This window comes from Streptomyces sp. NPDC005799 (assembly GCF_040630525.1).
Taxonomy (GTDB): Bacteria; Actinomycetota; Actinomycetes; order Streptomycetales; family Streptomycetaceae; genus Streptomyces; species Streptomyces griseorubiginosus_B.
On record NZ_JBEXXQ010000004.1, the window covers coordinates 1 to 226,537 of the forward strand.

At 70.7% G+C, this 226,537-nt stretch carries 208 protein-coding genes and 3 pseudogenes (1 of these 211 cut by a window edge); 75 read left to right on the plus strand and 136 right to left on the minus strand.

The features are described from left to right. Together ABZ453_RS05375 and ABZ453_RS05380 are read right to left on the minus strand one after the other, a co-directional pair. Nucleotides 1-618: TerD family protein (locus tag ABZ453_RS05375; RefSeq protein WP_359011786.1), on the minus strand; the 618-nt coding region annotated here is incomplete at its 3' end. A 111-nt stretch (nt 619-729) separates the two neighbouring features. Beyond that, nucleotides 730-1,326, minus strand: a complete 597-nt coding sequence (locus tag ABZ453_RS05380; RefSeq protein ID WP_359011788.1) for a M48 family metallopeptidase — start codon at nt 1,324-1,326, stop codon at nt 730-732. A gap of 278 nt (nt 1,327-1,604) precedes the next feature. On the opposite strand from ABZ453_RS05380, the gene ABZ453_RS05385 reads away from it, so the two are divergent. Then, entirely contained in the window at nt 1,605-2,852 is a 1,248-nt protein-coding gene (locus tag ABZ453_RS05385; RefSeq protein WP_359011791.1) for a TOMM precursor leader peptide-binding protein, read from the plus strand. Beyond that, complete coding sequence (locus ABZ453_RS05390) at nt 2,845-4,212, plus strand: AarF/ABC1/UbiB kinase family protein (protein WP_359011793.1); 1,368 nt, start codon at nt 2,845-2,847, stop codon at nt 4,210-4,212. Before ABZ453_RS05385 ends, ABZ453_RS05390 begins: the two co-directional genes overlap by 8 nt. On the opposite strand, the gene ABZ453_RS05395 is transcribed toward ABZ453_RS05390, so the two are convergent. The 5 genes from ABZ453_RS05395 to ABZ453_RS05415 form a co-directional block, all read right to left on the minus strand. After that, nucleotides 4,213-4,422, minus strand: a complete 210-nt coding sequence (locus tag ABZ453_RS05395) for a hypothetical protein (RefSeq protein ID WP_359011795.1) — start codon at nt 4,420-4,422, stop codon at nt 4,213-4,215. A gap of 132 nt (nt 4,423-4,554) precedes the next feature. After that, nucleotides 4,555-4,878, minus strand: coding sequence for a hypothetical protein (locus ABZ453_RS05400; RefSeq protein WP_208784016.1), 324 nt, complete (start codon nt 4,876-4,878; stop codon nt 4,555-4,557). After that, complete coding sequence (locus ABZ453_RS05405; RefSeq protein WP_133044518.1) at nt 4,875-5,243, minus strand: WhiB family transcriptional regulator; 369 nt, start codon at nt 5,241-5,243, stop codon at nt 4,875-4,877. The genes ABZ453_RS05400 and ABZ453_RS05405 overlap by 4 nt, the downstream gene beginning before the upstream one ends. Nucleotides 5,244-5,419: 176 nt before the next feature. Further along, complete coding sequence (locus ABZ453_RS05410) at nt 5,420-5,743, minus strand: hypothetical protein (RefSeq protein ID WP_356762080.1); 324 nt, start codon at nt 5,741-5,743, stop codon at nt 5,420-5,422. 165 nt (nt 5,744-5,908) lie between these two features. Further along, nucleotides 5,909-8,104: an ATP-dependent DNA helicase UvrD2 gene (locus ABZ453_RS05415; RefSeq protein ID WP_359011799.1), complete on the minus strand. Its 2,196-nt coding sequence runs from the start codon at nt 8,102-8,104 to the stop codon at nt 5,909-5,911. A gap of 185 nt (nt 8,105-8,289) precedes the next feature. On the opposite strand from ABZ453_RS05415, the gene ABZ453_RS05420 reads away from it, so the two are divergent. Further along, nucleotides 8,290-8,532 carry a mycoredoxin gene (locus ABZ453_RS05420; RefSeq protein ID WP_133044516.1) on the plus strand — a complete coding sequence of 81 codons (243 nt, stop codon included), beginning with the start codon at nt 8,290-8,292 and terminating at the stop codon, nt 8,530-8,532. A 71-nt stretch (nt 8,533-8,603) separates the two neighbouring features. Here ABZ453_RS05420 and nudC read toward each other — a convergent pair whose 3' ends face one another. The 5 genes from nudC to ABZ453_RS05445 all read right to left on the minus strand — a co-directional run bounded on the left by nudC (nt 8,604) and on the right by ABZ453_RS05445 (nt 18,671). Further along, nucleotides 8,604-9,545 carry an NAD(+) diphosphatase gene (gene nudC, locus ABZ453_RS05425; RefSeq protein ID WP_359011800.1) on the minus strand — a complete coding sequence of 314 codons (942 nt, stop codon included), beginning with the start codon at nt 9,543-9,545 and terminating at the stop codon, nt 8,604-8,606. Nucleotides 9,546-9,692: 147 nt separating this feature from the next. Continuing rightward, a complete protein-coding gene (locus tag ABZ453_RS05430; RefSeq protein ID WP_359011801.1) occupies nt 9,693-11,105 on the minus strand; it encodes a dipeptidase in 1,413 nt (470 codons plus the stop codon). A 10-nt stretch (nt 11,106-11,115) separates the two neighbouring features. Continuing rightward, complete coding sequence (locus ABZ453_RS05435) at nt 11,116-14,607, minus strand: ATP-dependent DNA helicase (RefSeq protein WP_359011803.1); 3,492 nt, start codon at nt 14,605-14,607, stop codon at nt 11,116-11,118. Between the two features lie 101 nt (nt 14,608-14,708). Further along, entirely contained in the window at nt 14,709-18,035 is a 3,327-nt protein-coding gene (locus ABZ453_RS05440) for an ATP-dependent DNA helicase (RefSeq protein ID WP_359011805.1), read from the minus strand. Nucleotides 18,036-18,293: 258 nt separating this feature from the next. Next, nucleotides 18,294-18,671 (minus strand): MGMT family protein, encoded by a 378-nt coding sequence (locus ABZ453_RS05445; RefSeq protein WP_356762086.1) that lies wholly within the window; start codon nt 18,669-18,671, stop codon nt 18,294-18,296. A 186-nt stretch (nt 18,672-18,857) separates the two neighbouring features. On the opposite strand from ABZ453_RS05445, the gene ABZ453_RS05450 reads away from it, so the two are divergent. The 3 genes from ABZ453_RS05450 (at nt 18,858) to ABZ453_RS05460 (ending at nt 24,930) form a co-directional block, all read left to right on the plus strand. Continuing rightward, on the plus strand, nt 18,858-21,590 hold the full coding sequence (locus tag ABZ453_RS05450; RefSeq protein ID WP_359011808.1) for a lysylphosphatidylglycerol synthase domain-containing protein: 2,733 nt from the start codon (nt 18,858-18,860) through the stop codon (nt 21,588-21,590). 93 nt (nt 21,591-21,683) lie between these two features. Further along, nucleotides 21,684-23,231 (plus strand): alpha/beta hydrolase, encoded by a 1,548-nt coding sequence (locus tag ABZ453_RS05455; protein WP_359011809.1) that lies wholly within the window; start codon nt 21,684-21,686, stop codon nt 23,229-23,231. Nucleotides 23,232-23,367: 136 nt separating this feature from the next. Then, nucleotides 23,368-24,930 carry an alpha/beta fold hydrolase gene (locus ABZ453_RS05460; protein WP_359011811.1) on the plus strand — a complete coding sequence of 521 codons (1,563 nt, stop codon included), beginning with the start codon at nt 23,368-23,370 and terminating at the stop codon, nt 24,928-24,930. A 95-nt stretch (nt 24,931-25,025) separates the two neighbouring features. Here the strand turns inward: ABZ453_RS05460 and moeZ are convergent, their stop codons facing one another. From moeZ to ABZ453_RS05520, 12 genes are all read right to left on the minus strand, one after another. Next, nucleotides 25,026-26,204, minus strand: coding sequence for an adenylyltransferase/sulfurtransferase MoeZ (gene moeZ / locus ABZ453_RS05465; protein ID WP_133044509.1), 1,179 nt, complete (start codon nt 26,202-26,204; stop codon nt 25,026-25,028). A 63-nt stretch (nt 26,205-26,267) separates the two neighbouring features. Further along, nucleotides 26,268-27,017 carry a spherulation-specific family 4 protein gene (locus ABZ453_RS05470; protein WP_359011813.1) on the minus strand — a complete coding sequence of 250 codons (750 nt, stop codon included), beginning with the start codon at nt 27,015-27,017 and terminating at the stop codon, nt 26,268-26,270. Next, nucleotides 27,005-27,964 (minus strand): NAD-dependent epimerase/dehydratase family protein, encoded by a 960-nt coding sequence (locus ABZ453_RS05475; protein ID WP_356762092.1) that lies wholly within the window; start codon nt 27,962-27,964, stop codon nt 27,005-27,007. Before ABZ453_RS05475 ends, ABZ453_RS05470 begins: the two co-directional genes overlap by 13 nt. Before the next feature lie 408 nt (nt 27,965-28,372). Continuing rightward, on the minus strand, nt 28,373-29,560 hold the full coding sequence (locus ABZ453_RS05480) for a hypothetical protein (protein WP_359011815.1): 1,188 nt from the start codon (nt 29,558-29,560) through the stop codon (nt 28,373-28,375). Next, nucleotides 29,557-31,251 carry a DUF3492 domain-containing protein gene (locus tag ABZ453_RS05485; protein ID WP_359011817.1) on the minus strand — a complete coding sequence of 565 codons (1,695 nt, stop codon included), beginning with the start codon at nt 31,249-31,251 and terminating at the stop codon, nt 29,557-29,559. Before ABZ453_RS05485 ends, ABZ453_RS05480 begins: the two co-directional genes overlap by 4 nt. 190 nt (nt 31,252-31,441) lie before the next feature. After that, nucleotides 31,442-33,100 carry an ABC transporter ATP-binding protein gene (locus ABZ453_RS05490; RefSeq protein ID WP_359011819.1) on the minus strand — a complete coding sequence of 553 codons (1,659 nt, stop codon included), beginning with the start codon at nt 33,098-33,100 and terminating at the stop codon, nt 31,442-31,444. After that, a complete protein-coding gene (locus ABZ453_RS05495; protein ID WP_356762096.1) occupies nt 33,097-34,095 on the minus strand; it encodes an ABC transporter permease in 999 nt (332 codons plus the stop codon). The genes ABZ453_RS05490 and ABZ453_RS05495 overlap by 4 nt, the downstream gene beginning before the upstream one ends. Further along, complete coding sequence (locus tag ABZ453_RS05500; protein WP_359011821.1) at nt 34,092-35,078, minus strand: ABC transporter permease; 987 nt, start codon at nt 35,076-35,078, stop codon at nt 34,092-34,094. The genes ABZ453_RS05495 and ABZ453_RS05500 overlap by 4 nt, the downstream gene beginning before the upstream one ends. 4 nt (nt 35,079-35,082) lie before the next feature. After that, nucleotides 35,083-36,801: an ABC transporter substrate-binding protein gene (locus ABZ453_RS05505; RefSeq protein WP_359011823.1), complete on the minus strand. Its 1,719-nt coding sequence runs from the start codon at nt 36,799-36,801 to the stop codon at nt 35,083-35,085. Nucleotides 36,802-36,986: 185 nt separating this feature from the next. Beyond that, the gene (locus tag ABZ453_RS05510) at nt 36,987-37,079 is read right to left on the minus strand and encodes an Ms4533A family Cys-rich leader peptide (protein WP_358594159.1); all 93 of its coding nucleotides are present in this window, start codon (nt 37,077-37,079) and stop codon (nt 36,987-36,989) included. Nucleotides 37,080-37,135: 56 nt separating this feature from the next. Further along, the gene (locus ABZ453_RS05515) at nt 37,136-38,569 is read right to left on the minus strand and encodes a DUF3152 domain-containing protein (RefSeq protein ID WP_359011825.1); all 1,434 of its coding nucleotides are present in this window, start codon (nt 38,567-38,569) and stop codon (nt 37,136-37,138) included. Between the two features lie 8 nt (nt 38,570-38,577). Beyond that, nucleotides 38,578-39,765 (minus strand): alpha/beta hydrolase, encoded by a 1,188-nt coding sequence (locus ABZ453_RS05520; protein WP_359011827.1) that lies wholly within the window; start codon nt 39,763-39,765, stop codon nt 38,578-38,580. Between the two features lie 244 nt (nt 39,766-40,009). Here ABZ453_RS05520 and ABZ453_RS05525 point away from each other — a divergent pair, with 244 nt between their 5' ends. The 4 genes from ABZ453_RS05525 to ABZ453_RS05540 all read left to right on the plus strand — a co-directional run bounded on the left by ABZ453_RS05525 (nt 40,010) and on the right by ABZ453_RS05540 (nt 41,946). Further along, on the plus strand, nt 40,010-40,234 hold the full coding sequence (locus ABZ453_RS05525) for a hypothetical protein (RefSeq protein ID WP_359011829.1): 225 nt from the start codon (nt 40,010-40,012) through the stop codon (nt 40,232-40,234). Between the two features lie 205 nt (nt 40,235-40,439). After that, nucleotides 40,440-41,084, plus strand: coding sequence for a TetR/AcrR family transcriptional regulator (locus tag ABZ453_RS05530; RefSeq protein ID WP_359011831.1), 645 nt, complete (start codon nt 40,440-40,442; stop codon nt 41,082-41,084). Between the two features lie 177 nt (nt 41,085-41,261). Next, a complete protein-coding gene (locus ABZ453_RS05535) occupies nt 41,262-41,489 on the plus strand; it encodes a DUF3107 domain-containing protein (protein ID WP_133044496.1) in 228 nt (75 codons plus the stop codon). Nucleotides 41,490-41,673: 184 nt separating this feature from the next. Continuing rightward, nucleotides 41,674-41,946 carry a hypothetical protein gene (locus ABZ453_RS05540; protein ID WP_208779906.1) on the plus strand — a complete coding sequence of 91 codons (273 nt, stop codon included), beginning with the start codon at nt 41,674-41,676 and terminating at the stop codon, nt 41,944-41,946. Nucleotides 41,947-42,149: 203 nt separating this feature from the next. On the opposite strand, the gene ABZ453_RS05545 is transcribed toward ABZ453_RS05540, so the two are convergent. Continuing rightward, nucleotides 42,150-42,887, minus strand: coding sequence for a ferritin-like domain-containing protein (locus tag ABZ453_RS05545; RefSeq protein WP_207929807.1), 738 nt, complete (start codon nt 42,885-42,887; stop codon nt 42,150-42,152). 471 nt (nt 42,888-43,358) lie between these two features. Here ABZ453_RS05545 and ABZ453_RS05550 point away from each other — a divergent pair, with 471 nt between their 5' ends. Both ABZ453_RS05550 and ABZ453_RS05555 read left to right on the plus strand, forming a co-directional pair. Next, a complete protein-coding gene (locus tag ABZ453_RS05550) occupies nt 43,359-46,100 on the plus strand; it encodes a DEAD/DEAH box helicase (protein WP_359011834.1) in 2,742 nt (913 codons plus the stop codon). A gap of 304 nt (nt 46,101-46,404) precedes the next feature. Continuing rightward, nucleotides 46,405-47,286 (plus strand): alpha/beta hydrolase, encoded by an 882-nt coding sequence (locus tag ABZ453_RS05555; protein ID WP_359011836.1) that lies wholly within the window; start codon nt 46,405-46,407, stop codon nt 47,284-47,286. Between the two features lie 93 nt (nt 47,287-47,379). Here the strand turns inward: ABZ453_RS05555 and ABZ453_RS05560 are convergent, their stop codons facing one another. Beyond that, nucleotides 47,380-48,273 carry an NYN domain-containing protein gene (locus tag ABZ453_RS05560; protein ID WP_359011838.1) on the minus strand — a complete coding sequence of 298 codons (894 nt, stop codon included), beginning with the start codon at nt 48,271-48,273 and terminating at the stop codon, nt 47,380-47,382. A 182-nt stretch (nt 48,274-48,455) separates the two neighbouring features. Here ABZ453_RS05560 and ABZ453_RS05565 point away from each other — a divergent pair, with 182 nt between their 5' ends. Further along, entirely contained in the window at nt 48,456-48,608 is a 153-nt protein-coding gene (locus tag ABZ453_RS05565) for a hypothetical protein (RefSeq protein ID WP_133044490.1), read from the plus strand. An 82-nt stretch (nt 48,609-48,690) separates the two neighbouring features. On the opposite strand, the gene ABZ453_RS05570 is transcribed toward ABZ453_RS05565, so the two are convergent. The 3 genes from ABZ453_RS05570 to ABZ453_RS05580 form a co-directional block, all read right to left on the minus strand. Then, the gene (locus tag ABZ453_RS05570) at nt 48,691-49,296 is read right to left on the minus strand and encodes a MarC family protein (protein WP_359011841.1); all 606 of its coding nucleotides are present in this window, start codon (nt 49,294-49,296) and stop codon (nt 48,691-48,693) included. 46 nt (nt 49,297-49,342) lie between these two features. Next, nucleotides 49,343-50,200 carry a PHP domain-containing protein gene (locus tag ABZ453_RS05575; RefSeq protein WP_359011843.1) on the minus strand — a complete coding sequence of 286 codons (858 nt, stop codon included), beginning with the start codon at nt 50,198-50,200 and terminating at the stop codon, nt 49,343-49,345. 169 nt (nt 50,201-50,369) lie between these two features. Next, on the minus strand, nt 50,370-51,011 hold the full coding sequence (locus tag ABZ453_RS05580; RefSeq protein WP_133044487.1) for a DUF6758 family protein: 642 nt from the start codon (nt 51,009-51,011) through the stop codon (nt 50,370-50,372). A 168-nt stretch (nt 51,012-51,179) separates the two neighbouring features. Between ABZ453_RS05580 and ABZ453_RS05585 the strand changes: the two are divergent. Then, nucleotides 51,180-52,406: pseudogene (locus ABZ453_RS05585) on the plus strand (MFS transporter). Between the two features lie 30 nt (nt 52,407-52,436). Here ABZ453_RS05585 and ABZ453_RS05590 read toward each other — a convergent pair. Further along, entirely contained in the window at nt 52,437-53,021 is a 585-nt protein-coding gene (locus tag ABZ453_RS05590; protein ID WP_359011846.1) for a suppressor of fused domain protein, read from the minus strand. A 485-nt stretch (nt 53,022-53,506) separates the two neighbouring features. On the opposite strand from ABZ453_RS05590, the gene ABZ453_RS05595 reads away from it, so the two are divergent. Both ABZ453_RS05595 and ABZ453_RS05600 read left to right on the plus strand, forming a co-directional pair. Then, nucleotides 53,507-54,622 (plus strand): magnesium and cobalt transport protein CorA, encoded by a 1,116-nt coding sequence (locus ABZ453_RS05595; protein ID WP_359011848.1) that lies wholly within the window; start codon nt 53,507-53,509, stop codon nt 54,620-54,622. A gap of 23 nt (nt 54,623-54,645) precedes the next feature. Continuing rightward, on the plus strand, nt 54,646-55,161 hold the full coding sequence (locus ABZ453_RS05600) for a hypothetical protein (RefSeq protein WP_359011850.1): 516 nt from the start codon (nt 54,646-54,648) through the stop codon (nt 55,159-55,161). Nucleotides 55,162-55,165: 4 nt separating this feature from the next. On the opposite strand, the gene ABZ453_RS05605 is transcribed toward ABZ453_RS05600, so the two are convergent. Next, nucleotides 55,166-55,909, minus strand: a complete 744-nt coding sequence (locus ABZ453_RS05605) for a hypothetical protein (protein ID WP_359012191.1) — start codon at nt 55,907-55,909, stop codon at nt 55,166-55,168. 199 nt (nt 55,910-56,108) lie between these two features. Here ABZ453_RS05605 and ABZ453_RS05610 point away from each other — a divergent pair, with 199 nt between their 5' ends. From ABZ453_RS05610 to ABZ453_RS05620, 3 genes are read left to right on the plus strand one after another with little or no spacing between them, the layout of a single operon-like run. Beyond that, entirely contained in the window at nt 56,109-57,401 is a 1,293-nt protein-coding gene (locus tag ABZ453_RS05610; RefSeq protein WP_359011852.1) for a CBS domain-containing protein, read from the plus strand. Beyond that, nucleotides 57,391-57,984 carry a DUF1003 domain-containing protein gene (locus ABZ453_RS05615; RefSeq protein ID WP_359011854.1) on the plus strand — a complete coding sequence of 198 codons (594 nt, stop codon included), beginning with the start codon at nt 57,391-57,393 and terminating at the stop codon, nt 57,982-57,984. Before ABZ453_RS05610 ends, ABZ453_RS05615 begins: the two co-directional genes overlap by 11 nt. 43 nt (nt 57,985-58,027) lie before the next feature. Next, nucleotides 58,028-59,161, plus strand: a complete 1,134-nt coding sequence (locus ABZ453_RS05620; protein ID WP_133044479.1) for an Mrp/NBP35 family ATP-binding protein — start codon at nt 58,028-58,030, stop codon at nt 59,159-59,161. Nucleotides 59,162-59,224: 63 nt separating this feature from the next. On the opposite strand, the gene ABZ453_RS05625 is transcribed toward ABZ453_RS05620, so the two are convergent. The 5 genes from ABZ453_RS05625 to sigE all read right to left on the minus strand — a co-directional run bounded on the left by ABZ453_RS05625 (nt 59,225) and on the right by sigE (nt 64,772). Then, nucleotides 59,225-59,890: a hypothetical protein gene (locus ABZ453_RS05625; RefSeq protein ID WP_356762115.1), complete on the minus strand. Its 666-nt coding sequence runs from the start codon at nt 59,888-59,890 to the stop codon at nt 59,225-59,227. 236 nt (nt 59,891-60,126) lie between these two features. Next, nucleotides 60,127-60,570 carry a sec-independent translocase gene (locus ABZ453_RS05630; RefSeq protein ID WP_359011856.1) on the minus strand — a complete coding sequence of 148 codons (444 nt, stop codon included), beginning with the start codon at nt 60,568-60,570 and terminating at the stop codon, nt 60,127-60,129. A gap of 199 nt (nt 60,571-60,769) precedes the next feature. Beyond that, a complete protein-coding gene (locus tag ABZ453_RS05635) occupies nt 60,770-62,956 on the minus strand; it encodes a trypsin-like peptidase domain-containing protein (RefSeq protein ID WP_359011858.1) in 2,187 nt (728 codons plus the stop codon). A 131-nt stretch (nt 62,957-63,087) separates the two neighbouring features. Continuing rightward, complete coding sequence (locus tag ABZ453_RS05640) at nt 63,088-64,071, minus strand: zf-HC2 domain-containing protein (RefSeq protein WP_359011860.1); 984 nt, start codon at nt 64,069-64,071, stop codon at nt 63,088-63,090. Then, nucleotides 64,068-64,772: an RNA polymerase sigma factor SigE gene (gene sigE / locus ABZ453_RS05645; RefSeq protein ID WP_359011861.1), complete on the minus strand. Its 705-nt coding sequence runs from the start codon at nt 64,770-64,772 to the stop codon at nt 64,068-64,070. Before sigE ends, ABZ453_RS05640 begins: the two co-directional genes overlap by 4 nt. A gap of 238 nt (nt 64,773-65,010) precedes the next feature. Between sigE and ABZ453_RS05650 the strand changes: the two genes are divergently transcribed. Further along, nucleotides 65,011-65,709: an O-methyltransferase gene (locus ABZ453_RS05650; protein WP_133044473.1), complete on the plus strand. Its 699-nt coding sequence runs from the start codon at nt 65,011-65,013 to the stop codon at nt 65,707-65,709. A 106-nt stretch (nt 65,710-65,815) separates the two neighbouring features. Here the strand turns inward: ABZ453_RS05650 and ABZ453_RS05655 are convergent, their stop codons facing one another. Beyond that, nucleotides 65,816-65,983 (minus strand): DUF3117 domain-containing protein, encoded by a 168-nt coding sequence (locus ABZ453_RS05655; protein WP_003966491.1) that lies wholly within the window; start codon nt 65,981-65,983, stop codon nt 65,816-65,818. A gap of 152 nt (nt 65,984-66,135) precedes the next feature. Further along, nucleotides 66,136-66,300, minus strand: a complete 165-nt coding sequence (locus ABZ453_RS05660; RefSeq protein WP_359011863.1) for a hypothetical protein — start codon at nt 66,298-66,300, stop codon at nt 66,136-66,138. Nucleotides 66,301-66,355: 55 nt separating this feature from the next. Between ABZ453_RS05660 and ABZ453_RS05665 the strand changes: the two genes are divergently transcribed. Further along, entirely contained in the window at nt 66,356-67,159 is an 804-nt protein-coding gene (locus ABZ453_RS05665; protein ID WP_359011865.1) for an enoyl-CoA hydratase-related protein, read from the plus strand. A 3-nt stretch (nt 67,160-67,162) separates the two neighbouring features. Here the strand turns inward: ABZ453_RS05665 and ABZ453_RS05670 are convergent, their stop codons facing one another. Beyond that, nucleotides 67,163-67,741, minus strand: a complete 579-nt coding sequence (locus tag ABZ453_RS05670; RefSeq protein WP_133044471.1) for a DNA-3-methyladenine glycosylase I — start codon at nt 67,739-67,741, stop codon at nt 67,163-67,165. Continuing rightward, nucleotides 67,738-68,094 carry a DivIVA domain-containing protein gene (locus ABZ453_RS05675; RefSeq protein WP_133044748.1) on the minus strand — a complete coding sequence of 119 codons (357 nt, stop codon included), beginning with the start codon at nt 68,092-68,094 and terminating at the stop codon, nt 67,738-67,740. The genes ABZ453_RS05670 and ABZ453_RS05675 overlap by 4 nt, the downstream gene beginning before the upstream one ends. Nucleotides 68,095-68,235: 141 nt before the next feature. On the opposite strand from ABZ453_RS05675, the gene folP reads away from it, so the two are divergent. Continuing rightward, nucleotides 68,236-69,096, plus strand: a complete 861-nt coding sequence (folP, locus tag ABZ453_RS05680) for a dihydropteroate synthase (RefSeq protein ID WP_359011867.1) — start codon at nt 68,236-68,238, stop codon at nt 69,094-69,096. Nucleotides 69,097-69,125: 29 nt separating this feature from the next. On the opposite strand, the gene ABZ453_RS05685 is transcribed toward folP, so the two are convergent. Together ABZ453_RS05685 and dapE are read right to left on the minus strand one after the other, a co-directional pair. Continuing rightward, entirely contained in the window at nt 69,126-69,884 is a 759-nt protein-coding gene (locus ABZ453_RS05685; RefSeq protein WP_359011869.1) for a TIGR00730 family Rossman fold protein, read from the minus strand. A gap of 32 nt (nt 69,885-69,916) precedes the next feature. Then, nucleotides 69,917-71,032 (minus strand): succinyl-diaminopimelate desuccinylase, encoded by a 1,116-nt coding sequence (dapE, locus tag ABZ453_RS05690; protein WP_359011871.1) that lies wholly within the window; start codon nt 71,030-71,032, stop codon nt 69,917-69,919. A gap of 85 nt (nt 71,033-71,117) precedes the next feature. On the opposite strand from dapE, the gene ABZ453_RS05695 reads away from it, so the two are divergent. Further along, nucleotides 71,118-72,092, plus strand: a complete 975-nt coding sequence (locus ABZ453_RS05695) for a heavy metal transporter (protein ID WP_359011873.1) — start codon at nt 71,118-71,120, stop codon at nt 72,090-72,092. Between the two features lie 285 nt (nt 72,093-72,377). Beyond that, nucleotides 72,378-72,827 carry an ATP-binding protein gene (locus ABZ453_RS05700; protein WP_359011875.1) on the plus strand — a complete coding sequence of 150 codons (450 nt, stop codon included), beginning with the start codon at nt 72,378-72,380 and terminating at the stop codon, nt 72,825-72,827. Between the two features lie 119 nt (nt 72,828-72,946). Here the strand turns inward: ABZ453_RS05700 and ABZ453_RS05705 are convergent, their stop codons facing one another. After that, complete coding sequence (locus ABZ453_RS05705) at nt 72,947-74,089, minus strand: bifunctional succinyldiaminopimelate transaminase/glutamate-prephenate aminotransferase (RefSeq protein WP_359011877.1); 1,143 nt, start codon at nt 74,087-74,089, stop codon at nt 72,947-72,949. A 115-nt stretch (nt 74,090-74,204) separates the two neighbouring features. Further along, nucleotides 74,205-74,522 (minus strand): ferredoxin, encoded by a 318-nt coding sequence (gene fdxA / locus ABZ453_RS05710; RefSeq protein ID WP_004926152.1) that lies wholly within the window; start codon nt 74,520-74,522, stop codon nt 74,205-74,207. A gap of 140 nt (nt 74,523-74,662) precedes the next feature. Between fdxA and ABZ453_RS05715 the strand changes: the two genes are divergently transcribed. Both ABZ453_RS05715 and ABZ453_RS05720 read left to right on the plus strand, forming a co-directional pair. Then, nucleotides 74,663-75,670 carry a GNAT family N-acetyltransferase gene (locus tag ABZ453_RS05715; RefSeq protein ID WP_359011879.1) on the plus strand — a complete coding sequence of 336 codons (1,008 nt, stop codon included), beginning with the start codon at nt 74,663-74,665 and terminating at the stop codon, nt 75,668-75,670. A gap of 30 nt (nt 75,671-75,700) precedes the next feature. After that, the gene (locus tag ABZ453_RS05720; protein ID WP_359011881.1) at nt 75,701-76,552 is read left to right on the plus strand and encodes a transglutaminase-like domain-containing protein; all 852 of its coding nucleotides are present in this window, start codon (nt 75,701-75,703) and stop codon (nt 76,550-76,552) included. Between the two features lie 3 nt (nt 76,553-76,555). On the opposite strand, the gene ABZ453_RS05725 is transcribed toward ABZ453_RS05720, so the two are convergent. The 8 genes from ABZ453_RS05725 to ABZ453_RS05760 form a co-directional block, all read right to left on the minus strand. After that, complete coding sequence (locus ABZ453_RS05725) at nt 76,556-77,170, minus strand: response regulator transcription factor (protein ID WP_133044462.1); 615 nt, start codon at nt 77,168-77,170, stop codon at nt 76,556-76,558. After that, nucleotides 77,167-78,357 (minus strand): histidine kinase, encoded by a 1,191-nt coding sequence (locus ABZ453_RS05730; protein ID WP_359012193.1) that lies wholly within the window; start codon nt 78,355-78,357, stop codon nt 77,167-77,169. Before ABZ453_RS05730 ends, ABZ453_RS05725 begins: the two co-directional genes overlap by 4 nt. Before the next feature lie 5 nt (nt 78,358-78,362). Beyond that, on the minus strand, nt 78,363-79,094 hold the full coding sequence (locus tag ABZ453_RS05735) for an ABC transporter permease (RefSeq protein WP_359011884.1): 732 nt from the start codon (nt 79,092-79,094) through the stop codon (nt 78,363-78,365). Then, nucleotides 79,091-80,017 (minus strand): ABC transporter ATP-binding protein, encoded by a 927-nt coding sequence (locus ABZ453_RS05740; protein ID WP_359011886.1) that lies wholly within the window; start codon nt 80,015-80,017, stop codon nt 79,091-79,093. Before ABZ453_RS05740 ends, ABZ453_RS05735 begins: the two co-directional genes overlap by 4 nt. Before the next feature lie 141 nt (nt 80,018-80,158). Further along, entirely contained in the window at nt 80,159-82,717 is a 2,559-nt protein-coding gene (locus ABZ453_RS05745) for a hypothetical protein (protein WP_359011888.1), read from the minus strand. Between the two features lie 154 nt (nt 82,718-82,871). Continuing rightward, on the minus strand, nt 82,872-83,282 hold the full coding sequence (locus ABZ453_RS05750) for a DUF6113 family protein (protein ID WP_356762133.1): 411 nt from the start codon (nt 83,280-83,282) through the stop codon (nt 82,872-82,874). Continuing rightward, nucleotides 83,279-84,184 carry an N-acetyl-1-D-myo-inositol-2-amino-2-deoxy-alpha-D-glucopyranoside deacetylase gene (mshB, locus tag ABZ453_RS05755; RefSeq protein ID WP_359011890.1) on the minus strand — a complete coding sequence of 302 codons (906 nt, stop codon included), beginning with the start codon at nt 84,182-84,184 and terminating at the stop codon, nt 83,279-83,281. Before mshB ends, ABZ453_RS05750 begins: the two co-directional genes overlap by 4 nt. Before the next feature lie 45 nt (nt 84,185-84,229). Beyond that, nucleotides 84,230-84,424, minus strand: coding sequence for a hypothetical protein (locus ABZ453_RS05760; protein WP_058923418.1), 195 nt, complete (start codon nt 84,422-84,424; stop codon nt 84,230-84,232). A gap of 185 nt (nt 84,425-84,609) precedes the next feature. Between ABZ453_RS05760 and ABZ453_RS05765 the strand changes: the two genes are divergently transcribed. After that, the gene (locus ABZ453_RS05765) at nt 84,610-86,742 is read left to right on the plus strand and encodes a prolyl oligopeptidase family serine peptidase (RefSeq protein ID WP_359011893.1); all 2,133 of its coding nucleotides are present in this window, start codon (nt 84,610-84,612) and stop codon (nt 86,740-86,742) included. A gap of 110 nt (nt 86,743-86,852) precedes the next feature. Here the strand turns inward: ABZ453_RS05765 and ABZ453_RS05770 are convergent, their stop codons facing one another. The 5 genes from ABZ453_RS05770 to ABZ453_RS05790 form a co-directional block, all read right to left on the minus strand. Then, nucleotides 86,853-87,911 carry a dipeptide ABC transporter ATP-binding protein gene (locus ABZ453_RS05770; protein ID WP_359011895.1) on the minus strand — a complete coding sequence of 353 codons (1,059 nt, stop codon included), beginning with the start codon at nt 87,909-87,911 and terminating at the stop codon, nt 86,853-86,855. Beyond that, nucleotides 87,904-88,878 (minus strand): ABC transporter ATP-binding protein, encoded by a 975-nt coding sequence (locus tag ABZ453_RS05775; RefSeq protein WP_356762137.1) that lies wholly within the window; start codon nt 88,876-88,878, stop codon nt 87,904-87,906. Before ABZ453_RS05775 ends, ABZ453_RS05770 begins: the two co-directional genes overlap by 8 nt. A gap of 768 nt (nt 88,879-89,646) precedes the next feature. Then, on the minus strand, nt 89,647-90,627 hold the full coding sequence (locus tag ABZ453_RS05780; protein WP_359011897.1) for an ABC transporter permease: 981 nt from the start codon (nt 90,625-90,627) through the stop codon (nt 89,647-89,649). Beyond that, on the minus strand, nt 90,620-91,543 hold the full coding sequence (locus tag ABZ453_RS05785; RefSeq protein ID WP_208780203.1) for an ABC transporter permease: 924 nt from the start codon (nt 91,541-91,543) through the stop codon (nt 90,620-90,622). The genes ABZ453_RS05780 and ABZ453_RS05785 overlap by 8 nt, the downstream gene beginning before the upstream one ends. A gap of 6 nt (nt 91,544-91,549) precedes the next feature. Then, on the minus strand, nt 91,550-93,187 hold the full coding sequence (locus tag ABZ453_RS05790; protein WP_359011899.1) for an ABC transporter substrate-binding protein: 1,638 nt from the start codon (nt 93,185-93,187) through the stop codon (nt 91,550-91,552). A 380-nt stretch (nt 93,188-93,567) separates the two neighbouring features. On the opposite strand from ABZ453_RS05790, the gene ABZ453_RS05795 reads away from it, so the two are divergent. Genes ABZ453_RS05795 through ABZ453_RS05815 form a run of 5 tightly spaced genes read left to right on the plus strand, consistent with a single transcriptional unit; the run spans nt 93,568 to nt 99,444 of the window. After that, entirely contained in the window at nt 93,568-95,439 is a 1,872-nt protein-coding gene (locus tag ABZ453_RS05795; protein ID WP_359011902.1) for an ABC transporter substrate-binding protein, read from the plus strand. A gap of 3 nt (nt 95,440-95,442) precedes the next feature. Beyond that, a complete protein-coding gene (locus ABZ453_RS05800; RefSeq protein WP_359011904.1) occupies nt 95,443-96,525 on the plus strand; it encodes an ABC transporter permease in 1,083 nt (360 codons plus the stop codon). Further along, nucleotides 96,522-97,430, plus strand: coding sequence for an ABC transporter permease (locus tag ABZ453_RS05805; RefSeq protein ID WP_359011906.1), 909 nt, complete (start codon nt 96,522-96,524; stop codon nt 97,428-97,430). The genes ABZ453_RS05800 and ABZ453_RS05805 overlap by 4 nt, the downstream gene beginning before the upstream one ends. Beyond that, on the plus strand, nt 97,427-98,425 hold the full coding sequence (locus ABZ453_RS05810; RefSeq protein ID WP_359011908.1) for an ABC transporter ATP-binding protein: 999 nt from the start codon (nt 97,427-97,429) through the stop codon (nt 98,423-98,425). Before ABZ453_RS05805 ends, ABZ453_RS05810 begins: the two co-directional genes overlap by 4 nt. After that, complete coding sequence (locus tag ABZ453_RS05815; RefSeq protein WP_359011910.1) at nt 98,422-99,444, plus strand: ABC transporter ATP-binding protein; 1,023 nt, start codon at nt 98,422-98,424, stop codon at nt 99,442-99,444. Before ABZ453_RS05810 ends, ABZ453_RS05815 begins: the two co-directional genes overlap by 4 nt. A 20-nt stretch (nt 99,445-99,464) precedes the next feature. Here the strand turns inward: ABZ453_RS05815 and ABZ453_RS05820 are convergent. The 8 genes and pseudogenes from ABZ453_RS05820 to ABZ453_RS05855 form a co-directional block, all read right to left on the minus strand. Next, nucleotides 99,465-99,644, minus strand: a pseudogene (locus tag ABZ453_RS05820) (glyoxalase); the annotation flags it as partial. 167 nt (nt 99,645-99,811) lie between these two features. Then, nucleotides 99,812-100,957, minus strand: a complete 1,146-nt coding sequence (locus tag ABZ453_RS05825) for a dipeptide ABC transporter ATP-binding protein (RefSeq protein WP_359011912.1) — start codon at nt 100,955-100,957, stop codon at nt 99,812-99,814. After that, complete coding sequence (locus ABZ453_RS05830; RefSeq protein WP_359012195.1) at nt 100,950-102,005, minus strand: ABC transporter ATP-binding protein; 1,056 nt, start codon at nt 102,003-102,005, stop codon at nt 100,950-100,952. Before ABZ453_RS05830 ends, ABZ453_RS05825 begins: the two co-directional genes overlap by 8 nt. Before the next feature lie 17 nt (nt 102,006-102,022). Then, the gene (locus ABZ453_RS05835; RefSeq protein ID WP_359011914.1) at nt 102,023-102,961 is read right to left on the minus strand and encodes an ABC transporter permease; all 939 of its coding nucleotides are present in this window, start codon (nt 102,959-102,961) and stop codon (nt 102,023-102,025) included. After that, complete coding sequence (locus ABZ453_RS05840; protein ID WP_359011916.1) at nt 102,954-103,880, minus strand: ABC transporter permease; 927 nt, start codon at nt 103,878-103,880, stop codon at nt 102,954-102,956. Before ABZ453_RS05840 ends, ABZ453_RS05835 begins: the two co-directional genes overlap by 8 nt. A 140-nt stretch (nt 103,881-104,020) precedes the next feature. Further along, nucleotides 104,021-105,649: an ABC transporter substrate-binding protein gene (locus tag ABZ453_RS05845; protein ID WP_359011918.1), complete on the minus strand. Its 1,629-nt coding sequence runs from the start codon at nt 105,647-105,649 to the stop codon at nt 104,021-104,023. Nucleotides 105,650-106,218: 569 nt separating this feature from the next. Further along, nucleotides 106,219-108,126: a translational GTPase TypA gene (gene typA, locus ABZ453_RS05850; protein WP_359011920.1), complete on the minus strand. Its 1,908-nt coding sequence runs from the start codon at nt 108,124-108,126 to the stop codon at nt 106,219-106,221. A 131-nt stretch (nt 108,127-108,257) separates the two neighbouring features. Next, nucleotides 108,258-110,588, minus strand: coding sequence for an ABC transporter family substrate-binding protein (locus ABZ453_RS05855; protein ID WP_359011922.1), 2,331 nt, complete (start codon nt 110,586-110,588; stop codon nt 108,258-108,260). A gap of 404 nt (nt 110,589-110,992) precedes the next feature. Here ABZ453_RS05855 and ABZ453_RS05860 point away from each other — a divergent pair, with 404 nt between their 5' ends. The 4 genes from ABZ453_RS05860 to ABZ453_RS05875 are packed head-to-tail and all read left to right on the plus strand — an operon-like array spanning nt 110,993 to nt 114,875. After that, nucleotides 110,993-111,283, plus strand: a complete 291-nt coding sequence (locus ABZ453_RS05860; protein WP_133044439.1) for a hypothetical protein — start codon at nt 110,993-110,995, stop codon at nt 111,281-111,283. A gap of 30 nt (nt 111,284-111,313) precedes the next feature. After that, nucleotides 111,314-112,135: a hypothetical protein gene (locus ABZ453_RS05865; protein ID WP_359011924.1), complete on the plus strand. Its 822-nt coding sequence runs from the start codon at nt 111,314-111,316 to the stop codon at nt 112,133-112,135. Nucleotides 112,136-112,158: 23 nt separating this feature from the next. Then, a complete protein-coding gene (locus ABZ453_RS05870; protein WP_359011926.1) occupies nt 112,159-114,102 on the plus strand; it encodes a fumarate reductase/succinate dehydrogenase flavoprotein subunit in 1,944 nt (647 codons plus the stop codon). After that, nucleotides 114,099-114,875, plus strand: coding sequence for a succinate dehydrogenase/fumarate reductase iron-sulfur subunit (locus ABZ453_RS05875; protein WP_133044436.1), 777 nt, complete (start codon nt 114,099-114,101; stop codon nt 114,873-114,875). Before ABZ453_RS05870 ends, ABZ453_RS05875 begins: the two co-directional genes overlap by 4 nt. Here ABZ453_RS05875 and ABZ453_RS05880 read toward each other — a convergent pair. Continuing rightward, on the minus strand, nt 114,850-115,848 hold the full coding sequence (locus tag ABZ453_RS05880) for a phosphotransferase (protein ID WP_359011928.1): 999 nt from the start codon (nt 115,846-115,848) through the stop codon (nt 114,850-114,852). The genes ABZ453_RS05875 and ABZ453_RS05880 overlap by 26 nt on opposite strands. Nucleotides 115,849-115,966: 118 nt before the next feature. Here ABZ453_RS05880 and ABZ453_RS05885 point away from each other — a divergent pair, with 118 nt between their 5' ends. Continuing rightward, nucleotides 115,967-117,277: a hypothetical protein gene (locus tag ABZ453_RS05885; protein WP_359011930.1), complete on the plus strand. Its 1,311-nt coding sequence runs from the start codon at nt 115,967-115,969 to the stop codon at nt 117,275-117,277. On the opposite strand, the gene ABZ453_RS05890 is transcribed toward ABZ453_RS05885, so the two are convergent. The 8 genes from ABZ453_RS05890 to ABZ453_RS05925 form a co-directional block, all read right to left on the minus strand. Beyond that, nucleotides 117,274-119,931, minus strand: a complete 2,658-nt coding sequence (locus ABZ453_RS05890) for a SpoIIE family protein phosphatase (protein WP_359011932.1) — start codon at nt 119,929-119,931, stop codon at nt 117,274-117,276. The genes ABZ453_RS05885 and ABZ453_RS05890 overlap by 4 nt on opposite strands. A gap of 256 nt (nt 119,932-120,187) precedes the next feature. Next, a complete protein-coding gene (locus ABZ453_RS05895) occupies nt 120,188-120,595 on the minus strand; it encodes an ATP-binding protein (protein WP_359011934.1) in 408 nt (135 codons plus the stop codon). Between the two features lie 135 nt (nt 120,596-120,730). Continuing rightward, complete coding sequence (locus ABZ453_RS05900) at nt 120,731-121,129, minus strand: (deoxy)nucleoside triphosphate pyrophosphohydrolase (RefSeq protein WP_359011936.1); 399 nt, start codon at nt 121,127-121,129, stop codon at nt 120,731-120,733. A gap of 19 nt (nt 121,130-121,148) precedes the next feature. Next, nucleotides 121,149-121,343: an SPOR domain-containing protein gene (locus ABZ453_RS05905; RefSeq protein ID WP_359011938.1), complete on the minus strand. Its 195-nt coding sequence runs from the start codon at nt 121,341-121,343 to the stop codon at nt 121,149-121,151. A gap of 303 nt (nt 121,344-121,646) precedes the next feature. Next, nucleotides 121,647-122,399 carry a GntR family transcriptional regulator gene (locus ABZ453_RS05910; RefSeq protein ID WP_359011940.1) on the minus strand — a complete coding sequence of 251 codons (753 nt, stop codon included), beginning with the start codon at nt 122,397-122,399 and terminating at the stop codon, nt 121,647-121,649. 147 nt (nt 122,400-122,546) lie between these two features. Next, nucleotides 122,547-123,785, minus strand: coding sequence for a DUF4190 domain-containing protein (locus tag ABZ453_RS05915; RefSeq protein ID WP_359011942.1), 1,239 nt, complete (start codon nt 123,783-123,785; stop codon nt 122,547-122,549). 145 nt (nt 123,786-123,930) lie between these two features. Then, nucleotides 123,931-126,156: a DEAD/DEAH box helicase gene (locus tag ABZ453_RS05920; protein ID WP_359011943.1), complete on the minus strand. Its 2,226-nt coding sequence runs from the start codon at nt 126,154-126,156 to the stop codon at nt 123,931-123,933. Between the two features lie 85 nt (nt 126,157-126,241). Continuing rightward, complete coding sequence (locus tag ABZ453_RS05925) at nt 126,242-127,066, minus strand: oxidoreductase (RefSeq protein ID WP_359011945.1); 825 nt, start codon at nt 127,064-127,066, stop codon at nt 126,242-126,244. Between the two features lie 77 nt (nt 127,067-127,143). Between ABZ453_RS05925 and ABZ453_RS05930 the strand changes: the two genes are divergently transcribed. Continuing rightward, entirely contained in the window at nt 127,144-128,052 is a 909-nt protein-coding gene (locus ABZ453_RS05930; RefSeq protein WP_359011946.1) for a LysR family transcriptional regulator, read from the plus strand. 407 nt (nt 128,053-128,459) lie between these two features. Here the strand turns inward: ABZ453_RS05930 and ABZ453_RS05935 are convergent, their stop codons facing one another. After that, nucleotides 128,460-129,362 (minus strand): RNA polymerase sigma factor, encoded by a 903-nt coding sequence (locus ABZ453_RS05935; protein WP_359011948.1) that lies wholly within the window; start codon nt 129,360-129,362, stop codon nt 128,460-128,462. A gap of 520 nt (nt 129,363-129,882) precedes the next feature. On the opposite strand from ABZ453_RS05935, the gene ABZ453_RS05940 reads away from it, so the two are divergent. The 3 genes from ABZ453_RS05940 (at nt 129,883) to ABZ453_RS05950 (ending at nt 132,399) form a co-directional block, all read left to right on the plus strand. Beyond that, entirely contained in the window at nt 129,883-130,797 is a 915-nt protein-coding gene (locus tag ABZ453_RS05940) for an alpha/beta hydrolase (RefSeq protein ID WP_359011950.1), read from the plus strand. Beyond that, nucleotides 130,794-131,630 carry a GNAT family N-acetyltransferase gene (locus ABZ453_RS05945; RefSeq protein ID WP_359011952.1) on the plus strand — a complete coding sequence of 279 codons (837 nt, stop codon included), beginning with the start codon at nt 130,794-130,796 and terminating at the stop codon, nt 131,628-131,630. Before ABZ453_RS05940 ends, ABZ453_RS05945 begins: the two co-directional genes overlap by 4 nt. Nucleotides 131,631-131,901: 271 nt before the next feature. Then, complete coding sequence (locus tag ABZ453_RS05950) at nt 131,902-132,399, plus strand: peptidase inhibitor family I36 protein (protein WP_359011954.1); 498 nt, start codon at nt 131,902-131,904, stop codon at nt 132,397-132,399. Nucleotides 132,400-132,486: 87 nt separating this feature from the next. Here ABZ453_RS05950 and ychF read toward each other — a convergent pair whose 3' ends face one another. Next, nucleotides 132,487-133,575 carry a redox-regulated ATPase YchF gene (ychF, locus tag ABZ453_RS05955; protein WP_359011956.1) on the minus strand — a complete coding sequence of 363 codons (1,089 nt, stop codon included), beginning with the start codon at nt 133,573-133,575 and terminating at the stop codon, nt 132,487-132,489. 216 nt (nt 133,576-133,791) lie between these two features. On the opposite strand from ychF, the gene ABZ453_RS05960 reads away from it, so the two are divergent. Beyond that, nucleotides 133,792-134,325 carry a DUF6542 domain-containing protein gene (locus tag ABZ453_RS05960; RefSeq protein ID WP_359011958.1) on the plus strand — a complete coding sequence of 178 codons (534 nt, stop codon included), beginning with the start codon at nt 133,792-133,794 and terminating at the stop codon, nt 134,323-134,325. Here the strand turns inward: ABZ453_RS05960 and ppgK are convergent. Together ppgK and ABZ453_RS05970 are read right to left on the minus strand one after the other, a co-directional pair. Next, nucleotides 134,322-135,068, minus strand: a complete 747-nt coding sequence (gene ppgK, locus ABZ453_RS05965) for a polyphosphate--glucose phosphotransferase (protein ID WP_356762168.1) — start codon at nt 135,066-135,068, stop codon at nt 134,322-134,324. The genes ABZ453_RS05960 and ppgK overlap by 4 nt on opposite strands. Before the next feature lie 29 nt (nt 135,069-135,097). After that, nucleotides 135,098-136,108 carry a 4-hydroxy-3-methylbut-2-enyl diphosphate reductase gene (locus ABZ453_RS05970; protein ID WP_359011960.1) on the minus strand — a complete coding sequence of 337 codons (1,011 nt, stop codon included), beginning with the start codon at nt 136,106-136,108 and terminating at the stop codon, nt 135,098-135,100. Nucleotides 136,109-136,194: 86 nt separating this feature from the next. Here ABZ453_RS05970 and xseA point away from each other — a divergent pair, with 86 nt between their 5' ends. The 3 genes from xseA (at nt 136,195) to ABZ453_RS05985 (ending at nt 138,384) form a co-directional block, all read left to right on the plus strand. Next, entirely contained in the window at nt 136,195-137,403 is a 1,209-nt protein-coding gene (xseA, locus tag ABZ453_RS05975) for an exodeoxyribonuclease VII large subunit (RefSeq protein WP_359011962.1), read from the plus strand. Between the two features lie 9 nt (nt 137,404-137,412). Then, nucleotides 137,413-137,646, plus strand: coding sequence for an exodeoxyribonuclease VII small subunit (locus ABZ453_RS05980; protein WP_133044420.1), 234 nt, complete (start codon nt 137,413-137,415; stop codon nt 137,644-137,646). 147 nt (nt 137,647-137,793) lie between these two features. Then, nucleotides 137,794-138,384 carry a malonic semialdehyde reductase gene (locus tag ABZ453_RS05985; RefSeq protein WP_359011964.1) on the plus strand — a complete coding sequence of 197 codons (591 nt, stop codon included), beginning with the start codon at nt 137,794-137,796 and terminating at the stop codon, nt 138,382-138,384. A gap of 66 nt (nt 138,385-138,450) precedes the next feature. Here the strand turns inward: ABZ453_RS05985 and ABZ453_RS05990 are convergent, their stop codons facing one another. Further along, a complete protein-coding gene (locus ABZ453_RS05990; protein WP_359011966.1) occupies nt 138,451-138,972 on the minus strand; it encodes a DUF4245 domain-containing protein in 522 nt (173 codons plus the stop codon). 127 nt (nt 138,973-139,099) lie between these two features. On the opposite strand from ABZ453_RS05990, the gene glpX reads away from it, so the two are divergent. Further along, entirely contained in the window at nt 139,100-140,134 is a 1,035-nt protein-coding gene (gene glpX / locus ABZ453_RS05995; RefSeq protein ID WP_356762174.1) for a class II fructose-bisphosphatase, read from the plus strand. A gap of 72 nt (nt 140,135-140,206) precedes the next feature. On the opposite strand, the gene ABZ453_RS06000 is transcribed toward glpX, so the two are convergent. Both ABZ453_RS06000 and ABZ453_RS06005 read right to left on the minus strand, forming a co-directional pair. Then, nucleotides 140,207-140,584 carry a WhiB family transcriptional regulator gene (locus ABZ453_RS06000; protein WP_133044416.1) on the minus strand — a complete coding sequence of 126 codons (378 nt, stop codon included), beginning with the start codon at nt 140,582-140,584 and terminating at the stop codon, nt 140,207-140,209. Between the two features lie 113 nt (nt 140,585-140,697). Further along, a complete protein-coding gene (locus tag ABZ453_RS06005; RefSeq protein WP_359011969.1) occupies nt 140,698-141,390 on the minus strand; it encodes a DUF1707 domain-containing protein in 693 nt (230 codons plus the stop codon). A gap of 144 nt (nt 141,391-141,534) precedes the next feature. Here ABZ453_RS06005 and ABZ453_RS06010 point away from each other — a divergent pair, with 144 nt between their 5' ends. Then, nucleotides 141,535-143,226 carry a fumarate hydratase gene (locus ABZ453_RS06010; protein ID WP_359011971.1) on the plus strand — a complete coding sequence of 564 codons (1,692 nt, stop codon included), beginning with the start codon at nt 141,535-141,537 and terminating at the stop codon, nt 143,224-143,226. Between the two features lie 51 nt (nt 143,227-143,277). On the opposite strand, the gene ABZ453_RS06015 is transcribed toward ABZ453_RS06010, so the two are convergent. Next, nucleotides 143,278-143,781 (minus strand): hypothetical protein, encoded by a 504-nt coding sequence (locus tag ABZ453_RS06015; protein WP_359011973.1) that lies wholly within the window; start codon nt 143,779-143,781, stop codon nt 143,278-143,280. Next, complete coding sequence (locus ABZ453_RS06020; RefSeq protein WP_359011975.1) at nt 143,778-144,287, minus strand: SigE family RNA polymerase sigma factor; 510 nt, start codon at nt 144,285-144,287, stop codon at nt 143,778-143,780. The genes ABZ453_RS06015 and ABZ453_RS06020 overlap by 4 nt, the downstream gene beginning before the upstream one ends. 138 nt (nt 144,288-144,425) lie before the next feature. Here ABZ453_RS06020 and ABZ453_RS06025 point away from each other — a divergent pair, with 138 nt between their 5' ends. The 3 genes from ABZ453_RS06025 (at nt 144,426) to ABZ453_RS06035 (ending at nt 149,014) form a co-directional block, all read left to right on the plus strand. Next, nucleotides 144,426-145,811 carry a class II fumarate hydratase gene (locus ABZ453_RS06025; protein WP_359011977.1) on the plus strand — a complete coding sequence of 462 codons (1,386 nt, stop codon included), beginning with the start codon at nt 144,426-144,428 and terminating at the stop codon, nt 145,809-145,811. Nucleotides 145,812-145,883: 72 nt separating this feature from the next. Next, nucleotides 145,884-146,576: a DUF402 domain-containing protein gene (locus ABZ453_RS06030; RefSeq protein WP_359011979.1), complete on the plus strand. Its 693-nt coding sequence runs from the start codon at nt 145,884-145,886 to the stop codon at nt 146,574-146,576. A gap of 353 nt (nt 146,577-146,929) precedes the next feature. Continuing rightward, nucleotides 146,930-149,014: a SpoIIE family protein phosphatase gene (locus tag ABZ453_RS06035; RefSeq protein WP_359011981.1), complete on the plus strand. Its 2,085-nt coding sequence runs from the start codon at nt 146,930-146,932 to the stop codon at nt 149,012-149,014. Nucleotides 149,015-149,254: 240 nt separating this feature from the next. On the opposite strand, the gene ABZ453_RS06040 is transcribed toward ABZ453_RS06035, so the two are convergent. Together ABZ453_RS06040 and ABZ453_RS06045 are read right to left on the minus strand one after the other, a co-directional pair. Beyond that, a complete protein-coding gene (locus ABZ453_RS06040; protein ID WP_359011983.1) occupies nt 149,255-149,755 on the minus strand; it encodes a DUF2690 domain-containing protein in 501 nt (166 codons plus the stop codon). Nucleotides 149,756-149,931: 176 nt separating this feature from the next. Then, entirely contained in the window at nt 149,932-152,331 is a 2,400-nt protein-coding gene (locus tag ABZ453_RS06045) for a transglycosylase domain-containing protein (RefSeq protein ID WP_359012197.1), read from the minus strand. Nucleotides 152,332-152,616: 285 nt separating this feature from the next. Here ABZ453_RS06045 and ABZ453_RS06050 point away from each other — a divergent pair. The 5 genes and pseudogenes from ABZ453_RS06050 to ABZ453_RS06070 form a co-directional block, all read left to right on the plus strand. After that, nucleotides 152,617-153,388 (plus strand): annotated as a pseudogene (locus ABZ453_RS06050) (SPFH domain-containing protein); the annotation flags it as partial. Beyond that, on the plus strand, nt 153,385-153,624 hold the full coding sequence (locus tag ABZ453_RS06055) for a hypothetical protein (protein WP_359011985.1): 240 nt from the start codon (nt 153,385-153,387) through the stop codon (nt 153,622-153,624). The pseudogene ABZ453_RS06050 and the gene ABZ453_RS06055, both read left to right, overlap by 4 nt. Before the next feature lie 105 nt (nt 153,625-153,729). Continuing rightward, nucleotides 153,730-154,254 (plus strand): PadR family transcriptional regulator, encoded by a 525-nt coding sequence (locus ABZ453_RS06060; protein ID WP_359011987.1) that lies wholly within the window; start codon nt 153,730-153,732, stop codon nt 154,252-154,254. After that, entirely contained in the window at nt 154,251-154,937 is a 687-nt protein-coding gene (locus ABZ453_RS06065) for an ABC transporter ATP-binding protein (RefSeq protein ID WP_356762186.1), read from the plus strand. Before ABZ453_RS06060 ends, ABZ453_RS06065 begins: the two co-directional genes overlap by 4 nt. Further along, entirely contained in the window at nt 154,934-157,255 is a 2,322-nt protein-coding gene (locus tag ABZ453_RS06070) for an ABC transporter permease (protein WP_359011990.1), read from the plus strand. Before ABZ453_RS06065 ends, ABZ453_RS06070 begins: the two co-directional genes overlap by 4 nt. A gap of 54 nt (nt 157,256-157,309) precedes the next feature. On the opposite strand, the gene ABZ453_RS06075 is transcribed toward ABZ453_RS06070, so the two are convergent. The 7 genes from ABZ453_RS06075 to ABZ453_RS06105 form a co-directional block, all read right to left on the minus strand. Then, nucleotides 157,310-157,738 carry a hypothetical protein gene (locus ABZ453_RS06075; protein ID WP_356762188.1) on the minus strand — a complete coding sequence of 143 codons (429 nt, stop codon included), beginning with the start codon at nt 157,736-157,738 and terminating at the stop codon, nt 157,310-157,312. Nucleotides 157,739-157,742: 4 nt separating this feature from the next. Continuing rightward, nucleotides 157,743-158,129, minus strand: a complete 387-nt coding sequence (locus ABZ453_RS06080; protein ID WP_207929805.1) for a roadblock/LC7 domain-containing protein — start codon at nt 158,127-158,129, stop codon at nt 157,743-157,745. 33 nt (nt 158,130-158,162) lie between these two features. Further along, the gene (locus tag ABZ453_RS06085; RefSeq protein WP_359011992.1) at nt 158,163-158,987 is read right to left on the minus strand and encodes a MarR family transcriptional regulator; all 825 of its coding nucleotides are present in this window, start codon (nt 158,985-158,987) and stop codon (nt 158,163-158,165) included. A gap of 394 nt (nt 158,988-159,381) precedes the next feature. Continuing rightward, nucleotides 159,382-160,812, minus strand: coding sequence for an AI-2E family transporter (locus ABZ453_RS06090; RefSeq protein WP_359011994.1), 1,431 nt, complete (start codon nt 160,810-160,812; stop codon nt 159,382-159,384). Between the two features lie 148 nt (nt 160,813-160,960). Further along, on the minus strand, nt 160,961-161,644 hold the full coding sequence (locus tag ABZ453_RS06095) for a transglycosylase SLT domain-containing protein (RefSeq protein ID WP_359011996.1): 684 nt from the start codon (nt 161,642-161,644) through the stop codon (nt 160,961-160,963). A 402-nt stretch (nt 161,645-162,046) separates the two neighbouring features. Continuing rightward, nucleotides 162,047-163,372, minus strand: a complete 1,326-nt coding sequence (locus ABZ453_RS06100; RefSeq protein ID WP_359011998.1) for a PhoH family protein — start codon at nt 163,370-163,372, stop codon at nt 162,047-162,049. 316 nt (nt 163,373-163,688) lie between these two features. Then, entirely contained in the window at nt 163,689-164,462 is a 774-nt protein-coding gene (locus ABZ453_RS06105; protein ID WP_359012000.1) for an isoprenyl transferase, read from the minus strand. A 692-nt stretch (nt 164,463-165,154) separates the two neighbouring features. On the opposite strand from ABZ453_RS06105, the gene ABZ453_RS06110 reads away from it, so the two are divergent. After that, a complete protein-coding gene (locus tag ABZ453_RS06110) occupies nt 165,155-166,321 on the plus strand; it encodes a winged helix DNA-binding domain-containing protein (RefSeq protein ID WP_359012002.1) in 1,167 nt (388 codons plus the stop codon). Nucleotides 166,322-166,395: 74 nt separating this feature from the next. On the opposite strand, the gene ABZ453_RS06115 is transcribed toward ABZ453_RS06110, so the two are convergent. The 9 genes from ABZ453_RS06115 to ABZ453_RS06155 all read right to left on the minus strand — a co-directional run bounded on the left by ABZ453_RS06115 (nt 166,396) and on the right by ABZ453_RS06155 (nt 173,572). After that, nucleotides 166,396-167,196, minus strand: a complete 801-nt coding sequence (locus ABZ453_RS06115; protein WP_359012004.1) for a class I SAM-dependent methyltransferase — start codon at nt 167,194-167,196, stop codon at nt 166,396-166,398. Between the two features lie 257 nt (nt 167,197-167,453). Beyond that, entirely contained in the window at nt 167,454-168,335 is an 882-nt protein-coding gene (locus ABZ453_RS06120) for an LLM class flavin-dependent oxidoreductase (protein WP_359012005.1), read from the minus strand. A gap of 49 nt (nt 168,336-168,384) precedes the next feature. Next, nucleotides 168,385-169,026, minus strand: coding sequence for a hypothetical protein (locus ABZ453_RS06125; protein ID WP_359012007.1), 642 nt, complete (start codon nt 169,024-169,026; stop codon nt 168,385-168,387). Further along, nucleotides 169,023-169,700, minus strand: coding sequence for a hypothetical protein (locus ABZ453_RS06130; protein ID WP_359012009.1), 678 nt, complete (start codon nt 169,698-169,700; stop codon nt 169,023-169,025). The genes ABZ453_RS06125 and ABZ453_RS06130 overlap by 4 nt, the downstream gene beginning before the upstream one ends. Then, nucleotides 169,693-170,040, minus strand: a complete 348-nt coding sequence (locus tag ABZ453_RS06135; protein WP_359012011.1) for a hypothetical protein — start codon at nt 170,038-170,040, stop codon at nt 169,693-169,695. The genes ABZ453_RS06130 and ABZ453_RS06135 overlap by 8 nt, the downstream gene beginning before the upstream one ends. Before the next feature lie 206 nt (nt 170,041-170,246). Further along, nucleotides 170,247-171,527, minus strand: coding sequence for a putative T7SS-secreted protein (locus tag ABZ453_RS06140; protein WP_359012013.1), 1,281 nt, complete (start codon nt 171,525-171,527; stop codon nt 170,247-170,249). Between the two features lie 47 nt (nt 171,528-171,574). Further along, entirely contained in the window at nt 171,575-171,874 is a 300-nt protein-coding gene (locus ABZ453_RS06145) for a hypothetical protein (protein WP_359012014.1), read from the minus strand. A gap of 22 nt (nt 171,875-171,896) precedes the next feature. Beyond that, nucleotides 171,897-172,907, minus strand: coding sequence for a hypothetical protein (locus ABZ453_RS06150; protein ID WP_359012199.1), 1,011 nt, complete (start codon nt 172,905-172,907; stop codon nt 171,897-171,899). Nucleotides 172,908-172,912: 5 nt separating this feature from the next. Further along, entirely contained in the window at nt 172,913-173,572 is a 660-nt protein-coding gene (locus tag ABZ453_RS06155) for a hypothetical protein (RefSeq protein ID WP_359012016.1), read from the minus strand. A 312-nt stretch (nt 173,573-173,884) separates the two neighbouring features. Between ABZ453_RS06155 and ABZ453_RS06160 the strand changes: the two genes are divergently transcribed. Then, entirely contained in the window at nt 173,885-174,256 is a 372-nt protein-coding gene (locus ABZ453_RS06160; protein WP_359012018.1) for a DUF192 domain-containing protein, read from the plus strand. Between the two features lie 11 nt (nt 174,257-174,267). Here the strand turns inward: ABZ453_RS06160 and ABZ453_RS06165 are convergent, their stop codons facing one another. Then, entirely contained in the window at nt 174,268-174,513 is a 246-nt protein-coding gene (locus ABZ453_RS06165; RefSeq protein WP_359012019.1) for a hypothetical protein, read from the minus strand. A gap of 268 nt (nt 174,514-174,781) precedes the next feature. Here ABZ453_RS06165 and ABZ453_RS06170 point away from each other — a divergent pair, with 268 nt between their 5' ends. Continuing rightward, nucleotides 174,782-174,955 (plus strand): hypothetical protein, encoded by a 174-nt coding sequence (locus tag ABZ453_RS06170; RefSeq protein WP_359012021.1) that lies wholly within the window; start codon nt 174,782-174,784, stop codon nt 174,953-174,955. A 141-nt stretch (nt 174,956-175,096) separates the two neighbouring features. Here the strand turns inward: ABZ453_RS06170 and ABZ453_RS06175 are convergent, their stop codons facing one another. From ABZ453_RS06175 to ABZ453_RS06260, 18 genes are all read right to left on the minus strand, one after another. Then, nucleotides 175,097-175,621: a hypothetical protein gene (locus ABZ453_RS06175; protein WP_359012023.1), complete on the minus strand. Its 525-nt coding sequence runs from the start codon at nt 175,619-175,621 to the stop codon at nt 175,097-175,099. A 19-nt stretch (nt 175,622-175,640) separates the two neighbouring features. After that, nucleotides 175,641-177,614, minus strand: a complete 1,974-nt coding sequence (locus ABZ453_RS06180; RefSeq protein WP_359012025.1) for a hypothetical protein — start codon at nt 177,612-177,614, stop codon at nt 175,641-175,643. Between the two features lie 123 nt (nt 177,615-177,737). Then, entirely contained in the window at nt 177,738-178,142 is a 405-nt protein-coding gene (locus ABZ453_RS06185; RefSeq protein WP_359012027.1) for a hypothetical protein, read from the minus strand. After that, nucleotides 178,139-178,420, minus strand: coding sequence for an Arc family DNA-binding protein (locus tag ABZ453_RS06190; RefSeq protein ID WP_359012029.1), 282 nt, complete (start codon nt 178,418-178,420; stop codon nt 178,139-178,141). The genes ABZ453_RS06185 and ABZ453_RS06190 overlap by 4 nt, the downstream gene beginning before the upstream one ends. 183 nt (nt 178,421-178,603) lie before the next feature. After that, nucleotides 178,604-179,185 (minus strand): OmpA family protein, encoded by a 582-nt coding sequence (locus ABZ453_RS06195; protein ID WP_359012202.1) that lies wholly within the window; start codon nt 179,183-179,185, stop codon nt 178,604-178,606. Between the two features lie 56 nt (nt 179,186-179,241). Next, complete coding sequence (locus ABZ453_RS06200; protein ID WP_359012031.1) at nt 179,242-179,829, minus strand: hypothetical protein; 588 nt, start codon at nt 179,827-179,829, stop codon at nt 179,242-179,244. Between the two features lie 33 nt (nt 179,830-179,862). After that, the gene (locus ABZ453_RS06205; protein ID WP_359012204.1) at nt 179,863-180,459 is read right to left on the minus strand and encodes a pilus assembly protein TadG-related protein; all 597 of its coding nucleotides are present in this window, start codon (nt 180,457-180,459) and stop codon (nt 179,863-179,865) included. Continuing rightward, on the minus strand, nt 180,459-180,692 hold the full coding sequence (locus ABZ453_RS06210) for a hypothetical protein (protein WP_356762207.1): 234 nt from the start codon (nt 180,690-180,692) through the stop codon (nt 180,459-180,461). The genes ABZ453_RS06205 and ABZ453_RS06210 overlap by 1 nt, the downstream gene beginning before the upstream one ends. Before the next feature lie 130 nt (nt 180,693-180,822). Then, nucleotides 180,823-181,662, minus strand: a complete 840-nt coding sequence (locus tag ABZ453_RS06215) for a response regulator transcription factor (RefSeq protein WP_359012033.1) — start codon at nt 181,660-181,662, stop codon at nt 180,823-180,825. A gap of 94 nt (nt 181,663-181,756) precedes the next feature. Next, nucleotides 181,757-183,286 (minus strand): histidine kinase, encoded by a 1,530-nt coding sequence (locus ABZ453_RS06220; RefSeq protein ID WP_359012035.1) that lies wholly within the window; start codon nt 183,284-183,286, stop codon nt 181,757-181,759. A 17-nt stretch (nt 183,287-183,303) separates the two neighbouring features. Further along, complete coding sequence (locus ABZ453_RS06225; protein ID WP_359012036.1) at nt 183,304-184,191, minus strand: DUF5936 domain-containing protein; 888 nt, start codon at nt 184,189-184,191, stop codon at nt 183,304-183,306. Between the two features lie 36 nt (nt 184,192-184,227). Beyond that, nucleotides 184,228-185,172 (minus strand): type II secretion system F family protein, encoded by a 945-nt coding sequence (locus tag ABZ453_RS06230; protein ID WP_359012038.1) that lies wholly within the window; start codon nt 185,170-185,172, stop codon nt 184,228-184,230. A 10-nt stretch (nt 185,173-185,182) separates the two neighbouring features. Further along, complete coding sequence (locus ABZ453_RS06235) at nt 185,183-186,520, minus strand: CpaF family protein (protein WP_208785110.1); 1,338 nt, start codon at nt 186,518-186,520, stop codon at nt 185,183-185,185. A 21-nt stretch (nt 186,521-186,541) separates the two neighbouring features. Continuing rightward, the gene (locus ABZ453_RS06240; RefSeq protein ID WP_359012041.1) at nt 186,542-186,892 is read right to left on the minus strand and encodes a TadE/TadG family type IV pilus assembly protein; all 351 of its coding nucleotides are present in this window, start codon (nt 186,890-186,892) and stop codon (nt 186,542-186,544) included. Between the two features lies 1 nt (nt 186,893). Beyond that, entirely contained in the window at nt 186,894-187,286 is a 393-nt protein-coding gene (locus tag ABZ453_RS06245; RefSeq protein WP_359012043.1) for a TadE/TadG family type IV pilus assembly protein, read from the minus strand. Next, entirely contained in the window at nt 187,283-188,539 is a 1,257-nt protein-coding gene (locus tag ABZ453_RS06250) for an AAA family ATPase (protein ID WP_359012045.1), read from the minus strand. Before ABZ453_RS06250 ends, ABZ453_RS06245 begins: the two co-directional genes overlap by 4 nt. A 9-nt stretch (nt 188,540-188,548) precedes the next feature. Beyond that, nucleotides 188,549-189,259 carry a Flp pilus assembly protein CpaB gene (gene cpaB / locus ABZ453_RS06255; RefSeq protein WP_359012047.1) on the minus strand — a complete coding sequence of 237 codons (711 nt, stop codon included), beginning with the start codon at nt 189,257-189,259 and terminating at the stop codon, nt 188,549-188,551. A gap of 75 nt (nt 189,260-189,334) precedes the next feature. Further along, nucleotides 189,335-190,144: a hypothetical protein gene (locus tag ABZ453_RS06260; RefSeq protein ID WP_359012206.1), complete on the minus strand. Its 810-nt coding sequence runs from the start codon at nt 190,142-190,144 to the stop codon at nt 189,335-189,337. Nucleotides 190,145-190,449: 305 nt separating this feature from the next. Here ABZ453_RS06260 and ABZ453_RS06265 point away from each other — a divergent pair, with 305 nt between their 5' ends. Then, entirely contained in the window at nt 190,450-192,138 is a 1,689-nt protein-coding gene (locus ABZ453_RS06265) for a glycoside hydrolase family 18 protein (RefSeq protein ID WP_359012049.1), read from the plus strand. Between the two features lie 9 nt (nt 192,139-192,147). Here the strand turns inward: ABZ453_RS06265 and ABZ453_RS06270 are convergent, their stop codons facing one another. Continuing rightward, on the minus strand, nt 192,148-192,513 hold the full coding sequence (locus ABZ453_RS06270) for a hypothetical protein (protein ID WP_359012050.1): 366 nt from the start codon (nt 192,511-192,513) through the stop codon (nt 192,148-192,150). A gap of 157 nt (nt 192,514-192,670) precedes the next feature. Between ABZ453_RS06270 and ABZ453_RS06275 the strand changes: the two genes are divergently transcribed. Together ABZ453_RS06275 and ABZ453_RS06280 are read left to right on the plus strand one after the other, a co-directional pair. Beyond that, a complete protein-coding gene (locus ABZ453_RS06275; RefSeq protein ID WP_359012052.1) occupies nt 192,671-193,183 on the plus strand; it encodes a SigE family RNA polymerase sigma factor in 513 nt (170 codons plus the stop codon). Between the two features lie 58 nt (nt 193,184-193,241). Next, entirely contained in the window at nt 193,242-194,486 is a 1,245-nt protein-coding gene (locus ABZ453_RS06280) for a hypothetical protein (RefSeq protein WP_359012054.1), read from the plus strand. Between the two features lie 32 nt (nt 194,487-194,518). Here the strand turns inward: ABZ453_RS06280 and ABZ453_RS06285 are convergent, their stop codons facing one another. The 4 genes from ABZ453_RS06285 to ABZ453_RS06300 all read right to left on the minus strand — a co-directional run bounded on the left by ABZ453_RS06285 (nt 194,519) and on the right by ABZ453_RS06300 (nt 199,428). Then, entirely contained in the window at nt 194,519-194,998 is a 480-nt protein-coding gene (locus tag ABZ453_RS06285) for an ATP-binding protein (RefSeq protein WP_359012056.1), read from the minus strand. A gap of 79 nt (nt 194,999-195,077) precedes the next feature. Then, nucleotides 195,078-195,986: an MEDS domain-containing protein gene (locus tag ABZ453_RS06290; protein ID WP_359012058.1), complete on the minus strand. Its 909-nt coding sequence runs from the start codon at nt 195,984-195,986 to the stop codon at nt 195,078-195,080. 145 nt (nt 195,987-196,131) lie between these two features. Further along, nucleotides 196,132-198,468, minus strand: coding sequence for a LuxR C-terminal-related transcriptional regulator (locus ABZ453_RS06295; protein ID WP_359012060.1), 2,337 nt, complete (start codon nt 198,466-198,468; stop codon nt 196,132-196,134). 330 nt (nt 198,469-198,798) lie between these two features. Continuing rightward, nucleotides 198,799-199,428, minus strand: coding sequence for a hypothetical protein (locus tag ABZ453_RS06300; RefSeq protein ID WP_359012062.1), 630 nt, complete (start codon nt 199,426-199,428; stop codon nt 198,799-198,801). Between the two features lie 169 nt (nt 199,429-199,597). Here ABZ453_RS06300 and ABZ453_RS06305 point away from each other — a divergent pair, with 169 nt between their 5' ends. Beyond that, nucleotides 199,598-200,182 (plus strand): TetR/AcrR family transcriptional regulator, encoded by a 585-nt coding sequence (locus ABZ453_RS06305; RefSeq protein WP_359012064.1) that lies wholly within the window; start codon nt 199,598-199,600, stop codon nt 200,180-200,182. 102 nt (nt 200,183-200,284) lie between these two features. Here the strand turns inward: ABZ453_RS06305 and ABZ453_RS06310 are convergent, their stop codons facing one another. Then, nucleotides 200,285-200,767 carry a hypothetical protein gene (locus ABZ453_RS06310; protein ID WP_359012066.1) on the minus strand — a complete coding sequence of 161 codons (483 nt, stop codon included), beginning with the start codon at nt 200,765-200,767 and terminating at the stop codon, nt 200,285-200,287. A 159-nt stretch (nt 200,768-200,926) separates the two neighbouring features. Here ABZ453_RS06310 and ABZ453_RS06315 point away from each other — a divergent pair, with 159 nt between their 5' ends. Continuing rightward, complete coding sequence (locus ABZ453_RS06315) at nt 200,927-201,673, plus strand: TetR/AcrR family transcriptional regulator (RefSeq protein WP_359012068.1); 747 nt, start codon at nt 200,927-200,929, stop codon at nt 201,671-201,673. Between the two features lie 315 nt (nt 201,674-201,988). Here ABZ453_RS06315 and ABZ453_RS06320 read toward each other — a convergent pair whose 3' ends face one another. The 5 genes from ABZ453_RS06320 to ABZ453_RS06340 form a co-directional block, all read right to left on the minus strand. Beyond that, the gene (locus ABZ453_RS06320; RefSeq protein WP_359012070.1) at nt 201,989-202,507 is read right to left on the minus strand and encodes a hypothetical protein; all 519 of its coding nucleotides are present in this window, start codon (nt 202,505-202,507) and stop codon (nt 201,989-201,991) included. 64 nt (nt 202,508-202,571) lie between these two features. Next, nucleotides 202,572-204,050 (minus strand): gluconate:H+ symporter, encoded by a 1,479-nt coding sequence (locus ABZ453_RS06325; RefSeq protein ID WP_356762225.1) that lies wholly within the window; start codon nt 204,048-204,050, stop codon nt 202,572-202,574. Between the two features lie 111 nt (nt 204,051-204,161). Then, a complete protein-coding gene (locus ABZ453_RS06330; protein WP_359012073.1) occupies nt 204,162-204,572 on the minus strand; it encodes a RidA family protein in 411 nt (136 codons plus the stop codon). Beyond that, a complete protein-coding gene (locus ABZ453_RS06335) occupies nt 204,569-205,345 on the minus strand; it encodes an IclR family transcriptional regulator (RefSeq protein WP_359012075.1) in 777 nt (258 codons plus the stop codon). The genes ABZ453_RS06330 and ABZ453_RS06335 overlap by 4 nt, the downstream gene beginning before the upstream one ends. Further along, entirely contained in the window at nt 205,342-206,385 is a 1,044-nt protein-coding gene (locus tag ABZ453_RS06340) for a sugar kinase (protein WP_359012077.1), read from the minus strand. The genes ABZ453_RS06335 and ABZ453_RS06340 overlap by 4 nt, the downstream gene beginning before the upstream one ends. Before the next feature lie 134 nt (nt 206,386-206,519). Here ABZ453_RS06340 and ABZ453_RS06345 point away from each other — a divergent pair, with 134 nt between their 5' ends. Together ABZ453_RS06345 and ABZ453_RS06350 are read left to right on the plus strand one after the other, a co-directional pair. Beyond that, nucleotides 206,520-207,797, plus strand: coding sequence for an amino acid deaminase (locus ABZ453_RS06345; RefSeq protein WP_359012079.1), 1,278 nt, complete (start codon nt 206,520-206,522; stop codon nt 207,795-207,797). A 12-nt stretch (nt 207,798-207,809) separates the two neighbouring features. After that, nucleotides 207,810-209,441: a D-aminoacylase gene (locus ABZ453_RS06350; protein ID WP_359012081.1), complete on the plus strand. Its 1,632-nt coding sequence runs from the start codon at nt 207,810-207,812 to the stop codon at nt 209,439-209,441. A gap of 1 nt (nt 209,442) precedes the next feature. On the opposite strand, the gene ABZ453_RS06355 is transcribed toward ABZ453_RS06350, so the two are convergent. The 3 genes from ABZ453_RS06355 to ABZ453_RS06365 form a co-directional block, all read right to left on the minus strand. Beyond that, a complete protein-coding gene (locus ABZ453_RS06355; RefSeq protein WP_359012083.1) occupies nt 209,443-210,273 on the minus strand; it encodes a serine protease in 831 nt (276 codons plus the stop codon). Between the two features lie 76 nt (nt 210,274-210,349). Further along, entirely contained in the window at nt 210,350-212,080 is a 1,731-nt protein-coding gene (locus ABZ453_RS06360) for a P-loop NTPase fold protein (RefSeq protein WP_359012085.1), read from the minus strand. 69 nt (nt 212,081-212,149) lie between these two features. Next, entirely contained in the window at nt 212,150-212,788 is a 639-nt protein-coding gene (locus ABZ453_RS06365) for a hypothetical protein (protein ID WP_359012087.1), read from the minus strand. 126 nt (nt 212,789-212,914) lie between these two features. On the opposite strand from ABZ453_RS06365, the gene ABZ453_RS06370 reads away from it, so the two are divergent. From ABZ453_RS06370 to ABZ453_RS06395, 6 genes are all read left to right on the plus strand, one after another. Then, complete coding sequence (locus tag ABZ453_RS06370; protein WP_356762233.1) at nt 212,915-214,126, plus strand: pyridoxal phosphate-dependent aminotransferase; 1,212 nt, start codon at nt 212,915-212,917, stop codon at nt 214,124-214,126. A gap of 101 nt (nt 214,127-214,227) precedes the next feature. Next, a complete protein-coding gene (locus ABZ453_RS06375; RefSeq protein ID WP_359012089.1) occupies nt 214,228-214,644 on the plus strand; it encodes a hypothetical protein in 417 nt (138 codons plus the stop codon). A gap of 296 nt (nt 214,645-214,940) precedes the next feature. Next, entirely contained in the window at nt 214,941-216,035 is a 1,095-nt protein-coding gene (locus tag ABZ453_RS06380; RefSeq protein WP_359012091.1) for a hypothetical protein, read from the plus strand. Between the two features lie 13 nt (nt 216,036-216,048). Beyond that, nucleotides 216,049-217,260 carry a toxic anion resistance protein gene (locus ABZ453_RS06385; RefSeq protein ID WP_359012093.1) on the plus strand — a complete coding sequence of 404 codons (1,212 nt, stop codon included), beginning with the start codon at nt 216,049-216,051 and terminating at the stop codon, nt 217,258-217,260. Beyond that, nucleotides 217,257-218,786 carry a VWA domain-containing protein gene (locus tag ABZ453_RS06390; RefSeq protein ID WP_359012095.1) on the plus strand — a complete coding sequence of 510 codons (1,530 nt, stop codon included), beginning with the start codon at nt 217,257-217,259 and terminating at the stop codon, nt 218,784-218,786. The genes ABZ453_RS06385 and ABZ453_RS06390 overlap by 4 nt, the downstream gene beginning before the upstream one ends. Before the next feature lie 4 nt (nt 218,787-218,790). Further along, on the plus strand, nt 218,791-219,375 hold the full coding sequence (locus tag ABZ453_RS06395; RefSeq protein WP_359012208.1) for a hypothetical protein: 585 nt from the start codon (nt 218,791-218,793) through the stop codon (nt 219,373-219,375). Nucleotides 219,376-219,548: 173 nt separating this feature from the next. Here ABZ453_RS06395 and ABZ453_RS06400 read toward each other — a convergent pair whose 3' ends face one another. Beyond that, nucleotides 219,549-221,372: a phosphoenolpyruvate carboxykinase (GTP) gene (locus tag ABZ453_RS06400; RefSeq protein WP_359012097.1), complete on the minus strand. Its 1,824-nt coding sequence runs from the start codon at nt 221,370-221,372 to the stop codon at nt 219,549-219,551. A 343-nt stretch (nt 221,373-221,715) separates the two neighbouring features. On the opposite strand from ABZ453_RS06400, the gene ABZ453_RS06405 reads away from it, so the two are divergent. The 4 genes from ABZ453_RS06405 to ABZ453_RS06420 all read left to right on the plus strand — a co-directional run bounded on the left by ABZ453_RS06405 (nt 221,716) and on the right by ABZ453_RS06420 (nt 225,516). Then, nucleotides 221,716-222,462 (plus strand): hemolysin III family protein, encoded by a 747-nt coding sequence (locus ABZ453_RS06405; protein WP_359012099.1) that lies wholly within the window; start codon nt 221,716-221,718, stop codon nt 222,460-222,462. Nucleotides 222,463-222,574: 112 nt separating this feature from the next. Continuing rightward, a complete protein-coding gene (locus ABZ453_RS06410) occupies nt 222,575-224,128 on the plus strand; it encodes a DHA2 family efflux MFS transporter permease subunit (protein ID WP_359012101.1) in 1,554 nt (517 codons plus the stop codon). Between the two features lie 5 nt (nt 224,129-224,133). Then, entirely contained in the window at nt 224,134-224,766 is a 633-nt protein-coding gene (locus ABZ453_RS06415) for a TetR family transcriptional regulator (RefSeq protein WP_359012103.1), read from the plus strand. Between the two features lie 33 nt (nt 224,767-224,799). Next, on the plus strand, nt 224,800-225,516 hold the full coding sequence (locus ABZ453_RS06420) for a Mut7-C RNAse domain-containing protein (RefSeq protein WP_359012105.1): 717 nt from the start codon (nt 224,800-224,802) through the stop codon (nt 225,514-225,516). Here ABZ453_RS06420 and ABZ453_RS06425 read toward each other — a convergent pair. After that, nucleotides 225,513-226,537, minus strand: the 3' portion of a protein-coding gene (locus ABZ453_RS06425; RefSeq protein WP_359012107.1) for a thioredoxin domain-containing protein. The gene runs 1,012 nt beyond the window's last position; the window shows 1,025 of its 2,037 coding nt (coding positions 1,013-2,037); its start codon lies off the right edge, out of view — the gene reads right to left on this strand; the stop codon is at nt 225,513-225,515. The genes ABZ453_RS06420 and ABZ453_RS06425 overlap by 4 nt on opposite strands.

Genomic DNA, 226,537 nt, shown 5'->3' on the forward strand with positions numbered 1-226,537 from the left:
CGCGGCCGGGGCGGCGAAGGCGGGCGGGGCGAAGCCGGGGGCTGCGCCGGTCTGCGGCTGCTGCGGTGCGGGCGCCGCGGGCGCCTCCTCCTCCATGACCTCGCCGCCGAAGTTCTTCAGCAGCGCCTCCAGGCCGCCGTCGAAGCCCTGTCCGACGGCCGCGAACCGCCACACGTCCTTCAGGTAGAAGTCACCGAGCATCACGGCCCGCTCGGTGGAGAACTCCGAGCCGTTGAAGGAGTAGCGGGCCACCTCCTCGCCGCCCGCCACGATGCGGATGTACCCGGGGGCGATCTGCGACATCTGCCCGGCGCCGTCGAGGGTCGCCGTGAAGGACAGCTTCTGGATCTGCGGCGGGACCCTGTCGAGCGTGATCCGGAAGGACTCCGTGTCACCGGCCTGGGCGCCCAGGAGCTGGATGGACTCCTCGGGGGACTTCGGCTGGTTGAAGAACACGAAGTAGCGGTCGTCCGAGAGCCGTTCGTCGGCGTCGAGGCCGAAGCAGCTGATGTCGAACGTCAGTCCGGGGCCGCTGATCTGCACGCCTACGTACAGATCGGTGCCCGCGGTGAGGTCACTGATCCTGGCCTTGTGGCCGCGTTGGAATTCCCTGGCCATGCGTAACGACCGTCCCCCATCCCGAATGTGAGTGCGTCGCGCCAGGCTAACGGCTAACTCCGACACCGGAAGAAGTCGGTACACACCCGGTACACAAGACCGGGAGGGCGATCACTCGCCGCGGGTGGGCGGAGAATGCGGCAGCCGGTCGGCGGCGACCACTCCTTCGAGGTAGCCCCGGGCCCTTTCGGTGCGCGGATAGGCGTCCAGCAGCCTCCAGAACCGGGGCCCGTGTCCGGGCACGAGCAGATGCGCCAGCTCATGCAACAGGACGTAGTCGATGACGTACTCGGGCATCCCCTGCAGCCGGTGGGAGAGACGAATGCTGCCCTCGGCGGGGGTGCAGGATCCCCAGCGGGTGTTCTGGTTGGTGACCCAGCGCACCGAGGTGGGCCGGGCCCGGCCGTCGAAGTACTGCGCGGACAGCCGCGTGGCCCGCTCGGTCAGCTCGTCGTCGCCGAGGACCCGTTTGCTCTCCTGGGCGGCCAGCTTGTCGAGCATGACGGTGACCCAGCGCTGCTCCTCCGCCTCGGACATCCGGGCGGGGATGAGCACGACGGTGCGATCGCCCTCGCGGTACGCGGAGACCGTCCGGCGGCGCCGGGTGCTTCTGCGGACCTCGATCGCGCTCGCCCCCGAGCCGCTCGGCGGCTGGCTCGTCGTGCTGCGCTGTGGTGCTCCGGCGCGGTGCAGTGGGTCGGCGGACACGCCCCGACGTTACCCGCTGCACACGGGGGAAGTCCCGCCTCCGGGACGGTTCCGTGCCGATCCCCCTCCGAGCGTTTGATTTGTACGACGAATACCCACCGCCTGTGGACAACTTTCGGTGCCCTCCGTGACGGCCGGGCATGCTGGTCCTCGCCGGGTGATCCGCGATCGACCGACCGTCGACCGCTCCACGACCGACCTCGCCCGGCGTACGGGGATGTTCTACGACGGGCATGTCCCACCAGGGGCGTGCTCCACGAGGGCTACGGGGGCCTGACATGGATGCTGTGGACGTGACGGTTCCGGCCGTTCCGATGATGAAGCCCGCGCTCAGGCGCGGCTGGCGTGATCTCAACACCGTGCAGTTCGGGATGGCACCGGCGCACGCGCTGACGCTGGGCCCGATGGACCCGGCGACGGCCAGTTTCCTCGACCTGCTCAACGGCACCCGCGGGCTGCCGCTGCTGCGCGAGGAGGCCCGCCGCATGGGCCTGCCCGAGGGGCATGTGGACACGCTGGTCGGCAGACTGTCCCGGGCGGGACTGCTGGACGACGCGAAGGGCGGCGGACCGGCCGCCGACGCCCTGCGCCGCAGCAAGGACACCCTCGAGAGACTGCGCCCGGACCTCGCCTCCCTGTCCCTGCTCACCGGGGAACCCGGCGACGCCGTCGACCGTCTCGCCGCCCGGCGCTCACTGCGTGTGCAGGTGGTGGGCGCGGGTCGGGTGGGTGCGACGGTGGCCTCACTGCTCGCGGGCGCCGGCGTCGGCGGAATCGACGTGCGCGACATCGGCCCGGTGGAACCGTGGGATGTGGCGCCGGGCGGACTGCCCGCCGAGTCCGTCGGCGCCCGCAGGGACGAGGCCGCCCGGCAGGCGGTACGCCGCTCCACTCCCGGCCGCCCGCCCCGCCGCGGTCCCGCGGCACCCGTGCCGGCCGGCGACCCCGGATTCTCGCTGGTGATCCTCGCCCCACGGGACGACGTCGCCGTGCACGCGCCCGCACCCTCCGCCGCCGAACCCCTCATCACTTCGGGTACGCCTCATCTGTACGCCGGCGTCGTGGAGGCCACCGGTGTCGTCGGCCCCCTCGTCCTGCCGGGCGAGACGGGCTGCGCGGGCTGTCTGCACGAGGCGCGCACCGACCGGGACCCGGCGTGGCCGCGGCTGGTCGCCCAATGGCGCTCGGGTTCGGGCAGGTCGCGGCAGGTGCGCGCATGCGATCTGAGCCTGGCGACGACGGTGGCCGGACTGGCGGCCGCGCACGCGCTGGCGTTTCTGGACGGCATGGTGCCGACCAGCGCCGGTGCCCGCTGGGAGGTGTCCCTGCCCGGTCTGAACTGGCATGCACGAGCGGTCTGGGCGCACCCCGCATGCCCCTGCGGCGCAGCGGAGAAAGGTAAGAAGGGGGGACAGGCCGCCGAGCACGGGAACCGGCACGAGACAATGGGCGAGCAGACGCCGAATGAGTTGGGCCGTAGGGCAGACGCGGCGCGGCCGGCAGGGACTTGGAGGGCGCATGTCTGATCTTCCCCGCAAGGCGGTCACCCGGACCGCCAAGCTCGCCGCGCTCCCGCTCGGCTTCGCCGGGCGGGCGACCTGGGGACTGGGCAAGCGGATCGTCGGCGAGTCGGCGGAGATCGTCGGCCGCGAGTTGCAGCAGCGCACGGCGGAGCAACTGTTCAAGGTGCTCGGCGAGCTCAAGGGCGGCGCGATGAAGTTCGGCCAGGCCCTGTCCGTCTTCGAGTCGGCGCTGCCCGAGGAGGTCGCCGGCCCCTACCGTGCCGCCCTGACGAAGCTGCAGGAGGCGGCGCCCCCGATGCCGACGCGCACCGTTCACACCGTGCTCGGCCAGCGGCTGGGCGAGAACTGGCAGGAGCTGTTCCTGGAGTTCGAGGACAAACCGGCCGCCGCGGCCTCGATCGGCCAGGTGCACCGGGGGATCTGGCACGACGGCCGCGAGGTGGCGGTCAAGGTGCAGTACCCGGGAGCCGGCGAGGCCCTGCTGTCCGATCTGAATCAACTGAGCCGTTTCGCCCGTCTCCTGGGCCCGCTCATCCCCGGCATGGACGTCAAGCCCCTGATCGCGGAGCTCAGGGACCGTGTCTCCGAGGAACTCGACTACGGGCTGGAGGCCCAGGCCCAGTCGGCGCACGCAGAGGAGTTCACGGACGACCCGGACGTGGTGGTGCCCCGGGTGGTCCACCAGTGCGACCAGGTGCTGATCACCGAGTGGATGGACGGCGTCCCGCTGTCGGAGATCATCGCGGACGGCACCCCGGAGCAGCGCGACCGCGCCGGACAGCTCCTGGCCCGCTTCCTCTTCTCCGGCCCGGCCCGTACCGGCCTGCTGCACGCCGACCCCCACCCCGGAAACTTCCGTCTGCTGCCCGGCGGTCCGGCCGGCGAGGACGACTGGCGCCTGGGCGTCCTGGACTTCGGCACGGTCGACCGGCTCCCGGGCGGTCTGCCCACCCCCATCGGTGACTCGCTGCGCATGACCCTCGACGGCGACGCGGAGGCCGTCTACGAACTCCTCCGCGAGGAGGGCTTCGTCAAGGAGTCCATAGAGCTGGACCCGGCCGCCGTCCTCGACTACCTCCTGCCGATCATCGAACCGGCCCGGGTCGACGCGTTCACCTTCACCCGGGGCTGGATGCGCAGTCAGGCGGCCCGTATCGCCGATCCCCGCTCCCCCGCCTACCAACTGGGCAAGCAGCTCAATCTGCCTCCGGCGTACCTGCTGATACACCGGGTGACGCTGAGCACGATCGGGGTGCTGTGCCAGCTCGGGGCGACGGTCCGGCTGCGTGAGGAACTCGAGGAGTGGCTGCCGGGCTTCGTCCTGGAGGAGGGCGACGAGGAGGAGTCGGTGGTGGAGGCCTGATCACCACCAAGCCGAGTCCAGCCGCCCCTCGATCGCCCTGAGGTTCTCCCGGGAACAGGCGTCGCAGAAGTACTGGTGCTTGCCGTTGTCCACGGAGAACGTCCAGGTGGGCTGCGGGCCTTCGGCCCGGCGGCCGCAGCGGGCGCACACCAGGGGCTGGGGCTCCGCGGGGGCGCCCGAGTCGTCGCTGTCCGCGGGAGGACTCGTCATTCGGTGACGATAACGCCACCGCCGCGGGAACGCCGGGAACTACCCCCGGGGGGGGCCGTGCGGTTCGTACGGCCCCCCGCGGGGAGCCACCGCCTCCCGGGGTCGGGAGGCCATCGCTTCAGATGTGGTCGGCTACTGCATGACCGCCATGGCGAGCGCACGGCGGGCGCGCCGCGAGGCGCGCTCCGCCCGGCGCTGCATACGGCGGGCGGCCACCAGGCGCGCGGCCGGGCGTTCCCGCTCGGCCTCACGCAGGCGCTCGTGCATATGCGCACGTGCCAGGGCTTCTGGGATGAGTTGCATCTCTCGGGTCCTGTTCTGACGCGAACCGGTCGCGCCGGTCATCGTGGTGTCTTCGATCGCGGAGCCGGCGGGCTCGTTGGTGGACGGCTTCATCGGGGCCTGCTTCTTGGGGTCGTGCGTGAGGGGGCGGTCGATCGTTCCTGTGATGTTCATGCCGTGACCGGGTTCTTGCGCGGGCGGCCACGCGGCCGCTTCCGGGCGACGACGACACCCTGGACGAACAGTTCGCCACCCCAGACGCCCCAGGGCTCACGCCGCTCCTTGGCGCCGGCGAGGCAGGCCTCGATCAGCGGGCAGGTGCGGCAGAGGGACTTGGCGTACTCGACGTCGGCCGGCGACTCGGCGAAGAAGACCTCCGGGTCGTAGGAGCGGCAGGGGACGGGTACGCCGAGGTTCTCGATGGCGTCGTCGAGCGCGGTGAGCGCGGTGAGCGGGATCAAGGCGGAGTCCTCCGTGGGGCCGGGCGGGGGGATCGTTTCGGAAGGCGGTACGGACGGGGCGTGCGCTTCGAGTTGCACGATTCGTCTTCCTCGTCTGTTCGTTCCGGTCCTGTTGGACCGGGAGGCGGTGGGTACCCGGTTCTTTTCTTGTTCCGAGGCCCCTTCGCTCCGTCGTCCCCGGTCGGGGACAAACAGAAGGGCCGCGGATCCCGGATGGGGTTCCGCGGCCCTGAAGGCGCCGGCCTGATCGCCGATCAGGCTGGATCACTCCAGGGTTCTGGCCCACGGAAGGCCCACATCAGGTGGTGCTGCTTCGTCTGCTTCCGGCTACCGGCACCAGCCGCCGTAAAGGCATAGGCCTGCGCCTGTGCCGCTACTGCTTCCAGTGCCTTGGTCGGTCGCTCATTGCGCTCACGGATGGGAAGACCCGCGAGAGACACCGAGGACGCCGGACGGACGGCACGGATGCCGGACAGACCGGTGCCCCGGGTGGAGGCGTCGAGCATGCACAGGGAGGCGACGACCGAGCGATCGGTCATTTTGACGGTGGTGGTGGAGCTCTTCTTGATGCTGATCACTGGACTCGCCTCCTCTCGGCGTCTCGGGGGACTGGGGTGAACCAGTCCGACGGATATGCAAGTAGAACACGGAATCGGGGCCTCCGAGAAGGCCTCCGTCCCCGTGGCTAAGAACCTATGGGGATTGCTGGGGCATGCGCAAACTATTTTTCCGACGAGTTTCCGTCAGTCCTCGTCGTCGCCCTCCGCGAGGTCCTGGCCTGCGCAGATGGCCAGCACATCGGCGCCGTAGCGGTTGAACTTGCGTACTCCGACCCCGGGGATGCGGGCGAGTTCGCCCTCGTCGTCGGGGACTGCCTCGGCGATCGCCATCAGCGTCTTGTCGGTGAAGACGCAGAAGGCGGGCTGCCCGCTGCGTCGCGCCTGCCGCGCACGCCATGCGCGCAACCGTTCGTACAGGCCCTCGTCCATGTCGGAGGGGCACTCCTCACAGCGCATCAGTTTCATCTCGCCCGCGTCGGTGAGCGTGCGCCCGCACACCCGGCAGCGGGCCGGGGTGCGCTGGGCGCGCCGCGGGACGGCCTCCGGTCCTCGGGTGCGTCCGCGCTCGACGCCGCCGGGGCCACCCGCCGCCGTCCGTGCGGCCGATGAGGCGGAGCCGGGGCGCAGGCCGTCCAGGAAGCGGCTCGGGCGACGGCTCGGGCGACCGCCGGGTGACCGGGACAGGGCCCACGAGACGTGCAGGCGCTCACGGGCGCGGGTGACCCCGACATAGAGGAGACGCCGTTCCTCCTCGATCTGCTCGTCGGTCTTCGCATAGGTGATCGGGACCATGCCCTCGGCCACGCCGACGAGGAAGACGACGTCCCACTCGAGGCCCTTGGCGGAGTGCAGGGAGGCCAGGGTGACGCCCTGCACGGTCGGGGCGTGCTGTGCGCCCGCCCGCTCGTCCAGTTCGGCGACGAGGTGGCCGAGGGTGGCGCCGGGCTGGGCGGCGGTGAAGTCCTGGGCGAGGTTGACCAGCGCGGCCAGTGACTCCCAGCGCTCTCTGACGGCACCGGAACCGGCGGGCGGCTGGGGTGTCCAGCCCTCCCCGGACAGCACCGCCCGCACTTGGGAGGGCAGGTCGACGGCGTCGTCGAGGAGGGAGTCATTGCCGCCGAAGCGGGCGGCTCCCCGCAGGTTGACGATGGCTCTGCGCACCTCCGGCCGGTCGAAGAACCGCTCGGCGCCCCGCAGCTGGTAGGGGACTCCGGCGTCGGCGAGGGCCTGTTCGTAGGTCTCGGACTGGGCGTTGGTGCGGAACAGGACGGCGATCTCGCTCGCCGCGACCCCCGCCGCGATGAGTTCGGCGATACGGCGGGCGGCGCCCTCGGCCTCGGCGGGCTCGTCGGCGTACTCGGTGAAGCGGGGCTCGGGGCCGGCGGAGCGCTGGGAGACCAGCTCGAGGCGGTGGTCGGCGGCGCGGCCGCGGGCCTGGGCGAGCAGGCCGTTGGCGAGGTGGACGACCTGGGGGGTGGAGCGGTAGTCGCGGACCAGCTTGACGACGGTGGCTCCGGGGTGGCGGGTGCGGAAGTCGAGGAGGTGGTCGGGAGTTGCTCCGGTGAACGAGTAGATCGTCTGGCTGGCGTCGCCGACCACGCAGAGGCTGTCCCGCTCGCCGAGCCACAGCTCCAGCAGGCGCTGCTGGAGGGGGCTGACGTCCTGGTACTCGTCGACCACGAAGTGCTGGTACTGGGCCCGGACCTGCTCGGCGATGTCGTGGCGGTCCTGGAGGACGGCGACGGTCAGCAGCAGGACGTCCTCGAAGTCGATGACGGAGCGGTCCCGCTTGAGGTCCTCATAGACGGAGTAGAGCTGGGCGATCTCGGCCGGGTCGCGGGGGGCCTCCCGGCCTGCCTTGGCGGCGGCCGCCGCGTAGTCGGCGGGGACGGTCTGGGTGACCTTGGACCACTCGATCTCGGCAGTGACGTCGCGCAGTTCGCCCCGGTCGAGGCGGATGCGGCAGGCGGCGGCCGCGTCGGCGACGAGCTGGATCTTGCGGTCGACCAGCCGGGGCATGGACCCGCCGACCGCTTTCGGCCAGAAGTACTGCAGTTGGCGCAGCGCGGCGGAGTGGAAGGTGCGGGCCTGGACGCCGGCGGCGCCGAGCTGACGGAGCCGGCCGCGCATCTCGCCCGCGGCTCGGTTGGTGAACGTGACGGCCAGCACGCTGGACGGCTGGAGGATCCCGGCGCGCACCCCGTAGGCGATCCGGTGCGTGATCGCCCGGGTCTTGCCCGTGCCGGCGCCCGCGAGCACGCACACCGGGCCGCGCAGGGCGGTGGCCACCTCGCGCTGCTCGGGGTCGAGCCCTTCGAGCACCGCGTCGGCCGAGTCGGGGACCTGCGGGAAGAGCGTGGAGTGCGTTGCTGCTGTCACACCGCCATGCTGCCAGGTCGGCGGAGACGGGTGCGGCGGTTGTCCACAGGCAGGGGCTCGCAGTCGTACTAATGCGGCAGGCGTCACGTCGGGCGGGGCCCCGTGTGCGGGAATGGTTGCTGTTTCACGTACGTTCCCCCCACTGCGAGCACCGATCCCCCAAGCAGTTGAGGAGCGCGAGAGACATGCCGGGCACTGTGACGATGTACAGCACCACGTGGTGCGGCTACTGCCGGCGGCTGAAGAGCCAGCTGGACCGCGAGGGCATCACGTACGACGAGATCAACATCGAGCAGGACCCGGAGTCCGCGGCGTTCGTCGAGAAGGCGAACGGCGGCAACCAGACCGTCCCGACCGTGCTGTTCCCCGACGGTTCGACGCTGACGAACCCGTCGCTGGCGCAGGTGAAGCAGAAGATCGGCGCGTAAGCGCTCCCCAGTTCGCCGGAAAGGCGGTTCCTGAGGTGACTCAGGAACCGCCTTTTGTGCTTCCGGCCTTGTCACACGCTCCGCGTGGGCAGCGGCTTGCCGTACCAGAGCTCGATCAGGCGGGCCGCGATCGAGATGCCGTACGGCGGGAGGACCTCGCCGGAGTCGAAGGCGGCGCCCAGTTCGTCGCGGGAGAACCAGCGGGCCTCGTGGATCTCGTCGCCGTCGACCTCGATCTCGGTCGAGGTGGCATGGGCCATGAAGCCGAGCATCAGGCTGGACGGGAAGGGCCAGGGCTGGCTGGCGACGTACTCGACCTGGCCGATGTCGATGCCGGCCTCCTCGAAGACCTCGCGCCGCACGGCCTGCTCGATGGACTCCCCGGGTTCGACGAAGCCGGCGAGCGTCGAGAAGCGACCCTCGGGCCAGTGGACCTGCCGGCCGAGCAGGATGCGGTCGTCGGCATCGGTGACCGCCATGATCACGGCCGGGTCGGTGCGCGGGTAGTGCTCGGCACCACAGGCCGGGCAGCGGCGGATGTGGCCGGCGGCGGCGATCACGGTCCGCTCGCCGCAGCGGGAGCAGAACCGGTGGGTGCGCTGCCAGTTCTCCAGGCCGACCGCGTGCACCATGAGACCCGCGTCACGCGGGGACAGCAGCAGACCGGCCTCGCGCAGGCCCGCAGGCCGCGCGGACTGGTCGATGCGTCCTGGCAACGCGTCCTTCTGGAGGGCGAAGTAGCTGACGCCGTCCGCATCGGTGCCGAGGAAGTAGCGGTGCGCCTCGGTCAGGGGGGCTTCGAAGGAGGGGGTCATGACGAGTTCGGTACGGCCGTCGGGCGTCTCGTCGATGAGGACCTGGCCGCCGGAGACCACGAAGCAGCGGGTCGTGGGATGGCTCCAGGCCGCCGCGAGCCAGGCCTCGTCGAGCCGGTGATGGGCGGCGCGGTCGATGCCGCTCGGGGCGGTGAGCGAGATGGGGCGGTCGGCGGTGTGGTCGGTCCAGGTGGTCACGGGTGCTTCCAACTCCCCCAGTGCAACGGATTGTTTCGGCGGACGGTTCGGCGGGGCGTACGGCGGGCGGCGGCCGGGACCGGGCGGTGCGGGGCGTCGCCCCCAGTGTGCCCCGCGCGCGGTGTCGTCCCGGACGGCGCGGGCGGCTCAGGGCGCATGACGCCAGGTGTCCGCGAGGTCGCCCCACAGGTATGCGGTGGTCTCTACGCCCTTGAGGAGCAGGTCGATCTCGACCTTCTCGTTCGGGGCGTGCCAGCCGTCGGAGGGGACGGAGATGCCGAGGAAGAGCACCGGCGTCCCGAGGACCTCCTGGAGGTCGGCGGCCGGCCCCGAGCCGCCCTCACGCGTGAAGCGGATCGGCCGGCCGAAGGCGCGGCCCATGGCGCGCGCCACGGACTGCAGGGCCGGGTGGTCCAGTGGTGTCAGACACGGGCGCGTGGCCGCGCCGAAGGTGATCTCGTGGCGGATCCCGGCGGGCACCTGCTCGGCCGCCCACGCGCGGACGGCCTTCTCGATGTGGTCGGGGTCCTGTCCCGCGACCATCCGGAAGGACAGCTTCACCATGGCCGAGGAGGGGATGATCGTCTTGCTGCCGGGCCCCTGGTAGCCGCCGCCGATGCCGTTGACCTCGGCGGTGGGGCGGGCCCAGATGCGCTCCAGGGTGGTGTGTCCGGCCTCGCCGTGGGTGGCGTGGGACTTGGCGGTGCGCAGCCACTCCTGCTCGTCGAAGGGCAGCTCGGCGAAGAGTTCGCGTTCGCGGTCGGTGAGCTCGACGACGCCGTCGTAGAAGCCGGGGACGGCCACGCGCCCGTGCTCGTCGTGCAGGGCGGCGACCAGGCGGGCGGCCGCGGTGGCCGGGTTGGGCACGGCACCGCCGAAGGAGCCTGAGTGGATGTCCTGGTCGGGGCCGAAGAAGTGGATCTCGCACTCGGCGAGGCCGCGCATGCCGGTGCACACCGTGGGGGTGTCCGCGGACCACATCCCGGTGTCGGAGACGATCACCGCGTCGGCGGCCAGTCGGCCGGCGTGCTGCTCGACGAGTGCACGGAAGTGCGGCGACCCGGACTCCTCCTCCCCCTCGACCAGGAGCTTCAGGGTGACCGCGGGTGCGGTGCGGCCGGTGGCGGCGAGGTGGGCGCGGACGCCGAGGGTGTGGAAGAACACCTGTCCCTTGTCGTCGGCCGCCCCGCGCGCGTGGAGGCGGTTGTCGCGGACGACGGGTTCGAAGGGCTCGCTGTCCCAGCCGTCCTCAAGGGCGGCGGGCTGGACGTCGTGATGGCCGTACACCAGGACCGTCGGTGCCCCGGGATCGGCGGCGGGCCACTCGGCGAAGACGGCGGGGGCACCCGGGGTCTCCCAGACCTCCGTGGTCGGGAAGCCGCTCTCCCGGAGCCTGGCGGCGAGCCAGTCGGCGCTGCGGCGTACATCGGGCGCGTGGTCGGGCTGGGCCGACACGGACGGGATGCGCAGCCATTCCGCGAGGTCCTCGAGGAAGGCGGCACGGTGCTGCTCGATGTACGCGCGGACGGCGCTGACGGCACTGTCAACGGGCTGGCTCATGGTCACGAGCCTATCGGCCCGCACCGACATCCTGGTTGGGCGGTTCCTCACAGTTTGCTTGCGCGGCCGGCCCCTCCAGCAGCAGCCGCTCCAGCGCGGCCCGGTCCTGCAGACCCCGTGGTCGTACTACCTCACCGGTTCGGACGTACAGGAACGCCGCGTTGACGGCCTCCAGCGGAACACCCTGCTGCTCGGCCCAGGCGAGCCGGTACAGGGCGAGCTGGAGAGGGTCGGCGGTGCGGGTGCGGCTGGTCTTCCAGTCGACGATCTCGTACGTCGTCCCCTCGCCGTCGCCCTCCTTGTAGACGGCGTCGATCCGGCCCCGGACCACCCGGCCGGCGATGACGAGCTGGAAGGGTGCCTCGACGCGGTGGGGTGTGCGGTGGGCGTACTCGGTGCGCTCGAAGGAGTCCTTGAGGGCTTCCAGGTCGCGTTCGTCGGCGATCTCGGCCTCGCTGCCGGGCAGTTCCTCCGGCTCCAGCACGGGCAGGGTCAGTTCCTCGAAGCGGGCCTCGACCCAGGCGTGGAAGCGGATGCCCCGGCGCGCGGCGGGTTGCGGGGGGCGTGGCATGGGGCGGGCGAGTTCCTGTGCGAAACCGTCCGGGTCGGCGGCCAGCCGCAGCACCTGGGAGGCGGTGAGCGAGGCGGGCAGGGGGACGTCGGTGACGGCCTCCCGCGCACGGAGGAGTTCACCGGTGAGGGCGTCGAGGTCGCGGTCCCAGGAGGCGATGGCGCGGGCTTCCTCCGGGGTGAGCCGGGTGCGGGCCGTCGCGGGCGCCGTCCGCCGCGCGCGTGCGCTCTCGTCGATGCCGCGCCCCGGGGCTCCGGCCTGGTGCGGGACGGTCGGGCGGTCCGTGGACAAGGAGTCCCAGTCGGCGGGCTCCTCGTCCGGGTAGGCGTCCTCCGCGTACGGCTCGTCGTCGTCCGGGGGCGGCGGCCAGTCCGGGTCCTGGTGGTCGTCGGGGTCGTGCACGGCCGCGGGGTCGCCGTCCTCGTGGGACGCGAGGTCCTCCAGGTGGGCCAGGACGGTCTCGGCCGCGGCCCGTCGACGGGTGAGGGACGCCTCGTCGAGGGGCAGGGGCCAGACCTGGTCGGCGTCGGCGGAGTGCAGGGCGGGGTTCTCCGCGTCCTCGGCCGGCTCGTCGGCCCAGGCCTCGATCTCGCCGTACCCGGCCTCGCAGTGGTCGTGGAGGGCCTGCAGGAAGTCGGAGGGGCCGCGCGGCTTCTTCTGGGTGGGGCCCCACCAGTGGCCGGATCCGAGCAGGAGGGTACGCGGGCGGGTGAAGGTGACGTAGCCCAGGCGGAGTTCCTCGGTGTGCTGGTGGTCCTTCATCGCCTCCTGGAAGGCCTTCAGACCGCGCGCGTCCCAGGACGTGACGTCGGGCAGGGTGTCGGCGTCGCCGCGCAGTTCGTGCGGCAGCACCTTGCCCTGCGCGGTCCACTTCTCCCGGCCCTTGGTGCTGGGGAAGGTGTCCTTGACCAGGCCGGGGACGGCGACGACGTCCCACTCCAGACCCTTGGACTTGTGGGCGGTGAGCACCTTGACGGTGTTCTCGCCGCCCGGGAGGGCGTTGTCCAGGCCCTTCTCGTACTGGGCGGCCGTCCGCAGGAAGCCCAGGAAGGCGAGCAGGGTCGCCTCGCCGTCGCCGGCGGCGAAGGAGGCGGCGATGTCCAGGAAGTTCGACAGGGTCTCGCGGCGCCGGGCGGCCAGGGCGTGCGGGGACGCCGACAGCTCGACCTCCAGGCCGGTGACGGCGAGGACCCGGTGCAGCACGTCCATCAGCGGGTCCGCCAACGACCGGCGCAGATCACGCAGTTCGGCGGCGAGGCGGGCGAACCGCACGCGCGCGTCCGGCGAGAACGGCAGCCCGTCGTCCGCCTGCTCGGCGTCCAGCGGCAGCTCCAGGAAGGTCTCCAGGGCGTCCGCGAGCGATATCACCTCGGACGGGTCGATCCCCTCCACGGCCTCGGCGAGCCTGCGGTCCCGGTCGTCGCCGGTGTCCACGCGCGCGTGGGCGACGAGAAGTCGGGCGCGGCGCCCCAGGAGGGCAAGGTCGCGCGGGCCGACGCGCCAGCGCGGGCCGGTCAGCAGGCGTACCAGGGAGGCGTTGGCTCCGGGGTCCTGGAGGACCTCGCAGACGGCGACCAGGTCGGCGATCTCGGGCAGGTGCAGCAGCCCGGACAGGCCGACGACCTCGACGGGGACGTCACGGGTGACCAGGGCGCCCTGGATCTCGGCGAAGTCGGTCGCCGTACGGCACAGGACGGCGATCTCGCCGGGCGCCTTGCCGGTGCGCACCAGGTGGGCGATGGAGTCGGCGACCCACTCGATCTCCTCGGCGTGGGTGGCCAGCAGCGCGCAGCGGACCATGCCGTCGCGCTCGGCGCCCGGGGCGGGACGCAGGGCCTCCACGCCCGCGTGCATGGCCCGCAGGGGCTCGGCGAGGCCGTTGGCGAGGTCGAGGAGGCGACCGCCGCTGCGACGGTTCTCGCTGAGCGCCTGACGGGTCGCGGGGCGGCTGTCGGGGTGCGCGAAGTGCTCCGGGAAGTCGTCCAGGTTGGCGACGGAGGCGCCGCGCCAGCCGTAGATCGCCTGGCAGGGGTCGCCGACGGCGGTCACCGGGTGGCCGGTGCCGTCGCCGAACAGGCCTGCCAGGAGGACGCGTTGGGCCACCGAAGTGTCCTGGTACTCGTCGAGGAGGACCACCCGGAACTCGTCGCGCAGGATCCGGCCCACCTCGGGGATCCGCGCCAGCCGCGCGGACAGGGCGATCTGGTCGCCGAAGTCGAGCAGGTCGCGTTCGCGTTTGGCGGCGCGGTAGCGGACCACCAGGTCGGCGAGTTCCCGGCGGGCGGCGGCGGCCTTGGGGACCTGCCGCAGGGCGTCGTTGCTGAGCCGGACACCCTCCAGGGTGGCGAGCAGTGCGGCGTCGTACGTCCGCACGTCCTCGGGCCGTACGAGGTGCTCGGCGAGTTCGGAGTCCAGGGTGAGCAGGTCGCTGACGAGGTCGGCGAAGGAGCGGGTGAGCGCGGGGTAGGGGCCGGGGGCCTCCCTCAGCACACGCGCGGCGAGCTGGAAACGGGTGGCGTCGGCGAGCAGTCGGGAGGTCGGCTCCAGGCCGATGCGCAGGCCGTGGTCGGTCAGCAGGCGGCCCGCGAAGGCGTGGTAGGTGGAGATCACCGGCTCGCCCGGCGGGTTGTCGGGGTCGATGACGTCCGGGTCGGTGACGCCCGCCTTGATCAGCGCCTTGCGCACGCGTTCGGCGAGCTCGCCGGCCGCCTTGTTGGTGAAGGTGAGGCCGAGCACCTGCTCGGGGGCGACCTGGCCGGTGCCGACCAGCCAGACCACGCGGGCCGCCATCACCGTCGTCTTGCCCGAGCCGGCTCCGGCCACGATCACCTGCGGGGCGGGCGGCGCGATGATGCAGTCCGTCTGCTCCGGGGTGAACGGGATCCCGAGGAGTTCCTTGAGCTGATCGGGATCGGTGATACGGGGCGGCACGTCAGAGAGGCTAGCGGCGGCCACTGACAGCGGAGGCCCAATCGCCCCCGGAGCCGGGGGAAAACGCAGGTCGGCGCACGTGGTGTCGTCGATCACCCCGGTTACTCGACGACGTGCCGTCCCTCCGGCCGGGCACTGCAGGACGCCTGGAACGCGCAGTGGGCACAGTGTTGTCCGGTGGTCGGCGTGAACCGTTCGTCGAGCACCTTCCCGGCGGCCGTGGCCAGCAGTTCGCCGACCCACTCCCCTTCCAGCGGTTCCTGGGCCTGCACCTTGGGCAGGGTCTCGCCGCCGTCGCGCTGGGCGGCGCCCTGGCGCAGCTGGACCAGTTCGGCGCCGCCGGGCTCGGGACGGGCCCCGTCGAACGCCTCGTCCACGGCGCCCTCGCGGACGGCGAGCTGGTAGACGGCGAGCTGGGGGTGGCGGGCCACCTCGGCCTTGCTGAGGGGCTGTTTGCCGGTCTTGAAGTCGACGACGTAGGCCCGCCCTTCGCCGTCCGTCTCCACGCGGTCCATCTGGCCGCGGATGCGGACCTCGTAGTCGCCGGCTTCGAGGGTGACGTCGAAGTCGTGCTCGCTGGCCACGGGGGTGCGGCCGGTGCGGTCCATGACGTGCCACTTCAGGAAGCGTTCGAGCGCCACGCGCGCGTTCTCCTTCTCCTGCGCCGACTTCCACGGCGCGTCGAAGGCGAGCGCGTTCCACACGGAGTCGAGGCGCTCCATGAGGACGGCGAGATCGGCGGGGGTGTGCCCGGAGGCGACCTCGTCGGCGAGGACGTGCACGACGTTGCCGAAGCCCTGGGCGGCCGTCGCCGGTGCGTCGGCCTTCACCTCTCGGCCCAGGAACCACTGCAGGGCGCAGGTGTTGGCGAGCTGGTCGAGGGCGCTGCCGGAGAGTACGACGGGCTGCTCGCGGTTGCGCAGGGGCACCTTGCTCTCGGTCGGCTCGTACATGCCCCACCAGCGGTAGGGATGGGCCGAGGGGACGAGGGGGCGGCCGTCCTCGTCGGCGAGCGCGGCGAGACGGGCCAGCCGGTGGGCGGCGGCCTCCCTGAGGGTGTCCGAGACGCGCGGGTCGACCGTCGTGGCGCGCAGTTCGGCGACGAGCGCGGCGACGGAGAGCGGGCGGCGGGGGCGGCCGGTCACGTCCCTTGGTTCGACGCCGAGTTCGGTGAGGAAGCGGGAGGGCTGGTCGCCGTCGTCGGCGGCGGCCTTGACGGCGGTGACGACGAGTCGTTCACGCGCGCGGGTGGCGGCGACGTAGAACAGGCGGCGCTCCTCCGCGAGCAGCGCGCCCGGGGTGAGCGGTTCGGCGAGTCCGTCGCGCCCGATGCGGTCGGCCTCCAGCAGCGAGCCGCGGCGGCGCAGGTCGGGCCACAGGCCCTCCTGGACGCCCGCGACGACGACCAGCCTCCACTCCAGCCCCTTGGAGCGGTGCGCGGTCATCAGGCGTACCGCGTCGGGACGGACCGCGCGTCGTGCGAGGGTGTCGGCGGCGATGTCCTCGGCGTCGATCTCCTCCAGGAAGTTGAGGGCGCCCCGGCCGCCGGTGCGCTCCTCCGCGCGCGCGGCGGTCGCGAACAGCGCGCAGACGGCGTCCAGATCACGGTCGGCGTTGCGTCCGGCCGCGCCGCCGCGCCGGGCGGACCGCTCCAGGCGCGCGGGCCAGGGTGTTCCCTCCCAGAGGTCCCACAGCGCCTCTTCGGCCGTACCGCCGCCCGCGAGGCGCTCCCGGGCCTTGCGCAGCAGCGCGCCGAGCCGCTGGGCGCCACGCGCGTACGCGGGGTCGTGCACGGCCAGGCGCTCCGGCTCGGCGAGCGCCCGCGTGAGCAGTTCGTCGGACGGCGGCGGCAGGGGGTTGCCCCCGGCCCGCTCCTCGTCGCGCAGGGCACGGCCGAGACGACGCAGGTCGGCGGCGTCCATCCCGGCGAGGGGTGAGGCGAGGAGGCTGAGGGCGGTTTCGGTGTCGAGCCAGCAGGGCCCGTTCCCGTCCTCGTCGTCTCCCCGCACGCCCCCGTCGGCCACTCCTGAGGCCGTCTCCGCCGTGGCCACCGCCCGTAGCGCCGTCAGCAGGGGAGCCACCGCCGGTTCGTGGCGCAGGGGGAGGTCGTCGCCGTCGATGTCCAGGGGAACGCCGGCCGCGGTGAGGGCTCGGCGGACCGTCGGGATGGTGCGGGAGCCGGCGCGGACCAGGACGGCCATCTCGCCCCAGGGGACGCCGTCCTCCAGGTGGGCCCGGCGGAGGATGTCGGCGATGTTGTCGAGTTCCGTACCGGGCGTGGGATACGTGAAGACCTCGACGCGGCCGCCGTCCCGAACCGGCGTGAGTTCGCGGTGCGCGCGTACCTTCTCCGCCGGAAGGCGGGTCAGGGGCATGCGCTGGGTGAGCAGTCGGGTCGCGGCGAGCAGGGCGGCGCCGGAGCGACGGGAGGTGCGCAGGACCTCCACGGGCGCCGGACGGCCGTCCGCGCGCGGGAAGGTCTCCGGGAACTCCAGGATGCCGTTGACGTCGGCGCCGCGGAACGCGTAGATCGACTGGTCGGGGTCGCCGAAGGCGACCAGGGTGCGGCCGCCGCCCGCGAGGGCGTGCAGCAGCCGTACCTGGGCCGCGTCGGTGTCCTGGTACTCGTCCACCAGTACGGCGTCGTACTGCGCCGCCAGCCGTTCGGCGATCTCGGGGCGGGCGGCGAGGAGGACCGCGCGATGGACCAGTTCCGCGTAGTCGAGCACGCCCTGCAGGTCGAGCACGTCCAGGTACTCGGCGAGGAAAGCGGCCGCGGCACGCCAGTCGGGGCGACCGATGCGTCGGGCGAAGGCGTCCAGGGCGCCGGGGCCGAGGCCCAGTTCACGGCTGCGGGCGAGGACGGCCCGGACCTCGTCGGCGAAGCCCCGGGTGGTCAGACAGGCGCGCAGTTCGTCGGGCCAGCGCACGTGCGCGAGACCGAGCCGCTGCAGGTCTGGCTGACCGGCGAGCAGTTCACGGACGGCGACGTCCTGCTCGGGACCGGACAGCAGCCGCAGCGGCTCCACGAAGAGGTCGCTGTCCTGGTGGGCGCGGACCAGGGCGTAGCAGAACGAGTGGAAGGTGGTTGCCCGGGGTGCGCGGGCGGCCCCCACGCGCAGCGCCATGCGGTCGCGCAGTTCTACGGCCGCCTTGCGGCTGAACGTCAGCACCAGGATGCGCTCGGGGTCACCGCCGCGGGCGATCCGCGCCGCCACCGACTCGACGAGCGTGGTGGTCTTTCCGGTGCCCGGCCCTGCCAGGACGAGCAGCGGACCACCGGTGTGGTCAACCACGGAGCGCTGTGCGGCGTCCAGACGAGGGGGGACCGGTCGGGCGGGCGGGGTATGCACCAGTCGGTAAGCGCCACGGTTCCCCTGTCGCACCGGGGGGTGCGACAGGCGCCTGGTGGAGGAAGAGGAGCTCACGTGGTTCGCCGGTCCTGGTGGGTGTGCTGGTTGTCGGACCACCGTGCGTGCGGGGGCGGTGATCGGGGGGTGAGGGGGGAACGCGCAGCCGACGCTACGCCGAGGGACGACTCGGAAGCAGAGCTTCCGCTTCTTCCCTCCGGCCACTCGCGACACGTACGCCCCTCGACCCACGAACGTACGTCATGGCACGGACGTGCCTCGTTTCCCCCGTACGGATCACGGGTCACACACGCGTTCGCCCGATGGCGGAAGCTGTCAGGTGTGGCCCTCCGCGCGTCCGCCGCCGTCCCACCGCGCCCGCTTCATGTCGAGGCGCGGCAGATGGCCCTCGGCTGCCCTGCTCGCCTCCTTCAGCGGTGTGCCCTCGACGCGGTAGTGGTCGAGCGCGCGCAGTTCGTGTCCCGGGAGCAGGACGCCGTCCGCGCGGACCACCCGCCACCACGGCACCGCTCCCCCGTAGAGGGCCATCACCCGGCCCACCTGGCGCGGGCCGCCCTCCTCCAGCCACTCGGCGACGTCGCCGTACGTCATGACACGCCCGGGCGGGATCAGTTCGGCGACCTCGAGGACGCGCTCGGCGTACTCCGGCAGCGCGTCCGGACCGTCCTCGGGCGGCAGGCTCTCCTCACTCATCCGGCCCATCCTGCCGCACCCCACCGACAGTGTGACGGGCCGGCCACTGTGCGTATCCCTCGCCCCCGCGCGTGGCTTCGGGCAGACTGTGCGCCCCCGCGTCCGCACCCTGATGCCCCCGTGTGTCGGTGGGACATGCCACCATCATGCGAGCGGTGACCGGTGATACGAGATCAAGAAGAGACGATGAAGCAGCAGGGTGTGCACCCGGAGGACGCGCAGAACGCGTCCGACGCTTCGTCGCGCCCGGACACCGATCCCGACACCGAGAGCGCCCCCGGCAAGGAACCCGGCGGGGACGAGGCGCAGTTCGTCGAAGAGGCCCACATCGACGAGGTGGAGGGCGACGAACCGCTCCTGCCCGCGCGCGTGCACCGGCCCTCCGACCTGATGCGCCTTCTGGTGGGGCTGCTCGGGATCATCCTGCTCCTCGCGATCGCCGCCTTCGCGCACGGCACCACCTCGGGGCTGGAGCAGGACATCAACAAGGGCACCGGTCAGGCGCCCGACCTGCTCATCAAGATCGCCGGGCTGGCCTCCAGCATCGCGATCCTGCTGGTGCCGGTCGCGTTCGCGATCGAGCGGCTGATCAAGCGGGACGGGCTGCGCATCGCCGACGGCGTGCTCGCGGCGGTCCTGGCACACGGCGTGACGCTCGCGACCGACCTGTGGGTGGCCAAGGGCGCCCCGGGCTCCATCCAGGAGGCGCTCACCCAGCCGTCTCCCGGCGACATGCACGCGCTGACCGACCCGGTGCACGGCTATCTCGCCCCGGTCATCGCGTACATGACCGCCGTCGGCATGTCCCGGCGGCCGCGCTGGCGTGCGGTGCTGTGGATCGTGCTGCTCCTCGACGCGTTCTCGATGCTCGTCACCGGTTACACGACACCGTTCTCGATCATCCTCACGGTGCTGATCGGCTGGACCATCGCCTACGGCACGCTCTACGCGGTCGGCTCGCCCAACGTCCGCCCCACCGGGCGGACGCTGATGGCGGGCCTGCGCCACGTGGGGTTCCGTCCGGTGACCGCGGCCCGCGAGGAGATGCCGGAGAACCCGGAGACCGGCGACCGGGGCCGGCGCTACTTCGTCACCCTCGAGGACGGCCCGCCGCTGGACGTCACGGTGGTCGACCGGGAGCAGCAGGCGCAGGGCTTCTTCTACCGCGCCTGGCGCAACCTGACCCTGCGCGGCTTCGCCACCCGCAGCAGCCTCCAGTCGCTGCGCCAGGCGCTGGAGCAGGAGGCACTGCTGGCGTACGCGGCCATCGCGGCCGGCGCCAACGCCCCCAAGCTGATCGCGACCTCCGAACTCGGCCCCGACGCGGTGATGCTGGTCTACGAGCACACCGGCGGACGCACGCTCGACTCCCTGGCGGACGACGAGATCACCGACGCTCTGCTGCACGACACCTGGCACCAGGTACGGGCGCTGCAGTCCCGGCGCATCGCGCACCGCAGGCTGGTGGGCGACGCGATTCTGGTGGATCGTTCCGGCACGGTCATCCTGACCGACCTGCGGGTCGGCGAGATCGCGGCAGGCGATCTGCTGCTGCGCATGGACGTCTCGCAACTCCTGGTGACGCTCGGCCTGCGGGTGGGCGCGGAGCGGGCGGTGGCCTCGGCGGTGGGCGTGCTCGGCCCGGACGCGGTGGCCGACTGTCTGCCGATGTTGCAGCCCATCGCGCTCAGCCGCACCTCCCGCGCGACCCTGCGCAGGCTGGCCAGGGAGCGGGCCCAGCGCGAGCGGGAAGCGGTCCTGGAGGCCTCCAGGCAAGCCAAGCAGGCCCGTCTGGAAGCTGCCGAGGAGCACACCCACCCCGCGCTCGAGAAACCCGACAAGAAGGCCGTACGGGCGGAGCAGCGGGCCGAGAAGCGGGCCATCGACGAGGCCATCGAGGAAGCGCGTGAGGAGGATCTGCTGACGCAGATCCGGCACCAGGTGCTCCGCATCAGGCCGCAGGCGCCGGTCGAGCCGGCCCGGCTCGAGCGGGTGCGGCCGCGCACCCTGATCAGTCTCATCGCGGGCGCCATCGGCGCGTACTTCCTGCTGACGCAGCTCACCCACATCGAGTTCGGGCCGCTGATCGAGAACGCGCAGTGGGGCTGGGTGCTGGCGGCCGTGGTGTTCTCGGCGGGCAGCTACTTCGCGGCGGCGATGGCGCTGCTGGGATTCGTGCCGGAGCGGGTGCCGTTCCTGCGGGCCGTGGGGGCGCAGGTCGCCGGGTCATTCGTCAAGATCGTCGCGCCGGCCGCGGTCGGCGGTGTCGCGCTCAACACCCGCTTCCTGCAACGCGCGGGCGTGCGGCCCGGGCTCGCGGTCGCCAGTGTGGGCGCCTCGCAGCTGTTCGGGCTCGGATGCCACATCCTGATGCTGCTGTCGTTCGGCTATCTGACCGGCACCGAGAAGACGCCGTCGCTGTCGCCGTCCCGTACGGTCATCGCGGGTCTGCTGACCGTGGCGGTCCTCGTCCTGGTGGCCACCTCGGTGCCGTTCCTGCGGAAGTTCGTCGTCACGCGCGTGCGCTCGCTCTTCGCGGGTGTCGTGCCGCGCATGCTGGACGTGCTGCAGCGGCCGCAGAAGCTCGTCACCGGCATCGGCGGCATGCTGCTGCTGACCGCCTGCTTCGTGATGTGCCTGGACGCCTCGATCCGCGCCTTCGGCCAGCAGGGAACCTCGCTCAGCATCGCCAGCGTCGCCGTCGTCTTCCTCGCCGGCAACGCGCTCGGCTCGGCGGCCCCGACCCCCGGTGGCGTCGGCGCGGTGGAGGCCACCCTGACGGTCGGTCTGATCGCCGTGGGCCTGCCCAAGGAGGTCGCCGCCCCGGCCGTGCTGCTGTTCCGGCTGCTGACGCTGTGGCTGCCGGTCCTGCCGGGCTGGCTGGCCTTCAACCAGCTCTCCCGCAAGGGCGCCCTCTAGTACGACAGCCGGGGGTACGAAGGCTGTACGTGCGCGTACCTCATACGGCCCGTGCCCCGAGCGCCGGACCGGAGGCACCCGCAGGATGGAAGCATGCCGAAGCCTCCCCGCACGCGTGCCGCTGCGCTGACCGCCACCGCCGTGCTGCTGTCCTCCGTGCTGGCCGGCTGTACGGGTGGCGACAGCGAGGACGGGGATCTGTCGGCGCAGAAACTGGACTGGATGGACTGTCCGGCCCCGAACGCGGCGGAGGGCGGCGGGGACAGCCCCTCGCCGCTGCCCAACGGCGGCACCTGGCAGTGCGCCACCATGAAGGCGCCTCTCGACTGGAACAAGCCCAAGGGCGACACCATCGGCATCGCGCTGATCCGGGCGAGGACGAGCGGCGGCGCGAACAGGCGCATCGGTTCGCTCGTGTTCAACTTCGGCGGCCCCGGCGGTTCCGGCGTCACCACGCTGCCCGCCTTCGGCGCGGACTACGCGAAGCTGCGCACCCGCTACGACCTGGTCAGCTTCGACCCGCGCGGAGTCGGCCGCAGCGCACCCGTGGAGTGTGAGAACGACCAGCAGCTCGACGCCTACTTCCAGCAGGACGCGACCCCCGACGACGCCGGCGAGCGCACCGAGTACCTGGACAACACCAAGAAGTTCAACGCGGCCTGCGAGAAGCACTCCAAGAAGGTGCTGCCCCATGTGCGGACCACGGACGCGGCCCGTGACATGGACCTGATGCGCCAGATCCTGGGTGACAAGAAGCTCTACTACTTCGGCATTTCCTACGGCACCGAACTCGGCGGTGTCTACGCCCACCTGTTCCCCAAGCACGTGGGCCGGGCCGTCTTCGACGCGGTCGTCGACCCGACGCAGAACCCGGAGCAGGCCTCCCTCGGACAGGCCAAGGGCTTCCAGCTGGCGCTGGACAACTTCGCCGAGGACTGCACGTCGAAGGCCGAACCGTGCCCGGTCGGCGACAGCGCGCAGGACGTGAAGGACCGTATCGCCACTCTGCTGAAGAACCTCGACAGCAAGCCGATCCCCGGCATCCTCCCCCGTCAGCTGACCCAGACCGCCGCCACCAACGGCATCGCGCAGGCCCTGTACTCGAAGGACTTCTGGCAGTACCTCACCGAGGGCCTGCAGCAGGCGTACCAGGGCGACGGCCAGGTCCTGATGCTGCTGTCGGACTCGATGAACGGCCGCAGCCAGAACGGCGAGTACAGCAACATCACCGCGGCCAACATCTCCATCAACTGCGCCGACGAGAAGCCCCGCTACAGCCCCGGGTACGTGGAGGGGAAGCTGCCCGAGTTCCAGGCCGCCTCTCCGCTGTTCGGGGACTTCCTCGCCTGGGGCATGGTCAGCTGCACCGACTGGGCGGTCGCGGGCGCGGCCGATCACCCCGACGTGAGCGCGCCCGGCGCCGCGCCGATCCTGGTCGTGGGCAACACCGGCGACCCGGCCACGCCGTACGAGGGCGCGCGCAGGATGGTGGACGCGCTGGGCAAGGGTGTCGGCGTCGAGCTGACGTACAAGGGCCAGGGGCATGGTGCGTACGACAGCAAGAACAAGTGTGTGCAGAGCGCGGTGAACGGCTATCTGCTGGACGGGAAGGTGCCGCCGGCCGGAACCGTCTGCTCCTGACGGCAGACCGGATTCCGGTTGAATGCGCAGGTCAGAAGGTTATCCACAGGGCTGCGCGAGTCCGACGCGGTCCGCCTACTATGGCCGGACAGCCGTTCGCCGCACGGCACGGACGGCCTTTCAGGGGGGAACGCACATGGCTCGATTCGTACGGTGGACGGCGTTCGGGGCCGCCGCCGCACTGCTGGTGGCCGGATGCGGCGGGGGCTCGTCGTCCGACGACAAGAGTGACAAGGGAGGCGGCACGACGAGCGCGGCCGCCTCGCCGCCGACCGGCTCCTCGAATACGACCGCCGCGCTGCCGTCCTCACTGACCGCGCAGAAGCTCGCCTGGGGGCGCTGCAAGGCCACAGCGGACTCCCCCGCCCCGGGCAGCGACTGGCAATGCGCGACCCTCAAGGCTCCGCTGGACTGGTCGAAGCCGGACGGCCGCACGATCGACCTCGCCCTCATCCGCGCCCGGGCGAACGGGGGCAAGCGCATCGGCTCGCTGCTGTTCAACTTCGGCGGCCCGGGCGGCTCGGGCGTGTCCATGATGCCGCAGTACGCGGCAACGGTGTCCAAGCTGCGCGAGCGGTACGACCTGGTGAGCTGGGACCCGCGCGGGGTGGCCGCCAGCGAGGGCGTGCGCTGCCGCAGTGACAAGGCCATCCAAGCCGCGGAGGACATCGACGCCACACCCGACACCGCGGCCGAGGAGAACACGTACTTCCAGGACGCGGTCTCCTTCGGCAAGGGCTGCCAGAAGGCCGCCGGGAGTCTGCTGGCGCACGTGTCGACGACCGACACCGCCCGCGACATGGACCTGATGCGCCAGGTCCTCGGCGACACGAAGATGCACTACTTCGGCATCTCGTACGGCACCGAGCTGGGCGGTGTCTACGCCCATCTGTTCCCCAAGCACGTGGGACGGCTGATCCTGGACGCGGTCGTCGACCCGACCGCCGACTCGGTGGGACACGCGGAGAATCAGGCCAGGGGGTTCCAGCGGGCCCTGGACGACTACCTGAAGTCGACCGGCCAGGACCCTGAGCAGGGCACCCGGAAGATCGCGGACCTGGTGAAGCGGCTCGACGCGGCCCCGCTGCCGACGTCGTCCGGTCGCAAGCTGACCCAGTCGCTCGCCCTCACCGGCATCGTCCTGCCGCTGTACAGCAAGTCCGGCTGGCCGACCCTGACCAGCGCCCTGGACGCGGCGCAACAGGGCGACGGCTCGGAGCTGCTGCAACTCGCCGACGGCTACAACGAACGCGACGCCTCCGGGCACTACGGCACGACGACCCACTCACAACGGGTCATATCGTGCCTGGACGACAGGCAGCGGCCGACCGCCGAGCAGACCAAGAAGCTGCTGCCGACCTTCGAGAAGATCTCGCCGGTGTTCGGGGACTTCCTCGGCTGGGACACGGCCGGCTGGTGCCACGACTGGCCGGTCTCCGGGCAGTACGACACCCCGGAGGTGAGCGCGGCCGGTGCGGCGCCGATCCTGGTGGTCGGCAACACCGGCGACCCGGCGACGCCGTACGAGGGCGCCCGGAAGATGGCCGACGAACTGGGCAAGGGCGTCGGTGTGGAGCTCACCTGGAAGGGCGAGGGACACGGGGCGTACGGAAGCGGGAGCGACTGCGTCGACTCGACGGTGAACGCGTACCTGCTGGGCGGCGCGGTGCCGCGGGACGGGAAGGTCTGCTCCTCGTAGCCCGGGCCCCGGCACCTGGGGCGCTTCTGGCCCGGGCGACGGAAAGGGGCCCGGCACGCACCACGGTGCCGAGCCCCTTCCGGGAGAGTCTGGGTCTAGTAGACCGGCTTGTGCGGTTCGATCTGGTTGACCCAGCCGATCACGCCGCCGCCCACGTGCACGGCATCGGAGAAGCCGGCGGACTTCAGGACCGCGAGGACTTCCGCACTGCGGACACCCGTCTTGCAGTGCAGGACGATCTTCTTGTCCTGCGGGAGGGTCTCCAGGGCGGTACCCATGAGGAACTCGTTCTTCGGGATCAGCTTGGCGCCGGGGATCGAGACGATCTCGTACTCGTTGATCTCGCGGACGTCGATGATCTCGATGTTCTCGCCGTCGTCGATCCACTCCTTGAGCTGCTTGGGAGTGATCGTCGAGCCGGCCGCCGCCTCCTGGGCCTCTTCGGAGACGACGCCGCAGAAGGCCTCGTAGTCGATGAGCTCGGTGACGGTCGGGTTCTCGCCGCAGACGGCGCAGTTCGGGTCCTTGCGGACCTTGACCTGGCGGTACTGCATCTCCAGGGCGTCGTAGATCATCAGTCGGCCGACCAGCGGCTCGCCGGTGCCGGTGAGGACCTTGATGGCCTCGGTGACCTGGATGGAGCCGATGGACGCGCACAGCACGCCGAGGACGCCGCCCTCGGCGCAGGAGGGGACCATGCCCGGCGGCGGGGGCTCCGGGTAGAGGCAGCGGTAGCAGGGGCCGTGCTCGGACCAGAAGACGGAGGCCTGACCGTCGAAGCGGTAGATCGAGCCCCACACGTACGGCTTGTTCAGCAGCACGCACGCGTCGTTGACCAGGTAGCGGGTGGCGAAGTTGTCCGTGCCGTCGACGATCAGGTCGTACTGGCTGAAGATGTCCATCACGTTGTCGGCCTCGAGCCGCTCCTCGTGAAGGATCACGTTCACGTACGGGTTGATGCCGAGGACGGAGTCACGGGCGGACTCGGCCTTGGAGCGGCCGATGTCGGCCTGGCTGTGGATGATCTGGCGCTGCAGGTTCGACTCGTCGACCTCGTCGAACTCCACGATGCCGAGGGTGCCGACGCCCGCGGCGGCCAGGTACATCAGCGCCGGCGAGCCCAGGCCGCCGGCGCCGACACAGAGCACCTTGGCGTTCTTCAGCCGCTTCTGCCCGTCCATCCCGACGTCCGGGATGATCAGGTGGCGGGAGTACCTGCGGACCTCGTCTACGGTGAGCTCAGAAGCTGGCTCGACCAGGGGTGGCAGCGACACGGGGACTCCGTTGATCGGTCAATCACTACAGTTGTTCTCCCTGTAACACTGCCACGGCCTTCTTCATTCCGAGACACCCGTCCCGATCCGCGAGACGATGTCGTCCCAGTAGCCGGGCATGGTCTCCCAGGGGTCGGTGCGGCCGCCGTGGTCCGTGCGGTCGGTGAACCAGACGGTCGCCGCGCCCTGCCAGCGGGCGATGCGCAACGCCTCCTCCAGGTGCGGGCGGGGCACTCCGTGGACGAGGTGGCAGAAGCGCTCGGGCGGATGGTCGGCGGTCCACTCCGCCACCTGCGACCAGCGGTACTCGTTCCAGGACCCGGAGAACGTGACCAGTTGGTCGGCGCACTCGGCATAGCCGGGATACGGGTGGGTGCCGTGACCGAGGACGAGGTGGGCGTCCTCCCGGACCGCGCGCAGGGTGGTGACGGTGCGACGGATCGCCGGGAGACAGGCGCGCTCGGTCGGGCAGCGGTCCAGGAGGAAGCCGTCGACCCGGTACCAGTCGAGGTAGCGGTTCGCGTCATGGACCAGTTCGACGAAGCCACGGGCTCCGCGAGCGGCGTCGAGATGGCCGAGGACGCGGACGCCCGCGTTGCGCAGGCGTCCGGCCGCCTCCAGGCAGTGCGGGTCGGGGCGGCTGCCGGGGCCGTCGGCGACGTTGAGGACGACCCAGTGCAGCGGGGTTCCGGGGCGGGCGAGTTCGCCCCACTCGGCGGGGGCGAGAAGGGGGTGGGCGTAGCCGGGGACGCCGAAGCCGGTGCGGACGTCGGTGCTCGTGGTGCCTGCTGTGGTGCTGGTCAGATGCGGCATGCCGCCTCCATCCAGATGTCGGCGAGGGACTCTTCGAGGTTGATCCGTGGCCGCCAGCCGAGCCGGTCGCGCGCGGTGCGCACATCGGCCTGCTGCCAGCTGCCGCAGCCGTCGGGGTACGGGTACGCCACCGGGGCCGCGTGGTCGGAGTCCGCGCGCGGGTGGCCGATGGCGGCGCGCAGCGGTCCGGGCGGGCCGTCGAGCTCGTGGAGTGCGCCGCCGTATCCGGCCACGCGGGCGAGCGTGGCGGCGGCGTCGCGCAGACGCACCGCGCGGCCCGAGCCGATGTTGATGACGCCCTGTGCGGCGGAGAGGCTCGCGGCGTGGACCGCGCGGGCCACGTCGCGTACGTCGACGAAGTCGCGCTGCGCGCCGAGGCCGCCGAGCTTGAGTTCGCCGTCGCCGGACTGCATGGCGCGGCGCATGGCCTCCGCGAGGCGGCCGAGCGGTGATCCGGCGGGGGTGCCGGGGCCTGCCGGCGAGAAGACGCGGAGCACGACCGCGTCCAGGCCGGAGCCGAGGACCAGTTCGGTGGCGGCGAGCTTGCTGACGCCGTACGGGCCGCCGGGGCGGGGCACGGCGTCCTCCGCGGTGGAGGAGCCGGGCTGGCTCGGGCCGTACTCCGCGCCGCAGCCGATCTGGACGAGCCGGGCGCCGCAGCCGCTGCGGCGGAGGGCCTCGCAGACGGTGGCGACGGCGACGGTGTTGTGGCGGGTGAGTTCCCGAGCGCCCCCGCGTGTGGCGCCGGCACAGTTGATGACGACACCGGGGTGGACCGCGTCGAGGAAGCGGGTGAGGGCGCCGGGGCTGCCCGCGGCGAGGTCGAAGCGGACGTCGGCGTCGTCGCCGCGGCCGAGGGCGGTGAGCTGGACGGCCGGGTCGGCGAGCAGGCGGTCGGCGACGAAGCGGCCGAGGTAGCCGTTGGCTCCGATCAGCAGGACTCTCATCGGGCGGCTCCCGGGGCCGAGGCGTCGGGTCGGGAGGTGATCATCTGGGGTTCTCCTTCGGAGGGGGCGGTGCGGGTGCCTGCGGCGCTTTGGCCGGGCGCCGGGTTGGGGGCGCCGGGGGCGGGGGCGGGCTCGGCGGGCGGGCGGCCCTGTGGTCGGGGGCGCCGGTGGTTGGACGGGTGGGTGGGACTGCGGCTACGTCTGCGGGGGCGGACGTGCCTGCGGCGCACGTGCCGGGGCCGTGGGGGTGCGCGTCGCGCCTGGACGGTGGGTCGGGCCGGGCCGTGGCGGGGGGTGTCCGTCCTCGGTCGGGCGGTGCCGTGTGTTTGGCGGTGCTCGGTGTTGACGCCCGCCGCTGCGGGCGGACACCCCCCGCCACGCCCCCTCCGCGCCGTACGCGGGTTCGGCTCAGCACTGGGGCTCCGTGGGGGCGTGGGCCGAGGCCCTGGTGAGGGTGCGGGTCGCGTGGATCAGGAGGGGCAGTGCGGCCGCCATGCAGGTTAGGGCGGGGACGGCGGCGGGGCCCCAGACGCTCACCAGGGTCTCTACGGGGGTGGCCAGGAAGGCGCAGCCGGGGAGGCGGGCCGCGAAGGGGGTTGCCAGAGCCGTTGCCTCGGCTGTGGCCACGGCGGCCAGGGCGAGCCTGGGGGCTCGGGGGAAGCCGTGGATGGCGAGGAGGCGGGCCAGGAGCAGCAAGGCGCCGAGGGGGAGGGTCTGGGCGTAGGCGGGGGGTTCGGGGAGGGTGGCGGTGCAGAGGGCTGTCAAGGTGGCGAGGTAGAGAGCGAAGGTGCCCAGGAATGCGGGGCGTACGGCGGTGGCGAAGTCCTGTAGGCCGCGGCTTGTGGGCAGTCTGTGGCGGACTCGGGTCGTGAAGAGGTGGGTGGTCCAGGCCGCGGGTGCCAATGACCAGGCGAGGGCGAGGACGGGGGCCGTGGTGATGGGCCAGGCGGTGGTGGTCGGTGGGGCGTCGGGGCCACCGGTGATGGCCGCGTGGAGGAGGCCGTCGCCGAGGACGGTGTAGGCGATGAGCCAGTACGTCCAGGCGCCCGTGGCAGTGCGGGTTGTGGCCAGGGGGCCGCTTGAGAGGGCGGCTCGGGCGCTGAGGGCCAGGGCCAGGATGCCCACTGCGGCCAGGGCCAGGCGGGTTTGGCCGTGGGTGAGGCGCAGGGCTGCCGTGGTCGCCGTGGCGACGGTGCCCGGGAGGAGGGTGAGCAGGATCCAGTCGGCTCGTACCCGGGGGGTGGCGAGGGGGGTGGTCCGGTGCTGTGGGTGCTCGTCGTGGGCGGCGCGGGCGAACATCTCCTCCGCCAGGGAGAACACGTCCCGGTGACGGAAGCGGGCAGCGGTGCGGTCGGTGACGCCGTGCGCCTCCAGACCGGCGGCGATCTCCAGGGGGTCCACGGCTCCTTCGCACAGGTCCCGGTGACGGTGGATCAGCGCTCGCACGGGGTCGGCGGTGGTACGGCGGGGCGTGGTGGGTTCGTGACGGGTGGAGGCCGTTTCGGCAGGGGTCGTGATCCACTGCTGTGACCGCTCGTCCCAGGCGCCGGGGCTCTCCGGCGTGCCTGGGTGGTCCAGTTCTCCCAGACCGCTCATCGGGCCCCCTCAGCGGCCGGCAGCGGCGTGGTGGCACGTACCGGGGTGCCACCTGCCCAGGAAGGGCCGCCACGTGCCACCACGCGCGTGGCGGTGTCCGTCCAGAGGCCGGGGACGTGGGCCTCGGCCGGGGCGGCGAAGGGCCGCGGCTCACCCGCGCCGTCGAGGACGACCCTGCGCACCGGCGTGCGCGAGACGATCTCCAGGTAAATGCTGTGAAATGCCGTGACGTTCTGCTCGACCGTGAACAGTTCCAGCGCACGCGCGCGAGCGGCCGCGCCCAGGCGCGCACGGCGCTCGGGGTCACGCAACAGCGCCACGCACGCCTCCGCGAACGCCCGGGGGTTGCGCGGCGGTACGACGAGCCCCGTGCCGCCGATGACCTCGACGACCGCGCCGACGTCGGTGGACACGGTGACGCGCCCGCAGAACATGGCCTCGACCAGACCGAACGGGAAGCCCTCTACGACGCTGGACAGCAGGGTCACGGCACCGGCGGCGTACGCGTCGGCCAGGGTCGGCAGTTCAGGGCCGCCGATCTCCTCGAAGGAGACCGGGTTGTCGCCGACGGAGTGGGGGCCCTCGGCCTCGTCGGGGAAGAGCTGGGCGGCGAGCGCCCGGCAGTGCCCCAGGTAGGCCTCGCCCTCGGGGCCGGCCGGGGCGCCGACGATCCGCAGCCGGGCCTTCGGCTCGTCCTTGCGGATCTCGGCGAAGGCGTGCAGCAGGGACATCAGGTCCTTGGCGGGCTCGACCCGGCCGACCCACACCAGGGTGCCGGGGGCAGCGCTCTCCGTGGACTCGCCCACCTCCGCGAAGGGGGACGCGTCCATGCCCGGGTAGACCGTACGGATCTTGGCGCGGTCGGCGCCGCAGCGCTCCTGCCAGCGGCGGGCGTGCGCGTTGCCGGGCGTGACGACTGCGGCGCGCTCGTAGATCTCGGTGGCGAGGCGGCCGTGGAAGGTGGCGAGAAGCGACCGGACGACGGGCGGGGCGTCCGTGGCGGCGAGGTGGTGCGTGCGCAGCCGTACGCCGTACTCGGTCAGCAGCAGGGGTACGCCGGAGAAGTGGTGGGCGAGCAGGGCGGGAAGGGCCGCGGGGCCGCCGGAGGTCGCGTGGCAGAGGTCGACGGCGCCCAGGCCGTCGTCCTCGTGCCAGTCGAGCGAGAGGGGGCGCAGGGCGCGTTCGAGGTGCGTGGCCACGGTGAGCAGATCAGGTACGCGCGCCTCGCGCGCCGTCCGCAGCGCGCCCGGCGCACGACAGGCGCGCTCCAGGGCGCGTACGGCGCCCTCGGAGCGGAGCGCCCCCACCAGCCCGCCCTCGTCACGGGCGAGTTCGGCGAGCCCGTACAGCGCGTTGCGGAAACGGTCCGCCTCGGCGGTCGGCGTGTCCGTGGAGGCCCCGGAGCCGCAGATCACGGCGGCCAGCTCGCCGTAGCACTCGGCGAACCGGCGCCGCGCCCGCCGCCCGTGCCGGACACCGTCGTCCCGCGCCGTCCACAGCGGGGCCGTCCGCACCCGGCTGACCTGCGGCGGCAGCAGGAGCCAGCCCTCGTCCTCCTGGCGCTCGCTGCGGCTGAGCGCGTAGAGGTCGAACTCGTGCTGCCCTAGCCCGCGCACGAGCCGGTCGCACCAGAGCCTGGCGTCACCGCTCACATACGGATAGCCACCCTCCGTAAGCAGTCCGATGCGCACGAGTGCACCCCCGATCTCCCGTATGGGGAGCCGCCGTTGACCCGACGGCTCGCAGCGGGAAGAACGTATGCGGACAAGGCGGTGGCGCGACGGACGGTTGTCCATCGCGCCACCAAAAGGGGTGAACGGTCGTAACTTTCCCGTGCGAGTCGCGTTCGATCGCGCTACGAGATCACCTGGCTACGTACGGTCAGGCTGCGGCCAGCTCTCGTCGGGCCGCTCTGCGCCGGGCCGCGACCTCGGGGTCGAGGGCGGGTACGGCGGCCAGGAGCTGCTTGGTGTACGGGTCGTGGGGGTTGTCGTACACCTCGTCGGCGGTCCCGGACTCCACGACCCGGCCCTGGCGCATCACCGCGACGCGGTCGCTGACCTGGCGGACCACGGCGAGGTCGTGCGCGACGAAGACCAGGGCGAGGCCGAGTTCGCGCTGGAGTTCGGCAAGCAGGGCGACGACCTGGGCCTGGGTGGTGACGTCGAGCGCGGAGACGGGCTCGTCGCAGACGATGACGCGCGGGTCGGCCGCGAGCGCCCGCGCGATGCCCACGCGCTGGCGCTGGCCGCCGCTGAACTCGTGCGGGTAGCGGTCGTAGTGCGCCCCTTCGAGCCCCACGCGCTCCAGCAGTTCCGTCACGCGCCCCCGAATGCGTACCTCGTCGCGCTCGCCGCGCGCGCGGAGCGGGTCGGCTATCGACTCGCCCACGCTGCGGCGGGGGTTGAGGGACGAGACCGGGTCCTGGAAGACCATCTGCACCGCCGGATTCACCCCCACGCGCGCGTGGCCCTCGTCCCGGACCTCGCCCGCGGTCGGCTCCAGCAGCCCGACCAGCATCCGGCCCAGGGTCGTCTTGCCGCTGCCGCTCTCGCCGACGACCCCGAGGGTCTCGCCCCGGCGAACGGTCAGCGACACGTCGTCCACAGCTGTGAACGCCCGCTTGCCGCGCCCGAATTCACGCCGTAGCCCGACGGCCTCAAGGACGACGTCCTCGGCGGAGGACGGCACGTCCGGGCCGGCCTGCGTCCGGCCCTCGGGGGAGGCGCCGCCCCGGACCTCCCGCGCCGGGAACTCCGCGCGCGGCGCGTCCACGCGCGGGACCGCGGCCAGCAGTTCGCGCGTGTACCTCTTCGCGGGCGCCCCCAGCACGTCCGCCACGGGGCCGTGCTCGACCACGCGTCCGTGCCGCATGACCAGCACCTCGTCGACGCTCTCGGCGGCCACGCCCACGTCGTGGGTGACGAGCAGCAGGCCCATCCCGGTCTCCTCGCGCAGGGTATGCAGCAGGTCGAGGATCTGAGCCTGGACGGTCACGTCCAGCGCGGTGGTCGGCTCGTCGGCGATCAGCAGGTCGGGCTCGCAGGACAGCGCCATGGCGATGAGCGCGCGCTGCCGCATGCCGCCGCTGAACTCGTGCGGACGGGAGCGGGACCGGCGTTGTGCGTCCGGAATCCCGACCCGGTCCAGCACCTCCACCGCACGCGCGCGTGCCGCTCGTCGCGACACGCGCGTGTGCACGCGGTACACCTCGGCGATCTGGTCGCCGATCGCGTAGTAGGGGTCGAGGGAGGACAGCGGGTCCTGGAAGACCATCGCGGCCTTCGCACCGCGCAGCCGCCGCAACTCCTCGTCGGGCGCCTTGAGTACGTCGACGCCGGCGACCTCGACCGAGCCGCCGACCCGCGCTCCCGTGCCGCGGTGCAGGCCCAGCAGCGCCGAGGCGACGGTGGACTTGCCGGAGCCGGACTCGCCGACCAGGGCCAGGGCGGCGCCCTGTGCCAGCGTGAAGGAGAGGCCGTCGACGGCTCTGAGGTCGCCGAACTCGACGGTCAGATCCGTGACTTGGACGAGACTCACGTCAGTACCACCCGTCGGTCGGCCACCGCGTACAGCACGTCCGCGACGGCGTTGGCGAGGACCACGAAGAACCCGATGACCAGGACCATGCCGACGACGACCGGCAGGTCGACCACATTGACCGCGTGGACGAGTTCCTGGCCGATGCCGGGCAGGCCGAAGAGGGTCTCGGTCAGCACCGCGCCGCCCACCATCGCGCCGACGTCGTTGGCGTTCAGCGCGATGATCGGCGCGAGGGCGCCGCGCAGGGCGTGGCGGCCGACGATCGACCGCTCGCCGACTCCGTAGGCCCGGAAGGTGCGGATGTGGTCCTCCGCGAGCGTCTCCAGCATCGACGCCCGGGTCAGCCGGGCGAAGTAGGCCGCCTCGCCGAGGGCGAGGGTCAGCCAGGGCAGCAGCAGGTTCCACATCCACTGCTCGGGATCGTCGGAGAGGGGGACGTACTCCGGGAACGGAAGCAGTTCCAGTTGCCCGCAGACCACGATCATCAGGACGAGGCCGATGACGAAGGACGGTGTGGCGACGCCCGCGAGGGTCACACCGGTCAGGGCCCGCTCGCTCAGCCGGCCGCGCCGCCAGGCGGAGAGCACGCCGGTGCCGACGCCCAGCAGCAGCCAGAGCACCATCGCGCCGAGCACCAGCGACAGGCTGACGGGGAGCTTGCCCACGATGATCTGCATGACCTGCTGGTCGCTCTGGTACGACAGCCCGAGGCAGGGCGCCGAGCAGTGCTCCACGGACGTGCCGGTCGAGTAGTCCTGGCCGACGACGACGCCCTGCAGGAAGTGCCAGTAGCGCAGGTACAGCGGGTCGTCGAGCTTGAGCTGCTGGGCGACCTGGTGGACCTGTTCGGGCGAGCAGCGCGGACCGCAGGTGATCTGGGCGACGTTGCCGGGAGTGGCGTAGAAGACCACGTAGACGATCACCGAGATGGCGAGCAGGGTGACGATCGCGCCCACGGCCCGGCGCAGGGCGAATCCGGTGAAGCCGGTCATGCCTTCGCCTCCCCCTTGCGACCGGTGCCGACGCGCAGGCGCGAGGCCGCGCGGGGGTCCAGGGCGGTGCGTACGCCGTCGCCGAGGACGGTGAGGGCGAGGACGGTCACGAAGAGCGCGCCCGCGGGCAGCAGCAGGTACTGCGGAGCGGCCTGGTACCAGACGTTGGCCGACGTGAGCATCTGTCCCCAGGACGGGGTGGGCGGTTTCACGCCGACGCCGAGGAAGGACAGGGAGGCCTCGATGCCGATGTTGACGGGCACCATGAGCGCGGCGTACGTGATCACGGGTGCGGCCAGGCCGGGGAGCAGCTCGCGGCGGGCGATTCTCAGGGTGGACCAGCCGCTGAGCCGGGCGGCGGCGACGTAGTCGAGTTCCTTGAGGGTGAGCGTCGCCGCGCGGGTGATCTTGGCGATGGTGCCCCAGGCGACGAAGCCGATGATGAGCGCGACCAGGACCGGCCTCGGGAAACTGCCGGGGACGATGGCCAGCAGGGCCAGTGCCATGATCATCAGCGGCATGGCCACGATGATGTCGCTGATGCGGCTCAACAGTTGATCAACCCATCGGTTGCCGAGCCCCGCGGCGATGCCGACGACGACACCGAGGAAGACCTGCACGGCGGTGGCTCCCAGCGCCACGCCCAGCGACACCCGGGCGCCGTACACCAGCCGGGCGAACAGGTCCCGCCCGGTCTGCGGTTCCACGCCCAGCCAGTGGTCGGCGCCGATCCCGCCGAAGGAGCCGGTCGGCACGCCTCCGCGCGCGGAGTCGATGAGGGACGGGTGGTAGGTGGTCGGGTCCTGGCCCTCGATCGCCGTGAGCAGCGGCGCGGCGAGCGCGACGAGGACCAGCAGCGCGACGACGGCCGCCGCGACGAGGGCGGCGCGCTGCGCTCGCAGCCGCCGCCAGAACTGACGGGCCCCCGAGACTCCCGAGGCGGACGCCTCGGGAGTCTCGGCGGCGACAAGTGTCTCGCTCACGGCGCTACTTCACCGCGACCTGCGAGATGTCCAGGACGCCGGTCCAGTCGCTGATCACGACGTTCCTGATGTCCTTTCCGACCAGTCGCTTGTAGACGGGGTGGAACAGCGGCACGGTCAGCGCCTGCTCGCCGATCTTCTTGTCCAGGGCGCCCCACCTCTTGGCGGCGGCTTCAAGATCGGTCAACTTGTTGATCGCGTCAATCTCGGCATTGACCGACTTGTCATTGAGCAGGCCCGTGTTGAAGTTGGCGCCGTCCCTGACGATCTGCCGGCCGTCGAAGATCGGTGCGAGGAAGGGGCCGCCGGAGGGCCAGTCGGCGCCCCAGTGGGCGAGGAAGAACCCGGGCTCGGTCTTCACGCTGTGGACCGTGTCGGAGTAGTCGTTGTCCTCCAGACCCTGCAGCTTGACCGTGATGCCGGCCTTCTTGAGCGCGTCCTGGATCGCGGTCGCGATCTCCGGGCTGGTCTCGAAGTCCTTGGCGTTGGAGTGGGTCAGGGTGACGGTGAGCCCGCCCGGGTAACCGGCCTGCTTCAACAGCTCCTTGGCCTTGGCGGGGTCGCCGGTCGCGCCCGCCGGGAAGAGGTCGTACGGCTCGTAGCCGAAGGACTTCTGGTTCGGCAGGTAGGTGGTCGCGGCCTCGGCGAGGGCGCTGCCGCCGGCCGCGTTGATCACGGACGAACGGTCGATGGCGTACGAGATCGCCTGGCGGACCTTGACGTTGTTGAACGGCTTGACCGTCGGGTTGAACGCTATGTAGTTCGTGTAGCCGAAGTGGCCGGTGCCGACGCGCGACGCGAGTTCCTTGTCGCCCGTGACCTTGGCGAGCTCGGCGGGGCCGAGGTTGGTGTCCGTGGTGACGGCGGCCGCGTCCGTCCCCTGGGACGCCGACAGCCGCTGGTTGATCACGGACGAGTCGAGCCCCGACTTCACATCGACCTTGTCCGGATACGCCTTGCGCTCGGCGTCCGTCGCCGCCGACCAGTAGGTGTTGCGCTCCAGGACGATGTGCTCACCGTTGTTGTCGTTCTCGACGACCTTGTAGGGGCCGGACGAGACGGGGTGCTCGGCGTACTTCGTACCCGTGTCCTTGCTCTGGGGTACGGGCGTGAACTGCGTCTGCGTGGCCAGGTACGGGAACTCGCCCTCGGGCTTGTTCAGATGGAAGACGATGGTCCGCGCGTCCGGCGTCTCGATCGCCGACAGGCCCTTCTTGTCCTTGTACGGGCCCTGGTAGTTGGCGGCGCCGATCAGCCAGTCCCGCAAGTAGGGCGCGCCGCCGGAGAGTTCGGGCGCGAAGGAGCGCTCGATGCCGTACTTGATGTCGGCGGAGGTGATCGGCGTGCCGTCCTCGTACTTGAGGCCCTTCTTCAGGGTGTACGTCCACACGGTCGCGTCCTTGTTGGGGCGCCCGGTGTCGGTGGCGAGGTCGGGGACGACCTTGGCGCCGGCCGCGCCGTTCTCGCGGTTGCGGGTGGTGAGCGTACGGAAGACCAGGGACGGGACGTTTCCGCCGCCGGAGGTGTAGAGGCGGGCGGGGTCGAAGTTCTCCTGGGGGCTGGAGTTCAGCACCGTCAGGGTGCCGCCCTTGTGGGGGGTGGAGTCGCCACCGGAGCCCTTGGCATCGTTGTCCTTCGGCCCGCAGGCGGCGGCGCCCGCCGCCAGGACCAGGCCTACGGATGCCGCGGCCACACGGCGGGCTGTGGGGGACGGATGACGCATTGGATGGACGACCTCTCGAATGGTGAGACGGGTGGACGAGGAGTGAGACGAAAGTGAACAGACGTCTGCCCGGGCGTCAGGTCGTCGGAAAGTGCGTGCCGAAGTCACGGTCGTGAGGAGGTCACGGTCGTGACGCGGTCACGGTGAGGAAGCAGGATCGCGACGCGAACGCCTGGAGGCGGACGTCAGCGACAGTGAATGTCGGCCACGCAGATGGGGGTCACGCCGATGAGCGCCAGTTCGATGGCAGCGCGACGGAGGGCGTGGGGGGTCGACATGCCCAAAAATATGTATGAACTTTCTGCGCATGTCAATGTGACATATGCGGTTGCTGTCAACTCCGGGGATACGGCCAGGGGTTGGGCAGGCAGTGGATCCCGTTGTGGTCCAGGAACTTGGTCTGCTGCTGCATCACGGGCGCGAGCTGGCCGTTCTTGGTGCACTCGACGTGGCTGTAGCCGAGTCGATGACCGACCTCATGGTTGATCAACATCTGACGGTACGCATGGATGTCCGCACCATAGGTCTTCGATCCCTGTGCCCACCTGTACGCGTTGATCATGACGCGTTCGGTGGCGGCGGAGTCGCAGGAGACGTTCTCCTCGCTGGTGTCCAGGTCGGACTTGGCGCACCATTTCGCGGTCGTGCCGGGGCTGGCGAGTGTGATCACGAAGTCGGGTTTGCCGGCGTCGATCCGCTCGAAGGTGCTGGCGCCGTCATGGGCCCAGCTGCGGTCGTCGTTGAGCGTCGCCTGTACCGCCTCGGCGAAGAGCCTGCCGTCCAGTCCGAGGCCCTGTTCGACATCGACCCGGTAGGTGTACTTCTGCCCCTTCCCCGGCGCCTTGTCCACTCCGGGGACCGCGGCGAACTTGCCCGGCCCCCGGAGTGTGGCGCTGAGCGGGTACTTGGTGTCCATGGCCTGCGCGTACGTCAGTGTCGCCGTGCTGGGCGCGGAGGAGGGCGCCGCCGAGCCGGTACCGCCCGAGGTCCGGGCGTCCCGCGCCTGGCCGGTGGCCGACCGCGTGCCTGCGGTGGTGTCGTCGCGGCCGTGCGTGACCTGGCCGGCGACGACGACGGCCAGCACGGTGGTGACGGCGGCAGCCGCGATGCCGGTGAACGTCCGCCCCTTGGATCCCTTCGCCTGCGCGGGCACACCAGTGGGCGGCGCGTCGTCGTCACTGCCGTCGGTGTCGGAAGGGACGCCGACACCGGTGCGGTCCCAGTCGGTGACGGAGCCGTACGGATCGGCGGGGTGCGCGGGGGCGCCGGTACGGGGCGAGAAGACGTCGTCCTCCTCGTCGAAGGCGTCCAGGTAATCCTGCCGGGGCCCGGGCCCACCGGGGGGCGCCTGCCGCTGCCGCGGAATACTCACGCCGGGCCCGGCGGAGAGCCCACGTCCGCCCCCGCCCCGCTCACGCGTCAACTCCCCCCAGCCACCCCCGGGTTCCCGCTGCTGCGGATGCCCACCACGCACTCGTGGAACGCCCTGCACGGGAGTACCGCCGGACACGCGAGGAACACCGCGCGCGGGAGTGCCGTCAGCCGCCCCGGCTCGCCCAACTCCCCCGGGTTCGGCCGCCCGTCCAGCTCGACCGTCGACTCCCCCAGGCCTCGCCGCCCCTCCGCGCCCGGATCCCCCAACGCCGTCCGCCGGCCCGGATGCACCGGAGCCTCCGGCTCGCCGAGGACTCGGCCCGGAGCCGGCCTGTATGTCCCCTGCGTCACCCTTCGCCGCGTCCGTGCGTCCGCGGCGGCTGTGGCGTCCCACGTCGGCCCTCAGCTCCCCGTGCTCTCGGCACCGGATCCGTCACCCGCGACGACCGCGCCTCCGTCGGCGGAACCGTCGGCCTCGGCCGGAGTCGTACCGCCCGTGGCGGAACCGCGGCTGTCGGCGTCGGCGGAAGCCGTGCGCTTCGCGCCGCTCCCCGCCCCGTCACCGGCGGCTGCCACGGTATCCGGGGTTCCGGGGGCATCCGGACGTACCGGCCCAACCGTCACCCCGTCCGGCAACTCGCCCTTGTCCGCGAGGAGTTCGAGGAACGCTCGGGCCACCGTTTCGGGGTACTCCATCATCGCCACGTGGCCCGCCTCCGGCAGGGTCAGCAGGCGGGAGTCGCGGAACGCGCGGGCCGCTCTGCGGGCCATGCGGAAGCCGACCAACTGGTCGCGGCCGCCGTACACGAGCAGCGTCGGCGCGAGGACGCGCTCGGCCTGACGCCACAGCCCGTGCTGGCCGCCCAGCGTGTACGCGTTGACGATCCCGCGCGCGGACCGCGTCATCGCGTCCCAGAAGTACGTCAGCCGCAGCCGCCGCTCCATCTCCTCGACCGCGTTGCGGAAACCTTCCGGCGTCACCCGCCCGGGATCGCCATAGCAGAGCATCAGGACGCCGCGGACCCGCTGCTCCGCCGTCCACTCCTTGGTGTAGCGGGTGAAGAGCCCGGCAACCCCCGGCAGCGCCAGCAGGGCCGTGGGCACGGCGCTGCGCTGGACGAGGAGTTCGGGCAGGGCCGGTGAGACGAGTGTGAGGGTGCGCACGAGGTCGGGCCGCAGCGCCGCGACCCGCGTGGAGACCGCGCCGCCCAGCGAGTTGCCGAACAGATGCACCGGACCGCGCCCGGCCGAGTCGAGGTAACGGATCACCGCGCGCGCGTGCCCGGTGACGGAGTAGTCCCCGTCGTCCGGCGGCGGGGAGTCGCCGAAGCCCGGCAGGTCGACGGCCTCGCCGTCGACGACGCCCTCCAGCTCCTGCATCAGCGCCGACCAGTTCTGCGAGGAACCGCCGAGCCCGTGGACGTACAGCGCGGGCGGCAGCCCCTCGCGCGCGGGGGGCCTCGAACGGATGGTCAGGGTGATCCCCGGCAAGCCAACCGACCTGAGCCGCTCACCCTCGGAGACCCTGACGGGCGCCACCTTCGGGAGCACATTGGACGCCGGTACGGACGGCAGCTCGGTCGAAGACATGCGGCAATGTTACGAGACGATCACGCGGGGACTGCTGTGTTCGCCGTCACAGACGGCCCGGGGCACAACACGGGCACTCCGCATACACACGCCCCGTACACACACCCGCACACCCGATAGCGTCCGCTCCGCGTGTCTCCTAGGCTCATAAAAAGGGCACCCGCGTGTGACCCCTGCTTCTTCCAGCGAGATTCGCGTGGATTCACAGGCGTGGGAAGTAGGAGACGTAGGAAGGGAGCCCACCATGGCCATCGATCCCACCGACCCCGAGACGTTCGAGGACGACGCCGCCGAGACGGCGCCGGAGATCGACGTCGAGGCTCCGGAGAACGACGCGGCGGAGCAGTCCGCCCCGCTCACCCCGGACCGCGACGACCCCCTGGAGGACGTCGACCCCGGCCGGGCGGACGAGGCCGACCTCATCGAACAGCGTCGCGTCGTCTCCATCGACGAGGACGACTACCGCTGACGGGGGACATCGGCGCGCCGGAGGGTGCCGCTGAGCTGGAAAGGGGTCACGCCTTGCCCGCTCTGGACCGGTTTGAAACCTTCTGCGCGGCTTTCGTCGTCGTCCGGTCCGTGAAATTCTGCGCTCTCATCGCGCACACCACGGTTACCGAAAAGTACGATGGCCGCGCGGCGCATACCGCATGTGGACGACATTGGGAGGCGGCGTGACAGCCATCGAGCAGACAGAGGCGGCACGCCCGCGAGGGACGCGCCTGCCGCGCCGTGCCCGACGGAACCAGTTGCTGGGCGCCGCCCAGGAAGTCTTCGTGGCGCAGGGCTACCACGCGGCCGCGATGGACGACATCGCCGAGCGCGCCGGCGTCAGCAAGCCGGTGCTCTACCAGCACTTCCCGGGCAAGCTCGACCTCTACCTGGCTCTTCTGGACCAGCACTGCGAGTCGCTGATCCAGGCGGTACGCGGCGCGCTGGCGTCGACGACCGACAACAAGCAGCGCGTACGGGCGACCATGGACGCCTACTTCGCGTACGTCGAGGACGACGGCGGCGCCTTCCGGCTGGTCTTCGAGTCGGACCTGACCAACGAGCCCGCGGTGCGCGAGCGCGTCGACAAGGTCACGAACGAGTGCGCGGAGGCGATCTGCGAGGTGATCGCCGAGGACACCGGCCTCTCGCGCGCGGAGTCGATGCTGCTGGCCTCCGGTCTCGGCGGCCTCGCCCAGGTCGTGGCCCGCTCCTGGCTGCACAGCGACCGCAGCGTCCCGCGCGACCAGGCGGTGCAGCTGCTGACCTCGCTGGCCTGGCGCGGTATCGCGGGCTTCCCGCTGCACGGCGTCGAACAGCCCCACTGAAGGCAGCGCCGTCCGGAGGCAACGCCCATGAAGGCGGGCCGGGGGACATTTGTTCCCGGTCGCTGTTCGCTCTTGGCGTTCCCGGGCGGAGCGTGCACGTCCCCTCACCGGGCTAATGTGTGCTGGGTACGGCGCGTAAAGGTCGCGCACTTCACTGACCGTCGGAGGGACATAGCCGTGGAGGTCAAGATCGGCGTGCAGCACGCGCCCCGCGAGATCGTTCTGGAGAGCGGTCAGAGTGCCGAGGAGGTCGAGCAGATCGTGGCCGAGGCGCTGGCCGGGAAGTCGCAGCTGCTGACCCTCGTGGACGAGCACGGCCGCAAGGTCCTCGTCCCGGCGGAGCGTCTCGCCTATGTCGAGCTGGGCGAGCCGGCCCCGCGCAAGGTGGGCTTCGGCGCGCTGTAGATAGACAGCTGGGAAGACAGCACGGAAGACGGCACGAAGGGGCCCGGCGACCGACAGGTCGCCGGGCCCTTTTCCTCCACATGCGGAACACAAGTGCCGCACAGAGGAGGATTGCATTCCGCAGGTCACGGGTATGACGGGCTACGACCGTGATGGGCAGTGTGGCCGTGTGGGAGGGACCCCCATGATGTTGTTCGAAGCGCTCGGCTCCGCCCTGCTCGGCCTGGTCCTGGCGTGGGCGGCGGACCGCCGCCTCGGCCATCGCCTGCCGGCCCGTTCCCTGGTCCTCGCGACCGGCGTCGCCGGAGCCCTCTTCGGCGCCTTCGTCACCGACAGCGCCTTCGACCCCGGCAACGTGCTCCTGGTCCTGCTCGGCGCGGCGATCGTCTCGGCGGCCTCCGTGTCGCTGCTCCTGCGCCCGTCGGGGCGACTCCGCCGGCGCCAGGCGCCGGCGTGACACTGCGACAGCGACTCACAAGTCTCAAGAGTTTCAAGGGAGTACGCCCCGAGAGGCGACCCAAGACCCGCCACAAGGGACGCGTCCAGGGACGTCTCCGGGGACATCTCCAGGGACAGCGACCGAAGAGACGTACCCGGGGACGACGACCTGAATGACGTCGGCGGCAACGCCCTTGAGGGGCGCGGGGCCGACGCGGAGCGCTAGGCCGCCAGCCCCAGCGCGGCCATCCGCTTGGTGTGCGCCTCGGTGATCCGCGAGAACATCCGCCCCACCTCGGCGAGATCGAATCCGTCGGCGACCCCGCCCACGAGCATCGTGGACAGCGCGTCGCGGTCGGCGACGACCCGCTGGGACTGGGACAGCGCCTCGCCCATCAACCGCCGCGCCCACAGCGCGAGTCGCCCGCCGACCCGCGGATCGGCGTCGATGGCGGCCCGTACCTTCTCCACCGCGAAGCCCGCGTGGCCCGTGTCGTCCAGCACGGCCAGTACCAGCTCGCGCGTGTCCGAGTCGAGCCTGGCGGCGACCTCCCGGTAGAAGTCACTGGCGATCGAGTCGCCGACGTACGCCTTGACCAGCCCCTCCAGCCAGTCCGACGGCGCGGTCTGCTTGTGGAAGCCGTCCAGCGCGGCGACGAACGGCTCCATCGCGCGCGTCGGCTCCTCCCCGATCTCCGTCAGCCGGTTCCGCAGCCGCTCGAAGTGGTGGAACTCGGCCGACGCCATCTTCGCCAGCTCCGCCTTGTCGGCCAGCGTGGGTGCCAGTTTGGCGTCCTCCGCGAGCCGCTCGAACGCCGCTAGCTCGCCGTACGCGAGCGCGCCGAGCAGGTCGACGACCGCGGCCCGGTACTGCGGGTCCGAGGAGGACCGGTCCCAGTTCTGGGCGGCCACTCCGGTGTGCTCGGCGGGTGCGTCAGAGGTGTTGTCAGGCGTCGTCATGCAGCGCACAATAGTCCGCTCGTCGAGCTGGGGAAGTCCCTGGTCAATCAGTGTGATGACAGCTACGTGACCAAATCGGCCATCGCGTGTGCGTGATTCCGGGGTATGGTGGTAATGCGCCTGCCGAGTACTCGACGGGCCGCACGTATGAGGATGCCCGGTCGGTGGCCCGATCGGCTCCGACCCGACAGCCCTCCACACCGTACGGCACATTGCGTACGGCGCCCGGAGGGACACCCTCAGCGGTACGAGCGCTAGAGCGTCGGCAGTGGTCCCGTGCCCTACGGCAAGCCCGTAAGGCAGCCGACGTCCCCCGGCACGGTCCGTCAAAGACCCCCGCGCTCGCCTCGCACCGCGCCACACAGAAGAGGCAGCACCCTGACTACGACGTTCAGAGATCTCGGAATCCTTCCCGAGACCGCCGAGGCCCTCGAGGCCGTCGGCATCATCAACCCCTTCCCCATCCAGGAGATGACCCTCCCCGTCGCCCTCTCCGGCACGGACGTCATCGGCCAGGCCAAGACCGGCACCGGAAAGACGCTGGGCTTCGGCCTCCCGCTCCTCGAGCGCGTCACCGTCCCCGCGGACGTGGAGGCGGGCCGCGCGAAGCCCGAGGACCTCACCGACGCCCCGCAGGCGCTCGTCGTCGTCCCCACGCGCGAGCTGTGCACGCAGGTCACCAACGACCTGCTGACCGCGGGCAAGGTGCGCAACGTACGCGTCCTCGCCATCTACGGCGGCCGGGCCTACGAGCCCCAGGTCGAGGCCCTGAGGCAGGGCATCGACGTGGTCGTCGGCACGCCCGGTCGTCTCCTCGACCTGGCGGGCCAGAAGAAGCTCAACCTGAAGCACGTGAAGTGCCTGGTCCTGGACGAGGCCGACGAGATGCTCGACCTGGGCTTCCTGCCCGACGTCGAGAAGATCATCGACATGCTGCCGGTCAAGCGGCAGACCATGCTGTTCTCGGCGACCATGCCGGGCGCGGTCATCGGTCTCGCCCGCCGCTACATGTCGCAGCCCACGCACATCCGCGCCACCGCGCCGGATGACGAGGGCGCGACCGTCGCGAACACCGCGCAGCACGTGTACCGCGCGCACAACATGGACAAGCCCGAGATGGTCGCGCGCATCCTGCAGGCCGAGGGCCGCGGGCTGGCGATGATCTTCTGCCGTACGAAGCGTACGGCGGCCGATCTCGCCGACCAGCTCAAGCAGCGCGGTTTCGCCGCCGGCGCGGTCCACGGCGACCTCGGCCAGGGCGCCCGCGAGCAGGCGCTGCGCGCCTTCCGCAACGGCAAGGTGGACGTCCTCGTCTGCACCGACGTCGCCGCGCGCGGCATCGACGTCGAGGGTGTCACGCACGTCGTCAACTACCAGTCGCCGGAGGAGGAGAAGACCTACCTCCACCGCATCGGCCGCACCGGCCGCGCCGGCAACAAGGGCATCGCGATCACGCTGGTCGACTGGGACGACATCCCGCGCTGGCAGCTGATCAACAAGGCGCTGGAGCTGGGCTTCAACGACCCGCCGGAGACGTACTCCACCTCCCCGCACCTCTTCGAGGAGCTGAACATCCCCGCGGGCACCAAGGGTGTCCTGCCGCGCGCCGAGCGCACGCGCGCGGGGCTGGACGCGGAGGAGCTGGAGGACCTGGGCGAGACCGGCGGCCGCGGTGGACGCGGGCGCGGTGGCCGGGGCGACCGCAACGGCCGGTCCGACTCCCGCACCGAGGACCAGGAGCGCTCGCCCCGCACCCCGCGTCGTCGTCGCCGCACGCGCGGCGGCTCCCCGACGGACGGTACGGCAGCCCCGGCGCCCGCGTCCGAGGTCACGGCTGGTGAGGAGGCGACGGCCACCCGCACGCCGCGTCGCCGTCGCCGCACCCGGGCGGGCGCCTCGTCCGAGCAGGTGACGCCGGTGAGCTCCGCGGAGACCGCCGTCGAGACGGCCGAGGGCCCGACCCCGGACGCCGAAACCGCAGCCGCCGCCAAGCCGAGCCGCCGACGCACCCGCAGGTCAGCGGACCTGACGACGACTTCGCAGCCACCGGCAACGACGGAGACACCGGCCGTCGTGGAGACGCCGGTCGCCACCGAGGCTCCGGTGGTCACGCCGGCTCCGGTCGCTGAGGAAGCCGCCGAGTCCGAGGCCGCCGCACGCCCGCGCCGCCGTACCCGCAAGACGACGGCGGCCGCGGAGACCGCCGCCGACACGGCGGAGGGCACGGAGACCAAGCCCCGCACGCGCACCCGCAAGACGGCAGCAGCCGCCGCGGAAGCCGCTGTGGACACCACTGAGGCCACGGAGCCCAAGCCGCGCCGCACGCGCAAGGCGACGGCCCCGGCCGAAGCCGCGGTCGACACGGCCGAGGGTACGGAAGCCAAGCCGCGCCACACTCGCAAGGCCGCTGAGCCCACCGTGGCCGTCGAGGCCCCGGATGCGACCGAGGCCAAGCCGCGCCGTACCCGTAAGACCGCCGCAGCGTCCGAAGCCGCGGTCGACACGGCCGAGGGTACGGAAGCCAAGCCGCGCCGCACCCGCAAGGCGACGGCCACCGCGGAGACCGCCGCCGACACGGCGCAGGGCACGGAGACCAAGCCCCGCACGCGCACCCGCAAGACGGCAGCAGCCGCCGCGGAAGCGGCTGTGGACACCGCCGAGGCCACCGAGGCCAAGCCGCGCCGCACGCGGAAGACCGCGGCCACCGCGACGGCCGAGGAATCCGCCGTGGCCTCGCCGCGCCGGACCCGCAAGTCCGCAGCGACCGCCGAAGCCGCGGTCGACACCGCCGAGGGCGCTGAGGCCAAGCCGAGGACGCGTCGTACGCGGAAGACGGCCGAGGCGGCACCCGCCGGCACCGGCGAGGTCGCTGCGGAGGCCACCGAGGCGAAGCCCCGCCGCACCCGGAAGACGGCCGCGACCGCCGAAGCCGCGGTGGACACGGCCGAGGGTACGGAGGCCAAGCCGCGCCGCACGCGCAAGAGCGCGGCCGGCGCGACAGCGGAGGAATCCGCCGTGGCCTCGCCGCGCCGGACCCGCAAGACGGCCGTCGCCATTCCGGCACAGGCCGCCGACGAGCCGGACGCCACTCCGCGCCGTCGTACGCGCAAGGCCACGGCAGCCGCCGAGGTCGCGGACGGTACGGCCGAGGCCGCGCCGAAGGCGCGTCGGACCCGGAAGGCGGTCGCCGCGACGGAGTCCACGGACGCCTGACGCGGTAGCCGCACGCACAGCCCGGACGGCCCGGTCCCACCCCAGGTGGGCCGGGCCGTCGGCGTACGCCGTGGCACCCGGGGGGAAGGTGGCAGGCGCAGGCACCCGTCACGTGGATGCCGCCCCGGCCGACGCCCTGACGGCACGCGAGGAGGCAAGACCACCTTGATGCGCCGGGCGGGTGGGCATGGGGGTGGCTTGTGCGGCGGAGGGCCGGAAGGACGGCGTGCGATGGCCGAGCGCACACACCGCCCCCTCTCGCCCACCCCCACCCCCGAAACCTCCACCCGGTACCCTCGCCCCCATGAGCCGACCGCCGACCTTCGTCCCGCCTCCAGGAGCCCGCGTTCACACGATCGGTACCGCGCGCGGGGAGTTCGCGGCTGTGGAGTCGGTCGTGGGGGGCGGTGTGGAAGCGAAGGGGACCGCGCTGATGCTGCCCGGGTTCACCGGCAGCAAGGAGGACTTCAACCCCCTGCACGCGCACCTCACGGCCCGCGGTTACCGGGTCGTCGCCCTGGACGGACGCGGGCAGTACGAGTCCGACGGGCCGGAGCTGGATGAGTCCGCCTACACACAGGCGGAGTTGGCGAGGGACGTCCTCGCGCAGGCGGAAGCCGTCGGCGCACCGGTGCATCTCGTCGGGCACTCCCTCGGCGGCCAGATCGCCCGTGCCGCCGTCCTGCTCGACCACTCCCCCTTCCTCTCGCTCACCCTCATGGCCTCCGGCCCCGCCCAGATCTCCGTCCCCCAGCAGCAGCGCGTCAAGCTGCTCCAGGACGCGCTCGCCGTGATGACGATGGCCGAGGTGTGGGAGGCGATCCAGGCCATGGAGCCGCCCGAGGACACCGACGCCGGGGATCTCGACGAGGGGCTGGCCGACCGGGAGGACCTGCGGCGCCGCTGGCTGGGCAACAAGCCGGCCCAACTCCTCGCCACGGGACGCCAGTTGTGCGTCGAGCCGGACCGGGTGGCCGAACTCGCCGCCGTACCGCTGCCCTTCCACGTCCTGTCGGGCTCGCGCGACGACACCTGGCCGGTGCCGCTGCTGGACGACATGGCACTGCGGCTGGGCGCCCACCGCACGGTCGTCCAGGGCGCCGAACACTCCCCCAACACCGACAACCCCCTGGAAACGGCGCGTGCCTTCGCCGACTTCTGGGACCGCACCCGGAGCGAGGGCTGACCAGGAAAGTGCAGTCCGCTGCCGGACCAGCGACCGCCCCATGACCTCGCCGCAGCAGAACGACGGCACACAGCGGCGCCTGCGGCGGAGCGTTCAGTACTGCGTCTGCACGTGCTCCCAGAACCCGTCCCGCAGCGCCCGTCGCAGATCCGACTGGCCGCGCAGGGAGTACTGCAGCAGGCCCTCCGCCTCCACCAGCAGGTCCTGGTCCACCGAGCCCGGAAGGTACGGATGCCCGGGCAGCAGCTCGACCAGTGACTCGCGTCCTCGCGCCGCCAGCCACTTCGCCGCGATCTGCGCGCCGACGAAGCGGACGTCCTCCCGGGTGGGCCGGGCGGCGCCGGCCTCGTAGCCGGGGGTGGTGCGCCGGGCGACGTACGGCTTGAAGAAGTCGAGGTCGAAGGTGCGCTGGCTGTCCACCTCCCAGAGGAGGGGCTCCGCCTGGTTGCGGCCCTCTGGGGCCTCGATGCCCCAGAGGTGGACCCGGGCGCCGTACCCCTGGGCCGCCTCGACCGCCGAGACCAGGTCCTCGTCGCCGCCGAGCAGGGCCGCGTCGCTGATGGCGCGGTGGCGGGCGAGCGACTCGAGGTCGCTGCGGATGAGCGAGTCGACGCCCTTCTGCTGGTTGTTGGCGTTCAGGTTGCCCAACCGGACCTTGACGTCCGGGAGTTCGGCGATCGACTGCTGCTCGGCGGTGTGGATACGGCGTCTCGCGCCGTCGTACCAGTACACCCGCAGCAGTCTGCTGTCCGCGAAGATGGTGCGGGCCCGGTCGATGAGCGCCTCGATCAGGCCCTCCGCGTCCAGATCGAAGGCGCGCCGGTCCTCCGTGCCCGCCACGAGCCGCCCCGCGGCCGCGTAGAGGTACCCGGCGTCGACGAAGATCGCATGGGTCGAGGGCGTCTTGGCCACCTCGGCGAGCATGCGCTGGAGCAGCTCGTTCGTGCGGTCGATGCGGGCGCTGAGGGCCGGGAGGTCGTCGTTCATCGTCTCCATTGTCCCGGCGGTCACGCTGCGAACACAACCGGTCCCGGTCAGTCTCATTCACACATCTCGCACACCTCTTACCGGTCAGTAATTAGCCGTTCGAAAAATTTCTTTAGCGTAGGGAATGTTTGTAACACGCAGGCCGTTGACTCCATCAGAACCACGAGACGAAGGGAGAGGCCATGCGCTTCGAAATCATGCGACTCGACGAGGTCGACGGGACGCCCGTGGACAGCACTGTCGTGGACGCCGCCTCCGTCAACCGGATCGTGCAGCAGGCCGCCGCCATCGGGCAGCGCCTGTGGATCCGACCGGCCGAGAACACGGCCGCGTAACCGACACAGACGCGGATCACCGCTGAAGCTTCAGAGCCCCCGTACGGCACCGATGCCGTACGGGGGCTCTGCGCTTGCGGGCTCAGCTCGTCCGGATCACCTGGGTGACGCCGTTGATGATCTGCTGCACGGCGATCGCCGAGAGCATCATGCCGGCGAGCCGGGTCACCAGGACGACACCTCCGTCCTTGATGATCCGGATGATCAGCAGCGAGTAGCGCATCACCAGCCACAGCACCACATGGATGGCGAGGATCGCGCACCACACCGACACCTGCGTGGCCATGCTGTCGGCCTTCTGCACGGCGAGGATGACGGACACGATCGCGCCGGGGCCGGCCAGCAGCGGCATGCCCAGCGGTACGAGGGCCACGTTGACGTCCTTGGTCTGCTTCGGCTCGTCGGTCTTGCCGGTGAGCAGGTCGAGGGCGATCAGCAGGAGCAGCAGCCCGCCCGCGATCATCAGCGCGGGCACGGAGACGTGCAGGTAGTCGAGGATCTGGTGTCCCAGGAGACCGAAGACGGTGATCACACCGCACGCCACGCACACGGCCTGGAAGGCCATCCGCTTCTGCACCTTGCCAGGGCGTCCGGCGGTGAGGGCGAGGAAGATCGGGGTGATCCCGGGGGGATCCATGATGACGAACAGGGTGAGGAAGAGGGAGCCGAAAACGGCAGCGTCGAACATGAGGGCCTTGCGGGAGGAGAGGTGAACGGGGTGGCGTTGGCGGGTGTCAGGCTCCGCCGGTCCCCGGCACCGGGAACGCCCCGGTCGCCCGGCGCGTGATCTCGCCGTACACCTCGGGGTCCGTGGTGTACTCCCCCAGCACGCAGGTCTTGCGGCTGCCGTGGTAGTCGCTGGACCCGGTGGTCAGCAGTCCCAGTTCCCTGGCCAGTCCCCGCAGCCGCGCCCGGGTCTCCGGGTCATGGTCCATGTGGTCGACCTCGATGCCGTCGAGCCCGGCGGCGGCCATCTCGGCGATCGCCCGCTCCGGCACGGTCCGGCCGCGCTTGCCGGCGCCCGGATGCGCGAACACCGTCACCCCGCCGGCCGCCTTGACCAGCCGGATCGCCTCGAACGGGTCCGTCTCGTGCTTCGGCACGTAGGCCCGTCCGCCGTCGGCCAGCCAGTCGGCGGTGAACGCCTCGTCCACGCTCCGCACGACGCCCAGCTCGACCAGCGCGGTGGCGACATGCGGCCGGCCGACCGACCCGTCCCCGGCGATCCGTGCCACCTGTTCCCAGGTGACCGGCACGCCCAGATCCCGCAGCTGCTCGACCATCGCGCGCGCCCGCGGCACCCGGTCGTCGCGCACCAGCTCGCGCTCGGCGAGCAGCTCCGGCTCCTCGGGGTCGAAGAGGTAGGCGAGCATGTGCATCGAGATGCCGTCGATACGGCAGGAAAGCTCGGCGCCGGTGACGAGGGTCAGCCCGGCGGGCAGCGCGGCGATCGCCTCGGCGTACCCGCGGGTGGTGTCGTGGTCGGTCAGCGCGACGACGTCCAGCCCGGCCGCGGCGGCGGCACGGACCAGCTCGGCGGGGGTGTCCGTACCGTCGGAAGCGGTGGAGTGGCAGTGCAGATCAACACGCACGACGCGAACTCCAGGCGATGGCGAAACGGAACGGGACGCTCAAGAATACGACACGCTCCAGCCACGCCAGGAGCGCGGGGAACTGCGCGACCGACCCGGGACGAGCCGCAGCCGCCCATGAGACAGCACCCTTGTCCCTCCGTGGGCGCCACGGCTCCATCCCCGAGGGCTACGGTTCCAGCAAGCGCGGCGACAACGCCCCGCAGGGAACGAGCTCGAGTTCCGCCCCCGCCTCGCGCAGATCCGTCAGCACCAGCTCGTCGTACATCAGCAGCCCGGACTGCTCGGGCCAGACCACGGCCCACAGCCACAGCCCGCGCGCCTCGCCGGCGAAGACCGCGCGGTCGTCGGGGGTGGCGGCGACATGCCAGAGGGGGGTGGGGCGGCCGCCCGCCAGGACCTTGGCCTGGGGTGGCTTCTCGACGCTCATGTACGGCCCCGGGTCCGGGCCGGCGATGCCCGCGTACCGCGCGCCGAGACCGACGCCCAGTTCCTCGGCGACCAGGATCAGCTCCCCTATCCCCCCGAGCGGTCCCGGCCCCGAGCAGGCCACCGCGGTGGCGCGGCCGCCGTGCCGGTCGTCGCCGGCGCAGGCCACGCCCGTGAACAGCCAGCCGACGGGGAGGGGCCACGGCATCCACACGGGCACCTGAGTGCGGTGCACCACGACGCTGAGGGCCTCGACGCTGGGCGGGACCACGGGCTGCACCGGGTGCACGGTGCCGTGCTCATCGCACTGCCACGAATCGGCGAAGAGTCCGGGAGCCCTGACCCGGCCACCACACTTCGGGCAACTGGGTTCGCCCCTCATAGGGCCCCACGGTCCTACCCCGGCACCCTCACGTCAAGGACGATCACCCGACCGGACCGAACCCTCACCTGATTCCGTACCGGCCCAACTAGATGCCACTTGCATCAATTAGCCGCCCTAACTTACTATGTGTATATAGCAACTAAATCGACCCGGAGTGGAGGACGCATGGACGACCCCTTCGACGCGGGAGCGGGCGGCATCCTGCGGCAGCCGAAGGCCGTGTGGGCGACGGCCGGCGCGTCCGTCGTGGCTTTCATGGGCATCGGACTCGTCGACCCGATCCTGCCGTCCATCGCCAAGGGCCTGAACGCCACCGCCAGCCAGGTCTCCCTGCTCTTCACCTCGTACTTCCTGATCACGGCCGTGGCGATGCTGGTCACCGGCTTCGTCTCGAGCCGGATCGGCGGGCGCAGGACGCTGCTGCTCGGCCTCGCCTTCGTCGTCGTCTTCGCGGGCCTGGCCGGCACCTCGGACTCGGTCGGCGAACTCGTCGGCTTCCGCGCGGGCTGGGGCCTGGGCAACGCCCTGTTCGTCTCGACGGCCCTCGCGGTCATCGTCGGCGCGGCGGCGGGCGGCAGCGCGGCGGCGATCCTGCTGTACGAGTCGGCCCTGGGCCTCGGCATGGCCTGCGGCCCGCTGCCGGGCGCGGTGCTCGGAGACCAGAGCTGGCGCTACCCGTTCTTCGGCACGGCCTTCCTGATGGCGGTCGGCTTCCTGTGCATCACGGCGTTCCTGAAGGAGCAGCCGAAGCCCGCGCGGAAGACCTCGCTGCTCGACCCGGTCAAGGCGCTCGGGCACGGGGGCCTCGCCTCCGCCGCCGTCTCGGCGTTCTTCTACAACTACACGTTCTTCACCGTGCTGGCCTTCACGCCGTTCGTGCTGAACATGACGCCCTACAAGTCGGGTGCCGTGTTCTTCTGCTGGGGCGTGCTGCTCGCCGTCTTCTCGGTGATCGTGGCGCCGCGCCTGCAGAAGCGGTTCGGTTCACTGAAGCTGCTCGGCGGCTCGCTGGTGCTGCTCGCGGTCGACGTGCTCGTCCTCGGCTACGGCGACCACACCACGGCGGTCGTCTGCACCGTCCTGTCCGGCGCGTTCATCGGCGTGAACAACACGGTGTACACGGAACTGGCCCTCGGCGTCTCGGACGCCCCGCGCCCGGTGGCGAGCGCCGGCTAGAACTTCGTGCGCTGGTTCGCGGCGGCCGCGGCGCCCTACTTCGCGCCGAAGATCGAGGAGTGGACCGACATCCACATCCCGTTCGTGGTGGCCGCGATCACCGCCGCGGTGGGCGCGCTGGTGGTCCTGGTACGCCGGAACGCGCTCACCCACGAAGCGGAGGAACTGGAGAGTGAGCACTCGTCCGAGGACGGTGTCACCGTCTTTGCCAACTGACGGAATCCGGCCGCCCCTTGGTGAGCTTGCTCACGCCAGGGAGACGGACGCACGGGCCGGATCCCTCAGGTCCGTCCCGTGCGCCAGCCAGCGCTCCTGGAGGGCCTGGGCGCCGTGGACGCGTTTCCAGGCGGCCTCGTTCGCCGTCATGGGCAGCAGCGGCAGGAAGCGGATCGGGTCGAGCGGCTCGTCCAGGGCGAGATCCTCGACCAGGCCGCCGGGCTCGGCAACCAGGACGGAGCTGAACGGGGCGCCCGGCCACAGCGGCTCACCGATGTCGAGGGACGCGCCCGGGGCCACGATCACCCCCTCGACCTGCGGAGACGCGGCGAGCACGGCGAGCGGGCGCAGCACCTTGTCGGTCTCGGCGAGGCCCGCGCGCACCGAGAGGACCAGCTCCGCGCGGGGTCCCTTCACCGGGTCGGCGAGCGTCGCCGTGGGGTCGCTCATCGGCTGCGCGGACATGCCGAGCGTGGCGTAGCGGACGATGTCGCCCTCGTGGAAGCGGAGCACCTCGATGCGGTCCGTGCCGAGGAACGTGACCGCCGCGCGGGCGTCCGGTTCGCCCAGCGCGGTGCGCAACCTTGCCTCGACCAGAGGAAGAACATCAACCATGCGGCGAGCATAGAACTCGTCAGTACCGGGCAAAGCAGCGCCTTGACAGTTTGGGCGACTGGTACTCTGGCCCGGTCGTTCGGGCAGCACGCATTGGCGTCGCGATCGAGTCCCGACGCCAGTCGGACTCCCTTACGGGAATGGAACGTCCCTTACGAGGGACCGGCCGGAGGAGGTGGGGCTGTCATGGATCGAAGTCACCCGTGCAGTACCACTCGCTCTTCCCGCCGCTGATACAGCTGATCCGGCCTGGGCTGACCGCCGCCTTTCACGCTCAAGTCTTCACGAGTCTTCATGCGGAAGAGCACTTCGTCTCGTTGTGCCTGATCTGTCTGATCTGAACCAGCAGCGAAACTCGCCACCGCGACGGTGCGGTGCTCCCCGCTTTGTGGACGTGCCAAACACCCGAAGTCAGGACGTCCCCATTCCGGGCAGTTCCACCCGTCGTCGGCGCCCTTTCGCTGCCTGCCACGAAGGAGCCAGCCATGTCGATGATCCGTGACCTGCGTGCCGCGGTCCGCCCGTCCCGCATCTCCCTGCGCAAGGACACCGGCGCGTACGACACGACACGCGACCCCGGCACTCCGTCGGCCGTCGTCGACTGCGCCGTCTACCGGGACGGGGCCCGCGTCCAGACTCCGCAGGCGCTCACCCCGCACGAGGCCATGCGCCAGGTGCGCCGCGACGGAGGCTTCGTCTGGATCGGTCTGCACGAGCCGACCGAGGCCGAATTCTCCGGTATCGCAAGCGAGTTCGGGCTGCACCCGCTGGCCGTCGAGGACGCCGTCCAGGCCCACCAGCGGCCCAAGCTGGAGCGCTACGACGACTCCCTGTTCACCGTCTTCAAGACCATCCACTACGTCGAGCACGACGAACTCACCGCCAACAGCGAGATCGTCGAGACCGGCGAGGTCATGTGCTTCACCGGACGGGACTTCTTCATCACCGTCCGGCACGGCGGCCAGGGCTCCCTGCGCGCCCTCCGGCACCGTCTGCAGGACGACCCCGAGCTGCTCGCCAAGGGTCCCTCGGCGGTGCTGCACGCGATCGCCGACCATGTCGTGGACGGCTATCTCGCGGTCGCCGACGCCATGCAGGACGACATCGACGAGGTGGAGACCGAGGTCTTCTCCCCGGGCCGCGGCGGTGTCGCCCGCGGTGTGGACTCGGCGCGGATCTACCAGATCAAGCGCGAGGTGCTGGAGTTCAAGCGGGCGGTGGCGCCGCTGCTGCGGCCGCTGCAGCTGCTGAGCGAGCGGCCGATGCGGCTGGTCGACCCCGACATCCAGAAGTACTTCCGGGACGTCGCCGACCACCTCGCCCGCGTGCAGGAGCAGGTCGTCGGCTTCGACGAACTGCTCAACTCGATCCTCCAGGCCAACCTCGCGCAGGCGTCCGTCGCGCAGAACGAGGACATGCGGAAGATCACCGCCTGGGCCGCCATCATCGCCGTACCGACCATGGTGACCGGTGTCTACGGCATGAACTTCGACCACATGCCCGAACTGCACTGGCGCTACGGCTATCCGAGCGTCCTCGGCCTCACGGTCGTGCTCTGTGTCGGCATCCACCGGGCGCTGAAGCGCAACGGCTGGCTGTGAGCCGTCTGGATAGGCTTCGGCCCATGACAAGCGAGCTGCTCGACCAGGCCCTCGTCGAGGAGGCCACCAAGAAGTCCGGCCTCGTGTGGGTCCGGGGCCCGGGCGGGCCGGCCCGCGCGCTGTGGCATGTGTGGCACGAGGGTGCCGCGTGTGTCGTGGGCGACGGACCGGGCGAGCAGCCGCTGCCGGGACTGGCCGACGGCACGACCGCCCAGGTCACCGTCCGCAGCAAGGACAAGGGGGGCCGGCTGGTCTCCTGGTCCGCGAAGGTCGTCGAACTCGCGTCCGGTACGGAGGCCTGGGAGGCGACCGTCGCCGAGCTGAAGGGCAAGCGGCTCAACGCGCCCGACGGAGAGGCGATGACCGAGCGCTGGGCCCGCACCTGCCGGGTGCTGCGGCTCGAACCGACCGGGACGACAACGCCGTTGCCCGACGACAGCCTGGCCGAGTCGCCCCTGCCGACGCCGGCCACGACCCGCCGGCCCGTCCCCGCGGGGCTGCCCCGGCTGCTGCTGAAAAAGAAGAAGCGCCGCCGATGAGCCCTCAGGACGCCGGCAACTGCTTGCCGTAGTCCACCGTCTCGTCCTTGCCCGGCGCGGCCAGGGTGAAGTCCTTGTCCCAGGCCGAGAAGGTCAGCGTGCCCGCGCCGCCCGCGCGCTGCAGGCGCAGCGGGTACGGCCTGCCCTCCAGGGACACGTCCAGCGTGCCCCCTGAGCCCTTGTCACCCGTGATGCGGATCGTGCGGGTACCCGCCTGCTCGTGGTGCCCGTCCGTCGCCAGCGAACCGTGCAGGGTGAGCAGCCCCTCGAGGAGGACGTCCTTGTCCGTGAAACCGCTGAACTTCTTGTACGCGGGGTCGCCCTGCGGCACCTTCACGTACTTGCCGTCGAGCTTGCCCGCCGCCGAGGTGCCGTGGTCCCCGTCGGCGTGGTTCCAGAAGCCCGCGCCGGCCTTCAGATACAGCCGCTCGCCGATGCGCAGCAGCCCGAAGGCCACTCCCTTGGAGGTGACCGACCCGGTCGCCCCCTCGGGCTTCAGCCGCATGTCGAGCCGGTACGTACGGCCATTGGTGACGACGTCTCCGGCGAGCCGAACGGCGGACGCCGACTTCGCGGCTGTGCGCGTTCTGGACTGGATCGTGTCGGCGGACAGCTTGCCGACCCCGTTCGTGCCCGCGTCGGGGTCCTCACCGCACCCCGTCAGAAACCCGCTCCCCGTCACGACCAGCACACACACGGCACCAGCCACCACCGCCCGACGAGTACGGCCCTCGGACCTCGCAGTCACAGACACGGCTGCCTTTCTCAACGGCTGTCCTGAACGGTGCTCGGCACCCTACAGGGGTCGGCGGCCACCGGCGGAGCCGGTCCGTCCGGACCGGCCACCAGGGCATATCCGATCGGGACGGGCTAGCCTGAAGCCCACCCGAGCGGGCAATTCGGAACAGCACAGCCCCACGAACCCCGCACGAAAAGGAAGCGCGACCATGGCAGGCGCCGCCCCCCGGATCTTCGTCTCGCACCTCTCCGGCGTCCCCGTCTTCGACCCCAACGGCGACCAGGTGGGCCGCGTGCGCGACCTGGTCGTGATGCTGCGCGTCGGCCGCCGCCCCCCGCGCGTGCTCGGCCTCGTCGTCGAACTGCCCACCAGGCGCCGCATCTTCCTGCAGATGACCCGGGTCACCAGCATCGAGTCCGGCCAGGTCATCGCCACCGGTGTGCTCAACGTCCGCCGCTTCGAGCAACGCCCCACCGAACGGCTGGTCTTCGGGGAGCTCCTGGACCGCCGGGTCACCCTCGTCGAGACCGGCGAGGAGGTCACCGTCCTCGACGTGTCCGTGCAGCAGCTGCCGGCCCGCCGGGAGTGGGAGGTCGACCGCGTCTTCGTCCGCAAGGGCCGCAAGGCCGGCGCCTTCAGGCGGGCCAAGGGCGAGCAGCTGACCGTCGAGTGGTCCGCCGTCACCGGGTTCTCCCTGGAGGAGCAAGGACAGGGCGCGGAGAGCCTTCTGGCCACCTTCGAGCAGCTGCGCCCGGCGGACCTGGCGAACGTCCTGCACCATCTCTCCGCCAAGCGGCGCGCCGAGGTCGCCGCCGCCCTCGACGACGACCGGCTGGCCGACGTCCTCGAGGAGCTCCCGGAGGACGACCAGATCGAGATCCTCGGCAAGCTGAAGGAGGAGCGGGCCGCCGACGTCCTGGAGGCCATGGATCCCGACGACGCGGCCGACCTGCTCTCCGAACTGCCGGAGGAGGACAAGGAGCGGCTGCTGAGCCTGATGCAGCCCGCCGACGCGGCCGACATGCGGCGCCTGATGTCGTACGAGGAGCACACGGCGGGCGGTCTGATGACCACCGAGCCGATCGTGCTGCGGCCGGACGCCACCGTCGCCGACGCGCTCGCCCGCGTCCGCAACCGCGATCTCTCCCCCGCCCTCGCCGCCCAGGTCTACGTCTGCCGTCCGCCCGACGAGACACCGACCGGCAAGTACCTGGGCACGGTCCACTTCCAGCGGCTACTGCGCGACCCCCCGTACACCCTGGTCAGTTCGATCATCGACGACGACCTGCAGCCGCTCGACCCCGACGCGGCGCTGCCCGTCGTCGCCGGGTTCTTCGCGACGTACGACATGGTCGCGGCGCCCGTGGTGGACGAGGCCGGGTCGCTGCTCGGCGCGGTGACCGTGGACGACGTACTGGACCACATGCTCCCCGAGGACTGGCGGGAGACCGAGTTCCACCTGGACGAGGACGCCGAGGGGGTGGCCGCTCATGACGCCTGAGCGGGAGAGCACCCGCGAGCGCACCCCCGCGGGCGCGACGGCGACCGCGCGCACCCGGGTGCGCCTGGACCAGCCGCGCGCGCCGCGCCGGCGGCTGCTGCCCGAGTGGGACCCGGAGGCCTTCGGGCGGCTGTCGGAGCGCATCGCGCGCTTCCTGGGCACCGGACGGTTCATCGTCTGGATGACGGTCGTCATCATCCTGTGGGTGGTGTGGAACGTCTTCGCGCCGAGGGACCTGCGCTTCGACAACTACCCGTTCATCTTCCTGACCCTGATGCTGTCCCTGCAGGCCTCCTACGCGGCCCCGCTGATCCTGCTCGCGCAGAACCGGCAGGACGACCGGGACCGGGTCAACCTCGAACAGGACCGCAAGCAGAACGAGCGGTCCATCGCCGACACCGAGTACCTGACCCGGGAGATCGCCGCCCTGCGCATCGGTCTCGGCGAGGTCGCCACCCGCGACTGGATCCGCTCTGAGCTGCAGGACCTGATGAAGGAGCTGGACCACCGCAAGGACGGGCACCACGAACATGCCGTATTCCCGGCAGAACGGTCCCGGGGACGTGACGTAGACGACCGGTGACGGGCTTACCGGGGCCAGGCTACCGAGCCGTACCATCGTCCTTATGGCTAGCGAAGACGCGGTGCGCGAGGCACTGGCGACGGTGAACGACCCCGAGATCAACCGACCCATCACCGAGCTCGGGATGGTCAAATCGGTCGACATCGGCGCGGACGGGGCGGTCGCGGTGACCGTGTACCTGACGGTCTCCGGCTGCCCCATGCGCGAGACCATCACCCAGCGCGTGACCGATGCGGTCTCCCGGGTCGAGGGCGTCACCCGCGTCGACGTCTCACTGGACGTGATGAGCGACGAGCAGCGCAAGGAGCTGGCCAACGCCCTGCGCGGCGGCCAGGCCGAGCGGGAGATCCCCTTCGCCAAGCCCGGCTCGCTCACCCGGGTCTACGCGGTCGCGTCCGGCAAGGGCGGCGTCGGCAAGTCGTCCGTGACGGTGAACCTGGCGGCGGCGATGGCCGCTGACGGTCTGAAGGTCGGTGTCGTCGACGCCGACATCTACGGTCACAGCGTGCCGCGCATGCTCGGCGCGGACGGCCGTCCCACCCAGGTCGAGAACATGATCATGCCGCCGTCGGCGAACGGTGTGAAGGTCATCTCCATCGGCATGTTCACCCCGGGCAACGCGCCGGTGGTGTGGCGCGGCCCGATGCTGCACCGGGCGCTGCAGCAGTTCCTCGCGGACGTGTACTGGGGCGACCTGGACGTCCTGCTCCTTGACCTGCCGCCCGGCACCGGTGACATCGCGATCTCGGTCGCCCAGCTGGTCCCGAACGCCGAGATCCTGGTCGTGACGACGCCTCAGCAGGCGGCGGCGGAGGTCGCCGAGCGCGCGGGCTCCATCGCGGTGCAGACCCACCAGAAGATCGTCGGCGTGGTCGAGAACATGTCGGGCCTGCCCTGCCCGCACTGCGGCGAGATGGTCGACGTCTTCGGCACGGGCGGCGGCCAGACGGTCGCCGACGGCCTCACCCGCACGACGGGCGCGACGGTCCCCGTCCTCGGCTCCATCCCGATCGACGTCCGCCTGCGCGAGGGCGGCGACGAGGGCAGGCCGGTGGTCCTGACCGACCCGGAGAGCCCGGCAGGCGCGGCCCTGCGCGGCATCGCGGGCAAGCTGGGCGGACGGCAGCGCGGCCTTTCGGGGCTGTCCCTGGGGATCACCCCGAAGAACAAGTTCTAGGACTTCGTACGACTGTGGGGCGCCGTCCGGTGCGGACGGTGCCCCTTCGTCGTCTCACCGTCGTCAGGCGTACTCGCCGATGTCCTTGATCATGGCGAAGCCGAGCCCGTACGCGCTCATCCCTCTGCCGTACGCCCCCACGTGCACCCCTGCCTGCGTGGACCCGGCGAGCACCCAGCCGAACTCGGACTCGCGATAGTGGAAGGGGGTGGGCACGCCGTCCACCGGCAGGGAGAGCGTCGACCACTCGGGGCCCGCGAGATCGTCGGCCAAGGCCCAAGCCGTCTCCGTCTGCTGCTCCAGCCAGTCGTCCCGGAGGCTGTGGTCCATCTGGCCGGGCCAGGTGAACGACAGCAGCCCCACCCCGGCCAGCCACGCCGCCGAGGAGACCGAAGTGGCCTCCAGCAGCCCCGTACCGTCGGCGCTCCTGCGGGAGGGGTTCGCCGCGACCGTCACCACGACCGCGAACTTCTCCCGCGGCTCACCGGCGGAGCCGACCTCGTTCTTCACCGAGGGCTCGTCGCCGTGCCCGATCGACCCGTGTTCGACGGCACCGTCGGCCGCCGTTCCGACCTGCATCAGCCAGCGCGGCCCCGTGAAGGCCTCGTCGAGGCCGTACCACGGGAAGGGCGCCTGCAGGTAGCCGTCGACCGTGCGCCGGGCGGAGGGGACCTGTTGTCCGCCCTCCGCGGCCGGCGCCTGCGCGACTGCCCGACTCGTCGTCTCCATTGCCCGGACGCCTCCTCGCTCTCGTCGGACCGGAGCGGCCCGCCCCCCTTCGGGCTGACTCGTCCGGTCCGCACAACAACTCGGCAGCATAGCCACCCCGCTCCGGGCAGCCGGGAAACCTACCGGCGCGTGGGTCGCGCAGGAGGGCGGGTTCAGGCCGCGAGAGGGCGCGACGGAGTATGAAACGCGTCACGTACGACGGTTTCGATGCCCCCCGCTGCCACGGGCCGTACGGCTCAGGTGGCGTCCGCGTCGAAGGGCGGCCGGTCGTCTTCCTCGGGCTTCTTCGTCATGTCGATGCGGCCACCGGAGGACGAGGAGGAGGACGACGTGGAGGACGACGACGGACCGTCGGTGTCGTAGCTCTGGACCGCCTCCGTGACCTCGGCCATCTCCTTCTTCAGGTCGAAGCCGTTGCGGATCTCCTTCAGCCCCAGGTCCTCGCTGTCCAGGTGCTTGCGGATGAAGGTCTTGGGGTTGAGGTCCTCGAACTCGAAGTCCTTGAACTCCGGGCCCAGTTCCTGCCGGATGTCCGCCTTGGCGCTCTCCGAGAACTCTCGGATCTTCCGGATCGTCCGCATGACGTCCTGGATGACCTTCGGGAGCTTGTCCGGACCGAAGACGAGCACGGCGAGCACAATGATCGTCAGCAGCTCGAGCGGTCCTATGTCATTGAACACCTGAAGCTCCTTGCGATGTCCTCGGTCCTCGGCCCTCGGCGGTCTGTGCGGGTCTTCCGTGGTCCGGGCCGGATCCACGGTACCCGGCGATCCCGTACGACCGGTACCGTCCCGAGGGTTCCGAGTGCGTCCGGGTGGCGGTTTTCCGGGATGTTTGCCTTGTGGGGCAGGGGTTTGGAACCCATCTGTGAGGTTCCTGTCAGCCGCTGTCCGAGGACCCGAGCACCAGCGAGATCGTCCGCTCGCCGCCGCCCCGGCGCACGGTCAGCCGCAGGCGGTCGCCAGGGCGATGGGCGCGGGTCCTGACGATCAGTTCGTCGCCGGAGTGCACGCGCACCCCGTCGACCGCGGTGATGACGTCGCCCGCCTTGATGCCGGCCTTGGCTCCGGGGCCGCCCGCGGTGACCGCGGGAACCCCGTCGGCGGCCTTCTTGCCGACGCGGGCGCCGTCGCCGGTGTAGTTCATGTCGAGGGTGACGCCGATGACCGGGTGGGTGGCCTTGCCGGTGTTGATCAGTTCCTCGGCCACTCGCCTGGCCTGGTTGACGGGGATCGCGAAGCCGAGGCCGATGGAACCGGCCTGACCGCTGCCGGAGTCCGAGCCGTCGTCGGCGGACCGGATCGCGGAGTTGATGCCGATGACCCGGCCCCGGGAGTCGAGGAGGGGGCCGCCGGAGTTGCCGGGGTTGATGGGCGCGTCCGTCTGCAACGCGTCCACGTACGACACGTCGCTCCCGTCGGTGCTGTCGCCGCCGGCGGTGATCGGGCGCTCCTTGGCGCTGATGATGCCGGAGGTGACGGTGCCGGCCAGGTCGAAGGGGGCGCCGATGGCGACGACGGGGTCGCCGACCTGGACGTTGTCGGAGTTGCCGAGCGGCAGGGGCTTGAGCCCGCGGACTCCGGTCACCTTCACGACGGCGAGGTCGTAACCGCTGTCCCGGCCCACGACGGTGGCCTTGGCGGTGTCGCCGCTGTTGAAGGTGACGGTTATCTTGCCGCTGGAACCGGCGGGCTCGACGACGTGGTTGTTGGTGAGGATGTGCCCGAGGTCGTCCAGGACGAAGCCGGTGCCGGTGCCGGACTCCTCGACGCCGGTCACATGCAGGGTGACCACGCTGGGCAGGGCCCGCGCGGCGATGCCGGCCACACTGTCCGGCGCCCGCCCCGCGGGCTCCTTCCCGGCCTGCGGCAGGGTCACGGTCCCGAGGCCCCCGTCCCGCTCCACATAAGCCCCGACGAGCCCACCGACCCCACTGGAAACCAGCGCCAGCACCACGGCTCCGCTCACAAGCCTCCTACGCACCCGCCGACGTCGCGTGTCGTTGTCATCAACACCGACACCGCTCTGCTGGAAGGGGGCGGGGGCCCAGGGGTCGTAGTTCTGCCAGGGGTTGGGGGTGTGACTGGGATCGGGATCCAGTGAAGGGGTCGGGGTGGGGGTGGAGGCGGGGTCTTGTGGGGGTGGCGGGGTGAGGCCGGTCGGTGGTGCGAGTGGTGGGTCGGGCAGCGGGCCGGGGGGCGGAACGACGGGGGCCGTGGGAGCCGGGTCAGGCAAGGGCGCGGACGCGGCAACGACCGGTGATGCCAGAGCCGGGTCAGGCAGCGGCGCCGGCCTGGGGCCGACGGGGGGCGTGGTGTGGGGGCCCGGTGTGTTGTGCGGGGGCGGAATCGGCGTGTCCTGCGTCGGTGGAGCCGCGGGGTGCTGGACCGGGGGCGCGGGGGCCCAGGGTCCGGGTTCGCCGTAGGGCGGGGTGCTGTAGGGATCGGGGTCGTGGAGGGGGGTCTGACGGGTGGCGGGGGTCGGGTGTGGTTCGGGTGCGGCGCCTGGACGGGGCGTGACGCAGTCACCTGAGTCCGAGGCCGCCTCATCCGGCCGATCCGCCTCCCCCACGGCCACAGTCGGCGTCAACAGCTCCGCCCCGGCCGGGGTCCCAGCGCCGCCCGGCGTCTCCGGCTCCGGTCCGGGCGTCGGTCGCGGAGCGCCCCCCGTGTCGGTCGCCGCCCGGGGAAGGGGCAGTTCGTAGTCGCCGTCGACGGAGGCCGCTCGCGGCGCGTCGGTGGTACCCGCGGCAGAACACTCGTCGGAGCCGCCCTCGGCTGCCTCGGCGGCGCCGACCACCGCAGCCCCGCCGGTGCCACCCACCGCAGCCGGGCGCGCCAACTCGAAGTCGCCATCCAATGTCGCCGCAGCCGGGCCCCGGTCCTGGACCGGTAGTGCCAGACGGAAGTCGCCCTCCGCATCGCCATGGGCCTCCGGCTCCGTCAGCGTCGGTGTCGGTGTCGAGGCGAGCGGCGGATCCGTCGGCGGCGCGTCCGCGTGGCCGGTGCTCGTCTCGCGAACCCCCCGGTGCCACCACTTCGGCCTTGTGGGCTTCCCCTCGTTCATGATCTCCCCACAGGTGACCGCGGCGCAGCCCGTCGCGGACGCGGTTTGTCGGTTCCGCGTCGGCGACACAGGGCGCAGACGCGGTTCACCGTGGATTCAACCAGGTTCCCGAGCGGAGGCGCAGGGGCCGGTCAGCGAGTGGGGTCGGTGGGGGTCGCGTCGGGGACGGGTGCGGCGAGGAGGGGCGTCGTGGCCTCGGGCCGCGCCGACCCCGAGGTCAGCGTCAGCGGCGAGGTCATGCTGAGCGGACGTATGAGCGGGGACATCACCGCCGCGCCGGCCACGACCGGCGCCGTCAGCGTGTGCATGGTCCGGTCCGCCGCGGCAGGGCTGGGTACGCCCGGCAGCAGCGGTGCGGACACCTGGGTCGGGGCCACCGGGGTGTCGCCGAGCGAGCGACCGCCCTGGCCCTGGGTGAGCAGGGGCCCCGCGCCACGGCGCCGCTGGCTCTCGGGCGCCGTCGCGGCCCCCGTCCCCGGCGTACGCGCCGGCGTCACATTGCTGCCCGCGCCGGAGCCCGCACGGGCGTCCGCGGCCGTGTCCGTCGCCGCACCGGTCGTCACCCCGCCGAGCGCGATCGCGGCGAGCGAGACCGCCCCGGCGGCGACGAACGCGAACCGCATCCCGCGCGAGGCGGAGCGGTCGGTCTCGGGCCGGCTGACGTCATGGATGCGGAAGCCGTGGTCGGAGGCGGGGAGGGCCGGGGTGGGGGCGGTGTGCGGCGCGGCGGGGGTGTAGTCGAAGGCGAAACGCTCGGGGCGTTTCAGGCCGAAGACTCCGGGGAGCGCGGAGCCGCCGGGTCTTCCGGACAGGCCGGCGAATCCTCCCCCGCCGAACGGCGAGCCACCGCCGTCCGGATCACCTCCCCCGGGCAGCCCCTGAAGCCGCGCGAGGAAACTCTCGGAGGGAGGCGGCGGGGCCGCCTCCGCGAAGACGCTCTTCAACTGCCGCTGCGCGTCGGCCTCGGCCTTGCACTTGGCGCAGGTCGCCAGGTGCGCGAGGACTCGCTCACGGGTCTCATGACCGAGCTCTCCGTCCACCAGGGCGGAGAGTCGGTCTCCCAGATGCTGTTCGGCCAGGCGCCGTTCGACGGGGTCGGGTCGTGATCCACTCACGCGGTCGCGCCCCCTCCTCCCAGAGCGGCCACCCGGGGCACGAAGGAGCGGCGCTCGGAGGTCCGGGTCTGCGGCGCGCGGTGCGCGAGGGCCTTGCGCAGCTGGGAGCGGCCGCGGTGGATCCGGGAGCGGACCGTGCCGAGCTTGACGCCGAGGGTCGCGGCGATCTCCTCGTAGGACAGTCCTTCGATGTCGCACAGGACGACCGCGGCGCGGAACTCGGGCGCGAGGGTGTCGAGGGCCTGCTGGACGTCCGCGTCGAAGTGGGCGTCGTTGAAGGCCTGCTGCGGGGTGGGCTCGCGGCTGGGCAGGCGCTCGGCCGCGTCCTCGCCGAGGGCGTCGAAGCGGATGCGCTGCTTGCGGCGGACCATGTCGAGGAAGAGGTTGGTGGTGATGCGGTGCAGCCAGCCCTCGAAGGTGCCCGGCGTATAGGTCGACAGGGAGCGGAAGACGCGGACGAAGACCTCCTGGGTGAGGTCCTCGGCGTCGTGCTGGTTACCGGTCAGGCGGTACGCCAGCCGGTAGACGCGGCCACTGTGCATGCTGACGATCTCCTCCCACGTGGGCGGAGTCCACGCCTGCCCGTCCGCGTCGGTGGAGAAAGTCGCGGTCTGGGCGTGGTCAGCGGCGTGGCTGGGGTCAGCAGCGGTGTCGTTCACGGATTTCGGCCTGCCCGCTGATCCGAGGAAGCGCCGCAGCACTCCAGCCCGGTCCCCGTTGGGCGCGGCCGCACCTCCCCTGTCATCTCTGGTGGTGTCCAGTGGAGCCCCTACCATAGCCACCTCGCCCGTTAGGACCGGATAAGCGGTTTTACGAGAATTTGATGTGGGCTGCTCCGGCTCGTGCCGCCGCGTCCGCGGTTCCTTGAGCGCCCGACCGTCGTCGTGATCCAACCGTGTCCCCCCGCCGTCGTCTCCACCCCTCTAAACGCCCGGTCCCATCTGCGGGTTCCCGGGCCCAACGGATACAGTCACGCCCAGGCAACCACGGGGACAGGAGAGGGTCATTACCGGCAACCGGCAGGCAAGCTGGGCGTTCGCCGACGCCTATGCCGCCGAGGACGAAGCGCTGCGCTGGGCCCGCGACCGGGCCCGTGAGGCGGGGCTGCGCTCGGTGTCGCCCGGCACGGGCTCCGCGCTGCGGTTGCTGGCGGCCTCCGTGGACGCGAAGGCGGTGGCCGAGATCGGGACCGGCACCGGTGTCTCCGGTATCCACCTGCTGCACGGGATGCGCCCGGACGGCGTCCTGACCACCGTCGACCCCGAGCCGGAGCACCAGCAGTTCGCCCGTCAGGCCTTCCGGGCCTCCGGCTTCGCCAGCAACCGCGCCCGCTTCATCCCGGGCCGCGCCCTGGACGTGCTGCCCCGCCTCGCGGACGCCGGCTACGACCTCGTCTTCTGCGACGGCGACCGGCAGGAGGTCATGGACTACCTCGCTGAATCGTTGCGCCTGCTCCGTCCGGGGGGGCTGGTGGTCTTCGAGGGGGTCTTCGCGAACGGCCGCACGGTCGATTCGGGACCCCAGCCGACGGAGGTCCTGCGGCTGCGGGAGCTGCTGCGGGCGGTGCGGGAGAGCCAGGAGCTGCTGCCGTCGCTGCTGCCGGTGGGCGACGGGCTGCTGTGCGCCGTGAAGCGCTGACCGGTACCTGAAGGTGACGTCGCCGGGGCGGTGACGAGGCCCACACAGAGCAACCCCGGCACCACTTGGATGCCGGGGTTGTCGAAAGGGTATGGTCGCTTCCGCGTCAGCCGACGACCTTCTTGAGGGCGTCGCCGAGCGCGTCGGCCTCGTCAGGGGTCAGCTCGACGACGAGCCGACCGCCGCCTTCGAGCGGAACGCGCATGACGATGCCCCGCCCCTCCTTGGTCACCTCGAGCGGGCCATCACCCGTTCGCGGCTTCATGGCCGCCATGCTCGTTCCCCTTCCTGAAACCAGCTCATCGTCAAAGCCGACGGCCCTGGAGGGCACGCGCGGTCCAGGCGTGGGACTTGGACACGCGACACCGGCATCGAACACATTGCTTCCAAGCCATTATCCCGCATCTCAGGACCCGATGACCAACATCAGTCGGCATCGCTTGGGCAACGCGCGCGAGCAAAACCACCCAATTCGGCGATGTGACTGCGATACTGCGCGGCCGCGCGGACTTCCGCGCACCGGAAACCGCCGAGAATTCTTTGACGCAGGTCACACGTCCGGTCCGGTGCGTGGACGGCGATCTCCGTCATGCTGTCCTTCGTACGAAGACGTACTGACCGGTCGTACCAACGGAGGGGACGGACCATGGCCGACACGGTGCTCTACGAGGTGACCGACGGGCTCGCGACGATCACCCTGAACCGGCCCGAGGCGATGAACGCGCTGAACATCCCGACGAAGGTCGCGCTGCGGGAGGCGGTCCAGGAGGCGGCGGGCGACGCGGCCGTACGGGCCGTGCTGCTGACGGCTGCGGGGGAGCGGGCGTTCTGTGTCGGTCAGGACCTCAAGGAGCACGTCGGGCTGCTGGCGCAGGACCGGGAGACCGGCTCCGGGCACACGATGAGCACGGTGCGTGAGCACTACAACCCGATCGTGCGGGCCCTGGCCGGGATGGCGAAGCCTGTGGTGGCCGGGGTGAACGGGGTCGCGGCGGGGGCGGGATTCGGGCTGGCGCTGGTGGCCGACTACCGGATCGTGGCCGACACCGCCGCCTTCAACACGTCGTTCGCGGGGGTCGCCCTGACCGCGGACTCCGGGATGTCCTGGACACTGCCGCGGGTCGTGGGCCCGGGCCGGGCCGCCGACCTGCTGCTCTTCCCCCGCAGTATCAAGGCCCAGGAGGCGTACGAGCTGGGGATCGCCAACCGTCTCGTACCGGCGGGTGAGCTGCACGCCGAGGCTGAGAAGGTGGCGCGGGCGCTGGCCGAGGGGCCGACGGTCGCTTACGCGGCCCTCAGGGAGGCGGTGGCGTACGGCCTGACGCACTCCCTCGACGAGACGCTGGAGAAGGAGGACGAGCTGCAGACGCGGGCCGGGTCCTCCGAGGACCACATGATCGCGGTGCAGGCGTTCGTCAACAAGGAGAAGCCGAAGTACCTGGGCCGCTGAGGATCAGCCCTCCCTCGCGACACACGTCTGAAGATGGTCGTTGACCAGGCCGCACGCCTGCATCAGGGCGTACGCCGTGGTCGGTCCCACGAAACGCAGGCCCCTCTTCTTCAGCGCCTTGGACAGGGCCGTCGACTCCGGGGTGACCGGCGGGACGTCCGACAGGGTCTTCGGCGCCGGTCCGGGCTCCGGCGCGTGGGACCAGATCAGGCTGTCCAGCTCGCCCGGCGCCCACTCCGCCAGCACCCGCGCGTTGGCGAGCGTCGCGTCGATCTTGGCCCTGTTGCGGATGATGCCCGGGTCGGTGAGGAGGCGGGCACGGTCCGTCTCCGTGAAGGCGGCGACCTTCTCGATCCTGAAGTCGGCGAACGCGGCCCGGAAGCCGGGCCGGCGGCGCAGGATGGTGATCCAGGACAGGCCGGACTGGAAGGCCTCGAGGCTGAGGCGTTCGTAGAGCGCGTCGTCCCCGTGGACGGGGCGGCCCCACTCCTCGTCGTGGTAGGCCACGTAGTCCTCGGTGGACAGGGCCCAGGGGCAGCGCAACGCTCCGTCCGGGCCGGCGATCGCGGCGCCGTCGGTCACTGGTGGCCCTCCTGACCGTGCCCCGGCTTCTCCATGGAGACGTGGTGCGCCGCCGCCCGGGCGCCCGCCAGCGCGGACTCCAGGTCGGCGATCCGGGCGTCCCGCTCGGCCAGTTCGGCGGCGAGCCGGTTGAGGGCGTCGTCGACGTCCGCCATCCGGTAGCCGCGCGCGGCGAGCGGGAAGCGGAGCGCGTCGACGTCCGCGCGGTCGACCGGGCGGTCGGGCGGCAGGGGGTCCTGCAGACGCTCGGGGGCCACCTCGGGCAGCGGTCCGTCGCCCTCCCCGCCGCCCACCACGGCCAGTGTCACCGCGGCGACCACGACGGCGAGAGCGACGACGAGGAACAAGAACATAACCATCGCTGTGGTCCCCATGCTCGATGTACGGAAGCTGGATGTGTCAGGGTCCGATCGTGCCATGCGACTCTGACAGTTAGGGTCACAGGCGGCCGAAAGGCCGGAACACCCAGGTCGTCCTAGGAGAGGTCACAGCGGATGCTCAGGCTGGGCAGGCGGGAGTTCGAGGCGCACGAGCCGGTGGTCATGGCGATCGTGAACCGGACCCCGGACTCCTTCTACGACCAGGGGGCGACCTTCCGCGACGAGCCCGCCCTCGCGCGCGTGGAGCACGCGGTGGCGGAGGGGGCCGCGATCATCGACATCGGCGGGGTGAAGGCGGGTCCCGGCGACGAGGTGAGCGCCGCGGAGGAGGCACGCCGGACCGTCGGGTTCGTGGCGGAGGTCCGCCGGCGCTTCCCGGACGTCGTGATCAGCGTGGACACCTGGCGGGCGGAGGTCGGCGAGGCCGTGTGCGAGGCGGGGGCCGATCTGCTGAACGACGCGTGGGGCGGGGTGGATCCGGGGCTCGCGGAGGTCGCCGCCCGGTACAAGGTGGGGTTGGTGTGCACGCACGCCGGGGGCGCGCAGCCGCGGACACGTCCGCACCGGGTGTCGTACGACGACGTCATGGCCGACATCCTGCGGGTGACCCTGGGGCTGGCCGAGCGGGCCGTGGGGCTCGGGGTGCCGCGGGAGTCGGTGCTGATCGATCCCGGGCACGACTTCGGGAAGAACACGCGGCACAGCCTCGAGGCGACGCGGCGGCTGGGCGAGATGGTCGACACGGGCTGGCCGGTGCTGGTGTCGCTGTCCAACAAGGACTTCGTGGGCGAGACCTTGGACAAGCCGGTGAAGGAGCGGGTGGTGGGGACGCTGGCGACCACCGCCGTCTCCGCCTGGCTGGGGGCACAGGTGTACCGGGTGCACGAGGTGGCGGAGACGCGTCAGGTGCTCGACATGGTGGCGTCGATCGCGGGTCACCGTCCTCCGGCGGTGGCCCGGCGGGGGCTGGCGTAGGGCGCCGGCCCCCGGTCACGCGCGGACGGTCAGCGGCCCGCTTCCTTCGACACCAGGGCCACCGCTTCCTCGACCTCGTCCGTCACGTGGAAGAGCAGCAGGTCGCTCTCCGCCGCCTTGCCCTGGGCGACCAGGGTGTTCTTGAGCCAGTCGACCAGGCCGCCCCAGTACTCGGTGCCGAAGAGGACGATCGGGAACCGGGTGACCTTCTGGGTCTGGACGAGGGTGAGGGCCTCGAAGAGTTCGTCCAGGGTGCCGAGTCCGCCCGGGAGGACGACGAAACCCTGCGCGTACTTGACGAACATCATCTTCCGGACGAAGAAGTAGCGGAAGTTGAGGCCGATGTCGACGTACGGGTTGAGGCCCTGCTCGAAGGGCAGCTCGATGCCGAGGCCGACCGAGATGCCGCCCGCCTCCAACGCGCCCTTGTTGGCCGCCTCCATGGCGCCGGGACCACCGCCCGTGATGACCGCCCACCCGGCGTCGACCAGCGCGCCGCCCAGCCGTACACCGGCCTCGTACTCCGGGGAGTCGACACGGGTGCGGGCCGAGCCGAAGACGCTGATCGCGGGCGGGAGTTCGGCGAGCGTGCCGAAGCCCTCGATGAACTCCGACTGAATGCGCAGCACGCGCCACGGGTCCGTGTGGACCCAGTCCGAGGGGCCGCCCGCGTCCAGCAGCCGCTGGTCCGTGGTGCTCGGCGTCACCTGTCCCCGCCGTCGGAGGACCGGTCCCAGGCGCTGCTCGTCCGGCGGCACCTTCTTGCCCTCGGGGTTTCCGGTAGCCATGTGCGCTCCCTCCGCTTGCAGGTGTTTCCACCTCAGCGTAGATCTACGCGGGTTACGGACGCGGGACCTCGGCGTGTCAGCCAGGCGCGCAGCCGCTCCTCACCCGCGAGGATCTTCGCCGTTTCGACCCGTTCGTCCCGCTTGTGCGCCAAGTGCGGGTTTCCGGGGCCGTAGTTGACCGCGGGGATGCCGAGGGCGGAGAAACGGGAGACGTCGGTCCAGCCGTACTTGGGCTGCGGGGTGCCGCCGACCGCCTCGATGAAGGCCGCCGCGGCCGGGTGGGAGAGGCCGGGCAGCGCGCCGCCGCTGTGGTCGTCGACCACGAACTCCTCGACCCCGCAGTCCGCGAACACCTCGCGGACGTGGGCGATCGCCTCCTCCTCGGTACGGTCCGGCGCGTACCGGAAGTTCACCGTGACCACGCACTCGTCGGGGATGACGTTGCCGGCCACCCCGCCCGAGATCCGCACCGCGTTCAGGCCCTCCCGGTACTCCAGGCCGTCGATCACCGGGTAGCGGGGCTCGTAGGAGGCCAGCCGGGCCAGGATCGGGGCGGCCGCGTGGATCGCGTTGGAGCCCATCCAGCTGCGCGCGGAGTGGGCGCGCTCGCCCCTGGTCTTGAGCAGCACCCGCAGGGTGCCCTGGCAGCCGCCCTCGACCTGGCCGTCCGACGGCTCCAGCAGCACCGCGAAGTCGCCCTCGAGCCACTCCGGGCGGGCCTCGGAGACGTGCTTGAGGCCGTTGCGCTCGGCCTCGACCTCTTCGTTGTCGTAGAAGATGAAGGTCAGGTCCCGGTTGGGTTCGGGGACGGTGGCCGCGATGCGCAGCTGGACCGCCACCCCGGACTTCATGTCGCAGGTGCCGCAGCCCCACAGGACGCCGTCGTCGTCCAGCCGCGAGGGGACGTTGTCCGCGATCGGGACGGTGTCGATGTGCCCGGCGAGGACGACACGCTCCGGGCGGCCCAGGTCCGTCCGTGCGACCACGTTGTTGCCGTACCGGTCGACCGTCAGGTGCCCGAGCGTGCGCAGGGCGTCCTCGATCGCGTCGGCGAGGGGCTCCTCGGTGCCGCTCTCGGAGGGGAGGTCGACGAGCCGCGCGGTGAGCTCGGCCGCGTTCAGGGTGAGGTCAATCGAGGTGTCGGCCATGCCCAAGACCCTATCCCGCCAGCGCCTTCATCAGTTGTCCACACCCACGGCAGGAGTCACAGCGGCCTCCGCTACCTTGTACGGCGTGCCAGAGCCGTCTCCCACCCTCAAGCGCCGCGGCCGTCTCCTTCGCATCGGGGCGGCCCTCGTGGTCCTGCTCGCCGTCGCGGGCTATCTCGTGGTGCAGTACGTCACCGGAGGACACGGCCCCGGCTGCGAGGTGGTCTCGGGCAGGAACGACGGCGAGGCGTACGAGTTCACGCCCGAACAGGCGGTGAACGCGGCGACGATCGCCGCCGTCGGCACCGGGCGCGGGATGTCCGAGCGGGCCGTGACGATCGCGCTGGCGACCTCGCTGCAGGAGTCGGGGCTGCGCAACATCCAGCACGGCGACCGGGATTCCCTCGGCCTCTTCCAGCAGCGGCCCTCGCAGGGCTGGGGCAAGCCGCAGCAGATCCTGGACCCGACGTACGCGGCGGGCGTCTTCTACGAGCACCTGGCCAAGGTGCCCGACTACCAGAAGCTCCCGCTCACCGTGGCCGCGCAGCGCGTGCAGCGCAGCGGCTTCCCGGAGGCCTACGCCAAGCACGAGCCGGACGCCGCACTGCTGGCCGCCGCCCTCACCGGGCACGCGCCGGCCACCCTGACCTGCCAGGGCCGCCCGGACACCACCACCGTGCGGGCCGTGGGGCCGGACGCCGTACGGGCGGCTCTCGTACGGGACTTCGGGCGGGACGTGCTGCAGCCGGCCGGGGCCGAGGTGAGCCGGAAGAAGCACGCCTCGACGCCCTCGTCGGCCGCCTCGGCGTCGGGCACGCGCACGGTGACGGTCCCCGTGGCCGCCGACAGGAGCCCCGCGAAGGGGCGGACCACCGGCCAGCGCGGGTGGCAGGTGGCGCACTGGGCCGTGGCCAACGCGACCGCGCTGCACATCGAGCGGGTCTCGTTCGGCGGGCGGGAGTGGACCGCCGGGAACACCGACAGCCGCTGGCGCACGGCCGGTTCGCAGGAGGCCGGCGGAGCCGCGAAGGCCGCGGTGCGGATCGTGACCGGGCAGTAGTACGGGTCTTCACTCGCGCGGGTCACTCGGGCCGCCCCGGTTCCGTGGTGTGCGCAGGTTTTCGTGCCGTCACTCCCGGATCCGTCGCAACCCTTGGGGACAAAGGGCTGTAAGGGTTCGGCAGACTTCCGGGCCGGGCGTCGTTTGCCCGCTTTTGTGCGCAGCCGATTATGCGACTCATTGCCAACTCTTTACGTTCGGCCTCCGCAACCTTCGCGGGTTTCGAGCGGTAGTCACTGCGTCCGAGCCCGGACGATCAACATCCAGTCGATCAACAGGAGCATCATGTCCCTCCCTCTGACCCGCCGGATCGCCCGTGCCGCGCTGCTCACCGCAGCGGGAGTGGCTGCCGGGGTCGGTGCGGCCGGCTCCGCGAGCGCGGCGACCGAACTGCCCGCGACGCCCGACCTCGGCGGGCTGACCGCCCTGGACGGGGCGCACGCCGGCAACACCGTCGACGGCGCGACGCAGAACGTCACCAAGGTCGCGGGCAGCGCCGGTGGCAAGACGGTGGAGAAGGCGCTGCCGGTCGCCGGGAAGACCAGCGGCCAGGCCGTGAAGAAGGTGACGCCCACGGCGCAGAAGACCGCGGGGGACGCGGCGGGGTCGGCCGGAGGGGTCCTCGGTGACACCGCGAAGACGGCGACGAAGGGCGGGCTGCCGACGGACTCGCTGGCCAAGGGCGGCCTGCCGACGGGCAGGACCCTGCCGGTGAAGGGGCTGCCGGTCGGCTGACGCGGCGTTCATCGGTGAAGGGGCTCGGGACTCGGTCCTGGGCCCCTTCTCGCTGTGCCTACGCGCGGGTCCGACGTGGCTGGTCGCGCAGTTCCCCGCGCCCCTTGGGGGGCGCGTCCTCAGGCCAGCCGTTCGGTCGCCGCCCGCACCCGTTCGTCCGTCGCCGTCAGTGCCACGCGTACGAACCTCTCGCCCGCCGGGCCGTAGAAGTCGCCCGGGGCCACCAGGATGCCCAGGTCGGCGAGGTGGGCCACCGTCTGCCAGCAGGACTCGTCCCGGGTCGCCCACAGGTAGAGGCTCGCCTCACTGTGCTCGATGCGGAAGCCGTGGTTCTGCAGGGCCCCGCGGAGCGCCTCGCGGCGGGAGGCGTAACGCTCCCGCTGCTCCTGGACGTGGATGTCGTCGGCGAGGGCCGCCACCACCGCCGCCTGCGTGGGCGCCGACGTCATCATGCCGCCGTGCTTGCGGATCTCCAGCAGGGGCGCGAGGACCGCCGGGTCGCCGGCCAGGAAGGCGGCGCGGTAACCCGCCAGGTTGGAGCGCTTGGAGAGCGAGTGCACGGAGACGATGCCCTCGTACGAGCCGCCGTTCACCTCGGGGTGCAGGACCGAGACCGGGTCCGCCTCCCAGCCCAGCTCGATGTAGCACTCGTCGGAGAAGACCAGGACGCCGTGCTCGCGGGCCCAGGCGACGATGCGCGTCAGTTCGGCCTGCGAGAGGACCTTGCCGGTGGGGTTGGAGGGCGAGTTGAGCCAGAGCAGCTTCAGACCCTCGGGGTCCAGCTCCGTGGGGTCGTCGTACGCCTCGTACTCCGCGCGGGCCAGCCGGGCGCCCACCTCGTACGTGGGGTAGGCCAGGCGCGGGTAGGCGACCCGGTCGCCGGGGCCGAGGCCCAGCTGGGTCGGGAGCCAGGCGACGAGCTCCTTGGAGCCGACGATCGGCAGGACGTGGCGGTGGGTGACCTCGCGGGCGCCCAGCCGGCGCTCCAGCCACCCGGTGATCGCGTCGCGCAGCGCCGGGGTGCCCCAGACCGTCGGGTAGCCCGGGGAGTCCGCCGCGTCGATCAGCGCCTTCTGGATCAGGTCGGGGACCGGGTCGACCGGCGTGCCGACGGAGAGGTCGACCATGCCGTCCGGATGCGCGGCGGCCTTCTTCTTGTAGGGCTCCAGCTTGTCCCAGGGGAAGACCGGAAGGCGGTCGCGAAGCGACTCCTTGGAAGGGTGGTGGCGGGCGACGGGCGGGGGGTCGGAGACTGCGGACACGGTCTGACGCTCACTTTCGGGTCGTACGCGAACGCCTCGGTCCCGTGCGGCGATCAGGGGCGATCAGGCCGTACGGGACCGAGGCGGCAGAGCACGCTGCGGGCTCGCCGCCCTGTCAGGCCTGCGGCGGGAGCGCGGCGATGAAGGGGTGGTCCCGCTCGATCAGACCCAGCTTGCTCGCGCCGCCCGGGGAACCGAGCTCGTCGAAGAACTCGACGTTCGCCTTGTAGTAGTCCTTCCACTCCTCCGGAGTGTCGTCCTCGTAGAAGATCGCCTCGACCGGGCAGACCGGCTCACAGGCACCGCAGTCGACGCATTCGTCCGGGTGGATGTACAAGGACCGCTGGCCCTCGTAGATGCAGTCGACCGGGCACTCCTCGATGCACGCCTTGTCCTTGACGTCGACACAAGGCTGCGCAATGACGTAGGTCACGCTGTCGTTCCTCCTCGATAGGGCGCTGGCGGGCCTCCTCAGGCTCCGCCGCCTGGCGCGCGGGAGCGCGGCGTCGTCGATGCCCGCCCCTAGTATCTCCGTTCCTGGGCATGATCCGAACAGGAGGGGTGAACCGACCTGTGGAAATCTCTGCGTCCGGCCGACTCGAGGTCCGGATCACCCCTGCTGACGTGGGTAAACGAGTCTCCGTACGACGCCTGGGCGATCCTGGAGCGGCGCACGAGAAGTTCACCGACACGGTGGGTGTTCTCACATCATGGGACAACGGTGTGCTGCTGATCACACGCAGGAGTGGCGAGAGCGTCCGCATCCCGGAATCCGCCCTGGTGGCGGGGAAGATCGTCCCCGCCGCGCCGGCCCGTCGCCGGGGGCCCGCCGCCTCGTACGAGGAGCTCGCGCACGTCGCCTCTCGCGCGTGGCGGCCGGTGGAGAGTGAGCGGCTCGGGGGGTGGGAGCTGCGGGCCGCGGGCGGCTTCACCCGCCGGGCGAACTCGGTGCTGGCCCTCGGCGACCCCGGTATACCGCTCGACGAGGCGCTGGACGTCGTACGACGGTGGTACGGCGACCGTGGGCTGCCGGCGTACGTCCAGGCCGCGACGGGGGCCGAGGGCACGCAGGAGTTGCTCTGCGCGGAGCTGGAGCGGCGCGGCTGGGTGCGCGAGGTGACGGCCGAGGTGTGGGTCGGGGCGCTGGCGCCGGTCGCGGACCGGGCCGAGGGAGCCGGGGTCGTGCTGTCCCGGGAGGCCGACGAGTCGTGGCTCGCGCGCTACCAGCGCAAGGGGGTGAGCGAGGTGGCATTGAAGGTGCTCGGCAGCGGGCCCTCGGTGTGGTTCGCGACGGTTCCGGGGGCGGAGGCACCGGCCGCGATCGGGCGGTGTGTCGTGGACGGGCGGTGGGCCTCCTTCGCTGCCGTCGAGGTGGACCCGGAGATGCGGCGGCGGGGGCTGGCGACGACCGTGATGGCCGCGCTGGCCCGGCGGGCGCTGGACGAGGGCGCCTCGGCCGCGTGGCTGCAGGTCGAGACGGACAACGCGGGCGCGCGGGCGCTGTACGCCGGGATGGGTTTCGCCGCGCACCACGCGTACCACCACTACCGGGAGCCGTCGTCTTCCGGCGGCGGCCGGTAACCGATCGCCGTGAGAGGGCACGAGCCAGCTATGCGTTCCCCGAATCCCCCCTCCCCCGAACGCTCCGCCGAGCTGCGGCGGCGCTTCGCCGAGGAGGCGCGCTCCGAGCGGCCCGACCTGTCGACGCTGTGCCTGCTGGTGGGCGCGGAGGCGGACGGGGCGCTGGACGAGGCCGGCATCGACGCGGCGCAGATGGACCTGGACCGGCTGGCCGGGCAGGTGCCGTTCCGTCCGGGCGGCCCGGTCTCCTGGGCCACCGCGCTGCACCATCTGCTGGGCGCCCGGGAGGGCTTCCACGGTTCCCCCGCCGACTACCAGCGGCTGGAGTCATCCCTGCTGCACGAGGTGCTGCGGCGGCGGCGCGGGCTGCCGATCCTGCTGTCGGTGGTGTGGATGGAGGTGGCGCGGCGGGCCGGGGCGCCGGTGTACGGGGTCGCGCTGCCCGGGCACTTCGTCGTCGGATTCGGTCCGCAGGAGCAGCAGGTCCTCGCGGATCCGTTCGACGGGGGGCGGGTGCTCAGCGGGGGCGACGCGGAGTTGCTGGTCGCCGGGGCCACGGGGGCCGCCCTGCATCCGTCGATGCTGACGCCGGCCGATCCGCTGGACGTCGTGCTGCGGATCCTCAACAACATCCGCGCGTGGGCCGCCGCCCGGCCCGAGCGGTCGGACGTGGCGCTGTGGGCGGTGGAGCTGTCCCTGCTGCTGCCCTCGCATCCGGCCCGGCTGCGCTACGAGCACGCCCAACTGCTCGTCCAGCGCGGCGACTTCCTCACCGGTGCCACCGAACTGGAGGCCTACGCCGAGGTGGTCGCGGCGGTGGACGAACCGGCCGCCGAACGGGTCCGCCAACAGGCCCACACCGCGCGGGCGATGCTCAACTGAGCCTCACAGCCAGCCCTTCTCCCGCGCTGTCCGCACCGCCTCCGCCCGGTTGCGGACCGCCAGTTTCTGGATCGCCGTCGAGAGGTAGTTGCGGACGGTGCCCTGGGAGAGGTGCAGGGCCGCCGCCAGCTCCGCGTTGGTCGAGCCGTCCGCCGCCGCGCGCAGGACCTCCCGTTCCCGGTCGGTCAGCGGGTTGGCGCCCTCCGCCAGGGCCGCCGCCGCGAGCGTGGGATCGATCACGCGCTCGCCGGCCAGCACCTTCCGTACTGCGGCGGCGAGTTGGGCCGCCGGGGCGTCCTTGACCAGGAAGGCGTCGGCGCCGGCCTCCATGGCGCTGCGGAGGTAGCCGGGGCGGCCGAAGGTGGTGAGCACGACCAGCTTCACGGCGGGCAGGGCCCCGTGGACCTGGGCCGCCGCCTCGATGCCCGTGCAGCCCGGCATCTCGATGTCGAGCAGGGCCACGTCCACGCCGTGTTCCCGGACGGCCGCCAACACCTCGTCGCCGCGCGCCACTTGCGCGACGACCTCGATGTCGTCCTCGAGACCGAGAAGCGCTGCCAACGCCTCGCGGACCATCGACTGGTCCTCGGCGAGCAGCACCTTGATCGTAGGGCTCATGCCCCGGATCCTACGGTGGACCGGGCGCCCACCGGGACGCGGGCGACCAGCCGGAAGCCCTTCCTGAAGCGGCCCGCCTCCAGGGTGCCGCCGGCCTTCTCCAGGCGTTCGGTCAGGCCCGTCAGCCCGTTGCCGGGGCCCTTGCCCGAGCCGCCCGAGCCGTTGTCCTCGACGGACAGTTCGAGAACCGCTCCGTCCAGGGTCTGCCGGTGCAGCAGCTCCACCGTGCAGCGTCCGGCGCCGCTGTGCCGCACGACGTTGGTGACCGCCTCGCGCAGCGCCCAGGCGAGGGCGGACTCGCTCTCCTCGGGGACGTCCCGGAGGTCGGGTTCGGCGGGCACCTCGGCGATGACACCGGCCGCCTTCAAGGCGACCTGCGCGCCCGCCAGTTCGTCGGGCAGACGGGTGCGCCGGTAGCCGGAGACGGCCGCCCGGACGTCGACGAGAGCCTGCCGACTGACCTGCTCGATGTCGGCGACCTGCTGGGCCGCCTTGTCGGGGTGGTCGGGAAGCATTCGGCCGGCGAGCTCGCTCTTCAGCGTGATCAGGGAGAGCGAGTGGCCGAGGAGGTCGTGCAGGTCGCGGGCGAGGCGCAGCCGCTCCTCATTGGCGGCCAGTTGGGCCACCGTCGCGCGTGCCTTGCGCAACTCGACCGTCGTGCGCACCAGTTGCTTCACGCCCATCATCGCGAAACCCAGCAGCAGCACGATCAGGATCAGGCTCCAGTCGTCCGAGCCGGTCCGCAGGCCGACCAGGAACATCGCGAGGGTGTTCGCCGCGACCGCCCAGTAGGCGATCCGCTGCGGCAGGGTGGCGCCGCAGGTCACGGAGACGTACACGAAGAGTCCGACCCAGGCGCTGCCGAAGGTGAGGGACAGGACCACGGCGAGGGCGCCGAGCAGGACGACGAAGGCGCCGACGGTCCCGCCGGAGAAGGGCCGGCCCATGTTGCGGAAGACCAGCGTCAGATAGACGGCGGTGAAGGTGGCCAGGGCCACCCAGCCGGCCGCGGTGGCCGCCGTGCCGTGGTGGCCGGAGGTCAGGTCCTGCGCCGGCGAACCCAGGAAGATCAGCCAGGGCAGGATCCAGACCAGCTTGCGCATCGCCTCGGACCGGTTGCGGGGCGCCTGCCCCACCCCGATCGCGTTCTCGGCCCGCAGTTCCTCGGGCAGTCCGTCGTCCGTCATGACGCTCACGCCTTCAGCGTGTCCTTCCGGTACAGCCAGGCCGCGCCGCCCGCGAAGAGCAGGAAGAAGGCGACGAGGACGGCGATGTCCTGGGTGTGGGGGGCCTGGCTCTGCTCGATGGCCCGTCCGAGGGCAGCGTACGCGTGCGTGGGCAGCCACTTGGCGATGTCCTGCAGCCAGGTGGGGAAGGTGGATGACGGCATCCACAGGCCGCCGAGGATCGACAGACCGAAGTAGACGATCATCGTGATCGGGCGGACCGCGTCTCCGGAGGCGAGGTAGCCGATGGCGACGCCGAGCGCGGCGAAGACCAGGCTGCCGGCCCAGATCGCGCCGGTGAGGGCGAACCACTGCCAGGTCTCGAGCCGTACGTCCTTCACCGCGGCGGCGACCAGGAAGACCATCACGATGGACGGCAGGCTCACCACGGCCGCGCTGGCGGTCTTGGCGAGCACGTAGCCGCGCCCGGGCAGCGGGGTCAGCCGCAGCTGCCGTACCCAGCCGCCCTCCCGCTCCTTGGCGATGCGCTCGCTGTTGCCCATCAGGACGGCGGTCAGGGCGCCGAAGGAGGCCATGGAGACCATGACGTACTTCGCGACGCTCAGGCCGGTGCCGTCGACGGTGCCCGTCTGGTTGGAGACCAGCAGGAAGATGACCGAGGGGTAGATCACCGAGAAGAACAGGAACCTGCGGTTGCGCAGGGCGCGGGTGAGTTCCAGCTTGATCAGACCGTTCATGACTGCTTGGCCTCCTCGGCCTCCGTGATGGCGACGAAGGCCTGCTCGAGCCCGAGCCCGGCGACTTCGAGGTTGCGGGGGTAGACGCCGAGCCCGTAGAGGGCGTGCACGGTCGCGTCGGCGTCGGTGGACTGGATGCGGACCGTCTGGCCGCTTATGTCGACGGAGGTGAGGAAGGGCAGGGCCCGCAGGGGCGCCTCGTCGATCGGGCCCTCCAGGTCGAAGGCCACCCGCCGGGCTCCCGCCTTCGCCTTGATCTCGGCGGCCGTGCCGTCGGCCAGCAGCCGCCCCCGGTGCAGGACCAGCACGCGGTCGGCGATCGCGTCGGCCTCCTCCAGATAGTGGGTCGCGAACAGCACGGTCCGCCCCTGGTCGGCCTGCTCGCGCATGGTGGCCCAGAAGGCCTGGCGGGCGGAGACGTCCATGCCGGTGGTGGGCTCGTCGAGGACGATCAGATCGCTGTCGCCGGCCGTGGCCAGGGCGAAGCGGACGCGCTGGGCCTGGCCGCCGGAGAGCTTGTTGACCTTGCGGTCGGCGATCTGCGCGATACCGGCGCGGGCGAGGACGTCGCTCACCTTGTAGGGCCTGGGATGCAGATCGCAGGCGAGCTTCACCAGCTCGGCGACCGTCACCTCGTCCATCAGCCCGCCGCTCTGCAGCATCGCGCCGACACGCCCGGCGACGATGGCCTGGCGCGGCGTGGTGCCGAAGACCTGGACCGCGCCGCCGTCGGGGTTCCTCAGGCCCAGCAGCAGGTCGAGGGTGGTCGACTTGCCGGCGCCGTTGGGGCCCAGCAGGGCCACCGTCTCCCCCGGGTGCAGCGCGAGCGTCAGCCCGTCGACGGCCCGTACGTTCCCGTAGACCTTGCTCACCTGGTCGAACCCGACCACCGGGGTGCCGGCGGCCGTCGCTGTCGTCGTCATGTGAACCATCGTGGCCGCCGGGCCCCGCGTCCCGGCAGTGTCGGCGGTCCTGACCGCCGGATGACAGATGTCATACGGCGAAGGGGGGCGCCCGGCGCGTGCCGGGTGCCCCCCTCTCGGGCCTGATCCTCGGGCCTGGCGTCAGCTCGGGTTGGTCTGGATGATCCCGACCCGGTTGGTCTTGCTCAGCAGGGCCTGGCGCAGGGCCACGTAGACGTCCTGCGGGGTGACGGCCGTCTTCTGGCCGGTGCCCCGGGTGATCAGGACGCCGTCGAAGGTCTGGCCGTACAGCTCCTTGAGGGCGTTCAGGTCGGGGCTGTCGACGAGCTTGCCGCCCACGGCCTTGACCCTGAGGAACTTCCACAGGGAGTTCTGCGGGCTGAACTTGATCTCCTTGCCCGTGTCGGTCTTCACAATGACGCTGGCCGACATCGCGGGCTGCGCGAAGGCCTTCATCTCCCGGTCGACCTCGGCGTTGGAGACCGTCGGCTGCTGGCCGGTGGTGACGACCGCGACCGGGTCCGTCGTGCCGGACTCGACCTGGGAGCGGTACGCCTCCTCGACCGCCTGGGCCGACTTGGCGGCGTCGATGCCCTTGCCGCCCTTGCCGTAGACGGCGACGGCCTTGCCGGACTTGAACTCGATGGTGCCGTCGGTCACCGAACCGGAACCGGAGCCGCCACCGACGGCGCTCTTCAGGGCCGCCGCCAGCTTCTCCTCGTCGACGGGCATGACCGGGTCGATGACGCGGTGCTGTCCGAACAGGGAGCCGACGACGGAGACCGGGTTGTAGTCGCTCGTCGCCGCCTTGGCGACCGTGGCCTGTTCGTCGAACTGGAGGCCCGCCTGGTCCGGCGTCAGCGGGACCGTGGAGCCGCCGACCGACAGCTTCAGCGGCTTGTTCACCCGGCTGCCGAAGGCCGCGTCGAGCTTCTTGACCGCGTCGTCGCGGGTGCCTCCGCCGATGTCGACGCCGAGCACGGTGGTGCCCTTGGGCACGTCGGAGTGGTTCATCAGCAGCCCGGCGCCGTAGACCCCGACGCCGGCGACGACCACGACACCGGCGAGCAGCACCAGCTTGCTGCGGCCCTTCTTTTTCTTCTTGGGCGCGGCGGCCGCCGGCACGTTCTGCGCGACCGGCTCGGGCAGCTTGGGGGGCGTGTGGGGCAGCGGACCGTCGGTGGAGCCGCCCGGACCGAACGGCGACTTGGCGCCGGGCGGCACGACCGGGATGCCGCTGGTGACGGTGTGCCCGGAGACGTTGTCGGGCGTCGGGTAGCCCGGCGCGCCGGGCTCGGGTGCCGGCTTCTGCGGGGTCAGGATCGCCGTGTCGTCACTGAGGCCGCCGCCGGGACCGAGGCCCGTGCCGGGGGCACCGGTACCGGGGGCACCGGGAGCCATGCCGAGCCCGGCGGGAGCGCCACCGCGTGCGGTGCGGGGGGCGCCGGGAACCCTGCCGGGGCCGCCGGGGCCGAAGGGCTCGCCGCCGGGCAGTGCGCCGGGGCCGCCGGGGCCGAGTGGCGGGACCAGCGGGCCGTCGCCGGTGACGGGGCCGCCGGTCGGGCCGGCGGGGCCCTGCGAGCCGCCCTGTCCGCCACGGCCGTTCGGCCCGTTGAAGCCGCTCGCGCCGCCGGGGCCGGCGAAGTTGTCGGCGCCGGGGCCACCGGGACCCGCGAAGGGATCGCCGCCGGGGCCGCCGAAGCCATTGTCCTGGGCGGGGCCCGCGAAGCCGTTCTGGGTGCCGGGGCCGCCGTAGCCGTTCTGGCCGTTCAGGCTGTCCTGGCCGCCGTAGCCGTCCTGGCCGGCGAAACCGCCCTGGCCGTTCTGGCCGCCCGGGCCGCCGAAACCGCCCTGGCCGTTCTGGCCGCCCGGGTCGGCGAAGCCGTTCTGGTCGGGGTGGCCGTTCTGCTGGGCGGGGTCGTTGTCCGAGAAGTACGGCAGCTCGTCGCGGCGCGGCTCGCCGCCGGCGCGCGGGCCGCCGTTGCCCAGCGGGCCCGCCGCCAGGGCCTCGGTGACGTCGAAGGAGCCGGTGCCGCCGCCGTGGCCGGGAGCCACCGGACCGCCGGTCGCGCCGGGGAGCCCCGCGCCGTTCGTCCCGCCGGGCCTACCGTTCGCGCCGCCCGCCCGGGAGCCGCCGGGCACGCTCATCGAGCCGACCACGCCACCGGGACGTGCCCCACCGGACGCACCCGCGCCCGGACGCGCGCCGCCCGAGGAGGCGCCCGGAGCCCCCGCTCCCGGCGTTCCCGCGGCCGAACCGCCCGGCAGACCGGCGCCGTTGGTGGCTCCGCTCCCCGGACCCCCCTTGGCCGGGCCGGACTTGCGGGGCGCGAACCAATCGCTCGTCTTGTCCTCGGCCGACTGCTCGGGCTCCACGGGAGCGTCCACGGTGGCCGTGGCCGCGCCCGGTGCCGCGGTGGGGAGTTCGGTCTCGCCGGTCTCCTCGGAGATACCGGCGTCCGCGACGGGCGTACGCACCACGACCGGCGGAATCGGCCGCGATCCGGGGATGTTGATCCGGATCCGGGTCGTCAGCGTGGTCTCGGTCTTGCGTTCCTCCGGCCGCTCGGCCGAACGGCCCGTGTCCGAACCGGCGTCGGATGCCGCGGGGGTACCGTACGGCGGCGTGCCGGACGGGTATGCGGCTCCGCCGCCGCGCCCGTTGGGCCCGGAGGACGGAGTGTCAGTTTCACGACTCAAGGCAGGTTCTCCCGGTTGGCTCCGCCGCCCGACATGACCTCACGGGCAGCTCGGCGGCGCGCACCACCATACTGGCCACTTCTGGCGCGTATCCCACGACCGCCGGGGAAACCCACACCGGACTCGCACGCCTGGTTAACGGCCAAGTGGTACGTCACTTGGCAAGTCGGACGTCACGCCCCGTTGGTTGCCGCCCCTGCCCAAGGGTGGCGCAGATCACAGCAACGGCCATCCCGCCGAGCAGGAAGAGGTACGAGCCCCCTCCGGCCCCGAACAGGAAGTCGCCCTCGGGTCTGCTCGCGGTGAGCAGGATGACGGCGATCACCCAGCCGGCGGCCGGTGCGATCGCTCCGCCCCGGCTGCCGGTGGCCCGTCCGCCGCCGAGCAGCAGCCCGGCCTCGCCGGCGAGCGCGAGCAGCAGCCCGCCCGGGAACCAGCCCGCCTGCACCAGCGCGCCGGCGGCCCCGACGACCGCGCCCAGCACGAACAGCCCGAGGAACAGCAACGTCCGCCCCGCGGAGGGCCGCTGAAGCGGTTGCGCGAGCATCGAGCCCCGCTCACTCATGACGCCTCCCTGGCACCGGTACCGTCACCGAGGCCGGCATCGCCGCCGTCACCGACACCGAGCCCCGCGAGGAGATCCGTCTCCCGCACCCCTCCTGCCCTCTCACCTCTCACCAACTCGTAGTACTCGGTGGTGAACAGGGGTTGCGCGAGTTCATTGGAAAGCGCGAAGTACGGCGGCGCGACCTCGATCTGGGTCGCGTGCGCCCGCATCGCGGCGGCCTTCGCGTCCGCGTACGCGGTGCCGTCGATCTCGGCGGTGATCCGGTCGTCCTGCACCACGCCAGGGACGTCGTCGACGACGGCGGCCTTGGAGAAGGGGAGCGCGGGAAGATCCTTTGCGAGCCGGGCGAAGGCCTCCTCGGCGACCGGCCGGGGCACCCGGTTCCAGTACACCTTGGGGATCTCCCAGCCCTGCCCCGCCGCCAGCTCGGCCGCGCGCGTGGCGACGCGGTGGGCCTGGATGTGGTCGGGGTGGCCGTAGCCGCCGTTGTCGTCGTAGGTGACGAGGACCTGCGGGCGTACCTCCAGGATCACCTCGACCAGGTGGGCGGCGGCCTCGTCGAGGTCGGCCTGCCAGAAGCAGGCGGGGTCCTCGTTGTCGGACAGGCCCATCATCCCGGAGTCGCGGTAGCGGCCGGGGCCGCCGAGCAGACGGAAGTCCTCGACGCCGAGCTCCCGCATGGCGGCGGTGAGCTCGGCCAGCCGGTACTCGCCCAGGGCCGCTCCGGTGAGGTGCCGCAGGCCGGGCGGGATGACCTCGCCGCGCTCACCGAGAGTGCAGGTGACCAGCGTCACCCGGGCACCCTCGGCCGCGTACCGCGCCATGGTCGCGCCGTTGTTGATCGACTCGTCGTCCGGGTGCGCGTGCACCAGCAGCAGACGCCGGGGTGGTTCCGTCATGGGTCCACCCTACGAGGCACCACTGACAGCGCGGCGCAGCCCGGGTCAGAACTTGATGCTGCCGATCATGCTCGCGATGTTCGTCGTCAGATCATTGATCGTGGGTGCCACGGTCGAGGAGGCGAGATAGAACCCCAGAAGGATGCAGACGACCGCGTGCCCGCCCTTCAGCCCGGACTTCTTGACCAACAAGAAGACGACGATCGCCAGCAGCACCACCGCCGAAATCGAGAGTGCCACGGCGGCTCACCTCCAAAGATCCCAAGAGCGCGGGGGTCGGACCAGGGGGCAAAAATCCCGGCAGATAAATCCACAAGGACCAGCAGGTTCATACCCACTGTGCGGTAGTGATCATAACTATCCGGACCTGCGCATCGATCGGCGCACGGCCGCACAAGGGGGCGCATGGCCAATATGGTCGGGGCATGACGACGACGTCCGACTCCTTCCCCCGCAGGCACGCCCGCACCCAGCGTTTCACGCTCGGCGCGCCGCGCTCCTTCACCGTGGCGCCCGACGGCGCCCGTGTCGTGTTCCTGCGTTCCGGTTCCGGTACGGACAGGGCGAATGCGCTCTGGGTCCTCGACGTGGACAGCGGCACGGAGCGGGTGGCGGCCGACCCGCGCACCCTGCTCGGAGGCTCCGACGAGGACCTCTCGCCCCAGGAACGGGCGCGCCGCGAACGCAGCCGTGAGGGTGGTGCCGGCATCGTCGGCTATGCCACCGACGGGGATGTGGAGTTGGCGTCTTTCGCGTTGTCAGGACGGCTTTTCACGGCCGAGCTGCGGGCCGGCACGGCACGTGAACTCCCGACTCCGGGGCCGGTGATCGACCCACGCCCCTCCCCCGACGGCCGGCACGTGGCGTACCTGGCGCGGGGCGCCCTGCGGGTGGTGGGCGCCGAGGGCGAGGGCGAACGGGCCCTCGCGGAGCCGGAGTCGGAGAACGTCACCTACGGCCTGGCCGAGTTCATCGCGGCCGAGGAGATGCAGCGTTCGCGGGGGTTCTGGTGGTCGCCCGAGTCGGACCGGCTGCTGGTCGCGCGCGTGGACGACACGCCGGTACGGCGCTGGTGGATCTCCGACCCCGCCCATCCGGAACGTGATCCACAACACGTCCCGTATCCGGCGGCGGGCACGGACAACGCGGACGTACGGCTGTTCGTGATCGGCCTGGACGGGGCGCGCACGGAGGTTGTCTGGGACTGGGCGCGCTATCCGTATCTGGCGCATGTGCACTGGTCAGCGGCGGGTGCCCCGCTGCTGCTCGTCCAGGCGCGGGACCAGCGCAGCCAGCTGTATCTGGCGGTGGAGCCGGACACCGGGGCGACCCGGCTGGTGCACGCGGACGAAGATCCAGTTTGGCTGGATCTTTTCCCCGGGGTGCCCTGCTGGAGCCCCTCGGGACGGCTGGTGCGGATCGCGGACGAGGGCGGCGCACGGGTGCTCGCGGTGGGCGAACGCCCGCTCACCGGGCCGCAGTTGCACGTCAGGGCCGTGCTGGACGTGGCGGACGAGGACGCGCTGGTCTCGGCCTCGGCGGGCGAGGAGGCAGAGCACCCGGAGACCGGTGAGGTGCATGTCTATCGCGTCAGCGAACGCGGCCTGGAGCGCGTCTCGCACGAGCCCGGCGTGCACTCGGCGGTGCGCGCCGGGGGCATGACCGTGCTGGTGTCCGCCACGCCGGACCGGCCGGGCGCCCGCGTGCAGGTGCTCCGGGACGGGAAGCAGACGGCGACCATCGCCTCGTACGCCGAACATCCCGGTATGTCCCCGCGCGTGACACTCACACAGGGGGGCGCACGGCGGATCCCGTGCGCCGTGCTTATGCCACGGGACTACCACGGGGACACTCCCCTCCCGGTGCTCATGGATCCCTACGGCGGTCCTCATGGTCAGCGGGTGGTCGCCGCGCACAATCCGCATCTCACCTCGCAATGGTTCGCCGACCAGGGTTTCGCGGTGGTCGTCGCGGACGGCCGGGGCACCCCGGGCCGCTCGCCCGCCTGGGAGAAGGCGGTACGGGACGAACTGGCGGCGGTGGTGCTGCAGGACCAGGTGGACGCGCTCCAGGCACTTGCCGGCGACTTCCCGCTCGACCTCTCCCGGGTCGCGATCCGCGGCTGGTCCTTCGGCGGTTATCTCGCGGCGCTCGCGGTGCTGCGCCGCCCGGACGTGTTCCACGCGGCGGTGGTGGGCGCCCCGGTCACCGATCTGCGCCTGTACGACACCCACTACCAGGAGCGCTACATCGGCCACCCCGAGGAGCAGCCGGAGGTCTACCGGCGCAACTCGCTGATCGACGACGCGGGACTGGTCGACGCCGCCGATCCGCACCGCCCGATGATGATCATCCACGGTTTCGCCGACGACAACGTGGTGGTCGCCCACTCGCTGCGGCTGTCCTCGGCGCTGCTGGCCGCCGGCCGCCCGCACGAGGTGCTGCCGCTGTCCGGGGTCACGCACATGACTCCGCAGGAGGAGGTCGCCGAGAACCTGCTGCGACTGCAGCTGGACTTCCTGCGGCGTTCGCTCGCACAACCGCGCAAACAGGGATGAACCGCGTTAACACACAGGCAACTTGACGGAAGCGGTCCCGATATACGGACACGCGACGCTGAACAGCGTACGGCCGTGCGGGTGCCGTAAACGGACCGGGGTGCGCCATGTCACCCCGGTCCGTTGCCTTCCCCCTCCCAGGGGACGACCGTCTTCTCCTCCGCGAAGTGGCACGCCGAGTCGTGGGCGGCCGGGCCGCTCGTCATCCGGAACTCGGCCGGTACCGCCAGCAGCGGCACCTCCAGGGCGCAGCGCTCGCGGGCCTTCCAGCAGCGGGTGCGGAAGCGGCAGCCTGAGGGGATGTTGGTCGGGGACGGGACGTCACCGGCGAGGATGATCCGCTCCCGGTGCTCGCGGGCCTCCGGGTCGGGCACGGGGACGGCGGACAGCAGGGCCTGGGTGTAGGGGTGCGTGGGATGGTCGTAGATCTCCTGGTCCCGGCCGATCTCCACGATCCGCCCGAGGTACATCACCCCGACCCGGTCCGAGATGTGCCGCACGATGGACAGGTCGTGCGCGATGAAGACGTAACTCAGCTCGAAGTCGCTCTGCAGGCTCGCCATCAGATTGATGACCTGCGCCTGCACGGACACGTCCAGCGCGGAGACCGGCTCGTCGGCGACGATGACCTCCGGGCGCAGCGCCAGGCCCCGGGCGATGCCGATGCGTTGGCGCTGGCCGCCGGAGAACTGGTGCGGATAGCGGTTGATGTACTCCGGGTTGAGTCCGACGACGTCCAGCAGCTCCTGGACCTTCTTGCGCCGGTCGCCCTTGGGCGCCACCTCGGGGTGGATCTCGTACGGCTCCCCGATGATGTCGCCCACCGTCATACGGGGGTTGAGCGAGGTGTACGGGTCCTGGAAGACCATCTGGATGTTGCGGCGGACGGACTTGAGGGCCTTCGCGGACAGCTTGCCGATGTCCTCGCCCTTGTACTTGATCAGCCCTTGCGTCGGCTGCTCCAGATTGACGAGCATCTTGGCGACCGTCGACTTGCCGCAGCCCGATTCCCCGACGATGCCGAGGGTCTCTCCCCTGTTGAGCGCGAAGTCCACACCGTCGACGGCCTTGACGGCCCCGACCTGTTTCCTGAACAGGATGCCCTGGGTCAAGGGATAGTGCTTGACCAGTCCACTCACTTCCAGGATCGGCTCAACCCGGTCAACCATTGAGGCACTCCCTCCAGAAGTGACAGGCGCTGCCCCTCACTTGATCAACCTCGTACAGGGGAGGCTCGTCGGTGCGGCAGACGTCCTGGGCCATCGGACAGCGGGGGTTGAAGGCGCACCCCGGAGGGATGTGCATCAGGTTGGGCGGCAACCCCTTGATCGCGTACAGCTCCTGGCCCTTCTGGTCCAGGCGGGGGATGGAGTCGAGGAGCCCGCGCGTGTAGGGGTGGGCGGGCGCCTTGTAGATGTCGTGCACCGGCGCCGACTCGACGATCCGGCCCGCGTACATCACGGCGATCTTGTCGGCGACGTCCGCGACCACGCCGAGGTCGTGGGTGATGAGGATGAGCCCCATGTTGTACTCGCGCTGCAACTCCGCGAGCAGGTCCATGACCTGGGCCTGGACGGTGACGTCGAGGGCGGTGGTGGGTTCGTCGGCGATGATCAGGGCCGGCTCCAGGGCCAGGGCCATCGCGATCATGATGCGCTGGCGCATGCCGCCGGAGAACTGGTGCGGATAGTCCTTGACGCGGGCCTTGGCGGCCGGGATGCGCACGCGGTCCATCAGCTCGATCGCCCTGGTCCGGGCGTCCTTGCGTGACATCCCGCGATGCACGACGAACATCTCACCGAGCTGGTCGCCCACGGACAGCACGGGGTTCAGGGAGGACAGGGCGTCCTGGAAGATCATCGCCATCTCGGCGCCGCGGACCTTGCGCCGCTCCTCCTCCTTGAGCTTGAGCAGATCCCGCCCCTGGAACAGGACCTCTCCGCCCGTGATCCGCCCCGGCGGCATGTCGAGAATCCCCATCACGGCCTGCGCGGTGACGGACTTCCCCGACCCGGACTCCCCCAGCACGGCCAGCGTCTCCCCGGCGTCCACGCTGTAGTTCACCCCGTTGACGGCCTTGGCCACGCCGTCCCGAGTCCGGAACTCCACCTGCAGCTCGCGTACGTCCAGCAACATGACGCCACCTCACCTTCGGCCCGGGGGCCTCACGCCCGGGGGCGTCCCGCCGGATGAACAGAAGTCCGGACGTGCCGGCCCACACGAGCTCCTGGACCAGCCCAGATCGCGATACGCCGACCGGGAAAACGGCGACCCGGATGACCGAGCACGACGAACGCGGACGCCCGCTCCCCGCCCACACCGGGCCGAGAGCATCCCGCACGAGAGCCTCCCGCCCGATGAACGGAAGCCCGGCCGCATCCGTCTGCAGGAGGACCGGGGTGGGCCCGCAGTGGGCGACGGGCGCCAAGACGTCCGGGACTGCCCGAATCGCACGCGCCGGCCCCCGCGGCGGACCACCGACCCGCGAGCGAGGAACACCCGCCACGACTCGCAGCGCCGAGCCTGCCGAACGAGAACACCGCTCCCCCGCCCCCGGCGCCCAGGCCGTACCCCGCCCGCACCACGCCCTTCCCGGGCAGGACCGGTCTGGCGCCGGGAGCCGCCATCGCCCTCACCCCGGATGTGAGCCGAGGGTGTCGCGAGGGATGAACGGAAGCCCGGCCGCATCAGCTCCCACAAGGCCCCGCGCCGGCCGACACCACGCGCCCGCCCTCCCGCCGGGACCAACGGACCAGGGCGCCTCATCCCCCGCCCCCGGCGCCCCAGCCGTACCCCGTCCGACTCCCCCAACCCGCCCGCACCGCGCCCTCTCCGGGCAGGGCGGGCCTGGAGCCGGGGGTCTGACGGGGCGCCCGCGCGTCGCAGGCTCCGTTCCATTCGGCCTCACCTCAGCTTCGGGTCGAGGGCGTCGCGGACCGCGTCGCCCAGCATGATGAAGGCCAGGACCGTGACGGCCAGGGCGCCGGCCGGCCAGAGGAGCATGTGCGGGGCGTTGCGGATGTAGGGGGACGCGGCGGAGATGTCGATGCCCCAGCTGACGTTCGGGGGTTTGAGGCCGACGCCGAGGAAGGACAGGGTCGCCTCCAGGGCGATGTACGTGCCGAGCGCGATGGTCGCCACGACGATCACCGGGGCGACCGCGTTGGGCGCGATGTGCCGCAGCAGGATGCGGGAGTTGGAGGCGCCCAGGGAGCGGGCGGCCTGGACGTAGTCGTTCTGCTTGGCGGTGATGACGGACCCGCGGGCGATACGGGCGATCTGCGGCCAGCCGAGCAGCACGATGAACCCGACGACCGGCCAGACCGTGTTGCTGGTGACCACCGAGAGCAGGACGAGACCGCCGAGGACGACCGGGATCGCGAAGAAGATGTCGGTGATGCGGGAGAGGAACGAGTCCGAGACCCCGCCGAAGAACCCCGCGAGCCCGCCGAGCACCGAGCCGAGGAGCGCGACCCCGAACGTGGCGCAGACGCCGACCGTGACGGACGTACGGGTGCCGTAGACCGTACGCGTGTAGACGTCGCAGCCCTGGCCGTCGAAGCCGAAGGGATGGCCGGGCTGGGAGCCCTCCTGGGCCTTGACGAGGTCGCACTTGAGGGGACTCATCCAGGTGATCGCCGACGGCCACAGGGAGATGAAGACCAGGAAGAGGATCACGACGGCCGAGATGATGAAGACCGGGTTGCGGCGCAGGTCGCGCCAGGCGTCGGACCACAGGGAGCGCGGCTTCTGCTGCGGGCCCGTGCTCTCGGGGCCGGTCGGCGTCCGCTCCAGGGTCTCGCCCTCCGCCGTGGCCAGGTCCATGGCGCCGCCCATTCCGGTGCCGGCGACGGCGCCCTCCGGTTCGTACGGCTGCTCAGGCATAGCGGATCCTCGGGTCGAGAACGGCGTACAGCAGGTCGACCAGCAGGTTGGCGACGAGGAAGACCAGGACCAGGACGGTCACGAAGCCGACCACCGTCTGGGTGTTCTGGCGGAGGATGCCCTGGTATAGCTGGTAGCCGACGCCGTGGATGTTGAAGATCCGCTCGGTGACGATCGCGCCGCCCATCAGCGCGCCGATGTCGGTGCCGATGAAGGTGACCACCGGGATCAGGGAGTTGCGCAGGAGGTGGCGGATGATCACCCGCTGCCGGGGCAGGCCCTTGGCGACGGCCGTGCGGACGTAGTCGGAGCGCCGGTTCTCCGCGATGGAGGTGCGGGTCAGCCGGGTGACGTAGGCGAGGGAGACGGACGCGAGGACCAGCCCCGGCACGATCAGTTCCCCGAACGTGGCGTCCGTGGAGACCGACGGTTTGATCCAGCCCCACTCGACGCCGAGCAGCAGTTGCAGCAACAGGCCGGTGACGAAGGTGGGGACGGAGATGACCACGAGGGTGAGCAGGAGGACCGAGGTGTCGACGGGCCGTCCGCGCTTCAGCCCCGTGATGACGCCCAGCGTGATGCCGATGACGATCTCGAAGAGGATCGCGACGATCGTCAGCCGGATGGTGACGGGGAACGCGGTCGCCATCAGCTCGGTGACCTTCTGCCCGTTGAACGCCGTACCGAAGTCGCCGGTGAAGACGTTCCCCATGTAGGTCAGGTATTGCTGCCACACGGGCTTGTCGAGCCCGAACTCCTTCTTCAGCTGGGCGGCCGTGGCCGGGTCGCACTGCCGCTCACCGCACAGGCCCGCGATGGGGTCGCCCATCACGTTCACCATCAGGAAGATCAGCAGCGTGGCCCCGATGAACACCGGGATCATCTGGAGCAGACGCCGGACCACGTACCGTCCCACGGCGGCTCAGCCGACCTTGATCTCGTTGTAGACCGGGACGCTGAACGGGTTGAGGGCGACATTGGAGAGCCGCTCGGACCAGCCGGCGCTGCCGTTCTGGTACCAGAGCGGGATGGCGGCCATGTTGTCCCGTACGACTTTCTCGGCGCTCTGGAACAGACCGATCGCCTTGCTGGTGTCGCTCTCGGCGTTGGCCTGGTCGACGTAGGTGTCGAAGTCCTTGTTGGACCACTTGCCGTCGTTGGAGGAGGCGTTGGTGTAGTAGAGGGGCTGCAGGAAGTTCTGGATGAGCGGGTAGTCCATCTGCCAGCCGGCCCGGAACGGCCCGGTCATCTTGTGCTGCCCGATCTGGTTGCGGAAGTCGGCGAAGGTGCCGACCGGGTTGCCGACGCAGGCCTTGTCGTTGCCGAGCGCGTTGTTGATGGAGTTGCACACGGCGTCCACCCACTCCTTGTGCGAGCCCGTGTCCGCGTTGTACGTGATCTTGACCTGGCCGCCGGGCAGTCCGCCGCCCTCCTGGATCAGCTTCTTGGCCTGGCTGGGGTTGTACTGGCAGCCGTCCCCGCACAGCCCGTCCTGGAAGCCGCCCGCCGTCCCGAGCACCGGTGAGGTCCAGTCGGTGGCCGGGGTGCGGGTCTTCTGGAAGATCGTGTCGGTGATCTGCCGGCGGTTGATCGCCATGGACAGGCCCTTGCGGACCTTCTCCGAGCCGCTCTTGTTCCAGGCCGGGTCGTAGAAGGGGAAGGCGAGGGTCTGGATGATGCCGGCGGGGGTGTTCAGATACCGGCCCTGGAGGTCGCTCTTGACGTTCTTCAGCTGGGCGGCCGGGACGTCGTCGACCAGGTCGAGGTTGCCGGCCATGAGGTCGGTGTAGGCGGTGTTGTTGTCGGTGTAGACCTTGAGGTCGACACCGCCGTTCTGCGCCTTGTCGGTGCCGGGGTAGGCGTCCCACTTCCTGAGGGACATCTTCGAGCCCTTGGCGTACGACTGGATGGCGTACGGGCCGTTGCCGACCGGCTTCGCGATCCAGCCGGCGTGGTCGCTGAAGAACGTCTGGGGCAGCGGGTCGTAGGCCGCGTAGCCGAGGGTGTCGGGGAAGGTCGAGAACTTCTGGCTGAGCTTGACGGTGAAGGTCTGCGGGCCGGTGACCTTGAGGCCGGAGAGCGTGGTGGCGGTCTGGGTGCCGGTGTCCGGGTGCACCTTGTCGTAGCCCTCGATGTACCCGAAGAAGTAGGCGTTCTTCTGGTTGTTCTTCAGGCTCGCCCCGTAGTTCCAGGCGTCGACGAAGGACTTGGCGGTGACGGCCTCGCCGTTGCTGAACTTCCAGCCGCTCTTGACGGTGATGGTGAAGTTCTGCGAGTCCGTGGTGTCGATCTTCTCGGCGAGCATGTCCTCGGCGGCACCGGTCTTCGGGTTGTACCGCTTCAGCCCGCGGAAGATCATGTCGAGGACCTTGCCGCCCTGCACCTCGTTGGTGTTGGCCGGCTCCAGCGGGTTCTGCGGGTCGCCCCAGGACGAGCTGAGCACCTCGGCACCGTCACCGCCACCACCGCTGCCGCCACCACTGCCGCTGCCGCAGGCGGTCGCCGCGAGGGCGACCACCACCGCGCATGCGGCCCACGGGGCGTGCGTCGCTCCACGCATGGAGTGCCTCCTCAGAATGCCGGTCCGTTACCGGCGAATATCCGGACACACAAGATATTCCGCACATTCGGCGCGCCCGTTCGCGGGACGGCCGTCCGGGGGACGGTGCCGCCGCACGGGTGAGGCGCGGGGTGAAGGCACGGTCACCGACAGGCGTCAGCGCTCCACCAGGACACCTTCACCGGTCTGGACCAATATTTGCGATCCCGAATATCAACTCGCCCGTTTTCGCAGGCCACATGAGGTTTCCCGGGCCGTTGACGCGCGCAGACACCCGCTGATAGACACACTCATCACCCAGCTGGCGTCACCAGGCAGAACCCGGTCCTGCAGTCCGAACAAGCCGTCCCTGTGCGAGCGATGACGCGAGGTCACGATTCATGAGCCCACAAGAGCAGTACGGCGCAAGGCGTTCACATCCGAGAAGCCCGCGATCCCGCACGCCCCGGCTCGTCGCCCTCGCCGGCGCCCTCGCTCTGACGTCCTCGGCGGCCCTCGCGACCCCGCTCAACCCGGCTCCCCAGCAGGCGCGGGCGGCCGAGGACAAGGTCCTCACCGTCGCGGTCGCCCAGAGCGTGGACTCGCTCAGCCCCTTCCTGGCGGTACGGCTGCTCAGCACCAGCATCCTGCGGCTGACGTACGAATACCTCACCGACTACGACCCCGGTGACGCACACCCGGTGCCCGGCCTCGCCACCAGCTGGAAGCCGTCCGCCGACAAGTTGACCTGGACCTACACCGTCCGCTCGGACGCGAAGTGGTCGGACGGCCAGAAGGTGACGGCCCAGGACGCGGCCTGGACGTTCAACAAGATGATGACCGATCAGGCGGCCGCCACCGCGAACGGCAGCTTCGTCGGCAACTTCCGCGAGGTGACGGCTCCGAGCCCCACGCAGCTGGTCGTCCGGCTGAAGAAGCCGCAGGCCACCATGACCGCGCTCGACGTGCCGATCGTGCCGGAGCACGTCTGGAAGAAGGTCACGGACTTCTCGAAGTTCAACAACGACAAGTCCTTCCCCGTCGTCGGGGACGGGCCCTTCGTCCTCACCGAGTACAAGGCGGACAGCTATGTCCGGCTGAAGGCCAACAAGAGCTTCTGGCGCGGGGCGCCCAAGTTCGACGAGCTGGTCTTCAAGTACTACAAGGACCAGGACGCCGCCGTGGCCGCCCTGCGCAAGGGCGAGGTCTCCTTCGTCGCCGGCCAGCCCGCCCTGACGCCGGCTCAGGCGGCCTCCCTCAAGGGCCAGTCGGACATCAAGGTCAACGACGCCCCCGGCCGCCGCTTCTACGCCCTGGCCACCAACCCGGGCGCGAAGGCGAAGAACGGCCAGAAGTTCGGCGACGGCGACCCGTCCCTGCTGGACCAGCGGGTGCGGCACGCGCTGTTCCTGGCGGTCGACCGCAAGACGATCATCGACAAGGTGTTCCAGGGCCACGCGGTCGAGGGCCAGGGCTACATCCCGCCCCGCTTCTCGACGTACTTCTGGAAACCGGACCCGGGCCAGGAGCTCGCCTACGACCCCGCCAGGGCCGCCCAGCTCCTCGACCAGGCCGGGTACCGGAAGAACGCCGACGGCAAGCGGGTCGGCAAGGACGGCAAACCGCTGAACTACCGGGTCCTGTGCCACGCCACCGACCCCAACGACAAGGCGGTCGGACAGTACCTCAAGGAGTGGTGGGCGAAACTCGGCATCGGAATGAGCCTGGACTGCCTGGACAACGTCACCGACCCCTGGCTCGCCGGCAAGTACGACCTCGCCTTCGACGGCTGGTCCGTCAACCCCGACCCGGACTACGTGCTGTCCATCCACACCTGCGCCGCCCTGCCCGCCACCCCGAAGGACACCGGCGCGACCGACAACTTCGTCTGCGACAAGACCTACGACGAGCTGTACGCCCGGCAGCTCGCCGAGTACGACCCCGGCAAACGGGCCGGCATCGTCAAGCAGATGGAGTCGCGGCTGTACGACCTCGGGTACATGAACGTCATGGCGTACCCGAACGCCGTCGAGGCCTACCGCACCGACCAGATCAAGTCGATCGAGACGATGCCCAGGGCCGCCGGCAACATCTACGGCCAGGACGGCTACTGGAGCTGGTGGTCGGCGGTCCCGGCCGGCTCCGGCGACTCCTCCGGCGGCGGCAGCTCGACCGGCGTGATCATCGGGGTCGTCGCGGGTGTCGTGGTCCTCGCCGGAGCCGGGGCCTTCCTCGCGCGGCGCCGGCACGCCACGGCCGACGACCGCGAGTAGGCCATGTCCATCCAACCGACGGCGCCCGACTCGGCGTCGGCAGCGGTCGACAAGGCCGCCGTACCGGTTCCCACCGGTACGGCGGCCCGCGGCCCACGGGCGCGCACCACCCCCGCGTATCTGCGTTATGGGGCGGCCAAGGCGGGTGGCGCCGCCGTGTCGCTGCTCGCCGTCCTGGTCACCGGCTTCTTCCTGTTCCGGCTGATCCCGGGTGACCCGGTCAAGACGATGACCGGCGGCCGCCCGGTGTCGGCCGGACAACTGGCCGAGTACCGCAAGGAGTTCGGCCTGGACCTGCCGATGTGGGAGCAGTTCACCGACTACTGCCGCAAGGCGCTCACCGGCGACCTGGGCACCTCGTACCAGTTCCGCGCCCCGGTCATCGACAAGATCACCGAGGCGCTGCCGAACACCCTGCTGCTGACCGGCACGGCCTTCGTGCTCTACACCGCGCTCGGCATGTTCCTCGGCACCCGCTCGGCCTGGCGGCACGGCAGACTCGGCGACCGGCTCAACACCGGCCTGGCGCTGACCCTCTACTCCGTCCCGTCCTTCTGGCTGGGCCTGCTGGTCATCATCGTGTTCGCCGTGGGCCTCGGCCCGATCCCGGGCCTGTTCCCGACCGGCGGCATGGAGTCGGGCGGCAAGGAGGGCTTCGCCTACGTCCTCGACGTCGCCCACCATCTCGTCCTGCCCGTGGTCACCCTGGTCGCGGTCGAGTACGGCCAGACGCTGCTGGTCACCCGCTCGGCGCTGCTCGACGAGATGGGCAGTGACTATCTGACGACCGCCCGCGCCAAGGGCCTCAGGGACGACCTGGTGCGGCGCCGGCACGCGGTGCCGAACGCGCTGCTGCCCACGGTCACCCTGGTCTTCGTCAACCTCGGCCGGACCGTCGCCGGCGTCATCCTGGTCGAGACCGTCTTCTCCTGGCCGGGCCTCGGCGGGCTGTTCTACCAGGCCCTGAGCGTGCCCGATCTGCCCCTGGTGCAGGGGCTGTTCCTCTTCTTCGCCTCGGCGGTGATCGTCATGAACACTCTGGCCGACCTGGTCTACCCGCTGCTCGACCCCCGGGTGGGCCGATGACGACCGACACCGCGCCCGGGCCCCGCACGCTGGCCTGGCAGCGCCGGCGCCGCTCCGCCGCGCGGTTCTGGCGGCAGTACCGCACCCACCGCGCGGGCCTCGTCGGGCTGGCCGCGCTCGCCCTGTTCGCGCTGGTCGCGCTGACGGCCCCGCTGACCGTCGGCTCCGGGGTGACCGGGGTGACCGACGCGCCGGGCAGTCCGCTGCAGGCGCCGAGCGGTGGGTTCCCGCTGGGCACCGACCGGTTCGGACGGAACCTGCTCGGACTGGTGGTGTGGGGCTCGCGGGTCTCGCTGCTCGTGGGACTGCTCGCGGCCGTGCTGTCGGTGGTGATCGGCACGGTCGTCGGGATCACCGCGGGGCACTTCCGGGGGGCGTACGCGACCGTGCTGATGCGGATCACCGACTGGTTCCTGGTGATGCCGGCGCTGGTGCTGGCCATCGCGCTGGCCACGGTGATGCCCCACTCCCTGGGCACGGTGATCCTCGCCATCGGCGTCACCTCCTGGCCCACCACGGCCCGGCTGGTGCGCGCGCAGACACTGGCGGTCGAGTCACGGCCGTACATCGAGCGCGCGAAGGCGCTCGGCGGCGGCCACTGGCACGTCATGAGCCGGCATGTGCTGCCCAACGTGATGCCGCTGGTGCTCGCCCAGACGACCCTGATGATCTCCTCCTCCGTCCTCGCCGAGGCGACCCTGGCCTTCCTGGGCCTCGGCGATCCGACGGTGATCTCGTGGGGCGGGCTGCTGCAGGACGCGCGGGAGGCGGGCGCGGTCAGCTCCGGCGACTGGTGGTACCTGGTGCCGCCGGGCATCGCCATCGCGGTGGTCGCGCTGGCGTTCACCCTGTGCGGGCGCGCGGTCGAGTCGGTTCTCAACCCCAGGCTGGGGGTGGCCCGTTGACGCTGCTGGAGGTCCGGAACCTGAGGGTGACCTACCCGGGCGGGGCGGCCGCGGTACGGGGCGTGGACCTGTCCCTCGCGGCGGGCCGCAAGCTGGGCATCGCGGGCGAGTCGGGGTGCGGCAAGTCGACGCTGGCGCTCGCGCTGCTGCGGCTGCTGCCCGCCGGGGCGCGCGTGTCCGGGGAGGTCCTGCTGGACGGCGAGGACGTCCTGACCATGCGGTGGGGGCAGGTGCGGGCGGTGCGCTGGGCGGGCGCCTCGATCGTCTTCCAGGGCGCGATGCACTCCCTCAACCCCGTGCACCGCGTGGGCGACCAGATCGCCGAGCCGATCCTGCTGCACCGCAGGGCGACGGCGGCCAAGGCGCGCGAGAAGACCGGCGAACTGCTGGAGCACGTGGGCCTGCCGGCGTCCCGCGCCTCCGCCTATCCGCACGAACTCTCCGGCGGTCAGCGCCAACGCGTGATGATCGCCATGGCGCTCGCCTGCGACCCCCGGCTGATCATCGCCGACGAGCCGACCACGGCACTGGACGTGATGATCCAGGCGCAGATCCTCCGGCTGATCGAACAGCTCGTGGCGGAACAGGACGTGGGTCTCGTCATGATCAGCCACGACCTGGCCGTCCTCGCCGACACCTGCGACCGGTTGGCGGTGATGTACGCGGGCCGGATCGTCGAGGAGGGCCCCGCCCGGCAGGTCTACGAGGACGCCCGGCACCCGTACGCCAAGGCCCTGTCGGCCGCCTTCCCGCGCATCGGCGACCCGGCCTCCCGGTTCGCCCCCCGCGGCCTGGCCGGCGACCCGCCCGACCCGTCCGAGCTGCCCTCGGGCTGCACCTTCCACCCACGGTGCCCGGAGGCACTGGACCGCTGCGCCACGGAGGACCAGCCGCTCCGCGACGCGGGACCCGGCCGGCAGGCGGCCTGCGTGCACGTGGGCGCGCCGGGACGGACGGCGGCGGCCGAGGACGAGGACGCGAGGAGTACGACATGACGACGGGGAATCCTGCCGAGCACCCCGAACCGGCCGTGACGACACCTCTGCTCAGTGCCCAGGGCCTGCGGGTGACGTTCCCGGGGCGGCGCGGGGAGGCGGCCGTGCGGGCCGTGGACGGCGTGGAGCTGGACATCCGGGCCGGGGAGATCGTGGCGCTGGTCGGCGAGTCGGGCTGCGGCAAGACGACGCTGGCGCGCACCCTGCTGGGGCTGGTGAAACCGACGGAGGGGCAAGTCCGTTTCTCGGGGCGCCCGTTGGAGTACACCTCCCGGGCCCTGAAGGCGTACCGCCGGCGCGTCCAGCTCGTGCTCCAGGACCCGAGCGGATCGCTGAACCCGCGGCACACCGTGTACGACGCGGTGGCCGAGGGGCTGCGGATCCACGGGTACGGCGGCGACGAACGCGCCGCCGTCGCCTCGGCGTTGTCCCGGGCGGGGCTGCGTCCCGCGGAGCGCTTCTTCCTGCGCTACCCGCACGAGCTGTCCGGCGGCCAGCGCCAACGGGTGGTCATCGCGGGCGCGTTGGTCCTGGAACCGGAACTCGTCGTCGCCGACGAGCCCGTGGCGTCCCTGGACGCGTCCGTGCGCGGCGAGATCCTGGCGCTGCTGCTCCGACTGCGCGCGGACCTGGGCCTGTCCGCCCTGGTGGTCACCCACGACCTGGGCCTGGCCTGGAACATCGCGGACCGCGTGGCGGTGATGTACCTGGGCCGGATCGTGGAGACGGGCGACGTGGAACAGGTCCTCACCTCCCCCCGGCACCCCTACACCCAGGCCCTGTTGTCGGTCCTCCCGGAGGCGCCGGGCGCCCCGGTGGTCCTGACCGGCGAACCCCCGGATCCGTCCCGCATCCCCGCAGGCTGCCGCTTCCACACCCGCTGCCAGATCCTGTCCTCGGGCGAGGCGGACACCACGAACGTCGCAAGCCGTTGCCGCACGGAGGACCCCGAGATCCTGACAGCGTCCCCCGTCCCGCAGGTCGCCTGCCACTGGGCTCGGACCACGGTGCCCAGGTGACGCCCCGGCCACCAACTCGACTCGAACCCGTCGGAGTTCTCGAGATAGGCCGCGTAGTGCTCGGCCCCGCCCGCATGCGGGTACCGCTCCGCGAACAGCGACGCCCACCCGTGGGCCGGCGCCTCGGCGACCAGCACGTCGACGCCGGCCCGGCTCCCGGCATGGAACGCCAGATGATTGAGCCCCGCCCGCAGCCGGTCATCGCCCCCCTGGTCACGGGCGGTGCCACGAACACCCCAGGGGGCGCGGGGAACTGCGCGACCAGCCACGACAGCGCCACGGTCGACAGACAACCCCGCCCGAAACGCCAGTTCCCGGCACCAGTCGAACTCGGGGTACCGGGAACAAGGGCTCAGGCGCCGCAGGCTTACGCGTGGACGACGTCCTTCTCCTCCGCGAAGTGGCAGGCCGACTCGTGGGCGGCCGGGGTGTCGACGCCCTTGAAACGTTCCGGGATCGCCAGCAGCGGGACCTCCTCCGCGCACTTGTCCTGCGCCTTCCAGCAGCGGGTGCGGAAGCGGCAACCCGAGGGCGGATTGGCCGGGGACGGCACGTCACCGGTGAGGATGATCCGCTCGCGCTGCTCCCGCGCCTCCGGGTCCGGCACCGGAACAGCCGACAGCAACGCCTGGGTGTAGGGGTGCGTCGGGTGCTCGTAGATCTGCTCGTCGGAGCCGATCTCGGCCATCTTGCCCAGGTACATCACGCCCACCCGGTCGGAGATGTGCCGGACGATGGACAGGTCGTGCGCGATGAAGATGTACGACAGGTTGAACTCGTCCTGCAGCCGCTCCATCAGGTTGATGACCTGCGCCTGGACGGAGACGTCCAGCGCCGACACCGGCTCGTCGCAGATGATCACCTCGGGGTTCAGGGCCAGACCGCGCGCGATGCCGATGCGCTGACGCTGACCACCCGAGAACTGGTGCGGATAGCGGTTGATGTACTCCGGGTTGAGCCCGACGACGTCCAGCAGCTCCTGCACCCGGCGCCGCCGGTCACCCTTCGGTGCCACCTCGGGGTGGATGTCGTACGGCTCCCCGATGATGTCACCCACGGTCATCCGCGGGTTGAGCGAGGTGTACGGGTCCTGGAAGATCATCTGGATGTTCCGGCGGACCGCCTTCAGCGCCCGCCCGGACAGCCTGGTGATGTCCTGGCCCTTGTAGAAGACCTCGCCGGCGGTCGCCCGCTCCAGGTTCATCAGCAGCTTGGCGACCGTCGACTTGCCGCAGCCCGACTCGCCCACGATGCCCAGGGTCTCGCCCTGGTGCAGGTCGAAGGAGATGCCGTCGACGGCCTTCACCGCGCCGATCTGACGCTTGATGACGATGCCCTGCGTCAGCGGGAAGTGCTTGACCAGGTTGCGCACCTGAAGGATCGGTTCGCCCCGCTCCACCGGCGCGTCGAGCGCGGCCACCGCCTCCGTCTCGGAGTTGACGTCGGCGACCTCCACGTCGGAGACGTTCGGCGTGGCGTCCTGCGGCTCGGCGGCCGGGGTCGTCTCAGCCATGGATCGTCTCCTTCCAGAAGTGGCACGCGCTGGCGCGGCCGGGCAGTTCGCTGCCGTCCGCCTCGGTCACCGGGACCAGTGGCGGACGGTCGGTGCGGCAGATGTCCTGCGCCTTCTCGCAGCGCGGGTTGAAGGCACAGCCGCTGGGCACCTTCAGCAGGTTGGGCGGCAGACCCTTGATCGCGTACAGCTCCTGGCCCTTCTGGTCCAGGCGCGGGATCGAGTCGAGCAGACCGCGGGTGTAGGGGTGCGCGGGGCGCTTGTACAGCTCATGCACCGGCGCCGTCTCCACGATCCGGCCCGCGTACATCACCGCGATCTTGTCGGCGACGTCCGCGACGACACCGAGGTCGTGGGTGATGAGGATCAGGCCCATCTGGTACTCGCGCTGGAGCTCCGCGAGCAGGTCCATCACCTGGGCCTGCACGGTCACGTCGAGGGCCGTGGTGGGCTCGTCGGCGATGATCAGGTCCGGCTCCAGGGCGAGCGCCATCGCGATCATGATGCGCTGGCGCATACCGCCGGAGAACTGGTGCGGGTAGTCGTTCACCCGGGCCGCGGCGGCCGGGATCTTCACCCGGTCCATCAGCTCGATGGCCTTGGCCCTGGCCTGCTTGCGGGACATCCCCTGGTGGACGCGGAACATCTCACCGAGCTGGAAGCCCACGCTGAGCACGGGGTTGAGCGCGGAGAGCGCGTCCTGGAAGATCATCGCGATGCGGGCACCGCGCAGCTTGCGCCGTTCCTCGGTGGACATGGTGAGCATGTCCTCGCCGTAGAACCGGATCTCCCCCTGGGGGATGCGGGCCGGCGGCATGTCGAGGATGCCCATGATCGCCTGCGCGGTCACGGATTTGCCGGAGCCGGACTCGCCGAGCACGGCCAGCGTCTCCCCGGAGTTCACCGAGTAGTTGACACCGTTGACGGCCTTCACCACGCCGTCGCGGGTCTGGAACTCGACGTGCAGATCGCGCACATCGAGCAGCGGGCCCTTGCCCTTGCCGTCGCCGGACAGGGATGCCGGGGCGGCGTCGGTCGGGTCGATGATGGTCACGTACGCCTCCCTCAGCGCATCTTGGGGTCGAAGGCGTCGCGGACCACGTCGCCGAGCACGATGAACGCCAGCACGGTGAGGCTCAGCGCGCCGGCCGGGAACAGCAGCGCGTGCGGCGAGGTCAGGAACCGGTCCTGGGCGTCACTGATCATCAGACCCCAGGAGATGTTCGGTGACTGGATGCCGATGCCCAGGTAGGACAGGGCGGCCTCGGCGGAGATGTAGACGCCGAGGTTCATCGTCGTGATGACGATGACGGGGGCGAGGGTGTTGGGCAGGATGTGCCGGAAGGCGATCCGCCACGAGTCCGCGCCCAGCGCCCGGGCGGCCGTCACGTAGTCGTTGTACTTGTTGGAGATGACCTCGCCGCGCATGATCCGGAAGACCTGCGGCCAGCCGAGGATCGCCATGATGAACGAGACCGACCAGACGTCGCCGCCGCCCCAGATCGACATGATCAGCAGACCACCGACGATGAGCGGCAGCGCCGAGAACACCTCGGTGATCCGGGACAGGACCGCGTCGATCCAGCCGCCGACCAGACCGGCCAGCATGCCCAGCAGACCGCCGATCAGGGTGGTGACCACGGTCGTCACCACACCGACGACGATCGAGTTGCGGGTGCCGTAGACGGTGCGGGTGTAGATGTCGCAGCCCTGCACGTCGAAGCCGAACAGGTGCCCGGACGAGGGTGCGTTCATCGAGTTCTGCAGCTGACAGAAGCCGTCCGAGAACGGGGAGCGGCTGGTGAACAGGCTGGGCGCGATGGCCAGGGCGAGCAGGCACACGATGATGAACGCCGTCACCAGGAACATGGGCCGCTTGCGCAGGTCCGTCCAGCCGTCCTTGAGCAGGCTGGCCTGCCGGGCCGCCACCTTCTCCTCGGCCTCGATCTCCTTGGCGATGGCGGCCTCGTCGGTGGTGGGCCTCTCTATCGTCTTCTCACTCATAGCGAATCCTCGGGTCGAGCACGGCGTACATCAGGTCTACGAGGAGGTTGGCGACCAGGTAGATCAGCACCAGCAGGGTCACCAGACCGACCACGACGGGCCGTTCGCGCAGATAGACCGACTGCGCCAACTGTCCACCGATACCGGGCATGTTGAACACGCGCTCGGTGATGATCGCGCCACCCATCAGGGCCCCGAGGTCGAAGCCCAGGAAGGTGACGACGGGGATCAGCGAGTTGCGCAGCGCGTGCAGGCCGATGACCCGCCGCATGGGCAGGCCCTTGGCGATCGCCGTGCGGACGTAGTCGGCGCGGATGGACTCGCCCATGCTCGTCCGGGTGAGCCGGGAGATGTACGCCATGGAGGTCGAGGCGAGGACGATGGCCGGCAGGATGTAGCTCTGCGGCCAGCCCTTCTCGATACCGGCGACGGGCGTGATCTTGAGGTTCACGCCGAACTCCAGCTGGAGCACGCTGCCGAGCACGAACACCGGGATCGAGATCAGCACCAGCGTCGAGATCAGCACGACGTTGTCGAGGAACTTGCCCTTCTTCAGGGCGGAGAAGATACCCGCGACGATGCCGATCACGGCCTCGATCGCGAAGGCGGTCAGACCCAGCTTGAGGGTGACCGGGAACCGCTCCGAGACGATGTCGGAGATGGCACGACCGTTGTACGTCTCACCGAGGTCACCGGTGAAGACGCCGCTGATGTAGTGCCAGTACTGCTGGTACAACGGCTCGTTGAGGTGGTAGTGCGCGCGGAGGACCGCCGCGATGTTGGGGTCGGCCCGCTTGTCGCCGGCCAGTGCCTGGATCGGGTCGCCGGGCAGAGCGAAGACCAGGCAGAAGATGATGAACGTGACGCCTATGACCACAGGGATCACCTGCAGCAGGCGGCGCGCGACGTATCGGCCCATGGGTACTCCAGAGGGGGTGCTCGACCCGACCGTGGCCGAGGGGAGAACACGGTCGGACGGGAGACGGCGCAGAGGTGAGCAGGGGAAGGGTATTCCTCCCCCTGCTCACCCCGTACCGTTCAGGACTGCTCAGAACCTGGTCAGCTGAGCTTGACCTGGTCCCACAGGATCTGGTGACCGGCGACCTTCATCGACTTGATCTTGTCGCTGAAGCCGGCGTTCATCGTGTAGAAGTACACCGGGATGTACGGCAGGTCCTTCAGCAGGACGTCGTCGGCCTGCTGGTAGATCTTGACCGCATCCTCGTGCGTCGGGGCCTGGTCGCCCTGGACGAGGAGCTTCTCGAAGTCCTCGTTGACGTAACCCGAGTAGTTCGAGCCGTTGGTGATGGCTTCCTTGGAGAAGATCGGACGGAGGTAGTCCTCCATGTCCGGGTAGTCCATGCTCCAGCCCATACGGAACGCACCCTGGTACTTCTTGGCCTGCAGGTCGTTCAGGATGGTCTGGAACTGCTCGAACGGCTTGGCCTTCACCTTGATGCCGAGGGCCTGCTGGATCTGGTTGGCCACCGCCTCGACCCACGCCTTGTGGTCACCGTCGGCGTTGTAGCCGATCTCCAGCGTGTTGCCCGGCAGGCCGCCGCTCTGCTTGTAGAGCGCCTTGGCCTTGGTCGGGTCGTACGTGCAGGAGTCGCCGCAAGCGCCCTTGCGGTAGCCGTCGATGATCGGGCTGATGTAGTCGTCCGCGGGGGTACGGGCACCGAGGAAGATCTTCTCCGCGATCGTCTTACGGTCGATCGACATGGAGATGGCCTTGCGGAGGTCCGCGTTCTGGAAGGCCTTGTTGTACTTGATCGGGAAGCCGATGTAACCGACGGCCGAGTCGGCCTCGTCGATGTAACGGCCCGGCAGATCCTTGTGGTACGTCGGCAGACCCGAGGTGGGGATCGTCAGCAGGGTGTCGAGGTTGCCGGCGACGAGGTCCTTGTAGGCCGTGTCGAGGTTCGAGTAGATCTTGAAGTTGACACCCTTGGCCTCGATCTTCGAAGCGTCCGGGTACTTGTCGTACTTCGTGGTGTCGATCTCTTCGTTGTGCTTGAACGTGCCCTTGATCTGGAAGGGGCCATTGCCGATCGGGGCCTCGCCGAAGCCCTTCGGGTCCTTGAAGAACGCCTTGGGCAGCGGAACGAACGCCGTGAAGGACAACTGCGACGGGAACGCGGAGAACGCGCCGCTCAGGGTGACCTGGAGGGTGTTGTCGTCGATGGCCTTCAGACCGGAGAGCTTGTCGGTCTTCGGCTTCTTGCCCTCGCCCGGGTTCAGGTCCGCGTAGCCCTGGATGTGGCTGAACAGCGGGTTGGTGTTCTGGGCGTTGGTCTGGTCCGCGCCGTAGTTCCAGGCGTCGATGAAGGACTGGGCGGTGACCTTCTCGCCGTTGTGGAAGGTGTAGCCCGGCTTCAGCTTGATCGTCCAGACCTTGTTGTCCTTGGACTCGATCGACTGAGCCATGGCGTTGACGACCTTGTTGTCGGCGTCAAGCTTGGTCAGACCCGTGAAGAGGGCGTTGATGACCTGGCCGCCCTCGGTCTCGTACGTGTTGGTCGGGACCAGGCTGTTCTGCGGCTCACCGATCTCCACCGAGACGATGCCGTTGCCCTTGCCCTTGCCACTGCCCGAGCTGCCGTTGTCCCCGCCGCCGCCACAGGCCGTCGCACCCAGCGCCACTACGGCGGCTATCGCAACCCACTTGGCGCTCTTGGCACCACGCATGGGGCTCCTCCTCATGAGTCCATTGGTTCACCGCATGGGGGAGCACATGACACATCACCGTTACCGGTGCCTGAAATGGTCAAGTGCCCCCGCGCTCGATGAGTCGGCGCCGCTGCAGCGCGTGACCCGTTGATCCGAGCTCTACGCGCCTAACTATCTGCCATGCACCGGGGCCGAACCACACCCCCAAGGTCTCGGTTCGATCACACCTTGCGCGAACATCTTCCAAAATCCGGACAAAGGGTTTGCTGAAAGATCCCTGCGAAACGGACTTGTTACACATCTACCGGTCACGGCAGTCCGCATTCCGGACACATGGCTGTAATAAACCAGTTGCGAAAGAGTCGGCTTGCGTGCCTGCGCCAACAGGGACTCCAACGGGTCGTCAGACCACGGCCGTTCGTCGCACAGCCGGAGTACAGGCAGGACCGATATCAGCGCAGGGTAGTGCCAATGACCCGACCTGTGGGGCCCTCGAACCAAGATGAAGGGTTTTCCCTACCTTCCCCGAAACCGGGACCGGGCACCGCGTAAGACGCGGTGCCCGGGATGTTCGTACTGACGGGGTGTCAGCCGTGCTTGGCGCGGCTCGCGGCGCGGGCGCGCTCGCGGGCGTCCAGGTTCACCTTGCGGATGCGGACCGCCTCCGGGGTGACCTCCACGCACTCGTCGTCCCGGCAGAACTCCAGGGACTGCTCCAGGGAGAGCTTGCGCGGCGGGACGATCGACTCGGCCACGTCGGCCGTGGAGGAGCGCATGTTGGTGAGCTTCTTCTCCTTGGTGATGTTGACGTCCATGTCGTCGGAGCGCGAGTTCTCGCCGACGATCATGCCCTCGTACACCTCGGTGCCGGGCTCGACGAACAGCACGCCGCGCTCCTGGAGGTTCGTCATCGCGAACGCGGTGACCACGCCGGCGCGGTCGGCGACCAGGGAGCCGTTGTTGCGGGTCTGCAGGGTGCCGAACCAGGGCTCGTGGCCCTCGTGGATGGAGTGGCCGATGCCGGTGCCGCGGGTCTGGGTCAGGAACTCCGTACGGAAGCCGATGAGGCCGCGGGAGGGCACCACGAACTCCATGCGGACCCAGCCGGAGCCGTGGTTGGACATGTTGTCCATCCGGCCCTTGCGGACGCCCATGAGCTGGGTGACCGCGCCCATGTGCTCCTCGGGCACGTCGATCGTCATGCGCTCGACCGGCTCGTAGACCTTGCCGTCGACGTCCTTGGTGACGACCTGCGGCTTGCCGACGGTGAGCTCGTAGCCCTCCCGGCGCATGGTCTCGACCAGGATGGCGAGCGCGAGCTCACCACGGCCCTGGACCTCCCAGGCGTCCGGGCGCTCGGTCTCGAGGACACGGAGCGAGACGTTGCCGATCAGCTCGCGGTCGAGACGGTCCTTGACCTGACGGGCGGTCACCTTGCGGTCCTTGACGGCCGCCTTCGCGTCCGCGCCCTTGCCGGAGCCGCCCCGGCCGACCATCGGGGAGGTGTTGGTGCCGATGACCATGGAGATCGCGGGCTCGTCGACCGTGATCAGCGGCAGCGGGACCGGGTTCTCGGTGTCGGCCAGCGTCTCGCCGATCATGATGTCCGGGATGCCGGCGACGGCACAGATGTCACCGGGACCCGCCTTCTCGGCGGGCTTGCGGGTGAGCGCCTCGGTCATCATCAGCTCGGAGATGCGGACGTTGGCGACGGAGCCGTCCCGCTTGATCCAGGCGACGGTCTGACCCTTCCTGAGCTCGCCCTGCTCGACGCGGAGCAGCGCGATACGGCCGAGGAAGTTGTCGGCGTCCAGGTTGGTGACATGGGCCTGGAGCGGGGCGTTCTCGTCGTAGGACGGCGCCGGGATGTGCTGAAGGATCGTGGAGAAGAACGGCTCCAGGCTGGTGGAGTCGGCCGGCACGGTCCCGTTCTCCGGCTTGGTCAGCGAGGCGATGCCGTCACGGCCGCAGGCGTAGACGATCGGGAACTCGATCTGCTCCTCGTCCGCGTCCAGGTCGAGGAAGAGGTCGTAGGTCTCGTTGACGACCTCGTCGATGCGGGAGTCCGGACGGTCCGTCTTGTTGATGCACAGGATGACGGGCAGCCGTTGCTGGAGAGCCTTGCGCAGCACGAACCGGGTCTGCGGCAGCGGACCCTCGGAGGCGTCGACGAGCAGGACGACCCCGTCCACCATCGACAGACCGCGCTCGACCTCGCCGCCGAAGTCGGCGTGGCCGGGGGTGTCGATGATGTTGATGGTGATCGGGTCCCCGCCGTCCTTGGGGTGGTACTTCACCGCCGTGTTCTTGGCGAGGATCGTGATGCCCTTCTCACGCTCCAGGTCGTTCGAGTCCATCATGCGGTCGTCGACGCCCTCGAGCTGGTGCGCGGCGAAGGCGCCGGCCTGCTTCAGCATGCCGTCGACGATGGTCGTCTTGCCGTGGTCGACGTGGGCGACGATGGCGACGTTGCGGATGTCGTGGCGCGTGGCCATAGTGAGGCGTACTCCCGGAGTGTGAGGAACGGGCCGTCGCGTACGTCTGTGTGACGCGGCCCCTGCCGGGCGCAACATGCCACGGCCTCACCCCATGGTACGTGCCGTCCCGGGCAGGGGCTCGCCCGGCCTCAGTTCCCGCTCGGGCTCGGCGAGGCCTTCGCGCCCTTCCGCAGGAACCCCATGTCCTCGAACACCGGTGCCCGGAAGCCGAACGCGCCCGCGTTGACCAGGTCCTTCCGTGCGGCGAACAGCTGTGGCCGCTGGTACAGCGGAATCGATCCGGCAGCCGCCCAGATCCGTGAGTCCGCCTTGCGGATCAGCGCGTGGTTCTCGCCGTCGTCCAGGGTGGAGGCCGCCTGGTCGAACAACTGATCCACCTGGTCGGTGCCGACTCGGGTGTAGTTCTGCTCCACGTTCAGCGATCCGTCGGCGGCGGGCACCGGCTTGGCGTAGATCGGCCGTGCGTCGGTCGCCGGGAAGGCGGAGGCGGGCCACGAGTACAGCGCGAGGTCGTAGTCCCCGGACGCGACGTGGTCCTTGAAGTAGCTGTCGTCGGACACCTTCACGATCCGCGTACGGATCCCGACCCGGGCCAGCATCCCGCTGATCCGGTCCGCCACCGTGCGCAGGCTCTCCGACCCGGCGCCCGAGGGGATCACAAGGCGCAGGTCCAGCGCCTTGCCGTCCTTGGCCAGCACGCCGGCCGAGGCCCCGGCCGGGGCCGCCGTGCCCTTCGGTGCGTACGCCCCCGGCGCACCGCCCTGCCTGAGCTGGGCGTCGCCGTACTGCTTGCCGTCGGCGAGGTGCTTCGCGCCGTCCTCGCCCTGGTGCCTGCGGTCGTCCCTGGCGTGGGCCTTGTCGTCCTCGCCGACGATGTACGTCCCGTCGTCGCCGTCGGACTCGTCCCGTGACTTCTTGCTCTCGGACCCGGCCGCCTTGGAACTCTTCTTCTCCGTGTCTCCCTTCTCCTCCTTCTCCTCCTTCTGCTCCTTGACCGGTCCGCCCCGGACCCATCCGGCGTCGGCGAGCAGCGCCTGGGCCTCGGCGGTGTCCTGGCCGCCGAGCGCGCCGCTGTTGTCGGCGTAGGCGGCCTGCCCGGCGAGGGCGAGATGGCTGCCGACCGGCACGGCGGGCAGGCCGAGCGGTCCGAGTACGGCCTTGGCGAGGGCGGCGCGGTCGATGGCGCGGGCCACGGCACGGCGTACCCGCTCGTCGGTGAGGGGACCGACGGAGCCGTTGAGGGCGAGCTGGGTGTAGGCCGGTTCCAGGGACTTGCGGACCTCGAAGCCGCGCAGGGCCTGCTGCTGCAGCTCGTATCCGATGATCTTCCTGACCTGCTTCTTGAGGGTGCGCAGTTCGTTGCCGGCCGACTCGTCGTCGGTGTCGTGCTTCAGGGCCCAGGAGCGCAGGGACTTCGCCGCCAGACGTCCGCCGCCGGGGCCCATCAGCGGGGTGCCGGTGCCCTTGGAGCGGGCGGCCAGGTCGATGCGCTGGGCGTCGGAGGGGTCGATCTCGGCCAGGTCGATCTTCCCGTCGGCCAGCGCGGCGGCGCGCTTGTCGCGCGGTACGGCGGTGAGGTCGATCTCGGACAGCTTGGCGGGCCGGCCCCACCAGCGGGCGTTGCGGACCAGGGTGACCTTGTCGTCCTTCGGGTCGACCTGGCGCGGGGTGAAGGGCCCGGCGGTGACCTTGAGCTTGCGGCGGGCGCCGTCGTTGAAGGCGTCCGGGGTGCCCATGACGTCCTTGGGGTACAGCGGGGAGAACAGTGAGCGCCAGTCGGCGTAGGGCCGGGCGAAGGTGACCTTGACCTCGAGGTCGTTGGCGCCGCGCTCGACCTTCTCGATGCGGTCGTAGCCGGCGTTGCGGGCGGTCCAGTAGGCGCTGTCCTTGCCGGACAGGGCGCGCCACTGGGCGGCGAAGTCGGCGGCCCCGATCTCCCGGCCGTCGCTCCAGACGGCCTGCTGGTTGAGCCGGTAGACCACGACCTGCTTGGGCTCGGTCCTGACGACCCGGGCGGACTCCAGGTAGTCGGCGTCGCGCACCGGCCGGCCCTCGGCGTCCAGCCGGAACATGGCGGGCAGCACGGCCTGGGCGACGCGGGTGGTGGTCGCGTCGGCATCGGACTGGAAGGTGTTGAGGGTGTCCGGCACGTCGTCCACGGCCCAGCGCAGCGTGCCGCCGTCGGCGATCAGCTGCCGGCCGGACGAGGCGATGTCCTGCCCGGCGAGCGGCTTGCCGGCGGGGTCGTCCGAACCGCACCCGGCGAGCACGGGCACCGTGAGCACGCCCGCGGTCAGGAAGGCGACCGAGCGCGTGACGCTCCGCTGACGGGAGCGGCGCGATGGGCCCTCGTTCGTCCGCGACGTCGTCGTGGCCGGTCGCGCCCCGCGGCGCAGCCGCTGGTCGATGCTCTCCCGCGCCCCTTCAGGGCGCTGCAGTCCGGCGCCGTCGTAGGACATCTCTGCTACCTCCGGGGGAAGCCGCTCTCGCCGCCGGTGCGGGCGGGTCTGATCACGTTTGGCGGTATTTGGAGTTGATCAGATGTACGGCCCCACTGAAAGGGAAACGGTTCGCCAGGCCGGGACGACACGGCGACGAGGGCGTCGAAGCCCACCCGTGCGGCCTACCTCACGCCGGCCTTCGGCCTCGGTTGCCGGGGGATCCGCCCGGAGCCAGACTGAGAAGCGGGCCGGGCGCGGCGTGCGCCCCGGCGCTCAAAGAGCGCATACAGGCGTGCACTGGAGGCCTGCAATCCGCCAATCGCTGCACATCCCTTCCCAGCGGCAGGTGTGACGCGCAACACTCGCAGGCGCATGAACGTTGCCACCTGAGGCCCGACGGCTCATGGAAGTGAGGTCACGTCATGTCCGTGCAAGACGACCTGACGTCGGTCCAGCGCTGCCTCGACGACCTGTCCCGGTCGGTGAACCGCCTGGAGCAGGAGCTGGGCGGCAACACCCTGGACATGCGCCGAGTCCGCGCCGACGCCGAGCACCTGCGGGAGAGCGTCCAGCTCCTGCGCGCCGCGGCGGCGGTCAAGGCCGCGCCCGGCAAACCGGAACTCGTCACCATCCCCGACCAGCCGTACGACGACTCTCTGTGGACGGACTCCGACGACGAGGGTCTCGGCGCGCACCACCGCAAACACCACTGAGCGCCTTCCCACACCGACCGGAGTCATGAGTTGGCCACTGGTACGGAACCCCATCTGAACAGCGGCGGCGTGAGAACGGGTACGCGCGCCGCGATCGACGCCCCGCATCTGCGGACCGACCGCTGGTGGCTGGCCCCGGCCGCCACCGCGGCCGGACTGCTGGCCTTCATCGTGTACTCGACGTGGCGGGCCTTCGCGAACGCGGACTACTACTCGGCGCCGTACGTCTCGCCGTTCTACTCGCCGTGTCTGGCGGAGAACTGCAAGAACATGCCCTCGGGCCCCAACGCCGATCTCTTCGGCAGCTGGTGGGCGATCTCCCCGGCGATCATCATCCTGATCTTCCCGCTGGGCTTCCGCCTGACCTGCTACTACTACCGCAAGGCCTACTACCGGGGCTTCTGGGCCTCTCCCCCGGCCTGCGCGGTGGCCGAGCCGCACAAGAAGTACACCGGCGAGACCCGCTTCCCGCTGATCGTGCAGAACATCCACCGGTACTTCTTCTACGCGGCGATCCTGGTCGCGGGCGTGCTGACCTACGACACCGTGCTGTCCTTCCGCGACACGGACGAGAACTGGGGCCACATGGGCCTCGGCACGGTCATCTTCCTGATCAACATCGTGCTGATCTGGACGTACACGATCTCCTGCCACTCCTGCCGGCACATCGTCGGCGGGAAGCTCAAGCACTTCTCCAAACACCCCGTGCGCTACAAGGCATGGCAGTTCGTCGGGCGGCTCAACGCCCGGCACATGCTCCTGGCCTGGGCGTCGTTGGTGAGCGTGGCGCTCGCCGACTTCTACGTCTATCTGCTCGCATCCGGTGCCTTCGACGATCCGCGCTTCTTCTGACTGAGATGAGTGGGGCCTAACTGATGTCCGTGGTCGACCGCCAGGAGTGGGACGTCGTCGTGGTCGGCGCCGGGGGCGCGGGCCTCCGGGCCGCCATCGAGGCGCGCGAGCGAGGCGCCCGTACGGCAGTCATCTGCAAGTCGCTGTTCGGCAAGGCGCACACCGTGATGGCCGAGGGCGGCATCGCGGCGGCCATGGCCAACGTCAACGCGCACGACAACTGGCAGGTCCACTTCCGCGACACCATGCGCGGCGGCAAGTTCCTCAACCAGTGGCGGATGGCGGAGCTGCACGCCCAGGAGGCCCCGGACCGGGTGTGGGAGCTGGAGACCTGGGGCGCCCTCTTCGACCGTACGAAGGAAGGGAAGATCTCCCAGCGCAACTTCGGCGGCCACGAGTACCCGCGCCTGGCGCATGTCGGCGACCGTACGGGCCTGGAGCTGATCCGCACCCTCCAGCAGAAGATCGTCTCCCTGCAGCAGGAGGACCATCGCGAGAGCGGGGACTACGAGTCCCGGCTGAAGGTCTTCCAGGAGTGCACGGTCACCCGGATCCTCAAGGACGGCTCGAGGGTGAGCGGCGTCTTCGCGTACGAGCGTGAGACCGGCCGCTTCTTCGTCCTCGAGGCGCCGGCCGTGGTCATCGCCACCGGTGGCATCGGCAAGTCCTTCAAGGTCACGTCGAACTCGTGGGAGTACACGGGCGACGGCCACGCGCTGGCCCTGCTCGCCGGGGCGCCCCTGCTGAACATGGAGTTCGTGCAGTTCCACCCGACGGGTATGGTCTGGCCGCCGTCGGTGAAGGGCATCCTCGTCACCGAGTCGGTCCGCGGCGACGGCGGGGTGCTGAGGAACTCCGAGGGCAAGCGGTTCATGTTCGACTACGTCCCCGACGTCTTCAAGGAGAAGTACGCCGAGTCGGAGGAGGAGGGCGACCGCTGGTACGAGGACCCGGACAACAACCGGCGTCCCCCCGAGCTGCTGCCGCGTGACGAGGTCGCCCGCGCGATCAACTCCGAGGTGAAGGCGGGCCGGGGCTCCCCGCACGGCGGTGTCTTCCTGGACGTGTCCACCCGGATGCCCGCCGAGGTCATCCGGCGCCGGCTGCCCTCCATGTACCACCAGTTCAAGGAGCTGGCGGACGTCGACATCACGGCGGAGGCGATGGAGGTCGGGCCGACCTGCCACTACGTGATGGGCGGCATCGCGGTCGACTCGGACTCGGCGGCGGCCCGCGGGGTGCCCGGACTGTTCGCGGCCGGCGAGGTCGCGGGCGGCATGCACGGCTCCAACCGGCTCGGCGGCAACTCCCTCTCCGACCTGCTGGTCTTCGGACGCCGGGCCGGCTGGCACGCGGCCGAGTACGCGACCGGCCTCACGGAGAACCGCCCGCCGGTGGACGACGGCCAGGTGGACACGGCCGCGGCGGAGGCCCTGCGCCCCTTCTCCGCCGAGGGCCCGGCCCCCGGCGAGGACGACGGACGCCCGCCGGAGAACCCGTACACCCTGCACCAGGAACTCCAGCAGACCATGAACGACCTGGTGGGCATCATCCGCCGCGAGGGCGAGATGGAGCAGGCCCTGCAGAAGCTGGCGGATCTGCGGGTACGGGCCCGCCGGGCCGGCGTCGAGGGCCACCGTCAGTTCAACCCGGGCTGGCACCTCGCGCTGGACCTCAGGAACATGCTGCTGGTCAGCGAGTGCGTGGCCCGGGCCGCGCTGGAGCGCACCGAGTCGCGCGGCGGCCACACCCGGGAGGACTTCCCGTCGATGGACCGCAAGTGGCGCAACGTGAACCTGCTGTGCCGGCTGACCGACCCCACGGGCGGGCTCGCGGCCACGGACCCCGTCCGCGGTCAGATCGACCTCACCCGCGAGAGCACCGAACCCATCCGCTCCGACCTGCTCGCCCTCTTCGACAAGGAAGAGCTGGTCAAGTACCTCGCCGAAGAGGAGCTGTACGAGTGAGCAGCTACGAGGCCCGCTTCAAGGTGTGGCGGGGCGACGTCAAGGGCGGCGGCCTGGAGGACTTCGCCGTCGAGGTCAACGACGGCGAGGTGGTGCTCGACATCATCCACCGCCTCCAGGCCACCCAGGCCCCCGATCTCGCGGTCCGCTGGAACTGCAAGGCGGGCAAGTGCGGTTCGTGCTCCGCGGAGATCAACGGCCGCCCGCGTCTGATGTGCATGACCCGGATGTCGGTGTTCACGCGGGAGGAGACGATCACGGTCACACCGCTGCGTGCCTTCCCCGTCGTCCGCGATCTCGTCACGAACGTCGGCTTCAACTACCAGAAGGCACGGGAGGTCCCGGCCTTCGTGCCGCCGGCGGACCTCGGTCCCGGCGAGTACCGCATGATGCAGGAGGACGTGGACCGCTCGCAGGAGTTCCGCAAGTGCATCGAGTGCTTCCTGTGCCAGGACACCTGCCATGTCGTGCGTGACCACGAGGAGAACAAGCCGGCGTTCGCCGGCCCCCGCTTCCTGATGCGGGTCGCCGAACTGGACATGCATCCGCTGGACGCGGCCGCCGACACCGGCCTGGATCGCAAGAAGACAGCCCAGGACGAACACGGCCTCGGCTACTGCAACATCACCAAGTGCTGCACGGAGGTCTGCCCCGAGGGCATCAAGATCACCGACAACGCCCTGATCCCCCTGAAGGAACGGGCCGTCGACCGCAAGTACGACCCGCTGGTGTGGCTGGGGTCGAAGATCAGGAGGCGTTCCTCAGCAGGCTGAGCGCCCGCAGGAGGTTGCCCTCCGCGATCGCCCGCATCGGCTCCGGTTCCGGGAAGTCGCCCTGGAGGAGAGTCAACGGGCCCGCGACCAGGCTCAGGTGCATGGCCAGGCGGTACAGGCGCATCCGGTCGGGGTCCAGGTCCGGGACGCGCAGGGCGTCGTAGTGCCGGCCGAAGCGGATCTCCAGGAACACGTGCTCGTGCTCGACGTCGAAGTAGAGCAGGCCCTCGATGTCGATGAGCGCCGGGTGACCCTCGGCGGTCAGCAGCACGTGATCCGGGCCGAGTTCGCCATGGAGGAGGGTGTGGGGACGGTTTCGGGGCCGGACCTCGGCGGCCAACGTCCTTACTTCGTCGGCGAGTTCGTCGCGGGCGGCCGCCACGCGGGGTTCGAGCGCGGCGGCCTGCTCGATGGAGCGCAGGGCGCCATCGGTGACCCGCTGCTCGCACGAATCCCCATAGGAAGAGCCGCCGTTGTCGACCAGGGCCACCTTGCCGAAGGCCGGGGCGTCCTGGGCGTGCAGCACGATGAGCATCTCGGCGAGGCGTTTCATGAGGGCAGGCGCCGCCTGCTGATCCCGCTCCAGCGCCTCCTCCAGGCTGCCGCCGGTGACGTCCTCGACGATCGCCGCGTCGGCCGGGAGGTGGGTGTGCGTGGTGTCGACGTGGAGCAGGCGGGGCGTGCGGACGCCGGCGGCGGTGAGCCGGTCGTGGGCCGCGGTGAACAGGTCGAGGCCGGTGCCGTGGGAGAAGGGGTCGCGCAGGTCGGAGGGGCCCGCGTCCCAGTAGTCCTCGTCGGCCGACCAGAGGTAGGCGACGGCGGTCGTGCCGTCGTCGAGGGCGAGACGGTAGACGCCCTTCTTGCTGCCGCCGCGCAGCCGGCGCACGGCGGTGAGGGTGCGGCCCTGGCCGAGGGCGGCGCGGGCGAGGGGGGCGAGGTCGGCGGGGTCGGCGTGCTGGCGTGTGGCGCTCACCGGCCCAAGTCTCCCCTGTACGCCCCCATCCCGGCCTCCTCTTTTCCTGCCCTGCTCCTTCCGCCCCCTGGCCGCACCCCGCTCGCGCCCCCGCATTACCGCCCATACGCTCCGAAATGTGACGCCATCCTTGATACGGGGCCGGCCGCGGCGGGCCACCTCCCACATACGCGCGCGGGTGACGTACACCCTGATCGGCGCGCTGGTCGGGGTGGTGTGGCTGGTGCTGCCGGGGGCGACGGTGCCCGAGACGCGCGCGGCCGCCGTGGGCGCGTCGGCGAGCACGGACGAGACGTCGACCGCCGACCTGGTGCTGCCGCTGGTAGCGGGGGGCGCGGCCCTCGTGCTGGCCGTGTACGGGTACGTACGGCGGACCCGGCGGGCACGGACCCGGACGACACCGGCGGCCGCCGCCGCCATGGCGCCCGACACTTCCCCCCTCGCCGAACTCGACGAACTCGACGAACGGGCGCGGCAGTTGCTGGTCGAGGCCGACGACGCCGTACGCACCCGCCGCGAGGAACTCGGTTTCCTCCGGGCCCGGATCGGTCCCGGGGCCGCGGAGCCCCAGGCGCAGGCCCTGCGGGACGCCGAGGCCGAACTGGCGGCCGCCTTCCGGATACGGCAGCAGTACGAGGACGGCGTCCCCGAGGACGAGACCTCCCGTCGGCACACGCTCACCGGGATCGTCGGCCGGTGTCAGGAGGCGCGGCGGCGGCTGGAGGGGTTCGATCGCGGGGGCCTGGGAGAGGCGCTGGAGTTCGCCGAGACCCGCTTCCGTGACCTGACCGCCCGCACCGGAGCCACCGAGACGACCCTGACCCGCCTCGCCGAGCGCTACGGACCCACGGCGACCGGCCCGGTCACCGGGTACGTCGAACAGGCCAAGGACCGCCTGCTGATCGCCACCACCCACCTCAACCAGGTCCGCCAGTCGACCGACCTGGACGACGAGGAGAGCGCGGTACGGCATCTGCGGGCCGCCGAGACCTCCACAGCCCGGGCCGACGCCCTGCTCACCGCCGTCGACCGGCTCGCCTCGGAGCTGCCGGCGGCCGAGACACTCCTCCCGGCCGCCCTGACCGGCGCGGAGGCGGAACTCACGGGAGTGAGCGAGCGCGCCGACGCCGACCGCGTGCTGGCCGGCGTGCGGGAAGAGGTGACGGCACGGCCGTACGACCCCCTGGACGCCCTTCGTCGCGTGGTGGGGGCGACCGCGCCGCTCGGGGCGGGCCGGGACGGTGTGCTGTCGGCAGCGGCCCTCCTGGTCGCCCGGAACGCCGTCGCCACCGCCGACACCCACATCATGGTGCGCCGGGAGTCCGTGGGCAGCACCGCGCGCACCCGTCTCGCGGAGGCACGCCGGCTGCTGCTCACCGATCCCTGGTCGGCCGCCGTCCGGGCCGACCAGTCGATGCAGAGCCGCTAGAACAGGCTCAGCAACGCCTCCGCCGGGTCCGTCAGGCCCGTCTCCCCGTCCGGGAGGGGCAGTTCGAACCACACCGTCTTGCCGCGCGGTGTCCGCCGGGAGCCCCACGCGGCGCTGAGCAGGCCGACCAGTTGCAGTCCGCGGCCGCCCTCGTCCGTGTCCCGGGCACGCCGGCGGCGTGGCTGGACCAGCCCGGAGTCCCAGACCTCGCACACCAGTGTGCGGTCCAGCAGCAGACGGAGCCTGATCTCGCCCTCGCCGTAGCGCAGGGCGTTCGTCACCAGCTCGCTGACCAGCAGTTCGGTGGTGTCGACCAGCGGCTCCAGGTCCCACGACAGCAGCTGTCCGCGGGCGTACTCCCGGGCCCGGCCCACGCTCCGCGGCTCCCGCGGCAGCGTCCAGTCGCCGACCGAGTCGGCGGGCAACCCCTGCACCCGGGCCATCAGCAGCGCGATGTCGTCCTCGCCGTGGTGGGTGTCGAGGGTGTTCAGTACGTGGTCGCAGACGTCCTCCAGCGGCCTGCTGGGGTCCGTCAGCGCGCCCACGAAGGCCTGCAGGCCCTCGTCCAGGGGATGGTCGCGGCTTTCGACCAGTCCATCCGTGTAGAGCGCCAACAGGGCGCCTTCGGGCAGTTCGACCTCCACCTCCTCGAACGGCTCCCCGCCGACGCCCAGCGGCATGCCCGGCGGCACGTCCAGCATCAGCGCGTCCTCGCCCGGTTCGACCAGGACCGGCGGCAGATGGCCCGCGTTGGCGAAGGTGCAGCGGCGGGTGACGGAGTCGTAGACGGCGTACACGCAGGTCGCCAGGTACACCTCGGACAGGTCGGCCTCACGGGGCCGGCGCGCGGCGCGGGTGGCCTGCTGGACGCCGCCGGGGGCGCCGAGCCCGCGGGCGATCTCGTCCAACGCCGAGAGCACCTCGGCCGGTTCGAGGTCCAGCAGGGCCAGCGTCCGCACGGCGGAGCGCAGTTCGCCCATCGCCACTGCCGCCCGCAGACCGCGGCCCATGACGTCGCCCACCACCAACGCCGTGCGGTGCCCGGGCAGTTCGATCACGTCGAACCAGTCGCCGCCGACCTCGCTGGGCCGGTCGGAGGAGGAGTTGCCGGGCAGGTAGCGGCAGGCGATGTCCAGTCCGGCGGCGACCGGGTCGCCGGGCGGGAGCAGCGAGCGTTGCAGTATCAACGCCCGTTCGTGCTCGCGCCGGTAGAGACGGGCGTTGTCGATGCAGACGGCGGCCCGGGCCGCGAGCTCCACCGCGAGGTCGCGGTCCCGGTCCCCGAACGGTTCGCTGCCCTTCGTACGGGCGAACTGCGCGAGCCCCACCACGGTGTCGTGCGCGACCATCGGCACGGCCAGCGTGGACTGGACGACCCCGCCGTCCTCCGCGGGCACGAGCTGGGTGCGGGCGGTGCGCAGGGCGTCCGCGCAGGGCGAGTTGAACGGGTAGTGGTGGACGGCGCCCACGGCGACCGGCGCGCCGCCGCCGACGAACGGGGCGTCGGAGACCGCGCTGGCGAAGGCGACCCGGCGCAGCTGCGCGCTGCCGTCGGCGAGCCCGGGCGGGGTCTCGTCACCGGCCAGCAGGCCCTGGTAGAGGTCGACCGTCGCGAGGTCGCAGAAGCCGGGGACGACCACGTCGAGGAGTTCGCGGGCCGTGGTCTCCAGGTCGAGGGAGTTGCCGATGCGGGCACCCGCCTCGTTCAGCAGGGCGAGATTGCGCCGTGCGGCGGCCGCTTCCCGGGCGGCGGCGCGGCGGGCCGTGATGTCGGTTCCGAGCCAGGCGATGCCGATGGGGCGGCCCGATCCGCTGTGCACCCGGTAGAGGTTGATGGACCAGTGACGGCGCTCGTCGGAGCCCGGCAGGAAGCCCGTGACGTGCATGTCCGTGATGGAGTCACCGGTTTCGAGGACCCGGCGCAGGGTCGCCGAGACCCGCTCGGCCTCGGGCCGGGGCAGGTAGTCGTGGACGCCCTTGCCGCGGTGGTCGTCGGGGGTGCCGCCGAACAGCGAGGCGAACCGCTGGTTGGCGCGCCGCACCCGCAGATCGGTGTCGATCAGCAGGAACCCGAACGGAGATTGACCGAAAATCGCCTGCGACGCGGCAAGGTCGGTCTCGATGCTGCGCAGAGTGCGCACGTCGACGACGATGCAGACGGCACCCCGGCGGCCGTCCTCGGTCTGCGTCGGCATGACGTACACCTCGGCGAGGCCGTGCCCGCCCGCGTCGTCCTCGGCGGTCGCGGGCACCCGGAACGGCACCACACCGGTCCACTCCCGCCCGTCGAGGATCTCGGCCATCTTCCGCTGCCCCTGCTCGCGCAGGTCGGGGTCGATGAAGGCCTCGATGGGGTCCATGCCGACGGCCCGCTCGGCGGCGATGCCGAAGATCTGCTCGGCCCGCAGGCTCCACTGGTCCACCAGGCCGTCGGGGCCGATCGAGAAGGACGCGACCTTGATGTAGTCGTAGATTGAGCCGGGCGGGCTGCTCTGCCACATCGCGTCACCGGGCGGTGTCCCGTCGAAGGAGGACAGCCCGGTGCCACCCGTCGCCCGGCCCGTGCCGTCCGCCGCGGCGGCTGCCGCGGCCTCCGCCCTCGCGCCGTCCGACGGGTCCTCGGACTCCGTGGCCTTCGCTGGTATCTCGCTCACGCGAACCGTCCCCTCCAGCTCACCGCGTCCGGTACCGGTCACCGGGGGCGGCTGCCCGCAGTATCCAGCACTACGGCGCCGCACAACACGGTGTTCACGATCACAGCACGGTCCCGGCGGTTTTCGGTCCCGGCTGTGAGAACACTTCCAGTCTTCTAACCAGCGGACACGCCGTCGAATCACACCCGTCCGTGGCTTGTGCCGACGCGCGCCGGAGTTCTACAGAGCGGGGGCCGCCGTACAGCCTCCGCGGGTCTCAGTTCGGCACGGCGAGCTCGAACCACACTGTCTTTCCCGCCGCGCCCGGCCGGGTACCCCAGCGGTGCGAGGAATGGGCCACCAGCTGCAGTCCGCGGCCCCCCTCGTCCTCGGCGTGGGCGACGCGTTCGCGGGGCGGGTCGGGCAGCGGGTCGGAGACCTCGACCAGCAGCACGGCGGGGAGGCGGGGCGAGCGGACCAGGCGGACACCGATGGGGCCGGTGGCGTGTCTCAGGGAGTTGGTCACCAGCTCGCTGACCAGCAGGGCGGCAAGGTCACCGAGGATGTCCAGGCGCCAGGTGTGGAGCTGGCCGCGGACCGCGGTGCGGGCGGTTCTCACGGCGTCCGGTTCCGCGGGAAAGGTCCACTCGGCGCAGTCGCCTTCGGTGTCGATCACGCCGATCACTTCCCGGGCCTGGAGCTCACCCCACGCATGTCCGGTTTCGTGGGGTTAATGGGCACATACCCGATATCCAGGGGGCAGTACCGTCCAGGAGGGCGCACTGTGGCACGAACGGCGTACAGCGGGGATCGACTACGTCTACGGACTCGGCTCGATGACCTTGCGGACCGCTTCCACGTCCTGGTCCAGCCAGTCCACGTCCCAGGTCTCGTGCGGGGACAGCCAGCGCAGTTCGTCATGGTCCTGGAGCGGCTTGGGGGCGGGGGACCCCGGCAGGAGGCGAGCGGTCCAGACCTGGAGGACGTACGGCGGCCTCAGCGGCCACTCCCCCGGTACGCGCCGCACGGCCTGCGCATCCACGCCCAGTTCCTCGCGCAGTTCGCGCACCAGGGCCCCCTCGGGGGCCTCCCCCGCCTCCACCTTGCCGCCCGGCAGTTCCCAGCGGCCGGCGAGCTCGGGTGGGGCGCTGCGGCGGGCGGCGAGGAGGCGACCGTCGTCGAGGAGGGCGGCTCCCACCACCACGATCCGTTCGCTCATGGGCGGGAGCCTACGGGAGTCAGTTGACCGTGCCGCCCTGGCCGTTCTGACCGATGCGCTCGACCCAGTAGAGCTGCTTGTGGCCGCGGTCGTCGAGGCTGTCGGCGATCTTCTGGGCCTCCGCCCGGGTCGCGTACCGGCCCACGCGGTAGCGATTGCCGTTGTCGTCCTGCCGTATGACGAGCCAGGGAAGAGTGATCGTGCCGTCGTTCATCGCGCCCCACCGCCCCCGCCCTCTAAGGAAACCGCAATCCGCATATGCCCGAGCCTACGCCTTACCTTCACGCAGCGAATACGGCTTTTCACAAAGAGGTACGCAACCGGCCAGATCGAGGGGGGCGCGCGAAAAGGAACGCGCCGCCTCCGGGCGTGCGCGCATCCAGTTGGCGACATGCCAGAGGCACCTGCGACGACCTGCGAGAACGTCCGGATTTCAGCGGCGGAGGAACGGGTTCCGAGGGGCGGTCGGCGGGACTCCGGGAACGGTTGCCGGGGGTAACCGCCGTGAAGGTGTGCGCTATTTCACCGGGAGGTGGTACGCGACCCGGTAGCGGTCGGCCGGGATCACCACGTCGGCGGTCTCCACGGGGCGGCCCGAGGCGTAGAAGGTGCGCTGCACGACGATGACGACATGACCCGGGACGCCGCCCAGGGCGAGCAGTTCCTCCGCGAGGCCGGGGCGGGCCCCGACCTCCTCGGTGACGTTGTCCACGATCACGTCGATCGCCGCCATGCGCTCGACGACGCCCATGCCGCCCAGCGGCCCCTCCTCGGGGAGCATCACGGGGGTGCGCCCGGTGACCGCGAGGGGCTCCCAGGAGGTGGAGAGCATCATCGCCTCGCCGGCCTCCCGGAACACGTACCGCGTGCACATCACACGGTCGCCGGGCCTGATGCACAGGCGCTCGGCGACGGCGCCGCTCGCCTCGGTCTGCTCGCTGCTCGACTCCCAGGTGCCGCGCGCGTCGGCGTCCGCCTGCTCCTGACGGAAGGGGGTGGCCCCGCCGGCCGGGCGGAAGCCGGAGCGGGCGACACTGCGGGGCACCGGCCGCTCGCGCACATACGTCCCCGAGCCCGAGCGGCCCTCGACCAGCCCCTCGGCCATCAGCACCTTGCGCGCCTCCAGGGCCACGGTGTCCGAGACGCCGTACTCCTCGCGGATTCTGGCCTGGGAGGGGAGACGGGTGTGCGGTGGCAGCGATCCGTTGGCGATCTTCTGGCGGAGATCACCCGCGACGCGCAGGTACGCCGGCTGCTCACCGAAAGTCACAGGCCGCTCCCATCAGGTTGTACAGACAGCAACAGCGTGGCAACCGTGGGTTCCGCCATGCAAGCAAAGGCCAGAGAATCACTCGATGTGGTGACATGCGGCCCCTGAAGCCTTTACGCAGGCACTTTCTCCCCGCTATGGCCGCCGTCACACCTCGACATCGGAACCTCCTCCGCCGCCGGCCTCCTGGGCGCCCGGATCGTCCGTCGCGGGTGGGGTCGTGGCGAGGCCCAGAGCCTTGCGGGCGGTGACCGACCGGCGCGGGGACTCCTGCACCGTGATCGGGCCGTAGGCGGCGTAGAAGCCGTCCGCGTCGGTGGCCGCGGCGACCTGCGCCCACTGCTTGCCCAGGGAGTCCACCTCCTTGGCGACGGCGGAGACGGGGCTCTTCGCGTCCGTCGGCCACGCGTGCTGTCGGAGCAGGCCGGCCTCCTTGGTGAACGCGTCCGACACCCGCCCCGCCCAGGCCGTGTTGACCCGCAGGTCCTCCCCGGGGCTGACGGCGGGCTGCCCGTCGAGGGCCACGTTGCCGAGGTTGACGGCCCGCAGGTAGGCGAGCTGATGGGCGTTCAGCGACCGGCCGTCGTTGCGCAGTGAGCCGGTGAGACCGGCCGTCTCGTCGGTGTTGCCGAACACGCAGGTGACGTCGCGGTCGCCGAGCCGCCAGCTCTGCCGGGTCGGCGTCAGGTAGTACACGTCCACGTCGACGGGTACGGCCCAGGCGTCCATGGCGTAGGTGTAGCGCAGCGCGTAGCACCGGGTCTCGGCGACCTGGCTGACCTTGGCGTCCCCGGGGAAGGACGGGTATCCGCCCATCGCGAACGCGGCGAAGACCTCGCCGTCGTGCCTGCCGTCGCACGGCACCTTGTCGACGTCGTAGGTGAAGCCCTCCAGGGAGCCGCCGGGCACGTCGAAGCACTCGCCCTTGGCCAGGGTGTAGGCACTGCCGTTGTCCTTCGCGGCGTCCTTGAAGCCGTCCCAGAAATCGGACACGCCTCCCGTGGCCAGCGTCAGCACCCACAGGGCGATCCCGAGCGAGGACAGCACGGAGCCCGTCACGGCCATTCCCTTGCCCCGCTCCCCCGTCCGCCGGATCTGCCCCAGCGCGATCAGTCCCAACAGCAGCCCGGCGGCCGGAACGCAGCACAGGATGCCGAGCACGAGAGAGACGACGGCGAGTCCGTTGACCGGCGCGGGCCGGTTGTACGGGCTGTATCCCTGCCCCCAGGGCTGGTACGGGTACGGCTGGGCGTTCGGCCCCTGAGCAGCGTACGGCCCCTGAGGGTACGGCGGCTGCCCGTACGGCGGCTGCGGGAACTGGCCCTGCGGGTAAGGCCCTTGGGGCTCCTGCGGCTGCGGGGGCACAGGGGGCGGGGGTATGGACACGGGTACCGTGCTCCTGTTTCGGGGCGGCGCCGGGGGTGCGCGCGGGGGCGGGCGAGGCGTACGCGCCGACGTGCTGCGCCGGCGTACCTGCCTGGGCGCATGGTAAGCGTGAGGTGAGCGGGGGTGGAACGGTGGCCGCCCCGCCTCAGTCCGCCTTCTCGACCGCCAGCCTGCGCTGTTCCTCCTCCACGATGCGCCGGGCGATGGTGGCGTCCGATATGTCGACCGCGTCCGGGGTGGCGTCGGCGGTGTCGCTGCGGCGGGCGTAGGCGTCGAAGAGGCGGTCCTTGTTCTCGAGGATGCGCAGCAGGCGTTCGTCCACGCTGTCCGTCGCGAGCAGGCGGTGCACCTGGACCGGACGGACCTGACCCATGCGGTGGGCGCGGGCCACGGCCTGGTGCTCCAGAGTCGGTTTGACCTGCGGCTCGCACAGGACGACGACGGACGCGGCCTGGAGGTTGAGGCCGACGCCGCCGGCCTCGATCTGTGCGAGCAGCACGGCGTGCCCGTCGGCGGCCGTGAAGTCGTCGACCAGGCGCTGGCGGCGGGCGGCCGGGACACCGCCCGATATGGGCCCGAACGTGTCCTCGTCCAGCGACTGTTGAACGGCGGCCAGGACGTCCCGGAAGTACGAGAAGACGACCACCTTCAGGCCGTTGGCCGCCGCTTCGGCGACCAGTTCGCCCAGCCGTTGAAGCTTCGCGGACTTCTCCGGGTCGGCATAGGCGGCCCTGCGCATGGCCATGAAGTTCCCCTCGGCGACGGCCGTGCGGTACGCGTCCTGGTCGGCGGCGCTGAACTCCTCCCACTCGTCGGTCTGCAGCAGCGCCGGCAGCTCGGTGAGCACGTCCTGCTGGTTGCGGCGCAGATAGGCGGGTGCGACGGATCTGCGGAAGACATGCGGGCCGGCCACGGCGTGGCTGTCGTGGATCTCGGGCACGAGGTCGGGCTGGAGGTAGCGGACCAGGGTGCGGAACTCCTCGACGCGGTTCTCCATCGGTGTGCCCGTGAGGAACAGGACACGGTCGCAGGCCCGCGTCCAGGCGGCGATGGAGCGGGCGCGGCGGGTGTCGGGGTTCTTGACGTAGTGCGCCTCGTCGACGACGAGCATCCCGCAAGCGGCGCCGTCGAGGGCTGTGCCGCCGGTGGCTCTGCTTCCGGCAGCGGTGCCTTCGGGTGCCGGCAGGGTGTGCAGGAGGTCGAAGGTGGTGAGGGCGACACCGCCCCGCTCACGCCACTCGGCGTACGCGTCCTGCCGGTCGGGGCCGTGCACGGGCACCGCGCGCAGGGTGCTGCGGGAGCGGATCTCCCGGGTCCAGTTGATCAGCACGCTCGCCGGGGACACCACCAGGAAGTGGGTCTGCCCCTGGGCCGCGAGGTGGGCGAGGGCGGCGATCGCCTGGACCGTCTTGCCGAGGCCCATCTCGTCGCCGAGGACGACCCGGCGCTGGGCGAGGGCGAAGCGGGCGCCGAAGGACTGGTAGCCGCGCAGCGAGACCCGGCGGTGGGTGTCGTCGAGCGGCTGGGCGTGCACGCGCCGGGCCACCTCCGAGGGCAGGAAGCCCTCGGCGGCCGCCTCGTCCGTACGGTGCTCGGAGACCTCGGCGAGCTGGCTGTAGTACTCGGCGGAGCGCAGCTCGAAGTCGACCCAGGCCTCGATGTCGGACGCCGGGCCGCGCAGCAGGTCGGTGGAGGCCTGGGCCAGTTGGAGCGGGGTGCCCTTCGCGGCCGCGTCGGCCACCAGCTCGCTCAGCCGCGCCGTCGCCTCGAGGGCGGCCTCCTTGCGGCGGCGTCCGGCGAGGGCGAGACGGAGGCGGCCGGTGGCGGGGCGGGCCGCGGGCAGCAGCTCGCGCAGGGCGCCGTCGAGCTGCGCGGCGGTGTCCACGGCCCTGCGCAGCTCCGGGCCGGCCTCGACGAGGCGGTGCAGGGCGACGACGAGGGCGGTGGTCCGGGGTTCGGGGCGGTCCACGTCGATGCGGACCGACACGGTCTCCTCGACCGCCCGCGCGATCTGCCCCGCGGCGGCCAGGGCCTGGTCGGCGGTCTGGGCGCCGACGCCGGGGATCTGCCGCAGCTGGAAGCGTCCGGCCTCGTACACCGACCGCACCGTGGTGAGCCCGGCCGCCTCCACGGCCGCGAGCCGCAGCCGGCCCTCGGTGGCGTCCTTGAGGCGGGCGACGGGGATCGACTCCAGCTCCTTGGCGACCAGTTCGTCCCGCAGCGGGGCGAGCGCGGAGCGGACCGCTTCGAGGGCGCGGGTGTGGTCCTCGAGGACGGTCCGGGCGGCGTCGTACAGCCGTGTGCCCCGCGCGCACACCTCCCGCGCCCGCCGCCCCACCGGCGCGGTCCGCGCCTCCCCCACGTCCACCATGCCGCCCCTCGCCCGCCGTCCAGCCCGGTACGCACATCTTGGCACCGGGGACCGACAACGGGGCGGCCTGTGGACAACGGGGGGCTCAGTCCCCGAACCCCGTCCGCCGGGTCAGCTTCTCCCACGCTGTGACGTCCTCGCGCACCTGGTCCAGGTGGCCCAGGACCGCGCTCACTCCGTCGTCGCCGAGGGGCAGGCGCAGGGGGGTGCGGTCCGACTCCAGGGCGCGCAGGACGAGCGCGGCCGCCTTGGCCGGGTCGCCGGCGTGCTCGTCGAAGCCGGCGTCGACCATCGCGCGCGTGCCGCCCACCGTGGCGTAGGCGCCGCCGTCGGCGCTGGCCCGTGTGCCCTCGTAGAGCGAGGTCCGGAAGGCCCCCGGCTCGACGATCAGCACCTTGACGCCGAACTCGGCGGCCTCGCCCGCGAGCGCCTCGGACATGCCCTCCAGGGCGAACTTGGTGCCGCTGTACGCCGAGAAGCCGGGGAAGGACATCTGCCCGCCCATGCTGCTCATCTGCACGACGGCCCCCGAGCGCCGCTCCCGCATGGACGGCAGCACGGCCCGCACGAGCGCAGCGGGCCCGAACACGTGCACGTCGAACAGGTCGCGCAGTTCGACGTCCGTGGTCTCCTCGAAGGCACCGACGTGCCCCCGGCCCGCGTTGTTGACCAGTACGTCGATCCGTCCGTGCCGTGCGATCACGTCCCGTACGGCCGGCTCGGCGGCGGAGACGTCGGCGACGTCCAGCCGCAGGGCCTCCACCTGGTCGGGGTGCGCGGCGACGAGATCGTCGAGGCCCTCGGGCCGCCGCGCGGCGCCCACCACCACGTCGCCGTCGGCGACCGCCGCCTCCGCGAGGGCCCGCCCGAGTCCGCTGCTCGCACCGGTGATCAGCCACACCTTGTTCATGACACCTCTCCTGAATCGGTCCGCGTCCAGGCTGCTCCCGGCGCCCACGGCCCGTCCAAGACCTACGCTGACAACCGATGGTTATGACGACGGACGTCCATGTACGCGACCTGCGCTACTTCGTCACGGTCGCCGAGGAACTGCACTTCACCCGCGCGGCCGAACGGCTGTACGTCTCCCAGCCCGCCCTGAGCAAGCAGATCCGGGCGCTGGAGCGGCAGTTGGGGGTGCAACTGCTGCGCCGGGACCGGCAGGGTGTGGAGCTGACCCCAGCCGGCGCGGAACTGCTGCCGCACGCCCGGAGGGTGATCGAGGCGTGGGCGGAGGGCGCGTCGGCGATGCGGGAGGCGCGAACCGCGCTGCGCAGCACACTGGTCGTGGGGATGAGCACCAGCCCCGGCCGTGGCGGTCTGCTCCCGGCGATCCGCTCCCGCTTCACGGCGGCGCACCCCGGGGCCACGGTCCGGCTGCGTCAGGTCAGTTGGGAGGATCCGACGGCGGGGCTCGCGGACGGCGAGGCGGACGTGGCGTTCGTCTGGCTGCCCCTGCCCGACCAGGAGCGGTACGCCTGGACGGTGGTCGCCGAGGAGCCCCGCCTGGTCGCCCTCCCCGACACCCACCCCCTCGCCGCCCGCCCCGAGATCGACTTCGCGGACCTCGCCGACGAGCCCTTCCTCGCCCTGCCGCCCAGCGCGGGCCCCCTGCGCGACCACTGGCTGGCGCTCGAGGAACGCGGTGGCCGCCCGCCCCGGGTGGGCGCGGAGATCGCCAGCACGGAGGAGACGTACGAGGCCCTGGTCGCCGGCCTGGGGGTGTGCCTGGTGGCCACGGGCAACGTCCCGCTGGTCACCATGGGCGGCGTGGTGACCCGCCCGGTGCGCGGACTGGGCCCGAGCCGTTATGTGCTGGCGTGGCGCCGGGAGGACCGGCGGGCACTGGTGGCGGGGTACGTCGAGGCGTGCCGGCGGGTGGCGCGGGGAGGCTGATCCGCCGGTCGCCGGTCAGGCCGCGCGCTCGATCTGCCGGAGGACGGACGGAACAGTGAGCTCATTCAGCGTGGCCAGTGATCGATGCCTGAGGTCTGGGGGACACCTGATCACCGGGCCGATCATGCTGGTCCACGCCCATGCTGTTCCTGACGTACGCAGCGGGAGTCGTTCCGATTGCAGGAGGTCGTCATGGGCTTTTTGTAAGCGGCGACGACGACTGAACGCCAACATGGATTCGCCGGTCTTCGCGTTCCTCGATGATCCGGCCCATATCGCTCATCTGCGTTCCCGACAGGCACATGCTGCTGGTGAAGTATGTGGAATCCCGACGCGGGACACCGTTCTTGGCGCTCATACACACGGGATGCGGGCAGTGGCGCCAGAGTTCGATCGATCGAGGACCTCTATCGGCGGCGCGGGTGGTACAGACGGATCCTGTTGATCACGCCTTCGTCCATGAAGTGCACCCAGACGACGCTCGGAGGGCAGTGGAACGGGTCTTCCGGAGGGCTGACGAGCGCGGACTCCCAGATGACGACCTCACGGCTGGCCACTACGTTCCGAAGCTCCTGGCGGACACCGTCCGAGAGGTCACGCTCGAACGCGATCGGTAGCCGCCCGATGTCGCTGCGCAAACCGGTGGGCCAGGTCATCTCGGCGCGTGAAGACCACTGTTCGAGGAGCGCGGATCGGATGTCCCCGCGATGGGCGGATGCCAGGGTCTCCTCTGCGAGGCCGCGGTGCATCGACGTCAGCCTGCCCGCATCGTGGTGCGCCCGGTCCGACGTATCCGCGAGCGTTTGCGTCAGCTTCGTCCGTACTTGGCTGAGTCGGCTGCGCACGGTGCCCACGGGGACGCCGCACAGAGACGCGATGTCTTCGTACGACGTGACGTCGGTGAAGTAGCGCAGCATCGCCACCAGCCGCAAAGTGGACGTCAGCTCTTCCAGCGCACTCCAGATCCAGTCTCGTAGCACGTGCCGATCAAGGATTTCCGCGGGGTCGGGAGGGGCGGACAACGAGTCCTTCGAGTCAGCGAACGCGAAATCGGCCATGGGAATCGCGGACTTCTTCCGGAGCTGGGACCGGCATACGTTACGTACGATCGCCCGTAACCACGGACCGGTTGCCTCCGGATCTCGCACGTCGCCGATACGCCGTAGCGCGATGATCGCCGCTTCCTGGACGGCGTCCTCGGCACTGTGGCTGTGTCCGAGCAGGGACAGTGCCACGGCGTACATGCCCGCCTCGTGCCTGGCGAGGAGCAGCCCAAGAGCGCTCGCGTCGCCGGCCTGTGCCGCGTGCACCAATTCGGAGTCTCGTGGTAGGCCGTCCGTCCGGAAACTCAACATTCTGTCACTCTAGAACAGGACGAATTTCCAAAGCCGCGCACGTGAACCTGTGTTCAGGCAGACCATCCGCACCTGGTCCGCGACGAGTTCGGGGCGGTGCGCGGTCAGAGCGCAAGGTCGGCGGCAAGCTGGGCGGGCAGCTCGATGCGCGCGACGTCACGCCGGGGGGCGTGGTTTCGGCGAACTCGTCCGCCTCCGAGCACCCGTGGGGTGTGCACGTCCGGCCCGGCAGACGTCGTATCAGCCGCACGAGGGTCGACCGGCTCGCCCGGCCCGCCGGCATCAGCCCTACCTTGCGGAACCTTCTGCAGCCCGGAGCGTCGCCTCCCGTCCCGGAACGCCCATGCGCCACAAAAAAGAACGAGAGTGTCACACGCATTCAATGGATGTGATCGGTCTCACGCTCCCCTCCGCATGCGGCGGACGAGTTCTGAAGCGGATCGAACTTTCCGGGGCCTCACCGCATCGTGCGGGTGTGAACACAACCCATCACGTTCCCAACGGCAAGGCCCAGACCGTGGTCGACGGCGTCCGCCAGGTGTACAGAGTCGCCGGTGAAGGCCCTCTGTGCGTTGTCCAGTCCGGCGGTCCCGGCGTCCACCCCGCGTATCTGCGCATGCCGGCCCTGGAGAAGCACTTGACCATGGTCTACCTGGATCCCATCGGAGCCGGCGACAGCGACCTGCTGCCGGACGGGGACTACTCGATGCCCCGCTACGCCGACTTCGCCGTGGCGGTACTCGACGACATCGAGGCCCCCGGCGCGTACTTCCTCGGCCATTCCCACGGTGGCTTCGTCGCCCTCCAGATGGCCATCGATCACGCCGACCGCGTCGACGGCCTGATCCTCTACGACACCGCACCCGTGTACGGGCAGGAGCTGATGGACACGGCGACCCAGGAGATGGCGGTCTTCGTCGAACGTTGGTCCGACCGACCGGAGGCGGTCGAGGCGGGTCGGATGTGGGACGCATCCGAGGTGTCACGGACCCTGGAGATCACCGACGACGAGTCGCACCGGCGCTTTTTGGGCGCCATCCTGCCCGCGTACTTCGCCGACTACCGCGAGACGGTGGAGCGGGTCGGCGAGCTCGACCTCCAGGTGACCCACGACCCCAACCGGCTGAAGGTCGAGTGGGACGTACGAAGCCAACTCCAGGAGATCGACGTGCCGGCCCTGGTGATCGTCGGCACCCATGACTTCATCTGCCCGACCCGCTACGCATACGAGATGGCCGCCGCGCTGCCACACTCCCGACTGTGCGAGATGCCCGGGAGCGGCCACTTCGGGCACATCGAGGAGCCGGAAGCATTCGTCGACGCCGTGCTGGACTTCGTGCGCACCGGACAGTCAGGGGGCGATGACGAGCAAGAGGGAGTGCGGGCATGAGCCGCGTTGTGCCGGTCGGCCTGGCCGAGCAGACCGAGATCCTGGCCTACGTCGACTTCATGAGCGGCGCTCCGACACCCTTGCGGCAGGCACTGGGCGTCAATGCGCTGTCCGTCGGTCCGGCGTCCGTTCTGGCCGTGCGCCAGGATGCGAGCGGCTTCTTCAACCGGGCGGGCGGGTTCGACGACCGGGAGAGTGTCACCGAGGACGTGGTGGGCGAGGTGTGCGACTTCTACCGCCGGCAGGGGGTTTCCCAGGGCGCGTTCATGATCGGCCCGCCCCTGCTGCCACCCGACTGGGCCTCGACAGCAAAGAGGTGGAATCTCACCGAGGGCGGCCGATACACCAAACTGTGGTGCGAGACGGACGTCGCCTCGGCCCCCACCTCCGGCGTCACCCCGCTGGCTTCGGGCCTGCGGGTCGGCCCCGTCGAGCCCCACCAGGCACAGGAGTGGGCCACGGTCATGATGACCACTTTCGGGTTCGGCACGCCAGGCATGATCGACACGGCCGCGTCCTGCGTGGGCAGACCGAACTGGCGGCAGTACGCCGTCTGGGAGGGCGAGCGGATCATCGCGGTCGGGAGCGTTTTCCTCAACGGAGACTGCGCCGACATGTTCGGCGGAGCCACCCTTCCCGAAGGGCGTGGTCGGGGCGCCCAGTCGGCTCTGCTCACCGCCCGCACCCGGGCGGCCCGAGATGCCGGCTGCCGATGGCTCGTCGCCGAGACCGGCGCGCAGGGCCCTGGCGAGCACAACACATCCCTCCACAACATGCTCCGCACCGGCTTCGAGCCGCTCTACGACCGGGTCACCTGGCTCCGGCACGTGTAGATCACGGGCGCCCAGATCATGGGCGTCACGGGTCAGGTCGGCTGGGAAGGCGGCGTCATACGCGCCGTGCCGGCGGGATGAGATGCCGATGGGGTGGGCCGACGGGTGACTCCCATGTGCGCCTTCCGGGGGTGTGGCGTCCGCCTTCCACTGGATCGACGCAGAAATTCTATGGGTTCCGCCCACTCGGAACCGATTATGCGACAAACCTTCATTCGCTATTGCGGTGGCGTTGACTGCCGGCGATGGCGCACCTATGACTGGGGCGTAAATGAACAAACGACACACGGCCTTCAAGGCGGCTCTCGCCACTGGCCTGGCAATCGCCGGAACGCTGATCGTGCTCCCCGCGGAAGCGCAAGCGGCATGGCAATGTCAGGACGGGTATGTCTGCCTGTACGAGAACTCGGGGCTCACTGGATCCGCCGCTGTCCTGCCGAGGATCAATCCCAAGATGAGCGGCTACACGGGTGGCATCGAAGATCTCCGAGGATCCAAGTTCACCAATGGCAAGGACGTGAACGACGCCGTGTCATCGATCGCGAACAATACGGATCAGAACATGTTCCTTTATGCGGACGGGAACTACAACGGTTACACACAGAACAAGCACCCATGGGGTCCGATTGTGGTGCATCCGCATCAGTGGATGAATCTCGACGGTGACTACAATGACTCTCTGACGTCAGTCAGTGTCGGCCAGTACCTCGCGTGTTCTCACTCGAACGTCAGTACTTTCACCTGCCATTGGGTGAGCGATCGGGACTGACACGAATGCAGGGGTCTGGCCCCGAGGGGCCAGACCCCGTGTGACCGGCACGTCTGCCGGACGAGAGAAGTGGTGGTATGTCACCCGCTACACGTTGAAGCGGAACTCCACCACGTCCCCGTCCTGCATCACGTAGTCCTTGCCCTCCATCCGCGCCTTCCCCTTCGCGCGGGCCTCGGCGACCGAGCCGGTCTCCACCAGGTCGTCGAAGGAGATGACCTCCGCCTTGATGAAGCCCTTCTGGAAGTCGGTGTGGATGACGCCGGCGGCCTCGGGGGCGGTGGCGCCCTTCTTGATGGTCCAGGCGCGGGATTCCTTCGGGCCGGCCGTGAGGTAGGTCTGCAGGCCGAGGGTGTCGAAGCCGACGCGGGCCAGGGTCGCGAGGCCGGGCTCGTCCTGGCCGACGGACTGGAGCAGCTCCAGCGCCTCGTCCTCGTCGAGTTCGGCGAGGTCCGCCTCCAGCTTGGCGTTGAGGAAGATCGCCTCGGCGGGGGCGACCAGGGCGCGCTGCTCGTTCTTGAAGTCCTCGTCGACCAACTCGTCCTCGTCGACGTTGAAGACGTAGAGGAAGGGCTTGGTCGTCAGGAGGTGGAGGTCGTGCAGGGGCTCGGCGCGCTCGCTGCCCTGGACGATGCCGTGCGCGAAGAGCGTGTCGCCCTTCTCCAGGATCTCCTTGGCCTCCTCGACGGCCTTCACCTTCGGCGCGATGTCCTTCTTGATCCGCGACTCCTTCTGCAGGCGCGGCAGGACCTTCTCGATGGTCTGGAGGTCGGCGAGGATCAGCTCGGTGTTGATCGTCTCGATGTCGTCCTTCGGCGAGACCTTGCCGTCGACGTGGACGACGTTCTCGTCCTTGAAGGCGCGGATGACCTGGCAGATCGCGTCGGACTCACGGATGTTCGCGAGGAACTTGTTGCCCAGGCCCTCGCCCTCGGAGGCGCCGCGCACGATGCCCGCGATGTCGACGAAGTCGACGGTCGCCGGCAGGACGCGCTGCGAGGAGAAGATTTCGGCCAGTTTGGTGAGGCGCGCGTCGGGGACGCCGACCACGCCCACGTTCGGCTCGATGGTGGCGAACGGGTAGTTGGCCGCGAGCACGTCGTTCTTGGTCAGGGCGTTGAACAGGGTCGACTTGCCGACATTCGGCAGACCGACGATTCCGATCGTGAGCGACACGTTGCGACTTCCCGTACGTGAGAGGAGGGGACTGGCGAGGCTGGGCCGATCCCCCAGTCTACGGCGTGCCCGACCCCGCTCCGGCGACCGATCGAACGCATGGCCAAGCTCTGCCCTCCGGCGTGTCCGAGACGCGATTCGGCACATAAACCGACCTAGGTTGGTCGTGTGGAGCAACACAGGACGCGACCCCCGCACGACGGAACGCGACGCGGCATGCCCCCGCTGCCCCCGCATGCGGCGCACGGCGGTGCCGCGGAGGCCGGCGCCCGTCCCGCGCAGCGACGTCCGGGCGCCCGTCCGGCGTCGCGGCAGCCGGGCCCGCCGCCGGACGAGGCGGTGCGGCGGCTGCCGAACCCGCGGCTGACCGGGCTGGGCGGCGGTCTGTTCAGCGGGACGGCGATGCTCGTGCTGGGCTGCCTGGACGCGTTGCTCTTCGGGTCCTCGACGGCCTTCTACGGCGTGCTGTTCCTGCCGGTGTGCCTGCTGACGGCGGTCTGGGTGCGCAGAAACGACCTGGTGAGCGCGCCCGTCGTCGTACCGATCGCCTTCGCGGTGGGCCTGCTGCCGATCGCCGACGACGGTGGCGGCGGGCTGCTGGGCCGCCTGATGGGCCTGGTGACGGCACTCGCCACGCAGGCCTTGTGGCTGTACGGGGGGACGCTGGTCGCGGGGGTGATCGTCACCGTGCGCAAGATCGCCCTGCGGCGCCGGCAGGCGCTCCGGTATCGGAACGACCCGTTCCGCTAGCCGTCCGTCGCCGCGTGCATCGCCGCGCCCACGATGCCCGCGTTGTTCTGCAGCTGGGCCGGGACGATCTCCGCCGCGATGCCCTCGATGTGGGGCAGGAACTTCTGTGCCTTGCGGCTGACGCCGCCGCCGATGATGAACAGGTCGGGCGAGAAGAGCATCTCGACGTGGGCGAGGTACTTCTGGACGCGGTGCGCCCAGTGTTCCCAGGAGAGTTCCTCGTCGTCCTTGGCCTTGCTGGAGGCGCGCTTCTCCGCGTCGTGGCCGTGCAGTTCGAGGTGGCCGAGTTCGCTGTTGGGGACGAGGATTCCGTCGACGAACAGGGCGCTGCCGATGCCGGTGCCGAAGGTCAGCAGGATGACCACGCCCTTGCGGTCCTTGCCGGCGCCGAAGTGCATCTCGGCGACGCCCGCCGCGTCCGCGTCGTTGACCACCGTCACCGGGAGGCCGCCGAGGCGCTCGCTGAACAACGCGCGCGCGTCCGTGTCGACCCAGCTCTTGTCGACGTTCGCCGCCGTACGGATGTGGGAGCCGTCCGTGACCACGCCCGGGAAGGTCAGGCCCACCGGGCCGGTCCACCCGAACTGGTCGACGACCAGCTTGACCCCGTCGGCCACGCTGTCGGGTGTCGAAGGGTGCGGGGTGAGCACCTTGAACCGCTCCTGGGCCAGGTCGCCCCTGTCGAGATCAACAGGGGCGCCCTTGATCCCGGATCCGCCGATGTCAACGCCGAAGATCTGCATGGCCCTACGTTACGACGGACGACTGGCGGTCACTCGGCCGAGGTTGCGGTGCGCTCGGCGATCAGTGCCGCCGCCTCCTCGCGGAGGTCACGGCGGAGTTCCTTGGGCAGCGAGAAGGTGATGGACTCCTCGGCCGCCTTGACGATCTCCACGTCCTCGAAGCCGCGCTGGGACAGCCACTGAAGGACCTGCTCGACCAGGACCTCGGGGACGGAGGCGCCGGAGGTCACGCCGACCGTGGAGACGCCCTCCAGCCAGGCCTCGTCGATCTCGTCGGCGAAGTCCACCAGGTAGGCCTCGCGGGCGCCGGCCAGCTTGGCCACCTCGACAAGGCGCTTGGAGTTGGAGGAGTTGCGGGAGCCGACGACGATGACCAGGTCCGCCTCGGCGCCCATCTGCTTCACCGCGAGCTGACGGTTCTGGGTGGCGTAGCAGATGTCGTCGCTGGGCGGGGAGATCAGCTGCGGGAACTTCTCCTTGAGGGCGTCGACGGTCTCCATGGTCTCGTCGACGGAGAGCGTGGTCTGGGAGAGCCACACGACCTTGGAGGGGTCGCGGACCTCGACCTGGGCGACGTCGCCGGGGCCGTCGACCAGCGTGATGTGGTCGGGGGCCTCGCCGGAGGTGCCGATGACCTCCTCGTGGCCCTCGTGCCCGATCAGGAGGATGTCGTAGTCCTCCTTGGCGAAGCGGACGGCTTCCTTGTGGACCTTGGTGACCAGCGGGCAGGTCGCGTCGATGGTGGCCAGCCTGCCGCGCTCGGCCTCCTCGTGCACGACCGGGGCCACGCCGTGCGCGGAGAACATCACGATGTTCCCCTCGGGGACCTCCTCCGTGCGCTCGACGAAGATCGCGCCCTTCTTCTCCAGGGTCTGCACCACGTACTTGTTGTGCACGATCTCGTGCCGGACATAGATCGGAGCCCCGTACTGCTCCAGGGCTTTCTCGACGGCGATCACGGCGCGGTCCACACCCGCGCAGTAGCCCCGGGGGGCGGCGAGCAGGACACGGCGGCCAGGCGAAGCGGTCATGCGAACCATCGTAAGGCCGCGCCCGGGAGGCCGAAGATCATGTCCGGTCGACGGCGCCGGCCCGGGGTGTCAGTCGTGGCCGTTACCCTCGCGGCATGGCTCTCAACACGTCCGCGGAGACTCCCCTGCCCGTCGGTGAGGTGTCGCGGCTCATCGGCGGGTGGATCGACCGGCTGGGGGCTGTCTGGGTCGAGGGGCAGATCACGCAGTTGTCGCGACGGCCCGGCGCCGGGGTGGTGTTCCTGACACTGCGCGACCCCTCGTACGACATCTCGATCGGGGTCACCTGTTATCGGCAGACGTTCGACGCGGTGGCCGACATCGTGAGCGAGGGCGCGCGCGTGGTCGTGTACGCCAAGCCCGAGTGGTACGCGCCCCGTGGCCAGCTCTCGCTGCGCGCCGCCGAGATAAGGCCCGTCGGGGTCGGTGAACTGCTCGCGCGGCTGGAGCAGTTGAAGAAGACACTGGCCGCCGAGGGCCTGTTCGCGGCGGAGCGGAAGAAGCCGTTGCCGTTTCTGCCGCAGCTGATCGGGCTGGTGTGCGGACGGGCCTCGGCGGCCGAGCGGGACGTGCTGGAGAACGCCCGGCACCGCTGGCCCGCCGTCCGCTTCGAGGTGCGCAACGTCGCCGTCCAGGGCGTGCACGCCGTCCCGCAGGTAGTACAGGCGGTGAAGGAACTCGACGAGCTGGGCGACGTGGATGTGATCATCGTCGCGCGCGGCGGCGGCAGCGTGGAGGATCTGCTGCCCTTCTCCGACGAGCAGCTGGTGCGCGCGGTCGCCGAGTGCCGTACGCCGGTGGTGTCGGCCATCGGCCACGAGCCGGACAACCCCCTTCTCGACTACGTCGCCGACCTGCGGGCCTCCACGCCGACCGACGCGGCCAAGAAGGTCGTACCGGACGTCGGGGAGGAGTACGAGCGGGTGCGGCAGCTGCGGGACCGGGCGCGGCGGTGCGTGGAGGCCTTCGTCGAGCGGGAGGAGCGGGGGCTCGCGCACGCCCTCGCGCGGCCCTCGATAGAGGATCCGCACCGGATGATCGACGAACGGGCCGACCATGTGGCCTCGCTGGTCGAGCGGTCCCGGCGGACCCTCGGTCATCTCCTCGACCGCGCCGACTCCGAACTGACGCACACGCACGCCCGCGTGGTGGCCCTCTCCCCCGCCGCCACTCTGAAGCGCGGTTACGCCGTGCTGCAGAAGGCCGACGGCCACGTGGTGCGGGACCCGGCCGAGGTGACGGCTCAGGAGCCGTTGCGGGCACGGGTCTCCGAGGGTGAGTTCTCCGTACGAGTCGATGTCTAGGGTGGGCGGATGAGCAGCAAGGTGGCGGAAGAGGCGCTCGGGTACGAGCAGGCCCGGGACGAGCTGATCGAGGTCGTACGACGGCTGGAGGCCGGCGGGACGACGCTGGAGGAGTCCCTGGCGCTGTGGGAGCGGGGCGAGGAGCTGGCCAAGGTCTGCCGGCGCTGGCTGGACGGGGCGCGGGCCCGGCTGGACGCGGCGCTGGCGGAGGAGGAAGAGGCCGGGGACGAGGAAGGCGAGTAGCCGTACACGGACGGGTTCTTGTGAAGCGGATCACCCGGGCCCCGGTTTTTGTTGAAGCTTGAAATTCCTTGGCGTACCTTCGTCACGTCAGCCTATCCGGACCGCGGTCCGGTACGGAGTCCGACGCCACCCCGAGGAAGATCCCGCATGTCTCTCGTTCTCGACCCCGCCGCCCAGGACCTGCTGTTCCGTGAGGCCCGCACCGCGAACACCTTCACCGACGAGCCGGTGACCGAAGAGCAGGTGCAGGCGATCTACGACCTGGTCAAGTACGGCCCGACGTCCATGAACCAGTCACCGCTGCGGGTCACGCTGGTCCGCTCCGCCGAGGCCCGTGAGCGTCTGGTGAAGCACCTGGCCGAGGGCAACCAGAAGAAGACCGCCGCCGCCCCGCTGGTCGCGATCCTCTCCGCGGACAACGAGTTCCACGAGGAGCTGCCGCACCTCTTCCCGCACTTCCCGCAGGCCAAGGACATGTTCGCCGGCAGCCGCGAGGCCCGTGAGAAGAACGCCGGCCTGAACGCCGCCCTGCAGGCCGCCTACTTCATCATCGGCGTGCGCGCCGCCGGCCTCGCCGCCGGCCCGATGACCGGCGCCGACCTCGCGGGCATCCAGAAGGAGTTCCTGGACGACGACCACACCCCGCTGATGGTCGTCAACATCGGCAAGCCGGGCGAGGACGCCTGGTTCCCGCGCTCCCCGCGCCTGGAGTACGAGCAGGTCGTCACCTCGGTCTGAGCGGGTTCCGTACGACGAGAGGCCCCCGGCGGTGTCGCCGGGGGCCTCTCGCGCGCTCGGATGCGGTCACGACGTCTTCAGGGCCCGCGCCATCTCGGTCAGCTGCTGGAAGGAGCCGGTGCCCGCGACCACGGTGGTCGAGCCCTTGGCGGGCAGCACCAGGGCGTGGTAGCGGCCGCCGGTGTAGCGGGTCCAGGTCCGGCCGTCGATCCGCTGGGTGTTCTTGGTGGCCGTCGCGCCCTGGGTGGCCTGGTCGATGAACTCCGACGGCTTCTGAGTGGACTGCTCGATCTGCACGTACTGACCGTCGGGGGCGTGGAAGCCCAGGTGCCAGGCGTCGGAGTTCGCGCCGTCGAAGCGGACCGAGGTCGCCTTCCAGGCCGTCGGCAGGCCCTCGGGGGCGGCCACCGGGTAGGCCGCGGAACGGCGCGCCGTGAGGAGCTCGACGCGGTAGTCCACCCGGGGGATGTCGGGAGCGGAGTCGTCGTGCGGGATGAACACGTAGATGAGCGCCGCCGCGATCCCGATCAGGCCCAGGGAGAGGATCATGTCCCGGACCGTTTTCTGCTTGCCGTTCGAACCTGCCACGCCCCCTATCGTCGCAGGTGCCCGGTCCGCTCATCCGTGGGGTCCCCTGCTCATTTTGTCGGACTGACGATAGAGTCGAGAGTCGAACCCTCATCCGGCCGTCGTCGTATCAGAAAGGTGCGCCTCGATGACCGAGCATCATCACCTGCCGTCCGAGCTCGAAGTCCCCAGCGAAGCCCCCGACCGCAACCTCGCCCTGGAACTCGTCCGGGTGACCGAAGCCGCCGCGATGGCCGCCGGCCGCTGGGTCGGGCGGGGCGACAAGAACGGCGCCGACGGTGCCGCGGTGCGCGCCATGCGGACCCTCGTCCACACGGTGTCGATGAACGGCATCGTGGTCATCGGCGAGGGCGAGAAGGACGAGGCGCCGATGCTCTTCAACGGGGAGCGTGTCGGAGACGGCACGGGGCCGGAGTGTGACATCGCCGTCGACCCGATCGACGGCACGACCCTGACGGCCAAGGGCATGCCGAACGCGATCGCCGTGCTGGCGGCCGCCGACCGCGGGTCGATGTTCGACCCGTCGGCCGTGTTCTACATGGACAAGCTGGTCACCGGGCCCGAGGCGGCGGACTTCGTCGACATCGACGCGCCGGTGTCCGTGAACATCCGGCGGGTCGCCAAGGCCAAGCGGTCGACCCCGGAGGACGTGACGGTGGTGATCCTGGACCGGCCGCGGCACGAGGGGATCATCAAGGAGATCCGGGAGGCGGGCGCGCGCATCAAGCTGATCTCCGACGGTGATGTCGCCGGGTCCATTTACGCGCTGCGCGAGGGCACCGGCGTCGACATGCTGCTCGGCATCGGCGGTACGCCGGAAGGGATCATCTCGGCCTGCGCGGTGAAGTGCCTGGGCGGGACCATCCAGGGCAAGCTGTGGCCGAAGGACGACGCGGAGCGGCAGCGGGCGATCGACGCCGGGCACGATCTGGACCGGGTGCTGATGACCGACGACCTGGTCTCCGGGGAGAACGTGTTCTTCGTCGCGACCGGGATCACCGACGGCGAGCTGCTGCGCGGGGTGCGGTACCGCTCGGAGACCGCGACGACCGACTCGATCGTGATGCGCTCGAAGTCGGGCACGGTCCGGCGGATCGCCTCCGACCACCGGCTGAGCAAGCTGCGGGCCTACAGCGCGATCGACTTCGACCGGGCCAAGTAGCGGCGGCGGGCACGTGAACACGGAGGCGCCCCCTGGTGCGGAGGGGGCGCCCGGCTCACGTGCGTCTCGCGGCTAGCCCGCCTGCGCTATACGGCCCTGCGCCCGCGCGGCCTTCTTCAGCTCCATCTCGCGGCGTCGGCGGCGGGCCAGGACCACGCGGCGTTCCGCGGCGGTCAGGCCGCCCCAGACGCCGTAGGGCTCGGGCTGCAGCAGGGCGTGTTCGCGGCACTCGACCATGACCGGGCAGCGGGCGCAGACCCGCTTGGCCGCCTCCTCGCGGGAGAGCCGGGCGGCGGTGGGTTCCTTGGAAGGGGCGAAGAACAGGCCGGCCTCGTCGCGCCGGCACACCGCCTCGGTGTGCCATGGAGCGTCTTGGTCCCTGTCCCGCACTGGCCCCCGCTGGGCCGGTACGGCAGCTACCTGCAGGGACGTATGCGGCGGTTGCAGCACGGTCTACTCCTGACGACGGCTTCGCGAGCGAGAGACGATGCAGCAAGCCCTACCCGCTGTGCGCGCGCCTATGCACTGAGTTCCGAACCGCTGGAATCCACGATTCACACTTGTCAATGGCCCAGGTGTTTGCGCAAACTCCGGTCGACCTTGCGCTGAACGCGATCGAGGATGTCGGCGACGAGCTTGCCCCGCTTGGGCCGCGCCTCCACGTTGCCCAGCACGGCCCAGCCGTCGACGTAGACGACGGGGGCGTCCGGGTCGGACGAATCCAGCGGAGCCACCTCGAAGTTGCCGAGCACACCACCGCCGGTGCCGCGCAGCGACACGTTCTCCGGGACGCGTACCTCGATGTTGCCGAAGACCGAGACCGCCTTGACCACGACCTGCTGGTACTCGAAGAGGGCCTCGCTGAGGTCTATCTCCACGCTTCCGAAGATCGCGTACGCGTGGATACGGCGGCCGGCCCGCCAGCGGCCCTTGCGCATGGCGCTGCTGAACACCGCCACAACGTTGTCGTCCGGGTCCACCGGGATCGCACCCAGGGTGGGGCGGCTCGGGGCCGCGGCGAAGGCGGGGGCCGCGCGATGGCGGTGGGCGGCCGGCAGGTCCCGTATGAAGACCTCCAGCTCGCCGACCGTCTTGGCGGCGAGCACGCCCTCCACCCGCTCGGCGTGCTCGTCGGCGGTCAGACGGCCCTCGGCGAGGGCCTCGCGCAGGATGTCGGCGACACGGTCCCGGTCGGCGTCCGAGGCACGCAGCTCCGGCGCCGCGGGGGCGGGTTCGGTGTGCTTCTGAAGGTCCACGGCAGCAGCGTACCCAAACACGATAGATCGCGACACCCCCGACTGAGCCCTACCTCACAGGCTTCCGGCCTTGGACAGGTTCTAGGCTGGTGAGGCCCGCCAACGTCGGCGGGTCGTCGTCTGTCGAGTGAGGAATGGCCCGCGATGCCGCCTAGTTCCCCCCCGCCCAACCCTGCGTTCGCGTACACCGATCTGCTGCCCATGGGAGAGGACACCACCCCCTACCGGCTGGTGACCTCCGAGGGTGTCTCCACCTTCGAGGCCGACGGGCGGACGTTCCTCAAGGTGGAGCCGGAGGCGCTGCGCAAGCTCGCCGAGGAGGCCATCCACGACATCCAGCACTACCTGCGGCCCGCCCACCTCGCCCAGCTCCGCCGCATCATCGACGACCCCGAGGCGTCCGCCAACGACAAGTTCGTCGCGCTGGACCTGCTGAAGAACGCCAACATCGCGGCCGCGGGCGTGCTGCCGATGTGCCAGGACACCGGCACGGCGATCGTCATGGGCAAGCGCGGGCAGAACGTCCTCACGCGGGGCGGCGACGAGGAGGCCCTGAGCCAGGGCATCTACGACGCCTACACCCGGCTGAACCTGCGCTACTCGCAGATGGCCCCGCTGACCATGTGGGACGAGAAGAACACCGGCTCCAACCTCCCGGCCCAGATCGAGCTGTACGCGACCGACGGCGGCGCCTACAAGTTCCTGTTCATGGCGAAGGGCGGCGGCTCCGCCAACAAGTCGTTCCTGTACCAGGAGACCAAGGCCGTCCTGAACGAGGCCTCCATGATGAAGTTCCTGGAGGAGAAGATCCGTTCGCTGGGCACGGCCGCCTGTCCGCCGTACCACCTGGCGATCGTCGTCGGCGGTACGTCCGCCGAGTACGCGCTGAAGACCGCCAAGTACGCCTCCGCGCACTACCTGGACGAGATCCCGGCCGAGGGCTCCGAGCTCGGGCACGGCTTCCGGGACAAGGAGCTGGAGCAGAAGGTCTTCGAGCTGACGCAGAAGATCGGCATCGGCGCGCAGTTCGGCGGCAAGTACTTCTGCCACGACGTACGGGTCGTCCGGCTGCCGCGGCACGGTGCGTCCTGCCCGGTCGCCATCGCCGTCTCCTGCTCGGCCGACCGCCAGGCACTCGCCAAGATCACGCCCGAGGGCGTCTTCCTGGAGCAGCTGGAGACGGACCCGGCGCGCTTCCTGCCGGAGACGACCGACGAGCACCTCGACGAGTCCTCCGACGTCGTGAAGATCGACCTCAACCAGCCGATGGAGTCGATCCTCGCCGAACTCACCAAGTACCCGGTGAAGACCCGCCTCTCGCTCACCGGTCCGCTGGTCGTGGCCCGTGACATCGCGCACGCCAAGATCAAGGAACGCCTCGACGCCGGCGAGGAGATGCCGCAGTACCTGAAGGACCACCCGGTGTACTACGCGGGCCCGGCGAAGACCCCGGAGGGCTACGCCTCCGGTTCCTTCGGCCCGACGACCGCCGGCCGCATGGACTCCTACGTCGAGCAGTTCCAGGCCGCGGGCGGCTCCAAGGTGATGCTCGCCAAGGGCAACCGCAGCAAGCAGGTCACGGACGCCTGCGGCAGCCACGGCGGCTTCTACCTCGGCTCCATCGGCGGCCCGGCCGCCCGCCTCGCCCAGGACTGCATCAAGAAGGTCGAGGTCGTCGAGTACGAGGAGCTCGGCATGGAGGCGGTCTGGAAGATCGAGGTCGAGGATTTCCCGGCGTTCATCGTGGTGGACGACAAGGGCAACGACTTCTTCCAGGACCCGGCCCCGCAGCCGACGTTCACGTCGATCCCGGTGCGGGGACCGGGGCTGGCCTGATCTCCCGGACGGACGCCCGCCCCTGATTGCGGCAGGGGCGGGCGTCTTCGGTCACTTGGCGCAGAGGACCACGTTGACCGTGTCACCCGCCTTGACCGTCTTGGGGGTGTGCGGGCTGATGGCCAGCACCGAGCCCGGCTTGCAGCCCGTGACCGGGCGTTCGGTGACGGTGCCGAGCTTGGTCTGCGTCTTCAGCACGTACGACTTGAAGCCGTCCAGGGACCAGCCCGCGAAGTCGATCGGGAGGGTCTGGCCGTCGGAGAACTGGAACAGCATCGTGGCGGCGTCGTTCTTGGCGACCGTGCCGCTCACCGCGGGCCGAGCCCGGTGGCCGGTGCCGTCCGACATCGAGGCCAGGGCCGTGCCCCCGCCCGCGACGATCAGCGCGGTGGCGACCGCGGCGATGCCGACGGCCCGCCTGCGCCGGGTGCGGCGGACGATGCCGGGCGCGTCGAAGTCGGGCGCGTCGGCGCAGTTCGCGTAACGGTTCATGGCGTTCACCAGTTCCTCTTCGAAAGGTGCGCAGCCGGAGGGCCGCGCCTCGTGCGACGTCATCGGATTCCTCCCTGGGGCTGCCGTGGTGAAGGGTCGGAGAGTGCGGGGAACTGGCTTCTCAGCTTCTCGATCCCCCGGGCCAGCTGCGAGCGCACCGTGCTCGGGGAGATGTCTAGGTCGACCGCTATCTCGGCGTCGGAGAGGTCGTGGAAGTACCGCAGCACCACGACCGTCCGCATCCGCATGGGCAGTTGCTGCAGCGCGCGCACCAACTGGTCCCGGCTGTCGACCTGTCCGTACTCGTCCCCCGGCGCCACGCGGTCGGCGCTGTCCGGCACGGTCCTGCGGAACCTGCGCCAGCGGTCGTTGGCCAGGTTCACCATGATCCGCCGCACATAGGCGTCGGGGGCGTCCTTGGCCGAGATCGCGCGCCACTTCCGGCAGGCCCGCTCCAGGGTCTCCTGGACCAGGTCCTCGGCCGCGTCACGGTTTCCCGTGAGCACCAGGGCACCCCGGAACAGCGCGGCCGACCGAGCGGCGACGAAGGCGTCGAAGTCCGTCTCCACACGCTCCTCCCTTCCTGTCACCCGTCCCCGACGCGCACGCCCCCCGGTCTGCTGCACGGCCGTGGTGAGACGTGGGTCACAGCACCCGGGTGGCTCAGGGGCCGGAACATCCCCGCCCTCCCGACCGCTGTAGCGGACATGAGCGAATACCGGATCGAGCACGACTCCATGGGTGAGGTACGCGTCCCCGCCGAGGCCAAGTGGCGGGCCCAGACCCAGCGCGCCGTCGAGAACTTCCCCATCTCCGGCCAGCGCATCGAGCGCGCCCACATCGAGGCGCTCGCCCGGATCAAGGGCGCCGCCGCGAAGGTGAACGCGCGGCTCGGGGTGCTCGACAAGGACATCGCCGAGGCGATCCAGGAGGCGGCCGCGGAGGTCGCCCGGGGCGACTGGGACGAGCACTTCCCGATCGACGTCTTCCAGACGGGTTCGGGCACCTCGTCCAACATGAACACCAACGAGGTCGTCGCCACGCTGGCGAGCGAGCGGCTGGGCCGGGACGTCCACCCCAACGACCACGTCAACGCCTCGCAGTCGTCCAACGACGTCTTCCCCTCCTCCATCCACATCGCCGCGACCGCCGCCGTCACCCGGGACCTGATCCCGGCCCTGGAGCACCTGGCCGGCTCGCTGGAGCGCAAGTCGGAGGAGTTCGCGGACGTCGTGAAGTCGGGGCGGACGCATCTGATGGACGCCACGCCCGTGACGCTCGGTCAGGAGTTCGGCGGGTACGCGGCCCAGATCCGGTACGGCGTGGAGCGGCTGCGCGCCTCGCTCCCCCGGCTCGCCGAGCTGCCCCTGGGCGGCACCGCCGTCGGCACCGGCATCAACACCCCGCCCGGATTCTCCGCGGCCGTCATCGAGGAGGTCGCCCGGGTCACCGGGCTGCCGCTGACCGAGGCCCGCGACCACTTCGAGGCGCAGGGCGCGCGGGACGGCATCGTCGAGGCGAGCGGGCAGCTCAGGACCATCGCGGTCGGGCTGACGAAGATCGCCAACGATCTGCGCTGGATGTCGTCCGGCCCGCGCACCGGGCTCGCCGAGATCGCGCTGCCCGACCTCCAGCCCGGTTCCTCGATCATGCCGGGCAAGGTCAACCCGGTGATCCCGGAGGCGGTCCTCATGGTCGCCGCGCAGGTCATCGGGAACGACGCCACGGTCGCCACCGCGGGAGCGGCCGGCAACTTCGAGCTGAACGTCATGCTGCCGGTGATCGCGAAGAACATCCTGGAGTCGGTCCGGCTGCTGGCCAACGTCTCCCGGCTGCTCGCCGACCGCACCGTGGACGGCATCACCGCGAACCGGGAGCGGGCCCGCGAGTACGCCGAGTCGTCGCCGTCCGTGGTGACGCCGCTGAACAAGTACATCGGGTACGAGGAGGCCGCGAAGGTCGCCAAGAAGGCGCTGGCGGAGCGGAAGACCATCCGTCAGGTGGTGCTGGAGAGCGGGTACGTGGAGCGCGGCGACCTGACCGAACAGCAGCTCGACGAGGCGCTGGATGTCCTGCGGATGACGCGCCCGTAACCGATGGTCGCCGTGGCGAGAACCGTGACGCGCGCCGCAGCGTCGTATGCCTGCGGCACCTAATATCTGTGCATGACGGACGGTGGAGCGGTGAGTGCGGACGTGGCGGGCGGGTCGACGGGCTTCTGGGCCCCCGGGACACAGGTCCTGTGGCGCTACCGGGAGAACGCCGGCGACCGCGTCCACATCGCGCGTCCCGTCACCGTCGTCCGGGACGACGCCGAGCTGCTCGCCGTGTGGCTGGCGCCCGGCACCGAGTGCGTGAAACCAGTGCTCGCCGACGGCACGCCGGTGCACCAGGAGCCGCTGCGCTCGCGGTACACCAAACCCCGGACCGTCCAGCTCGACCGCTGGTTCGGCACGGGTGTGCTGAAGCTGGCCCGGCCCGGCGAGCCCTGGTCGGTGTGGCTGTTCTGGGAGCCCGGCTGGCGGTTCAAGAACTGGTACGTCAACCTTGAGACACCGCTGGAGCGTTGGGCCGGCGGAGTCGACTCCGAGGACCACTTCCTGGACATCTGTGTGTATCCCGATCGCAGTTGGGCCTGGCGCGACGAGGACGAGTTCGCGCAGGCCCGCCAGGACGGGCTGATGGACGATCACGTGGCCGAACAGGTACGCCGGGCGGGTCTGTCCGCGGTGGAGGTGATCCGCGCCTGGGGCCCGCCGTACAGCGACGGCTGGCAGCACTGGCGCCCGGATCCGTCCTGGGCTGTACCTTCGTTGCCGGAGGACTGGGACCGTACGCCCGCGCACGTGTCCACATGAGACCCTTGATGCGCCCCCGGTCCGCAACCGTAGGATCGTCCTCCGCAAAGTAGTCAGGGGTCGGTGCGCAGCACCGTCGTTGAGGGGCGGTGGTCGGGTGACGGGTGGGCGCGCAGTAGCAACGGGCGGAGCATGCGCTGGGCTTGACCGATCGTCACCGAGGGGCGGCAGGACGTGAGCGAGGGGTACGAGGGCAACACCGGAACGGGCCGTGAACGGTTCGCCGGTGACACAGGAACATCCTCTGACCACGCGGGAATTCCGTTCCGGGTGCATGTATTCCGGGTATCGGGATTTCGGCGGGACCAACCGCGCGTACGACGCGCAGCCCCGGACGGACGGATTCGACACGCGTGACGGAGCATCCGATCTCCTTCGAGCGCCCGCAGCCGGGCGCCGACCCCGCGGACGCCCGCGGGGCGCTCCTGCACACCCAGGCACCGGTGGCCACGCCCTCGGCTGCCTTACCCGCACAGGCACGCACCGGGGAGACACCGTCGACGCCGGGTACGGCCACGCCGTGCGGCAAGGGAAAGGAACCGGCCTCGCCCTCCGACATCAGCGGCCCCGAGCACTCCCAGCCCGCGGCCGTGGAACCCGACACCCATCGCCCGCGGCCCGTGCCGGAGTCCATCCCGGCCCAGCCGGGCACCGAACCGGACCGGCCGCAGGACGGCTCCGAGCGCCGTACCGGACAGGGGCTGCCGCCCGGGCGGCCCACGCCCATGCGGCGGGACGGGGACCGGCTCAGGTTCGTGGGCGCCGCGACCCGGCGGATCGCCCGGGGCATCGACCTGGACGAGATCGTCATGGGTCTGTGCCGGGCGACCGTACCGACGTTCTCCGACGCGATCCTGGTCTACCTGCGCGATCCGCTGCCGGTCGGCGACGAGCGCCCCACGGGCCCGCTGGTGCTGCGGCTGCGGCGCACCGACCGCATCCCGACCGAACGGGACACCGAGGGCTTCTCACCGGCGCTCCAGCCGGAGCCGGCCGAGCTGTCGGAGCTGGACACGCTGGGCGCCGAACTGTGCGAGGTGCGGCCCGGCAGCGCGCTCGCGGAGGTGCTGCGCGGGGTGCGGCCGGTCTTCACGGACGCGCCCGGGGCCCACGCCGCGCTGCCCGAACTGCTCGGCGATGGCGGCGAACTGGCCGTGCCCGGCGGCCAGCGCGCGATCCTCGCCCCGCTGCGGGGCCGACGCCGGGTGATCGGCGCCGCGCTGTTCCTGCGTCGCCCGGAGCGCATCCCCTTCGAGCCGGACGACCTGCTGGTCGCCGCCCAGCTGGCCACGCACAGCGCGCTGGGGATCGACAAGGCGGTGCTGTACGGCCGTGAGGCGTACATCGCCGACGAGCTGCAGCGCACGATGCTCCCGGAGACCCTCCCGCGCCCGACGGGCGTCCGGCTGGCGTCGCGCTATCTGCCGGCCGCGGAGACGGCACGGGTGGGCGGCGACTGGTACGACGCGATCCCCCTGCCGGGCAGCCGCGTCGCGCTCGTCGTCGGTGACGTCATGGGCCACTCCATGACGTCGGCGGCGATCATGGGCCAGCTGCGGACGACGGCCCAGACCCTCGCGGGACTGGACCTGCCCCCGCAGGAGGTCCTGCACCACCTCGACGAGCAGGCCCAGCGCCTCGGCACGGACCGCATGGCGACCTGCCTGTACGCCGTCTACGACCCCGTCTCGCACCGCATCACCATCGCCAACGCGGGCCATCCGCCGCCGGTGCTGCTGCATCTGGGCGGGCGGGCCGAGGTGCTGCGGGTGCCGCCGGGCGCGCCGATCGGCGTCGGCGGCGTCGACTTCGAGGCCGTGGAGCTGGACGCGCCGGCCGGGGCGACGCTGCTGCTGTACACCGACGGGCTGGTGGAGTCCCGGCTGCGGGACGTGTGGACCGGCATAGAGCAGCTGCGCGAGAAGCTCGCCGCGACCGCGGCGTTGACGGGGCCGGACCATCCGCCGCCGCTGGAGGCGCTGTGCGACGAGGTGCTGGACATGCTCGGGCCGGGCGACCGGGACGACGACATCGCCTTGCTCGCGGCCCGCTTCGACGGGATCGCGCCGAGTGACGTCGCGTACTGGTTCCTGGAGCCGGAGGACGCGGCCCCCGGCCGTGCCCGGCGCCTGGCCCGGCGGGCGCTGGCGCGCTGGGACATGGAGGACCTGAGCGACTCGGTCGAGCTGCTGGTGAGCGAGGTCGTCACGAACGCGGTGCGGTACGCCTCGCGTCCGGTCACGCTACGGCTGCTGCGGACCGACGTGCTGCGCTGCGAAGTGGGCGACGACGTGCCCCAGTTGCCGCGGTTGCGCCAGGCCCGCGCCACCGACGAGGGCGGCCGCGGCCTGTACCTCGTCAACCGGCTGGCGCGGCGGTGGGGTGCGACCCGGCTGAGTACGGGGAAGGTCGTCTGGTTCGAGCTGAATCGAAGCTGACGTGCGCTTCCCTTTCGTCGGGTCGATCATCCGGCGCCGTGTCATTGGGGGCTGATCCCGCACCGCAACGGTTGTCCCTCCAGCGCAGGCGGCACCGAGATCGATCGGGGGTTCCGATATCGACGTCTTCAAGTGAGGGCATACGGAAAAACCCCTGCTTGGCAGAGTTGACTTCAGGGCGAATGCGAACGAATCGGCGGGCGTCAACTGGTCACGTGACGCCCGCCGAGCAACATTGCGCTAGAACTTCGTGCTGCACAGCAGCGGGTAAAGGTCGCTGTCGAAGCGGACGCAGACCCGGTAGTAGTACGTCCCTCCGCCGAGCATGTTCGACCAGTCGGTCCCGCCCTCGTTCGGAGTCCGCACAGAGAGGGACTTCAAGAGCTTGCCGTCGCCGTTGTACTTCTCGATCGTGGCAGTCGAGTCGTAAACCGACGGGTCGGCATTGTTCTTGATGCGCACCCACCCCGCAACGCAGTCGGTGGACCAGCGAAGTTCCGCCACCCGACCGTTGTTGTTGATGGACCGCTCCGTAGTGGCAGGCGAGTCACAGCCGGTCGCCTTCGGCCCCTTGTTGTCGCAACCGGCACCGGAACAGCCCGCCGCGTATGAAGTACCAGCCAGCGGAATCATCGCAAAAGCAGTTGCGGCAACGGAAATGAGCGCGAGCTTGGTAGAAATTTTGCGCATGACGCATTTCCCCCTGGTTTGAAATTTCGCAGCCTGGTCAGGGCTGCCCATGGCGGCTGCCGTTCTTTCTGAGCTGCCGGAAAGGCAGCTTGACCCATACGCGTCAACCGGGTCAAGTGAATTAATGACGTCGAACTCGACCGAACCTCGGCCGAAAATCGTCCATCGTTCATCGACAGAACAGCAAAGGGCGCCCGGATTTCACCGGGCGCCCTCTCTTCGGCCGTCTACTGGCCGTTGTTCGGATTGAGCGGGTTGTCCAGCGGGGGCGACGGGGAGTTGGACGGGCTGTTGCTGGGAGAGTTCGACGGGCTGTTGCTGGGAGAGTTCGACGGCTTGTTGCTGGGAGAGTTCGACGGCGTGCTGCTGGGTGTGCTCGACGGCGTGTTGCTCGGCGTACTCGACGGCGTGTTGCTCGGGGTGCTCGACGGAGTGTCCGACGGCTGGACCGCAGCGCCCTGGGTGGTGTCCAGCTCGAACTTGCTGACGCCGCCCATCACCCCGAAGGTGTAGGCGGCCCAGATCCGGGCCGGGTAGCTGCCACCGTTGATACGGCCGCTCGGGCTTCCGGGGACATTGCCCGTGGCGCCCGTCATCGGGACCTGGGCGTGCGACTTGGGATCCTCGCCGAACAGGCCGACGGAGGTCACCAGGTCCGGCGTGTAGCCGGTGAACCAGGCCGACTTGTTCTTGTCGGACGTACCCGTCTTGCCCGCCACCTGCTGGCCGTCGCGCTCCGGGTTGCTGGCCACCGACGTCTTCGCCGTACCGTCGTCGACCACGCCCGTGAGCACCGAGGTCACCGTGTCGGCGGCCTCGGGCGTGACGACCTGCTCGCCGATCGGGTTCGGGAAGCTGACCGCCTGGTTCTTGCGCTCGGCCGACTTGATGATCGTCGGGGTGACCTTCTTGCCGTGGTTGTCGAGGGTGGCGTAGATGCCGGCCATCTCCATCGGGCTCGCGCCCATGGAGCCCAGCGTCTGCGCGGGAACCGCCTGCATGCCCTTGGTGTCCATGCCGAGCTTGCCGGCGACGGTCATCACCTCGTTCATGCCCACGTCGACGCCCATCTGCGCGAAGACCGAGTTGACGGAGTCGTTCATCGCCTTCTGGACGGTGATCTTCCCGTAGTTCTGCTTGTCCTCGTTGGGCGGGGCGAAGCCGACCTTGGTGCCGTTGTCGACCACCTGGCGGCCGCTCGTGCCGTCGTAGATCGTGTTCGCGTCGATGGCCCGGCCGTCCTGGGTCTTCGCGCCCTCGTTGAGGGCGGCGGCCAGGATGACCGGCTTGAAGGTGGAGGCGGGCTGGTAGTCCCTGCGCGTCGCGTTGTTCGTGTAGTGCTTGAAGTAGTCGACGCCACCGTACAGGGCGACGACCTTGCCCGTCTTGGGGTCGACCGAGACGGCACCGGCCTGGACGACGCCGTCGACCTTCCGCTTCTTCGCGTCGAGCTTGCCGGTCAGCTGCTGCTTGACCGACTGCTCCAGCGACTTCTGCTTCTTCTTGTCGATGTTCAGTGTGACGGTCCAGCCGCCCTGGGTGACCAGCGCCTCGGCGTCATTGAGGTTGGAGGCGGTGCCGTCGGCCACGAGCTGCCGCTCCAGCGCCGCGTTGGCCGCGTCCACCAGGTAACCGGTCTGCCCCTCCATGCCGGGCGCCGCCTTGGGCGCCTTCGGCACCGGGAACTTCAGGGCCTGGCGCTTGCTCGCGTCCAGCCAGTTCATCTTGACCATGTTGTCCAGGACGTAGTTCCACCGCGCCTGCGCCAGCTTCTTGCCGGTGTCGGTGGCGATCGCCCAGTCGTACTGGTTCGGCGCCTGGAGGAGCGCCGCGAGGTACGCGCCCTCCTGGACCGTCAGCTTCTGGGCGTCCTTGTGGTAGTACGCCTGCGCCGCGGCCTGGATGCCGTAGGCGCCCCGGCCGTAGTAGCTGGTGTTGATGTAGCCGGCGAGGATGTAGTCCTTGGACTTCTGGCGGTCCAGCTTCAGCGAGATGACCAGTTCCTTCAGCTTGCGCGTGACGGTCTGGTTCTGGGTCAGGTAGTAGTTCTTGACGTACTGCTGGGTGATCGTCGAACCGCCCTGCGCGCCCTTGCCGGAGAGCGTGTTGAGCAGGCCTCGGGCCGTGCCCCTCAGGTCGACGCCGGAGTCCTTGTAGAAGGTCTTGTTCTCGGCGGCGACGAAGGTGTGCTGGACCTCCTTGGGGACCTCGGCGAGGTCGACGGTCTCGCGGTTGAGCTTGCCGCTGCGGGTGAGGATCGAGCCGTCGCTGTACTTGTACACGTTGCTCTGCAGCGTGGCGTCGGCGTTCGCGGCCGGTATGGGGGTCATGACGTACAGCGCGACGAAGGCGCCCATGCCGAGCAGGCAGAGGGCGAAGATCGTGCCGACGATCTTCTTCCAGGTGAAGAGCCGGCGTATGAAGCTCCGGTCGTCCTTGCCCTTCCCCTTGCCCTTGGGCTTGCCCCGGCCCTTGGCCGCCTTGCGGGCCGCCGCCCGGCCGCCGATGACGGTGGGCTCCATCGTGTCCGTGCCGCCCGCCGGCGCCGCCGGTGCGGACGAGCGCGTAGGGGGCGCCGCGCGGCGGCCACCGCGCTGTCGCGCACGTCTCTCTTCCGCCCGTCCCATGAGTCCGATCCGCTCCGCTTCGGTCATGTGTGCTCACGAGTCACACAGGTTCGCCGCTCAGGTCAGCTCAGAAAGCTAACACCAGGAGATAGGGCAAAGGTCCGTCGATCCGGCCTTTCGCGGGCGTGACAATCAGCACCCGTCCCAAAGGAACCGACGGATCAGAGCGGTTCAGGGTTGCTCTGGAGGGGTAAAGTGTTATCACTTAGATAGAATCGAGCTAGGTAAGAATTCGGCCAATGGGATCGTGAGAGACGTACGAGACCGGGGGATCGTCCATGAACGGCGCACAGCATCGGCGGGGCGCTCGCCCTGCTGCTCGGGCTGGTCGGGCTGCTGATCGCCGCCGCGCTGTTCGTGGCCGCCTCGGCGAATCCCGGCTTCGCCGGCGGCCGCAGGACGGGCCGCGCGGGTGAACCCTCCCCCACTCTGGGCTTCGCTCGAGCAGGAGGTGCCCCCACCTTCGCGCACGAAGATTTCCACCCGTGTACGCACCCACGAAACCGCGGTGCTGAAGGTGACCGACGCCTACGGCAATCCGATCGAACTGGCCGCCGTGGTGGTCTGGAAGGTGCGGGACACCGCGCAGGCGACGTTCGAGGTCGACAACTACCTGGAGTTCGTCGCCACGCAGACCGAGGCGGCCGTACGGCACATCGCCATCGAGTACCCCTACGACGCGCACGAGGAAGGCGGGCTGTCGCCGCGCGGCAACGCCGAGGAGATCACCGAGAAGCTCGCCCTCGAACTGCACGCGCGCGTGGAGGCGGCCGGTGTGCGGATCATCGAGTCCCGGTTCACGCATCTCGCGTACGCTCCCGAGATCGCCTCGGCGATGCTCCAGCGGCAGCAGGCGGGAGCCGTCGTGGCGGCCCGGCGGCAGATCGTGGACGGGGCGGTCGGGATGGTCGAGGCGGCGCTCGCCCGGATCTCCGAGCAGGACATCGTGGAACAGGACGAGGAGCGCAAAGCGGCGATGGTGTCCAACCTGCTGGTGGTGCTGTGCGGGGACCGCGCGCCGCAGCCCGTACTCAACAGCGGGACCGTCTACCAGTGACGGAACCCGCCGAGAGCGCCACGCCCGGGCGCCGGCCGCAGCAGCGCAAGCAGATGCTGCTGCGGCTGGACCCGGCCGTCTACGAGGCGCTCGCCCGCTGGGCCGGCGACGAGCTGCGCTCCGCCAACGCCCAGATCGAGTTCCTGCTGCGCAGGGCGCTGAAGGAGGCGGGGCGCCTTCCCGGGGACGCGGGGCCCCTCCCCAGAAGGGGCCGGCCACCCGCGCCACCCCAGTGACGGACTTGTGACATTCGGCCCTCACCTGCGGGGCCGCACACCCCGCCATGATCTACACAGAGTGCGTATACATAGTGGGTATACACGCCGTGTACAGTCCTCGCCATGTCCATCGGTCACACCCTTCTGGGGCTCCTTGAGTCCGGGCCGCGTCACGGTTACGACCTGAAGCGGGCCTTCGACGAGAAGTTCGGTCACGACCGGCCGCTGCACTACGGCCAGGTCTACTCGACGATGTCCCGGCTGCTGAAGAACGGCCTCGTCGAGGTCGACGGCATCGAGGCGGGCGGCGGGCCCGAGCGCAAGCGGTACGCCATCACCGACGCCGGGGTCACCGACGTCGAGCGGTGGCTCGCGACGCCGGAGGCCCCCGAGCCGTACCTCCAGTCCACGCTCTACACCAAGGTCGTCCTCGCGCTGCTGACGCACCGCAACGCGGCCGACATCCTCGACACCCAGCGTGCCGAGCACCTGCGGATGATGCGCATCCTGACGGATCGGAAGAGGAAGGGCGACCTCGCCGACCAGCTCATCTGCGACCACGCCCTCTTCCATCTCGAGGCCGACCTGCGGTGGCTGGAGCTCACCGCGGCGCGTCTCGACAAGCTCGCCGAGGTGGTGGCCAAGTGACTCCCGCCGGTTCCCTGCTGATCGCCGACGACCTGCACAAGGCGTACGGTCCGACGGTCGCCCTCGACGGCGCCGAGTTCTCCATCCACCCGGGCGAGGTCGTCGCCGTGATGGGCCCCTCCGGGTCCGGCAAGTCGACGCTGCTGCACTGCCTCGCCGGGATCGTGCCGCCCGACTCGGGCTCCATCATCTACAACGGGCGCGAGATGGCGACCATGAGCGACGCCGAGCGCAGTGCGCTGCGGCGCTCGGAGTTCGGGTTCGTCTTCCAGTTCGGGCAGTTGGTGCCGGAACTGACCTGCGTCGAGAACGTCGCCCTCCCGCTCAGGCTGAACGGCACCTCCCGCAAGGAGGCCGAGCGGACCGCGCTGACCTGGATGGAGCGCCTCGAGGTCGACGACCTGCGCAAGAAGCGGCCCGGCGAGGTCTCCGGCGGTCAGGGGCAGCGGGTCGCCGTCGCCCGGGCGCTCGTCACCAGCCCGCGCGTGCTGTTCGCCGACGAGCCGACCGGCGCGCTCGACTCGCTCAACGGCGAGCGCGTGATGGACCTGCTGACGGATGCCGCGCGGTCCACCAACGCCGCCGTCGTGCTCGTCACGCACGAGGCGCGGGTGGCCGCCTACTCGGACCGCGAGATCGTCGTACGGGACGGCAAGTCCCGGGACATGGAGCGGGTCGTATGACACTGCGGGGGTGGGCCGGGGATCTGGCCATGGGGGTGCGGTTCGCCTTCGCGGGCGGCCGTGAGGGGTGGACGCGGGCCGTGCTGACGGCGGTCGGCGTCGGCCTCGGTGTCGCGTTGCTGCTGCTGACCACGGCGATACCGAGCGCGCTGTCCGCGCGGAACCACCGGGGCACCGACCGGGACGACTTCACGTACAGCGGGAAGGTGCTCCCGAAGGCGGACGACACGCTGATCATCGGCAAGGCCGAAACGACGTTCCGCAGCAAGGACGTACGGGGGCGGCTGCTGGAACCGGAGGGGACGCGGGCCCCGCTGCCGCCGGGAGTCGCCACGTTCCCGGCGAAGGGTGAGATGGTCGTCTCGCCCGCGCTGGAGAAGCTGCTGAAGTCCGATTCCGGCAGGCTTCTGCGGGACCGCCTGCCCTACCGGGTGGTCGGGACGATCGGACACTCCGGGATCATCGGGCCCGCCGAACTCGCCTACTACGCGGGCGCGACCGGGCTGGAGAACCATCTCGCCAGTGGCTCCGTCGAGCGGATCGACTACTTCGGTCCCTCGGCCCACCGTCAGCCGGAGCAGCTCGACCCGATCCTGCTGCTGCTCATCATGATCATCTTCGTGGTGCTGCTGCTGCCGGTCGGGGTGTTCATCGCGGCCGCCGTACGCTTCGGCGGCGAGCGGCGCGACCGCAGGCTCGCGGCGCTGCGGCTGGTCGGGGCGGACGGGCGGATGGCGCGCCGGGTCGCGGGAGGCGAGGCGCTCGCGGGGGCGCTGCTCGGTCTCGTGCTGGGCAGTGTCTTCTTCCTGGCCGGGCGGCAGGCGGCGGGGTCGCTGGTGGTGCGGGACATCAGTGTGTTCCCGAGCGACCTCAACCCCTCGCCCGCGCTCGTCGCGCTGGTCGCCATCGCCGTGCCGGCCGCGGCCGTGCTGGTGACGCTGTTCGCGCTGCGCGGAGTCGTCATCGAACCGCTCGGTGTGGTCCGTACGGCGAAGCCGCCGCGCAGGAGGCTGTGGTGGCGGCTGCTGCTGCCGCTGGGCGGACTCGCCCTGCTGTACCCGATGGTCGGACAGGGCAACCGCAACGGGGACTTCAACGAGTGGATGGTGATCAGCGGCACCGTGCTGCTGCTGATCGGCGTCACCGCACTGCTGCCGTGGGTCGTGGAGGCCGTGGTGAACCGGCTCGACGCCGGGTCCGTGTCCTGGCAACTGGCCGTCCGCAGACTGCAGTTGAGCAGCGGGTCAGCCGCCCGCATGGTCAACGGCATCGCGGTCGCGGTGGCCGGGGCGATCGCGCTTCAGATGCTGTTCTCGGGGGTGCAGCACGACTACGTCAAGTCGACCTCCGACGATCTGCGCCGTGCGCAGCTCCAGATCGACCTCCAGCGCGGTGTCGCGCCGGAGCGTCTACGCGCTCGGCTCGCCGACACCAAGGGCGTGCGCAGCGCGCTGGCCCTGGCCACGGGCTCGGTGGGCGACCGGGCGAAGGACCCGCAGAACTCGACCGAGGTGGCCGTCGGCAGCTGTGCCGAACTGCGCGAGGTGGCACGGCTGACGTCCTGCCGCGAGGGTGATGTCTTCCGGATCGGCGGCCGCGAGTACGACGACGCCGGGAAGTTCGCCAAGCCGGGCACCACCCTCTGGTTCGAGGGCTACTCCGACGCCAGTCACGTGTCGGTGAAGATGCCCGCCGGGATCAAGACGGCCGGGATGCGCGAGGACCCGACCGGTTACGCGCGCGGCGGCCTGCTGTTCACGTCGGCCGCACTGCCCCGGGCCGCGGTGGCCGAGCTGAGCCCGGAGGTGTTCATCGCGGTGGACTCCTCGGTGCCGGACGCCCGCGAGTACGCACGCAACACCGTCGCGCGGCTCGATCCGCTGGCCGATGTGTACGCCCTGACGGCCGGCAAGGTGGATCTGCAGTTCCGCTCCATCCGCACCGGCCTGTTCGTCGGCGCGACCTGCGTCCTGATGCTGATCGGCGCGAGTCTGCTGGTCTCCCAGCTGGAGCAGTTGCGGGAGCGCAAGAAGCTGCTGTCGTCGCTGGTCGCCTTCGGCACCCGGCGGCGCACGCTGAGCCTGTCGGTGCTCTGGCAGACGGCCATCCCCGTCTCGCTGGGGCTGGTACTGGCCTCGGTGGTCGGGCTGACCCTGGGCGCGGTGCTGCTGCGGATGACCGGCGAGAGCGTGACCGTGGACTGGGCGAGCGTGCTGTCCATGACGGGCATCGGCGCCGCGGTGGTCCTCGCGGTGACCGTGCTCAGTCTGCCGCCGCTGCTGCGGCTGATGCGCCCGGACGGCCTGCGCACCGAGTAGGCGCCTCCCGGCCGCCGGGCCCCTCCCCCTGCGACGGGGAGGGGCCCGGCCCGTTCACAGGCTGTAGCTCTGCACCACCCGTCGTACCTGCGCGAACAGCATCCCCACGTTGACCGACTTGCGGCAGACGACGACCGCGACGACGTCCTGCTGCTCGTTCATCCGCACGAACAGGTGGGTGAGGTTCTCGCTGTTGACGAGGATCTCCTGGAAGAAGTGGTTCTCGCTCGGCATCCCGCGGCGTTCCTTGAAGACGTCCTCGATCATCACCACCGTGCGTCCCTGGAACAGGTCGAGGGTGGCGCCCGCGAGCAGGTCCAGGACCTCCGGTGGGTGGTTGTCGACCGTCTCGTACGACAGCAGCATGCCGGTCGACATGTCGACGACACCCGAGGCCACACAGTCGGGCGCGTCCGTACGCAGTGATTTGACCAGGCCCATCACCTGGTCGGAGAAACCGGGGGTCATACGCTTCGTCGCCATCCCTTCAGACTCCTTCAGCCGTCTTGTTCATCAGGATCGAACCGATCCGGTCGAGCGCCGGCTGGGTCGCCCGGTGCAGCCGGTCGACGTCCAGGCCCTCGTCGCCGAGGACGACCATCAGGGCCGTGTCGCCGACGGCGTAGAAGGCGGCACAGCCGTGGCTGCCGTAGGTCACCGTCCGGCGCAGGGTGCCGCGGGCGGTCGCCTGGGCGGTGCGCCGGGCGAGGCCGAGACCGGCCGCGGCGAGCGCGGCGAGTCCCTCCGGGTCGATCGAGTCGGCGGTGTCGGCGGCGATGAGCAGCCCGTCGGACGCCGCGACCGCGGTATCGGTGATGCCGGTCACCTGCTCCCGCAGGCCGCGCATCTCGTGCGCCAGGGCTTCGTGATCCATGTAATCAACTCCCTTTTACTGCTGGGCATTCGTTCATCTGGGGCTGGTGTTCCTGAGGCGGAAGAAGCCGCCCGGGCGGCGGCGGGGCAGGTCGACGGGCGAGGGCTGCTCGGGCGGGGGCGGACTCGGCGGCGGCGGTGTGCGGTGCCGCAGGCCCTCGGGGGGTGTGTGCACCGGGATCGGGGTGGGCGCCGGCGCCCACTCCAAAAGCCCCTCGGCGAGCATGCGGGCCACCTCGACGGTGACGGTGTAGACCCCGCGCCCCGCGCGGAAGGCGAGGTCGCGGGAGGTACGGCGGCCATCGGCATGGGTGAGCAGGTCCCACCGCAGCTCACTGAACGGGCCGTCCACCTCCCCGACGGGCCGGGGGCGTTCGCGGTCCGGGTGGACGGGGTGGGGCATAGCGGCGAGCGCGGCGAGCTTGCGGGAGGCGTCCTGCAGCAGCCGGGAGGGCGGCTCGCCGACCGCGACCGGGGCGGGCGGTTCGAAACCGGGGGCGGCGTGCTCGCAGTCCTCCACCCGGCCCGCGACGATCGCGAACGCGGCGTCCCGCAGGGCCATCGTGCACACCACCCTGAGCTGGGCGGCCCCGGCGAACCCGTGCGCGATCAGCCCCGTGCCCGGCCAGCGCGCTCCCCCGGCCTCCCGCACCAGCGCGGCCCACTGCTCCCCGCTCACCCGCCCCGAGCGCAACAGCAGCGCCTCAGCGCCGGGTGCCCCCGGCGACTCGACGGAGACGACGAGACCGCCCCGCAGATGGAACACCCCGCCCGGTGTCCCGGCCACCCGCAGCTCCCCCGTGAGCCCCTCCCGCCCGCATGCGGCCAGGGACCGCGCCAGCAGCTCGTAGCCCGACATCACGCCCCTCGCCCTGCCGCAGGTCGCACATACGCCTGACGCGTAGCGCTGAGGGGGGAATGTGTATCAGTCCGCGCGCATATTCCGGCCGGAGATTTCCGACCTGTCCCCGGATGGCGGAAGTTGAGCCCGGGGGCCGCGCAAATAGCTTTGTTCGGCGCGCATTTGATCGAACGTCGGGGGTGTTTCGAACGCCGGTCACGGCGCCCCAGAAGCGGGCCGAACGACCTCTCCGGTGTCGGCGGACGGGTTGGCCGGCACCCGGTCGGGGCCCGACGGGAACGGCGACGCGGGGGACTGGCGCGGGACGGCGGGAGCAGCGGCGCACAGGGGTTCTTGGCGCAGGACGGCACCTCGTCCGTCCCGGACGGGCGCGGCCCCGCTCACTCCCCGCTCACTCCTCCCGGGCGGGCTCCCCTGTGTCGTCGGCGGCACCCGGGGCCGCCCCCACGAACTCCCCCTCGGTCCGAACCGCCGCGTCCTCGATCACCGGCCCGGCATCGGCGGGTTCACCGGCGTCAGTACCGGCGGCCGCCTGGCGCTCCGCGTCGTACGCCCGCAGGTACCCCACCACCGTGTTCGTCACCGCCACCAGCGGTACGGCGACCACCGCGCCACCGATGCCCGCCACCATGCCGCCCGCGGCGACCGTCAGGACCACCGCGAGGGGGTGGACGCGGACCGCGCGGCCGAGGATGAAGGGCTGCAGGATGTGGCCCTCGATCTGCTGGACGGCGAGGACCACGACCAGCGTCATCACCGCGGTGAACACGCCCTGCGTGACCAGCGCGACGACCACCGCGAGCGCGCCGGAGGCCACCGCGCCGACGAGCGGGATGAAGGAGAACAGGAAGATGAACACGGCCAGCGGCACGGCCATGGGGACGTCGAGGAAGTAGATGCCGATGCCGATGAAGATGGCGTCGATGAGGGCCACCAGGACCGTGCCGCGGACGTAGGCGGTCAGCGTCCGCCAGGCGCGCGGGCCGGCGCCGGCCACGGCGGGCCGGGCCGCCGCGGGGACCAGCTTCAGTGACCACTCCCAGATGCGCCGGCCGTCGTAGAGCAGGAACAGCGTCGAGAAGAACGTCAGCAGGATTCCGGTGAGCGCCTCTACGACGACCTGGACGCCCTCGAGCCCGAAGGAGGTGATCTGGTCGCTGTTGGCGCCGACCGCCTCCCGCAGGTTCTTGGCGATCTGGTTGATCTGCTTGTCGGTGACGTGGAAGGGGCTCTTCAGCAACCAGTTGCGCAGATCGTCGATGCCGTTCTGGATCTGGTCGGAGAGGTTGTCGATGTTCTCCATGACCTGCCAGGTCACGAACCAGCCCAGCAGTCCCAGGATGACGAAGCCGAAGATCGCGGTGAGGGCGGTGGCGGGCCCGCGCGGGACGCCGTGCCGCTTCAGGCGGGCCACCGTCGGCTGCAGCAGCGCCGTGATGAGCAGCGCGATGACGAACGCGAAGACGACGAGCTGTACGGCGCTGATGACCCGCATCAGCACCCAGACGGTGCCCGCGAGCACCAGCAGCCGCCAGCCGGCCTCGGCGGCCACCCGGACACCCCAGGGCACGGCCTGGGCGGGGTCGGGGCGGGCGGGGGCCTGGTGGACCTCGATGACGTGATCGACGTGGTCGACGTGATCGTTCCGGTCGCCGGAGCGCGCGGGCTGTTTCTCGGTGCGGGCGGCCCGGTCCGACCTGCGGGGCGGGGGGCCGATCTCGGCCTCCTCCCGCTCCACCTCGGCGCGGCGCTCGTCCAGCCGCTCGCTCACCTCGGTGAGACCGGCGCCGAGCCGACCGAGCCACCCTGGCACTCGCGACATGATCCGTCCTCTTCCCCCGCGTACCCGGGTGCTGGCCACCACTCCCCCCTGGAGTCATTCGCGTCCGACCGTACAGGGCGACAGCCCCTCCCCCTAGGACGGGGAGGGGCTGTCGAAGGTTGAGAGCGGGGCGCGGGACCCCGACGGCTCAGTACCAGTGGTTGGCCGCCCAGAAGGACTGCGCCGCGCACGGACTGCCGTAGCGGCTGTTCATGTAGTTCAGGCCCCACTTGATCTGCGTGGCCGGGTTGGTCTGCCAGTCGGAGCCCGCCGAGGAGTACTTCGAGGCGGGCAGGGCCTGGAAGAGACCGTAGGCGCCGGAGGAGGCGTTGACCGCGTGGTAGTTCCAGCTGGACTCGTGGTCCACGATGTAGCTGAAGCACTGGAACTGGCCGGCCGGCACCATCTGACGGGCCATCGACTGGATCTCGGCGATGCTGTACGAGCTCTGGACCGGGAAGTCGGCGCTGCTGCGGCTCGCCGCGGACTTGGCCTGGGCGCGCTCCTTGGCCTCCTTCGCCGCCTTCTCGGCGGCGGCCTTCTTGGCCACGGCGGTGTCGGCGGCGGCCTTGCGGGCGGCCGCCTCGGCGTCCTTCTTGGCGCTCGCGTCCGCCTGGATGGCCTGGGCGTCGGCCTGCTGCGTCAGGGACGCGGTCTGCACCTGGGCCTGCTGGCCCGCGGGTATGTCCGCGAGCAGCGTGGTGTCGGCTGCCGTCGCCTCGGCGTCGTTGTTCTGCGCGACGCTGCCCGAGGCAACGCCCACGACACTTCCGACGGCGGTGACCGCGGTGGCCGAGGCCACTGCGAATCCCCGGACCGAAATCCGGCTCACACGGTTTCCTTCCAGCATCGCCCGCTTCGGTGACCCTGGCGGACGCAATCGTGCCCCTAGACGCTGGCCTCCCAACTGCGGGGTCACGGGAGGCACGGGCCCGGTGGGCAACTCCCGTGCGGGGAGCGCCGCGTGGTGCTCGGGCGGCATACGACGACCGGTATGGAGTTGACGGGTGGTGCTTCTGTGGCGCCGTACCGCTGGGGGTACAGCTGTGTCGTATGCGGGGCCTGACAGGAGTGAGACTCTGCCGTACGCGGACGCCGGGTGGCAATTCCGAGTTGCGTGTGAAAGCTCACATCCGGTTTGGCCCTGGGGATTTCGCGAAACCGCCACACATGAAAGCGCCGCCCCACTAGGCTCACAGCCTTTGCGGGACGGCGCCAACTGGTGCGCTATCGGTCAGATTTGCCCGTCTTCCAGCATTTCGGTCACGAGAGCGGCGATCTGGGACCTCTCGGACCTCGTCAGGGTGACATGGGCGAAGAGCGGGTGCCCCTTCAGCTTCTCCACGACGGCGACGACACCGTCGTAGCGGCCTACGCGAAGATTGTCCCGCTGTGCCACGTCATGGGTGAGTACCACCCGTGAATTGGCGCCGATCCGGGAGAGAACGGTCAGCAGGACGTTCCGTTCCAGCGACTGCGCCTCGTCCACGATCACGAACGCGTCGTGCAGTGAACGGCCGCGGATGTGGGTGAGCGGCAGGACCTCGAGCATCCCGCGCGCGGTGACCTCCTCGATGACCTCGCGGCTGGTGACCGCGGACAGCGTGTCGAAGACCGCCTGCGCCCAGGGGCTCATCTTCTCGGCCTCGGAGCCCGGCAGATAGCCCAGCTCCTGCCCGCCCACCGCGTACAGCGGACGGAAGACCATCACCTTCTGGTGCTGGCGGCGCTCCAGGACCGCCTCCAGCCCCGCGCACAGCGCGAGCGCCGACTTGCCCGTGCCGGCCCGGCCGCCCATCGAGACGATCCCGACGTCCGGGTCGAGCAGAAGGTCGAGCGCGATCCGCTGCTCGGCGCTGCGGCCCTTGATGCCGAACGCCTCCCGGTCGCCACGCACCAGGCGGACGTTGCCCTCCGCCGTGACCCGGCCGAGCGCCTTGCCGCGCTCGGAGTGGATGGTCAGGCCGGTATGCACGGGCAGGTCGGACACCTCGGGGACATGGACGTGCCCCTCCTCGAAGAGGATGTCCACCTGCTCGGCGGGCAGGGTCAGCTCGGACATCCCGGTCCAGCCGGAGGAGTCCGTGATGGCGAGTTCCGCGCGGTACTCCTCGGCGAGGAGGCCTACGGACGACGCCTTGATCCGCAGCGGCAGGTCCTTCGACACGACGGTGACGTCGAAACCCTCGGCCTGCAGATTGCGGGCGACCGCGAGAATGCGGGAGTCGTTGTCCCCCAGGCGGTAGCCGGTCGGCAGAACGCTGGGGTCCGAGTGGTTGAGCTCGACACGGACGGTCCCGCCCAGCTCCCCGATCGGGATGGGGGCGTCGAGGCGGCCGAACTTCACCCGGAACTCGTCGAGCAGACGCAGGGCCTGCCGGGCGAAGTAACCGAGCTCGGGATGGTGCCGCTTCGCCTCCAGCTCCGTGACCACGACGATGGGGAGCACGACCTCGTGCTCGTCGAAGCGGCTCAGGGCGTTCGGGTCGGCCAGCAGGACGCTGGTGTCGAGAACATAGGTGCGCCGGTCTGGCTTGTGGCGCTTTGTGCTGGTCACCACGGAAGGACGTACCCCCTCGGATGAGGTCGGGGAGCGACGGAGTGGAGCTGGACCGGTCGACGGCCGCGATGCACGGGCCGAGAACCGGCCCTCCGCCTTGTCTTCCGCGCTGGAACCGCACGGTCGGGCTGGTGCAAAGGGCCTCCCGGGCGGACGGCCCCGTGCCGCCCGCTGAGATCCGACACCCGTGGTTCGGGTGTCGACCTGACTGGCTTATGCCCTCGAACATGCGTCACCATGCCGACACGAATGACGGCGCTCCGGTGAACTCATTGTTACTTCCACCCCAAAAGGGGTAGACGCCCCGACTCGTACGTCAGCCGCCGTAACGCCTGTGTCGCGCCGCGTAGTCACGCAGGGCGCGCAGGAAGTCGACCTTGCGGAAGGCCGGCCAGAAGACCTCACAGAAGTAGTACTCCGAGTGAGCGGTCTGCCACAGCATGAAACCGGACAGTCGCTGCTCGCCGCTGGTGCGGATGACCAGGTCGGGATCGGGCTGGGCGCCGGTGTAGAGGTGGCGGCCGATCATGTCGACGTCGACGGCCTCGGCCAGGTCGTCCATCGCGGTGCCCTTGTCGTGGGCGTCCAGCAGCATGGCGCGCACCGCGTCGGCGATCTCCTGGCGGCCGCCGTAGCCGATGGCGACGTTGACGAGTATCCCGTCGACACCGGCGGTGGCCTCCTCGGCCTCCTTCAGGGTGGTCTGCATCCGGGGCGGCAGCAGGTCGAGGGTGCCGACGTGGTGTACCCGCCAGCGGCCGTCCGTCGCGAGCGTCCGTACGACGTCCTCGATGATCCCGAGCAGCGGGCCGAGCTCCTCCTGCGGACGGTCGAAGTTGTCCGTCGACAGCAGCCAGAGGGTGACGACCTCGACGTCCGTCTCCGTGCACCAGCCGAGGAACTCCTCGATCTTCTCCGCGCCGGCGCGGTGACCGTGCACGGTCGTGGAGCCGGCCGCCTTCGCCCAGCGGCGGTTGCCGTCCATGATGACGCCGATGTGCTTGGGCACCTGAGCGTGGTCCAGGTGGCCTTCCACCCGGCGTGCGTACAGCCTGACCAACAGGCCGCGCAGCTTGTCGCGCAGGTTCACGTGATCGTCAGCCCCTCCGTACCGATGCGGTCCCCGCGGCCCGCAGCCTACCGGTGGTTGTAGCAGGCGCCTATTTGAGGGCTCGGCGGGCTTTTGGCGCCGACGGCGGGAGCCCCCCTTGGGGAGTACCCCGTGTGTGCACGGAAACCGGGTGGGTGCGGGCACAAAAAACGGGCCGGTCCGTGGGGGGGAGACGGACCGGCCCGAGGGGGGGTTTCCACCATAACCCTTCGTAAGTGCTGCTGCGTGCATCGGCGTGCCACAACTACTCTCCGGAATCGAACGGCGACGCCCGGGTGGTCGTCACGAGGGGGTTCCGGAGGGGTTTCATGGCCGGATCACTGCGGTTTCCCAGGGAAAACGCGGGGGTGTGAAGGAAAGCGGAAGGGTGTGCGGCGTTTGGCTGAACGGTGTCGGCATCGCCCGGGTGGGTGACCCGGGCCGCGAACGTCCGCTTGACGCCGGAGCGGGTCGCGTCACCGGGAAAACGGCACCGCGCAGCCCCCTCCACTGCGCGGTGCCGCCCGCGCAGCTTTGCTCACGCGAATTACCTTGGTCTGAACTTACGTGACGCGTGGGGCTGAATGCCACTCGCGGCCATAACGATGCGGAAACCGCGATCCAGGAGGGATCTCGGGGCTCATGGCAGGTCTAGGACAGAAACCGTCCTCATCCGCCCGTACGGTCGCCCCATGACCCTGAGGATCAGCTGGAACGAGGCGAGTGCACGACGGCTGCAGCGGCAGTTCCTGGCCAACCCCGCCGAGCGGGACACTCCGGTCCCCGACATCGTCGCCGCGATGCTCGGCGCGCATGCGCAGGTGCTGTCCGCCGCCGAGCTGTCGGTGGGGGTAAGGGCGACGGGGGTGACACGGGACGGGGTGCGCGGCGCGCTGTGGGAGGAGCGCGCGCTCGTGAAGACGTACGGCCCGCGCGGCACCGTCCATCTGCTGCCGGCCGCCGAACTCCCCCTGTGGAGCTCGGCGTTGCCCGCCGTGCGCTCGGCGGCGAGTCAACCCGCGCCGGACGTGCGGGTGAGCGAGGAACAGGCGGAGCGGATCCTCGCCGCGATCGCGGACGCGCTCGACGGGACCTGTCTGACCCTGGACGAACTGGGCGAGCAGGTCGTCGCCCGCACCGGCTCCTGGGCCGGCGACCTGGTCATGCCCGCCTTCCAGGACCTCTGGCCGCGCTGGCGCCAGGTGATGTACCGGGCGGGCCAGTCCGGCGCGCTGTGCTTCGCCCCCGACAGTGGCCGCGGCCGTGGCCGCAGGGCGACCTTCACCCGCCCGCCCCGCTTCACCCCGCTCCCGGCGGACGAGGCGCTGGGTGAGCTGGTACGGCGCTACCTGCGCGCATACGGCCCCGCGACCCCGCGAACCTTCGCCAAGTGGCTGGCGGCGAAGCCGGGGTGGGCCGCAGAACTGTTCGCCAGACTCGCCGAGGCCGGCGCGATCGAGGAGGTCGTCTTCGACGGCGCCGGGGACTGGTGGATCGCGGCAGGCGACACGGACTTCCCCGAGGAGCGGGTGCGCGGGGTCCGGCTGCTGCCCTACTTCGACGCGTACGGCATCGCCGCGCAACCCCGGGAGTCACTGTTCCCGGGGGACGCCTACCGGAGGGCGCTGGCGGGCGGGCAGGCCGGCAACTACCCCCTGCTGCTGGTCGACGGGGTGGTGGCGGGCGTCTGGCACCAGCGGCGCCGGGGCCGCCGTACGACGGTGACGGTGGAGCCGATCGGGCGGCTGACGGGGCGGCAGCAGCGGGAGTTGGGTGAGCGGGTGGACCGGGTGGGTGAAGTGCTGGGGACGGCGGTGGAGTTGGTGGTGGGGGAGGTGGGGGTGGGGCCGCACGCGTAGGTGTTGCTGTAGGGCCGCACGCGTAGGTGTTGCTGCCCGTTGCCCTCTTTGGTTGGTGCATGGCCCCGCGTGGGTCAGCGGACGGGCCTGCGGGCCTCGACGAGGTGTCGGGTGCTGTGCGCGACGAAGGGGCCTTCGGACTCGATCCGCTCGTGCAGGGCGCGGAGTTGGGGCTCGTAGGCCTCGGCGGTGAAGCCCGGGACCATCCAGATGACCTTGCGCAGAAAGTGGACGACGGCCGCGATGTCGTGGAACTCGATCCGCAGCCGCTCGGCACGCAGGTCGATGATCTCCAGGCCGGCGGCCTCGGCACCGGCGCGTTCGCGGTCGGGGTGACGGTCGCTGAGCGAGGCCTCCGGCTGGGGGCCGAGGAAGTACTGGACGAGCTCGAAGACGCTGCGCGGGCCGACGTGCTGGGCGAAGTACGTGCCGCCGGGCTGCAGGACCCGGGCGATCTCCGTCCAGTGCGGGGTGACGGGATGCCTGCTGCTGACGAGGTCGAAGGCGCCGTCCGCGAAGGGTAGCGGCGCGTCCTCGGGTGCGGCGACGACAGCGGTTCCGCGCGGGCGGAGCAACTCGGTGGCCTTGGTGACGTTGGGCGGCCAGCCCTCGGTGGCGACGGTGAGCACGGGGGTCTTCGGGGCCCGCCCGAGGGCGAAGTCCAGGACCTCCCCTCCCCCGGTCTGGACGTCCAGTGCGGCGGAAGCCCGCGCGAGACGTTCGGCGAGCGAGACGGCGTAGCCCCACGAGGGCCGCTCCTCCGTGGCCCGCCCCTCGAACCAGGAGAAGTCCCATCCGTCGGTGGGCACGGCGACGCCTTCGGCGAGGAGGTCGTCGAAGGTGCGAGGTTCACTGGATCGGTGTTGATGGGCCATGGGGTGATCCTGGCAAGGAGTTGGGGGTCGGTGCCGCTGGTTTTTCGGGGGCCGAGGCTCTTCGGGGGGGCCGGAGCTTTGCCGGGGGGCCGGAGCTTTTCGGGGGCCGGACCGCCTCCTCTCCCAGGTGCGGTCGTAGGAGGGCGTACGCCCTGTGCACTGTCGGCGCGTCGAGGAGCCCGTCGACGGCGAGGCGCCAGGCTGTGGGATGGACCGGGGGTGTTGGCCGTCCCCGACGGTCTTATCGGCCCTGTCGGTCATGGGACGAGCGGCCTTACCTCCGTCGCAACGAACCGTACGAAGCCCTCGGGGTCGGGCTCGTCCCCGGTCGGTTGGAGGATCACCGTGTCGGCGCCGGCCTCCGCGAGCCGCCGAACGGCCTTGGCGACGGTGCCGGCGTCTCCGGCGACGCCGAGGTCGGGGACGTTCTCGTCGCCCTCGTCGACGAGTGCGGCGCGCAGACGGGCGGCGGCGTCGACGCCGGTGGCGGCGAGGAGGAAGACGACGACTTCGTGCGGTGCGTCGGCGTCGGCGCGGCCGCTCGACTCCCGTCCTTCTTCGATGAGCTGCCGGGCCTGTCGAACCCGGTCCGCGGTGGTTGAGGCGGTCAGGATGGTGCCGTCGGCGGCCTCGCCGGTCAGCCGCAGCGTACGGGGCCCGGTGGCGCCAGCGAGGACGGGCACGGGTTCGGCGGGCGGCCAGTCGAGAGCGACGTCGTCGAGACGGACGTACCGCCCGCTGGTCGTCAGCCGCTCCCCGCGCAACAGGGCGCGCAACGCGAGGAGGTGCTCGCGCAGCAACGTCACCGGCGACTCCACCCGCGCGCCGACCTGGCCCATCCAGTCCTGCACGCCGTGACCGACGCCGAGAATGGCGCGGCCAGGGAACATACGGTGCAGCGCGGCGGCCTCCATGGCGGTGACGGCGACGTTCCGCAACGGGACGGGCAGCAGCCCGACCCCGATCCGCACCCGCTCGGTCCAGGCGAGGGCGGCAGCGGCGGAAGAGATCCCACCCTCCCTGAAACAGTCCTCCCACAACCACAACTGCTCCAGCCCACACTCATCCGCGACACGAGCAACACTCCGAAGCCGCTCGGGCGGAAGCTGGGGTCGGAACACAGCGCCTAGTCCGGTCATGGGGCGTTCCTACCCGGGAGCCCGGCGCCGGACAACACGTCGAGTCCCGCTATTCCTCGTCGCCCGGTTCGGGATTCCACACTGCCACGCTGACCGTGTGAGCCAGTTCCTCGATGTCGGGAGCGGCCCGGATGACCTGCGCGGTGTCGTCCGTGGCTGTCCACAGCACGACATCGGCGCCCGCTTCGTCGTCACGCCAGGCGTAGCGGACCGCGGCGATCACCTCAGGGGCGTCGTCCTGACGGAGGTAGCGAAACGACCGTAGCCCTTCACCGAGAAGTTCCGTGCGGAAGGGCTCGATGACCGGTGGTTCGACGGCGTCAGGGTCCTCCGCCGCGACGAGGAAGCGCAGAGTCTCCTCGCAGTCGCCCTGTGCCGGCTTGACCATGGTGAAGAGCTGGAGTGGCATGCTCGTCGGTTCCCACACGCGGAGCAGCACCCGGGTGTCGAAGGGCTCCGGGGCGAAGGCTTCCGCGAAGCGTCTCAGTGTGTCCGCGAGGAAGGGGATGCCCGATTGGCCGGGGTCCAGTCGGTACGCCCGCCAGAACAGCTGGGCACAGTGCCGCGCCCAGACGCTGATGTCCGGCCACTCGGTGGTGTCCCAGCGTGGAGGGAGTTCCAGCCATCGGTTCGGGTCGTATCCGATGTCGAGGCTGAACTCGTGCTCCAGCTCAACCAGGGGCTCAGTCATGTCCAGCTCCACCGGAAGGTCGTCATCAACGCGTCGAACCATTCGACCAGCGCTTCTGAGAGGCCGTCCTCGGGATCCCCCGCGCCGATAGTGGAGAAAGCGACCACCAGCCACTGGCCGGCATCAGCCGGCACCGCCACCAGGTACTCCACTCTGCGGCTGGCCAATTCGGCCCTGTGTTCCGGCGCCGCTGCGACGACTCGCTCTCGGCGAATCGCGACGGCTCCATCGATTTCGCCGCTGCTCATGTCGGCACTGACCATGCCCGCCGTGCGATGGCCGGCGAGCAGTTGAACGGCGACCCCTGACGGGTCGGACACTCCGTTCGGGTCGGCGCCGGCTCCCGAGCGCGTGGGAAGGCGTACTTGGGCAACGGTGAACGACGCGCCGAGATTCAACTCACCTCCCAACTTCATGGGCACATAAAGCTCCAACACGTCGGCCTTGCGTGCTTCGGCAACTGCCGCCAGGAGTCTGCGTTTCAGTTCCAGCCGGAGCGGAACCAACTTGTCGCGCGGCACACCGTTCGGCACGCGGGTAAAGGCGGCGGTGACGATCGAACTTACAGAGGCTTCTGCATCTCCCTGCCGGAGCGGAATCTGCACCCAGTCCTCGGGGAGGAGAAGATGGTAGCCAGTGGGGGGAGTAGCGGGCTCGGTTGCGTTGTCAGTCATGATTGTCGGCCCGCCTGTTGGTGTACCAGATGCCGGCGTGCACGGCGACGCAGAGTCCGACTCCGGGCCACAACTGCCAATAGCCACCCAGCACGGCTCCAAGGAAGGCCATGCAGAAGTAGAGGCCGCTGAAGATCTTCAAATCGGATTCCAGCGTGTCGCTCTTCTTCCGGGTCTCCGGTTTCCAGAATCGGACCAACACCAGTACAGGACCGAGGGCTGCGGCGTCCAGTGCCCACGTGGGCACTGGAAGATCGAGTCCGGCTGTCTTTCGGTCCTGCAACGCGACCATGAACCAGACGGCCATGACGAGAATGATGGCGAGCAGCAGGTAGCGCACTCTGATCGCCACCGTCCCAAACCAGTCCTCCTCGGGCCCAGGCGCAGTAGACGAGGAGCTGAGCGCGCCGAGTGTGGGAGCGCCCTCCTTTCCACGGGAAGGGGAGTCCTCACTGGCGGAGATACGGCCCCCTTCCTGAGTCCTACGCGCCCGCCGGATATGCGCGCTCTGCGTGAGACCGGTCCGCCGTTTCCCTGGATTGGGCCTCACCATTGCGATCCGATCCCAACTCCTGGCGCCGTCATGTGGCCCTTGGCATCCACGTAGGTGCTGGACCACTGATCCCCAGCCCGCCCACCAAAGTCGAGCACCGTGCTCGTGATCCAATAGGACTGGGCGGTGCCCTTTTGGCGTGCGGCTTCCGAGGCCATGTCACTCAACCTCTGACTGTCAGGGTACCTACCGCTCATCCGCTCAATGTCCTTGACCTGCTGAGCCATGCGCTTGTCGCCCAGGGCTTTGTACGTGTCCGTCCGCGTCGCGACCGGCAGGGCCTCATCCCGAGTCCGTAGGCCAGCTGCCCGCCCTTGCTGATTGTCCGCGACTCTGCGCAGTCGTCCCAGCGGTCCACTGCCCCGTCCGGTGGTTGCGCGGGTCATTCTGGCCGCCCGCTTCGCTTGCTGTTCCGTGAGGTCCTTCGCGAGGGAGCGGCCTTCGTTCTGCAGCCCCTTGATGGCCTTGGCCGCTTTGACGCCGTTCTTAGCCATTTTGAACGCCGCGATATCGGTGATCACATCGAACCAGGAGCCGTTGCCTGTCACCGCCATCAAGAGGTGGATACCGAAGACGATTCCTGTCAGGATCCCGGCGACCACACCGAGAGCCGGAAAGAAGATCGCGGCGATCGACAAGAAAGTGCAGGCGTTGCTCAGCCAGTCGGCCACGGTTTCCAACCAGTCGGCATCGCCCACCCACGCCTTCACTTCGTTCCACCAGCTGTCCTCCATGTCGTCGTCGATCGACGACCGGATCTTGCTCGCGTAGTGGTCCGCACGCTCGTCGCAGAAGGACACAGCCGAGTTCATCTTCCGACGGGCCGCCTCAAGGTCCTCTTTGGCCCGTGCTACGCCCGGATCCGTGGAGGCCTCCCCTTTGTGGGACTTTCCGGTGCTCTGCTCGGTGTCGTCGGCAGGCTTGCGGGCGTCGATGACGTGTTGAGCGTCTTTGGCTTCGTCCAGAGCCCGGTCTGCCTTGCGTTGAGCGGTCTCCAAGTCGTCGGCCCAGTCACTGAGCTGCCCTATCACCTTGCGATAGCGGTGCTCGGCAAGGTTAAGCCGCCGTCCGAGCCCTCGTGCCTTGTCGCCGAGCTCGTCCGCGTACTTGCCCTTCAGCCCGTCGCAGTCCGCGATCGCCTGCATGGCGGCAGCCTGCGTGCGCAGCTTCTCGGCCACCTTCTTCATGTGCGTGACCTCGCGCCGGATACCTTCCGGGTCGCCCGGAACAGGATCTGCCTCGGCCAACGGAGCCCAGTCAGTGGGCCGTGCCATGAATGCTCCCCCTGTGAGGTGCCATTGATGCGTGCGTATTCAACGCTCTACTTCGGCTTGCCCTTGGTGGCGTTGGCAAGTCGGTCATCAAGTCCCCTGAAGGTGTCACTGGTCGTCTTGACCATCTTCCCCACCTCCTCGATCTCCGTGACTAGCCGCTTGCGGTTGTGGCTCCAGTTGTCCACGAAGTCACCCATGGCGCTCTGAACACGGCTGTTCCCGAGCAGGGCCCTGACGTCTTGCTTCCAGTCCTCCAGGCCCTTGAATTCGCGGCGAATCTGGGCGAGTTGCTTGGCGCTAGTCGACAGCAAGTCGTAATCGACTTGGAGATCAGATCCGTTCGACATGTTCTTTTCCGTGTATTGCCCGTCAGCGGTTGATGGCCTGGATCTCCTGTACGACGACGTCCTGCGTGGCGCCAAAGGTGCCGTCGGGGAGTTCACCGCCTGCCGTGCCGGTGCCCGTCCAGTAGATCTTCCAGGTGATGGTGGCCTTGAGGGGGTAGGCGCTCTCGTCGGACGAACGGAGGTACTTCACACCGCAGGGAGGGGTCCCGTCCGCCTTGCCCTCGGCGTAGGGCTCACCGATACGACCGTCGGTGAACTGGCAGACGCCTGACGACGGGTAGGTCACCGCGTCAGTGGTTCCCGGGTCGATCCTCAGCGCGATCGGCTCTGCCGTGGTCGTCGCGGAGATGTTCAGGACGGGGACGGCAGCAGTGACGGAGACCGGCATGAACTTGGCACCGTCCAGCCAGGCCCAAGTGGGAAGGTTGACCTTGGTCGCATCGGCCGGAGCCATGGACACCTTCGTACTCTGGACTCGGATCTCGTTGTATGCGAGTTCCGCCAGGATCCTAGGGGTCACGGCGTTCTTTACGTCAGCCGGCGGTGGCACGCCCTTGTCAACCCAGAAGATGGGTTCGTCGCACTTGTTCCAGCCGGGTGGGTAGCTCTCGTTGACGTACGAGTCCCACCAGTAGCCCTCCTCGGTCCTGTCCCTGTTGAAGTCTTTGTAGGGGTGACCGTTGACGTAGCGATCGCGTTGCTGGGCGTCCCACTCGTAACCGGTTGACGGGGACGCCCAGATCGGTTCCAGGTACGCCTTGAGGTGGGCTGGTGTGTACTTTGGGGCATACCAGCAGGCCGGTGGCGTCCAGGACGTCGTCGACGTCACCGGACCGGCGGACTTCCCTGAACCGTTCTTCGACAGGTCGTAGACGACACCTCCGGCCTGTGCCGAAATCTTGTCGCCGTCCGCTCCACCCGATGACTTCTTCGAACCGTTGTCCGTGCTCCCGCCCCATCCCTGGTCCGCGTGCCCTGGACAGGAGATTCCCAGCGCAACCAGAAGAGCAAGGGCGAAGGCTCGCGGGCCCATACGGATCAGGGCTGGCAATGGGAGCTTCCCCTCTGGGACGTCATGCGCTCAGTTACCCAGACGCCGTTCTTCTTGCTCTTACGCAGGGCGCTGGCGTAGATCACGTAGCTGTTCTTGGTCACCGGCGTCACGTCGGTCTTGCCGGTCTTGAGGTATTTGTTGAATGCCTTGCTCTGGTCTCCGCAGTACACAAGGGAGGCGGTACCGTCGTCGTCAACGGTCAGGCTCTCGTTGTAGAACCGCGTGAGTCCCGTCGTGCGAGCCTTGTGGTCGACGTACTGCTGGATGTACTGCTGGGTTCCTGCCGCCGCCGTTCCTTCGGTGTAAAAGAGGTAAGCCCTGTCCAGGGCGTTCTGGTCTGCGATCGCCATGTCTACGGCCTTGATTCGTTGTTCGACATCGCTCAGAAGTGCGTCCTTGCCGGCGTCTCCAGTGGCCTTCCACTCGAAGTCGTACGTGACATCCGACGGCACCTCGATCTTCGGCCGGTCAGAGGCAGTTGACGCCATCTGAGCCGGCGACGGCGATGCCTCACCGCTCGTGTCCGCGCCCGCGATCTTGTCGTTGGCCTCGGAGTCGGCGCCGCCACTTCCGCAGGCGGACATCGACAAGACCGCTGCAGCTGCCAGCGCTACGGCTGCGAACAGGGTAGGACGGCGGTTCACAGAGGACTCCCGGCAAGGCGATGATTTGCACGAGTTGCCAACGCTATCGACAGGGTCCGGCTGACACCAGCCGGGTTTTCGTCCGACATGGGGTCCCAACAGGGCGAATCAAGAGGAGGCATTCCTTAGGCGGCGGTTGACGCCACAATAGTTTCGAATCGCAGAGAAATTCGTGAGCATGACACGCCGGCCGTTCTCCATCCTCGACGCAGCATGGGTCTCTGGGCCCATGCGAGTCCTACTGACCTGCTCATACGGTCAGTTCACCGAGTGGACGGGCAGGGCGATACGCGGGCTGGGAGGCTCCTGGATATGGCGCGGCGTTGGCAGGACGGGTGGGGACAGTTGTTCGTGTACGGGGATGGTCAACCCGGAGAGGAAGCCATCGCGTTGGAGATCGCCACCTCCTATCGGGCTCGCACCAAAGGGTTGTTGGGACGGGACTCCGTTGACGGTGTTCTCCTGCTGTCGCCGGCCAACAGCATCCACACCTTCCGTATGCGCATCCCCATCGACGTGGCCTATCTCGACCGCCGCCTCAAGGTCATCGCCGTACGGACGATGAGGCCAGGGCGGCTGGGGCTGCCGCGGGTCCGGGCACGGCATGTGCTGGAGGCGGAGGCGGGGGCCATGGCGGGATGGGGAATCAAAGCCGGGGTTCGGGTGGATGTGGTCGCGCTCTGAGACTCGCGTCGTCAGGGCGCGGTGGACAGCGGACGGATCAGCCCCGCTTCCAGGGAGCGCGCTGCACTCGCGCTGCCACCACCAGCGCCCGGTTCCCTGCCTGGGTCGGGCCGGGTGTGGTCGCGAAAGGTGCCGTCGAGACGGGCGACTACGGACCGCAGGTCTTCGGCGTACGCGCCCTCGACCTCGCGGACAAGTCGCTCGAGGTCGTCGCGTGCTTCCAGGTCACGCCGGAACCGTTCCGGTACTGCTCTCAAGGATTCCCCTCGGTCTCCAGCCTGCAGGCGACCCTTTCCCAACGCGCAGTCCGTAATGAACGCGGCCTTCCACAGTGCCCGTCGTGCCAGTCGGATAGGTGGCCAGAAAGGGGTCGGGAGGGGTTCGTGACCGAGGACTTCGGGGAGGGGCTCCACCCTCGCACGGAGGAGACCGGGGACGGTTTCCTCCACCACGTCGACCCGGTACGTCGTGTCCTCGTCGTAGTCGATCGTCTCGAGCCGGCAGCACACGTGCCGTCCGTCCGCCGTGGCGACCCGATACGCACTGTCGAGATCGGACCGCGAGGCGCTGGGCAAGGGCTGCACCGTCCAGATCCTCTCCGGACGTCCCGTCCTTGATCTGGACCTCGAGCTCCAGGACGAGATCGCCTGGCGGCAGGACGCGGTACGTGCACAGGACGGGCGCGTCCCACCGCCGTAAACGCTGGTCTGCCTCCGTATCGGCGACGTCGATCGAGTCCGCCGGGATCGCCAGCACCTGCTCCAGGGCCGTCCGAGACCTGTGGGGGTCGAGGTGGGCGACGGTGAAGAGGTTCACGAGCAGCAAGGTCGTCTCGCTGTTTCAACGGCTTCGGTCGCGGTCGTCGTACTCCCGTTCCCAGCGGCGCATGTCCTCAGCATTTCCGATCCTGATGCCGAAGGGCCAGGTCGGGTCGAAGAAGAGCCAGTAACGGGACTCGAGTTCGATGGCGAGGCATTTGATGACGCCCTCGTCGGGTTTCGACGCCGTGTCCGTGAAGGGGTGGACCGTGGTGCAGCGCAAGCGGTCCCAGCTGTCACCGAAGAGTTGCTCGCCGTGGGAGGCCAGGGCGAGTTCGTCACCCTCCTCCTCGATCGCGGCGAAGAGCTCGAGACCGTCCAGGGCCACCGACTCCACGACTCGAACCCCCAATTGGCCGTGTCCTCCGACCGATTCCAGGCGCAGGGCTCCCACGTCGAGCACGACGAACACAACGAGCGGCTGCGGAGCGAACCGCGGGATCCGCTCCTCGCGGTCGATCCGTCCAGGGACCAGGACATCTGTCACGTACCGCTGACGCAGGATCTCCTCGACTCCGCTCCAGGGAGTCGTACTCGAAGAGGGCACCGCTGCTCCTGTCACTCGGTCACTGCGCCTTCAGGGTGATCTCGATCGACGTGTCCAGGCCTTCGCCCGACTTGAGGGCGGTCCAGAAGTCGCCGTTCTCGTGCAGCACGATGGTCACACCCTTGCCACGGTAGATGAGCCCTGCGGCCTCGCCCTTCTTCAGCGTGCCCGTGCCCACGAGCTTGAAGGTGCCGTTCTTGATGTTCTCCTGGATGTCGTTCAGGAAACGCGGACCATCATCCTTCAGCTTCTTGTATTTCGTTCCGAGCGCGTCCTCCACCAGCTTCTTGTGCCGCAGGAAATGGTCCTTGAACTTCTTCGGATCCCCCTGCCCCACCGTCGGCTTCCTGGCCGCCTCGGATTCCTCCTTGCTCATGCGGCCGGCGGCGTGATCGGCTTCGGTGGCCTTCTTACGCGCCTCCTCGGCCGCCTTCTTGGCTTCCTCGTCGCAGCCATCCTCGGCGAGTACGACGTACCCGCCGCCGCCCGACGCGAGGACCGTGGTTCCGGTGCCGGCGGAACCGGTTACGGTGTCGCTGACGTCCGGGGCCGTGCCGTCGTACGGGACGCGGTGGTGTGGTGCGGAGATCGTGCAACCGGTCTGCCGGGCCTTCTTCTCGGCTTCCTCGGCTGCTTCGTCGGCCTCCTTCGCCGCCCTTTCGGCGCCCGCCACGTCCCCCGCCTTGGCGGCTCGCTTCGCGTCCTCCGCCGCCTCGGCCGCCTCCTCCGCGAGCTTGCCCAGTTTGCCGAGTTTGCCGAGGTCGCCGACTTTTTCGACGACCTTGGCGCCGTCGTAGCCGGGGATGAAGAGGGAGCCGATGTTCCACAGGACGTGGCTGACGGCGCGGGTCTTGTGGCCGTTGTTCCAGTCGTTCGCCGTGTCCTTGCCGATGAACATGTCGTAGAGGACGGTTCCGCCGGTCTTGAGCGAGGAGCCGCCCCAGCCCAGGACGGCGCCCAGGTAGTCGCCCTTGGACCACTTGTCGCGGGCGTCCTTGGAGTTGTTCATCCAGTCGTGGCCGAGCTGTTTGCCGTAGTCGCCGATGCCGTTGAGGGTGTCGAGGGGGTGGCGGGCCATGTCGTAGATGCCGGTGAGGTCGCCCCAGACGCCGTCGACGAACACTCCCTCGCCGACCTGCTTGATCTGGTCTCCGGCGCAGCCGAAGAAGGCGCCGACGCCGGAGAAGCAGCCGGGGTCTTTGTCTCCGTCGTTGCCGCCGGTGGTAGGCGCGGTCTTCTTGTCGCCGGTGGGGTTCTGGCCGTTGCCGGTGGGGTTCTGGCCGTTGCCGGTGCCGGCGGTCGAGCCTGTGCCGTTACCCTTGCCCGCCCTGACGTCCGTTTCCCCGCCCCCGGCGGGGGCCGGGCAGGCCATGCCGGTGACCTTGCAGACCTGCGCCTCGATGCCGCCGTAGATCTGCGTGCCCAGGCTGCTGACCAGCAGCGCCGTGATGATGGCCACGACGATGGCGACGAGGCCGGCGTACTCCACGGCGGTCTGGCCGTCGTCGCTGCGCCAGCGGATCATGCGGGCGAGGGAGAAGGGGCGGCGGTCGGCGCGGTCGGGGGCGGGAGTGTCGTACCACTGTCTGCTCCCCGGCTGGAGCAGGAGGCAGACGATGACGGTGGGGAGGAAGAGCTGGAGGCCCGCGCGGCCGGAACCGGCGGCGAGGTTGGCCAGGCCGCCGAGGATCAGCCATGCCTGTACGGCGACGAGGCCGCGCCGGACCCAAGGGCCGCCCTGTCGGCTGCGACGGGCGAGCCACCAGCCGAGTGTGCCGGGGGCCGCGGCGTAGGCGACGCGGGCGAGGACTCCGGCGTCGAGGGTGTCGTACGAGGCGGCGGTGAGGAGGATCCCGAGGGCGCCGAGGACGGTGAAGGCGAGGAGGATGTGGAGGAGGACGAAGGCCACCGACAGTGAACGAGGCGGCTCCCCACGTTCCGCGGGCTCACGCCCCATCCCCGGCCACTCCGCCACTCCCCCGACCGACGCCATGCCCCCTCCTCCTCAACCTCCCGCGGCTGCACCGCTGTTGGTTACGGCCTCGGCCGAGGGTAGGGAGGGGGCAGTTGGGCAGCATGGGCCCGGGGGCCCAAATCGGCGCCCAATCGGGGCGAGTCAGCGGTTCAGGTCCATGACCCCGACTCCCAGCCTCGCATACGGCTCTGGCGCGACGGTGGCGACGAGCGCTCCGTCGGGGAGCATCAGGTTCGGCCGCGCCGCGTGCACGGCTGCCGCCACACCGAAGTCGACGCCCCCGGGGGCACTCTCGCGGCACAACTCGGCAACGGTCAGAGCCAGCGCGTAGTCGTCGTCGATGACGCGGAGTACCTCCAGCAGTACACCGACGTGGGCAACGGTCCCGCCACGCTCACGCTCGGCTTCCAGGAGGCACAGAACCGGTACCCACAGCCGCACGTCGTCGCTGGCGGCCGCTGCATGGATGAGACCGGAGACCTGCTTATTGCCTCCCATGGCCAACAGTGCCGCCGTGTCGAGGACATAGTGTTCGGTCAGGTTCAACGGGACTGCTCCGGCTGCGTGAGCGTGGCCCGATGTACGGCGGTGGCCTCTCGCATCTTGCGCCGCATCTCCGCGGACTCCTCGTCCGTCACGTAATGCCCGAATCGCTCGGCGAGCAGGTCGCGCGTGCGGTCGGCCCGTTCCTTGATCTGCTCGGGAGTCAGCGTCTGAGCCGCTATCTCCTGCATGAGGGCACGGAGGCTGGTCCCTCGCGCCTCGGCGACGGCGGCGAGTTGGTCACGGACTTCGGCGGGCACGCGGATCATGACATCGGACATGCCACCGAGTATACGTGGCGTATACGCCGTGTGCTGGTCCCCGGCTGCATGGTCTTTGGTCAGCTCTGCCGGCAGTTCGGGGTCGGAGTGGCTTTTGGCTGTGTGCTGCCAGGCGACGACCATCTGGACACAAGACGCACGGCAACCGCAGCCCCTCTTCGTACTGGCTGCGTCTGCCTCCGCTCAGCTCTCCGTCCTCGGGAACGTCACCTCCACGCGGCGGTTCTTCTTGCGGCCGTCCTCCGTGGAGTTGTCGGCGATCGGGTACTGCTCGGCGTAGCCGCGCACGTCGAAGGTGATGTTCGGGTCGTTCAAGTCGTCGTCCAGGACGGCCTGTACGGCGTTGGCGCGCTGCTTGGACAGGACGACGCCGTGGGCGTGGGTGCCTAGGTTGTCCGTGAAGCCGAAGACGCGTACCTGGGTCGCGTTCTGCTTCTTGATCTCCTCGGCGATCGCGGCGATGCGTGCCTTCGCGTCGGCGTTCAGCTTGGCGCTGTCCTTGGCGAACAGCACCTCTGCCTGCAGCGCGAAGGTCACTTCGGTGTTGGTGTCCTCCCGGCGTTCGTCGCCGGACTGATCCTCGACGACCGACTTGATGTCGAGGACCTTGGGGGCGGCGAGGGTGGCGCCCTCGGGGAGTTTGAGGTCGGGGTCGTTGGGGTCGATCTTGACCGGGGCGGAGGCGGAGGCCTCGGTGTCGGGGGCGGTGGTGGGGCCGTCCTCCGCGTGGGCCGTGACGACGCCGACCAGGTTCGTGGCGACCATGAGGGCCGCCGCCGCGACGACGAGGGGGAGGCGTGGAGTGGTGGTCACGGTCGGCCTCACCCGGAGATCTTGATCGTGCCGCTGGAGAAGGTGGGCAGTTGCAGGGTGACGTCAGTAGTGCTGGCGGGCGGGGAGGGGAACTGCATGAAGACCGGGATGCTCTGGCCGGCTTCGAGTGTCGTCAGCCCGATCGTCGTGAGCGGCCGTCCGTCCGTGTCCCGCAGCACGTAATAGCGCTTCTTGCCCTGCGAGTCCACGAGCGTGGCGCCGCCGAGTGAGGTGCCGTGCTTGATGATCTCGGTCTCGTCGCCGGTCACCTGAGCCGGGATGGCGACCGACTGGGCGCCGTCGTTCTTCATGGTGCCGTTCACGGTGACGAAGCCGCCCGTGTCCCTGGTGGCGGAGGTGATCTGCAGGAGCAACCCGTCCGTCCCCTTGAGTTCAGCCAGGGGTGTCTGCGACTGCCCCTCCTGCGTGCTCGGATCGGATCCACTGCTCTTCGACGCGGACGCGGATGTGCCCGGTTTCTTGTCTCCGCCGCCGCTGTCACCGCCGCCGCAGCCGGCCACCCCGACCGCCAGTCCGGCCGCTACGGTCAGCGCGACCATCCCCCTGCGGGCCTTCGCAGTGAACCGAATGCTCATCGCTCTGCTTCCTCACCACTCGTCGTTCGCTTGTCAGTCGGCCAGGTGGACATCGAAGAGATCCTGGGGTTCCGGTAGATCGGTGAGATCGGTTGGATCCAGGTCCCAAATCTTGTCGTCCTTGCAGGTGAGCCGTGGCAGCTCGGCGCCTCCGGCGGCGGCGGGAGGGTCGAAGGTGCACAGGGACTTGATCACGGCGGTGGCGGACGCGTGCGAGTGCCTGTCCGTCGTGCTGGGGACGATGGAATCACCAATGGGCTTGTTCGTCTCGACCGTGACCTTGTAGCCCAGTGGCACCGTCTGCATCGCGCACGAAGCCACGGTGGCGTCGTTCTGACCGGCGAGCTGAGCCGCCCGCCCGCAACCGATGGGCTGCGCCCCCTCGCCGTCGAAGATGTCCTGCCACTTCGTCGGGTCCAGTACGTTCTTCACCCAATCGCCCGCGAGTTGGTCCCGGGTCTGCTGTGCCGCCGCGAGCGCTGCCGCGTCGGCCGCCGTCTCGGCGCCGTTCCGGTTCACCGCGGCCTGGCCGACCGCGAAGTAGGCGAACGCAAGAAAGAGCAGGCCCCCCACCACAGTGATGTAGATGGGAAAGGCCTGCCCTGCGTCGCCGTACCGACGAGGTCGGATCAAGGAGCGACCTTGGCGATCTGCGCCGTGATCTTGGTGAGAATCGTCTGACCGATGTTCGTACCGGTGATCGCCAGCACGATCGCCACAACCACCGCGATGATCCCCAGATACTCCACCGCGGTCTGCCCCTTGTCGGCGGCGCGACGCTGCATGGCCTCGACCGTCGTGTTCTTCCAGCCGTTCACACGCACCTTGGCCGCCACGGCCTTCTTCAGCATCAGGTCGCTCATGGTGGTCCCCTCCGGGTTCGCTTCCGACGCCGGAACCGTACGCCGCGGTACCCCGCTCACCAGAGGGCCCCAGGGCCCAATCGCGGGCCCAATCCCGGACCCAGGCGCTCCCCCATTCCGGCACGGCCGCTCACCCCAGCCCTCGGCCCGAACCGGGCGCCGTGCCGAGCCACTTGGCCGCCGCCTCGGCGCGGCTGGTGCTGTGGAGCTTGGCGAAGATGCGGTTGATGTGGTTCTTGACCGTCTTCTCGCTGATGAAGCACGTGGCGGCGATCTGCTGGTTGGTCATGCCGGACGCGATGAGGTCCATGATCTCCGCCTCCCTCGTGCTGAGTTGGTAGCGCTTCCTCAACTGTGCCACAGATGGTTGCGTTTGCGAAGAGGCTTTGGGTGGATTGCTGTACGGCAAGGGGAATGAGGGTGTGTCAGTGTATGCAGTCGCACTTCCCAGGCCCTCCGGCAACGGTTCCGCCGACGTCGGGCGTGTCTCGCGCAGTTGCGCCAGCAGTGCCCCCGTCGCCGTCGCCGTGAGGTGGGGACGGCCCTGTCTGATGTCCCGTACCGCCGAGACCAGTTCGTCCGCCGTGAACTCACCGTGGACCAGGTAGCCCACCGCGCCCCGGCGCAGCGCCTCCTGGACGATCTCCGACTCCCTGCTGTACGTGAGCATCACGACCGGCGCGATCGGCACCAGGTACGGAAGGGCCGAGATGCCGTCCACGCCGGGCATCCGGACGTCCAGGAGGACGATGTCGGGGCGGTGTCGACGGGCCGCCTCGTATGCCTCGCGGCCGTCCGCCGCTTCCGCCACGACCGTGATGTCCTCGCGGCCGGAGAGCAGGGCGGTGAGGCCCGCGCGGACCACGGGGTTGTCGTCCGCGACGACGACCTTCAACGGTGCGGGGACCGGGCGTTCCTGGAACGGGTTCGGCTGCGGCGCGCCGGGGTGGGGGAAGGTCTGTTCCGGCATCTGCGGCCTCCTCTCGTGGATGTGGGGGGACTTGGACGTCCTACTCGGTGCTACTCGGTCGCGCTTCGTCCTACTCGGTCGTACTCGGTCGTACTCACGCGGTCTCCGTCGTCAGTGCGGCCAGCGGCAGTTCCAGGCGGACCTCCGTGCCCGTCGGGCGGCCGCCGCGGCCGATGCGGATGCGGGCGCCCACCGAGGCGGCCCGCTCGACCATGCCGACCAGGCCGAAGTGGCCCGCGCGGCGGAGCTGTTCGAGGGTCGTACCGGCTGGGAGGCCCTTGCCGTCGTCGTAGACGCTGATGCGCAGCAGGCCGTCGTGGACGCCCGCGTTGACCTCCACCCGGGTCGGGTCGGCGTGGCGGTGGGCGTTCTCCATGGCCTCGGTGGCGATGGTGAGGAGTTGGCGGGCGACGGCGGGCGGGACGGGGGGTACGGCGTGTTCTCCGATCGGGCGATAGGCCGCCCGCAGGCCGGTGCGGGTGCTGAAGTCGCGGGTGCGGGCGGCCAGTTCGACGAGGACGTCCGTGCCGTGGTCCGGGTCGTTCTCGCGGCGCAGGTCGGTGAGGAGTTCGCGGGCCTCGGACGCGGCGCGGCGGGCCGAGCGGGCCACCAGTTCCGCCTGCTGCCTGACCAGGGCCGGGTCCATGCGTTCGGTGCCGGCCGAGCCGGCCAGGCCGTCGGCGGCGAGGGCCACGCCGTGCAGGGTCTTGGCGACCGAGTCGTGCATCTCGCGGGCCAGCCGGGCGCGTTCGGCGCTGACCGCCTCGGTGACCGCCAGCCGGGCCTGGACCTTGGTCAGGGCCTGGGTGGCGGAGCCGAAGCGGAGCATCAGGCCACGGAGAGAGGAACCGACCGCGCCCGCGATCACGCAGAGGCCGGGCAGCAGCAGTGCCTCGGCCAGGTTGCCGTGCAGGTCCTTCCTCGTCGCGTAGACCATCAGCAGGATCAGCGACTGCAGCGAGGCGAAGCAGGCCGCGCCGCGCCAGCTGTAGACGATGCCGGCCAGCAGCGGGGTGCAGACGCCGACGTAGGCGAGGGTCGTGTCGGGGCCCGCGGAGACCAGCAGCAGGAAGCCGAAGAGGGTGTCCACGACGAGCAGGGCCGGGTGGCGCAGCAGGAGCGGGCCGAAGCGCTCCCAGTCGCGGAAGAGGACGTAGGAGCCCATGAACGTGACGACGACCGCGGCGCCGACGAGGCGGGTCGCCAGGCCGGGGGACGCGTTGAGCAGGGCCGCCGGGGCCGCGAGGCTGATCATGGCCAGACGGAAGCCGAAAACCTGTCGGCACATGGCCTGGAGGGCGTTGAGCTGGATGGGCAGCGTCGGGGCCTCGGGGGCCTTGCGGCGGCGGCCTTCGGTGGCGGGTACGGGTGCCGCGGCGACCGGTTCCTGTGGCGTCCGCGGCTCGCGGTCCGCGCGAGTGGCCTGGCGGGGCACGCCGGGCAGGGGGGAGGCGTTCGCCGGGGCCCATCCCGGCGGCAGCGCGGGGGTCACCGAGGTGACGGGGATGTCGGGCGCGCCGGTGCGCACGTGGTCCGGCAGGACCGTGCCGGCCGGCGGGGTGGTGATCTCCGGCGTCCTCGGCCGCCGCCACAGCAGCCCGGTGGCCTCCCTCGTCGTCGCCATGTCCGCGCCCTCCCCCGCTACTTGCCCGTGATCGTGCCGAAGTCGGTGCCCGAGCCCAGCAGCAGACCCGCACCGAGCAGGAGCAGGGTGGCCGGCACCATGAACGTGGTGATCATCAGCGTGGCCCGCGGGACGGCACGCGCGGCCTTGCGGCGGGCGTTCTGGGCGTCCGTACGGCGCATGTCCTTGGCCAGGGAGACCAGGGTGTCGACGATCGGGGCGCCCAGCTCCTCGCCCTGCTGCAGCGCCGTCACGAACATCGCCACCTGCTCGGAGTCGTTGCGCCGCCGCAGTTCGGCGAAGGCCTGGCGGCGGCTCATGCCGAGGTCCATCTGGCGCAGGGTGATGCGGAGTTCGTCGGCCCACGGGCCCTCGTAGCGGGAGGCCACCCGGTCCAGGGCCTGACGGAAGCCGAGGCCCGCGCTGACGACGACGGCGAGCACGTCCAGGAAGTCGGGCAGGGTCCGCTCGATCACGTCCTTGCGGATGCGGATCGCCGCCCAGATGCCGACCTCGGTCCACAACGCGCCGAAGGCGAGCAGGAGAAGGGCCACGAGGTACTGGCCCCGCATCAGGAAGACCAGGAAGCCGACGGCGCCGAGGAAGCCGTAGACCGCGCGGCGGGCGGCGTAGCGGTCGATGGTCAGGCCGCCGGGGTTGCCCGCGAGGTCGATCTTGCGGCGGTACTTGGCGACCAGGGTGGGGCCCATCAGGCGCAGGACGGCGGGCGCGTACCGCATGCCGAGCCGGTCGATGAGCGAGTCGACCGCACCGGTGCGGGTGGCGCCCACCTCCAGGGCGAGCACCAGGTCACCGGGCAGTTTGGCCTCCGCGCGGTACATGCGGATCCCGGCGAAGACGCCCCAGACGCTCAGGCCCATGACGGCCGCGAGCAGAAGTGCCATTTTCTTCCTCCCCTCGGCGGAGAACTGTCGGACGGGTCAGACGTCGATGCGGGACATACGGCGGATGAGGACGAAGCCGACGGCGTAGAGCGCGAAGGCGATGATCACGCAGGCCTGGCCGACGGGTGATCCGGTCATCCGGTCCAGGGCACCGTCCTTGACCCCGTTCATGAGGAACAGGGCGCCCACACCCAGGGCGGGGACGGCGTACGAGGTCATGGTGACCTGGGAGAGCTGGGTGCGGATTTCGCGCCGGGTCTCCTTGCGCTCCTCCAGCGTCTCCGTGAGGTTGCGCAGCGCGCCGACGACCTGTCCGCCGGCCCGGTTGGACAGCACCAACGTGGTGACGAGGACGACCAGTTCGCGCGAGGGCAGCCGGTCGGCGAGGTCGCCGAGCGCCTCGTCCATGGACTGGCCGATCGCCAACTGGTCGGCTACCTTGCCCAGTTCCTCGCCGGCCGGTGCCTCAAGCTCCTCCGCGGCCATCCCGATCGCCGTCCGCAGGGCCAGTCCGGCCTGGGTCGCGTTGGCCAGGATGCGAGCGAGTTCGGGGAGTTGGTTGATGAACTTCTCGATGCGTTTCTGACGCTGCCAGTTGAGGAACTGCACGGCCACACCGACGCCCAGCAGCCCGGCGAGCGGGCCGAAGAAGGGGGCGAGGGAGGCCTGGCCGATGAGCCACAGGCCGGCGACGGTGGCGAGCATGTAGGCGAAGAACTCGCCGGGGGTGACGTCGAGGCCGGTGGCGGCGAGCCGCAGCTCCAGCTTCTTGCCGAGCCTGGTGCGGCGCAGCCGGCGGTCGAGGGTGCGGAAGCGGCGCGCACGGCCGCCGGCCGGGATCTGGCCGGTGTGCGCGAGCCGTTCGACGAGCGCGGCCCGTTCGGCCCTGCCGGTGGCGTAGCTGTGCACGCCCACGACGGCCAGGACGCAGGTCAGCAGGGTGATGCCGGTGGTGAGGGTGACGAGGTTCTGCAGATCCATGGGACGGCACCTACCTGGCTTCTCGGGTGGCCAGCTCGTCCGCGGACCGGGCGACGCCGAAGGCCTGGGGGATGGGCTGGTTGGACATGTAGAGGCGGTCGGCGGTGCGGCGGGTGAGCGGGAAGTGCTGGAAGGCGCCGTAGATCCGGCCGTCCGGGGCCATGGGCTGGGCGTTGAACCGGGCCACGGTGGCGAGGCGGTACGGCTCCCCGCCGTGGCTGTCGAGCAGGGCGATCTCGGTGACGCGGCGGGCGCCGTCGGCGAAGCGGGTGAGCTGGATGATGACGTCGACGGCGCTGTTGATCTGGTCGTGCAGGGCGATGAAGGGGACTTCGACGTCGGACATGGAGGCGAGGGTCTGCAGGCGCATCAGCGCGTCCTCGGCGCTGTTGGCGTGCACGGTGGCGAGTGAGCCGTCGTGGCCCGTCGACATCGCCTGGAGCATGTCGAGGGACTCACCGCCGCGGACCTCACCGACGACGATGCGGTCGGGCCGCATACGCAGGGAGTTGCGGACCAGGTCGCGGATGGTGATCTGGCCCTTGCCCTCGACGTTCGGGGGGCGGGACTCCAGCCGGATGACGTGGGACTGCTGGAGCTGGAGTTCGGCGGAGTCCTCGATGGTGATGATGCGTTCGCCCTCCGGGATCAGGCCGGAGAGGGCGTTGAGGAGGGTGGTCTTGCCGGTGCCGGTGGCGCCGGAGACGATGATGTTGAACTTCGCCTGCACCAGGCCCGCGAGCAGGAACAGGATGTGCTCGTCGAGCGAGCCGAAGCCGATCATCTCCTGGAGCGTGAAGGAGCGGGGGAAGCGCCGAATGGTGAGGGTCGCGCCGGTCAGGGACAGTGGCGGGATGATCACGTTGACGCGCTCGCCGGAGGGGAGACGGGCGTCGACCATCGGGTTCGACTCGTCGACCCGCCGGTTGACCGTGGAGACGATGCGTTCGATCGTCTGCATCAGCTGGTCGTGGGAGGCGAAGCGGATCGGCAGCTGCTCCACCCGGCCGCCCCGTTCGACGAAGATCGCGTCGGGTCCGTTCACCATGATCTCGGTGATGGACGCGTCTTCGAGGAGCGGCTCCAGGATGCCGAGGCCCAGTGCCTCGTCCACCACCCGCCGGATCAGCTGGGAGCGTTCCACCGTGGAGAGCACCGGGCCCTCGCGGCTGATGATGTGCCCGAGGACCCGCTCGAGCCGGGCCCGACGTTCGGCGGCGGCCAGCGAGGACATCTCCGCGAGGTCGATCTCCTCCAGGAGCTTGGCCCGGTACGAGGCGACCATATGGCCATCCTCGCCCCGATGGCCGTTCTCCTCGGGGGAGTTGATACGTGCCCGCAGGCTCATGGTGCGTGCTCCTCGCGTGCCTCAGTGGTCGAGCGGCATGGTGGCGGTCTTGCTGGCCTGGTAGTCCCCCAGTCCGGGGAAGAGTTTCGGGATGCGCACGGAGGCGGTCACGGTCACCGAGTCGCTCCCCATCGCGGGGGAACACCGCACCGTCAGCCGGCTGCTGACGGCGTCCGCGCAGGCCGCGCCCGCGTCCTGGCGCAGCGAGGCGGCACGGGCACCCGCCCGGGCCGCCGTGCCGGCCTGCTGGGCGGCGTAGGCGACGAGGCCGAGCTGGATGCCGGCGAGGGCGACGAGCAGCAGCACCGGGATGAACCCGAGGTACTCGATGGCCACTTGGCCCCGGTCGCGACGTGTGCGGTCGTAGGGCATCTCAGTCCTTCACCTCCTCCACCGCGCCCGCGTGTCCGTGCACGGTGATGGGGACGGAGACCGCGCCCGGGAAGAGCAGGGGGACCCGTATGGACACGTCCGCGGTCACGAAGCCGGTGCCGCCGCACTGGTCCACCGTGGTCCCTCCCCGCCAGGACGCCGAGAGGTCCTTCAGCGCCGCCTGCTCGCACACGCCGAAGCGCTCCCCCCGGGGAGCGGCCGTTGCCGCCCGTACCCCTTCGTCCGCAGCATTCCCCGCGAGCGTGTACGCGTATCCCACCAGCACGAGCTGCCACAGCACCACCAGCGTCACGATGATCAGCGGGGTCATGCCGAGGAACTCGATGGCGACCTGACCGCTGTCCCCTCTCCGCACGGCCCCGGGCCTCCTCATCCCCCGCCCTCCCTCCGGCGCCGGAAGCTCACCGCGCCCCGGTCGCCCCGGAACCGCCCGCCGCCCCGGTGAGCCGCCTCGGCCGCCTTGACCAGCCCCAACTCCCCGGCCAGCGACCAGAGCGCCTGCTTCACCACGCCCCTGCTGTCCAGTTCATGGACCCGGCCCGCGTCCACCGCGCCCTGCAGCTCCTTGAAGTTGGCCGGGATCACGGTCCCCGCCACCGCGGTGCCGGTGATCTTCTGGATCAGCTGCGGCTGGATCTCGGTGGCCCGGCTGTGCCGGTTGACGACCACGGTCGTCTCCTCGGCCTTGCGGATCTGCAGCCGGTCCCACATCCGTACCGCCCGCTTGGCGCCACGGACCGCGATCACGTCCGGGGTGGTGACGAGCAGGGCCATGTCCGCCATCTCTACGGCGGCCGCGCCCGCCCCGCTGAGCTGCGCCCCGCAGTCGATGACCACGACCTCGTACCGTGACCGCAGCGCGCTGACGATCTGCCGCGCGCCCCGGTCCGTGACCTCCTCGCCCCGCTCGCCCTCGCCCGGCGCGAGGAGCAGGGCGATCCCCGTGTCGTGCCGGTAGACGGCGTCGGCCAGCACCCGGGGCGAGATGTCCGTGATCGCGGCCAGGTCGACGACCGAGCGGCGGAACTGGACGTCGAGGTAGGACGCCACGTCCCCGGTCTGCAGGTCCATGTCCACCAGGGCCGTGCTCCGGCCCGAGGCCTGGGCGGCCAGCGCCAGTTGGATCGCGGTCAGGGTGGCTCCCACCCCGCCCTTCGCGCCACTGACGGTGACCACGGTGCCGCCGACGCCGGTGAACACGTCGCCGCCGGCGCCCAGATGGCGCCGTACGCCCACCGACCACTGGGCGACCGCCTGGACGCGGCTCGCCAGCTCCTCGTAGCTCAGCGGGAGGGCGACCAGCCCGCGTGCGCCGTAGTCCATCGCGGCCTGGAAGAGTCCCGGGCTCGCGTCCGAGGTGACGAGGATGACGCCCACCGCCGGGAAGCGCAGGGCCACTTCGCGGATGAGTTCCAGGGCGGGGACGGGGCCGATGCGCTCGTGGACGACCACGACCTCGGGGAGTTCGTCGATGGACTCGGCGGCCAGCCGGGCCAGGGTGTCGACGAGCTGGGTGGAGTCGACGACCGGGGCCACCGGCTCGGCGTCCGGGAGCTGGCTGAGCAGCGTCGTGATGGAACGCACCGCGTCCGCGTCCCCGACTGCCGGGAGGATCCTGGTGGGCATGGGGGCCTCTCACTTGTCCTTCGCGAGCTGGTACGTCCGGTCCTTGTCGGGGACCGTGGTGCTGCCGCCCGGCGCCACCAGGGCGAGCCGGACCCGCTGGGCGAACGACTCGGCGTAGGTGATGCGCTGGGCGTCGAGGGTGGAGAGGGCGAAGGTGATGGGGACCTCGTCGGTGGGCTGCTGGTTGTTCTTGTCGCTCGCGGAGGGGTCCAGTGCCTTGATCTCGCCCACGTCCAGGACCTTCGCGTTCGTTACGATGATCTTGGACTGGGCGGGATCACCCTCCCGCTGGCCCGCGAAGGTGGCGTACACGTTGACCGTCGAACCCGGCTTGATCTTGCCCGCCACACCGGTCGCCGCGTCGATCATGATGGCGACCTCCTGCTGACCCGGCTGCAGAGCGGGCTGGTCGACGATCATGTCGCTCTGCAGCAGGGACCCGGCCCGCAGCGTGGTGACGGCGATCTTGCCCTGGAGGGCGCCGAGATCGGTGATCGCGTTGTGCGACAGCCACCGTTTCGGCATCTTGATCTTCTCGAACTGGTCCGCGTCCAGCTGGGTGTACGGCGCGATGTTGTCCTTCACCTGGTACGCGGTGACCTCGGGGCCGACCTTGGACTTCACGTCACTGATGACGGACAGGACGCCGGCGAACGCGCCGAGGGCGCACAGGACCGACAGGAGCAGGAGGAGCACGCCGCGGCGCTGACGGGAGTTCATGAGCCGTACAACCTCATTGGGGATATCGGTCGAGCGGAATGGGATCGGGCGGGCGGTGCGGGGGGCGTTCGGGACTCACCCGGCCGGGAGCTGGTTCTCCAGCAGCGGTGGCGTGGCGGAGCAGAACACGCAGCGGTCGCCGATGACGTCGATGCCGCACCAGTGGCAGCTGCTCTGCCGGACGGACGTCACGAGCTGGTAGAGGACCGAGAGGTCGGGGAGGAAGGTCGCGAACTCGACCAGCTTGTTCGTCCCCCACCAGGTCGCCGACTCGGCGGGCGGGACGGTCTCCCTCAGTCCCTGCACGTTCCACTGCTTGGCCAGCGTCGCGCTCACCCAGTCCGACTGGAGCTGGCCCTTGCCGACCAGCATCCAGGTGCCGAACTCCGGTCCCGCCAGGGCGGCCGCGGGGCCGAGCTTCACCAACTGCGGCTCGGGATGCGCGAGGACCGCGAAGTGACTGCCGGGGACCCAGGACTTGGCGTGGGATTTCAGGCCCACGGGGACGCGGTCCAGGCGCGCCACGGAGCCGAGCAGCGCGCCCGCGTGGATGTAGTGGGTGAGCAGCCGGCCCGCGGAGGCCAGGACGCCCGGGGAGAGGTCGCAGGACGCCAGCTGCCGCAACTGCCGTGCCAGGACGGCCAGTCCGAGCGGGGGCAGATCGGGCCGGAACAGGGCGATACGGTCGCTCTCCAGGAGCGAGCGGATGGTGTGCAGCCGGCGTTCCACTCCGGGCGGGGCGGCGCGCGAGGACACGACGACGAGATGCCCGTGCTGGTCGACGAGGGCCTGGACGGCGGACAGCGCCTGGTCGAGCGGCTGTCGGTCAAGGTCCGGCAGGACGACGGCGGGCAGGGTCCGTTCGTCCAGCGGCGGCAGCGCCATGTCGGCACTGGTCACGGCAATGGCAGTTGGCACGCGCAGCTCCCCGTGTTACGCCGTCGGCCCACCGGGGCGGGGTTACTCCGGTACACCGATATGACTTCACTGCGTGACTACCTCAGCACTGTATCCACGCCTCTGTGACCGGAGAACAGCGTTTCTGTAGCTGATGGGCAACTGCCGTTTCACAAGACACGTCAAAACGGGGCAGGTTGAGCATCTCGCCGACGCCGAAGCGATCCGGCGCCGGGTGGCCGAGTTGGTCTGGACCTCTTGACAGCCGGATTGGTCTGGACCAACTTATTGTCATGTCCCCACTGAGACGATCGACACGGCTCTGGTCCTCAGCCGTCACCGCCGCCCTCGCCCTGTCCCTCGCGGGAGCGGGCCAGGCGTCCGCAGCGGACGTCAACAACGCGAAGAACGCCGGTTTCGAGTCCGGCCTGAGCAACTGGACCTGTTCCGCCGGCAGCGGTACGACGGTCTCCTCCCCGGTGCACGGCGGCTCGGCCGCGCTGAAGGCGACGCCTGCCGGGCAGGACAATGCGCAGTGCTCCCAGACCGTGGCCGTGAAACCGAACTCGACGTACTCGCTCAGCGCCTGGGTGCAGGGCGGCTACGCCTTCCTGGGCGTCACGGGCACGGGCACGACCGACGTGTCGACCTGGACGCCGGACTCGTCCTCGTGGAAGCAGCTGACGACCAGCTTCACGACGGGCGCGGCCACGACGTCCGTCACGGTCTACACCCACGGCTGGTACGGACAGGCGGCCTATTACGCCGACGACGTGTCCGTCCTCGGCCCGGACGGCGGCGGGGGCGGCGACCCGGCCCCGACCATCCCGGCGACGCCGTCCGGCCTCGCGGTCTCGGGTACGACGTCCTCGTCGGTGTCCCTGTCCTGGAACGCGGTCTCGGGCGCCACCGGCTACAACGTCTACCGCAACGGCACGAAGGTGACCGCGGTGACCGGCGCCTCGGCGACCGTGACCGGGCTCGCGGCCGCCACCTCGTACTCCTTCCAGGTCACCGCGACCAACTCGGCGGGTGAGTCGGCGAAGTCGGCGGCGGTCACGGGCACGACGGCGACCACCGGCACGGGCGGGGGCTCGCTCCCCAGGCACGCGGTGACCGGGTACTGGCAGAACTTCAACAACGGCGCCACGGTCCAGAAGATCTCGGACGTCTCCGCCCAGTACGACATCATCGCGGTGGCGTTCGCGGACGCGACGTCCACCCCGGGTGCGGTGAGCTTCACGCTCGACTCGGCGGGGCTCGGCGGTTACACCGTCGACCAGTTCAAGTCGGACATCGCGGCGAAGCACGCGGCCGGCAAGAAGGTGGTCGTCTCGGTCGGCGGGCAGAACGGCACGGTGTCGGTGAGCGACTCCGCCTCGGCGACGAACTTCGCCAACTCGGTGTACTCGCTGATGCAGACGTACGGCTTCGACGGCGTCGACATCGACCTGGAGAACGGCCTCAACCCGACGTACATGTCCCAGGCGCTGCGGTCCCTGTCGGCGAAGGCCGGCTCGTCCCTCGTCATCACCATGGCCCCGCAGACCATCGACATGCAGTCGACGTCGGCCGGCTACTTCCAGACCGCGCTGAACGTCAAGGACATCCTGACCGTCGTCAACACCCAGTACTACAACAGCGGTTCCATGCTGGGCTGCGACGGCAAGGTCTACTCACAGGGCTCGGTGGACTTCCTCACCGCGCTCGCCTGCATCCAGCTCGAGGGCGGCCTCTCCCCGTCCCAGGTGGGCCTGGGTCTGCCCGCCTCGACCAGCGCCGCGGGCAGCGGATACGTCTCCCCGACGGTCGTGAACAACGCCCTCGACTGCCTGACGAAGGGCACGAACTGCGGTTCCTTCAAGCCGTCGAAGACGTATCCCGACCTGCGGGGCGCGATGACCTGGTCCACCAACTGGGACGCGGCCGCGGGCGGTTCGTGGTCGGGCTCGGTCGGACCACATGTGCACGCGCTGCCGTAGGGACCTCGTTCAGCCCATGGGGCGGTAGTACCCGAGCACGAAGGCCAGTTGTGCGAACCACTCCTGGACCCCCTCCCGGCGTTTCGCGTCGACGGCACATTCGTAGAACGTGCCGTCGACGTGGATCACGGCGACCATGAGGGTCTTACCGGAGGGGCCGGCTTTGTAGTGGACGCTGCGGATCTCGTGCCAGCCGAAATCGACGGACAGACCGTGGTCGTCGAAGGCGACACCGGCGGAGTCGACCAGGATCGAGTAGTCGCGGTCGACCGCCAGGAACTCCGGTGCGGGCGGGGGTGGTTGCTGAGAGAAGGCGTGCGGCGGCGGGGGCGGGCCGAAGCCGGGTGAGGGCGGTGGGCTGGGTGGGCTGGTCATGCGGCCTCCGTCGCGAGGGGCGGTCACGGTGATCGGGCGGGCGGTGCACCTTATCGGTCCCGTTCGTCGGTCCTGTTCGTCGATCCCGTGTGAAACATTTCCCCGGTGCCACCGCATCAATGAAGTGAGAGCGGCGCCGCGGCAGGGGGAAGACGGTATGAGACAGGCACGTGCGGACGAGTACGCCGAGTTCGCGGCCGCCCGCGCCGGGCATCTGTACCGCTCCGCCTGTCTGCTGACCGCCGGGGACACGCATCTCGCCGAGGACCTGGTGCAGGAGACCCTCGGCCGGCTCTACGTCAGATGGGGACGGGTGTCCCGGGTGGGCAACCCCGCGGCCTACGCCCAGACCGTGCTCACCCGGACCTTCCTCGCCCATCAGCGGCGGCGCAGCAGCACCGAGCAGACCACCGACACACTGCCCGAGCTGCCCGACGGCGCCCCCGACGGGGACCCCTCGCTGCGGCTGACGCTGCTGGAGGCGCTCGCCCGGCTGGCCGCCAAGGACCGGGCCGTGGTCGTCCTGCGGTACTGGGAGGACCGTTCCGTCGAGGAGACCGCCGACGTCATGAACGCCAGCTCGGCCGCCGTACGGACGCGCTGCGTGCGGGCGCTGGGGCGGCTGCGCGAGCTGCTCGGCGAGGACCTCGGCGAGTACGCGCGCCCCTGACCCGCCTCACTTCAACCCACCCACCTCACTTCAACCCTCAGCGAAACGGTGGACCCCCATGCCCGTCGAACAGCACAGCGATCCCTTCGAAGACCGGCTCACCGCCGAACTGCACGAGGCGGGCAGCGCCTTCGCGACCGACCGGGCCGAACTCGTCGCCGCCGGTGTCCGCATCGGCCGCCGGCGTCTGCTGCGGCGCCGGGCCGCCGTCGTGGGCGGCGCCGCCTCCCTCGCGCTCGTCGGGGTGGGCGGGGCGCTGCTCCTGCCGGCTGGCGGATCCTCGCCGCGGGCCACCGCCACGGTCGGCACCTCCCGGCACACCCCCGAGCCGGCCCCCGCCCCCGTCTCCGCCCACCAGCTGATCCGCACCCTCGAAAAGCTGCTCCCACAAGGCAAGTTCAGCCAGGCGCGGGCGCGCGGCACGAACGAGAAGCCGGGACCGTTCGTGCACCTCGTGTACGACGACGGGAAGGGCGCGGCCGCGATCGAGGTGGGCCTCGACCGGATCGAGCCGGGCGGCGACGAGGCACGGCAGACCACCGAGTGCCCGGGCAAGGCGTATGTGCACTACGACGCGTGCGGCACGACCCGGCTGCCGGACGGCTCGGTGGTGATGGTGCTGCAGGGGTACGAGTATCCGGACCGCCGCGTCGACACCAAGTACTGGACCGCCGAACTCGTCACGCCCGAGGGCCGGCACATCAGCGTCGGCGAATGGAACGCGGCGGCGGAGAAGAATTCGCCCGTCACCCGGCCCGAACCTCCCTTGTCCGCCGCGCAGTTGAGGCAGCTGGCGGCGGCCGGCGCCTGGCGGGACGCCGTCGACGCGATCCCGCGGGGCGCGAGCGCGCCGGCCGCCGAGCCGACGGCGACCGCCTCCCGGAGCACGGTGTCCGTCGCCCCGATGCTCAGGAGTCTGCTGCCCGCGGGGAAGTTCACGGTGTCCGAGGACAGCGGCCAGGACACCGGCTTCGGCTACCTCGTCCTGGACGACGGCAAGGGCAGGAGCCTCGTCCAGGTCAACGTCCAGGCCGACATGTCGGATGTGGGGGCCGAGCTGTTCGGCTCCGACTCCGAGACGCTGCCCGACGGGACGAAGGTCGCCCTGCACCAGCGGCCCGGCGAGAAGGGCGGCGCGGGTGTCGTGTGGTGGACCGTCGACACCCTGCGCAAGGACGGGCGGCGCGTGGTGATCAGCGCCTTCAACTCCGGTGCCCAGGACACCCCCGCGACCCGCAAGACCCCCGCGCTGACCATGAAGCAGCTGAGGGCGATCGCCCTCAGCCCCAAGTGGTGGCAGTAACGGGCCGAACGGCAGCCCGCGCGGGCGGACGGCTATCGCCGACCACAGCCGTCCGCCCCGCAGGTACCGAGCTCGAACCACACGCTCTTGCCCGGTCCGTCGTGACGCCAGCCCCAGCGCAACGCCAGTGCCTCCACCAGGAACAGCCCCCGCCCGCTCTCCCCCATGCCCGCGTCAAGCACCCGTGGAACACGCCGGCCCGAGTCGCTCACCTCGCAGCGCAGCACCCCGTGGGCCGCGGACAGGGTGAGCCGGAAGCCGCCCCCGGAGTGCAGCAGCGCGTTGGTCGCCAGCTCGCTGACGAGCAGCTCCGCCACCTCCACCACCTCGCCGTCCCGGTCCGTGATCCCCCACGCCTCCAGCTGTCTTCGCACCTCCGACCGGGCCCGCCGCACGGACGAGGGAAAGGGGCCGTACTGGACACTCAGGTCACCGGCACCCAGGGGCGGTTGAGGGTACGCGGCATCATGCGGGTCGGGGTCCGGGCGAGTGCTCCCGGAGCGTTGCAGCATGCGGAACAGGATGACCTCCCCGCGGGCACGGCACACGGGGAGGACTACCTGATTCCATACCTGCCTACCCACCCGTGCCCTACCCGTACTGCAGCCGTACGGTGGCCCCGTGCTCGTCGTCGCGGACGTCGACGTACGCGCACACCTGCCGGGTGAACCACAGCCCCTGCTCCGGCTCCAGTTCGGGGGTGGGCGGTGGCACGAACCCGGCCAGCGGGTCACCGACCCGGCGCGCGGCGCGCAGCTCGCACACACAGGCGGGCGCCTCGCCCCACAGCCGTACGGCCGTCACGGGCCCGAGCGTGCCCAGTGCCGCGGTCACCGCCTCGGTGAACAGCTCGGCGTCCACCCGCGTCAGACCACGGGCCACCGCCCGTGAGCGTACAGCGTCGGCGTACGGTTCCCGCAGGAGTTCCGCGTCCGGCGGGGGCGGTGCGAGGGGCACGGCGTCCAGCTCGGCGGTGAGGCGGACCGGGTCCTCGTACACACCCGAGCCGGGGTGGGCACGGCGGGCCGCCTCGACGATCGCCTCACCGGCGGTACGGGTGTCGTAGGCGCACAGGACCGTCGTCGCCATCGGCGCGAACAGCAGGTTCGCCAGGGCCTCGTAGCGGATCCACTCGGTGGTCTCCCGGGCGGAGCGCCCGGCGCGGCCGTCCCAGACGGGTTCCATCAGGAGGTGGACCCGGCCGCCGGGGCCGGCCTGCGCAGCGAGGTAACCGGCGCCCTGGGCGACCGCGTTGGCGGCGGATCCGGTGTACCAGTCGGTGTGCTCGATGAGCGCGACCTCCTTGGTGTCGCTGCCGAGGGCGTCGCGCAGGAGGTCCAGCTTGGCCGGGGCGGCGATGGCCGCGGGCGGGGGTTCGCCGGGGGCGCCGAGGCCCTCGGTGAGGAAGGGCACGGCGGCGGCCACGAACTCGTCGTCGGCGCCGAAGACGCCCATGCGGTGGTCGAACGGGGCCGGGGTGGGGGCTGGTCGAGCGGTCATGGTTCTCCTTCGTGGGGAGCGGATCTCGTGGGGAATGGATCTCGTGGGAGGGGATCTCCGCGGGGAGGGGATCTCCGCGGGGAGGGCATCTCCGTGGGGAGGGCATCTCCGTGGGGAGGGCATCTCCGTGGGGAGGGGGATCGGTTCACCGCTGGGCGGTCACCCAGGCGGCGATCTGGCTGCGGTTGCTGAAGCCGAGCTTGCTGAGGATGCGTTCCACATGCCCTTCGGCGGTCCGGCGGGCGATGACGAGACGGTCGGCGATCTGCTGGTTGGCCAGGCCCTGGGCGACGAGTTGGGCGACCTCGCTCTCGCGGCGGGTGAGACGGACGCCGTCGCACCGCTCGGCCGGCGCCGACTCGGGCCGCTGCGGCGGGGGTTCACCGGTGGGCTCCCCCACCGCGTAGCCGACGGTGGCCGTGAGCCCGAGGGCCGCGCCGCGGGCGTACGACCGTTCGTACGCGGCCCTGCCGAGAGCCTCCCGGGCGCGGGACTCGCTCTCCAGCCGGGTGGCGCCGAGGGCCTGGGAGCCCCAGCGGAACCGGTCGACGTCGGCCCAGACGCGGTCGGCGCCGCCGAGCAGGACCGCCGCGCGCTCGGCGGCCCCGCGCCGGGCGGCGGTCTGGGCGAGCAGGTCGAGGGTGAGGCCGATGCCGATGATGTCGCGGACGGCGAGTTTGCGGCGCAGGGCGTCCCGGGCATGCCGCTCGGCCTGCTCCCACTCGCCCTTCACGGTGTGTGCGAGGGCCAGCATCCGCAGCACGTACGACAGCACCCACTCCTCGCCGTGCTCCTCGCACAGCCGGAGGGTCTCCACGCACACCTCGACGGCCTGGTCCGCCTCGCCCAGGAAGCCGAGCGCACAGGCGAGTTCGACCCGGTCCAGGCCGACCAGGGACAGGTGCTGGCCGGGGACACGGCCGCGGGCGACGGTGGCGCGGTAGTGCTCCAGGGCGCCGGGCACGTCGTTGTTGAACAGGCGCAGGACGCCGATGACGTACTCGGCGTGGACGGCCTCGGCCTCGTCGCCGAGGGAGCGGGCCAGGTCCCGGGCCTCCTCGGCGCGTGCCAGCCCCGAGGTCAGGTCCTCCTGGGAGCCGGCGAGCAGGCCCACGATCCACAGGGCGCGGGCCCGTTCGCGGGTCGGCTCGGGGCAGGCGGCCAGGGCCCGGTCGAGCCAGTAGCGGCCCTCGCGGGGCGCCCCGCAGGCGTGCCAGTAGAACCAGAGGGTGCCCGCGAGGCGCAGTCCGGCACGGGCCTCGCCGGGTTCGGTGAGGCTGAAGTCGAGAGCGGCGCGCAGGTTGTCCTGGTCGGCCCGGAGCCGGGCGACGATGTCCCGCTGCCCCGGCCCGAACCAGGCGCTCTCGCAGCGGGCGGCCCGCCGCTGCACCCACTCCCGCTGCCGGCGCCGCGCGGCGACCTCCTCGCCCGCTCCCCGACGTAACTTCTCCAGGCCGTAGTGGCGCAGGGTGTCCAGCAGGCGGTAGCGCACCCCGCCGGGGCCCTCCTCCCGGCCCAGCACGGACTTGTCGACGAGACCGGCGACGGCTTCCAGCACCTCGTACGCGCGCACCCGCTCACCGTCCGCGCACACCGCCTCGGCGGTCTCCGCGTCGAAGCCGCCGGCCAGCACGGACGCCCGCGCCCACACCAACTGCTCCTGTTCGGTGCAGAGTTCGTGGCTCCAGTCGATGGCGGCGCGCAGCGTCTGGTGGCGGGGCAGGGCGGTGGTGGAGCCTGCGGTGAGGAGGCGGTAGCGGTCGTCGAGGCGCTCCAGGAGCTGTTCGACACCGAGGACGCGCATGCGGACGGCGGCCAGTTCGATGGCGAGCGGGAGGCCGTCCAGGCGGTGGCACAGCCGGGCCACGGCGGCACGGTTGGCGGCGGTCAGCCGGAAGCCGGGGACGACGGCGGCGGCCCGGTCGGCGAACAGGGCGAGGGCGGGGTAGCCGTCGGCCGAGGTGAGGTCGCCGTCCGGGGCGGGGACCGGCAACGGCCGTACCTCCAGCAGGTGTTCCTCGGTCAGGCCGAGGCGGTGGCGGCTGGTGGCGAGGACGCGGACGCCGGTGGTGCCGTGCAGCAGGGCGGCGGACAGGTCCGCGCAGGCCTGGAGGAGGTGTTCGCAGTTGTCGAGGACGAGCAGCAGACGCCGGTCGCGCACCTGCTCGACGAGGGCGTCCAGCGGGGGCTGGCTGGAGTGGTCGTGCAGGCCGAGGGCGTCGGCGGCGGCGACCGGGACGAGTGCCGGGTCGTCCAGCCCGGCCAGCTGCACGAAACGGACGCCGTCGGGGAAGGTGCGCTCGACGCTGGCCGCGATGCGTGCGGCCAGGCGCGTCTTGCCGACGCCGCCCGGTCCGGTCAGCGTGACCAGGCGTGCCCTGGCGAGCAGCTCGCGGCCCGCGGTCTGTTCGCCGCGCCGGTCGACGAAGCTGGTGGTCTCGACCGGCAGATGACGCTCCCGTCGCGGCGCTGATCCACCCATGACCAGCCTCCCCTGGCAACGGAAGCTCACTCTCCTCTCGGTTCGGCATATATGCACGTCGTGGTCACACCCGCGAGTGCACTTTGCCGGAGGTCCGTGCCGGGGGAACGGGCGCGCGTACACTGCGCGCGCCCCTGTCCGGCGGCCGGAGGAGCGCCGGCCGAGTCCGACCGAGCGCGCAGACCGACCGGGCAGGGGGGCACGAGCCGTGGCAGCGCCGAAGCGGTGCCACGGACGCGCAACGACGGCGCAGGGCCAGAAGGACACCGTCCCGGATGCGGTCCCCGGCTCGACGGGATCGCCCGGCCTGCCCGGATCCTCGGTGTCGCGTCACCCGGCGGGCGTTTCCTCCGGTGCCGCCTCGCCTTCCCGGCGTCCGCCGGTGAGCCGGTTGAACTTCTGCGCGACCTCGGCCCTCTTCTGCTCCCGCCTGACCTTCGCCTCCTCCTTGCGGACCTGCTCGGCGGCCTCCTCCATCGCCTTCAGCTCGTCGCGTACGGCGTCGACCGGGCGGCGCTCGAGGACGGCGTCGTAGCGCATGGCCAGCAGGTCCAGCACCTGGGTGTCGCTCTCCTTGACCTCGGCCAGGATCGCCGTGCCGCCGGGAGCGACGTGGGGGGTGAAGGCGCCGACGGCCTCGGTGGCCTCACCGGCCCGCTTGAAGTCGTAGCCTCCGCCGATCATGGCGCCGATGCCCCAGCCCATCAGCACGCCCAGCGGTCCGCCCAGGATGCCGACCACCGAGCCGACCAGTCCACCGACGGCGGTGTTGCGTCCGGCCGCGGTCTCCAGGCCCTCGGGAACGCGGACGGTGCCGTCGTCGAGGCGCTCGATCAGGACGGCCCCGCGGACGTCGGCGGCGGGGGACGAAAGGTGCTTGAGGTCACTGAGGGCCTGGTAGGCGGTGGCGCGGTCGGCGAAGCGAAGGGCGACGGCGTTCTCGTTCGCGGTCATGGTCATGAGATACCTCCGTGGATTGCGATGTGCTTCCTCGTTCTGTGAGACATTATGTATCAGAGATGGTTTGTGAGTCAAGTTGTCTCACATCCTCGGGCCATCCATGCCGTGGCCGACGGTTAAGGTTTGCGAGGCAGTCCGTCTCACAAGCTGCCGAGAAAGAGGTGTTCCGATGCCCCGGACCAACGACGACCCCCGCGCCCTGCGCAGCCGCGCCGCCGCCCTGGCCGCCGCCACCGAACTCCTCGTCGAGGGCGGCCCCGAGAACGTCACCCACGCCGGCGTCGCCAAACGGGCCGGCATCGGTCGCGCCACCGTCTACCGGCACTGGCCCGACCAGCAGACCCTTCTCATCGACGCGCTCGCCAACGACGTCCAGCCCCTGCTCACCTTCGACGACAGCCCCGTACGCGAGCAGTTGGTGCATCAGATGGTGGAGATGACCCACCGGCTCAATCAGCCGAGCGCGGTGTCGGTGCTCGCCACGGTCATCCAGCGGGCCGAGCGGGACGACGACGCGCGGCGCATCCGCGAGGGGATCTTCGGGAAGGCCGACGAGCACTTCACCCGCACACTGGCCGCCGCGGTCGAGCGCGGCGAACTGCGCGAGGGCGCCGAGGAACACGGCACGGATCTCATCGCCCGTATCGTCGGCCCACTGATCTTCTACCGCTTCCTGCACGGGGTACGTCTCGACAAGGACCTCGTGGTCAGCCTGGTCGACGGCGCGCTCGCACCGTGGCAGCCGAACGCCTGATCCTGCATCGCCGGGGAAAGCGGTGAGGGCGGGCCCGTGTCGGGCCCGCCCTCACCTTGCGGGGCAGGGGGGATCCACCCCGCGTCCATGGAGCGCCGACGGCTACGCGGCGCTCATCCGGCTCAGTACCGCGACACCCGCCGAGGGTGTCCCCGGCGCCCCGGCGCGCCGCCCCTCGCGCCAGCCCGTCGCCACCCGCGCCCCGACCGCGGAGACTTCGTCGGCGCCCCCTTCCAGCGCGTACAGGCCGGCGCGTACGCCGTCGACCGGGCGGCGCTCGAGGACGGCTCCGTACCACAGCGCCAGCATGTCCAAGGTGTCGGTGCCGGACTCCGCGACCGCGGCGAGGACGACCGCCGCGCCGGGCGGGGTCTGTGCGATGCGGGCGTCGGCCACGCCGATCCGCCGGACCTCTCCGTCCGCCTCCTCGGTGACGCGCACCGCGCCGTCGTCGGGGCGCTCGACCAGTACGGCGCCGTGGATCTCGGCGCCGGCGGCATTGAGGTGCCTCAGCGCGCCCAGCGCCTGATAGGCGGCGGCGCGGTTGGTGAAGCGAAGCGTGATGACGTTCTCGTTCATGGGCATGAGCCGTCTCCTCGGGCCCTGCGGCAGACCCACGGCGGACCTGCGACGGACGCGCTCGATCAGCAAGGGAGGCATTCCGACGAGCTGTGAGACAGTATGTATCGAAGAGCAAGTGTGAGTCAAACAGTCTCAGAAGATGGCGGAGGAAGAGGTGCCCGGATGCCCCGGACCAATGAGGACCCCCGCGCCCTGCGCAGCCGCGCCGCCGCCCTGGCCGCCGCCACCGAACTCCTCGTCGAGGGCGGCCCCGAGAACGTCACCCACGGCGGTGTCGCCAAACGGGCCGGCATCGGTCGCGCCACCGTCTACCGGCACTGGCCCGACCAGCAGACCCTTCTCATCGACGCGCTCGCCCACAGCGTCCGGCCGCTGCTCACCTTCGACAACAGCCCCGTGCAGGACCAGTTGACGGCCCGGATCCAGCAGCAGGCCGACTGGCTCGACCAGCCGGCGTCCGCGTCCATCATCGCCGCCGTCGTCGAACGGGCCGAGCGCGACGAGAACGCGCGGCGCATCCGCGAGGACATGTTCGGCCGCGTCGGCCGGCACTTCACGCACGCGCTCGACGCCGCCGCCCGACGCGGTGAACTGCGCCCCGGTGTCCAGGCACACGCCGGGCAGCTGATGGCCCGCATCGCCGGTTCGCTGTTCTTCCGGCGCTCGATGCTCGGCGAACGGCTCGGCCACGACGTCGTGGCGGGCGAGGTCGACAGCGCGCTCGCCCCATGGCTGCCCGACGCACGTCAGCCCGGCGCGAGGGACGCAAGCGACCACGACGGCGGCCCGGGCCCCGCCGGTCGACCGGCCGCCACGGCTGCTCCCGCCGACAACTCCGCGGGCCCGAGGGAGAGTCACCGCCCGCAACCGCCAACGGCTCGTGAACGTCCGGAGCCGCCCGGGCCTTGAGAGCACCCTCAAGGTCGGCTGCGTACACCGCAGGACGCTCGGGTCGCCGTACTCGCCGAGGAGTTCCGGAGCCACGGGCACCGCCGGACGCGGGCCCCCACCGCGCCTGCAGCCACGGGAACCGCGTGGCCGTCGAGGGCACCATCAACGGCGGCCCCGTACACCGCAGGACGCTCGGATCGCCGTACTCGCCGAGGAGTTCCGGAGCCACGGGCACCGCCGGACGCGGGCCCCCACCGCACCTCCCGGGCGGCGGGAGTCGTTCGAAGCCGGCCGCGCGCTCACCCGGGCGTCCGGGGGCGCGCGACCGATGTCCTACGCGTCCGACGCGTCCTCGTCGAAGTAGGCGTCGAGCACCGCGTCCAGCTGCTCGTCCCACTCCTGGAAGCGTGACCGGGCCGGCGCCTCGATCTCGATCGGGTACCAACGGCGGTCCGGGGTGTGGACGGTGACGGTGTACCGCTTGCCGAAGCGGGGGGACTCCGTCTCGACGGCGCCGATCTCGTCCCAGCGGAACTCGCACTTCTCCTCGTCGAGGCTGAGACGGATGCCCCGGCGGTCGGCGACGATTCTGGCCCGCCGGTCAGAAGCCTCGAACACGGGCCCGTCCTCGACCTCCTCCTCACCGGAGTCGGCGTCGGTCTCGTCGGTCTCGGCCCCGACCACCGGGGTCTCCGCCTCCTCCGTCTCGACGTCCCCACCCTCGGGCGTGGCGTCCTCCGGCTCCTCGGCCGCGGGTGAGGTCAACCCGGGGATGAACGCCGGGTCGAACCCGGCGCCCTTCACGGGCTCTGCCTTCAGGGGCTGACTGCTCGAACCTATGCGCTGCTCCACAGCGGGCAGTATGGTCGACGATCCTGTGTCGGACACAGCCAGCCCCAACTTCGTTATGAGACGCCTACACGAACCAGCTCAGCACCAGCGCCACCACGAACCCCGCCACCGACAGGACCGACTCCAGGACCGTCCAGGTCCTGAGGGTGTCGCGTTCGGTGATGCCGAAGTACTTGGCGACCATCCAGAAGCCGCCGTCGTTCACGTGGGAGGCGAAGATGGAGCCGGCCGAGATGGCCATGATGACCAGGGCGACGAAGGCCTGGGAGTGGTGGCCCCCCGCGAGGAGGGGCGCGACGATGCCGGCCGTGGTGACGATGGCGACCGTCGCCGAGCCCTGCGCGACGCGCAGGACGAGGGAGATCAGGTAGGAGAGGACCAGGACCGGCAGGCCGACGTCGTGGAAGGTGTCGGAGAGCGCCTGGGCGACCCCGCTGGCCTTGAGGACCGCGCCGAAGATCCCGCCCGCGCCGACGACCAGCAGGATGTTGCCGACCGGCTTGAGGGAGGCGGTGGAGACGGTCTCGAGGGACTTGCGGGACCAGCCCCGTCGTATGCCCAGCAGGTAGTAGGCGAGGAGCAGGGCGATCGTCAGCGCCACGAAGGGGTGGCCGAAGAACTCGATCACCGAGCGGCCCGTGGAGGGGTCCAGCGCGATGGAGGAGAAGGTCGCGGCCAGGATCAGGATCAGCGGGGTGCCGATGATGCCCAGGACGGTGCCCAGAGGCACGGGCCTCTCCTGCGGCTCGACGCCCGACGCGCGCTGCTCGTCGATCACCGCCTGCCGGGCCTCCGCCGCCGCCTCCACCATGTCCTGCGGTACGGCCACGAAGACACGGTTGCCGATCCACGCCGAATAGGCCCACGCGGCGAGCACCGCCGGGATGCCGCAGACGACGCCCATCAGGATGACCCAGCCGAGATCGACGTGCAGGAGGCCGGCGGCCGCCACGGGACCCGGGTGCGGGGGCAGGAACGCGTGGGTCATGGACAGGCCCGCGAGCAGCGGGAGGCAGTACAGCAGGATCGACTTGCCGCCCCGCTTCGCCGCCGCGTACACGATCGGCGCGAGGACGAAGATGCCGACGTCGAAGAAGACCGGGATACCGAAGATCAGGCCCGTGAGGCCCATGGCGAGGGGGGCTCGTTTCTCGCCGAACAGTCCGAGCAGCCGTGACGCCAACACCTCTGCTCCGCCGCTTACTTCGAGGATCGCGCCGAGCATCGTGCCGAGGCCGATGATGATCGCGACATGGCCGAGGATGCCGCCCATGCCGGACTCGATGGTGGACACGGCGTCCGACCGCTGGACCGTGCCGAAGAGTTCGGTGACGGAGAGCCCGGCGAGCAGGCCGACGGCTATGGAGACGGCGAGCAGGGCGACGAAGGGCTGCAGTCTGACCTTGATGATCAGGAAGAGGAGGAGCGCGATACCGAGGGCGGCGACCGTGAGGAGGCCGGGGGTTCCGTCGATCAGGAGGAGCAGGCCACCGGTGTGGGGTGGGGCCTGTGTGGGGGTGGTCGCGGCGAGCGGGAGGGACATGGGGGTCCTCTGGGTCAATGCATCGGGCTTTCGGGCAGGGGGGATCGCGGCACGGCACCCAGGAAGTCCTGGGTGCCGTGCCGTGTACTGCGTGCGGGAGTTGAGTGGCCGTCAGCCGAGGACGGCGAGCGCGTCGATCTCGACGAGGAGACCCGCGGGCAGGCCGACGTAGACCGTGGTGCGCGCGGCGGGCGGGGCGGTGAGCGCCTGCTCCTCGAAGTAGGCGTTGTAGATGTCGTTCATCTCGGCGAAGTGGTCCACGTCCGTCAGATAGACGCGGATCATCATCACGTCGTCCCAGCTCGCGCCGCCCTCCTCGAGGATCGCCTTGACGTTGGCGAGGGTCTGGAGGGTCTGTTCGCGCAGGGTGGGGCCGGCGGGCGTGGGGGGCTTGCCCTCCTCGGCGGGCAGGAAGCCGACCTGTCCGGCGACCTGGAGGATGTTGCCCTTCCTGACGCCGTGGGAGAACTTCGCGGGCGGGGTGGTGTGGGTCTTGGGGGTGAGCGCGATCTTGTCGGTCATGCGGGGTCCTTCGCTTCGCTGTCCTTCACGGGGGTTCTTCCGGAGTACTCGCCGCTGATGACGTCGGCCGTGCGCCGCACCAGCGGCAGCAGGGTGAGGAGTTCGTCGGCGGTGACGACGACGTTGGGCGCGGAGACCGACATCGCGGCGACGACCCGGCCGTCGGCGCCGCGGACGGGGGCCGCGACGCAGTTGATGGACTCCTCGTGGCCGCCGAGGTCGGTGGCCCAGCCCTGCTCCCGGGCCTTCTCCAACTCCCTGAGGAAGGCGGGGGCGTTGGGGGTGGAGCGGGCGGTGTACGCGGGGTAGTCGAGCTTGTCGGCCAGGGCCCGCCGCTCGGCCTCCGGCAGGTCGGCGAGGAGCAGCTTGGCGACGGCGGCGACGGTGATGGCGACGGGTTTGCCGATCCGGGAGTACATCCGCACCGGATAGCGGCTCTCCACCTTGTCGATGTAGAGCACCTCGTTCTCCTCGTACACGGCGAGGTGGACGGTGTGTCCGCACTGTTCGTTGAGGCGTACGAGGTGGGGGTGGGCGATCTCGCGGATGTCGAGGTTCTCCATCGCCTCCTGGGCGAGGGCGATGAGGCGGGCGCCGAGGCGGTAGCGCTGGTCGGACTGGCGGTAGACCATGCCGTGTTCGTGCAGGGTGCGCAGGAGGCGCAGAGCCGTGGACTTGTGCACGCCGAGGCGGTCGGCCACCTGGCCGAGGTCGGCGGGGCCCTCGGCGAGCAGCGGCAGGATGCTGAGCGCTCGGTCGACGGTCTGGCTCATGGGGTGCGTTCCTCCTCCGGGGCCTGCTCGGCTCGGGTCCAGCCGGGGCCGAGTCGCAGTCTTCCCCACGTGTCGTCGTCGAGGGCGGCGAGGCGGTCGGCGGTGTCGCGGGAGGGGGGTGTGGCGAGGTCGCCGGGGACGGTGAGGGCGGCGGCGGCCGCGAGGTGGCCGTGGCGGAGGCGGGCGGGCACGGGCAGTTCGCGGAGGGTGGCCGAGAGGAACCCGGCGGCGAAGGCGTCACCGGCGCCGACGGTGGCGACGACGTCGACGTGGAGGGCGGGCACGAAGGTGGTCGTCGGGCCGGTGAACGCCGTCGCTCCCCGCTCCCCCTGCTTGACCACCAGGACCGCCGGTTCGGGCAGCGCCTCCCGGACGGCCGCCGGTCCGCCCGTGACGCCCCAGGCGTGCTCGGCCTCGTCCTCGCCGACGAAGACGAGGTCGGACTGGCGGGCCAGGTCCCGCAGCACGCGCGCGCCGTGCGCGTGCGGCCACAGTCCGGCGCGGTAGTTCACGTCGAAGGAGATCAGCGGGCGCGCCGGACGCGGTGCGGTCAGCTCGCGCATCAGGGCGAGGCAGCCGTCGGACAGTGCCGGCGTGATCCCGGACAGGTGCAGGATCCGGCCCGCCCGCACCGCCGCCAGGTCGACGTTCTCGACGGTCATCGCGGACGCGGCCGAGCCGGCGCGGTAGTACGCCACCTCGTGCGCGTCGGTCGCCCGGTCGCCGGCCGTGCGGAAGTAGACACCGGTCGGGCGGGCCGGGTCCCGGTGCACGGCGGAGACGTCGACGCCGTGGCTCGCGACGGTGTGGACGAGGTGGTCGCCGAAGCCGTCTGCGCCCACTCTGCTCACCCACCGCACGGCATGACCGGCGGCCGCCAGGACACACGCCACGTTGGACTCGGCGCCGCCGATGGCGCGGTCGAAGGAGGGGACGTCGGCGAGGCGGCCCGGGCGGGAGGGCAGGAAGGCGACCATGGACTCGCCGAGCGCGACGACGTCCACGCCGTCGCCGGTACTGCTGGGTCCGCTGGCGGTCACGATGGTGGTGGCTCCCGGATCGGATGCGGGGACGGCTCCGTTGACCCCGCGTTGGCCGAGATGTTAGACAGCGGTGAGCGATGTACGCAATGGATGTTGCACAGACTGCAACAGGCCAGATCAGGGAGGCTTCCATGACAGCCGACAGTCCCTCCGAAGCCCTCGCGAGTCTCTCCGGGGAACGTGTCGACCACCGCTTCAAGGGCCTCCCGCCGGACGCCGAGGGTCTGACCGTCGGCGAGCTGGCCGCCCAGCGCCGCAACCTCTTCACCGACGGCTTCACCACCCCCGTCCTCGCGCTGTCCGCCGAGCGCCTGGAACACAACCTCGCGCTCATGGAGACGTACGCCGTCCGCCACGGCCTCTCCTTCGCCCCGCACGGCAAGACCTCCATGGCGCCGCAGCTGTTCCGGCAGCAGATCGAGCGCGGCGCCTGGGGCATCACGCTGGCGGTGCCGCACCAGGTGCGGGTGGCCCGCCGGTTCGGGATCCGGCGGGTCTTCCTCGCCAACGAGCTCGTGGACGCCGCCGCCCTGCGCTGGATCTCCGGTGAGCTGGACGCCGACCCGGACTTCCGGTTCGTCTGTTACGTCGACTCCGTGCGCGGGGTCCAGCTCATGGAAGCGGCGCTCAAGGGGGCCGTCCGCCCGCTGGACGTCGTCGTGGAGTTCGGCGCCGGTGAGGGCGCCCGTACCGGTGTCCGTACGGAGGCGGAGTGCGCGGCCGTCGCCGACGCGGTGGCCGGGACGCGGACGCTGCGGCTCGTCGGGGTGGCGGGCTACGAGGGCGAGGTGCCGCGGGCCGATCCGGAGCGGGTGCGCGCCTGGCTGCGGCGGCTGGTCGCGCTCGCCGTCGACTTCGACAAGGCGGGGCGTTTCACCGGCCTCGACGAGATCGTCGTCAGCGCGGGCGGCAGCGCCTGGTTCGACGCGGTGGCCGACGTGTTCGCCGAGATCCCCGAACTCTCCTCGCCCGTACTGAAGTTGCTGCGCTCGGGCGCCTATGTCTCGCACGACGACGGGCACTACCGGAAGGTCACGCCCTTCAACCGGGTGCCCGAGGAGGGCGCCCTGGAGCCGGCGTTCCGGCTCTGGGCGCAGGTCGTCTCGCGGCCCTCCGCCGAGCAGGCCTTCGCCAACGCGGGCAAGCGGGACGCGGCCCACGACCTCGACCTGCCCTTCGCCCAGGTGGTCCGCCGGGACGGCACCGAGCGCCCGGCCACCGGGGTCGAGGTGACCGGTCTGTCCGACCAGCACGCGTGGCTGCGGACGACCGGCGAGGCGGACCTGGAGGTCGGAGACTGGGTGGGGATGGGGCTGTCGCACCCGTGCACCTCCTTCGACAAGTGGCAGCTGATCCCCCTGGTCGAGGCGGACGGCACGGTCGTCGACTACATCCGTACGTTCTTCTAGAGGGAGCCCGCGATGGAGGAGCTCGTCATCCGGGACGCGGACGTCGTGGACGGCAGCGGTGAGCCGTCGTACCGGGCGGACGTGGTGATCGACGACGGCACGATCGTCTCGATCGTCAAGGAGGCGGCCGCGGCCGGCTGCCTGCGGCCCAAGGCCATGCGGGAGCTGGACGCCGAGGGGCTGGTCCTCTCCCCCGGCTTCATCGACATGCACGCCCACAGCGACCTCGCCCTGCTGCGCGACCCCGACCACAGCGCCAAGGCCGCGCAGGGGGTCACGCTCGAAGTCCTGGGCCAGGACGGGCTGTCGTACGCCCCCGTCGACGACCGCACCCTCGCCGAGGTGCGCGGCGCGATCACCGGCTGGAACGGCCACGGCGACGACATCGACTTCGACTGGCGGTCGGTCGGCGAGTACCTGGACCGGCTCGACCGGGGGATCGCCGTCAACGCGGCCTATCTCGTCCCGCAGGGCACGGTCCGGATGCTCGCCGTCGGCTGGGAGGACCGGGAGGCGACGCCTCAGGAGCTGGACCGGATGCGGCAGTTGGTCGCCGAGGGGATGGAGCAGGGCGCGGTCGGCATGTCCTCCGGGCTGACGTACACGCCCGGCATGTACGCCAAGGACTGCGAACTGACCGAGCTCTGCCGGGTGGTGGCGTCGTACGGCGGCTACTACTGCCCGCACCACCGCAGTTACGGGGCCGGCGCGCTGGAGGCGTACGAGGAGATGGTGGCCCTGGCCCGCGAGGCGGGCTGCTCCCTGCATCTCGCCCACGCCACCATGAACTTCGGCGTGAACAAGGGCCGCGCGCCCGAGCTGCTGTCGCTGCTGGACGAGGCGCTGGCGTCCGGGGCGGACATCACCCTGGACACGTACCCCTACACCCCCGGCTGCACAACCCTGGTGGCGATGCTGCCCAGTTGGGCGAGCGAGGGCGGGCCGGAGGCGATCCTCAAGCGCCTGGAGGACGACGACACGGCCGAACGTATCCGGCACGACCTGGAGGTCGTCGGCTCGGACGGCTGTCACGGCGTGCCCATCGAGTGGGACACGATCGAGATCTCCGGCGTGACGGACCCGGGACTGGCGGACTTCGTGGGCCGTACGGTCCGGCAGTCGGCGGACGCGCGCGGCGAGGCCCCGTGGACCACCGCCCGTCGCCTGCTCCTCGCGGACCGGCTGGGCTCGACGATCCTCCAGCACGTCGGGCATGAGGAGAACGTGCGGCAGATCATGCGGCACCGCGTCCACACCGGCGGCTCGGACGGCATCCTGCAGGGCACCAAGCCGCATCCGCGGGCCTACGGCACCTTCCCGCAGTATCTCGGCCGCTATGTGCGGGAGTTGGGGGTGCTGTCGCTGGAGGAGTGCGTCGCGCACCTCACCTCGCGCCCTGCGGCGCGGCTGCGGCTGCCCGACCGGGGACTGGTCCGTGAGGGCTACCGGGCAGACCTGGTGCTGTTCGATCCGGCGACGGTGGCGCCGGGGGCGACCTTCGAGGAGCCGCGCACCCTGCCGACGGGGATTCCCCACGTCCTCGTGGACGGGAAGTTCGTGATCGAGGACGGTCGGCGCACGGACGTGCTGGCGGGACGGGCGGTCCGTCGTAGTCCCGTACGACGGAACGCCACCCGGGCCTGACCTACGGCTTGGGCAGCACGCACCCACTGGCGTTGAGGTTGAGCTTGTTGCCGGTCGTGAAGCAGGCGGGTATCTGGTAGGTCTCCTCGGCGTAGTTGATGCCCTCGCGGACGGTGACGTTGCCGTTCGCGTCGACCTCGCACGGGTTGTTCTCCGTGCAGCGCTCGCCGTCCTCGTTGCCGGTGTTGTTGACGGCGACGACCTTGCCGGTGGCGTTGTCGATCACCGGGGAGCCCGAGGTGCCGCCGATGGTCTGGCAGGCGGAGGTGTAGCGGACGGAGTCCTTCCAGGTCCAGTCGCCCTCCTTGAGGCGGTAGACGAACCCGTCGATGTTGCAGGCGTAGGTCCGCTTCCAGTAGCCGGACACGACGGTGATCGCGGTGCCGGCGGTCGGGTGGGTGTCCTGCACGGTGAGCGGGCTGATGCCGTAGGAGCTCTTGATCGCGGAGTACGTGGTCGTCAGGCGGTAGATCGTGACGTCCGTGTCGGTCATGGTCGAGTAGACGACCTGGTTGGCGCGGAGCGTGGCGACCTTGGTGCCGGCCGAGTTCAGCAGACCGAAGGTACGGCTGGAGGACTGGCCGGTGATGACCTCGCCGGGCTCGGGGAATCCGGTCTCCAGGCAGTGGCCGTTGGTCATGACCAGCGCCGGGTCGGTGTCCGCGGAGTTCGGGAAGCGGATGACCGAGCCGGAGCAGTTGCTCAGCGAGACGGTGCCGGCGAAGTTGACCGCCTTGACCGCCGGGGCCGGCGCGGACGCCGCGACCGCCGGTGCAGCGCCGGATCCGGCGAGCACCAGCGCGGTGACCACGGCGCCGAGAGGCTTCTTCATGTGGGGGTCCCCTCATTGCGACAGATTTTGTCATGGGCATTGTGAGGGGAGGGGGGTGGTGGGGCAAGGAGCGGTTTCAGGACCGGCGTTGGCGGATTTCCGCACAGGCGGTGTCGATGTGCTGGAAGAGCTCGTTGCTCTTGTTCGTGATCCGGGCGCCGAGTTCACGGCTGCGCTGCTCGCGGGCCGGGGTGACACGGCCGGTGAAGAAGATGGCCGGCCCCTCGAAGAGGCCCGTCTCCCGCCTGAGTCCGACGTCCGGGCCGGTCTCCCGGGTGATGTCGGAGATCAGCAGGTCGACGGGATGGGTGCCGAGGATCCGCTCGGCCGTGCGGCCGTTCTCCGCGAACAGGACGTCGGCGCCGTGCCGCCGCAGATAGCGGGCGGCGAAGGTCTCGTTCTGCTCCGGATAGTCGTCGACCCACAGCACGGTGACACCCCGGTACTCGTCACCCGCCGCCTCCGGGTCGTCGTCCGCCCGGGCCGTGACCGGGGAGGGGTCGCCCTGCCGTAACCGCTGGAGCAGTTCGTCGGCCTGGGGCAGTCGCATCCACTCCTCGATGAGGTGCACGAAGTTCTGGTCACGGGCCAGCGCCGGGAACGAGGTCGGCAGATCCTCCTCCAGCCGGGCCAGCACCGCCTCCCAGTTCTCCCGGTCCTCGGCCGAGGGGGCCGCAAGTCCGTGTCCCGTCAGCGCGTCCACCGTCGTACGCCATGACTCGTCGTCGACCTGCGCCCACTGGCTCAGCACCCGGCGGGCCGTCGCGTACTCCAGGAACTCCCGTGCCGCATGCGCCCGCGTGCCGTCCCCGGAGACCAGGAGCCGGTAGAAGTCGGCGTACAGGTGCTGGAGCAGCAGAGTGCGGATCACCGCCTCGGGCTTGAACCGCGCCCAGACGGGATTGAGCGCGCACTCCAGCCCGAAGCCGTTGATGAGCCGCTTGATCCGGCGTGGGTTGCGGGCCGAGCGGTCGGCGATCAGCCGTACCAGGTCGTCGTCCAGCAGTTCGCGCAGGCCGGAACGTTCGGCGCAGTGACGGGCGTACGCCTGGATCTCCGCCGCACCCGGCACCGGCAGCCGGTAGCTGGTCTGGAACACCTTCTCCATGAACGCCGATCCGGCCGGTCCCAGCTCCCGCAGCAGACCGGTGGGGCCCAGCGCCGCCCGGTCACAGCCGATCACGAAGGCCAGCCCGGGCACGTCGAGGTACACCTTCACCGCCTCGCACACGGCGAGGACGGTCTCCTCGGAGCAGCGGTCGAGGTCGTCGATGAACACGACGAGCATGCGGCGGGGGCGGTGGGGTGTCTGCTCGGCCCACTCGACGGCAAGGTCCCGCAGCGCGCCCCGCATGTCGTTGCGGGCCTTGGCGTCGACGGAGAGCTCCTGCCAGAACCGGTCGACCAGACCCGCCATCCCGAACGGCGCCCCGGCCACGGTCAGCGTCGCCCGCAGGGCCGTGAGCACCGTCTTCTTCTCGGTGAGCCTGGACACCGCGCGTCGCATCACACGCTTGTCGAGGCCCATCAGCACGGTCTTGATGAGCCCTTCCAGGGCGTCGGCGCCAGTGGACGTCCACGCGTTGTACCAGACGGCCTCGACGCCCTTCTCCCTCAGCTCCTCCCGGACCAGCCTCATCAGGCTGCTCTTGCCCATGCCCCAGCCGGCGTCCACGGCCAGGGTGAACGGCGTGGCCTGGCGGGAGTCGTACAGCAGCTTGGCGAGCTCGCGGGCGGCCCGCCCGGACCCGAGCCGATCGCCCTCCGACTCGGCCACCGGTTCGTCGTTGAGCAGCGAGAACTCCATGCACTCCCCCTTCGGCAGGATGAACCTACCCAAGGGGCGGAGGAGTTGGGGAACGGCCGGTTCCCGGCCTCACTTGGGGTGCTTCGTGGCGCCCTGTCCCCGGCCCTGCCGGTTGCCGGAGTTGCCCGGGGCCGCGGTGGTCGTGGTGGGAGCCGAGGTGTCGGGGGCGGTGGTTGTTCCGGCCGAGGGCTCCGGTGCGGTGGCCGACGTCCCGGTCGTCGCCGTGCCGCGGGCGGTCGACCCGCTCGCGGTCGCGGGGGCGGACGGCTGCGTACCGGCGGAGGCCGCCGAGGCTCCGGCACCGCGCGGGGACGCCGTGGGTGTCGGGGCAGCGTCCGCCGATGGTGCCGGGCGTCCGTCCTTCCCCTCCGGTCCCCCCGAGGAGGCGCCCGAGAGGGACAGCGCGGTGATCACGGCCGCCGACAGCGCGCCCGCCGCCCCCGCGGCGACCAGCATCCGCCGCCGTCCCCGCGTCCCGCGCTCGCGCCGGCGTGCGGCGGCCCGGCCACCTGCGGGGAGGGCCGGGTCGGTCGCGGGCACCCTGGGCAGCTCCGCCGTCCGGTCGTACGCGTTCTGCCAGCCGTGCGCGACCGCCGGATCCGCGTAGCCCTCGTACGCGGGCGTCGATTCCGGGATCGGGTGGTACACGTTCGGCGGATCCTGCGGGGCGCCGTTCTTCCCGTTCGCGTGCTGAGGTGACCCGGACATGACCGCGCATTCTAGGGACTGGAGGGACCACTGAGACAGCTACCGGCGATAACAGCCCAAACCCAGGCGTCTCGCGTGGTGGAAAACACGGTCCCAGAGGCGTTACCGGGCCGTAAGCTCCCAGACATGCAGGTGATCCAGTCGACCAAGCTCGCCAACGTCTGTTACGAGATCCGGGGCCCGGTGCTCGAGGAGGCGATGCGGCTCGAGGCGGCCGGGCATCGGATCCTCAAGCTGAACACCGGCAACCCGGCGGCGTTCGGCTTCGAGTGCCCCCCGGAGATCCTGGAGGACATCCTCCGCAACGTCTCCACCGCACACGGCTACGGCGACGCGAAGGGCCTGCTGGCCGCCCGCCGCGCGGTCGTCATGCACAACCAGACCCTGGGCATCGAGACGGACGTCGAGCACGTCTTCATCGGCAACGGCGTCTCCGAGCTGATCGTGATGGCGATGCAGGGCCTGCTGGACGACGGCGACGAGGTGCTCGTACCGGCCCCGGACTATCCGCTGTGGACCGCCGCCGTGTCCCTCTCCGGCGGTACGGCCGTCCACTACCGGTGCGACGAGCAGGCCGACTGGATGCCCGACCTCGCGGACATCGAACGCAAGGTCACCGACCGCACCAAGGCCATCGTCATCATCAACCCCAACAACCCGACGGGCGCGGTGTACGACGAGGCGATGATCAAGGGCTTGACGGACATCGCCCGCCGCCACAACCTCCTCGTCTGCTCGGACGAGATCTACGACAAGATCCTGTACGACGGCGCCACGCACACCCCGACCGCCGCGGTCGCGCCGGACCTGCTGACCCTCACCTTCAACGGCATGTCCAAGGCCTACCGGGTGGCCGGCTACCGGGTGGGCTGGATGTCGATCTCCGGGCCGCGCGCGCACGCCGACTCCTACATCGAGGGCCTGACGATCCTGGCGAACATGCGGCTGTGCGCGAACATGCCCGGACAGCACGGAGTGGTCGCCGCGCTGAGCGGGCGGCAGTCCATCAACGACCTCGTGCTGCCGGGCGGGCGGCTGAAGGAGCAGATGGACACGGCGTACGAGCTGCTGACGCGGATCCCGGGGGTGAGCTGCGTGCGGCCGAAGGGGGCGCTGTATCTCTTCCCGCGGCTCGACCCCAAGGTGTTCAAGATCAAGGACGACCGGCGGATGGTGCTGGACCTGCTGCGCAGCGAGAAGATCATGGTCGTGCAGGGTTCCGGGTTCAACTGGCCCGAGCCCGATCACTTCCGGGTCGTGACGCTGCCGACGGTCACGGATCTGCGGGACGCGGTGGGGCGGATCGGGCGGTTCCTGGACGGCTACGGCCAGCCCTAAACCTCCTTCGCGCCACGGATTCGGGGATCTTCTTGGATTCGCTCAACTTTAGACGAAATCTAAGCTAGGATGGTTTCCTGACAGCTTCTGGAGGCCATCCCATGTACGAACCGATCCGCACCAAGTCGGTCCACAGCACGATGGCCGGCACGAGCTCCGACTTTCCGCACCGCTCCCGTGAGGAGGAGCTGGACATCCAGCTCGCGGGACACCTCGCCGCACTGCTCGCCGTGACGGACGAGCTGCATGCGGCGGCTCCCTCCGCCGACCTGGACGAGGCAGCCGAGCGGCTCGCGGAACAGGTGGCCCGGCTGCGAGGCGGGGTGACACCGGTGCGTATGCAGGTGGCCCCGGCCGAAGTCGACCTCACCACCCTGCACGAGCGGGCGCACGCCCTCGCGGGCCGCGCCCTGGTCGTGGCGGCCTCAAGGGCCGACACGGCGGCGGCGATCCTCGCCGCGGAACGCATGGACGCGCACACGGAGGCCCTCGACCCCCGCGAACTCGCGTCCCGCTGAGCCCCACGAGGGCTCCCCCGACGGCCCCGGTCCGCGTGCACCCGCAGCGACGCGCGGACCGGGCGCCACACACTGCGTCGGCTTGAGCCGCGGGTCTTTGTGTCACCGGGTTGTGCAGTGCGGTTGGTCGGGGTGCGTTTCGCCGTAGGGCGTCGTGTCGGCTTGCGGCCGCGGGTTGGTGTGGCTTGTCGCGCCCGCGCCGCGGAGCCGCATATCGATACAGCCCCGCGCCCCTTTCGGGGCGTTGCAGGGCCGGGGCTGGCATGTCACCCTCCGTTCATCCGTCCAGCAGGGGAATGTTGGGTTCCGGGAGCACGCTCCCCGGCGTGAGACGTATCGCAGGAATCGTCCTCGCGGTGTTGCTGATCGGCGGCGTGGTGGCTGCCGTCGTGGCGGGCCGGGAAGCGGACGACAAGGGCACGGCAACGAAGACCGTGCGCATGGTGATCGGGTCCGAGAAGGCGGAGTACTTCGCGGACCCGGCTGTGGTGAAGGCCCTCGCCGCCAAGGGTTTCACCGTGAAGGCCGAGACCTCCGGGTCCTGGGCCATGGAGGGGCTCGACCTCAAGGGGTACGACCTCGCGTTCCCGTCCAGTCAGGCGCCCGCCGTCGAACTGGCCACCCGCTACAAGGTGCAGGGCACCCTCGCCCGCCCCTTCTACTCGCCGCTCGTCGTCGTGGCCCACCGCAACGCCGCCCAGGTGCTCGCGGCCAACGGCCTCGCGACCCTGGACACCGAGCACCGCGGCACCCTGAAGATGGCCGCCTATCTCGACGCCGCCCGCCACGACCGTACCTGGCAGCAGCTCAAGGGGGCGAGCAAGTACGGGGAGTTGACGGGCACGCTCTTCCTCTCCTCCACCGACCCGGAGACCTCCAACTCCGGCGCCCTCTACCTCGCCGCCGCCTCCTACGTGGCGAACGACGGCCGGGTGGTGGCGAGCAAGGCGGACCTCGACCGCACCGAGCCGCTGATGAAGAAACTCGTGCAGGTCCAGGGCGCCCAGCAGTCCAGCTCGGACGCGGTGTTCCGGGACTTCGTCAGCGGCGCCGGCAATCCGCTGGTGGTGGTCTACGAGTCCCAGGTCGCCTCGCTGCTGGCGGGCGGACAGCAGCCCGGTGACCTCGTCGTGCTCTACCCGGACACCACGGTCAACAGCGACCACACCGTCGTGCCGTTCACCGACAACGGCAAGGCGCTCGCCCAACTCCTCTCCACCGATCCGGAGTTGCGCAAGCTCGCCGCGAAGCACGGTTTCCGGCCGCAGGGCACCGCCACCGAGTTCGCCTCGGCGACCACCTATCTGAAGCAGGAACTGACCGGTGTCCGGCAGGCGCCCGTGCCCACCTCCGCGGTGCTGCACGAGATGGCGCGCCGGGCGCGCGGATGACACGGGGGACCCCATGACCAGCTTCAACACCAGTCAGAACAGTGGCAGTCAGCACACCCTGAGCGGGGACGACGTCTTCACGCTCACCCCGCCCGAGGCCGTCGCGCCGGTGCCGCGGGAGAAGGCCGGCGGGCTCGTGCCGGTGGACGACAGCGTCCGTACCGACATGGCCGCGAAGGCCTCCGCCTACGTCGCCGGTCTCGCCGCCCTGGACGCCCGCTCGCCCGAGTTCGCCGGCAAGGTCGGCGAGATCACCGTACTCGGCGCCGGAGAGATGCGGACCGCGGCCGCGCAGTCCAACCGGATGCTGGAACGAACCGTGAAGAGCCTGCCGAGCAAGGGCGGGGACGCCCAGTCGCAGGTCGCCGGCTCGCTGGTCGAACTCCGGCGGGTGGTCGAGGACCTGGACCCGCGGGATCTGCCCGCGAACAAGGGCCGGAAGTTCCTCTCCCGGCTGCCCGGCGGGAACAAACTGCGCGACCACGTCGCCAAGTACGCCTCCGCGCAAGGCACCTTGAACAGGATCGTCGGCTCGCTGCGCGGCGGCCAGGACGAACTGCGCCGGGACAACGCCGCGTTGCAGACCGAGCGGGTCCGCCTGTGGGAGACCATGGGCAAACTGCAGGAGTACGTGGTGCTCACCGAGGCCCTGGACGCGGCCGTGGAGCAGCACGTCGCCGGGATCCCGGACGCCCAGGAGGCCGACGGTCTCCGCGCCGACGTGCTCTTCCCGGTCCGGCAGAAGCACCAGGACCTGCTCACCCAGCTCGCGGTGTGCGCGCAGGGCTACCTCGCCATGGATGTCGTACGCCGCAACAACGACGAGCTGATCAAGGGTGTCGACCGGGCCGCCACGACCACCGTGTCCGCCCTGCGCATCTCGGTGATGCTGGCGTCCGCGCTGGACAACCAGAAGAAGGTCGTCGAGCAGGTCAACGCTCTGCGCGGGACCACGGAGGATCTGATCCGGGGCAACGCGGAGATGCTGTCCACGCAGAGCGGGGAGATCCAGCGGATCGCCGCGGACCCGGCCGTGGGGGCCGAGACCCTGCGCTCGGCGTTCCAGCAGATCTACCGGACGCTGGACGCGATCGACACCTACAAGGTCCAGGCGACCGAGGCGATGGCGACGACCGTCGAGAACCTGACGGCCGAACTCCAGTCGGCCGGCGCCTACCTGGAGCGCAGCCGGTCGCGGGGCGCGCTGGAAGGGGGTCTCGCATGAGACGGACCCTCATCGCCGTCGTGTCGGCGGCGGTCCTGCTGACCGCCTGCTCCTCGGCGCACAGGACCGACCCCGACGCCCCGCGGCCCGGCACCCTGCGGGTCCTCGCCTCCAGCGAACTCGCCGACATGGCCCCGGTCCTGGACCAGGTCCGCAAGGACATCGGCCTCACGGTCCGGCCCACCTACATGGGCACTCTCGACGCCGTGAACCTGCTGGCCTCCGGCAAGGCGGACGGCCGCTACGACGCCGTGTGGCTGTCCTCGAACGACTATCTGCGGCTGCGCCTGGAGGCGGCGAAGAAGGTCGTCTCCGAGACGCCGGTCATGTCGAGCCCGGTGGCCATCGGCGTCCGGACCGCCACCGCGCGGGCGCTCGGCTGGACACCGGAGAACGTCACCTGGTCCCAGGTGGAGAAGGCCGTGCAGGACGGCAGACTGACGTACGGCATGACGGATCCGGCCCGCTCCAACTCCGGCTTCTCCACGCTCATCTCGGTCGCCTCCGCCCTCTCCGGCGCCCAGTCGGCGCTCACCGACGCGGACGTGGCCGAGGCGACGCCCCGTCTGAAGGAGTTCTTCAAGGGGCAGAAGCTGACGTCGGGTTCGTCGGGCTGGCTGGCGACGGCCTACAAGCGGCGCGGGAACGTCGACGCGCTCCTCAACTACGAGTCCGTCCTCAAGGGCATCCCGGGCCTGACCGTGATCCGCCCCAAGGACGGCGTGGTCACCGCCGACTACCCGCTCTCCTCCCTCGCCGCCACCGACGCGGCGACCCGTGAGGAGGTCCGGCGTCTGACCGAGGCCCTGCGCACCCCGCGGATCCAGCGCGAGATCACCGCCGCCACCCACCGCCGCCCGGTGATCCCCTCGGTGCCTCCCGCACCCGGCCTCGACACCACCCGCCGCCGCGAACTCGCCTTCCCCGGCACGCGTTCGGTCGCCGACGGCCTGCTGCACTCCTACGAGAACGAACTGCGCCGCCCCTCCCGCACCGTCTACGTCCTCGACACCTCCGGCTCGATGGACGGCGACCGCCTCAGCCGGCTGAAGAAGGCCCTCGCGGACCTGACCGGCGACTTCCGCGAACGGGAGGAGGTGACGCTGATGGCCTTCGGCTCGGACGTGAAGAGCGTACGGACCCATGTGGTCGACCCGGCCGATCCGCGGGCCGGTCTGAAAGCGATCCGCAAGGACACCGCGAAGCTGTCCGCCGACGGCGACACCGCGATCTACACCTCCCTGGAGAAGGCGTACGAGCATCTCGGCACCGGCGGCGACACGTTCACGTCGATCGTGCTGATGACGGACGGCGAGAACACGACCGGCGTCAAGCCGAAGGACTTCGACACCTTCTACCGCTCACTGACCGGCGCCCAGCGGGACACCCCCGTCTTCCCGATCCTCTTCGGCGACTCCGACCGCAGGGAACTGACCCACATCGCCGACCTGACCGGCGGCCGCCTCTTCGACGCGCAACACGGCTCACTGGACGGCGCCTTCGAGGAGATCCGTGGCTACCAGTAGGTTCATGAGGTTCCTGGAGTCCCGCAAGAACATCGCGGGAAGCGCGGGCGGTCTGGCGGGCCTGGTGCTGACGTTCACGGGGGTCGCCGGGCCGTACTGGCCGGTGGTCGTGGCCGGGCTCTACGGCGCGGGCGCGCTCATCGCCCCGCCGGAACGACCGCCCCTGCCGGACTTCCCGTCCCCGTCGGCCCAACTGCAGGAACTGCGGGCCGACTTCGACAAGCTGGGCACCTATCTGGCGGAGGTCGACCTCCCTCCGGCCGCCGCGGGCCGCCTCACCGAACTGACCGACGTGCTGACCGCGCTGCTGGACCCGGGCTGGGTGACGGAGGTCCTGGCCCAGGACCCGGAGGGCGTCCACACCCTGTCCCGGACGGTCCGCCAGGACATTCCAGAAGCGGTCGACAGCTATGTACGCACCCGCTGGTGGACCCGTATGGCCCCGGGCTCCGAACCCCCGGAACGCCACCTGGAACGCCAGCTCACGCTGCTGCAGGAGGAGGCGGAGAGACTGGCGACGGCACTGCGAGAGACCGAGGCCCGCCGCCAGGAGACGCACACGCGCTACTTGGAAGAACGATCACCTTGAGAAAACGGCGAAGGCCCGCCCCTTCCCTCCCGTCGGGGCGGACGGAAGGACAAGGGCAGGCCCGAGCCGCGCACGCCGTTGTGCGCGGCCTCGCCGTACAACACCGCGGCCGGCCGTGACGATCACTGGTCAGGGCACATCCCAACCGGCCGCGGAGCCTCACGAGCCGGACGTCAGCCCAGCCGCTGCACCAGCGCCCGGTACTCGTCCCACAGCTCCTTCGGCGTGTGATCCCCGAACGTGTTGAGGTGCTCGGGAATCAACGCCGCCTCCTCACGCCACACGTCCTTGTCGACGGTGAGCAGGAACTCCAGGTCGGACTCGGACAGTTCGAGCCCCTTGGTGTCGAGGGCACCCTTGGCCGGGAGGACGCCTATCGGCGTCTCGACACCCTCCGCCCTGCCGTCCAGCCGCTCCACGATCCACTTCAGGACCCGGCTGTTCTCGCCGAACCCGGGCCAGACGAACTTGCCCTCGTCGTTCTTGCGGAACCAGTTGACGTAGTAGATCTTCGGCAGCTTGGACTGGTCCTTGTCCTTGGCCACGTCGATCCAGTGCCCCATGTAGTCGCCCATGTTGTAGCCGCAGAACGGCAGCATGGCGAACGGGTCGCGGCGCAGCTCGCCGACCTTGCCCTCGGCGGCCGCGGTCTTCTCGGAGGCCACGTTGGCGCCCAGGAAGACACCGTGGTTCCAGTCGAAGGACTCGGTCACCAGCGGAACGGCGGAGGCGCGCCGGCCGCCGAAGAGGATCGCCGAGATCGGCACGCCCTTCGGGTCCTCCCACTCGGGCGCGATGATCGGGCACTGCGAGGCCGGGACGGTGAAGCGGGCGTTGGGGTGCGCGGCGGGCTCGGCGGACTCCGGCGTCCAGTCCCGGCCCTTCCAGTCGGTGAGGTGGGCCGGGGTCTCCTCCGTCATGCCCTCCCACCAGATGTCGTTGTCGTCCGTCAACGCCACGTTGGTGAAGACCGAGTTGCCCCACAGGGTCTTCATCGCGTTGGCGTTGGTGTGCTCACCCGTGCCGGGCGCGACGCCGAAGAAGCCGGCCTCGGGGTTGATGGCGTACAGCCGGCCGTCCTCGCCGAAGCGCATCCAGGCGATGTCGTCGCCTATGGTCTCCACGGTCCAGCCGGAGACGGTGGGCTCCAGCATGGCGAGGTTGGTCTTGCCGCAGGCGCTCGGGAAGGCGGCGGCGACGTACTTGGACTCACCGGTCGGCGGGGTGAGCTTCAGGATCAGCATGTGCTCGGCCAGCCAGCCCTCGTCGCGGGCCATGACGGACGCGATGCGCAGGGCGTAGCACTTCTTGCCGAGCAGGGCGTTGCCGCCGTACCCGGAGCCGTAGGACCAGATCTCGCGGGTCTCGGGGAAGTGCGAGATGTACTTGGTGGAGTTGCACGGCCACGGTACGTCCGCCTCGCCCTCGGCCAGCGGGGCGCCCAGCGTGTGCACGGCCTTGACGAAGAAGCCGTCCGAGCCGAGCTCGTCGAGGACGGGCTGTCCCATGCGGGTCATCGTCCGCATGGACACCGCGACGTAGGCGGAGTCGGTGATCTCGACGCCGATCGCGGAGAGGTCCGAGCCGAGCGGGCCCATGCAGAACGGAACGACGTACATCGTCCGGCCCTTCATCGAGCCACGGAAAACACCCTTCTCGCCGGAAAAGATCTCCCGCATCTCGGCGGGGTCCTTCCAGTGGTTGGTCGGGCCCGCGTCCTCCTCCTTCTCCGAGCAGATGAAGGTCCGGTCCTCGACTCGCGCGACGTCGGTCGGGTCGGAGGCGGCGTAGTACGAGTTGGGGCGCTGGATCGGGTCGAGCTTCTTGAAGGTGCCCTTCGTGACGAGCTCCTCGCACAGGCGCTCGTACTCGGCCTCGGATCCGTCACACCAGACCACGTTGTCCGGCTGGGTCAGTTCGGCGATCTCGTTCACCCACGAGACCAGTTCCTGATGCTGGGTGGGAATGACGGGGGGAGCCGCGTTGTCGCGCGCCACGATTGCTCCTAAATGAGGGATTTTGTGTTTGGAGGCCCCGTGGGGGCTGCGGCCCGGATGCTTCGTGGCTGGATCTTCAGCGCTCATCCGGTGCCGACCGCACTCATTTGATCATCCGACGCGAGTGCCCATATGTCCAGAGGGCCTCACAGGTGAGCGGAGTGGGGATCGTCACGTCTCTTTTGTGTGCGACGCGTTTATTTGCGTGCACCTAGGGTTCAAGTGACCGTTTCTTTGCGCGGTACGCGCCGGCCGCCAACCGTCGTGAGATGATGGCCACTCTTGGCCGCTTCTCAGTCCGCACTGATCCGTAACTTACGGTTCCGTAGGTACGATGCGAGGCATGACAGCGCCCGTCCCCGACGCGTCCACCGGAACGCCGGCCGCCGGCCGCGGTTCCGAAGCGCCCTCCATTCCGCATCAGATCAAGCAGCACGCGCAGCAGCTCGCCGAGCCGATCAAGCCGAAGCTCCGCGGCTGGCTGCACCTGGGCATGTTCCCGGCCGCACTCGTCGCGGGCCTGGTCCTCACCGCCCTCGCAGACTCGGCCAGAGGACGCATCGCCTGCGGGATCTACGCGCTGACGGCCTGCCTGCTGTTCGGCGTGAGCGCGCTCTATCACCGGGGCAACTGGACCCCACGCATGGACGGCGTGCTGCGCCGCCTCGATCACGCCAACATCTTCCTGATCATCGCCGGCACCTACACCCCGCTCACGATGCTCCTGCTGCCGGGCGCCAAGGGGCAGTGGCTGCTGTGGGGCATCTGGGGAGCGGCCGCGGCCGGGATCGTCTTCCGGGTCTTCTGGGTCGGCGCCCCGCGCTGGCTCTACACCCCCTGCTACATCGCGATGGGCTGGGCCGCCGTCTTCTTCCTGCCCGACTTCATGCGCACCGGGGGCATCGCCGTCCTGGTCCTGGTCATCGTCGGCGGCCTGCTCTACAGCGCGGGTGGCGTGATCTACGGCATCAAGCGGCCGAACCCGTCACCGCGCTGGTTCGGCTTCCACGAGGTCTTCCACTCCTTCACCCTGGCCGCGTTCGTCGTCCACTACGTCGGGATCTCCCTGGTGGCGTACCAGCACGCCTGACCACTCCACCGCTCCACGCTCATGGCCACGGCTTACCGCCGTGGCCATTTTTCGTGTGCCGGTAAGGACTTTCGATTGACAGTTCCTTGATTTTGATAGTTACTCTCATTTCATGGTTACTGTCACCCCAAACCCACGGCGTTGGTGGGCCCTGGCCGCCCTCGTCGCGAGCATGCTCACGCTCGGCTTCGACACGACGATCCTCAACGTGGCCCTGCCGACCATGGCCGCCGACCTCGGCGCCACCACCGGCCAGCAGCAGTGGATGGCCGACTCCTACGTCGTCGTCTTCGCGGCGCTCATGCTCCCCGCCGGACTCCTCGGCGACCGGTTCGGACGACGGCTGATGCTGATCGTCGGACTCGGGATCTTCCTGACCGGCTCGCTGGCGGGCGCGCTGGCCGGTGATGTGACCTGGGTCATCGCGGCCCGGGCCCTGATGGGCGTCGGCGCCGCCCTGGTCACCCCGCTCGCGCTCTCCGTGCTGCCCACCCTGTTCGCCGCCGACGAGCAGCCCAAGGCGACCGCGATCGTCACCGCCGCCTCCGCGCTCGGCCTGCCGCTCGGCCCGATCATCGGCGGCTGGCTGCTGAACCACTTCTGGTGGGGCTCGGTCTTCCTGGTCAACGTCCCCATGGCCGCGATCGGCATCGCCGCCTGCGTCGTCCTGCTCCCCGAGACCCGCGACCCCGCATCCCCCGAGGTCGACACCGTCTCCACCGCGCTCACCGCGACCGGACTCGGCGCCCTGGTCTACGCGATCATCGAGGCACCCACCCGCGGCTGGGGCGACCCGCTGGTCCTGGCGATGTTCGTGGCGGCCGTCGCCCTCGTCACCGCCCTGGTACTGCGCGAACGCCGGGTGGAGCGCCCCATGCTCGACATGGCGCTCCTCGCCCACCGCGGCTTCCTCTTCAACACCATCGCCGCGACCCTGGTGATGTTCGTCCTGTCCGGCCTGCTCTTCGTGCTGCCGCCCTACCTCCAGGCGGTCCTCGGCAACGACGCCCTCGGCACCGGCCTGAGGCTGCTGCCGATGATGGGCGGCCTCCTGGTCGCCTCCCGCACGGCCCCGCAGGCCACCGTGCGCTTCGGCGCCCGCGCCACGGTCGGCGCCGGCCTGGCGGTGCTGGCCTTCGCCGCGCTCCTCGGCAGCCGTACGACGGTCGACTCCGGCTACGGCTTCACCGCGCTGTGGCTGTCCATCACCGGCCTCGGCTTCGGCTTCTCGCTCATGCCGGCCATGGGTGGCGCCCTGGGCGCCCTGCCCCGCGACCGGGCCGGCAGCGGCTCCGGGCTGCTCATGACGCTGCGCCAGGTCGGCGGCGCGGTCGGGATCGCCCTGCTCGGCAGCCTGCTCTCCGCCACCTTCCAGGACCGGCTCGACGTCACCGGGCTGCCCGCCGGGGCGGCCGACACCGCCGGGGACTCGGTGGTCGCGGCGCACATCGTCGCCGAGCAGGCGCACTCCGCTCACCTGGCCGCCTCCGCGAACAGCGCCTACGTCCACGGCATGGGGCTGGTGCTCCTGGTGTGCGGGGCCGCGGCGCTCGTGTCGGCGCTGCTGGCGGCGGTCTTCCTGCCCGGCACGCAGGCCGCGCCGGAGGGCGTGTCACTGCCGGAACCCCCGGAGATGGCCGCCGAGCAGGCGGATGCCCGACAATGACCGGCATGACGGCCGCCCGATCCCCCCTCTCCCCCGCCGACCGCCCCGGACTCGGTCTCCGTGAACGCAAGAAGATCAAGACCCGCGAGGCGATCCGCACGGCCACCTATGAGCTGATCAAGGAACAGGGCTACGACGCCACCACGATCGAGCAGATCGCCGACCGGGCGGAGGTGTCGCCGTCCACCGTCTTCCGCTACTTCCCCACCAAGGAGGACATCGTCCTCACGGACGAGTACGACCCCCTGATGCTGGAGGAACTGCGGGCCAGGCCCGCCGGCGAGCCGTGGATGGACTCGCTGCGCCACATCATGGAGACGGCGATCGAGCTCACCACCCGGGAAGACCCCGAGATGATGAGGATGCGCGCGCATCTCGGGGTCCAGGTCCCCGCCGTCCGCGCCCGGATGTTCGAGAGCATGTCGGAGACCGGGCGCATGCTGTGCGAGGCGATCGCCGACCGCTCCGGCCTGGAGCCGGACGACCTCCGGGTCCGGGTCTACGCGATGTCCCTGATCGGCGGCCTCATGGAGGTCTCCATGTACTGGGCGGAGAACGACTTCAAGGGCGAGCTCAAGGACCTCATGCACCAGGCCCTCGACGTCATGGAACACGGCCTGCCCACCCGAAACCCCTGAGCCCCGCGCCCCGCGACATGCCATCCTGACCGGGTGAACGGTCCCGAGATCCACGTCGAGTTCGCCCCCGACCTGACCCCGTTCGTGCCGCGCGGCCCGCGCCGGACGCTCGTCACCGACGGCGTCTCCTCCCTCGGCCACGTCGTCGAGTCGGCCGGCGTCCCACTGACCGAGGTCGGCTCCCTCTGGGTCCACGGCCGCGAGGTCCCGACGTCGTACGTCCCCGCCGCCGGCGACGCGGTGGAGGTACGGCCCGTCGCCCGCCCCCAGCAGGTCCCCGGCGCACCCCTCCGCTTCCTCCTCGACGTCCACCTCGGCACCCTCGCCCGCCGGCTGCGCCTGCTGGGCGTGGACACCGCCTACGAGTCGACGGACCTCGGCGACCCGGCCCTCGCCGCCCTCTCCGCCGCCGAACAGCGGGTCATGCTCAGCCGCGACCGTGGCCTGCTGCGGCGCCGTGAACTGTGGGCGGGCGCCTACGTCTACAGCACCCGCCCCGAGGACCAACTCCGGGACGTCCTGGACCGGTTCCGCCCCGAACTGCGGCCCTGGACCCGCTGCACCGCCTGCAACGGCCTGCTGAAGGAGGCCACCAAGGAGGAGGTGGCGGACCAGCTGCACGGCGGGACCCAGCGGTCGTACGACGTCTTCGCCCAGTGCCGGGACTGCGGGCGCGCCTACTGGAAGGGCGCGCACCACGAGCAGCTGGTGGCCATCGTGGAGCGCGCCCTGGAGGAGTTCGCGCGTTAGCCCCGGCCGGCCAGCGCGGCCCGCAGCCGGTCATGGTCGGTGGTCGGGGCGTCGCAGGCGAAATGACGGCAGACGTAGGCGGCGGGCCGTCCGTCGACGAGAGGACGCTCGGCGAGCAGCGGGAACTCATCGCTTCCCGGTGTGCCGACGGCGACCACCGCACCCGGGGAGGTGCCCAGAAGTGCCGTGCGGTGCAGGGCCTTCGTGCCCTCCTCGTCGATCGCCGGTCCGACGATCGCGACCTCCTTCGGCCCGTCGAGCACGGCCTCGGCGACTGCCAGCCCCCAGCCGATGAACCGGGGCACCCGCGGACCGAGCGCCTTCACGACGCCCAACGCCCGCTCGGCGGCGGTGCGATGGGGCTCCGCGCCGGTCTGGGCCGCGTAACTCAGCAGTGCCCCCGCGGCGGCGGTCCAGCCGGAGGGCGTCGCGTTGTCGGTCGGGTCCTGCGGCCGGCGGATCAGCCGCTCGGCGTCGGCGCCGGTGTCGTACAGCGAACCCGACTCCTGGTCGACGAAGCGCGCGAGGACGTGGTCCAGCAGGAACCCGGCGAACTCCAGCCACACCCCCTCCCCCGTGACCGACGCGAGCGCCAGGAAGCCCTCGGCCACGTCGGCGTAGTCCTCCAGCACGCCCGCGTTGGCGCCGACCTGGCCGTCCTTGCTGGTACGGGCGAGGCGGGCGTGCTCGTCGAGATGCAGCCGGACGAGGAGATCGGCGGCGCCGACCGCGGCCTCAACCAGGTCCGGGCGGTCGAAGTAGGCGCCGGTCTCGGCCAGCGCGGCGATGGCGAGACCGTTCCACGCGGCGACGACCTTGTCGTCACGGCCGGGAGCGGGCCGCCCGGCCCGCCCGCCGAGCAGCCGCTCTCGGATGGAGGCCACCTTTCCCGCATCCAACAGACCGTCCTGCTGCGGGAGTTGGAGGACGGACTGACCGTGCTCGAAGGTGCCCTCCTCGGTCACCCCGAAGTACTGGGCGGCGAGTTCGGCGTCCTCGTCCCCGAGCACCTCGGCGAGTT

Excerpts from the sequence above, each read along its gene's own strand:
- ABZ453_RS05385 (WP_359011791.1), top strand. The coding sequence starts at position 1,605 with ATGGATGCTGTGGACGTGACGGTTCCGGCCGTTCCGATGATGAAGCCC.
- ABZ453_RS05390 (WP_359011793.1), top strand. The coding sequence starts at position 2,845 with ATGTCTGATCTTCCCCGCAAGGCGGTCACCCGGACCGCCAAGCTCGCC.
- ABZ453_RS05395 (WP_359011795.1), bottom strand. The coding sequence starts at position 4,422 with ATGACGAGTCCTCCCGCGGACAGCGACGACTCGGGCGCCCCCGCGGAG.
- ABZ453_RS05400 (WP_208784016.1), bottom strand. The coding sequence starts at position 4,878 with ATGAACATCACAGGAACGATCGACCGCCCCCTCACGCACGACCCCAAG.
- ABZ453_RS05420 (WP_133044516.1), top strand. The coding sequence starts at position 8,290 with ATGCCGGGCACTGTGACGATGTACAGCACCACGTGGTGCGGCTACTGC.
- ABZ453_RS05430 (WP_359011801.1), bottom strand. The coding sequence starts at position 11,105 with ATGAGCCAGCCCGTTGACAGTGCCGTCAGCGCCGTCCGCGCGTACATC.
- ABZ453_RS05445 (WP_356762086.1), bottom strand. The coding sequence starts at position 18,671 with ATGAGTGAGGAGAGCCTGCCGCCCGAGGACGGTCCGGACGCGCTGCCG.
- ABZ453_RS05450 (WP_359011808.1), top strand. The coding sequence starts at position 18,858 with ATGAAGCAGCAGGGTGTGCACCCGGAGGACGCGCAGAACGCGTCCGAC.
- ABZ453_RS05455 (WP_359011809.1), top strand. The coding sequence starts at position 21,684 with ATGCCGAAGCCTCCCCGCACGCGTGCCGCTGCGCTGACCGCCACCGCC.
- ABZ453_RS05460 (WP_359011811.1), top strand. The coding sequence starts at position 23,368 with ATGGCTCGATTCGTACGGTGGACGGCGTTCGGGGCCGCCGCCGCACTG.
- ABZ453_RS05470 (WP_359011813.1), bottom strand. The coding sequence starts at position 27,017 with ATGCCGCATCTGACCAGCACCACAGCAGGCACCACGAGCACCGACGTC.
- ABZ453_RS05475 (WP_356762092.1), bottom strand. The coding sequence starts at position 27,964 with ATGAGAGTCCTGCTGATCGGAGCCAACGGCTACCTCGGCCGCTTCGTC.
- ABZ453_RS05480 (WP_359011815.1), bottom strand. The coding sequence starts at position 29,560 with ATGAGCGGTCTGGGAGAACTGGACCACCCAGGCACGCCGGAGAGCCCC.
- ABZ453_RS05495 (WP_356762096.1), bottom strand. The coding sequence starts at position 34,095 with ATGACCGGCTTCACCGGATTCGCCCTGCGCCGGGCCGTGGGCGCGATC.
- ABZ453_RS05505 (WP_359011823.1), bottom strand. The coding sequence starts at position 36,801 with ATGCGTCATCCGTCCCCCACAGCCCGCCGTGTGGCCGCGGCATCCGTA.
- ABZ453_RS05510 (WP_358594159.1), bottom strand. The coding sequence starts at position 37,079 with ATGTCGACCCCCCACGCCCTCCGTCGCGCTGCCATCGAACTGGCGCTC.
- ABZ453_RS05520 (WP_359011827.1), bottom strand. The coding sequence starts at position 39,765 with ATGTCTTCGACCGAGCTGCCGTCCGTACCGGCGTCCAATGTGCTCCCG.
- ABZ453_RS05525 (WP_359011829.1), top strand. The coding sequence starts at position 40,010 with ATGGCCATCGATCCCACCGACCCCGAGACGTTCGAGGACGACGCCGCC.
- ABZ453_RS05540 (WP_208779906.1), top strand. The coding sequence starts at position 41,674 with ATGATGTTGTTCGAAGCGCTCGGCTCCGCCCTGCTCGGCCTGGTCCTG.
- ABZ453_RS05545 (WP_207929807.1), bottom strand. The coding sequence starts at position 42,887 with ATGACGACGCCTGACAACACCTCTGACGCACCCGCCGAGCACACCGGA.
- ABZ453_RS05550 (WP_359011834.1), top strand. The coding sequence starts at position 43,359 with ATGACCCTCCCCGTCGCCCTCTCCGGCACGGACGTCATCGGCCAGGCC.
- ABZ453_RS05555 (WP_359011836.1), top strand. The coding sequence starts at position 46,405 with ATGAGCCGACCGCCGACCTTCGTCCCGCCTCCAGGAGCCCGCGTTCAC.
- ABZ453_RS05560 (WP_359011838.1), bottom strand. The coding sequence starts at position 48,273 with ATGAACGACGACCTCCCGGCCCTCAGCGCCCGCATCGACCGCACGAAC.
- ABZ453_RS05565 (WP_133044490.1), top strand. The coding sequence starts at position 48,456 with ATGCGCTTCGAAATCATGCGACTCGACGAGGTCGACGGGACGCCCGTG.
- ABZ453_RS05570 (WP_359011841.1), bottom strand. The coding sequence starts at position 49,296 with ATGTTCGACGCTGCCGTTTTCGGCTCCCTCTTCCTCACCCTGTTCGTC.
- ABZ453_RS05580 (WP_133044487.1), bottom strand. The coding sequence starts at position 51,011 with ATGAGGGGCGAACCCAGTTGCCCGAAGTGTGGTGGCCGGGTCAGGGCT.
- ABZ453_RS05590 (WP_359011846.1), bottom strand. The coding sequence starts at position 53,021 with ATGGTTGATGTTCTTCCTCTGGTCGAGGCAAGGTTGCGCACCGCGCTG.
- ABZ453_RS05595 (WP_359011848.1), top strand. The coding sequence starts at position 53,507 with ATGTCGATGATCCGTGACCTGCGTGCCGCGGTCCGCCCGTCCCGCATC.
- ABZ453_RS05600 (WP_359011850.1), top strand. The coding sequence starts at position 54,646 with ATGACAAGCGAGCTGCTCGACCAGGCCCTCGTCGAGGAGGCCACCAAG.
- ABZ453_RS05610 (WP_359011852.1), top strand. The coding sequence starts at position 56,109 with ATGGCAGGCGCCGCCCCCCGGATCTTCGTCTCGCACCTCTCCGGCGTC.
- ABZ453_RS05615 (WP_359011854.1), top strand. The coding sequence starts at position 57,391 with ATGACGCCTGAGCGGGAGAGCACCCGCGAGCGCACCCCCGCGGGCGCG.
- ABZ453_RS05620 (WP_133044479.1), top strand. The coding sequence starts at position 58,028 with ATGGCTAGCGAAGACGCGGTGCGCGAGGCACTGGCGACGGTGAACGAC.
- ABZ453_RS05625 (WP_356762115.1), bottom strand. The coding sequence starts at position 59,890 with ATGGAGACGACGAGTCGGGCAGTCGCGCAGGCGCCGGCCGCGGAGGGC.
- ABZ453_RS05635 (WP_359011858.1), bottom strand. The coding sequence starts at position 62,956 with ATGAACGAGGGGAAGCCCACAAGGCCGAAGTGGTGGCACCGGGGGGTT.
- ABZ453_RS05655 (WP_003966491.1), bottom strand. The coding sequence starts at position 65,983 with ATGGCGGCCATGAAGCCGCGAACGGGTGATGGCCCGCTCGAGGTGACC.
- ABZ453_RS05660 (WP_359011863.1), bottom strand. The coding sequence starts at position 66,300 with ATGACGGAGATCGCCGTCCACGCACCGGACCGGACGTGTGACCTGCGT.
- ABZ453_RS05665 (WP_359011865.1), top strand. The coding sequence starts at position 66,356 with ATGGCCGACACGGTGCTCTACGAGGTGACCGACGGGCTCGCGACGATC.
- ABZ453_RS05675 (WP_133044748.1), bottom strand. The coding sequence starts at position 68,094 with ATGTTCTTGTTCCTCGTCGTCGCTCTCGCCGTCGTGGTCGCCGCGGTG.
- folP (WP_359011867.1), top strand. The coding sequence starts at position 68,236 with ATGCTCAGGCTGGGCAGGCGGGAGTTCGAGGCGCACGAGCCGGTGGTC.
- ABZ453_RS05685 (WP_359011869.1), bottom strand. The coding sequence starts at position 69,884 with ATGGCTACCGGAAACCCCGAGGGCAAGAAGGTGCCGCCGGACGAGCAG.
- dapE (WP_359011871.1), bottom strand. The coding sequence starts at position 71,032 with ATGGCCGACACCTCGATTGACCTCACCCTGAACGCGGCCGAGCTCACC.
- ABZ453_RS05700 (WP_359011875.1), top strand. The coding sequence starts at position 72,378 with ATGTCCCTCCCTCTGACCCGCCGGATCGCCCGTGCCGCGCTGCTCACC.
- ABZ453_RS05720 (WP_359011881.1), top strand. The coding sequence starts at position 75,701 with ATGCGTTCCCCGAATCCCCCCTCCCCCGAACGCTCCGCCGAGCTGCGG.
- ABZ453_RS05725 (WP_133044462.1), bottom strand. The coding sequence starts at position 77,170 with ATGAGCCCTACGATCAAGGTGCTGCTCGCCGAGGACCAGTCGATGGTC.
- ABZ453_RS05730 (WP_359012193.1), bottom strand. The coding sequence starts at position 78,357 with ATGACGGACGACGGACTGCCCGAGGAACTGCGGGCCGAGAACGCGATC.
- ABZ453_RS05735 (WP_359011884.1), bottom strand. The coding sequence starts at position 79,094 with ATGAACGGTCTGATCAAGCTGGAACTCACCCGCGCCCTGCGCAACCGC.
- ABZ453_RS05740 (WP_359011886.1), bottom strand. The coding sequence starts at position 80,017 with ATGACGACGACAGCGACGGCCGCCGGCACCCCGGTGGTCGGGTTCGAC.
- ABZ453_RS05750 (WP_356762133.1), bottom strand. The coding sequence starts at position 83,282 with ATGAGTGAGCGGGGCTCGATGCTCGCGCAACCGCTTCAGCGGCCCTCC.
- mshB (WP_359011890.1), bottom strand. The coding sequence starts at position 84,184 with ATGACGGAACCACCCCGGCGTCTGCTGCTGGTGCACGCGCACCCGGAC.
- ABZ453_RS05765 (WP_359011893.1), top strand. The coding sequence starts at position 84,610 with ATGACGACGACGTCCGACTCCTTCCCCCGCAGGCACGCCCGCACCCAG.
- ABZ453_RS05770 (WP_359011895.1), bottom strand. The coding sequence starts at position 87,911 with ATGGTTGACCGGGTTGAGCCGATCCTGGAAGTGAGTGGACTGGTCAAG.
- ABZ453_RS05775 (WP_356762137.1), bottom strand. The coding sequence starts at position 88,878 with ATGTTGCTGGACGTACGCGAGCTGCAGGTGGAGTTCCGGACTCGGGAC.
- ABZ453_RS05780 (WP_359011897.1), bottom strand. The coding sequence starts at position 90,627 with ATGCCTGAGCAGCCGTACGAACCGGAGGGCGCCGTCGCCGGCACCGGA.
- ABZ453_RS05790 (WP_359011899.1), bottom strand. The coding sequence starts at position 93,187 with ATGCGTGGAGCGACGCACGCCCCGTGGGCCGCATGCGCGGTGGTGGTC.
- ABZ453_RS05795 (WP_359011902.1), top strand. The coding sequence starts at position 93,568 with ATGAGCCCACAAGAGCAGTACGGCGCAAGGCGTTCACATCCGAGAAGC.
- ABZ453_RS05800 (WP_359011904.1), top strand. The coding sequence starts at position 95,443 with ATGTCCATCCAACCGACGGCGCCCGACTCGGCGTCGGCAGCGGTCGAC.
- ABZ453_RS05805 (WP_359011906.1), top strand. The coding sequence starts at position 96,522 with ATGACGACCGACACCGCGCCCGGGCCCCGCACGCTGGCCTGGCAGCGC.
- ABZ453_RS05815 (WP_359011910.1), top strand. The coding sequence starts at position 98,422 with ATGACGACGGGGAATCCTGCCGAGCACCCCGAACCGGCCGTGACGACA.
- ABZ453_RS05825 (WP_359011912.1), bottom strand. The coding sequence starts at position 100,957 with ATGGCTGAGACGACCCCGGCCGCCGAGCCGCAGGACGCCACGCCGAAC.
- ABZ453_RS05835 (WP_359011914.1), bottom strand. The coding sequence starts at position 102,961 with ATGAGTGAGAAGACGATAGAGAGGCCCACCACCGACGAGGCCGCCATC.
- ABZ453_RS05840 (WP_359011916.1), bottom strand. The coding sequence starts at position 103,880 with ATGGGCCGATACGTCGCGCGCCGCCTGCTGCAGGTGATCCCTGTGGTC.
- ABZ453_RS05845 (WP_359011918.1), bottom strand. The coding sequence starts at position 105,649 with ATGCGTGGTGCCAAGAGCGCCAAGTGGGTTGCGATAGCCGCCGTAGTG.
- typA (WP_359011920.1), bottom strand. The coding sequence starts at position 108,126 with ATGGCCACGCGCCACGACATCCGCAACGTCGCCATCGTCGCCCACGTC.
- ABZ453_RS05855 (WP_359011922.1), bottom strand. The coding sequence starts at position 110,588 with ATGTCCTACGACGGCGCCGGACTGCAGCGCCCTGAAGGGGCGCGGGAG.
- ABZ453_RS05860 (WP_133044439.1), top strand. The coding sequence starts at position 110,993 with ATGTCCGTGCAAGACGACCTGACGTCGGTCCAGCGCTGCCTCGACGAC.
- ABZ453_RS05870 (WP_359011926.1), top strand. The coding sequence starts at position 112,159 with ATGTCCGTGGTCGACCGCCAGGAGTGGGACGTCGTCGTGGTCGGCGCC.
- ABZ453_RS05900 (WP_359011936.1), bottom strand. The coding sequence starts at position 121,129 with ATGAGCGAACGGATCGTGGTGGTGGGAGCCGCCCTCCTCGACGACGGT.
- ABZ453_RS05905 (WP_359011938.1), bottom strand. The coding sequence starts at position 121,343 with ATGAACGACGGCACGATCACTCTTCCCTGGCTCGTCATACGGCAGGAC.
- ABZ453_RS05920 (WP_359011943.1), bottom strand. The coding sequence starts at position 126,156 with ATGGTGGACGTGGGGGAGGCGCGGACCGCGCCGGTGGGGCGGCGGGCG.
- ABZ453_RS05925 (WP_359011945.1), bottom strand. The coding sequence starts at position 127,066 with ATGAACAAGGTGTGGCTGATCACCGGTGCGAGCAGCGGACTCGGGCGG.
- ABZ453_RS05930 (WP_359011946.1), top strand. The coding sequence starts at position 127,144 with ATGGTTATGACGACGGACGTCCATGTACGCGACCTGCGCTACTTCGTC.
- ABZ453_RS05945 (WP_359011952.1), top strand. The coding sequence starts at position 130,794 with ATGAGCCGCGTTGTGCCGGTCGGCCTGGCCGAGCAGACCGAGATCCTG.
- ABZ453_RS05950 (WP_359011954.1), top strand. The coding sequence starts at position 131,902 with ATGAACAAACGACACACGGCCTTCAAGGCGGCTCTCGCCACTGGCCTG.
- ABZ453_RS05960 (WP_359011958.1), top strand. The coding sequence starts at position 133,792 with ATGCCCCCGCTGCCCCCGCATGCGGCGCACGGCGGTGCCGCGGAGGCC.
- ppgK (WP_356762168.1), bottom strand. The coding sequence starts at position 135,068 with ATGCAGATCTTCGGCGTTGACATCGGCGGATCCGGGATCAAGGGCGCC.
- ABZ453_RS05970 (WP_359011960.1), bottom strand. The coding sequence starts at position 136,108 with ATGGTTCGCATGACCGCTTCGCCTGGCCGCCGTGTCCTGCTCGCCGCC.
- xseA (WP_359011962.1), top strand. The coding sequence starts at position 136,195 with ATGGCTCTCAACACGTCCGCGGAGACTCCCCTGCCCGTCGGTGAGGTG.
- ABZ453_RS05980 (WP_133044420.1), top strand. The coding sequence starts at position 137,413 with ATGAGCAGCAAGGTGGCGGAAGAGGCGCTCGGGTACGAGCAGGCCCGG.
- ABZ453_RS05985 (WP_359011964.1), top strand. The coding sequence starts at position 137,794 with ATGTCTCTCGTTCTCGACCCCGCCGCCCAGGACCTGCTGTTCCGTGAG.
- glpX (WP_356762174.1), top strand. The coding sequence starts at position 139,100 with ATGACCGAGCATCATCACCTGCCGTCCGAGCTCGAAGTCCCCAGCGAA.
- ABZ453_RS06010 (WP_359011971.1), top strand. The coding sequence starts at position 141,535 with ATGCCGCCTAGTTCCCCCCCGCCCAACCCTGCGTTCGCGTACACCGAT.
- ABZ453_RS06015 (WP_359011973.1), bottom strand. The coding sequence starts at position 143,781 with ATGACGTCGCACGAGGCGCGGCCCTCCGGCTGCGCACCTTTCGAAGAG.
- ABZ453_RS06025 (WP_359011977.1), top strand. The coding sequence starts at position 144,426 with ATGAGCGAATACCGGATCGAGCACGACTCCATGGGTGAGGTACGCGTC.
- ABZ453_RS06030 (WP_359011979.1), top strand. The coding sequence starts at position 145,884 with ATGACGGACGGTGGAGCGGTGAGTGCGGACGTGGCGGGCGGGTCGACG.
- ABZ453_RS06040 (WP_359011983.1), bottom strand. The coding sequence starts at position 149,755 with ATGGGCAGCCCTGACCAGGCTGCGAAATTTCAAACCAGGGGGAAATGC.
- ABZ453_RS06045 (WP_359012197.1), bottom strand. The coding sequence starts at position 152,331 with ATGGGACGGGCGGAAGAGAGACGTGCGCGACAGCGCGGTGGCCGCCGC.
- ABZ453_RS06060 (WP_359011987.1), top strand. The coding sequence starts at position 153,730 with ATGTCCATCGGTCACACCCTTCTGGGGCTCCTTGAGTCCGGGCCGCGT.
- ABZ453_RS06070 (WP_359011990.1), top strand. The coding sequence starts at position 154,934 with ATGACACTGCGGGGGTGGGCCGGGGATCTGGCCATGGGGGTGCGGTTC.
- ABZ453_RS06075 (WP_356762188.1), bottom strand. The coding sequence starts at position 157,738 with ATGGCGACGAAGCGTATGACCCCCGGTTTCTCCGACCAGGTGATGGGC.
- ABZ453_RS06080 (WP_207929805.1), bottom strand. The coding sequence starts at position 158,129 with ATGGATCACGAAGCCCTGGCGCACGAGATGCGCGGCCTGCGGGAGCAG.
- ABZ453_RS06085 (WP_359011992.1), bottom strand. The coding sequence starts at position 158,987 with ATGTCGGGCTACGAGCTGCTGGCGCGGTCCCTGGCCGCATGCGGGCGG.
- ABZ453_RS06090 (WP_359011994.1), bottom strand. The coding sequence starts at position 160,812 with ATGTCGCGAGTGCCAGGGTGGCTCGGTCGGCTCGGCGCCGGTCTCACC.
- ABZ453_RS06110 (WP_359012002.1), top strand. The coding sequence starts at position 165,155 with ATGACCCTGAGGATCAGCTGGAACGAGGCGAGTGCACGACGGCTGCAG.
- ABZ453_RS06115 (WP_359012004.1), bottom strand. The coding sequence starts at position 167,196 with ATGGCCCATCAACACCGATCCAGTGAACCTCGCACCTTCGACGACCTC.
- ABZ453_RS06120 (WP_359012005.1), bottom strand. The coding sequence starts at position 168,335 with ATGACCGGACTAGGCGCTGTGTTCCGACCCCAGCTTCCGCCCGAGCGG.
- ABZ453_RS06125 (WP_359012007.1), bottom strand. The coding sequence starts at position 169,026 with ATGACTGAGCCCCTGGTTGAGCTGGAGCACGAGTTCAGCCTCGACATC.
- ABZ453_RS06130 (WP_359012009.1), bottom strand. The coding sequence starts at position 169,700 with ATGACTGACAACGCAACCGAGCCCGCTACTCCCCCCACTGGCTACCAT.
- ABZ453_RS06140 (WP_359012013.1), bottom strand. The coding sequence starts at position 171,527 with ATGGCACGGCCCACTGACTGGGCTCCGTTGGCCGAGGCAGATCCTGTT.
- ABZ453_RS06145 (WP_359012014.1), bottom strand. The coding sequence starts at position 171,874 with ATGTCGAACGGATCTGATCTCCAAGTCGATTACGACTTGCTGTCGACT.
- ABZ453_RS06150 (WP_359012199.1), bottom strand. The coding sequence starts at position 172,907 with ATGGGCCCGCGAGCCTTCGCCCTTGCTCTTCTGGTTGCGCTGGGAATC.
- ABZ453_RS06160 (WP_359012018.1), top strand. The coding sequence starts at position 173,885 with ATGGCGCGGCGTTGGCAGGACGGGTGGGGACAGTTGTTCGTGTACGGG.
- ABZ453_RS06180 (WP_359012025.1), bottom strand. The coding sequence starts at position 177,614 with ATGGCGTCGGTCGGGGGAGTGGCGGAGTGGCCGGGGATGGGGCGTGAG.
- ABZ453_RS06190 (WP_359012029.1), bottom strand. The coding sequence starts at position 178,420 with ATGTCCGATGTCATGATCCGCGTGCCCGCCGAAGTCCGTGACCAACTC.
- ABZ453_RS06195 (WP_359012202.1), bottom strand. The coding sequence starts at position 179,185 with ATGGTCGCCACGAACCTGGTCGGCGTCGTCACGGCCCACGCGGAGGAC.
- ABZ453_RS06200 (WP_359012031.1), bottom strand. The coding sequence starts at position 179,829 with ATGAGCATTCGGTTCACTGCGAAGGCCCGCAGGGGGATGGTCGCGCTG.
- ABZ453_RS06210 (WP_356762207.1), bottom strand. The coding sequence starts at position 180,692 with ATGAGCGACCTGATGCTGAAGAAGGCCGTGGCGGCCAAGGTGCGTGTG.
- ABZ453_RS06215 (WP_359012033.1), bottom strand. The coding sequence starts at position 181,662 with ATGCCGGAACAGACCTTCCCCCACCCCGGCGCGCCGCAGCCGAACCCG.
- ABZ453_RS06220 (WP_359012035.1), bottom strand. The coding sequence starts at position 183,286 with ATGGCGACGACGAGGGAGGCCACCGGGCTGCTGTGGCGGCGGCCGAGG.
- ABZ453_RS06225 (WP_359012036.1), bottom strand. The coding sequence starts at position 184,191 with ATGGCACTTCTGCTCGCGGCCGTCATGGGCCTGAGCGTCTGGGGCGTC.
- ABZ453_RS06230 (WP_359012038.1), bottom strand. The coding sequence starts at position 185,172 with ATGGATCTGCAGAACCTCGTCACCCTCACCACCGGCATCACCCTGCTG.
- ABZ453_RS06235 (WP_208785110.1), bottom strand. The coding sequence starts at position 186,520 with ATGAGCCTGCGGGCACGTATCAACTCCCCCGAGGAGAACGGCCATCGG.
- ABZ453_RS06240 (WP_359012041.1), bottom strand. The coding sequence starts at position 186,892 with ATGCCCTACGACCGCACACGTCGCGACCGGGGCCAAGTGGCCATCGAG.
- ABZ453_RS06245 (WP_359012043.1), bottom strand. The coding sequence starts at position 187,286 with ATGAGGAGGCCCGGGGCCGTGCGGAGAGGGGACAGCGGTCAGGTCGCC.
- ABZ453_RS06250 (WP_359012045.1), bottom strand. The coding sequence starts at position 188,539 with ATGCCCACCAGGATCCTCCCGGCAGTCGGGGACGCGGACGCGGTGCGT.
- cpaB (WP_359012047.1), bottom strand. The coding sequence starts at position 189,259 with ATGAACTCCCGTCAGCGCCGCGGCGTGCTCCTCCTGCTCCTGTCGGTC.
- ABZ453_RS06260 (WP_359012206.1), bottom strand. The coding sequence starts at position 190,144 with ATGGCGCTGCCGCCGCTGGACGAACGGACCCTGCCCGCCGTCGTCCTG.
- ABZ453_RS06265 (WP_359012049.1), top strand. The coding sequence starts at position 190,450 with ATGTCCCCACTGAGACGATCGACACGGCTCTGGTCCTCAGCCGTCACC.
- ABZ453_RS06270 (WP_359012050.1), bottom strand. The coding sequence starts at position 192,513 with ATGACCAGCCCACCCAGCCCACCGCCCTCACCCGGCTTCGGCCCGCCC.
- ABZ453_RS06275 (WP_359012052.1), top strand. The coding sequence starts at position 192,671 with ATGAGACAGGCACGTGCGGACGAGTACGCCGAGTTCGCGGCCGCCCGC.
- ABZ453_RS06280 (WP_359012054.1), top strand. The coding sequence starts at position 193,242 with ATGCCCGTCGAACAGCACAGCGATCCCTTCGAAGACCGGCTCACCGCC.
- ABZ453_RS06285 (WP_359012056.1), bottom strand. The coding sequence starts at position 194,998 with ATGCTGCAACGCTCCGGGAGCACTCGCCCGGACCCCGACCCGCATGAT.
- ABZ453_RS06290 (WP_359012058.1), bottom strand. The coding sequence starts at position 195,986 with ATGACCGCTCGACCAGCCCCCACCCCGGCCCCGTTCGACCACCGCATG.
- ABZ453_RS06295 (WP_359012060.1), bottom strand. The coding sequence starts at position 198,468 with ATGGGTGGATCAGCGCCGCGACGGGAGCGTCATCTGCCGGTCGAGACC.
- ABZ453_RS06300 (WP_359012062.1), bottom strand. The coding sequence starts at position 199,428 with ATGACCATGACCGCGAACGAGAACGCCGTCGCCCTTCGCTTCGCCGAC.
- ABZ453_RS06305 (WP_359012064.1), top strand. The coding sequence starts at position 199,598 with ATGCCCCGGACCAACGACGACCCCCGCGCCCTGCGCAGCCGCGCCGCC.
- ABZ453_RS06310 (WP_359012066.1), bottom strand. The coding sequence starts at position 200,767 with ATGCCCATGAACGAGAACGTCATCACGCTTCGCTTCACCAACCGCGCC.
- ABZ453_RS06315 (WP_359012068.1), top strand. The coding sequence starts at position 200,927 with ATGCCCCGGACCAATGAGGACCCCCGCGCCCTGCGCAGCCGCGCCGCC.
- ABZ453_RS06325 (WP_356762225.1), bottom strand. The coding sequence starts at position 204,050 with ATGTCCCTCCCGCTCGCCGCGACCACCCCCACACAGGCCCCACCCCAC.
- ABZ453_RS06330 (WP_359012073.1), bottom strand. The coding sequence starts at position 204,572 with ATGACCGACAAGATCGCGCTCACCCCCAAGACCCACACCACCCCGCCC.
- ABZ453_RS06335 (WP_359012075.1), bottom strand. The coding sequence starts at position 205,345 with ATGAGCCAGACCGTCGACCGAGCGCTCAGCATCCTGCCGCTGCTCGCC.
- ABZ453_RS06345 (WP_359012079.1), top strand. The coding sequence starts at position 206,520 with ATGACAGCCGACAGTCCCTCCGAAGCCCTCGCGAGTCTCTCCGGGGAA.
- ABZ453_RS06350 (WP_359012081.1), top strand. The coding sequence starts at position 207,810 with ATGGAGGAGCTCGTCATCCGGGACGCGGACGTCGTGGACGGCAGCGGT.
- ABZ453_RS06355 (WP_359012083.1), bottom strand. The coding sequence starts at position 210,273 with ATGAAGAAGCCTCTCGGCGCCGTGGTCACCGCGCTGGTGCTCGCCGGA.
- ABZ453_RS06360 (WP_359012085.1), bottom strand. The coding sequence starts at position 212,080 with ATGGAGTTCTCGCTGCTCAACGACGAACCGGTGGCCGAGTCGGAGGGC.
- ABZ453_RS06365 (WP_359012087.1), bottom strand. The coding sequence starts at position 212,788 with ATGTCCGGGTCACCTCAGCACGCGAACGGGAAGAACGGCGCCCCGCAG.
- ABZ453_RS06370 (WP_356762233.1), top strand. The coding sequence starts at position 212,915 with ATGCAGGTGATCCAGTCGACCAAGCTCGCCAACGTCTGTTACGAGATC.
- ABZ453_RS06375 (WP_359012089.1), top strand. The coding sequence starts at position 214,228 with ATGTACGAACCGATCCGCACCAAGTCGGTCCACAGCACGATGGCCGGC.
- ABZ453_RS06380 (WP_359012091.1), top strand. The coding sequence starts at position 214,941 with ATGTTGGGTTCCGGGAGCACGCTCCCCGGCGTGAGACGTATCGCAGGA.
- ABZ453_RS06385 (WP_359012093.1), top strand. The coding sequence starts at position 216,049 with ATGACCAGCTTCAACACCAGTCAGAACAGTGGCAGTCAGCACACCCTG.
- ABZ453_RS06390 (WP_359012095.1), top strand. The coding sequence starts at position 217,257 with ATGAGACGGACCCTCATCGCCGTCGTGTCGGCGGCGGTCCTGCTGACC.
- ABZ453_RS06395 (WP_359012208.1), top strand. The coding sequence starts at position 218,791 with ATGAGGTTCCTGGAGTCCCGCAAGAACATCGCGGGAAGCGCGGGCGGT.
- ABZ453_RS06405 (WP_359012099.1), top strand. The coding sequence starts at position 221,716 with ATGACAGCGCCCGTCCCCGACGCGTCCACCGGAACGCCGGCCGCCGGC.
- ABZ453_RS06410 (WP_359012101.1), top strand. The coding sequence starts at position 222,575 with ATGGTTACTGTCACCCCAAACCCACGGCGTTGGTGGGCCCTGGCCGCC.
- ABZ453_RS06415 (WP_359012103.1), top strand. The coding sequence starts at position 224,134 with ATGACGGCCGCCCGATCCCCCCTCTCCCCCGCCGACCGCCCCGGACTC.